We start from the raw sequence: 230,686 nt of genomic DNA on the forward strand, positions 1-230,686 counted from the left end.
AATGAAATCCTACGACTGGCCCTTTCATGATTTGTCTTTCTTTCTCATCCATACTGGCGTAAAACTCGCTACTCATCATCATTTACAGGCCACTGACTTACCCGATCAGATTGATTATTTGTCACTTTTAGTTGATGAAGCAAAACAAGCATTCGAACATGCTAATTCCCAAAAATTGATTAGGACGATCAATCTCTATCATCAAAAACTCGCCGAGTTAAATTTGGTTGCAGAACATAGCCTAAAAATTATAAGTGAATTTAAAAAAGAGCCGGAGATACTCGCCATCAAAGGTTGTGGCGCTTTAGGAGCTGATGTTTTATTACTCATTACTGCAACCAAAAATGCGCAATTCCTTGCCAATAAATTAAAAATGCATCATTGGACTGTATTGGCTACAGAAAAAAATATTTATGTTCATGCTCCATTAATTAAATAATCTTATTTTTTATAATGCCAATTTTGCCTAAAAAAAATATTTGTGCCCTTTAAAATAACAAAAATTTAAGAAACATTATAAAAAGACTTGAAATTCTGTGCTAATACGGTATTATTCCAGCCTCTTTAGGGCCGTTAGCTCAGGTGGTAGAGCAGGAGGCTTTTAACCTCTGTGTCATAGGTTCGAATCCTATACGGCCCACCAGTTTTAGAGTACAGTTTAAAAAATATTTTGCCTTAAGGGCCGTTAGCTCAGGTGGTAGAGCAGGAGGCTTTTAACCTCTGTGTCATAGGTTCGAATCCTATACGGCCCACCATTCTGGTTATCAGCATACAATATCAACCAGAACCTAATATGGCAAAATATTAAACCCATACCTTATTGCGCTCGTAGCTCAGCTGGATAGAGTACTTGGCTTCGAACCAAGGTGTCGGGGGTTCGAGTCCCTCCGAGCGCGCCATTTAAAAGGCTCTTTCCCATCCAGTAGATGAACACGAACCTTATATTCTGGAACAACAGGGTATAGATCCCTGGAATCCACATGATTAATTTCATACCTAAACTAATTAACTAATCACTTAATACAATACGGCGTCATGTCTGAATTGCTGGGTAACTACTGTTACCACGAGTTTTTCCAATCAAATTCAGATTTAACAGCACAGCACCCTAACACGAGTTCTGTAAATTTCAAAGTTACTAAAGCCATAAGCTCTTCTTTGTATTAGTTTCATCTTTCGATGGAAACCTTCGGTCGCTAGAACCCCTACTTCCCAGGTTTAAGCGTATTCTGACGCTCTTCTTCTTCTTTAGCCAGCTCATTTGCCTCTTTTCGTGTTTGGGCTAAATTAGCTCCATCCTTGCGCCCAAGAAAAGAACCAATATAGCTTGATACTTCCGGTGGCAATTTTTGGGAAAGTTCTCCGCCAGCTAAAGCACCTACGGTTGCTCCTCTTGTAAATGCTTTAGCGGAGGAGACAGTTTGTACTACTTGAAGGCGCTGCGATTCAAAGTTGTCTTCTTTGAATACGTTATATTTGTTAAATGCTTCTTTTATTGATTTAAACTCATATTCGTTTTTAATCAACCGGTCGAACGCCTCGATATTGGATAGCACCCGACTCATCCTTATCAGATCTGGCTTATATGGTGCATATTGCCTAGCGGTATCTATAAACTCCTTGTTGTTTTTAATCAACCGGTCGAACGCCTCGGGATCGGATAGCACCCGGCTCATCGTTATCAGCGCTTCCTTATGTGACGGCAAATCACGCGTGATCATCATGAAGTCCTTGTGGTCTTTGATCAACCGGTTGAACACATCGGGCTCAGATAAGAATTCCACCAATGATGCTTCATAATCTGGGAAAGAACGCACAGCCGATTTGAAATCATCTACGTTTTCAATTAGCTGCTTTAAATCGTTATAGTTATGCTCTTTTAATGCTTGCTGTATTTGTATATTCATAACTTACTCCTTTTGATTCATTATCTATCATTATAGCTTACAATCGAAAACCTCAGTTTGGGCATGTTTAATACAGAACGATTAATTTTCTTCTGTGGCCAAAACGTGTCTCAACTGTGGCGCTACTACGCTGTAATAGGCAGTTTTAGGCAGTTCCTGGTGAGTTTGACGCTTTACAATGTATTGATTTATAACGAATTTAAAACAAGAGGATCAGGCTTCGAACCAAGGTGTCGGGGGTTTCGAGTCCCTCCGAGCGCGCCATTTTTTAGGGTCTTTCCCAATTACGGGGCACTCAGATTTAACAGCACAGCACCCTAATCACCCGCAGAGCACCTTAACACGCACTCTGTAATTTTCAAAATTTCTAAAACCATAAGCTCTATGTTGAATGAGTTTCATTTTGCGATGGAACCCTTCTGTTATTCCATTAGATTTACTAAACCGCCACATTCTGGCGACTTCATCTTTCCAAGCGCTAAGTGTTGGCTCATCCCCAAATCCGGGGGCACTTTACTCATCCACATAGCACTCTAACTCTTAATCTATAGCTTTCAAAATTTCTAAACCGGCTGTTAATTTGAGAATTTTTTAACTATTGTGTGTTGAGCTTTTAACCTAAAATTAACCCAGATAAGTATTATAAAAAGCTTTAAATAAGATCTGTTGTGAAATAATAAACGATTATGTAAAGTGTTAAACAAGTTCATAGATTGATATATAGTAAATAGCTTATTTAAATAATGGAAAGCATTAAAGATGCGCAGTTTTTTTATGAATATCACTTCCATGACCAACCTCAACAATAAGATTGGATATTCGAAACACATGAACTTGATCAAATTGGCTTAGATCTATTCCCTATTGGAGTTCTTATATATGAAACATAAAGAATATCATCGAATTGAACGAATTGGGTGGTTACGAGCTGCAGTTTTGGGAGCGAATGACGGTATTATCTCTACTGCAAGCTTATTGATTGGTGTTGCTGCTGCTCATACACCATATGATGGAATATTTGTAGCAGGGATTGCAGGTTTAATTGCTGGTGCCATGTCTATGGCTGCAGGTGAATATATATCAGTAAGCTCTCAAGCGGATACAGAAAAATCAGCCTTACAGCGAGAGAAGAAAGAACTTGCAGAAAGCTTACCGAATGAAGTTGAAGAGTTAACAGCTATATACGTTAATCGTGGATTGGAACGCAGTTTTGCCCAAGAAGTTGTAAAACAATTGATGTCTAAAGATGCATTAGGTGCTCATGCTCGCGACGAGCTTGGTATTACAGAAATAACAACTGCGCGTCCACTTCAGGCTGCAATTTTTTCTGCCTGCAGTTTTACTCTTGGCTCATTATTACCTTTGTTAATTATTTTTCTTGTTCCAAGAATCTACCTTATTCCATCAGTATCAATAATGGCGGTTCTATTTTTAGCATTACTCGGAGCAATTGCTGCAAAAGTTGGCGGGGCTCGAATATTATTAGGATCATTGCGTGTTGTAATCTGGGGAACAATAGCGATGCTTGTAAGTGCAGGTATTGGCTCGCTGTTAGGTATAGCAGTATAAAATGGACTACTAGGTCTGCAATGGCTCTAATCGGCCTAGAGTGCCGGAACTTGGGCTGCTATGCAAAAATTAAATAATCGAAGTGCGTAAGGCAAAAAAACCACTAGTTAACCTCATGTAGAATCATATTTTTATTCGGCAACTGCACATAATAACCTACTACCCACAATAGATTTTTGTTATAGCGAGAATGTCCATGTTCTCGGCTTATTAATTCTCTAGCCCGACGATCCCATTCTCGTTTTTAATTTTACTAGGTAACATTAAAGTTTTTTCCTACGTCACTGCACGATACTTTTAGTGGAGCAGAGGTATATAATATAAGAGAAGTGTTGTTATTAGGGCTGATTTATTTAGCAGTAGATTTACGCGATTTGCCTTTTGATGAGTATTTTTTAAATAATGGCATATTTAAAGAATAATACCTTTCTACTATTAATCAGCTACATTATACAAGCTGTTTAACGATTTCAGGGTGAGAGAATCGAACATAACTATGGAGATAAACAATTATGTATCATTTCAATGTTAAACGACACGACTCATTTAAAAATGTCATTGCAGAAGTAACAGAAGCACTTACAACAGAAGGATTTGGAGTTTTAACTGAAATTGACGTACAAGCAACCATGAAAAAGAAATTAGGCATTGAAAGAAAACCATACATTATTCTCGGTGCCTGCAATCCTCAATTAGCACATCGAGCGTTAGAAATAGATCCAAATATCGGGTTGTTATTACCTTGCAACGTAGTTGTTAGTGAAGAAAATGATGGTAGCGTGCTTGTTTCTTTTATGGATCCACTTGCTGTCATGGGCCTTGTTAACAAACCAGAAATTTTGGAAATAGCGCAGGATGCTTACGATCGGCTAAAGCGCATCCAGACAAAATTAAGTTAAGTTGCTTTCTACGATAACGAGGGAATTAGCTATCTTGCCAACTCCCTGGTAAACAGCATCATTCTAAGTCAATTATTACTTTTAGCGCATGAGTATTAGCTGCATTTTCGAATGTTTCATAAGCATCCATAATATCTTCAAATTTAAAGTGATGACTAATCAATAAGCATGGATTAATCTTTTTCGCACATACTGTTTTGAGCAACATGGGTGTAGTGACTGTATCAACAAGTCGGGTAGTAATCGCGATGTTCTGTGACCACAATCTCTCTAGATGTAAATCTACTTTCGCACCATGGACACCAATATTAGCAATAGTACCACCTGGCGCCACAATGTCCTGACATATAAGAAATGTATTGGCAATGCCAACGGCTTCAATAGCCGTGTCTACTCCACGCCCGTCGGTCATTTTCATTATTTTTTCTGCAGCTTTGCCATCTTGACTATTGATTGTGGCTGTTGCTCCAAATCGTTTTGCTATTTCCAGACGGTTATTATCTAAATCAATCATTATAATTTCAGCCGGAGAGTAAAATTGGGCAGTAAGAAGAGCAGCCAAGCCAATAGGCCCTGCGCCAACAATCGCAACTGTATTACCTGGTTGTATTTTTCCGTTGAGTACGCCACATTCAAAACCTGTAGGTAAAATATCACTCAGCATTACCAGAGCGTCTTTATCTACTCCTTTAGGAATTTTATAAAGACTGGTATCTGCAAAAGGTATTCGAACATACTCAGCTTGTGTCCCGTCAATTGAGTTACCAAGGATCCAACCACCGTTTACACAGTGTGAGAACATTCCTTTGCGACAATAATCACACTTGCTGCAGGATGTGATACAAGAAATAAGAACATGATCTCCTTTCTTAAATCCAGTTACTCCTGGACCAATTTGATCGACCACTCCTATGCCTTCATGGCCAAGAATTCGCCCAGGCTGGCATGTTGTTACATCTCCTTTAAGAATATGAAGATCAGTGCCACAAATTGTAGTCTTTGTGATCTTAATGACCGCGTCAGTTGCATGTATTATTTCGGGAACGGGCCGCTCCTCTAAAGATTTTTTCCCTGGTCCTTGGTATATGAGTGCTTTCATCGCGATACTCCTTAAGATCTTTTGGATTGGTTTTCAACCAGCTTTGTTGTAATAATAATTTTGGACGTTAATGTTCGATGCACTGGACATTTATTGGCTATTTCTAATAGTTGAGTACGTTGTTCTTGAGTCAGTGTTCCTTCTAGCTCAATTAAACGCTCAATATGATCGATTTTTGAATTATTGTTTTCACACCCAATACAATCCTCAACATGAATTTTTTCATGTTTTAATCTCACAGTAACTTGTTCCAAGGGAAATTTCTTAAGTTTTGCATACATACGTAACGTCATCGAAGTACATGAGCCTAATGCAGCAAGTAAAAAATCATAGGGTGAGGGACCAGTATCTTTTCCACCATTTATAATAGGCTCATCAGCTCTTAAAACATGATTTCCTATAATAATTTTCTGTGTAAACTGACCATCTTCTGTTTCAGAGACAACCGTTTCCTGGAGAATGTTCATTTGCTAAGCTCCTTAAGGTAAACTCAGGATCTACCTGAGTAAGCAGGAGTTATATGAATTAATGTTTGTAACGGATTTTCCATAAAACCTCCCTTTATTTACTATCTTCCATAAACCTTAATATTAGCAGAAATTAATGGGGATAATTTTGAGCCTCCCAGTTCAAAAAGAACGACTGTTGAGCGGTCACTAAGTAATTTCAATATTAGATTATAGTCATTGCTTTAGAGTTGTTCCTAAAAACCAGCGCATTCTCAACCAAAATGCAACATTCACAAGTAAAATAAGAACCGGTACTTCTACAAGAGGCCCAATGACCATTGTAAAGGCAATGGCAGAATTAAGTCCAAAGGTAGCAATTGCAACAGCAATAGCCAATTCAAAATTTATTACTGGCTGAGGCCGTTGTCTTTCCATAACTGGCACCAAAATAAACTTTCCCATAGCAAAACTGACAAAAACCATCACCACAAAATAAATAGCCAATGGAATGGCAATACGAAGGACATCTACTGGAAGTTGCAACACCATAGAGCCTTTCAAAGAAAACATCGCAAGAATCGTAAAAAGTAGAGCGATCAAGGTAATGGGAGAAATTTTTGGTAAAAAATTGGTTTCATACCAGGTTAACCCTTTTCGTTTTATCAATACAATACGAGTCAGAAAACCTGAAAAAAAAAGGGTATACCTAGATAAATAAAGACGCTTTCGGCAATCGTCATAAAATTGATATGGACTATTTGCCCACTCATGCCAACAAGAGGGGCAAGACGTTTAGAAAAAACAGGCATAAACACTGAAGAAAAGCAGTTGAAAAATACTCTTAAATGCCACTAAGGCCGCAACATACTGATTATCCCCTTCTGCCAGCTGATTCCAATGTTTTGGGTGCAATAGAAAAAATTGGCGTCTTTTAAATTTAAATATTGAAAAATCTGCGTTTTTTTCGGGTTAATTTAAAACAAAATGATTAATTTTCTTCTGTGACCAAAACATGTCTCAACTGTGGCGGCACTACGCTATAATAGGTAGTTTTGGGCAGTTCCTGGAAATACTTAAATTGCTTTTCCATTGATGTAAAGTAAATAAGGGATCATTGTCTAAACTTAAGTATTTTGGTAACGCATTTTTTTGAAATTATTGTATAAAACATGCGGCAGACTGCTATTCCATTCAATTCGCCTGTGTGTGTTGCAAAACCGATGATTCGTCGTGTGTATTGATCCATTATTACCATGACCCGATGCGATTTTAATAAAACGGATTCGCAACAAAATAAATCTAATGACCATAACGAACCTTTTGTATTGCCAAAGAAAGAGAGCAATTAGGGACCAACATCGTTAAAGCTTGGTTGTAATGCTTGGATAAAATGCGTCAGACGACATCTTTATTAATATTTATGCCAAACATGTTACTCATTTGCATGACAATCTGCAGTCAAAACGAGAATTTCTTTTTTTCATTTCAAGTATAGTATTAATTCTTGAGATGGACCAGGGTCCTGTTTTTTTGCATTTTGACTGATTGGAAAATAAGGTACTATATTTTCTTTTAACCATAGCTTTGTGAAACTTGATTAATGCAGATGGTTTTATAACAATGCCAATCTTGGGCAAATGTTTTATAGAAACTAGCCCTGTTATAAAAGCAAAGCATAGGAGATCCCATAGACCTAAGTTTGGTGATCTATTACATTGACGACTAACAATAATTAACTGTTTATGAAGCATGATATTCTCTGCTATCAGTCTCTTGGTGACCCATGTTAGCTAGCTAGAGCAAGGTACGCAAAAAATAAAATGTCAACATAAAAACTTTCTTCATTCCCGCTTAATTGGTGATGAATTTGATATTTTCAACAGTTAATAATTCCGATTCAGTTCAGTCATATCAATTCGAGACGTATACCTTCAGTATGCGAGATATTTAAAGATTAAGTCCCTTAAAGGATAAGTCTAGAATTAATAAAGCGATAGATATATTGATGGATCATCATGTTATTAGTGAGATAACTCAGGGGAATAAAACTGTTTTGGAAATGAATCTTCATTGTTATCAATAAATTTTGCGACACTGCGACAATTGCGACAAACGTTGAATTAGATAATATTATTTAATAGCGAACTGTCGCAGTGTAGCTTGTTGATGGTATTATCTTGTCGAATCGTTTAAAGAGTGTAATAAATCCTTTTTTGTCCCGCACTCTATAGATAAATTTATTTCTGATTTGCTTTAACCACATTAGTTTTAACTAAGATATCTGCGAGATCATTAAACGGCATAGGCTTGAAATAATAAAATCCTTGAACCATATCGCATTTTTCTTGGATTAAAAATTCAACCTCAGCTTTTGTCTCAGCGCCTTCAGCAACAACGATTTTATCTAAAGAATGAACCATAGCGATGATTGCCTTTACAATTTTTGCATTTGCTAAATCAACAGGCAGCCCGGTAATAAAGGACTTATCAATTTTTATTTTATGAACTGGTAGCCGTTTAAGGTAGTTGAACGATGAAAAGCCCGTGCCAAAATCATCAATTGAGATTTCAAAACCCAGCTCATGGATCGCGGTTAAAACCGCGATATTATGTTCAGTATCTCTCGTGAGCATGTTTTCGGTAATTTCCAACTCGATTTGTTTGGGTAGTACGGGGTATTCTTTTATAAGCGACTCAAGGTATTCTACTATATGAAATCCGTTATCAAATTGCTGAGCCGAAATATTGATTGAAACTGGAAGTTCTATTGCCATCAAGCTTATTTGTTGAAAAACCATGCGCATAATGTGTTCGTTGAGAGATACAATAAAACCTATCTTTTCTGCATATGGAATAAATATACCAGGATTTATTAATCCCCTTGTGGGATGCTGCCATCGTACCAAGACTTCGGCAGCACAAATTTTTCCAGACTTTAGATCGACTTGGGGTTGATAAGCCAGAATCAATTGATTGCCATTTATAACTTGGCGTAAATCAGCTTCCATGGCGATTGCTGTGGAAGTGACAAAAGGCAGCTCTTTGGTGAAAAAATTAATTCTATTTCCTCCCTGATCTTTAGCATGAATCATTGCCAAATCAGCATTCATGACTAAAGATTTACTATCAAGACCGTCTTGTGGATAAATAGCGATTCCTAAAGTTGCTGTTATATATATTTTATTATTATCAAGTTCGAATGGCTCACGGAACTTATGATTAATCAACTGGGCATAGCTAAAAGCATCTTCTTTATTTGATTCAGAAATATATAAGATGAATTTGTCAGCCCCTAGTCTTGCTATGTCCATCGTCTTAACTTCACTGAATTTCCTCAATCTTATTGCGATCAAATTTAACAGGATATCGCCAAATTCATGTCCGTATGCCTCATTGATTAATTTAAACCGGTCAATATCAAGTACCATAACAGCGATGTATTTTGGTTTTTGACTGACTATCAGATGATCTATATCATCTTCTAATGCTGAACGGTTTAAGAGTTTTGTTAACGCGTCTTGCCGAGAAAGTTCATAAATTTGTTCAATGCTATAGATACGAGCCAGAAAATCACCAATTTTTTTACCGATATTTTCCATCAAATCGGATAAATCAGGATCAGGATTAACTAGGTAATGACTGAAAAATTCAATAACTCCAAAAAATCTGTCTTGAAAAATAATAGGGAATGCTAGTGCGCTTTTTAATCCCGCAATTCTTGCCTCATTTGATCGAGAGAACGCTTTAGTAGATGTATAATCTGATATCCAGACGGCCTTCTTTTCATTCCAGATTCTTCCAGGCAAGCCTTCACCAAGACCAAAGGTAGATTGACGACTTTTTTTAGAAAAGTCATTCAATAACACATCATTTTTATGCCAAACATCAATACATCTCAATCTATTCTTGGCTTTGTCTATTAGCCATAACTCAGCTAAATCCCAATCGAACGCGCGACATATCATTTTTAGAAATTTTGGTGTAAATTCCTCAATGTTCTTTTCATTTTCTATTAAGAGTAATGTATCATGATCGATTTGATTACATACTTTACCTATTTTAATACTGGACATGTCGACTGCTATGCCGATAATGCAAAATACATTATGACTTTCATCCTTTACCTTATAAAGTCGAGTTAGAATAGACCGTATTGAGCCGTCTGGTCTTTTAATTCGATAATCAGCAAAAGCACTGTAATCCTCTTTTTTGAAGCCAGTAAAAAAAGCTTTGTATGCTTTTTTTTGATCCTCAGGAAGAATAGATTCAAACCAGTCCTTAGGGTTTTTATACAAGGACTCTATACTTTTCCCCCAGATTTTTTCATAAGCTGGGCTGACATAAAGCATTTGGCTTAAATCAGGTGAAGTTGTATAAAAAACGAGATCGATATTTTTTGCAAATTGATGAAATATCATTGCATTATGCTGGACTTGCATCTGATATTCTTCGAGCTTTTTATCTTTACGAGAAAGAATGATGGATGCGAATAGAGTCGTGATTCCAATGATGAAAAAAATACTTACCTCTGATACAACCACAATGGTATCTGAATTGAGTAATCCTCTTGTTTTAATAAATAATTCCAGAAAAAATAATAAGATTGCCAGAATAATAGTAAGTGGTACTGCCCGACGCAATAAATAACCGCTATAGTTATCTTTGGTCAAGATACCAATAATACCCGAATGGGGAAATTTTAATACAATACCTATACTTGTCATGATAAATAGCAGAGCAGCTTGGACTGAGGTATATTTGATATAGTAGTTATTGTTGTATCTGTAGAGATAGTGAAATAAGGAAAACAGAGCTAGTAACATCACCAAAAATGCAAATGTTTGTACTATCCATATTGATACCCATTTTTCTAATACAAATATAAAAGTGACGGCAATAAGGATGAAACAAATTGCGCTAATAAAGGTCATTTGTCCTGTAAACATTGTGCCTTGAGACCGCGACATATAATTTGCTACTAATTGATCGATACCTAAATCTACACCTGACATATACTCGTATATGGTTATGCTACTTATCAGCAGAATACTAATTGAAATAACATCAAAAACTATTCGGGTAATAAATCCAGGGTTTCGCTTGCTTATGACTAAAAGTGCAGATCCAGTCAAAAGAAAACAAGTGGCTGTATTTATTTCCATATTTATATTAGAAGAAATACTGGTTAGCCCAGGAATATTAAATAAGATTCCAAAATAAACAGACAAGCTTGCGAAAATTATAACGGTCCCAATAAATACCGTTATAATATGACATATATTTAAGAGCTTAGTTTCACCATTTTCCATGATTCCATGATTCCATGATTCCATGATTCCGTCCATAGAACCGGCGTCCATTATCCTAGCTTAAAGATTAGATTATAATGATGAAAATTGCCATTTTGCTAATCGGTTCTAGCCGTGTTCAGAAATTTCAGGACAGTTTTTAGTCATTCCATTTGCAATTTGACCCCCGGATTTTGAATAGGCTCCACTCTTGCTGATAAAATGATGCACTTGAAACAGTAAAAGATGCCAAAGCTGAACGTCTCGAGTTGTTATTTTAGGCCGCGATTGGCAGGCTAACCAAACCTTGATAATGTTGTTCCATTTATAATTGTTGAGATTGGCCACTCTCATAAATTGTGACATAACTGTGGCAGTGCTAACAGAAATAGGCTGTTCTTGGCAGTTTTTTACGATTTTGATACATCGTAGCATGTTGATTATTAATGACTTTAAATGGTGAGCATCAGGCTTCGAACCAAGGTGTCGGGGTTGAAGTCCCTCCGAGCGCGCCATTTATCGGCTCTTTCCAATTTAAGGGGGCAGATATTATTCCACTTCTAAGCTTGCAAATAATATTGGCTGTCTTTATATATAAAAAGATCGCGATGAGTTGCCATGTTATCACGTGTTTCTTCTGCAAATGCCAATAATTGATTAATTTCATTTAAATCAATCACTTCTCGAATAGACTCTTTTACATTCCCGGTTTTAAAAAGAGAGGGGGCTCGATTATCAGCTGCTTTAATCAAGGTTTTTAAATCCCGTTTAATTTGCTTAAGCTCCTGTATTTTTTGAGGTAGTTCAAAAAAATAATCTCTTAAGCGATGGTTGTATTCCGTAAACGCTGATGCTGTTAATTGATCAGTACCAAGACAAAGTTTGGCATAGTTATTCATTTTTTCATTTTTAAAATAGTCTTGATTATTTGATGTCTTTAGATCTTGTATGGTTTTTTCATAGATGTTTTTTTGCATCAAATAATTATGCAGAGAGCTCGGTATAAATGCACCGGGATCAGTTATGGCCTCAATAGATTTTTTTAACTCGGCAAACCGAACCTTTAGGTCACTTGCATCAACAATATAAGACAGTTTCCTTTTCTTTCCCATGACTGTAGTTTTATTAATAACATATAGAAATTGTATTTTATAATTGCATTTTTAACAAGTTTTGACCATTATGGATGCCGTTTTTTATAGACTACTTGTGGACATTTGACTCACCTTTCAATTGATGATGTTCCAATATCCGAAGTTGATTATCACATAAAGATTAGTGTCGGTGGGATAATTAGCATTATATTAAATATTATAGAGGGGAAAGAACTGGAACCTGCTTTTATAAAAAATAATTCTACATGAAAAAGTCCTGGCGAAGCTTCAAGCAGTTTTAGGCAGTAATTGCTAAAATTGTTACACCGCAATTAACTGATTTTATTAATATTTATACTCGATTAATTTGGCTTCGAACCAAAATGTCGGGGGCTCGAGTCCCTCCGAGCGCACCATTTTTGTCATTTACAATCAATAAGTTAATCCGATCGTTTTAATACAGCACTTGGTTTTAGTTTAATTGGGAAGAAACGTGTTTTGGTACGGTTTCGAAAATGGGCCCTTTCCCATTTAAGCGGATGGATATAATCACCTACAGAGTAACTTTAAACGCCATCAGTGAGTTTTAATTCAAAGTTGTTCTATACTTTCTAATGAGAAAACTCCAAACAAAATTGGTGTATGTTCGGTTGCATGAACCCTGTTTGATCATAAATGCTGGAGATACTTAACATGGGGCAAGAACATCCACTCAATAGCTCTATAGAGTCCACATCAAAAGAATTAGCTAACTTATTATTTGAAGTCCAATCTCTTATTGATTCGTATCCCCAGGGTAGATATTCATTCCCTACCCACCTGGATTTCAACATGTATATTTTACAACAAGCTAAATTTGCAGCTGATTCAGAAAAACCCTGTGAACTCCTGGTTAATGGAACCCAAAAATCTCTCGTAAAAATGCGTTTGCTAGAATTTATTGGTAGTGATAATCCAAGTTTTAAAGGATATCTAGTACTGAGTTTTAGGGATAAAACCAAATTTGTCCTACCGATTAATTCCGTAAATTGTTTAGTCCTTAAAGAGTTATTCACAGTTTATGGATGCAACCTTGATCGTATTTATTCAAGAAAATCGGCACTTGCTGTGGATTGGATTAAATCGAATGTAGATACTGTCTACGATTCATACGCTTCCCGTCGTGATAAAGTTGATGAATTCTATGATGCCGAACATCTAAAAATTATTAACGAAATTAGACGAATACTAGCAAAAGAGCCAGCACTGAAAACAATAAATATTATTGATGGTGGTTGTGGTAACGGGAAGTTCATTAATGCAGCGGCAAACGCATTTAATGAAATTGATGTTCATTTGGCGGGCTTTGATTTTAATGAGTCTAATATTGAGCAAGCACAATCTAAATATTCAGATAAAGGAACATTTATTAGAGGAGATTTGCTGAATTTCCAAGAGGTTCTAGACCAATGCGCTCACGTGTTGGATGAGAATGCCCCAACTTTTATTGTGTTATCGGGCTCTCTAACACGCCTTGTATTAGCCGATGGTTTTCAAGCACTAAAGGCATTACAGGGTTTTGCAAATAGTGATTCTGCTGATTATTTAGTGGGTTGTGGTGTTGGTGAACCATTGATTAACCGACATATTGCCAAGCAAGTTGGATATCGTATGGAACCCTCCACAACTACGGCTAGTGAATTATTTTCTTGTAAAAAAATGACCCAGGAAGAATTTATTGAACAAAAATTAAAAAAGCTCAAACAATATAATACGCTTGATTTGTCGTTATACCACAACCCTACTGCTTTGCTCCTTAATCAACAATTAGTAAAACACCTTGCTGATGACAGCATTATCGATCTTTCATTTACAACATTAACACCTGAGTTGATAGACACGATAAAATTAATTATTAAAGAGAAGCCTAAGCTTAAACTCGTATTTTGGCATAATACAATCGATCAGCTTCAAGAATTTTATGATTTATTTCCAAAAGAAAATATTAAATCATTGTATTATACAAGAGATGAGCATTTCCTTGGGGCATCATGGTGGTTTAACTCTTCCTTTGAACCGGATCTTTCTGATTTACGCGATATATATCATGGATCATCCAAATTTTCCGATTTTTATATTAAAAGTTTATTGTTAAACAGTAAAAACGAACGTTCTGTTTTGCTTAATTTAATTGATTTGTCTGCTCAATTTGGACTTAGAAATTGGGTATTTGATAATACAAACTTTCTAGAACATATAAAGAATGAAAAATTTCATAATACATCAGCTCAAAAAAGGGATGAGTTAGTTAATTCAGCTGTAAAAGAAATCAATTCTTCTAATTTTGAATTAGTAACCTACATATTAGAGAAATTGAATCTAATTAACAGCAATACTGAGCCGGAATTATATTATCTTTTAAATATATACAAACAAGACGAATATGAGTCTGGAATTTTTGGATCTGGCCTTATCTGTAGAACAATCTCATCTACCAAAAATAGAGAAGACAGAGTGATAGAATCTTTAAAATTTTATAGCCGAGATTTTGAAGATACTTATCGAAATCTTATTAAACTTGTAAAAAATATCAGTTTAGATACTCCCAATGAAGTGCACAACAGTTTAGAAGAATTAGTGTTTTGGGCCATGAAGAATTGGTCTAAGTTTGAAGATGTGGAGCATCTGATTAAGATCTTAGAAGAATCTAATTTAATTGATCCTCAAAGGAATCTCATAATTTATTACATGCTGGCTTTTTTTAAACAAAATCCAGGCAGACGAGCTGATATATCGAGTGAACCTATCCTAAATAATGAGAAAGAACGTTTAATTGAAGCATTAAAATTTTATGATGAGAAACATCATGATATGTACCTACAAATGGTTACAATGCTGGTAGAAAACCCATGGCAAAAAGAGTTTGATTTTCTTGCAGTACACGGACAAAATCAGAAGCTAATAACGGCATTAAGTCACTCATATTATCCTGAATTTAGAATAATGGAACTTCTTCCTTATTTGAATGCCGATAGCCACATTTTTTTTAGTTATAATTGGTCATCAAACTCTTTAGAGATTCAGCGTCAATCTGATTACTGGGATGTGAATGCGAAAGCTGAAGTGGATGTAAAATTACAACGATTAGGCTTCACTGATACAGAAATAGCCGATATTATCAACCCCTTTCACTTTTCTGATGGAACATCAGATTCACTCATTATTCCATTAAAGGAAGAACGGGTGCAGTTACTTCTTGCAGATCTTGATAAAGTAAAAACTAGACCAGAAAAAAATATTTTGGAGTCCGCTTTTTACCAACCATTGATTCCTCTCCCTTCAGACGAGTTTGACGATGAAGAGCAATCTAGCATTGTAAATCGGGTGCCAACATTTTTTGGTTCTTCTCAAAAATCGAGTCTATATGATGATAATGGTATGGACGATTATGCACGACTTGGGTTAACCCGGGAACAAGCCCATTCCTTATTAATTCAAAATATACAAGATATCCAAGAACATCTTACTCCACTTATAAATGAAAAATTATTAGATAAACAGTTTTTGGAATACCTTAATGCAAAACAATTAAGTCCCCCAAATAGTCCATTAGATAATTTGATTTCACAAGCGAATCAATTTGCATCTGCCCCAGAAATTATCCAAGGATATATAGATTATGAAATTCATGATGGAAAATCAAAACCTGCCGTAATTGAACCTATATTATTTAAAATATTGCAGGATTTAACAAATAAAACTCCAAAATTGGGTTGATAACAGCCCACATTGTTTGAAGAAAAATTGCCATAAAATAACAATCAATTTGATCACAAAATTATCTATAGCCATTGATATAAAAAAACGAGGGAGCTAATCAACGAACCATACCAAAGTTCCACAGGATCAAATCTTCAGATCCACCGATGATGGCAGCGATTACTTCCGCAATGAATGCCATAAAAAGGAGCTATAAAGCGCATTGGTTGCATTGAAACGCTAGGGTGAGGTTATCAATGGATAAAAATATTGCCGCCTTATGGATGATATTTATAAGAGTGACCATTTCTCATAAATAACCTCAAAATGGGGTGTTTTTTTTGAATCAAAAATGGCCAACAAGACAGTCTTTAAATGTTGTTTATGAGCATCCCGTGGATCTTTGGTATCGTTCGTTGATTAGCACTCACTTCCATTGAACTATACTTTAAAGAACGCGCATCAGTGATTGGCATCTAAAAGGAGTTAGTTTATGAAAACCATCTTACTATTTATATTATCGTTTTGCGCTTTTACCTTCATCCTATTAGTGCCTGTAAGCACCTATGCAGACAAGTGCAATGTAGATTGCAAAGGGGATTCCAACTCCATTGAATGTCCGGGGGGGTGCGGATGTTATTGTTCAGAAGGAAATACAGGTAAAGCAATCTGTCAATGCACAGAGGAAAATGTTAAGTCTTGCGATGTTCAGTGTAAAAACGGCTCAAAATCCATAACGTGCCAGGGCGGCAGTTGTGGCTGTTATTGCGACGGTGATTCACCCATTTGCGAATGCACTAAAGGTGGGTCATAAGAAGTAAGTTGTGTAACTGTCCTAAACCATGCCTGCCAAAGCAACCTTGGCGGGTCTTTTTTTCCCTTGCCCGAATATTCTGTAACATAAACAAGATAATCAAATGAGACACTGGTTTCATGATGCTTCCTATAAAAGAAACCGCATACGCCAGATATCTGTATGTTAGTCCTGAAAATATACTCCACATATTCATATTAATTGCAATAGAATCCTCCCTCCGCCCGTGACGTGTCCATCATGCCCCAGAGATCTAATCCAGAAAAGGGCTCCCTTAGAGCTATTGGATAAGACGTGGGTTGGGGACGTAATACCATTCGAGTCGGTTCGATATACAATACTATCCTGTCAGTTTTTGGCAATAAGATCGCTTACCCTCCCTACAGTGTAAATCAAATACAAAAGGGACCTTTGGATGAGGCGAGATCCTGCTTTTAAAATACGGAATCTAACTAAAATATATCAAATGGGTGAGATTCAAATCCACGCTTTGCAAAAAAATGGCAGACCTGAATTATTAGTAGAAAGCACTTCACAATATATTGATTTATAACGAATTTAAAACCAGAGCATAAGGCCTCGTACTAAGGCTTATGGAGGTCGAATCCTTTCGAGCGCGCCATTTAAAATTAAATACTTAGTTCTAGTTTGTGACGAAAAACCAAGTTACTGTCCCCACGTGTCTAAACAACTCTCTGCCGCAGCTCTTAGATGTGCACTTTGAAAATGTGCATAACGCACACCATTTCATAATTGGCCCACCCACCCAACTTGTTGTAACCCATGTAACGGGGCAACCTTTCGTAAATTTTCACTTAGGATCCTCGCATAATGTTGCAAAATCTAGATAAGAAGGAATGTCACATGTCCAATGGAATTGTTGTTCTATTTTAGCTTTTAGTGCTTGTGCTGCCTCTAATTCACCATGGGTGATGAATAGTTTACGAGGAGCTTTTTTTAGATGGCCCAACCAATTAAGCATTTCAGCAGAATCTGCATGTGCAGATATATTTTCTATCTGTGCTATTTCAGCACGTATTGGAATCATTTGTCCAAACATCTTTATTTCTCTCTCGCCTCGAATCATCCTATCTCCCCGAGTTCCACCTACTTGAAAGCCACTAAATAAAATCGTATTTCTAGGGTTTGGTGCAAAATGACGAATGTGATGAATAACGCGGCCACCGGTTGCCATTCCACTTGCTGAAATAATAATGACTGGGTATTTTGAGTGATCTAAAGCTATAGACTCATCGACTGAGTTAACATAATGAGCTACCGCGCACACCGCTTGGTTTTGTTCTTTAGTTAAGCGGTTTTGTTCCGCATAACGAGCAAAAATTTTTGTGGCATTACTTGCCATTGGACTATCAACAAATACTGGAATATCAGGAATTTCTTTTTTAGATTTTAATTCATGAAGATAATAAAGTAAGGACTGGGTTCTTCCCACTGCAAAAGAAGGGATAATTATAGAGCCGCCACGCTTTACAGTACGATTAATAATTGCTTTTAACTGAATCAAGGGATCAGTATTGTCGTGAATGCGATTGCCATAAGTTGATTCAATAACCAAGAACTCAGAAGATGGAGGCTCTTTGGGTGCAAACATCAAAGGATCTGTTGACCTACCGAGATCACCCGAAAATAATATAGACGTATCACCCTGCTCTAAACGAATGAAGGATGCACCTAAAATGTGGCCACCGTAATAGAATACCGCGTATAGATTTTTAGCAATTTGAATGCGATCTCCAAAAGAAATGGCCTGAAAATATTTTAATGAATCTTCGGCTTCTTTTTGCGTATAAAGTGGTAAAGCAGGGTGATGTTTAGAGTAGCCTTTCCGATTTGCATAACGTGCATCCTCTTCATGAAGATGACCACTGTCTGGCAATAAAATATTGCACAAATCTTTTGTGGCGGCTGTGCATAAGACTTTTCCCCGAAAACCATTTTTTATCAACAGAGGAATATAGCCACTATGATCAATATGAGCATGAGTCAATAACACATAATCAATTTTCTGAGGGTTAAAAGGTAAATTAGCCCAATTTCGTAACCTCAACTCTTTATATCCTTGGAAAAGGCCACAATCTATCAAAATGTTAATTTGATTGGTTTGAATAAGGTATTTCGATCCTGTGACTGTTTGTACTGCGCCCAAAAATTGGATTCTCATATAGGCTCTAGTAAAAAGGTAATATATTGATTATAGATTAGTTTTTTGTTCTAATAAAATTACCAAGATTTATAAAGATATTGGTTTGATTAAAGATCACAAAAATCTAGCCCTAGACATATAAAACTAAAAATTAGAAAAGTTATTAATAATGTTGTAACTATAAATTTGATATTTAGTGGGGTTTTAGGTTTTCGAAAAAAGGAATAGGCACCTAGCAATCCACAAGAAACTCCAAGTAAAGCCCCGCCTAAGACATCTGATAGCCAATGAACTTGGAGGGCTATGCGGGAATATGACTCAAGTATTATGAGAAAACCAGCAATAATTACTCCGAACCAAGGACGCTTCATTTGCGGTACAATGAGTGAGGTTAGAAAAGTAACATACGCGGAGCATAAAGTCACATGGCGACTAGGGAATGCATAACTGTGTAATATGCTTGTTATTATTTCTGGTCTAGGAACGGCTATGACATTTTTAAAAATGTAAGCAAGAAGAGCTGCGATTGAAATGAACCCAATCAAATGCAGACCTATCCACTTTTGGTTCTTGATGTATAAGATGGCACCCGTGCTTATGAAAGAAGGTACAATAATGTATTTATCACCAAATAGCGAAATGAAATTACTAAGAATGTGAGTGGAATTGTTTTGTATTTTATTGCTTAATAAATATAGCTCATGATTAATTGATAAAAATGAGCTTTGAGAATAGACAGCAAACAAAAGTACCGTAAATAAAAAAAGACTTAAAATTCCGCCTATTAATAAATAAAAGCTATTGTTTCTTATTATTTCTTTCATCATTATTTAATCTTAATTTTTATAAAAAATATGAGACTACAACCAATTTAAAAGTTATCATTCATAAAATTGTATGTAATCTCGCGCTTCAAATCTTCTCTTCGTGCATCCACCCTAAAACCATCGAATTGCGGCTTTACGTCCTTCCTCTAAAATCAATATAGAAGAAGAAATGCCAATGGCTATTAACCACTGAGTAAGAGTCAAATGGGACGTCCCGAAAATTGACTGTGCCGGTATCCAGTATACTGCCAGTACCTGAAGAATGATGACGGATGTGAGCGATAGCCATAACATGCGATTTTTGAAGAAACCTTTGTCAAAAGCCGAGTCATTCTCAGCACGGGCATTGAACACATTAAAAAACTGGAATAGCACAAATGTGGTAAATGCAAGTGTCAGTGCTGTTTGCTCATTGTAATTGTTTACTGCATAGTACAGCACACCAAGTGTTCCCACCATCATGGTTAAACCGAACATAAGGATGCGTGACAAACGCAACCATGGCAATACGGGTTCCGAACGATTACGTGGCAACTCATTCATAATTCCTGGACGTCCCACATCTAAGGCCAGGGATACTGCAGGTGGGCCATCCATGATTAGTGCGACCCATAAGATCTGGATTGGATTAAAGGGTTCCGGTAATCCTAGTATGGGCGCGAAAAACACTGTCAGAATTGCGCCCACAGTGGTGGAAAGTTGGAAGCGGATGAATTTAAGGATATTATCATAGAGTATTCGCCCCTGCTGTATCGCTCCAACGATTGTGGAGAAATTGTCGTCCATGAGCACCATAGTAGCAGCTTCTTTTGCAACGGCCGTACCCACAACACCCATCGCCACACCAATATCTGCATTTTTTAAGGCAGGGGCATCATTCAGACCATCACCAGTCATCGCCACTATATGCCCTTTATTCTGCAGCACTTGCACGATTTTCACTTTATGAGCAGGCGACACTCGCGCAAATACGGTAATATCGTCGATGACTTCGGCAAGCTGTCGATCATCCAACTGATCGAGTTCTTTACCAGAGAGAGCCCCACCTTGAAGACCAAGTTCATGTGCGATAGCCACTCCCGTATCCCTATGATCACCCGTAATCATTTTGACCGCGATGCCTGCCGCTTTACAGTCCGCGATAGCTTGCTTTGCCTCGGGTCGTGGGGGGTCCTGGAATCCGATGAGACCTAAAAAAGTGAGATCGTCAACCCAAATCGATAAGTTATCTGACACCACAAATTCTTTTGCATCCAAAGTACGAGAGGCTATAAGCAGACATCGAAGACCACGGGAGGCCATGATGCTGTACTGATCTTCTATTTCCTTTTTTTGCTTACTGTCCAACAAACCATTGTGCTCATCATCAATAATAAAATGGCTGCAACGAGCCAGAAGAACATCTGGGGCTCCTTTAACGAAAATGCGAACATGTTCTCCAACACGGTGAAATGTAGCCATGAATTTATAGGCTGAATCAAAAGGTATCTCGGCCATGCGTGGGTATTCATTCAATAAGGATTCATGGTGAAATCCTGCTTTTGCCGTAAGTACTAGAAGAGCTGCTTCAGTCGGATCTCCAATGATTCGCCCATCCTCAACATGGCTATCATTGCAAGCGGCTAAGGGGACCAAAATTGGACGCATGTCTGGCAGCAATGAGTTCTCCGTCTCATGAAGCACTGAACCCGCAGTACTGTAGCCCTCGCCAGTAACTTTGAACCGCTGGCCAAGGTAGAACAATTCACGTACAGTCATTTGGTTAAGGGTCAGTGTTCCAGTCTTATCCGAGCAAATGACCGTTGTGCACCCTAAGATCTCAACACCTGCCAGACGCTTAACAATCACATTGTGTCGTGCCATCTGATACATACCCAAAGCCAGAGTTACCGTGACAACTACAGGCAAACCCTCTGGCATTGCGGCGACAGCCAGCGCGATAGCATCAATAATAGCATCTGTGAGATCCTCACCACGAAGTAGTTGAAATATAAAAAGAAGACTTATCAACATTAAAGCTATCGCGCCCAAGCGTTTGCCGAGCTGGTCTAACTGAACTTGTAGTGGGCTAAGAGTCTCTGGTGTCAAAGCCAGCTGTTGCGATAACTTTCCCATCTCAGTTCGCACTCCAGTCTCCGTAACCAGAAGTTCTGCTCGTCCGCGAGTGACCATCGTATTCATATAGGCCATATTTAACCGGTCAGCTACTGAAAGATCTCTTTCTAACATGGCATCCACACATTTGCTAATGGGTTGTGACTCACCGGTCAAAGTTGACTCATCAACATCAAAATTGGCTACAACGACCAACCTGCCATCAGCAGGAAGTCGGTCACCAGCTTCCACCAGTATTATATCACCAGGCACTACGGCTTCAGCATTAATCAAATGTTTCTTACCTCCACGCCGAACATGGGTTTTCAATGGAAGCATCTTGCGAAGTGCAGCTAAACTTTGTTCTGCCCGGTACTCTTGATAAAAACCGACGAAGGCGTTAATAATTACAATCGCCAGGATCACACTGGCATCCTTGAAGTTCCCTATTAAAGTGGCGAGTACAGCAGCTCCGATTAGGATGAGAATCAAGGCGCTTTTAAACTGGGTCAGAAATAGCAAGACAGGTGATCGCGACGGTTTTATTGGGATTTGATTAATACCCACCGAAGCTAATCTTGTTGCTGCTTCTTGCTCCCTAAGTCCTTTAGATAGATCAACATTCAAACGCTGCGCAACTTCACTGATTTGAAGGGTATGCCATGAATCGGTTTGACTCAGACCAGAATCTTTCGATGATTTCCCATTAAGTTGCATAGCAAATCCCTTTTTAGCAAGTCAGAAGCAAATATAGTTCTGCAACTAACAATCTCATCACACTAATTTAGCAAGCCCATATGAAAAACAATACATAGGTGCTCCAAATTTTTTAGACGACCTAATACTAGTAGCACAACCTATTAATAAAGTTATTTTTGGAGTGAAGTTCCTCGCATTTCAACGGTAATGTCTTTTGTTTTTGCGCTCTCTGTAAAATTGTTAATCACTTCCTGCACATCGTTATCGATGTATTTTGAGCTGCTGCTGTCAATGATTAGAGTAGATTTAGGTGGGATTTTTCGAAATTGATGGATGATGCTACCTTTATTTAAAAAAGATACTTCCTCAGCTAGCTCCATGTGATACACCATTCCTTTTTCCATAACAATACTAGTGTCATGAGCGTTTAAATAATGGTGGCGTAAAATAATGAAAATAGCTACAGCAAAGCCCACACTAATACCAAAAAGTAAATCGTCTACTACAATACCAACTACAGTAACAATGAATGGTAGAAATTGCTCCCATCCCATTTGATACATTTGCTTAAATACAGAGGGGCTAGCTAGTTTATATCCAATCATAACTAAGATTGCCGCTAATGAAGCCAGTGGAATTTTATTTAAGATCATAGGAATAGTGAGTATGCAAACTAAAAGCAATAGACCATGCAAAATCGTGGATAACTTAGTTTTAGCGCCAAAGGTAATATTTGTAGAACTACGTATAATTACCTGAGTGATAGGTAATCCACCAATTAAACTAGAAAGCATATTTCCTATCCCTTGAGCTTTCAATTCTCGATCTGTTGGTGTAACTCTTTTATATGGGTCCAGCTTATCAGTGGCTTCAACACATAATAAAGTTTCTAAGCTTGAAACTAAAGCAATAATGGCCGCTACTTGATATACCTTCATATTACCCAGTTGTGAGAAATCAGGTAAAGTTATAGATTCAGCCAAATCTGTAATACTTTTAAACTCAGGAATTTGTACGAGCTCTGATGGCTCTAAATGAAAGGGAAGCCAACCTTTTTTATAAAGCAAAGACAGAGCAAGTCCACACAACACGACTACTAAAGGAGCTTGTAAAGTCTCGAATAGTTTGTATCCCCTATTAATTAAGTATTGCCATAGTATCAAGATTAAAAGTGAGATCATGCTAATGATGACAACTCCTGAGTTAATATTCTCAATCGCTTTATTAATATAAAAAAATTCGAGTCGACCATTAGTTAAATCTGTTAAAATAGGAGAAATATCATATCCAATTAAATGCGGAATCTGCTTTAATATTATGATAATCCCAATCCCGCTCAACATGCCCTTTATTACCGATGAAGGAAAATAATAAGCAATTATTCCCCCACGTAGAAATCCGGCTACAATTTGAAAAATTCCTGCGATAAATCCGGTCAATAAAAATGTGTTCCATGAACCTAAGGATTGTTGCGCAGCGAGAACTATTGCCACAAGGCCGGCAGCAGGACCACTAACACCAAGGGCTGAACCGCTAAGAAACCCCACAACAGTACCACCTATTATTCCAGCAATAATACCAGAAAATAAAGGTGCTTCTGATGCCAGAGCAATACCAAGACACAAAGGCAAAGCGACTAAAAATACAACTATTGAAGCTTGAAAGTCATATTTAAAATTGGAAAAAAATCCTTTTTTCATTTCTAAATCCTTAAATAATTCCACGTTCATGTTTGAATTGAAACGAGCTTTAATTTCTTGTCTTTGTTTCTTTAGAAAAATATGTATAAAACATTATAGTACACTACGAAATAATTATATTGGGCTGTTGACCATCATATTTATGATGCGAATTAAAACCATTTTTAATCTGAATCCAATCTAATTGAATGATTTCAGGATAAGCCGATTAATATTGTTCTAAAGAGTCTAACTATTTTTAGCTCACTGAGAATCAAAGTTGAACTACGTATTGCGCTTATTTTTCAGCATTAAATCGACAGGAGGACAAGGAACCCATCTCATTTTTCTGAGTCTTATTGACTACATTTTTTCTTGGTTCCCTGGAAAGACAACTTACTGTTAAGATTCATGCATTTATTAAGGTTTTTTTAATTGAGGCTTCATTTGAAAAGAAATTTGCCCCCCTCTTTCAAGAATAGCAGTATTTACTAATCGAAGATTACTTAGACCAGATTGCAATCTTAATGACTGCATTATATCGTTTCGTGTAATTCGTGTACATTCAAGGTTCTTTTTAATAAATTTCCCATTTTTTATGAGTATAATTTTTTCTCCTTTAATATATTTTCCTATCCGATGACTTTTATACGTTAAAAAAGCCAAAAATCGATACATAGTAATAATAAGTGTACACACTATTATAGAAGGCAATAGAGGAATATTATTTACAATAGCTTCACCCAGAATGGCACCTAAGATTATATAAATAATAAAATCAAGGGCGCTATGATTTCCATAAAGTCGGGACAAGTTCATTCTGAAAATAACAATTGCATACAAGGTAATTACTATCCCTCGTAGATAGAGGCCATAATCCAAGAGCTTGTCTATTCCTAAAAAATTACCCATGATCGCTCAGTTTTCGGTTCTATACTCATTATCATTTGACAATCCTTTCGATAATATCCTTATCATTGCCTATTTTTTATGGTCAAAAATAAAGGGAATAATAATTTTTAATAGGTGGGGAAATTAGTATATCACTAATAATCAATAAGTTATTTTAAGATACCGGGCTTCGAACCCAGGTGTCAAGGGGTTTGAAGTCCGGTATTTAAATCAATGGCTTGGTCCGACCTTTTATTCGATTATCCTGTACTATATTCCATACAATTATCTAATTGAGGTGGCTCTTTTTTCTCTTCTTTAGTACCAAAGAAACCAAGGTTAGACTCTCCTGATAAATTTATCTTTTTTGCTGGTGGTTTTTGAAGAGCATTTTTATAATTTTCTTCAATCAACTTTTTGACTAAAATGTTGGAGTAAAGATTTTTTGTTTGTTTAAAACCCTTAGGCGCCCCATCTGCTGGTGGTGTCATTCCATTATGATCGGCTAAATATTTTGTAATCCATGCCTCTTCATATGATTTACCATCCAGCGCAACAACAGGGTTTCTATATATTTCGTTAGTTTCTTTACAAATCAAACATGGGGGTAGTTGAGAAACATTTACTCCCGGACGTTTGTAATGGGTTAATAAATCCTTTACCAATAGATTGGGAATTAAATCTTCTTTAGTTAATGGTTGTCGCGATAAGGGATCCATTTTCAAGGTAGTTGCTGTTTGTAAATCGTAAGTAATACCCGTAGGAACAATAACGGGCTCTTCAATAGGAGTAAATGATACTGAATCTTCAAACAGCTCTTCTAATTCAGAAGGCAATTTACCAAATTTAAATAACAAAGGATTGATAACTTCTGGTCGTCCTTCTGTGATTAATAAAGTAAGAATTTCTTTTTGTTGCGTCTCAATTAGTTTTTTGAAATATTCCTCACCCTCTTCAAGTGTAAAATAGGACATCGGAGCACCAGCTTTTAATAGAGCTCGAGCTACTTCAATTTGATCAGCCTGTAATGCATGGATCAAAGGAGTATCATATTGAGAAAGCATGCTTTTATCATTGGGATGAAGGACAGCAATTGCCCCAATGCAATTCCAGGCTTTACGAGTAACTGCCAGTTTCATGGGTGACAAACCCGATTTATTCAACATTGTCAAACTGGCTCCATGATCGAGGAGTAGTTTAATTAGCTCAATACTCCCCTCTTCCACCGCTTTATGCAATCCAGTATTTGCATTGGCATCGAGAGGGGTATTTGGAGAAACTTTTGCCTTTAAAGATTCTTCCACTGCTTTTAAATTTCTCTCTGAAAATGCTTTTTTGTAATTTTCCCTATTTTTTTCTTCCACCATTTTCTCAAGGGAATACTTTTCTTCAACTAACATTTTAACCAGTCGATTTTTGTATAAAGGCCTATTAAGCTGCGAATAACCACCAGGAGTTTTATTATTATTTTTTTGCAAATAATCAGTAATCCATGCTTTTTCGTACGTGACTCCATCACCAGTAACAACGGGTTCTTTATAGACATCCTTGGTCTCTGGGCATATTAAACAAGGGGGTACTTCCATAAGATTAACTTGCGGATGTTTATAATAAGCTAACAACTCATAGACGATTAGATTTGGAACTAATTCACTCTGTTGCAATGGTGCTCTGCTAATTGGATCATGAACCAGCTTTTTGATATCTTGTGCGTTATAGGTTGTTCCTTGCTTGGTAATAACGGGATTTGTTAACTCTTCCCCCATAATAATTTCTTCAAAATAGTCTTTTACTTGATCAGGTAAAACACCAAATTTCATTCGAAATTCTTTACTTCCTATCAATAAAACATGAATCATATCATTCCATTGATTAGCAACCATTCGTTGGTAATCTTGTACGCATTCATCAGAATTAAAGTAACCGGGAAGTACTTGCATACCTTGCCTGAGCAATATCATCAGTATGTCTGGCTGATTCGCTTTTAAAGCTTGCATAAAAATACATTGATATTGAGCCATATTACTTTTATCAAGCGGTCGTTTTTCCAAAATGATTTTAATAAGATCCCAGGACTGCAACTTCAAGGCTAACTCAATGGCTGTCAATTGATTAATGTCTCGTGTGTTAAGCTGAACATGGTTATCTAAAAATAATTTAACCATATCCGCCCTCTTATTAGTAATGGCGGCGTGTAACCCGGTTTCTTTATTGGGCCCTAATAGAGCATCCACAGATACGTCCTTTCGTGACAAAGCACCTGCAACAGCAAAAATGTCATTATTACTGATTGCAGCTAAGTACATTAATTCTTGAACCACCGGAGATATAGATAAAACGGCGAGCATTTCATCTTGTTTGTTAGCTATCAATTTTTCAAAATAAAGTTTGCCTGCAAGAGTAGTAAAATAGTTCATCGAGGCACCAGCATTAATTAAAACCTGCACTATCTCAACCTGATGGGCACGTAAGGCAGCGAGTAATGCCGTATCAAGAGATTCGTTATGTACAAAATCATTTTCAACAATTGTTTTAATACAGCTCCAGGCTCTATTCTCCAGTGCCAACTCTAAAGGAGTTTTACCCCATTTATTTTTACGATTTGAAACAGCTCCGTTTTGCAGTGCAAGCCGAATTAATTCTAGATTTTGCATTTTTACACCGATATGCAGAATTGTATTGAACTCACTGTCCATTACATCAATTAAAGATTTATTTTTCTTTAATAATTCTTGCACCAAATTGAGGTTACTTTTGCTAATAGCATCCAGGAACAGGAATTTTTGGACTATAGGGGATTGGCTCAAAACAGCCAGCATGTCCTGCTGATTGTTGCTCATCAGCCAGTTAATGTAATTGATGCCTGCACTGGTGTTGAAATACTCCATTGAAACATTGGCATCAATTAATATTTTTACTGTATTCACCTGATTTGCATGGACTGCGATTTTTAATATTTCTGGACTTATTTCCTGACTCGCAAAGTCTTTAGATGCAGCCATTACTTCAATACAACCCCAGTTTTGGCTAGATAAAGCTAACTCTAGTGCTGTTTGGCCTTGTCTATTTGGACGATTGATTAAAGCACCATAAGCTATTGCCAATTTTACTAATTCTAAATTTTGTGTTTTTACGCCAACATGCAAAAGGGTATTTAGTTGAGCATCTACGACTGTATTAACAGATACCTTGGCATCTAATAGTTGGGCAATTTCTGTACTATTACCCTGACGAACCGCTTCTTGATATGCCACTCTCGGAGATGTTTTTTTCGCAATCTTGGGTTGATCCATCTCCATTATGTTATTATTAATGTTGCTAGATGTTTCCAACTTATTCGTGTAATCAGCAATGAGTTGATAGCACTCCCAATCCTCTATTTCTGCTGCCAATTGAAGTGGTATTCTCTGTTTTTTATCGGTAAGATTAAGATTAGGTCCATATTGTAATAATAACGCAATTAATTCTTTATTTTGTTGTTTTACTGCCTCATGCAGTGCTGTGCTCGACTCATTATCAATGATCATGTCGACGGATGAACCTGATTCAAGGCATTTTTTTACTTGGGTAAGCTCCCCTCTCTTCACAGCCTCTATGAATGGATTTGTCACCGATTCGTTTTGAGAGGAATGGAAAACTTCTAGTAAATTCTTATCGGCTGCCTCTAATTTCAAATTGTTATTTAGTAAACAAAAATCGGCTATGATGGATAAACATTCATAACTTTCATTAAAAGCCGCTAGCTGAATAGGGGTTAAGCCCTTTCTGTTTTTAAGACTAATGTCAGCATTATGTTTTAATAATAATTTTAATAAATCTTTATTCTTTGACACAACAGCAAGATGCAAGCCTGTATTCAGCTCTTTATCGCGGATATTGGGGGAAACTTTATTGACAGTTAAGCAACCTTCTACAGTTGAGGTATCATTATTAGATAAAGCAGTTAAATAAATTTCACGTACAGATTTAGTAGTATACACAGCGGTATCTCCGTAAAAATTGAATTACTGAGGTAGAATTTTTGCATCCCACCTCAAGGTATTAATTTCTATTTTTAATTGCCATTAGCAAAAAATGTTGGGTTATCCTTGTCCGATAAGGATCCATTCTGAGATGACGCTTCATAGGAGGTACAACCTTTGAGTAATGAGTCAACCTTTCTCTTGAAAAATCCCACCTTGCTAACAAAATGTTGATAACTCTGGCTAATATCTTCCATGTATTCCGCCATACGAATATTATTTGCCACCTGAGATTTGAATTTTTGATGGATGGCTTCACTGGCATTAACCTGTTTTAACACATCGATTAGTTCTTCAGTCGATAATTCTTTTTGGAAATCTCGTAATGCCAAAAGTCCTTTACGTACTCGCATTAAATAGCTGGTCGGCTCACCCGATTTAATCGCTTTTTGTATATGCTTTGTTAACAGCAGGTCGAAGCTGGTATGAAACAGTTTGTTTTTTATAGCCGCTTGGGGAATATCGGAGAGGACATTGGCTAATTGCTTTAACTCCACCGCATTGGGCGGTTGTAAGGACATTTCACCAAAATCATATAATCCCAGCTGATGGTTCTGATGACGCAATTGATTACCATGGCGATCAGAATCAAAACACCCCCCCTGAAGAATGTTAATGAGCTCCACCGTGATGATTGCTTTAGCAATGGCGCGACGAATTTCATTGTCTTCCGGGGTTTGATTAGGAAGCTCATTAAATTCCGTTCCATAAATACGTTCAATGAATCGATAACCTTCCCCACTTTTAATCAAATGAGCGGGATTCATAGTAAAAGTATGGGTTTTTTCATCAACCTTCACTGTAATGGAACGAGCGTATAAGTTAGCTGCAATCTGGTTTTGCTGCTCACTTAACTTCCTGTTCATTTCAATTTTCGAAAGTTCTTTGGCTTCACTGATAATCGATAAAATGCTCTCCCGAATGGGATTCATATCAACGTGGGAGCAAGATTCAATGGTCTTTTGCAAATGCATGAAACCCTCTTGCGCATTTTTTGCTGCATTTTCACGCAACATCAATAGCACCACATCTTGTCCATCTTCTAACTCTGCTTCTAGAGCTAGGTTATAAGAAGCCGAGCCTAAAAGAGCTCCGACACGTTTAATCATTTTACGATCCTCACGAGAAACTACTTCGCGCAAGAGTCGCCATAATTGCCAACGATGAGGTGGGTTCGCTCTTCCCTTCAGGTGATCCAGATCCCGACGAATATGTTCCGGCGTATTCGGATGACTATGAACTGCCTGAGCCAGTTTGACATAGGCAGGACCCATGTGTTCACATAACATGGCTAATTTTTTACCCGCACTAGGTGATTGCCCCATTTCATTCGACTGATTGGTGGCTACTAACATCCCAGCTAACAAATGGCTGCGTATGTATTTATCGGCGGTGTCCAGATAAGTCTTTAGCAAAGCACAAGCAAAATTCTCCTCTCTATCTGTTTCGGCATGAGGAAATAATTTTTGAACAACATAGGAAAAGGCTTCTTCGTAGGCATCCTCCATCTCATCAGCGGTTTTTACCTTATTGGCAGGAATAAGCAAGTGATCCACAATAACTGCTCGTTCCTCCAGGCTTACATCCCAAAACTGTGCATAAAAAGTTCTTAACATTAAGGCGACAGTTCCTGGCTTTTCCTTTTCCATTTCTGCCAGATCATCACCATAGCCTAATAGTTTTGCCAGGTTGTTTATTTTGTTATGTCTGAGCAAATAGCTGGAAAACTTCTCTGTTGTTTGATAACTGATAGGAGAGGAAATAAAATCCAAAAATTCCTTTACGTCGTTCTTATCTTCACTAAGTTTCCGAGATGCTGCGGCAAGATTACTAATAGAAAAATCGATTTTCGACTCTTGATGTGTCGGTAAATATTTATCAGGCTCTAACAAAATACCTAAATGTTCCGTCACTTCCCACTGAGACTCGATAGCATTGGCCAATCGGGAAAGCAATAAAGTGACATCTCGTTTGGAACTGTTTTTATAGAGACGATCAATCACTGCAATCATCTTTTCTCTATAATCCTGGGATTGGTCATCACGTCCATATTTATCTGTTAGATCTTTGACTAGCAGTTCAATGGCTTCATTACGCATAGAAATATAGCTAATCGGGAGACTTATTGAATTCTCTACAAAGAGAAGCTCTTCCAAGGCCTGAATACGCTCATCGAGCTCTGAAATCCCTTTTATCCGTTCGATAACCAGGTGAGCAAAATGCTCTTGCACTTCGGTAGAAGGAAATATCAGTTGTGAATCAAACAAGCGATAGAGAAGAATTAAATCATTAGGTGTTAAATGATTTGTTCCCTTAACATCTTGAGGTAAAGTCCATTGGAATGATTTAAATAGCTCCATACGGTCAACAGGATTGCGGACATATTGAATGGAAAGTTTTACTAAGGTTATAGCCTCTTTAGTTAATACCTCATAATTTCCATGTTGTTTGATATGTTCCTTAAAAAAATTGATTTCCAAATTATGGAACCGCATCCATTCTTGATCTTTAGTTAAAATGAGTAACTGCTCTAAACAATCAAAACTAAGTGATTCAAAAGGTAAGCGAAAAATTTGAATAAACGCCTGTGGGGGAACTTCAAACAAATACATGGTAATGGTATCAAGTAATTTAAGTTGCTCTTCTGTGGTAAATAAATCAAATTTTTTGTCTTGAAACTGTTGATGAATAAAGAAATTCACATAGGGAGTATTAGCATGTAAAACGGATTTAAGTTCGTTAGAAACCTCCTGCAAGTGCTGCAAATCCCGATTATCCGCTCGTCCCAGGAAAAAGCTTTTAACGACGGCCTTTTCTTCTGGCGTTCCATTTATAGCGATATTGGCAAACTCAGAAAGCAAAAATTGAACGGCCAGGTTGTCAATATTACGGTTTTCATATTCGGAGGGTTTGATTAACACAGGCCAATTCAAATCATAATACTGCTTAAATTTATTTTCAAAAGAGTCCTCAATAAAAAACATATCGAAGTTGATATTAAACTTTTGAATCATATTTTCAGATAGAAATCTTAATATGGCTTCATAATAATCACTACTACCATAGGCGGAAAATTGATGAGGCAATTTAGTGATTGGGTGATATTCGCGATAATTTAGGATGAAAGACAATAGTTTTTTTTCAGGAAATAAAAGCCATAAGTTTTGATCGGTAGTCACCCCCAAACGCCACAATGTCTCAGCAATGGTAAAACTTTCATCTTTTTGTACCCATTCAAGATGACTCGACCAAGGCACCTCAGTACTATTATCCTGCGGTTTGAAAGTGTTCCAATCGATGTGCTCGCCGATAATTGAACCGAAAAATCTTTCGTTTCCTGCAGGCATACGCCCATGCAATTTCTCAAATTGATAGGTATGAGCTCTTGCTCGACCATGCGAGAGATTAAAATGACCGATGTATTTATCTTGTAACTGTTTTAATGTCTGTGCCGCCTCTTTCGCTTCCTCAAAACTTTTTGCTTTCACAAACACGTCAATTAGATTATTTATGATCTTAAAAAGTCCCAGTGGAGGTACCCTAACTTTATCATCTAAATAATTTTGACTCGTGAAATGTTGATGAACAAGAGCTAAATAAATACGCTCAAAGGCTGGAACTCGCAACTCAAAAGCTCGCGCAATCAAATCTTCCGTTGCTTTTGCCACTTCCGGATCCTGCAAATTAATATCCATTGCATACAATAATTGACAGAAATCCCTAACCTTGATTCCCATACTAAAGGTTACTTCATACGGGAGTAATTCAATTGCAAGTTCTGGTAGTTTGGATTCTAAAAATTTGAGTTTTGCTACAGTATTGTCACATGCATCACATTCTTTTTTAAAAAAAATTTCCCGGTTAATCGGAGCAACCTCTTCTAAAATGGGAATTGGTAAAAACGTATTTTGTTTTTCATCACGTTCATTTTCTTTGATAGCTAACCAGGTTAACAAATTTTTTATTCGTTGATGATAATCCGCCAATGCACCATTAAAATAATTACGAATCAAATAAGGTGGATTCACATGGCTTACGTCCCATTGATGTTGCTCTTGAAAGATTATGCTTTTTCTTAAGTAACTAATACCTGCGGCTGTATTGTGACATTGTTCAATGGTTAATTTATCAAGTTTAAATTGCTCATTGGCTGAAATTTCATGATAAATTCCAACACCCTCATGTTTCATGTAAAGTAACTCATTAGCTAATGCGAATTCTAATTCTTCAACCGTATAAACACCCTCTTGCATTTGCTTAAGAAAATCGCTGTGAATGGTAATTGCGGGTTTAGAGAACCCGGCCAGGGAATTGACTAATTTATTGCCTGTTGATGTTATAAAAATTTCAAGGGGTTCCTTAAAGTTATCAGGCCGTACTTGATCAACCATTTTATAAAGAAAAGCCTTGGTTTCTTCGAGTCCTGCTTCATCTAATGAATGTAACTGATGCTCTTCCATAAGCAGCAGTCTACGTTTTTCTGGGTCCCCGTTTCCTGTCATCCGGTAGAATTTGTTCGCATCTCGAATCCCACTACGTAGATCATAATCAGCATCCGTAAAACAAATGGATTCCCAGGTTGCTCCTTTTGGGTAAGAAATATAAAAATAGGGTAAGGAATTGTAATCTTCAGTCAAACAAGCTATCCCATTCCATGGATCTAAAAGAATACCATCCCATTTGCTGATGTCATTGAGAGGACTATCAGGATTACGGTCAATGACCAAAAAGGTGTGGCCATCTGCTGGGTTACCGTCATTATCAAGATAACCAATATTAATTTTCTCTACGCGAGTATCACTATCAATTAGATATTCATCATATAGTCTTTTTAAAGCAATGGAGGTATGTTCATCACAGAAACCTGTATTGATTTCAGGCTTATCAAAATACTCAGCGGTTGCAAATACACTGCATTTTCGGATTGTTTCTGTAACTTTTCTATCCCCTCCCCATTGAAAAAGCAGAGCATTTTCTCGTCTAAACTCTTTTTGTAAAGCATCTCGATGCTCCACTAATTCAAGGCTTTTTTTAAAACGATAAGCTAATGCTTCATCAGCAATCGTTAATTCCTCTCCCTGCTCTAAAATGTGAATGAAATGATCGGCATGTTCTTCAAGATAGTCTTCCATTTCATTGACATTAATATCGCTACGTTCTTTTCCCAACAGTTTTTGTGCTCTTGCTATTTTCTCGCACAAAATCGAAGATTGCTTAAGAATCATTTGCTTGAAGCATTGCTTTTGATTTTCGTTTAGATTGCTGGGCGATTGTACCTTCTCATCCAGACAAAATTCCTTGAAGCACTCATTGATGAAATCAAAAATATAGTATTCGGTTTGCTTTTGCTTTACGTAAATTTCAAACGCTTCATACTTCTCATCATGTTCTTCAAGATATTCCATTTCGTATATGCATGATTCCAATTGTTCGGCTTCTGGGGTATTTGCCCTTCGGGCCTGCTCATAGGCTTGTAGTTTGGTGCGTTCAATCTGTTCAAACTCTGCATATCGATTCGCTGCCAAAGGAATTTGTTGATTAATTGAATCTTTAATTTCAATACATTTCTTTAATAATTTATTTCTCTGTTCTTTATCTTTCATATGAATCCCGCTAATAGTCAGTTAAATTTGTTAAAAGATTGGTTAATTTGTAACAAACAAGAACTATTAATCAAATATTAAAAAGATATTAAGACCCATATAAAGGTATCGTTCGCCTTTTACACTACGTTGCATTTTCATTTATCAACCTAACTTACTGTATGTTTAAATCTTATTGCTACGATTTGGATACAGTGGTTATTTTTATCTTCCAGATGAGAGAGAACGTACACGCTATATGAAAATTTGACTTTGCAGATACAAAGACCCCTTTAAAGCTCATTAGCTTTGCGGTCTTAGGTATGTACGTGACTCCCAACAGATTCCAGTTGAGACTGAGCTAATCTCAGACTAGAGAAAAGACTTGAACGTTTGGGGATCGGGAGGAGTGGTAGCAATTCTAACGATGTCAATAACATCAGAAGGTGGAAATTGAAATAAGTATCTTCCGAGAGAAGAAAGAGTAATGCTGTAATCAATGTTCAGCTCATACATTTTCCTATTTTGAGCTTCACCTTGTAGCTTCTTACTAATAACTAGCTCAGGAACGATACTTATTCCTAAGTTGTTAGAAGCTGTATTTAAAGCTTGGGAGGGTAAAATAGTCATGTAAAAACATTATTTGCGAACATATTGGTGAATTATTACACAGAGAGAATAATTTAACAATAGGAAAAAGAGTTTTTTTAAATTTTTAAAACCAGGCGGGAGGCTTTAGGCTCGTTTTATAAAGTTTTATTGAACTCTAGACTAAACTGTTTACCACCAGTTAATTCAGAAGTTATTCCTCACTTATATCACCCTTAACAAACAATTGTCCTTTTGCGGGTGCAATATTTGCTCCGTTTCAACAATTTTGTGTCTATAATGACTTTGATAGCTGTGGAATTCGTATTCGGAAGATGCATTTAATTTCTTATACTTGTATTAGAAAAAAACCATTGCCGAGAGGTAAATATCGTGATGCCTTTTAAACGAATTAACTTAAATTTAATATTGCATTTAGATGCATTATTAAGTGAAAAAAGCGTGAGCGCGGCTGCTTCTAAAGTGTGCATAAGTCAACCTGCAATGAGTTCTTCTTTAAAGCAACTCAGAGAATTCTTTAAAGATCCACTATTAATTCCTGGTAAAGGTGAATACTTTCTTTCCCCCAAAGCGAAAGAATTACAAGACCAATTAGAACAGGTAATGTCTGGTTTAAAAAATATCTTATTACCTAGTGAAAAATTTGACCCTCTTCAATCCAAGAGATCATTTAAAATTGCTTTACCTGATTATGTTGAATTAATTTTGTTACCTTCTTTGATTTCAGCGCTAGAAAAGCTGCCTCACATCGTCATTGAAACCACGATCGAGTCCATGGCAGATGATCCTCTTCTATTCATCGATGAGGGGGTGGATATAGCTATTGGTGCGATTGATCAAAATGCTCTATCATCGCAACTTACGATTGAAAAATTATATGAAGAAGAAATTATTTGTTTTGCGAGTACAAATAATCCACTTATTAATAAGCCCTTATCTTTAAAAAGTTATCTGACCAGTAAACATATTGCATTTAGTTTTAATCAGGAAAGATACAGCCATTCAGCGGAATATTTACTCAAAAGAAAATTGAGCCGCAATGATAAACTCTTTGTAAAAAACATTTTGCCTGCTATTTTTGCCGTTGCAAATTCGGATACCGTTATATCCACAGCGCCAAGTTTTTTAATTAATATTTTTTCAAAGCAATTCGGTTTGAGTATACAACCTTTGCCGTTCAACCTTGAACCCACCCCAATTTACCTTGTTATCCATAGTAAGAGTCAATATGATGAGGGAGTGCATTGGTTATCCCGATTAATAAGTTCGAGCATTAATGATCTGAAAACATGGTGAAGTTTAATCGCATCCCCATCACTGCGATCTAATAGAGGTTTGAATAGTCCTGTTCTCTCCCCCAGCTCCCATGGAAAAGTAGTAATCTGGTTTATTGGTCAAAAAAATGTTATTATTGATTGGTATTATGTTGATCATATCTTCTATTATCTTCTTATTGCCTATCTAGGGAAATTCCTTTTTTATTCGTAATTTCTTTACTTTTTCTCATAGTCATTAAGAGCTATTAGCTACTTATAAAGGAAAATCTATGAGCTGCCAAACATGTCATTATTGTTTAGAAATTAAAAATAATTTTTCTTTAATGGGTAAATCTCGCGCTAAGAACGGGAGGTTACTTTATTATCATCTATGCCCTTCATGCACGCAAAAATTAATTGGAATTAATAGTTTCTCTGATAGAGAGGGTCGGCAATTTTTTATAAATACAGTAAAAGAAAACGCTCAAAAAAATCCCATATATGTTGATGAATAATTTCTTTATCTACTTTTCATGGGATTGATGTTTTTCTTTATCTACCTATCTTTATATGGAAGTGCAGAGACGTCCAAAATTAGAGAAAAACAAGAAGATAAATGTTCAAACTTTTTTATATTAAAGCATTAAAAAGGGTTTTCGAGGGGATTTGAACAACGCATGTATAATAAGATTTGACTTTTGATATTAAAGAGTAGTAACCTAGTCTCAGCTAGAAAATGTCTATTTTATATTCTCCAAATCGTCGTTTTATTCATTTAATCCCTCGTTCGGTAGTTTTTTAATTCTTGACCGGTTTCCGGCTAATTCGCCTATACAGGCATTATCATAAACACTTAAGGATACTTATGTCTAAAACAGTAAACGGAGTCGTTAAATGGTTTAACGAATCTAAAGGATTTGGTTTTATCGAGCAAGAATCTGGCCCGGATGTATTTGCGCACTTTAAAGAAATTTTAAGTTCTGGATTTAAAACGCTCACAGAAGGTCAACGAGTACAATTCATTGTGACTCAAGGAACCAAAGGTCTTCAAGCACAAAATATAGTAGCTCTTTAATTTAAGCAGTTAATATTATTAACCGCTATCTCACTGTGGTTTAAGTGGTTACTTTATGGAGACGACAGTGAGACAAAACAAAATTTATGTAGGCAACTTACCCTTTGGAATTACTGAAGAGTCATTACAAGCAGCGTTTTCTAAATATGGTAAGGTAAATGAGCTTCTTTTAATCAGAGATCGCTTTACAGGTCACATCAAAGGATTTGGTTTTATAACCTTTAGCTCGCAGCAAGAAGCTCAATCCTCTTTAGATATGAATGGTAAAATACTTGACGGCCGCCCCTTGAAAGTCACTATGGCCCAGGAGAAGCATCCCCCTGGAAGGCGTCATCGATAATTTATACAATTTAAAATAAAGGCTTTGGCATCACACAGTTTATCCTATGTATTATTATTACCTAAATATACCAAACCATTCTGAACCATTTATTCAATTGGAACAATTACCGTAACAAATAACAATACATATAGCAATTAAGTAAAAGAGAGAACAGCTTCATGATTCAAATAGAACACACCGACCAAAACCCATCATTCGCTCAACTCCCTCTTCGAGAAGAATTAATACAAAGCCTTGCTTCTTCAAATTATGAATATATGACCGCAATTCAAATGCAAAGTCTCCCCATAATTCTTAGAAATGAAGATATTATTGCTCAAGCAAAAACAGGGAGTGGAAAGACCGCGGCCTTTGCTTTGTCTTTATTAAATAATTTAAAAATTTCTTTTTTTGCAGTACAAGGCTTAGTTCTGTGCCCTACCCGTGAACTAGCCGAACAAGTAAGCCAAGCTATTCGACGTTTAGCCTGTCTGATGCCTAATGTCAAAATTATCAATTTATCTGGTGGTATACCCATGAAGCCTCAGCTGGATTCTTTACGACATGGAGCTCATATCATTGTAGGAACTCCCGGGAGAGTCCTTAAGCATTTAAGAATGGGCTCTTTAGACTTATCTAAGGTGCAAACTTTAGTTTTAGATGAGGCAGACCGAATGCTGGATATGGGCTTTTTTGATGACATTAAAAACATCATTTCGGTGTGTCCCGAACAACGACAAACTCTACTTTTTTCTGCGACTTATCCTGAAGAAATCAAACAACTTTCAAAACAATTTATGAAGGACCCGCAAGAGGTTCATGTAGTAACTCCTCCTGAAGAAATGGATATCGAACAATATTTTTATGAAGTCCCAAAACAGGCTCAGAAGTATCCCTTATTAAAATCATTGTTGTTGCATTATCGCCCCCAATCCTCTTTAATCTTCTGTAATACCAAGCAACAAACAATGGAAGTAACAGACCAGCTTATCCACGAAGGCTTTAGTGCCATTGCATTAAATGGAGACATGGAGCAAGCTGATCGGGATCTCGCTGTCTTGCGTTTTGCTAACCAAAGTTGCTCTATCCTTGTCGCCACTGATGTTGCAGCACGTGGACTTGATATCAAAGAACTTGCTGCAGTAATAAATTTTGATCTTGCTTTTGATCACGATGTCCATATCCATCGCATTGGTCGAACCGGACGAGCCGGAAGTAAAGGTATTGCCTTAAATATTACAACACCCGCAGATGCCCAACGAGTTTGCACCATTGAAAACAACTACCCACACCCAATTCATTGGGGAAACATTAATGAATTAGAAAATCATCCTCCTACTCACTTAGCGCCAGAAATGGTTACACTTTGTCTTGCTTCCGGTAAAAAAGATAAAATTCGCCCCGGTGACATATTGGGGGCTTTAACCAAAGATGCAGGATTACCAGGCAACACTATTGGCAAAATTAATATCACCGCCATGTACTCCTATGTTGCAATCCACCACAGCCAAGCAGATCAAGCGTACCAATATTTACAAAGTGGAAAATTAAAAGGACGCAAAGTGAATGTGCGTAAAATAAGCTGATTTTTCTTAACCCTGCGACGTTTTGACTGCAGCAATTGGGAAAAGAATCAGCTACTAGGAAACAATTCACTCACATCAGCCTATGGATTTATTAGTAGCTTGAAGCAATAATATACAGTAAATAAAGCAATTATTAATATCAGGATATCACTCAAATGAAAAAGCAAGAGGGACTTCATGAACGAAGAGCTCTTAAAATTTCAATAGCTGCTACCTTTCTCTTATCCGTGGCAGGAATTCTATTTGGGCTATTGTCGGGCTCATTAGCCATCGTCTTTGATGGTATGTTCAATATGGTGGATACCGTTATATCAACCCTCGCCTTTTTTGTAGCTCGTCTTTTAACAAGTAAGGGGAATCGGCGGTTCCAATATGGATACTGGCATATTGAACCGATGGTTCTTGTTTTGAATGGTAGTATTCTTATACTTCTTTGTGCTTATGCGATGATAAATGCGATTGGTAGTTTAATGTCGGGTGGGCATGAGCTGGATTTTGATTGTGCATTTGTGTTTGCTCTTTTGGTATTTTTTTTATCAACCGGCATGTATTTTTATTTGATTAAAAAAAACCGCAAAATTAAATCGGAATTCTTGCGATTAGACATTCAAAGTTGGTTAATGTCTGCATTAATTTCTTCCTCTCTCCTATTGGCATTTGGTCTGGCAACTTTGTTGCAGGGTGGTGACTACCGACATTTTACCCCCTATATTGACCCCCTTATTTTAGCGATTCTTACGGCGTGTTTGATTTTTGTGCCTATGGCTACAGTCCGTGATGCCACACGGGACATCTTTCGGATGGCGCCTTTGGATCTTGACGAAAAAATAAGAGAATTTTTAGACGAACTTATCAGACAACGTAATTTCAAAACTTATACCAGCTATGTTGCGAAAATAGGAAGGGCACAATTTATTGAGATACATATAATAGTACCCAAAGATTATCCAATTTCTAATATTGAAACCTTGGATGAAATTCGAAATGAAATCGCCTTGGCAATAGGGGAAGACACGCCACAACGTTGGCTAACCATCGCCTTTACCGCAAATGAAAACTGGGCTTAGCAATCGTTTTATTCAGTTTTTTCTCAATATCCAAAACTAAAGATATAACTTAAATACTTGAAATTCTATCGCCTAGTGTGTTGGGTTAAATATTTATGGTCCAAATATTCTTATAGCACTGGGTTTAGACAATATGACGTAGTATCCATAGGGGTTACTTCGTTTTCTAAGTTAAAAAGAGCTGGCATTTTTTCATGAATTTGTTCCATAAAAAAGTCTTCTGTTTGTAGATTATTCTCAAATCGTATGATGTCATGGGAAGGAGTCTCAAAAAACTTATCCATTTCTTTTGCATACCTCGGGCTTACTTTACTTTCTTTATTTTGAAATCGTTGGGTGATGAAATGTTCACGAACCTTTGGTTCGACATCAATCATTACAAATTTAAGCTCAGGTATAGCATGTAATAATTTAAGTCGATATTTGTCGAGGTACATTGCTTGGGAGATAACGAAACTCCGTGCCGGATCTTTTTCTTTTTGGGTCTTGATGACCTCAATTAAAACAGAGACGTATTCATCAATCATCTCAGGAGTCATTTGTTCATCTTCAATGAGACAGTCCAGCATCCTGGGAGTAATGTGTTTATCGCCATCGATATGAATGATGTCGAGCTTTTCGAGCATTTTTCCTATATAACTTTTTCCAGAGCCAGTTTTACCAAACAAAAAATAGACAGTCATCGATGGGTACCGAGTGATAAATATTTTATTATAAATGATTCAACCAGCGTAGCAAACATGATTAATGGTGCTAAAATCATAGTACTCGCCTCCTAATGTTAACCCCAAAAGTAAAATTCTTTTAACATGGTCGGATTGTTTTAAGTTAACATAATTAAGGGTTTTCCAAAGCGAGGTGTCCACTTTTTAATAAATGTTTTCCCTAGTAGGTAGCTTTTAGGTGCTAAAATTTTATATAAATTTATTAGTTTATTACTATAGGCTTAAGTATGACCTCACCATCAACGGATATGAGCTTAGAGGAGCAACATAAAATCTTAAAAGAATGGAATCAAACCCGCTCTAAATATACTTATGACAAAATCATCCCCGCATTGTTCGAGACACAAATCGAGCAGGTAGTAAAGCAAGTGGCGTTAATCTATAAATCAAATACCCTTAATTATGAAGATCTCAACAATCAAGCCAATCAATTGGCTCATTATTTAAGAGACATTGGAGTTAAACAAAATACTTTAGTCGCCCTATGCATGGATCCGGGTTTTGAATTATTAATCGGCATCCTGGGAATTTTGAAATCGGGGGGAGCATATATTCCATTGGATCCTAATAACCCTGTTCTTCGCCAAAAAACTATATTATCTGATTCAAATACAAAAATTATAATTACTCATTCAAAACTAGCGGATCAATTTGATGATATGGCCAAATCTCAAGTAATTTGTTGGGAAGCAATCCAATCAAAGAGAGCCATGTACCCTACCAACAATCCAACCCACATAAATAAATCAACAGATTTGGCTTATGTAATCTACACTTCCGGATCAACTGGTACCCCAAAAGGCGTAATGATAACTCATCGTAATGTTCATCATTTTGTGCATTGGTTTGGTAAAGCTATTTCAGTTTCATCGGACGACATCATTGATTTTTCATCTTCTATCTCTTTCGATTTTGCAGTGGCATGTACGTTATTCCCCTTGTTAAAAGGTCTTAAAATTGCCATTTGTCCTGAAACAGATAAAAGAGATCCCTATTTATATTTAAAGCATTTGCAAGATGCACATGTGTCTATCATCAAAATCACACCAAGTCGTTTCAGACAATTAAACAGCATTGTATTGAACGAGGAAAAAAGGCTGGATTTAAAATACATTGTCTTTGGTGGAGAGACTTTGTTAGCAAAAGATATCCATGACTGGTTAAAAAAATTTCCAACTCATAAACTATTTTGTGAATATGGTCCCACTGAAGCCACTGTTGCCTCATCATGGATTCTCATTGATGAACATAATATAGATCAGTATAAGCATCGAATTCCAATTGGAAAACCCGCTTTAAATACCAAGTTGTATATATTAGATAAAAATATGCAACCAGTATCCGTTGAGGCGTTGGGAGAGCTATATATCGGGGGGGATGGTATTGCTAAAGGTTACTTGAATAAACAACAATTAACTGAGAAAAAATTTGTTAAAAATCCTTTTGGCACGGGTAGGTTGTACAAGACCGGAGATTTATGTTGTTATTTACACGACGGTAATATTGAATTTGTCGAAAGGATAGATGATCAAATTAAAATTAGAGGATTTCGAGTTGAAATTGGTGAAATTGAGAAGTGTTTGGCATCTTATCCTGGCATTCAAAATGTTGTTATTTTAGCAAGAGCCGAGCACGGGGAACTAGAAGAAAAACAATTAGTTGCCTATTGTATTCCCAAAGACCCTAGAAAATTAGACACGTATGATTTGCGTGATTATCTTAAAAACCTATTACCTAATTATATGGTTCCAACACATTTTGTGGTTATGGAAGAGCTCCCCTTATCTGCGAGTGGAAAATTAGATAAAAGTAAATTACCTAAACCAGAAGCTAAGGAGCCTCAGCAAGTTATACCCCCACGAAACGAAACTGAAACCATACTCAAAAAAATCTGGTTAGAATCTTTAAACTTAAAGGATATTAGCATCCACGATAATTTTTTTGATTTAGGAGGCAATTCATTATCAGCGGCTAGGCTCATTACAAAGATTAGGAAAGTCGCCCATAAAAAAATTTACTTACAGGATTTATATCATTCCGAAACAATTGCTCGTCTCGCTGGTGTAATTGATGCAGCAGACGATATTTTGGAAGATGAAAATGGAAAGGATCGCCTCCCATCTTTAAAGGAAATGCCCTTAAATGAATTGCAATTTTTATTCTGGTTAATGAAACTGTTTTACCCTAGATCGAATCTATCCAATATCGTAATTAGAAAACGAATCTCGGGTAATTTGGATAAAAAGAAATTAGATATTATTTTTGAATTGCTGTGTAAAAATCATCCAGTTCTATGCTCTACAATCCCAAGATATTCGCCATTACAACGTCCACAAAAGAATATTCTTCAATTTGAAGTAATTGAACAGGATATTAGAGATTTAAAATTGGAAGAACAAGAACACGAACTACATGAATCACTAGTTGAATTAGAACATCGAAAATGGAACAGAAAATTACCTATGATTCTGTTTAAATTATTTCGATTAGGAACTAATTCTTGTGAAATTCAAATAGCTATATCTCATTTTATCTCAGATGAAATATCCGCAGAAATCCTAATGAATGAGGTTTCTAATGCATATGTTGACTATAAAAACGAATCAGAGTTTGTCGAGAAAAGAACTGAATTAGTTTTTTACGATTACATTCAACAAGAACAAAGAGAGCTTAGTAAAAACTTACTAAAATATATGGATTTCTGGGATCATTATTTAGCCGATATTCCCTCACTGGCTTTTCCACAGAATGAAATTTTAAACAGCATAACTTCATCGTGTACTACCTATTTTGAAATACCCCATAATATCTTGCAGGGGCTACAGAGCTTTTGCAAAAAAAACCGAATTGGTATTGGAGATACTTTAATCGCAGCCACGGGTTATGTTTTGGCACCCTATCTCGATGAGAAAAACAAAATAGCGATTATTAATTTTGTAAAATCGATTCGTGATCATGAGGCTTATGATCATGCGATAGGACTTTTTGTGCGAAATGATGTTATTAAAATCGACTTAAATCACTCAGTCACTCTACTCGAATTAGCAAAGCAAGTCCAAAATTCACGAATAGAAAATTATTATTACCAATCATGTCCCACTATAATAAAAATTGCCTTTCTGATGCAAAAAAACTGGAAAAATAAAAAAGTTGGCAATTTTTTTATAAAACTTTTCGCGAAAATATATACAGGCATTTTTCATAAATATAAGTTAAATTATGAAATTTTAGTAATGTTTGGGCGAGTGTTTTTGGCACGGAAAAATAATAGTTTTTTTGTTAATGTGAACATCCTGAATCATTTCCTTAATAATAACTCTGAAACAAAGCTGTTTGGGTTTAGTCAAATGCCAATTAAAGCGTATCATGATGATAAAATAGTTGAAAAAAACGTATTAAATATTTGGTTTGATCGAGATGAACAGGGTAAATCCTATCTCATCATATCGGGTAATTTAAGACCAGAATTTCGCAGAGTTATTGGTTCCAATTTATTAGAAATAATGGGCTCATCATTATTATGAGCTTTTAATGAGTACTCCTTCCGATAAAGTGATCAGCCATTGCTCAGTTGTAATTTTGCTGTGCATAGTTTGAAATAATTTATATACCTGAATAAGGTACTCCAACATTCGAGACGGATGGTTGGATCATTCGCATTCACGGTGCACACTGTATCTAAATCAGTAACCTGTTGATCAGTCACATAGTAGCATTTATTTTCTTTCAATGAGGAGATAACACCTACTAAATTAAAATTTTCGAAATGGAGCATGCAATTATCCGTCACAGCAAAGCCGGATGGTAATAATCCTTGTCTTACTGCGATTATGTACGCATCCATGCGCTCTAAATATTGATTATCGCTGTACGCACAAAGCGATTTTCTTTTCGAATTAGCATGAGGACAGAAACTTTCTTTAAACCAACCTAAGCAAGACATTGCTGTATATTGTCCTGGTGTAGAATCACTCAATCCCGAATGAAAAGGATACATTCCACCCGCACTTACACCGGCTAAAAGGGGCAATCGATTTTCAGATTTCAATTTATCTAAGATAAAGCTAAATCCCGATTTGTTCCATATTTCCAACATTTTTTCGGTATCACCACCGCCAATAAAAAGTATATCTTGTTGAGTAATGTAGTCTTCCAGTTGTTTTTCTGTGCGCCGTGATTTTGTCAAGGATAATTCGGAAGTGGTGATATTTTTTCCAAATTTTGCACGAACAAATCGAGTAAAAAAAACTCGTTCGATCCATTTATCGTTACCGGCGGTGCCAATGTAACAAAAATGGATATTAGTCTTATTAATTAAACCGAACGCATACTCCATAAATCGATTAAGGGTACAATTTAGATTCAAAAAATTACTATCATCAAAACTCATTAACAACATATGAGTCATGGAGGCTCACTATTAAAAAAAGGAATCGGTAAGAATATATTGTGCGTATATGTCTCTCATACTAAGTATAGCAGGTATTACTAATATACTACTCAGAGGCGATGACACATTTTATGAATTTCCATTCCTACTGTCTTAGAAAAATTCCAAGACAGTTCCTACACTGGCGCTTCGTCAAAAATGTGAGGGGCTTTCAGCACGAACTATTTCTTGCAAGGTAAGTTCAGACTTAAGCTCAGAAATCATGAACTCAGTTAGTGCTTCAGCATTGCCGATTGCAATTTCCCGTGGAACATCTCTAAATACAAGCGTTCTATCCGCAGTGTAATCTCGTGAAAATTCTTCCAGTATACCGGCTCTCATAACCCCCTTTACATCATCAATAGTCATCAGTCTTCTATCAGAAGAAGTTATCAAACCTAATTCATCGGCTCGTCTATTCATGCGCTCATAAGCGGATTTAAACTCAGGAAGATCTGAACTCCTGGTGGTTGCAATCTCTAGAGCCCATGGGCGTTTTACAAATTCCTCATTATCGATGGTTCGACTGTGAACTTTTTTAGCAGCCATAAACTTTCCTAGAAACTTACCAGGAGCGGTAATTTCAACAATTTTCATGATATCGGTACCAATTATTGGCCTCCAATTATCTTGTTTATCAGTTCCTAATACGATAGTCACTTCATTGTTTCTCTGTGCTGTGGTCACAATTGAATTATATACATGACGGATTCCCGGTTCCTCCTTTTCATTTTTCAACCTTGCGTATTCCTCATATAGCTCCCTATCGAGATGAAGTACTAGCTGAGGGCGAATAGAGACTTTAGGCAAGCCCATCACAATAATATACCCTTTGGTAGGTAGTACCGATAAGCCTTCAGCATAGTCTTGTACTGTGTGAGGGCAAGGAGATGCAGAGAGAAGATAACAACTATTATTCTCCTCAATAAACTCCGGTATTTCTAAACTTGGTTCTCTTCTGGAATATTTTCCTGTTCCCATTTCACCTGAGCGCATAATCTCATTTATTTCCTCTGTACCTGGTGTACCCCGAAAATAAATATCTTCGGCTACCGGTAAACTGTTTAATAATTCGGAATGCCCTATATTCTGTCTTTCAGTGGACTTATAAGGATAATCTGTGGATGAAAATAAAGTACCCGATTGGGTAGCATGACTTATAACTGCTCGGCGAAAAGCAATGCCTACACCCGTTAATTTATCCACCTCTAAGAAACGCCTTCTCATAGTGATCTCCTTACAAAAGATGTAAATAGTTGTTGTCTGTAACAAGATCGCCAAACAAGGGAAATACACGTAAAGATTTCAATCTTTCGCTGTAAGAACGAGGACTCAATCGAAGATAACTTGCTACAAGTGATAAAAAAGCACGGTTGCATGCCCCAACAAAGAACATTGCTCTTTTCATGACCGCCACAATGACTCCATAAAATACACTAAGCCCATTTAATAATCATAGCACAGGCAATTTAACTGAACAAAAAATAATCAATTAAAAATATCCTCGGATTTAGTGTGCATGGAATTCTATTTTTCCTGAAACGTGTAAACGCGATTGATTCGAATGAACGAGCTTAAGTTGCAAAAAGATTAATAATTCCCGGAATTATATTTAAATAGGTTTCTCATAAGATGATACCCAACGATTTAAGCCACCAACCACTATGAAAAAAAACCATAATATGGGATAATAATTGGCCAGTTTAAATAATATTAGTCTAGTTATATGAAAATAAAAGCAGTATTTCTAATGGTTTCCATTTTTTTTCCTATGGCTTTGTGGTCGAGTTCTGCGCCCTGTCCCTTAGCAAACGGAATCAATGTACATACTAAAAAACGAATTTTAAATATATGTAAACAAGGCACTGTAATTAAGACATTTAAAATTGCCATCGGAAATAAAGGTGTAGGGAAAAAACGTGCGGGTGATAATAAAACTCCGATAGGTTTATATGGGTTAGCTCATCCAAGAAAATCAAATCAATTTAAAGTATTTATTCCAATTCTCTATCCAACTCCAAAGCAATTAGCTGCAGGATATTCAGGAAGAGATGTTGGTATCCATGGACCTACCCAGTCCTCCAGTCGTTTTAGTTGGTTAAGTAACTTACCTTGGTCAACGCGTGGATGCATTGCAGTTGGCAAAAATAACCATATCGAGTATGTCGCTCATTGGGTAAAAGCTAATCCAGGAACTAAAGTTTTAATTATATAGAGAATTAGGCAGCTATCTCCCAAAAAAACCTCAAAGATGAAGTAATGCATAACATCCGTTTTGGTGGAATGATTTATCTACGACATGAGTTTTTGCGTTAATTGAACCTTTTAATATTTATAACGTATGAATGTTTAGGAGATGTAATAGATCGAACAAAGAAAGGCGATTAAATTCTTTGTAATTTCAACAGCTTTTTTCAGGATTATGAGGCATATTTAATAGGGCTGTAACTTTCGCACTTTCAAAGAAAAAAACACAAATTCCATCAATATCCATACGTTGCTCCTCATCTTGAACACTATGTTTCATATAAAAGCTAGTACGTACTAAATATTCACCACGAGAAGCTAGATAGCTTAAATTAGGAGCTTCATTATTAGTACTGATCCTAAGTGTCATTTTTTTATGCAAAATATTATCAAGAACTGATATATAACCTAATGCATTTAAAAAACAGCTGACAATTATATTTCCCGACTCCAGCAATGCAGACTCTTCAATACTTCCGAGTTGAGTTGTTGATCCAAGCTTTCTATGTAAAAGAACATCACATAATCTAAAAGCGGATGTAACGGGTAAGATAAATGAAGCAATCCCCTCTAAAGTGCCGATTAAGGGGGTCGTCATAATTATCGCGCCCCCGGTGTTAGGGTTAATTTTAGCTAACTCTTCTTTTATATTATCTTTTATACTATTTTGTACCTCACTTACTTTAACGGTCACATCGACATGCGCTAGTTTTATCTGCTGGTCTAACAATCCTGAAAGTGCAAAGGTTGCTTCTGATGCTGCAAAGCTCATTAATTCGTTAAATCGTTTCCCTATCTTCATAATAGTTCATCCCTCCTGTTTAGATTTTAAGCATAGAAAAAGCTCATCGACATCGATAATTAAAATGGTTTCACCCGATCCCAATAATGCTGTGCCAGAAAATAATTTACTACCTCGAATAGTTGGATTTATGGGCTGGGTAATAATTTCTTCTGTTGTCAGCAAGCTATCTACAATTACACCTAATAATTCTTCTTCTTTTCTTAAGACGACTATAAATTGCCGGCTCTCTTCTAATGTTACTTTTTCTTTAAAAATAACGGACAAGCGTAAGAGAGGGACATTCATTTCATCATATACAAAAGACTCTTGGTGCAAGAGAGATGCTATGTCCTGATATGGTATCGTTATTAAGCGTTCTATACTATTTAAGGGTAATGCATAAATCTGATTACCTTGACGTATTAATAAAACAAGAATAACGGTTAAGGTTAAAGGAATTTTTATTATAAATTGAGTCCCCTTTCCCTTTTCGGTCTCGACTTCAATCGATCCATTAATGGATTCGATTGTTTGTTTAACAATAGATAAGCCTAACCCTCTTCCTGAAATATCTGTAACTTTTTCTGCAGTAGAAATCCCAGAAAAGATGGCCTTGGTTACTTCTGCTTTTGCTGCGGTTGTGGATAATAAATTGTGACGTACAGCAATAGTTTTAATCGCTTCGAGATCGAGTCCAGCACCATCATCACTTACTTCAATAACTACTGATTCTTTCTGGCGTTTAGCTCTTAATTTGATGCTTCCTTCTACAGATTTTCTTCGGGTCTTCCTGATTTCGCTGGTTTCCAAGCCATGATCAATCGCATTTTTGATTAAGTGGGCAAGTGACTCGCTTATTGCGTCGATTAAGGAACGATCAACCTCAATTTCTCTGCCTTCAGTGTAAAATTCTACTTGCTTTTTTTGTTGTTCGGCGAGATCTCTGACCATACGGGAAAAACGATCGAAAACAAATCCTATAGGGACTAGACGTATTTGCATTACATAATACTGTAACTCATTTAGTGTTTGATTCAGACTACCAAGGGTTGCAGTTAATTCAGAGGATTGAAGGGTTTCGCTTAAACTTTCCAACCTCATTTTGTTAATAAGTAATTCTTTGGTTAGATTGAGCAATTTATCGAGACGGTCCACATTCACTTCGACGCTTGTGATTGATTCCATGCCGCTAAATAATTCAAGCGATGAGAGATCCGCTCCTTGTTTCTCATTATTCGTTAATATCAAATTTATTTTTTCAATCAGTGAGGCTGTATCAAATTCGGGCTGCCCTTTAGCAATTTTTTTTATGTTTTCTTTTAGAAAATCAAAGCAATTAAATAAAAGATTTATACACTTTTTCAGTGTAATTTTTTTAGTGCGAATCGCATCTAATAAATCTTCAATTGCATGATTTAAATTTGCTATTTGTTGAAATCCCATAGTGGCAGAAATACTTTTGAATGTATGGGCATTGCGAAAAATATCTTGAAGATTTTTCTTGTTACCTGGATGTTTTTCCCAATTAATAAGAGCTAAGTTCATATTTTTAATATGATTATTTGCCTCACTAAGAAAAGCTTCCATATATTTATTTATGTCTTCATTCATTTACAACACCTATAACGAGTTATAAATAGCTCTTAAGTTCATTTTTGATTTGTTCAATCTCAAACGGTTTTTGAATATATCCTTTCGCTCCTAAGGCTTTACACTGTTCTTTAATCGATGCGTGACCAATCGATGTAATCATTAATACATTGAGATGGGGATATTTATCATGAATGTTTTCTAAGAGTTTAATTCCTTCTATTTCACTTGTGTTCATGACTATGTCCAATAACACGAGGTCGGGTGATTTTTTTTTAAGATGAAGTAGAGCGGCTTTTTCTCCATCAGCCTCTATGATATCGAGATCTGCAAAATTACTCTTTAAAATATCTTTTAAAATTATCCGCATAAATTTGGAATCATCTACAATCATGACCATCTTCCCCATTATGTTCTCCTAAACTGAGATCTACCCTATCTTTCCTTAGTTTTCTCATATTCCAGTTACCGATTAGTTGTTGCAAACTCTTAAATAGAAGACGCTCTTTGTGAGCGACTCGATGTTGCAACCACAACTGATGACCGGTGTTTCCGGAAATCATTCTTTAATTACGTTCTATGACTGATAATTTTATAAGTTCCTCTTGAGTTAGGATGCTTGATAAATCTAATAAAATGATTAAACGATTTTCATAGATAACAACTCCACCCACGTATTTTTCATGAATATTTACAATACTGGATGGATTTTGATTTATATCTGTTCCATTTACGCGCAAAACTTCTACTACTTCATCAACAATGAGACCAAAAATTCCACTTCTTTGCTTTGTGATAATAATATGCTTCGGATTATCGATATCGATACTGGGTAGAGAAAATAGTTTCTTAATATCAATAATTGCTACAATATCCCCACGTACATTGATCAACCCTCGCATAAAATAAGGAGAATCTGGAATAGGTGTGATCGGTACAACCTTAATAATTTCTTGTGCGTCATTGATTGGGATACAAAATTCTTCATTCCCAGTGCGAAATACAATAAGTTGCACCAATTGTTGTTCTTTCGTTTTCAGGGTTAGGTGTGATTTATTCGGCATTATTCACTCCTAAGCACGTGTGTCTCAGAGGCCATATATGCCACTTTAAATCGCTTCAATGCTGTTCTTAACTCATCAGATAAGACCGATAGATTCGAAGCAGACACAGACATTTGTTGCATGCTGGCTGTTTGCTGTTGAATTGAAGAAGACATCTGCTCTGCACCAACTGCTGCTTGTTCTGAAGTGGCCGATATTTCTTCTGTGGTTTTGGCAACAGCTAAAGCTGCCTTCGCTTGCTCTGATGTAGCAGTAGAAATTTCTTGCGCTTTGACTGTGATCTCTTGAGTCCCTGAACTAATTTGACTAAGAATCCTTAATGCTTCATTGACGATATCGATTGATTCAGTTACTTTTTGTGTACCCGTGGTCATTCCTTCTACTACTTGTGTCGTTGATTCAAGAATGGTATTAACCATGCCTTCAATCTGGACCGCTGCTTTTTTAGTCCCTTCCGCAAGTTTCCTAATTTCATCGGCCACAACCGCAAACCCTCGACCAGCTTCCCCCGCACGTGCAGCTTCTATTGCCGCATTTAATGCGAGAAGGTTCGTTTGGTCGGCAATACCTTTTGTCGTGCCGACGATTACTCCAATTTCTTTAGCGCGTTTATCCAGATCTTTTACCGTATCGGTATTTGATTTCACAATATCATCAATAGACTTCAGCCTGGTAGCCGCCTGTTTTCCTGCATCAGTTCCTCTGCTTGCAAGTTTTGCAGCTTCTTGGGTCACTTCTGCTGCACTACGTGAATTGGTAGCCCCTTGTTGAATTGATTTAGACAGTTCCGTAACGATTCGCGTACTCGATTCTAGTTTTTTCGCCTGTTCTTTCGCACCAACAGCTATTTGCTGTGTGGTACTTGCAGCTTGCTGTAACGTCGTACTAACTTGCTTGGAAATATCCGCTAACTGTACTGACGCGCTGGAAACTTTGGTAGAACTATCCATAGCAAAACGAATTAACGCTCCTAAATCATCGAAAGATTTATTCAGTGCATCGGATAAAGTTCTGATATCGCCTTGGGTTTCGATACTGACTCGTTGCGATACATCTCCCATAGACAATGCGACCGCGAGGCGAATAACCTCTTGCACGGGAGTGGCAATTGAATTAAGAAGATTATTTAATTTGTCTACGATATCTTTCCAACTGCCCCCCACGCCCTCAACATTTGCACGCTCATTCAATCGGCCTTCTTTACCCGCGACTTGAGCCACACGAGATACCTCACTTGCTAAGCGATTGAGGTCATCCACCATTTTATTAATGGTTTCTTTTAGAAGTAATACTTCTCCTTTAGCTTCTACAGTAATTTTTTGCGTTAAATCACCTGCACTAATTGCAATAGCAACTTTTGAAATATTACGTACTTGATCGGTAAGGTTAGAGGCCATTGCATTAACGTTTGCAGTTAACTCTTTCCAAGTCCCACCTACTTCTGGCACTGATGCCTGCCCACCTAATTTTCCTTCGGTACCCACTTCTTTTGCAACTCGGGTTACTTCAGCGGCGAACAAATTTAAGTTATCTACCATCTTGTTCAGTGTTTCTTTAAGCTGGAGAATTTCTCCACTTACCTCCACAGTAATCTTTTGATTGAGATCACCATCCGCCACAGCAGTTGCAACTTGGGCAATATTACGAACTTGGCTGGTTAAATTTGCTGCCATTGCATTAACGTTATCGGTTAACTCCTTCCATGTTCCGGTAACTCCAGGAACTTGTGCTTGACCACCTAATTTACCTTCGGTACCGACCTCTTTCGCGACTCGGGTTACCTCGCCTGAAAAGGATCTTAAGTTATCCACCATGTCGTTAATGGTATTTTTTAATTCGGATACTTCACCTTTTACTTCAACAGTAATCTTCTGGTTAAGATTGCCGCTCGCTACAGCTGTCGTAACTTGGGCAATATTTCGGACTTGGCTCGTCAAATTTGCAGCCATTGCATTGACATTATCGGTTAATTCTTTCCAGGTGCCGGTAACATTGGGGACTTGTGCCTGCCCACCTAATTTTCCTTCGGTACCTACTTCTTTTGCAACCCGGGTTACTTCTGAAGCAAAAATCGTCAAGCTATCTACCATCTTGTTAATTGTTTCTTTTAGTTGCAATACCTCACCTTGTACTTCTACGGTAATTTTCTGATTCAAATCCCCTTTTGCAACGGCGGTAGCAACTTGGGCAATATTGCGCACTTGACTGGTTAAATTAGCTGCCATCGCATTCACGTTATCCGTTAATTCTTTCCATGTACCCGTAACACCTGGTACTTGTGCTTGACCGCCAAGTTTTCCTTCCGTACCAACTTCTTTAGCCACCCGGGTTACTTCTGAAGCAAAGATGGTCAAACTATCCACCATTTTATTAAGCGTTTCTTTGAGTTGCAGCATTTCACCTTGTACTTCAACCGTTATCTTTTGATTCAAATCACCTTTTGCGACTGCTGTCGCTACCTGGGCAATATTGCGTACTTGGTTCGTTAAATTGGCAGCCATCGCGTTGACGTTATCAGTCAATTCTTTCCAGGTGCCTGTAACACCGGGAACCTGTGCCTGACCTCCTAATTTCCCTTCAGTACCAACCTCTTTCGCAACCCGGGTTACTTCACCAGAAAATGATCTCAAATTATCAACCATTTTGTTGATGGTATTTTTTAATTCCAACACTTCGCCTTTAACTTCAACCGTGATCTTTTGATTAAGATCCCCACTCGCAACAGCTGTAGTTACTTGTGCAATATTGCGCACTTGGCTAGTTAAATTTGCAGCCATTGCATTGACATTATCAGTTAATTCTTTCCAGGTGCCGGTAACACCAGGAACCTGTGCTTGACCACCTAATTTCCCCTCGGTACCTACTTCGCGGGCAACACGGGTAACTTCTGAAGTAAAGCTGCTTAATCCTTCCATCATACTATTATACGAATCAGCGATTTCCCCAAAAATATCATATTGATCTTTCTTTAATCGCTTAGACAAATCACCTCGTCTTACAGACTCAATTGCCTCGAGAATATCGCGCAATCTACTTTCCATAAAGGCATTACTTTTGTCGAATGGCTGTTCTTTTATCTCAACTTCCTGTCTTTCTTTTTGCCGAGACATCCTTAAATTCCCTTCAAGAGATAATATGATAAATATAGTAACAAAATGTTTTTTTTACAAAAATGGATTGGTCATTTAGGCGCTTAACAATACATTCATAGGCTTATTAATGTGATAAGTTCTCAAGTCTAAGATATATGAATTCCAGTGGGTATACACAGACTTATCCACAGAAAATGGGGATAAGTTATTGAAGAAACAAACAGGATTTTTCAAGAAATACATCTATCATAGATAACTTATATCGAGCGGAGGGTTAAGATATCCACAAAGGAACAATTGAAGAATCTTTAGATTGTGGGTTGGCTATGATATCTAAAAAAATAAGTGAAAAACAGTCTTGACGAGATAATTTTTAATTTTTTCATTAGAGGGGCTTGTAAACTTTTCCCTTCTACTGGTCTTTCCTCCCAATTCCAAACTGAAATCCATGATTGAGTTTGCTAACAATCAACTACTGAGGTAGCAAATATTTCTCTCCCTGTCTTGCTCATCTTGGGCTTGTATAAGCCCTCCCTCAATTTCTCTTTTTCGCTGGATTTCTTGATTTAAAGTTTGCTCCATTCGTTCATAGGTTTGCTGAGTTCCTGTTTTCATTTTAAACCCAAACATTTCAACAATACTACTCAGCAAATTGTGCCCCCTTCGGGTCTCGAATAATACTTTATTATTTTTCCGATGCTCGATTATTTTACGTAAAAGCTGGCTCAACGATAACTTAGGCTCAACTGCTACTTCCAGATATAGTTTTTTTAATTCATTAAATTTTCGGCGTGTTGCGTCTGATCCTGGTTCTTTTTTAGGTAAATCTTCAAGCTTATTATATAGTTCATCCAGTATTTTCCTTTTCGAAGAAGGCACGCGAAAACAATTGGGGGGCTTGGGCAGGATATAAAAGGTATTCGACTTTAAAGTATTCCCATACCATAGTCTTGTATTATAATTTAAACCGATAGTAAATAAACTAGAAACATTGGCAGGATAATGTAAGGTATAATTAAGGAGAGATCGGGCTGTAGTACGACAAGTATTAGAGCTATGAATTTCTTTTGACTCATCAATTATATCTTGGCGAAGCTTGGCATCGTGACTACTGTGTTGTTTAAAAGTCCCAATCTCTTGATATCTTAGAATGATTTTTCCCGGAGTTTCTTCTTCTGCAGGAATATAACAATGAATGCCTTCTCTGAGTTTGTACACTCCCAGTTCTGGGAAGGTCATTTTTTTATATTCACCAACGGGATTAGGTCTATTTTTATAGAAATCCAATTGCTCCTGATGGATATCTCTGGTGATCTCTAAAAATTCCAAATATTGATCAAAAGAGATAGCATAGGCTTGATAACTAATTTCGGGAAATTTGTTGGTAGCTCCAAGACCTTCATCCAATAATACAGCATCTGAATGACTTCCAACCATTTTTCCAAACAAAGTGAATTGCTGAACACAGCTTGAGCCAAAGCTTTTATCAATAATATTTCCCTTACCAACCTTCGCTAACAACTTAGGTTCGCCGTCAACCATGACACCTAACATTATGAAACTATGAACACCTTTTTTAGCGATGGCGATAAAAAATTCGCTATTTTTATCAATAACGATTGATTGATCAATTTTCACATCCACAGTATTTTCAAGTGTCATAGGACATCTCATTGAGATTTGAATTTGACATTATAGCGTCTTTTTTGGACATTTGAAACATTGCAAATCTCATCTGAGCTGGAATGTTTTCCTCTCTTTAAATCGATTTTATCTGCTCAATTAAATTACGTAATGCTTAATTAATAATTGAAATGTATAATATCATTCATTTTAATATTTAAGTATTCCCATGACTAGACTATCTAACACAGACGAAAAAACGAACGATGTGCAGGAACCAATTATACTCATTAATCCAACTGCGTTAACTAAAGAACAGAGCATATTCCTAAAAGAATTTTTAGAGGAGGATGATCAACCAGAAGTATTTTTAGTGGATAACCTTTATATATATAAACAAATTCATTTTAAATTAACACATGAGCTGAATTGGCGTTCAGGGAAAGATGGCATCAGTGAGTGTTTTGAAGTGATGAAAAATAGTCGCGCAGGCAGCGGAAGATATGCTGCAGTGGACCACATTGAAGGAAAATTAATTTTTCTTAACGAGGAAGTGGAGTTTATACCTGCTCATACAAAACCTCATAAGGAAAGAGTTAGAAAACTCATGTTCTTTAAACAAGATAAAGAGGAAGGACAATGGCGTGAGAGCATTAAACAAGAATATAAACGAACGAAGCAAGCAGGACATTTAAATGCCAGGGAGCCCGTTTTTTTTATAGACGGATCGGGCAAGCTTGGTGCTTACATGTTCATCAAAAAAGCATCAGGTACCACGTTACATGATATTTTATATGGTAGCCCTAAGATAGAACTTGATATCGCAACACGTAAAAAAATCTCTATCGCCATTCTTAATGCTTACATAGAGCAAGTAGAAAATAAGGGATTGGTGCATAATGATATTTCGCTTAAAAATATAATGCTTGATATTTCTGACCCCAAAAAACCAATCGTAACTTTTATTGATTTTGCATTTTCTAAGAAAATTCATAAAAATGATGCAGGTCCCGACATAAGAGGTACTCCTTTGTATATGGCCCCTGAACGGTTTGTAGGGGATGGCACCAGCACAGCCAGTGATGTATTTGCTTTAGGCCATATTCTTGGGGAACTTTTTGGAGGGCATCGAATCACACCTCGACGCAGCTGGGGGTTAAAAGAAATATGCCGTTTAAATATGAAAGGCCGCTTTGATAACGATCTAATCTTTCTTGATGAAGAAGAAGAAAGAGACATCATCACTGATCATCTTTTACCCATGGTATCGTCACGTCCGGAGAATAGACCTACGCCCCTGGAAATTAAAGAAACTCTTATGGCTGAATATGACTTTTCTCAAGAACCAATATGTTCCCCACAGCCTCCACTCTTCCACTGAGTTGCGAGTATTCGAAATTTAAAGCATAAGTCAAAAAAGGCGAAATTGATCCAATATGGATCAATTTCGCCTTGTTTCTTAGGAGGGATAGCTTTGGTCTTCAAAGAATGACAGAGCTAGCTCTTTTTATTTTTAGGATTATTATATAATTATGTAGCTCTTGTTCATCCAACATAAAATGGATTAAAAATTAATAGAATATTACAGGGATAAAACATGGATCCAGTCACGCATGCGGTCTTGGGAGCCGCCTGTTCTCAGGCAATTTTATATAAGAAAGACAAACAGAATGCTTGGCTTGTTGGTGGATTAGCAGCAATGGCACCTGATTTAGACGTATTAATTCAGGAATCAGGCAACCCCATGCTTTTTTTTCTCTATCACCGGCACTTCACCCACTCTTTGCTCTTTATTCCGATAGGCGCTTTGATTGTTACTTTAGGGCTATTAATTTTTAAGCGCTTCCGAACCAATTGGCAATTCACTTTTTTAGCAGCACTAATAGGTTATGCGACCCATGGGGTGCTCGACGCATGTACCAATTACGGGACCGTCTTATTTTGGCCGTTTTCCGAAACCAGAGTAAGTTGGGATATAGTTTCTATTGTGGATCCCTTCGTTACAATACCTTTATGTTTAGGAGTGATTTGCACTATTGTTTTTAAAAAAAGAAAACCGGTGATTCTTGCTTTAATATTAGTTAGCCTATTTATGCTATTCAATGGGTTTCAACATTATCGAGCAATGGCAGCCATTCAGGAGGAACTTGTTAGGCTGCAGATAAATTCTCAGAAGGTACGTGTGTTCCCTCAATTTTTAAGTTCAACTTCATGGAGAGGAATTGCCTTAACTTCAAATCGCCTATTTATCATGAATGTTGAAACCCCAATTTTTAAAGAATCAAGGATCCCACTGATTAAAAATTATCCTTTTTTCTCATCGCCAAAATTTCCCGAATATGTCAAAGGCTCCCCTTCTTTATTAAACGATTTTAGGATTTTTAAATGGTTTACTGATAACTTCCTCATTATGGTCAATAATAAGCCACTCATACTCGCTGATGGGCGGTTTTTAGGTTATGATGGAACCATTGCATTGTGGAGTATCCAGTTTTTATCTACCCTACCTCATGTTGAGATGTTTTATTCCCTAGATATAAATAATTACAAACTTAATTCCTTATAACCGGTATTCCGTAGAATTAATAATTTAATCTACTTAATAATCCCTTAATTTGAGAATTATATAATTTACTAAATTTATTAGTTCTGCTCACTCATGTTAAAAAAAATTGACTCAAACCTGCCGAAACAAAAAATTGTGTTGTTTATTCCATTTACTGCCAGTGAAAATAATTTTTCTCTCTATATAAGAGCCCTAGACTGGAGATATAACTTAAGAACTTCAGAGGACAAAAGTGATAAAATTCCTAGTATCGTAATGTATCAAGATCCTGATGAAAAAGAAGAAGATTACGAATATTATGATCAAGCACAGTTTCATTTTAATCAGGAAAATTTGGGAGGCAACGCAAAAATTTATATTCTTGCTGATGGAACAGGGGATCCTGAGCATGTCATAAATATTAATCAAGCCTATTATCAATATCTTTCGCAAGAACCTTATCAGCTATCGATCCATGCAATGGCCTGGCGATTAAAACAAAGTGGTCTTACATCGAAACTAGCTCAGAGTGTATCAGCAATAAATTTATATATTTGTGATCATCATAATACCAATAAACAATTAGCCGTTTATTTTGGTCAAGGTTTAGGTGAGCATTACAAAGACACCACTATTAACTATTACTCAGCAGAAGTGTATATACCGAGTTTAGTTTCATTAGATGGGTTTTACTATGAGACCAAAAAACTCGCGTACTTCTACCACAACACAATTCTTAAAGCGGGTTATGCCCATGAGCATAAGCATACCCTAAAGGTTAGCGACACCTTGGTGCAGCCAAGCTCCCCAAATGCTACCGATTCGTTAAACTCGAAAGCGCGATCGTTACCCACATTTAAAGAGACAGTCTCTGATGCAAGTTCTGTAAGTGTTGTAGAAATTTTAGATTCTGAGAGTACAGAGCATAGTTTGATGCAAGGAACTCAAACAATTACTTTTCCAGATGAAGAATTAGATATTGCCTATGGAACTGAAGCAGAATCTCAAACTGAAATTAGAACTTCAAGTACTGCACTCATCGTACGGCAAGATAGAAGTATGATTTCATTTTTTAAAGATGTTAAAAAAGTCGATTCACAAAATCATCCAAAATTGCAGGATGACTTTGCTTCCTTGACATTATAAATAAGATAAAATACTACATAACAATTGTATTTTAATTATTTGTATAAGCCATTCATACTGTTCACATTCTAAGTAGTGAAGATGAATCGTTCATACAACGGAATTATATAACCTTTTTTATTATAAAATTTATGTTTCATATTGCTTTATATCAACCAGAAATTCCTCCAAACACAGGAAACATCATTCGACTATGCGCCAATACAGGAGCAAAATTACATTTAATACATCCTCTTGGTTTTTCTTTACAAGAAAAAGCATTAAGGCGAGCGGGGCTCGACTATCACGAATGGACTTCCATAGCTCAATATGAGAATTGGGAAGCATTTATTCAACAACCATCAAAAAACGATTTATGCTTTCAGTGCTCGGGCACAGAAGTGTTACTCGAAAGTTCAATATACTTCTGAAGACATGTTTTTATTCGGCCCCGAATCCAATGGCTTACCTAAAGAGATTCTACAAGCCTATACCTCTCTTTCTATTCCAATGCGTGAAAATAATCGCAGTTTAAATCTTTCAAATTCAGTTGCGGTCGTTTTATACGAAGCATGGAGGCAATTAGATTTTGCTCAATAGTTAAGTAAAACTTCCTAAAAACACAGTTTGCATATCCAAGCTCTCTACATTGAATACGCATTCTACATATTGGAATTATATTCATTCTATATTGACATTAAAATAAATGATCTATATATTCATTAAATGGATAAATATCGGATTGAAATTCAAATGAGACAATTATTGAAGCTTGCATTACTAGCAACAACCCTTCTCATATATGCATGCGATAAAAAAGAAAACCCAAACTCACTCCATTTTGCCACCGCTGCAGAGTATCCACCATTTGAATATAGCGATCATGGGGATATAAAAGGATTCGATATTGATTTAGCAAAACTAATCGCTAAGGAACTTGGCAAAAACGCTGTTTTTGACAATATGCAATTCAGCACAGTTCTTCCTGCTATAAGCTCGGGTCAAGATGATATTGCCATAGCTACAATCTCAATTACTGAACCTAGAAAAATCAATTTTGATTTCTCTGACCCGTACTATTTTGAAGGCATGGCCGCTGTCTATCATTCCAATCAACCGGTTAGGATCCCAAACCAACTCAAAGATAAGAAAATAGCGGTGCAACTGGGCAGTATTATGGAGATCTGGGTGCGAGAAAATTTTCCTCAGGCCGAAATTACTGTTCTTGATAATAACAATCAAGCTATTGAAGCATTAAGTGCAGGGCTAGTTGATGTCGTTTTAATGGATGGATCTCAGGGTAAGATCTACTGTAAAAAACATACAGATCTTTCTCATTCTGTAATTGCCAAAGCGGATCATGGATATGCATTGGTAGTCAAAAAGGGTTCTCCTTTAACGATAAAAATTAACCAAGCATTACAAAAGCTTAAAGAAAATGGAGAAATTCAAAAATTGGAAAATATGTGGTTAAAGGACTCATTATAAATGAATTGATGGAGGCTAATATGTCCCTTACTATCCCAGAAAATCACAATGCGATTGCAGAAAATCCTTCTCAATCTATCAGTGAAGTAACAACGAATACCTTTGTTATTAATTTACAACAAGCACGATTTGCTCTGGAGTCAAATTGTCCTCCATCCCAATCAGAAGACTTAAACAATTCCTCTTTCTCAAAGAAACCAAAGCATCTACTGACAGGAACTGAATTAAGTACATCAGAATTGTTGCAAATTTTGGAGAACGCTAAAGCGCTTAAACACTCCCCTTCCTTATACCATCAGGCTTTAGCGAGTAAAAGTCTTGCAATGATTTTTGAAAAGCCTTCTTTTCGAACTCGCTTAAGTTTTGCAATGGCGATTCAAAGTATGGGGGGAATCGCCATTGAAAGCGTAGGTAATACCAGAAAACAAGAAACACCGGCCGATATGGCAAGAGTCCTAAACGGTTATGCCGATTTTATTATGGTAAGAACCCATGCTGACGAAGTATTACAGGAAATGGCTGCTTACGCCAAAGTACCGGTAATTAACGGTCTTTCGGCATTGCATCACCCCTGCCAGATTCTTGCAGACTTACTAAGCCTATGGGAGCAATTCGACTCTCTTGATGGACTAACAGTAACTTATATTGGTGATGGAAATAATATTCTCCACAGTTTGATGCTCCTTGCTCCTCAATTAGGAATAACCATTAATTACTGCTGTCCTCAAGATCACCAACCGAATGATTCAATTGTCAAACAAGCACAAAGTAGCACCACAGGAATGATTCATGTTTTTTCTAAGCCGGAAGAAGCGGTTAAAAATGCCGATGCAGTTTATACGGATGTATGGACCAGTATGGGCTTTGAGGAGCAAGAAAATGCTCAAGCCTTTCAAGGATTTCAGGTAACGGAATCTTTAATGTCTTATGCCAAACCCGAAGCAGTGTTTATGCATTGTATGCCCATGGAGCGAGGAAAAGAAGTATCCGAGACATTGCCAGACAGTCCTGCTTCAATAATTTTTAATCAAAGTGAAAATAGGATGCACGTACAAAAAGCCTTACTTCTATTTCTAAATTTATAAAAATACTTATGAGCCAAGTTATATATCTTGGCTCATAAGCTTATTTTTTCTGGAATTGACTTTAGATGTTTTTATTTAGTCAAATTTTAACTGAGGGTATGCTTCTGTATAAGCCGGAATATTCTCTTTATCAATTGTTTTATCTTTAGAATAAATTGTTTTTAAATTTCTTCGATCTACTTTATCCCCTTCTAAATTCACTAAATAAGCTGGCATGTTGTAGATATGTAATGTCACACTAATCCCTTTCCCCAAACCTTTTCTTCGCTTAAGCTGATGTACATAAATTCCACTTAAATCGTCACGATTGCAATGGAACCGAAAACGGTCAATGCGATTCTCTAAACACGCGGTAGATTCACTTGTGGGTCGATAGTATTTCTCAGATATTGGCCCTTCAAGAACGGTTACAGTACCTTTATATTTATGGTCATGAATTGTGGTTTGTTGTCGTTCCGCAAAGGCAAATGCCCAGATAGAAAAAGGATTTTTTTCATCGGCATGATCGTAAATAAGATACCGCCCTACACCATTCGCTTTCACTGTACTGCAATCAAGAGGCATGTAAACACTATGATCTAATTCTAATGAGCCCTCTGCAAGCTTCGTAGGTAAAGACATTGAAACGGTCTCGTAAGTTATATCTTCGAGTTCAAATATTGCTTTTATCACTTTTTTCTTATTTTTTTCTCTTATCTGATCTATTTTTGAAAACATGTCGCTTCCTTTTAGTTCTGTATATTGTTCAAATAGAGTTATCCTTTGAGAACATCATAATGATGTATTTCAGTTATATCTTATAACTAAGTATAATGGCAAAAAATTACCACTATGATTAGTAATACATATTAAAAAAATTGGGGTATTCATGCCAACTACAAAGCGCAAATATAAAATTACTTAGCTTACACTGATCAACTTTTAATATTTTGCTAATATATAAGTAGATTTATAACTTAGGAGAGAGCCAGAATGTCTAAAAAAATTCCAAAAAATTTTGGGAAATCGATTGACTGGACGGTGACCTCGGATAAAAAACAAATAAATTCCCTAAATAAAAACACCCGAACAATTGCCAAAGAGTTAGATACCAATCCATTGCCTGATAAAAATGAATTAAATCCACAAAAAAAACAATAGATTACCTCTTTAGTTGGTAAATAAAATAACACTTGCATATTTTTTATAAAAATTTATCCTAGTAAAGCATAATTTGATAAAAAGGATTTTAGAGATGATGATGTTTTTTAAAAGGTTCGCTACTTCTGCTCCTCAAAAAATGCTGAAGAATAACTCTACTTCCAGTAGTTTTTTTAAAGAGATGAATTTATCAATAGTTAAGGAAAAAGGAGTTAAAATAAAATTAAATGAATCTACTAAAATAATTGTGAACGAGCTCGAAAGCACTTCCACCGTTGATGCTCAAGGACCCGTTCCAAAATTAATGTAATCCAAGCGAATCTTGGTTTTCTGATATAAAATTCCTAGGTTATGGCTTGCACCTTCAATCAGGCTCCTAGGCTTATTTCCCCTATGCTGAGGCACTTAGGCATTCACTTTAGACCCAGTGAACATTGGGATATAGAACGCTCTAATACTTCGAAATGTTCAGGAGCACTAGATTTTAATGCAGCAAACTCTTCTTCATCAAGAACACTGAATACACCATCTTGGACGGTAGCCACTATATTTTTTTCCAAGTTATTAATCGCAGTTGAACCAAGGTCCTGACAAACAAATGCAATTTTAGCTGCTCCAAATTTAACTGGATCGATTGCTCTTGCTATGCCCGCGGTAATGGAAATATCTGCATTTTCATAAAGTTCTTGTACGGATGTTGCTTTGCTATTAAGTTGGCTTTGATTGAGAAAATCCATATATTGTGGAAGATTTATTACATAGATTGTGTTTGTCTCACAATCGACGACCACAGCGGGTTTGTTATCCTCCGTATCAGTCTCTTGCTCTTCCTTACGACTGAATTTTTTCTCAATCGCCATTTCATTATTCACCACACTAATAATCACTTTTTTGGACTGATTTTCTTGTATTACCACTGGAAAACGTTCACTAACGCTCCGATATGAATTTAAAACATATTCAGGTGGTGTAATAAAATCATTATTCGAAATACCTCTTTGAATCACCCCATCCACTGCATTCTCTGGTTTTCGTGTCGAAACGGTTATCAGATAAGTTCCATCTTTTTTTAAGCCTATATCAAGCCATTTAGGCCATATATTACACATCTCTTTGAATACATTGGGGACTTTTTTATTTTGATCCATACGACGCGTTAAAAATTCACCGCTCATATTATAAGTCACAACAGCTTCAGTATGCGTCAAAGCCCCAATATACCTCTTGGGGGCGGCTTTAACGCACTCATCTTCATAATAAATGGTTCGTTTTCTATCAACCGTTAGCAAAGCTAGTTCATCTAATGCATATCCTGTTTGTTGCTGCAATTGTAAAGCAAAACTCTCTGTTGTTATTGATTTACCGCTACCAGGTCCACCTGCCATCAAAACGGTGAACCGGTCAGGGTAATGTGTAGGTTCTTTCTCGGGAACACCAATAAACGTATTAGCCTGTATCGCAGAAACCAAAGGTAAAGCCTCATATTTGCATTGTTTAAGAAGAGACTCAATTATGGTCTCTGAAACAGTATAGATTCGTTCATCCATTTCCTTTTTTAGTAACTCATCTGCTACTCGAATTACGGCCAATTCACCTATCCCAAGATCCGAAGCATCAATAACTCCTCCCTCTCTTCGTTTGATGAGTTCTGCTTTCAATTTATGATAATGCTTATGAATCTGTGGATGGTGCTGCTCCGTCCAAGGATCATGTAACATTTTAGATACCCAATCCAGATATTTCTTTCGCTCAGAGACCATATTTATTTCAGGAATCGCAGGAACAATATGTTTTGAGTGGAAATCACGGACAAAGCAGCCAAATTCCAAATTTTTAGGTGGTGTTTTAACTAATAAAGGAATCAAAGCGCCTGTTATTTGTAATGAGCGTCGATAGCTTTCATAAAGGATTAAATCACCTATGGACGTACCGCTATATCCTTTATAATGTCCAAAACCTTTTAACATTAACTTTAATTCTTCTTTCTTTTGTACCGAATTTTTTAAGGCCGTAAATTCAACCGTGGGCTCATTAAAAATATCTGGAAATGCTTCTTTACCTGATTGAAGTACCCCCTCAATATCACAAGACCCTTCATTAAATTTCTTCCAATTGTACTTAGAATAATAACGAACAATGTGGGTATTGCCGCCTAAATTTACATGTTTTGCTTTTGATTTGAAATATTTAGTCGCTCTAGGGGCTTTAGAGAGCATCATTAACTCACTATTTAAAGTAAAGTGTATCTTGTATACTTTTAATATTACACAAGACAACTTAACTAAATATTAAGCATTAAGCTAATTTGTCAGGCACGGTAATAAAAAAAGACAAATCTCTAACTCATACTATTAATGTAACATTGAAATTAGTTATGAAAGCAACCAAGAATGAATGCTACTTATTTATAATAAAAAACGATAAGATAAATACAAACACGGCTACAGCGTTTATAACCCGAAAAGGATAAATCACATGGTAGTCATTTATTACCAAACTGATACTCGTATACAGTCCAAAGTTCTGAACGATGAGAATAAAGATCTACTTCAAAATGCTCTTTGGATTGATTTACTGTGCCCGACAAAGGAAGAAGAACAACTAGTCGAAGAGCAATTAAAAATTGAAATACCGACTAAAGAAGAGGTTGAAGAAATCGAGCCTTCCAGTAGATTGTACACTGATAATAATGTCCTATATATGACAGCAACAATGGTTGCACTATCCGATTTACCTGAAGTTAAAACGGATGTGGTCACTTTTATGCTTGCCGAAAAATGCTTGATTACCTTGCGCTATGTCGAGCTGTATCCATTTAAATTATTTATTAAAAAATTGGTGCGCTCTAGAACAAAAAATTACAATGCAAAAGCCATACTAATAGAATTATTAGATGCCGTCGTAGACAGACTTGCTGATATTTTAGAAAAAATAAGCAATAAATTTGATGAAATATCGAAAATTATTTTTCATCCAAAACAAAATAATAATACAACAGCTGAAACAAACTATAAGCATATATTACAATACATAGGAGCCAATGGAGACCTTGGTACTAAAGCCAGTGAAAGTTTAATATCCTTCACTCGCTTAATTTCTTACTTAGAACAAGTAAGTGACTCAGATATTTCTAAAGAGATGCACATAATCCAAAAAGATATTAATGCGCTTCGAGAACATGCAAGTTTCCTCTCTACGAAATTTAGCTTCTTACTCGATGCTACTTTAGGCATGATCAATATCGAGCAAAATAGTATAATCAAAATTTTCTCAGTTGCCGCCGTTATTTTCCTGCCCCCAACTCTCATAGCAAGCATCTATGGAATGAATTTCAATGCCATGCCTGAGTTACGTTGGCATATAGGCTACCCGCTGGCGATACTGATGATGGTCATTTCAGCATGGTTGCCATTCAGGTATTTTAAAAAGAAAAAATGGTTATAAATTTTAAATTGGCTCCAAAGTAAAAAAGTATTATCTATACTTTTGCAATGCTTCAATTCGTTTTTCAAGCGGAGGATGGCTTGAGAACAGAGCAAGCCAACTTCCGTGGCTCGATATTTTCATGGTATTAAACGCAGGTGCGCGATCGTCTGTTGGGGTTTTATCCATGAGTTGTTGCAAACGTTGTAACGCCTTAATCATCTTATCTTTACCAACATATTGCGCAGAACCTCTGTCTGCTCGAAATTCACGATAGCGAGAAAACCACATAACGATCAAAGAGGCTAAAATTCCAAACAGCAATTCAAATATGAGAGCCACCCCATAATAAACAAAACCACCTTGTATCTCTTCATCACCGTCTTTTCTAAAAAACTGCATCACAAAAAATGCAGCAATACGGGCAAAAAAGATTACAAATGTATTGACTACTCCTTGAATCAAAGCAAGCGTTACCATATCTCCATTGGCAACATGTGACATTTCATGCCCTAAAACGGCTTGTACTTCATCTTCCTGCATCGAATTGAGTAATCCTGTTGAAACGGCAACAAGTGCATTATTTTTATTCCATCCAGTTGCAAACGCATTAGGCTCTGGGCTGTCGTAAATTCCGACATCAGGCATGCCGATGTTTCTTTTTTTCGCCAAATCCCTTACTTGATTCATTAGCCAAGATTCTGCTTCAGTGGTTGGTTTCTCAATTAATTGGACATTAAACGCATGAATCGCCATCCATTTTGAGATAAAAAGTGAAATCAAGGATCCTGTGAAACCAACAATCGCCGCATAAATTAATAGAACTTTATAATTTAAACCATATTGTGTCAGGTATGGGCTAATATTGAATAAACTTAGTATAAAAGAAATAACTATGAGTATGGCCAAGTTCGTAGCTAGAAATAAAACAATTCTTTTAAACATAATTTTTGTCCCCTTGCTTAGCTAATCTGTTCTTCCTTATCTTAATTATAGAAGGTTGCCTGAGTTTAGGAGAGTTTTTTGGGTGCTTTTAAGTTAATTTAAAAAAAAGAAATCATTATGCGATATTTGGAATAAATGAATTAAATGTGCCATATTAATAATCGGTTATTTTTCATAAATTAAAAGGAGGTTGTTTATGAATTATGTGGATGGATTTATTGTTGCAGTGCCTAAAGCAAATAAAGCGCAATACATTGCACAAGCAACTAAAGCGGGCATGGTATTTAAAGAACATGGTGCGTTAAAACTAATTGAATGCTGGGGAGATGATGTACCTGAAGGGAAAATTACATCTTTTCCTATGGCGGTTAAGTGTAAAGAAGATGAAATCGTTGTTTTTTCATGGATCCTTTGGCCATCGAAGCAAGTTCGGGATGAAGGAATGAAAAAAGCTATGAAAGATCCTCGGTTAAACCCCGATAACAACCCGATGCCTTTTGATGGCAAACGTTTGATTTATGGGGGATTCAATATGGTGGTTGATGTCTAATTTGAATTCAATAACATTTAAGTTATATAACTGTTTTTGAACATTATAAACCGAAACATTATCGTTCATTTTATTCATCTGGAGAATTTATGCCTGGCCCTTACAACACCCATGTCATAGTGAATGTATTTCGAAGCATTGTTCAATTAGTATCTCAAAATCCCGAATTATTAAAAATCTCTGGAGCTTTTCGAGTTGCTGGTTCTAAAGAGGAAACGGAGAAATTACTGGATCAACTTATCCATGAACAATTTGACGTAGATATTCTAAGTCACTATGTAATGGAAAAAAATAAAGTACATAGTGAGCATCTCCACAACATTTTAGGAATGATACCCACACTTTTTAAAAACACCCAATTATTAGATTCAGGAGACAAATTACTTGGAACCTTCGCTAAAAAATTAAAATCGCTGTTGGACTTACCCGATGAGAAAAACCTTAGTGCGGCAACTCAATTATTCGATGATTTTATTGATGATCTCCTCCTTTCAAAGAGAATAGATCATCAACGCGCAGGAGAGATTCTTGATCATTACTGTTACTTAATGCACCAAGTGGGCAGATTTCAAGAAATTAACCGAATGACATATGCCAATCTTGCGATTATTATGGCCCCGCGTTTGACTCAGGATTTAGATCTATTCCCGGTGACGGACTTTTTGGGTTTAAGTGGATTTATGAGTCAGTTAACACCTGTATTAGAAAATTATATAACCGACAAAAAATGGGATGAGGAGTTCAAAGAACGTCACGCAGATAAATTGGAACATTTAGCAAACACCAGACATTTAATACGAGACCAACTGGAACATATGAAAGTAGCCTCCAAAAAATCAGTAACCATTCCAATGGGTAGTTTGATGTTGCAAGCATCGATGCTGAAACACCAGATAGAAATTATAGAACAGCAGAAGCAGGATTCTTCAATGAAACGAAAAATGAAGAAAGAATTAAGTAAGCAGCAGAAGCAATTAAAAGATGAGCTAAATGCGCTTGAGCCCAAAATTGCTGAATTAAACTCTCAAATATCTCTTGTGAATCTTGGACATAAAAAAATACAGGAAGAAATCAATCTGATCTCTCTTTCGGAAAAAGGATTAACATTTGCAAAAAATACTTCTGGAACTAAATTTAGCAGTGCGAATCTTACTCAGTTTAGTATTTTTGAGGGTGATAATGACAAGATTGCCGCTCCTACTTTTTTATTCCCAAATTCAGAAAAACAGGAGATAGTGGATAATGACACCTTGCAATCCACCTCTCTTGATGGTCCGAAGTAACCCTTAGGTATTGCAGAAGTTTTAATAAAAATAACTGAGTGCATTCATCGCAGTGGAACCCGAGTTTTAATCACGGGATCCACTGCAGGCTGTGGGTTCCTTTCGGTTAAGTCAACCCCGGAACAATAATACCAGAATTAGAATAAGGAGAATTAAACCTACTCCACCACTAGGATAATAACCCCAACCGCTACTATAAGGCCATGTCGGAAGTACGGCTAATAAAATAACAATTAAGACAATAAATAGAAGTAAGTTCAGGGTAAAATTCCTTTTTTTAAAGATGATATTCGTGTTAATTATAGTTTAAACACTGAAGGGGTAGATATTTTTTAACCATACCGAAATTTATTTACTCAAGTTATATTAAAAAAGCATCGAACTACGAGAAATAATTTATTCCGTGATCAATTTGATTTACTATACCCCAACCTTTCGCGAGGTAAGAATACATTGAAATATTTATGTTTTTCTTTGTTTCACATTGGTATTTTCAAAATTATTTAATCAAAGGGGTCCATATATGCGTAAATCATTGGTGTCGTATTTGTTTTTCCTGATTACAATATCCTATGCAACTCTTGCTAATAGTTATGGTGTTCATGAAGACCACCCTTATGATTTTGTAGTTACAAAAGATGTTTATAAGTTTTCAGAAATTTATCAAATTAAATCACCTCAAAAAGAGACATATCCTGGCTCAGTAAAAAAAAGTGCATTTCGTATCCGTACCAACTATGATTTATCCAATAAAGATGGATGGCAAGCAACGGGAATTACACGAATCATTTCTTTAGGTTCTCTTTATGCATGGGCGAAGGAAATTGATATTTATGATACCCGTGGAGTACAAATTGGCTTTATTGATGGAAATTTAGCAACACTCGAATCAGCAAAATTCACTATTTATGACTATGATGAGTCAGGAAAATCCACTGAAATTGGCTTTGCTTATGCGAATCCAAGCTTTGACCGATTTGTTATTTTATCATCAACCAACAATCCCCACCCTATCGCTGAATTAAATCGCAACTTTGGGGACAAAACCTGGGAAGTCTCTGTACACTATCCTGAAAAAATTGATGATCGCATCATTCGTATTTTTGCCGGTTTTGTGATTGATTATGAAGATAAGTTTTTAGCAGGTCCTGATGATTCAGATGACAGCGATGATGATTTCATCGCAAATCAACCTACTCCTTAATCTATGCAAAGGTTGGGTAATGACCCAACCTTTTACAGCTAAAGCTTTATCCAAATAATTGGTTTGATTAGAATAACCAATGTTCCCCAGCCAGCCTAAGTTACACTCAAATGCTTTTTAACTTGATGTCAATTTTTTATCAAGGAAGTGCTGATTTGTACCCAATAAACAATAAAGCACCTATAATAACTATTAAAGTGCTAAATTACGAGATATCATCATGAGTACGGAAAAAGTTTCAAAAGAAAAAACTAAAATAATGGTAGGATTTTTTGGTAGCACAGAGGCAGGAAAGACAAAACTTATTGATGCACTATCATCGAAAGAAAACCGTTTTAGTTCAGACGAAGGCTATGTACCAACAGACGGTACAGCTTTTAAGAAAATAACACCAATAGAAAATCTTGAAATATTTCTTGCTGATAATTCAGGGGCGAAGAAACTGCCCGATCCGCCTTATAATATGTTCAAGGAAGAAGTAAATGTCATTTGTATTAATCAAAACGATCCTGACTCTTTAAAAATAGCTGGTTATCATGCAAAAAAGATTAAGGAGCTCGATAAAAATGCTCAAATTATTATTGCTATTACTAAAACAGACCTACCACCCAAAATTTCGGCTGAAGCAATTGAGGATTTTAAGGAAAAGCAAAATATTACCTCCAAAACCATTGAAACAAGCGCCAAACAGGGTACGGGTATAAACGAACTACGCACTAGCATCATTGACCTAGCCCGAGACTTGAAAGCTGAGAAATCGGGAAAAATAACACCTGATAGAGTCTTTTTAAATGCTTTTAAATCCGGATTCTTAGACTATTTAAAGCAGCACGTATATGTACGAGAAAAGCTTGAACAGGCTGAATTTAATATAGGACAGTTATCAAGAATTTTTGATAACTTAGACTTACCCGTAGTAGATAGAACTGTTTTGGAGCAGAAACTCGAAAAAGTAGGCAGTGCTCTGGCTTACATGCGTCCTATATTAAATGAAGTTGCAGAAAAATTGCTCAACAAAGAAAGAACCCGCTTAAGTGATGAAGTAATCGAAGCTATTGGCGAAGAACGATATAAGCAGATGATTACTGCAATTATGGAGTCAGAACAAATTGGTAATAATCGAGCTTTAGTAGAAGAAGAGGTTGCCAAACATATGCTAGCAGCTATCATGACAGTCTATGCGTTGAATCTTCAAGAGTATAGCTTAACTCCCAAAGAAAAGGATTGTCGTCAAAATAATCAACTTCTCTTTGACCAGATCGAAGCCCTAAAAAATAAGATAAAAGACCTCCGTGGCGAACTTCCTAGTTATGAAAAACAAAAGGTTAAAGTAGAAGATATAGAGATAGATGATGCCAATCGACGAATCATAGATCTAAGTGATAAAATTCAAAAATTCCTAGACTCTCCTAAGGAGAAAATAAGCGAATCTGACGTAAGTGACATGCTTGAGATACTTAGTGAAGCAGAGCCTTTGCGTCAAGCAATAGATTCAAAGATAAGTGACACTCTGAATAAATTCACAAATTCAGTAGTCATTCCAATACAAGTTATGGCTACAAATTTTAGCTTAATCATGTTAGATGAACCGAAAGAAAATATACCCCTCGATGTCATTGAAGCAAAAGCGGATATTTTTTTTACTTTAGTTGATGACTCTTTTAAAAAGCTAAGGAAAAAACTCTCCGACGATTTTAGCGCCAAAAATCCTAATCATCAGGGCGCAATTCCTGATGATTATTTTAAAACCTCTGAGCCTTTGGAGGCATTAAGACTCTTAAAAGATAGGTTAGAAACAGCAAGATCAGTCAATGTAGTAATGGAATCAGCCTCAGACAATACAAAAAGAGATTACGTACTTAATAAATATCAAGATGCAATTAATATATTTCTAAAGAGCGTAGATGATGATACTTTAAAAGTAGAATCTCCAAATGTACGAGATCTTTGGGATAAAATAAAAGAGGCAATCAAAAGTTTCAGTTTCGCTCCTCTTTGGGATACCCAAGCAGAAAAAGAAGAAAAGAAACGTTTTGAAAATCAAACCAATTTAAAACTGGAATTAGAATCTATCAAAGAGGCAACCAAGAAAGAACCATCGGAAAAGCAGAGTACTAAGTTAGATATACCTCCATCCCTTTAAAAATTTATATTTATATTTCAGGTTCAGGTTAGACCGAGATATTCGAAATGTGTCATTACTTATATATAATTTTTTTAATTAAGTAATTTTAATTTTTAAATCCAATGTTTTTCATTTCATATCGAATACTCTATTTCACCCATGTTAAAGTAATGTACTCTAACTAATGCTTAAAGATTAATATGTAGTCAATATGATTAATAGAGAGAAATGGGATAAATTAAACGATTTAATGGTTCAACTTCATATCCAAGAAGCAGATCTGTTCGAAAAATTTATCGTAGGCAGTGGTAAAGGAGGCCAGAAGCTGCATAAAACAGCCTCTACGGTTTATTTAAAACATATACCTTCTGGTTTGGAAATAAAATGTCAAGAATCAAGAAGTCGAGAAGACAATCGGTATTTTGCTAGACTACGCCTTTGTAACAAATTACATTCGATAGTCAGTGATGAACAAACAAAAGAACAGCAAAAAATTGAACGATTGAAACGCCAAAAGAAAAGACGTTCGAGGCGAGCGAAACAAAAGATTTTAGATGAAAAATCCAGACAAAGTGAGATTAAGGTCCTGAGAAAAAAACCTTCATCTTATGAATAACTTTTAATAGAATCTAAAGAGTTTAATTCATAAAAAATCAAAAGGCTGCATTTCTGGTCTAATCCAGATGCCTATGAATTATATTACATTCCATTCCTATAATTTAGGATGTTTTTTCTCCATACCTCATAAAATTAACTCTCTCCAAGCTGGTATAATTTTGCACGTAGTGTATAATTTTAGAACATCATTTTTGAAATGGAGTTCAAAATGGGGTACCGCGACGGATTAAAATTCCAATTTACTAAAATGGATGCTTTACACGCGTTGAGTCAACCCGTTTCTTCGTTGTTGGGAATCTCAAATCAAACCGAACAAACCTTAAATAAACTAGGGATTAAAACGGTATATGATTTAGCAACCTGTGCTTTATTCCAAGTTGCTCAGGATATTGCTGCTGCAGCTAATGGAGAAGGAAATTCTATCGTTGCACGCTCCGGAAAGATTTCCTCGAGTTTTATTGATTCAGATGCCCCAAAAACACCAGACGCTTTAGTTGGAGCGGGAATCGATGCTTTTAGAGACATTAGCACTCCTCTTGCTAACGAGATAAAGAATAATCTGCAAGTTGAAACCATTGGTGATTTAGGTCGATGGCCTCCATTTTGTGCCGCCCAAGTTATATTGGATGTTGGAATTCCAGATTTGAATCAAGAGGAAGAAGAAAAAGGTAGTGAATTAGTCCCTAAGCTAGGTGAGTATCCAACTGAACGCCATTATTACCGCTCGATTGTGATTGATCAGGTATCCCCACAGGAAACAAGTGATTTAAATAATGCAGGCCCCATTGATATTTCCCCTACTGTTTCATCTGATTTCGGCTTTAAAAAACCTGCGGTCGGGGCAATGCTTACCTTTGCTCAATCTTGGTTTGCTCAAGGCGTAACTTTAGGTAATTTACTCCATAGTGTCGCCCTTGCACCCGGTGAAAGTACACGTATTGCAGTCATGGACTGGTCACGTCAGGTCAAAGCATCAGGGCAAGAATCCATTTCTGAATCAGAAAATCTAACCAATACCTCCACTCATAATCGCGCGATAAGTGAAGTACAAGATGCGGTTGCTTCCGAAGTGCAAACTGGCTTTTCCAAAACAAGTGGCAGTTCCACCACCTCGGCAGGGGGCGGTGGTTTAGGATTGAGTTTAGGCCCATTAACATTGGGAGGAAGCGGATCCTCCGCGACATCAAGTTCCAATGCCGAAAGTTTTTCAACTTCTTCTGGAACTCGCAATCTTTCTGCAACGATGAATCAACGAGTTTCTGATGCGACACAACAAGCGGCATCTTCAGTGCGAAATCGTCGAGCCTCTATTGTTAAAGAGGTTTCTGAGGAAGAGCATCAATCAGTCTCTACACGGATTATCGCCAACTACAACCATATGCATGCCTTAACGATCCAATATTATGAAGTCATTGAAATTTATAGGGTCAATGTTCAATTACAACAAGTGGAGCGTTGTCTTTTTGTGCCGATGAAATTGATTCAATTTGATCATGCAACGATTAAACGCTATCAAGGAATACTCGCCAACGCAGCGATAAGTCAGCGGGCCAAGGAGTTGTTAAGCAGGGAATTTGGTTCGGTAATAATTCAACCTACCCTACCACTTCGGCCTACACGTTCTGTGTTTGATCATGTTGCGGCAATTGATCGAATAGCCCTCAATGTTTCGATGCGAGCATCCACAAACATCACGAACGCTGTCGAAGATGGAGCAAATACCCCTCCGCCCGCAGCAGAACCTACAAATCCCCCACCCTCTCCAACTCCAAGCGGACCATATTGGCTCAATGATGAATTAATCAGAGCATCTCGTATCACTTTAGCGAGTATAACAAAACCGGGAACTACCAATGTCTCCTTGCCAGGTGAAACAGAATTTTACGGAATTTCACTGGATTTAACCGCGCAAAATCGTTCATCCTTCTCAATCACTGCAGTAAATGTAGATCTGCAATCCGGTACTATAATTAAATTGAATAGCATCAGCCCGATTACCTGGATTACTACTGAACCAATTCCAATTCAAGAGTTAGCAGCAATTAGGATTACCTCAGCGAATACAAGCTACTTAACAGGAAGATTAACTCTGCAGCTCAGTTATAACAGCGCAAAATTCCCTATTAGTTTACCTGTGGAAGTGAGTCCTAATGCAGTTGAATTACAGCTTTGCCGTTTTGCAGTGAACCAAAGCGATGAAGCTGAATTAAAAATGCACCTTGAACAAAACCGACTGTATTACAGTCAAGTGGTTTGGCGCGCTCTCGATCCGTCACAAATTGCGTTGCTCTTATCGGCATTTACCTTTGAAGATAAACCTATAGGTAATTTAATTGATCCAAATCCAGTGATGGTTGCAAGTAATTATTTAGTATTTCGCATGCCAAGTTTTATCAAAGCAGTAGGCATTGAAGATACTGAATCAGATACAGAAGATGAAGCTCATAAAAGCTGGCGGGGTTGGTTAAAGGATCGTGGGTTAGTATTAGGTGCAAATGCAGCGGTCGAACAACTTATTCCTATTCCAACTGGAGGAGTTTTTGCAGAAGCAGTCTTGGGTCGCTCCAATTGTGCAGAACGACTCGATGCAACACGCTTTTGGAATTGGCAAGACTCGCCAATACCTTTACAACCTCCTGAAATTGCTGCAATTCAAATGGAATCTCGAGCTCAGCCAATTGATGTTACCCCGGGACAATTGGGGGCTCCTGTTTTAAATATTATGAATCCTACAACACTTCCTGATCCAACTGGAGTGGGAGCAATATTAAATGCGGTGCAAAATGGTAGCATGTTCCGCGATATGGCAGGTCTTGCAAGCACTGCTGCATTAGCTCAAGCTTTAGGAAGTAATTCAACCAGCGCTGGTATTGAAGCGGGTAAACAAGCCGCAGCGAATTTAGCCGTCGCCGCCCAAAAAGACATTGAAGAAAAAAGAATTGCTGCACAACTTGCCATGGCTGCAATGGGGTTACCTTCCGCAAATGCAGGCGCCAGTAAAAATATTTCTGAGGGTGGTGCTTTATTGAATACTGCCACAGAAATGGATAAACGTTCACCCAGAACTGCCCCTTCTTCTACAGGTTCTGAAGGTGGCGGCTCAACTTCCGAAGGTTCAGGCGGCAGTTCAGGAGGAACAAGTGAACCCACCATGCCTGGAGTACCAGACGAAGTTCGTAGCCTATTTGGCGGTACTAGTCGAGCAGATGAAGTACTTTCCAAAATGAACTGGGGAAGTTTAGGGCAATCAGGTGCTTCCATTATCCCCGCCAGTTACTCCGATAAAGGTGGCGGTGGGGGCGCCGGCACCACTAAACCCTCTGTAATTCAATTTGAGCTGGCTTTCTATGCAAGTTTTCCCAAACCCTGGGCTACTGAAGCAGACGAAGTCCAAGGTCTAGCGAATGGTAAATGGCTTCCCTCCGAAGAGGATTTTGACAGTATTAGTCCTGCTGCAACAAGCGCCAACAATCAAGGCACTAAACCTTTTGGTCAAGTGATCACTTCTGTAGAAGATTTAATCAATACAGTGCTCTACTTTGCACCCCAAGTGCCCGGTTTTGGAACAACCCATGCTTCCACAGTAGTACGACTTAATCTGTTCTTATATGCAGAAAGTGGAGATGTAGCATTTAAAGGCACCTTAACCACTACGGGAAAATGGGATGCCGTATTGGGCAATGATATTAAATCGGCAGGCTTGGATTCAGCATTAATAACCGCCCTTAGTAAAAAATCAGCCACAAAAGCCTTGCAAGCTAAACTCAAGAAAGCCTGGGCTCCTAACGCTGAAATTTGGTTATATTCTTGTTCGGCTGTGGTCAGTAATGCCTTTGGTAAAAAATTGGCAAAACTACTTGGGGTAAAAATTCGGGCTTTTGATGACCCATTCTGGGTCTTACCTTCTTTTGATACCAGTCAACAAAAAATCCTATCCCGAGTCGAGTTTGGTATTGGTGCTGATTTTGCAGCGGCTGCCGCAACTAAAACAAAAGATCTCCACAGCTTGGATGTTTTATCAAAAAGAACCTTTAAACCTTAATCTTCAAATCAAGCTCCTCCCACCCGGGACGAGCTTGATGCATAAACCAATAATACTTGCATTGATAAGACTTAGTATTCTTTGAATCTTACCTTCAATCTATGGCAGATTAGCATCCTATTCCCCGACCTCCACTTCTCATCATGCAAGATAAGTAATATTGAATAAAACCCCATTTGTGTAGAAATGATTTAATTCCAAACCCTCACCTATGGTTTGGCCTGAGGCTCGACCAAGTTGACTTTTACCCCAATCGGCAAATTCATAACCAACCCCAACTTGCCAATTTTGACTCAATGCCTTTTGTATCCCTCCGCCCACTGTATAAGTAAAAGCAGTTTGAGTATGAGAGGCAAAATTAGGATTAGGTAAGGCTTCAAAAATCTTCGGAGTATTTATAAAAGAACTTGCTTCATTAAAGCCTACACCAATGCTACCACTCACCCAAGGTATCACTATAAACCCCATATCAGCCAATAATTTCCCTTTTGCTGCAACATGAGTATGTTTCATTTTGTAGCTGTAGGTAAAATTATCAAACTCAGGATCTGCATCATCCCAAATGTCTCCTGAAAGCCTCGCATTAGTCGTTGCAGCTGCTGCTATTCCTAACTGCCCCCAGAATGTAGCAGTTAATGCTTTTTGCAAGCCAAAAAACACTTCAAAATCTGCGAGTGCGTGTGTCGATTTATCTGCGGTATAGGTTTTTTCAATTTCAGGAGCCAAAAAAAAGGTTTGCGCAGCGCCCTCATTTTCCCATACAGGACCAATGCTCAATGCCGCAACATAATTCCAAGGCGAGACAGATTCACCCATGGCACCAGCCATTACGCTAGCGCTTAAAAGGTTCATCATTAATACTAAATAGCACTTTTTCCTCATCAAAACTCCTTACATGAGATAAGTTAATAAACAAACCATCCTAATTTATTCATAAAATGAACTCAAAATCTTTTGTGAAGTGACATTAAGCCAGCTTCCATAACCCCATCCATAAAGTGAGTAAATCTGATCTAAATTAATCAAATTCATAAACCCAGATTAGAATCTAAGTCCTATCCGGGTTATAAAGTTTTATTTTTTTATAGGGAGAACACATGCATCAATGGTTACACCTCCAGGAATGTTTCCTGGATTATATAGCGCGATGTTATCACCTATATTCGCTTGGTTGCCGAAAAAAGTGTTTGAAGAGACACAGGCATGAGCCAAATTCATAGTTAATGGGGTTCCTGCTGAGCCGCCTACTAATATCGCGCCCCCTCTAGTATCCTCTCCCAATGATTTCTTCAGTGCCGTATTTTTTTCAAAAATATTATTAACAATCTTAGCATTTCCAGAAAACTCAACCGCTATTGCGCCTCCTCCTGGTGCCATAGTACTTACTGAAGAAGTACCTCCACTAAAGAAATTGGCGATCTCATTAAAGAAAAGTAATGGTGAAATTGTACCAGGAGGTACTCCCTCAATTGTATTAAGTACAAATTTATTATTTGAGATTTGTGCCAGTGGTTTTAAAGGAGAGGCAAATAAAGCATTCCCAAAGTTAGAGGCGAAAATTCCTCCTCCTTCTAATTCTGCTTTATTCTTCGAGAAAATAGATTGGGTTACGGTGGTTGCTATCGAGTCAATGTAAATTGCCCCACCGACACCACCAAAGTTGTTAGTAAATTCAGAATTTAAGATCTGAGCTCGCGAATTGGGATGGGGAAGTATCCCGAACACATTAACACCACCCCCTCCAAATGCTGCAGCAGCATTATCTATAAATTTAGAATTTACAACAGTTAAAAAATAAGGAGTGCCATCATTAAAAGGAATGTGGAAAAAAACTGCTCCACCACCAAAACCGGTACTGGTGGTTTGATTTTGTGTAAACGTTGAATCGGATATAGATACATTAGTATTAATAACCCCCAAAGCGCCGCCACTTGCATCTGGGACTGGACCCTTTAAAGCATTGCCCTTGAAATTACTTGATGCAATGATGATATCACCACCATCTTTACCCCGAATGGCTCCCCCATTACGAAAAGCAATATTTTGTTCAAATTGACTTGAAGTAACCGTATATGCAGCATCAATCAAATTTTCTAAAGCGCCACCACTACCTCCTGGAAATACGGCTAGATTATTAATAAATTTGGACTCTTTTATCGTAATGGAGGTATTGGTATCTATTCCTGCAACTGCCCCTCCCCCGGACGCTAATGCAAGGAAATCACCAGCGAGAATTTCAGTCACTGTTGCATTAGAACCATCACTTATATTTTGCTCAAAAAGCATATTACTAAGTTCAATCACTGAACCATATCGTGCCAAAAGCCCCCCGCCTGCAGCATGTTCATAATCCAGACTCTCAAGCATATTTAAAGGTCCTAAAACCCCTCTATCGGGACCAACTGCATATCCTCCCCTGACTATGAGACTATCAAGAGTAACGTTTTTAACCCCTTCTCCCGGAGGAACATCACTTCCAGCCATAAGCACATGCCATACCCTATCGTTGGTACTCTTAACTACATAAGGAGTTAGACAAGTTGAAGTCATGTCACCACATAAAATGGTGGGGAAACGTTGCCCATCTCTTTGTCGACGACTTGTTTCCTTTCCTGAAAATCCTCCGTATATTGCTGTATTACTTGGGAGATTAAATGTCCTTAGTTTCGGAGTGTTAATTCCATATGCTCCTCCAACCACTCCTTGGGGCGCATAGACGCGTGTGGGTTTATAAACTCCTTGAGCTACCCAGATTTCAACCGAGCCTGGATCAGCATCTGCAGCTTCTAGTGCAGACTCTAAATTATTAAAGGAATTGGCCCAACTACTTCCATTACCGTTTGTAGAGTTATGCCCATTGACATAGAATCTCGTTGCTTTACCTTGAGTAATATTTAAACTGTTCGTAGAGCTCGGTTGATAGCATTGCAAGCGATTACCTTGGTTGCAAACCACAGGACCACCTGAGATATTTCCCACTAATTCAGAACCAATTACTTCTAAGGTTAGAGTACAGGATTGCTTAGATCCTAATGAAAAAGGATTGCTACAGTTCCCCGTCCCTGTAGTCACCTGTTTAATTCCATTAATAGGACTCATAATCAAAATCTTTGGTTTTTTTGATTGATTGGTTAGGGTATATTTTATGGTAGCCGTTCCTGTGGGGCTTACAGTTACCTTGGGAGGAAATTTTGCATTGGGGACAAATGTCCATAAAGGATTAGAAGCTTGAGTCGTAGAAACATGAGTCTCTGCGAAAACATTATGGTTTAGAAAAGTTGAGAATAAAATGAAAAATAGAGAATATCTTTTCAATTAATGCTCCTTGCAAAAAAGTTATCAAATATCAAAGTTAGGGAGTAGAAATTAAGAATAATCGATGAGTTCTTGGATAGCGGCTCAATATTATCTTATCATTCGTTATTTTTCTTTAACCGCTCAGCTAACAAACATCTGTTTTCGGACTTCCCTGAGTTGCAGTGATTGTTGGAATGCATCTAAACATAAAATTTTATGAAGATCAATAAAGCAATCTTATCGTTCCAAAACTCATTTGCTGCTAATTATCAATAGAAACCCCCAACTCATCAAAGAGATTTTTTGTTCTTCGATGAAAACTTTAATGACACATCTTGGATGGAGTCTTTAGGTGCCTCTGAGTTCGATACGCGCGCCTCAACTTATTTTAAAGTAAGATGAAAGTCTTCAACGATATCACTAGGGGAAAATCCATCTCTATATTTAAAATGTTCGCAAATATGAGTAACAATAATATAATTTGATTGTTTGGTTTGTTTTAAAATCCACGTATGACTTAAATCGGCAATTAATTGTTGACTGTAGGCCGCTGGAGATTGCCAAATTCGTGCATACCACACTCCTTTGGTACTAAGCGTAATTTGCTCCTCCTGAGTTTCACTTTTAACAAGTTCACAATCAAATTTTTGATCAAAATATATTAATTTACCTATTTGATGATCAGCAAAACCTGCAATTCCCTTAAATACAATATCGCTACCACGTAAGGTAATAATTAAATGTTCTGGATCAACGATGGGTAAAAAAGCAGATATTGGTGCTCGTGAAGCATTTAAATGGTTAAATTGCTCCACGACTTGGTACGCAGTTTTTTCACAATGTGTTATTTTCTTCATAAATTAGTCTTTTAGTGTATTAATGGCCTACTCTAAATAGGGCAAAGCACTTATCTAGAGATCACATACTTCTGTTGCAGAACTATTATATTTTCTACCTAAATTTTAATGATGTCTGAAAATAAAATTTCGTGCAAGAAACATTCTAAGGACAGAATAATCTGTCCTTAGCTTTATTTCTTAATTATAGGAACTTACATTTTACTGCCGATATCTAAAATCATGTAAGCTCCTGCTGTAGACAATGATTTGTGCATTAATCGACAATTAAATCCTTTAAAAAACGCACTTACGCCATGATTTCTATAAATTTCTGTTGCAAGGTCTTTTATTGTTGGCTTGGATGAATCCAAGCGAGCCTGTTGTTGACTCTTAATTACATCAAGTGGAGTTGTCGATAAAGCGATAGGGATTGAGGCTGTGGTTGCCCATAGAATCGTAGATAAGAAACTTTGCTTTTCCCGTTTTGTGTTAATTGCATGATACGTCGTATATAGATAAAGCCAACTAGGAAATGATTTTGCAAGAGTTGCATTACTACCTGAAAAGAAACCAGGCAATCCTTTTTGTTGGTAGATGGTTTGCATAGCCTGAATAGGTTTTATTGGCTTAGCCTGGCTTGCTATCGACCGCATTTGTACGGTTTTAATATTCTCAAGAGGACTGAGCACTAAAGTATCAAAAGTAGCGGAAATGGCTGCTTTGAATAGTCCCCCAATCATCGGAGGCCATTGTAATTTATCAACTTCTTTTGGCATGTGAGTAATCAATAAAGGTCTGTATATCACTTTTCCTTGTTGACGAAGGATGCAAGACAAAAACCCTGTCGAAAAATGGTTTAAATTAGCGCCTATAAATTGTTTAGTAACAGCATATGAACCTTGCCAAAGATTGGTTTGAATGGCAACCTTAAGTCGTTCTGCGGGATGTCCTACCAATGTTGTAATTCCGGTGTATGTCACACTAAAAGCATAAGCATCCCAAAGTGTCTTTTTCTCTTTCTTCTCTGAGCCCATAAATACATTACCTCTTAATAAAAATCGCAAATACTACATAATGTCCTTTTTAAAATCACTAAGTTTTTTATGAGGCTTAACTCAATTAAGAACCCGTGAAATTTCATTCATTCTATTAAGGATTTAATAATTAGATGTAGCAAATTTGTATTGCATTATTTAGTATGATGTCCTGCTTCAAAATAAAATGGGTCAGGAACGTTACATTTTATGAAAAGAAGGGACGCAGTGCCGGAATTGTCCTAGCAATTGAATAACTCATTCAATTTTCAGAGTGGCATTTCTTATGGTTAAGTTATTATTACAAAAAGGGAACATTAGAGTGAAAATGAATCAATTCCAATTAGCAACCACTTTGTTTTTGATGGTGAGTCCGGTTTTTGCAAGTAATCCTGTCCTTCATTCTTTAGATCAACCATTTCCTAAAAAAATTTCCACTTTAGGGGGAAGTGTTACTTCTACATATATTTTTACCAATAATCTTCCCTTTGCTTTTAAAAATCCATTCCGAGTCATACCCATACTGTGCCCTTCTCCTAATCAAGCGTGTACTGCTACAGGAGCAGAATTTAAATATAAAGATTTATGCAGTGGTAAAAAACTACAGCCCAAAGAAAAGTGTAGCTATACCATCACTCTAACCCCTCAGAGCATAGGTCGAAAAACTATTTTAGTTGCTTACAATGGATATGATAATAATGTAGTTCATGTTCAACCTGCCTTAACAACAACTGCGACCCAAGCTCCGGCAGGCCTTCTTGGTACCGTCGATTTTCCTTTAGCACAACCCTTACCCAGTCAAGTATTTAAAAACTCCAATTATGCGGTAACGTTTACATTCAAAAACCATGATCCTTCAGCAGTCAGTTTTACCCAAAATATACTTCAAAATAATAATCCGCTTCATCCCAATTTCTTAATCACCAGCAACAGCTGTGTTCCATCAGGAACAACAGGAACCTTAGCAAGCGGTGAACAATGCAGTATTACCGGTACATTCAATTCACCTACGAATGGGACGTTCACTCTGACAGCTGAATTAATTGGTTACCTAAGTTCTAATAAACTTAGCACCTCAACCACAGTACAATCCTTTTCATTCAATAAGCTTATTGGTGTTGATTATAATCCTAATCATTATACGAATAATTATCCCTTCAATTTTCATGATGTTTTTTATACAGGAACACCCAATAGCGCAACAGCTACGAATGTCTATGCAGAACTCCAACAATTGCAAAATGCCGGATTTACAACGGTTCGTTCCTATCAAACTGAACCTTATAGTTGGATTGATATTATCAAACAAGCCAATCTCTTAGGAATGAAGGTTATTTATGAGGCAGATATTCCTCAGTTGCCAGTGGACACTATTTACCCTAAATGTCCATTTGGTTCTAAAGATTATATACCCTGCGCACAAGACACATTAAATTCGGTGATTAATGCAGTTACGCCTTCTGTGTTTAATAAAACCGTCATTCTTGTCTTTGCAGGACACGAAAATTATTGTAGTGCAGGTGATACCATTCCTCCGTGCAATGGAACCTCCAATATTAACTATTTAACCAGTGCAGTCTCTGCTTTGAAAGCAACATTAACGGCACATAATTTGACAACTCCAGTAGGTTCAGCGGTTGTCAGCGGAAATTTTGTCACACCCAGTGCTGCAATTTCTGCAGATATGAAAACATTAATTGACTCCTATTCTTCCACTGCCCCTTTAGCTTATGATCCATATCCTTTTCAATTTGGAGTAATACCAGCAACTACAGCAGTATGGATGCCTCCATTAAACTCAACGGTTCAACATATTAATTCACTTGCCTGGGATTACATTCAAGTTGTAGGTTCGACAACCCCTCCTGCTTTACCCAAGGCTAATCCAAAGCCATTTTATACATCTGGACGAGTCCTATTGACAGCAGAAACAGGATGGGCAACAGCGGGAACAACTACAGGATACGCATGTAACTCTCCAGGACCATGTGAACCCTCAATAGCAAATGCAACTGAATACTTCAAAACCCTTTATCAACTGAATACGAGTAATTTTGTAAAAAATTCCGGGTATAACATAGGAGTTCTTGCATTCGAAGCCTATGATGAACCAGCAAAAGGAGGTCCTACTGCAGAACAAAACTACGGTCTTTTTAATTCGAATTGTGTTCAAAAAGGAGCTGGGTTTGTTCCAAACAATGCTCTAGTATCCGCTAAAGGATGTCAAGGGTATACCAGTGGTACATTATTGACTATTTTTGGCACAACACCCCCAACTCAGAAATCATTTAAAGTGCAAATTACTTATCCTTCCGGACAACATCCAATGATAAACGTGACAATACCTGCAAACTCGGGTTCATCCCCTGAGATCAGCGCAGTGACCCCATGGCCACAATTTTTAATTTATAAAGGAGCTCACATTACTGTTTCTGCGACAACCGGTACTCAATCCTGTACGACCACAGCTCTCGAAGTAACTGCTTCTCCTGCATCAATCACATTTGGATCAGTAAAGTGTAAAAATCCTCCTCCGAGCAGTATGGGATGTTTTGGGCTAGGTTGCCAATTATCTAACCCTTATTAAGACTACGTCCTGATAAGCTCAAGAGACTCATACGAAATTTAATCTCTACCTACCACGCACAAGACGCGGTAGGTAGAGATTGAATTGGTTTTAGGTTTTAGGTTTTAGGTTTTAGGTTTTAGGTTTTAGGTTTTAGGTTTTAGGTTTTAGGTTTTAGGTTTTAGGTTCCATCATGTTGCGGACAAGCCGCAACAGATTAGAACTTTAGATTTAAATATAGGAAAACTGAGGATCTTGATGATGATCAGCCAAAAATGACTTTTGAGCAATATTACTAATCTTTTCTATATCTTCCTTCATGATAGTCGCAGCACAAAAATTAATGGAATACTTAATTAATACTTTTGAGTCTTGTTCATCAAGTAATGTCGTGTTGTTTGTTGCAATTGAAGAGGCTAATATCGCAACGTCGTTGCTCTTTTGTTTAGTCGATCCCATATAATTTAATACGATTCGCTGGCGCGCTTTCTGCTGATCTTGATAATATCCAAGTATTACCTGTAGGGATTCTTTTACTTTACAAACATCACCGAACAAAGATTTATAAGGTTTCTCATCGTTTACAGCGTCTTGTAATTTTTGCAAACGCGCTTCTAGGTCAGCAATGAATTCTTGATTATTAGTTATTCTTCCATCACGAAGAGCGTGAGATTTTAAAACGCTTTTTTCAACATCAACCAAGTTCTTGAAATGAAATACTATTTGTTCCATATCTGCAAGATCCGTAGAACAACTTAAAATGTCGAACGCTTCCTGACTGGTTTTAGGAATACTTTCCTTTTTAAAAAATGATGTTAACTTAGCTTGCATAATAAATTCTCCAAATATGTTCAATTCTTAAACAAAGTGGATACATTTTAATACAATCAGATCGATTAGTCAACTTTATTTACATGTTGTGCTAAATTAGAACAATTAAATTGGGAAAAGAGAATCATAAAAAATAATAAGCTGTTTCTTTTTTCGTTATGCTTTACTGTATTAGGATGCTGCTCATTTTAGTGAGAATCTCATTTAAGCAACTAAAAAGTTTTTCCTCCTAATCCATAATAAACATTAGGAGTTTGCAGCTCATTATTCTGTTTCAATAGAGTCATGTGTTGAATTGCCTGGATTTTTTGTGGACCATAATCCATTATCCTAAGAGATATTTGATCTGCTGAACCAATTCGCATTAATTGTGCTTCACAAAAATTCAAATTTTTCATTATCGGTCCAATAGGGGTAATTTTTTTAGCTAACGACATTTTTAAATTTTGTGTATCGTTTTGCCTCACATCTAGGTCTGTTCTAATGCATTTAATTGCACAAATAATGGATCGAGGCAATACACGATATGCCAAGGCTTCATAAGCATAGAGAGGCCACCCTGCACTTAGCGACATTGATGAATTAAAAAACTCATTAATATTTCTTGTCTGAACTATTTGTAATCCATTTAAATCAACCACAATTTCTGTATTGTGCGCTGGGGTATTTTTAGTTCTTGATAAACTGACTTGCCCTGTGGAGCCGATGTATTCAGTTTGTGTAAGATCAGGAAGTGCGATGGCATAAATATAAGTATCTTCATTATTGAGGGGAAAAATCGCAGCACTCTCAAACTTGGTACTCATACAGACACAGACCGCGGGATCCGCATCCACCGCTCGATCGTCAATTCCTCGATTATTAACATATCCTCTATATTTAATTGCTTCTTTCCACCACTCTGCCTCAAACTCTGTAATTTTTGGAGAAAATCCTTCTTTAAAAATAACTTCTGGTGGTCGCTTATCAGAGCGGTAGTAGACGCGTCCTTGTAAATCTAAATCATTTTCTTTATTAAGTATCTTGGTAAAAAGCATCCCGATTTCCTTTCTATAAATTTAATGATTTTTATCCTTTCCATCAGAATACGCTCAAATAACCCTAACTACTAGTCAAAACCGTTTCTGGGTTATTTATGAAAGTTTCCTTTCCAATTATGAACAATTGAAATTATATATTTCCTTGTTGATTAAAAAAATTGCTAAGCTACAATATCAATTTTTTCTGGATCTTCATTATGGGATTTTACTTTAATACGTACAGACAACAAGAAGGCGATAAGGCATACAATGAGGGACGATATGAGGATGCACTTGTACATTATTCAGAGGCACTGAAAACATTGCAACTACATGCTGCTGCTCAAACAACGCGGCATGCTGATTTTTATGATGCTTTGGTTTATGTACTCTCCGAAATTCTAAGTACCAAATTATTAATAATACAACGTGAAGCTCTAACTGCGAATTTTGAGGCAGTTACAAACTATTGGCGGGATCTCCCTGGTTTGTTTCATGAGATGGAACTAACCCACAAGGAGCATCTTAAAAAAACCCGCCACGCATTTAGCAACCAAGAAGACGTAGTTAAACGGGTCAACATATTATGTGCAACAGTTTGTGAGAAGGTAAGTGACGAGTTAGCGGATCAATTAGAAGATGATGAAGAAGTCACTTTAGAGAGCATTTCACCATCCATTGAGTGGATGAAGCGAGCCATTCAATTCCAGATAAAAACAGAAAGCACTCCTAAACTCTCAAGCAGTTTAGGATATTTAAATCTACTTGAGCGTCTCTATAAAAAAACACAAGATGGAAATTATCTCCAAGTAATATCTGAGTATATAAACCAACATAATCTTTTAGAAAGGACTATCAGATCTCCCTTGCGCAAACTAGAACTTCTAAGCTATGTCGCGAGAGTAGCAATTTTCAATCGTCAAGATACGGATGGTCTTATTAGTGAATGCAAGGCACTTTATGATTTGGTTCCGAAAGAGGAACGAGACAATCCTATCCTAGAAGATCTTCAAAATTTACTTGATATAGTACCACAAGAGGAAAAGGAAAAGGAAAATGAGTTAGAGGATGATATGCCAGACGTTATGGAAACTAACTCCTCGGACTTAGAAGATCTTAGCGATTATCCCCAACCCTTTCAATTTGATGTGATCGATGCCAGTACCTGTCCTGTCGATATGCTGTTAGAGCTTCAAAAAAGCGGACCTGAACCCTCAGGGATTCCTCTGCCTCTCTCACCAGAAAATACGCTGACCTCTGATCAGGAGATGACACAAAGCCCCTCAATCAGTCAGTCATTTAGCTCCCGTGTTTTTGACGGAATGCCAACACAAACTTTTTTTAGCCCCCATCCCCAATTACAAGCAGAAGATGAACTTCCCCATAGCAGGGCGCTTCAACTCGGATTAGAGAAAATAACCGCTCACTCAAGGGATCCAAGATTTTTAGCCAATTTACTTTGTCTAATAGCGGATTTTTTCAATAAATATAAAGCGCATTATATCCAAAAACAAAATGCAATTGTGTTAGCTCATGATCTTTATAAACAAGTATTTAAAATAGATCCACACCACCACAGAGCCATTGAAAAATTCAGAAATATAGGCATCCAACATTCGAGATTGATAAATTCGTATAGACTCTTTAGTAATGCACCACAAAGTCCTATCCCTAGCGCGGCTATTGATATTGCAGGAGCAAAAAATTATTTTAACCAGGCCCTCGAAGAGTTAACAATTCAGCTTGAAAGCTTTTTATTGAATCAACCAGCCAAAGTTCGGATCACTATTGATGAACTAGTCTGCTTTATTGGTGAGCAACTTACTAAAGGGGTCATAACCAGTAAGCCACGCCCTGAAATAGGAGAAATGTTGACGAACACGTTTGAGGAAGAACTTAGGAATCCAGTACGCTCAGACAATCCGTTGGGAAATATTTAACTGGGTTACCCTATTCATATTTTGAAGTGTTGCTTCAAAATATGAATTCGTTATGAATTATAGGCTCTTACTTTATCTTTACCGGACTGTTTCGCTGCGTAAAGCGCATGGTCAGCAGCCTTGATTATCTCGTCAATAGTAGCACCGTGTTTTGGTGCTTCTGCTACGCCAATGGAGATGGTAATTTTATTTAGAGGATGACCTTTAAAAAATATGGGTGCGGTTCTTATTCGTTCGCATAGTTCTTCCATTTTACTTACCGCATTATTCAATGTTGTATTTAACAACACAACAACAAATTCTTCGCCTCCAAAGCGGAAAGAAATATCACTTTCGCGGAAGCTTTCCTTCAATATTTTTCCGATCAATTTAAGAACTTCATCCCCAGCTAAGTGACTATATGTATCATTAAATTTCTTGAAGTTGTCGATATCGAGCATCGCCACACACAATGAAGTTTGTTCTCGAGCAATTCGAATTAATTCTCGAGATAAAATATCATTTAAGTACCGGCGATTATATAAATTAGTTAATGGATCATGTAATGATAGTTCACTTAAAGATACGCGCAAATTAATATTCGCAATGGCAAGCTTGACGATATTACCAAATGAATTTGCCATGTCTTGTTGATGTTGTGTTAACTTTTTTCCTTTCGGAGCAAGTAGATGGATAACCCCAATTAATTCATTTTGCACCATGAGTGGTAATGCCATATTTCCTCCTTGAGGAGGGGTCTTATAATGGGAGCAAGGAACTGATTTATTTGGATCATCAATCACGTTGATAGTTGCTTCACGAATTGAAAAACAATCCATGGTAAGAAAGGTCTTGGGGAGTAATTGTTCTGTTCCCCACTGTACAACAGTTTCCATTTGATTCATTCCCTTGTTGTAAATGGATAAGCCGCCGCTTAAATCAGGAAATAACTCTTGGGCGATTAGATTAATTCGTGGATAGGCCTCTTCTGTTGTAATACAAATTTGCAAGGAACGATTTAATTTATTTAATAAACTTTCATCATGTTCCAATAACTTCAATTCATTTAAAGTTTCCATCGTTTTCTCATTCAGCTCCCGCATTTTTTCTTCATTTTGAATGCGATCACTGACGTCTTTCATTTGCATAATAAAATTATCAGGTTCTCCGTTCTCATTCCGAATTAACGTGGCACTAACCATCGCCCAGATAATACTGCCATCTTTTCGAATATAACGTTTTTCCATGTGTGAAATGCGTAACTCGCCTTTTAGAAGCTTATCCAAAGCATCTTGTGTCATAGCTATATCATCAGCATAAGTAATATCCAGTATATTCTTACTATTTAATTCCTCACTGCTGTACCCCAAAATTTCTTGCAACGTCCGATTCGTATGGATGAATTTTCCTTCAGGTTTTACAAGAGCCATCCCAATAGGTGCATTCTCAATCGTATTGCGAAAACTCTCTTCACTGCGTCTTAGATCGGATAAAAGATTCGAACTATATACCTCCAGATAAATTGACTTCATTAAAAATTGATTTACCATTGTGGTTCCATAAAGCACAACAACTGCGTAGAGCACCGTCGCCAGAAATAAGATTAACGATATTGAAGGTGTAATGGATACTGATAAAAAAATCAGGAGCAACCATATTGGAACCATGAACGCAAGAAAAGCACTGTGGATGGTTAGCAATTTAGCTGCGGGGGCTCCAATCAGTCCAATCAGATAGACAAAAATAGCCATTCGCGAAAGAGGATTCTCTATATAAAGAAATAAAAATCCACCTAAAGCCCATAAGATTCCAGATTGTAAGTTATTAATTATAAAATAATTTTTCCAAAAAGAAGGACTAAATAAACTCTCTTTCTTTTTCTGCTGATAGTACCGAAATAAGAACACGCCTCTTAATAATTGATTGAAAACAAACATTAACAGTACCCAACAGGCTACTAAAAATTTGTTATTTACTTGGGGCCAAATAATTAAGGCAAAAATAATGGTTGCAAAAAAATCCGCAATTACTAGAACATAAAATTTTTTATATGCCTCGGTTATAAGCTTATTTTCTATTTGAGCGCTTGTAACACCCGGGAAGTCCATCAAAAAATCCTTCTGAAGATTTATGGAACTATTAAAATAATAGTATTTATTTATGGAATATCCAGAATACCCTAAAGAGCACTTTACAGTTTTGTTATATAAATTGACGATTATGAAATAATACCTTAACTTAATAGGATAATTCTTTTTTCGCACAACCTGTTTTCTACTTAAAAAAGGAGCACCTATGTTAATTAAATTGATGCTGGGGGTCCGTCAGTTCCAAGATGGATCTTTTAAACAAATGGAAGGCATTTTCAAACAATTGAGCGTAGGTCAAAGCCCTGAGATTTTATTCATCACTTGTTCTGATTCACGTTTATTACCCAATCTTTTAACGCAAGCAAAACCCGGTGATTTATTTGTCATTCGTAATGTAGGCAATATTATTCCCCCTCCTCATGTTCCATCGAGTGAAGCTGCCGGCCTCATGTTTGCTTTAAGTGAGCTTCATAGCATAACGGATATTATTATTTGTGGTCATTCACACTGCGGGGCAATGAAGGGTTTATTAACCCCCGGTCTCAATGAGCGTTTACCGGAAGTCGCCTCCTGGCTTTCTCATTCACATTCTGTCTTAAAACAAATGAATGATTCTAATGATTTTCATTCGGAAGATTTCAATTTAAAAGTACTTCAGGCTACTAAGCTAAACATTCTGACTCAGATGGAACATTTAAAATCCTATCCATTAATTGCCGAAAAATTAAAAAATAAAGAACTCACTCTTCATGGCTGGTTCTATGAGTTTGAAACAGGTGAGGTTCTTGTTTATGAATCGAGTCTTGATGACTTTGTTCCACTTGAAAAAGCATTAAGCTTTGCCATCTCTACACGGAGGGATAAAATTATTGAACATGTAGCAATGAACCATTTAGAGCCCTTAACTAACCCCCAGACAGCACATGAATACAGGGAGCTAATGAAATTATTTTTACTCCTTGAAAACAATTTATTACCTATTTGGAAAACAATAAAAGAAGAAGTTACTAAAAAAGTCTGGGCAGAATTAGGGGGATTATATTCCAGCATGGATGATGTCCATTTTAGGAATATGGTGGAAGAGGGTTATCAATTAAAACTTAGGAATTTGAAAGATTTTCAAGAAAACATCTCCGAATCCATGGGTTATCAGAATTATATGCGTAAAACTATGTATCATTCATTTTTTGCACCAATTCCTAAATCAACTCCAGAGGCGCTCGGCAGTTTTTTAAATTTTAATCACTAAACAATCATAAAGGCCAGAGCATTCTGGTCTTTACTGGAAGTGTTATTCCTTAAAAAACTTTTACTGAAACTTAGTTCTAACCAATATCTATTTAATTTACAAAATAAAATTTTTAGTCTAAATACTATTAACAAAGGGATTTTTAATTTGGGTACTTATGAAAAAATGGCCTGTATTTATCCTATCTTTAGTGGTGCTTATCCTCATAGCTTACTATTTCATTGGTTTCGCAATAAAAAGCACTCTAAGTAAAAATATAAACTCAATGCCTAAAACCTCCGCATTTAGTGTCTACCTTAATAAATACCATCGTGGCTGGTTTTCCTCTCAAGCGGTATTAACACTTAAGATGTATATCCCAGCTCAAAGTACAACTGATAAAGATGGGGTTACTAAAACAGAGCCGCCGGTTGATTTAAATATGGATATACCTATCCTCATCAAACATGGACCTTTTTTAACAACACCTAATGGCATACGTTTTGGATTAGGTCTCATTACAACGCAACCTGAAACTCATTATGAAGCTTTTATAAATTACCTGAATAAAACAGTGTTCAGATATACGCTTCCTTCTTTTTCCCTACAAGGTAAGATTGGACAAAATGAGGGAGATTTTCAGTTCGACTGGCAAGGTTTAACCTCCTTGATGTGCGTTTCTTCTAATCTTGATCATATCGATGGAAACTTAAGACTGTTAGGATTGAACGGGAAAGCCAGTAATCCTGCGAACAATCAAAGTAATGTTGTTTTTAAGATTAGCGAAATCACTTATGATTATAAATTTAAAAGACACCAAGAATGGTTATGGCTTGGCCAAACCCGTTTTAACATTCCTGCTATTGCAGTGAATCTAGCTGGTGCAAAAAACTTTGAGCTTAATGGATTTGATTTCTCAGCAAGCTCTTACACAAGTAATGATGTACTGAACGTCGACCTTAGACTGTCGTTGCAAAAATTATTTACTAATAATCGGAATTATGGACCAGGCATTTTACACTTGAATTTTAGGAATCTGGATCCAGACATTGTAGCGAAAATCAATCAACAAGAATTTAATATAATTCAAAAGAATAGCGACCCTAATCTGGTTTCACTAGCATTCGCAACAGAATTACCTAAACTCGTTGCCAAAGGGGCCGTATTAGAACTTTCTGAGATGTCCTTGAGTTTACCAGATGGGAAAATTATAGGTAATTTTAGATTATCCGTACCTAAAAGTGATGGTAATGACCTAGCTCAAGTAATGCAAAAGATGCAGGGTGAGGGTTGTTTTAAGGCACCTAGAACTACAGTAAAAGCACTGATGACCGCATCGATTAAAAGTGATCTCACCAACAATTCCAACAATTCCCAAGCCAATCCAGAGACCCAAGTAACGTCATCTGGCTCAACAAACCCAACACAAATCTTGTCTAACCCTGACAATGAAGCAGCAAATAAGGCAGAAAAAATACTCCAAGATCTTGTTAACAAAGGTGTTTTAAAGATTGAGGGAAACGATTATGTATTGACCTTTAAACTAGAAAATCAAAAGATGATTGTAAATGGTCAGCCATTCACTCCCGATATGTTGAAATAATTGATACTTATTACCTTAAAGGCCCCTATTATAGGGGGCTTTAGTTACATTATAGGGAGATGTTTCGGAACGGGATGTTCTGAAGTATTACGATTAACGTAGGTATCTACAATAGATGTTAACAAACCAATCTTATCTACCATAGGCATATCAGCTGCTAAAACCCCTTGGGTTATACCCTCAAATATTTGAGTCAACTCAGGTGAAGATTGGTTTGAATTTGATTTTTTCTTAGCAAGGTATTCTTTCTGAAAAGCCAGATAAATTCCCTGTATTATGTCGGACACATCTTTTTGAGGTACAAGTTCCATACCCTGTTCGTCTTTTGTTTCCGTATCCTTTAGCCCGTTAAAGGTTATTGCTGTAGGTGTTGTTTTAGGAGCGAAAAAAGTAATGTTCTTGTTAGGTCTTACTTTTATTTCAGATATTTTTTCCTCGCTTCTTTTAAAGTTAACTTCTAACCAGTTGACATAACGAGAAGGATCCTCAACATGAAAGCAAAATTTATTATGAGTACATTCCTTTTTAATATTCTCACCTTTTTCAATGCGAGCCACATGATTTTCAACCACAAAGTATTCTCGTGTTGCTTCAAACGGAGGTAAGATACTACCTGGATAGATAACAAAATTATAACCTAAGCTAGCCCCTAACAACATAATAGAAGGACTTTCTTCAGTAAGGTAATGTTGAGAACGGAGAAGGGAGGTTTTGGGGTCATCCCCTTCTTGGGAATGACGACTCACAAAATCGGCACTTGTTTTGTCAATGGCTATTTTGAGCCCTTCTACAGAGCTATAAAGAGGCATTATTTCTTCTAAAGTTTTCTCAAAATTATCTTGAGCAACCCAAGTACGCCAACGCATTATTTCAAAATTTTTGCCTTGCTGCGCTGCTAGCTTATTGATAATTTCGATTTTTTCATCCATTGTAGAACAAGGATAATTATTATTAAAACTTTCTGGAGTCAGCCCTAAAGGTTCTAAAAAAGCACTAAGATTACTTTTTAAATATTGCTCACCCAACTCTATGGCTTTCTTTTTAAGAGTATGTTCATCCTCGCCGGATGGGGATCCCTCCATATTATGCCAATAAATTTCATCAGCTATCAAAAATGTTGCTTTACCTTGAGCACCTGTATAATTAACACCCGTTTGGTGCACAGCAACAGCTTGTTGCACAATGGCTTTTAAATATTCACCCGTACAATACTCGTTTCCTTTAATGCTTAAAAGGATTAAATCTTTTGTAGTCTTCAATGAAGGAAAACGACTTTTACTGTTATCTTTTGAATCAAAACTTGCGGTAATAATTTTGCCGTGTTTTGGACCTCTAATTTTTGGCATCTAATATTTCCTTAGCGTTATTTCTCACACTTCTGTACGCTAGTACTTCACTCTATTACTTTAAAATTATTTAAATCATGATGTTACGTACTTAAATTAATTTTTTTTATTTTTATAATCAAAGTTTTTTACTGATCAATCAGAAAATTATAGACATAGTATAATGCATTTTGAAAAAAAAATAACCAATTTTTTTATAAATAGTTTATAATATCCTCACTAATTACTTTTAAGAGCCAGATTATTTGGAGATTACTATACTCTTTAAGAGTGAGTCCATTTAATATACTGTCGCTCAGCAATATTTTTACTTAATAATGCAGCTATTTTGATTATTAAGTCATATTATATGGTGGATAATGGATTCAGAAAAAATAAAAGAATTGTACAAAATTATTAATCAAAAAGACGAAGAAATTCAGAAGTTAACTCGTTCTCTCGAAGATGAAAAACTGAAATTCAAAAATGAATTACAAGCGGTTCACGATTATTATGAAAATATAATTGCATTAATGCCTGGACATGTTTATTGGCTTGATAAAAATAATGTTTTTTTAGGTTGTAATGATCTCCAGGCTAAAAGCGCTCGTTTAAAATCCAGGAAAGAAATTGTTGGAAAAACCAATTATGATATGCCATGGAGAGATCAAGCAGAAGAATTGAATAAAGTCAATACCTTAGTTATGGAAACGGGTATACCTCACACTGCAGAAGAATACGCAGTTATGGCAAATGGAATGGGTATTTATTATTCCCAAAAAGTCCCTTTACGGAACCAAAAGAATGAGACTGTTGGGGTTTTGGGTATTTCTCTGGACATCACCGAACGCAAAAAAATGGAAGTTGCCCTGCGTCGTGCCAAGGAAAACGCTGAGGTTGCAAATCAGGCTAAAACTGAATTTATTGAAAACATGAGTCATGATATCCATACCCCATTAAGCGGTATTGTTGGGATGTCACGGCTTTTAGAAGAGAAAGCAGAGGATCCTGAAAGAAAACAATATGCGCGTTGGATCCACGAAAGTGGAGAACAATTATTAGACTTATTAAATGGTGTAATGGAAGTTGTTGCGGCAGATAATCTCAGGGAAAGTGACGTCCACGAAGAATTATTTGAACTACGCAAAAGCATTAACGATATCGCATATCTTGTGCAACCCAGTCTGGAAATGAAAAAAATTCAGCTGAATATCGAAATTGATGATACAGCACCAAATAGTTTTATTACTGATGGAACAAAATTACATCGAGTTTTATTAAATTTAGTAGGAAATGCAATTAGGTTCACTGATGCAGGGATTGTTACCATTAAAGTTGAGACTCTTTCTCATGAAAATAGTTATGCCCAGTTGCGATTCAGTGTAATCGATACCGGAATTGGTATCCCCCATGAATTAAAGGATAAAATCTTTGACCGCTTCTTTCGAGCTATGCCTTCTTATAAAAGTCAGCACGGTGGTTATGGTGTGGGGCTTCATGTTGCCCAAAAATACTTAAGCCTACTCGGCGGAGAGATCCATTTAGAAAGCGAAGTAGGAAAAGGCTCTTCTTTTTATTTTAACCTCACAATGAAAATTGGATATAACGAGATCAATAACCTCAGCTATAACGAAACAAAATCACCGCAGAATCAATCCGTATCGGATGCCCCGCTTATTCTTCTCGTAGAAGATAATATCATCTCCCTACACATGATTGAAAATGTTGTTGAACAAGCAGGATATCCATTTTATTCGGCAATCGATGGCGAACATGCTTTAGAGTTGTTAGAAACGAACAACTTTGACTTAATAATAACGGATATAGGGATATCTGGTATTTCAGGTAGAAATCTAGTTCAGTGTGTTCGGGATAGGGAACAACGTGATAAAAAAACTCCTTTGCCAATTATTGGATTAACTACTTCCGGTGAAACAGGAAATAATCCCGCGTGTGCAGAAATGAAGAAAGTATTAACCAAACCGATTCATTTAAAAATGCTTCAGGAAGTAGTTAATGGACTCAATTTAGTCACTTCAAAACAAGGAAAATAAGTGGGTCGAGGCTCTTTGATTCTAGCCTGGCTGAAGCCCGCTCACCTTCTTCCTACTTGACGCATCTTCTTCCCTATCGCGCAGATTGTCCAGGGATCTATAATCCTCCAATATAATGCTCCCGCAGACAAATCGTGGAACATAGGTAAGAAATTTAGAACTTAAACAGTGCGTAACATTTCGTAGCGCTATAAGATTTTTATCGAGTTTCAAAATAATTAGTATCCAATGGGTAACAAATCCAACTCAACGTTGAGCCGATGTAATTCACTTCAAGTGTCGTATGATTCAAGGCAGATAATTCAGGTTGCTTGTCCATATAGCATACCTGCCGTGCTCCATTTAAATTGACATAATAATATGATTTAGTCGATTTATAATCATTAGGTACATAGTAAACATCACCTTGTTTTTCCAAAAAAATAGGAGTACCGGTAATTACAATTTTACTAGCATAGGAAACCACGTTGATCATCGTAAACGAAAAAATAAATAAGAATAATTTTTTCATAATAATTTCACTCCTTGAAATGAACTTAAATGATCCTGATTAAGTATAGAACAATAAATTCACTTAATATCATTGCATTACGATGACGGAGCGGAATCGAGCTTTATTGGACATCATATCGTTAAAAGCTTTGTCCGCTTGTGCAAGTGAATATGTTTGAATGATGGGACGAATTCCGGTCAATGCACAAAACTGTAATGTTTCTTCTATATCTATTGCACTACCAGATGGCCAGCCTTTAATCGATCGATTATTACCAATAAGCTGAGTTGAAATAACTTCAATTGGATCATTAGAGGCTCCCACAATCAGAAGCTCTCCTTTATTTCCTAAAGCATTAATTAAAGGAGTAATTGATTTTCCACTAGGAGCAGTAGCCAGAATAACTCGAGCACCGCCTAATTTTTGTAACTCGAGAACGACATCTTGCTCATTAGAATTTAAATAAATATGAGCACCTAACTTTTTAGCAAGTGTTTCTTTGTCAGCACCTGAAGAAAGGGCAACTGTTTTAAATCCCATTTTATTAGCAAATTGAATTGCTAGGTGCCCAAGGCCCCCTACTCCTTGTATTGCCACTAAATCACCCGCACGAGCAACGCTATGTCGCAGTGCATTAAATGTTGTTATCCCTGCACACATTAATGGTGCCGCTTCAGCAAAGGAAAGCTCATCGGGAATCGATGCCAGGGCTTCTAAAGGAGCTATCATATATTGTGCATAGCCACCATCATAATGTAATCCGGTAATCTGATGATGTTCACAGAGAATAAAATCACCATGTCGACAAGGGAGACATTGTCCACAACGTGCTCCAGCCCAACCGACGCCAACCCTTTGGCCTGGTTTCCATTTGGTGCAATTCGGCCCAATTTCGTCGATTATCCCAGCTATTTCATGCCCTGGAATTCTAGGTAATTGAAGATCCGGCCATAAATTTTCTTTCACAAATAGATCTGAATGGCATACGCCACATGCTTCAACTTTAATACGAACTTGATTTGCTTCCGGCTTTACTAAGTTTTTTTCAACAGTTTCCCATTCTCCAGATTGATTCACCTGAACTGCGATCATTCTTTTCATTGCTCATATCCTTATGCCAGTCAAAAATGGATGGTTACCTTGCAGGTTAAAGCCCTACTCTCCTGATTGTAGACAATTCATGCAGAATTTCACGATGAATATCTATTTCGCATCTATATCCATAGCGAATTATCCCTAAAATCTAAGAAAAATTTGAGCGCGGATTTTTAGATGTTTTACCCCTTGAGAAGGATTATAATGCTTAAATATGCTTGAATGACAATTGCTTACTTCGATACGGGAATATTATGAATACTCTGGATTGGCTAACAAAACTTATCGCTTTTGATACGACCTCACGCAATTCCAATTTATCACTAATAGAAACATTAGCTAATGCATTAAATGATTATCATATTAATCCCATTTTAATTCATGACAATAAAGGTCTTAAAGCAAATTTACTTGCAACCCTCCCTGATCGGCATGGTCACCTCGATGGGGGTCTTATTTTGTCTGGCCATACCGACGTAGTACCCGTGGATGGTCAATCATGGGATAGCAACCCATTTCAAGCAACGCTCAAAAACGAGAAAATATATGGTAGAGGAGCGTGTGATATGAAAGGCTTCATTGCTGTAGTTATGACTCTCATTCCACAGTTGAGAGCACTTAATCTAGATTTTCCCATACATTTGGCTTTTTCTTACGATGAAGAAATTGGTTGTCTTGGCGCACCAAGCCTTATTGAGAAAATGACTCATTTAAATTATAAACCCAAAGCATGTATCGTAGGTGAACCCACCTCAATGCAACCGGTGATCGGGCATAAAGGCATACAATGCTATCGCTGCCAAATTCACGGAGTGGCGGCCCACTCTTCACTCACCCCTCAGGGATGTAATGCGATAGAACATGCTGCATCATTCATTACTTATCTTCGCCATATGGCGGATCAGCTCAAAACTCAAGGACATCATGATACCTCTTACGATGTACCCTACACTACAATTTCCACCAACCTCATTCAGGGTGGAAATGCTTATAATACAATTCCCAGCCTGTGTGAATTTGTTTTTGAAATTAGAAACTTAGTGGCAGATAACCCAGAACAACTATATCAACAAATCATGAATTACCTAAATGCCCAACTAATTCCTGCTCTACATAAAGATCAAGTGAGCGCACATCTGAGTCTAGAAACACTCGCTAAAGCACCAGGACTGGATACACCCTTATCGGAACCTATTGTGCGTGTTGCCCAGGCCATTTGTCAGACCGAAGAACTATTAAAAGTCGCTTATGCTACTGAAGCAGGATTATTTCAACAAGCAAAAATACCCACGATTGTTTGTGGCCCCGGTAGTATTGAACAAGCACATCGTGCTAATGAATTCGTAGAACTGGAACAATTAAATCGATGTGAACAATTTATTCTCAAACTGGTACAATCACCTTTTCTTAGAAGCTCTGAATAAAAAGTTGCTATTGCTCATATAAAATGTAAAAAAATGATAATTCTATATATCCCATTCCATGAACATAATGATCTCGTTTCCAACGCAATCCATTGGAAAACAACACTTAAAGATCAAAAAATACTCATCTTACAACATGGCAATCCAATCAATTATAAATCCATAAAGCAGGAGCAGCTCACCATTTATATACTTGCACACGGGGTTAATCATTTACTAGAGTATTTTCATTTGGCCAGCACTTATCCGATTAGCAGCCAAACGGCCTACTTGAGTATTGATAAAATAGCAGATCGTTTTAATTCTGATTTTGTCTATGTACATTCTAAAGTTAGGGATATAAAGCTTTATTTTTGCAACAATCAAGGTAATCAGAAAGCTATAGCAAAAGAATTTCACAAAAATATAGTCTTATTTGACGCGGATATTGATTATTATACTGGCACCCTTTTTTGTCCTTCCCTGAATAATAAAAAGTATTCTTTTTTTCATGGTCAATGGTATACCAGTTCAACAGTACGGGAGACTTTATATAAAGAGCCTTGGAATGATCCAGACGAAAAAATAAATATAAAAACCCAAACTATGCTAAATTTTTTTGCAGAGGCCAAACAAAAGCGCATTGATTTAATCGTCCAAAGGCGAAAAAAAGCATATCATGAACTATTGATGCAAAAGAGAAACAAAGAGTTGGATAATCAAAAGCTAAATAATGAAGAAATGAACGACACAGGAGACCACTTTCTGTCCTTAGGATAGCCTAGGATATTGATAATTTAGCGAAGTTGAGAAATCATTCAAGCTATTGTTTTTAGGGTAAAAATTAACCACCTAATGCCAAACATGCAATTGCCATATATGTTCTAACTCTATTAAAATAACATGGATAAACCAAAAGTAAGCGTATTTTCACTGGCCTCCTGCCCTAAACTGTTAAGAATCGTTTTATAAGAACCATAGGCTTGCTCACGCTCAAATTCAACGGTAAGATTTAAACCTGGGGTTAAGCGATAATAAGGTCTGATCACATAGCGCATTTGATTTAATCCGTTTCCAACTACTCCATCTACCGTTTTAGTGGCTAGAATACTACGGACACCTAAACGCAAAAAGAAATTATTCGTTATTTGTGTGTCTCTAGATAATTCCAAATCGAATTTAGCACTTCCCTTGTAGTAATAGTTACGTAGATTGGTCGCAATAAAATAAGGCATAATCCCTTCTACACCAATACCTGGTTGCCAATAAGGTGAAACAGCCGGTCGATTAAAATAATTTGCCCCGCCTTTTATTGCCCAAAATTGACTGATTTGATGCCAGTAAAAAATGTCTATATCTGCATTTTCCACCTCTCCTTCACTAAGTTCCGCATCATTGGCAAATAACTCTAACTTATTATAATCGGGCCCATATAAGCCAAGATAGGTCAACCGTTGGACATTATTGAAAGGATCTTCGCCAATATCAAGTGAACTAGCAAAATAAAATCGTGCATGATGACCTGCAGGATGAGAAATTAAAGACTTGTTTATTGGAACGAGTTCATCGACTCTGACAATCGGTCTATTATAATAACCAGTCTTTGCAATTTCGTATTCGGGCTTTTTAAGTCCTTTTGCTACTTCTAAAATCGTTTCATATTGAAAAGCTCGTGCCATTCCGGCCATCATATGATAGAGATGATGGCAATGAAAAAACCACTGACCACTCGCATCGGTGTCGAAGTCTGCTACCGCAGTAGCGCCGGGTGGAACATTAATGGTATGTAATAAAGGGTCATAAGCCCCATGGCCATTACGCAGTATAAACCAGTGACCATGAATGTGCATGGGATGGCGCATCATAGAATTATTGGTAAAAATAATTCGATAACGCTTCCCAGGTTCAATTAAAATGGGTTTGGCTCTGTATTCAGGCAATCCATTAATAAACCATATAAAACGGTCCATATAACCAAATAATTCCATCCGAATAACCCCATCCACGCTTCGGTTTGGGTTATTGGTTTTTACAGCAGCTTTTAAATCTTGATATTTGGTTCCTAGTGTCTTAGAAGATGTTTTTTTATCTATAGGAGTTATGGCATCTCCAATAATGGTTGACTCTAAAGGCATACTCATGGGTTTATCCATGGCCATATCCCCTTCCATACCCATTGAGGTCTTATCAATGTCAGAGAAGTTCCTCTGCGGATGCCCCATAGATGACATATCCATAGATGACATATTCATTGAATGGCCCATCGGCATCCTATTTTTTTCCATTCCGTGCATCTTAGATTCTGTTTGCCCATGCTTCATCCTGGCATGCGATGACATCGAATCATGATTCATCCCTGACATCATCATATTAGCCATCATTTGGCGTGTAGTGGGCTCAGGTTCGGGAAAAGGAGGTATTGCTTTATAATCTATGGCTTGGTTAAATGATGTGACTAAAGCGCCAACCGCTGCTCCTACAGTATCAATAGATTCAGCATAAATAATATGAGGCGTATTTTTTTTAATCGCGACCAGAACATCATATGTTTCTCCAGGAGCAATATCAAAACTTTTCAGCGTAAAAGGCTTAACATCATTGCCTTGCACATGCATCATTTTCATTGTTGTATCATGAATTTTCACCCGAAAAATGGTACTGGCACCAGCACCAATAAATCGAAGACGAACAACATCGCCCACCTTAACCGGCGCCTTCCAGGGATTGGTTTTAGGGTGACCATTCAATAAAAACGCGTCGTAGGCTACATCGCTGATGTCATAAATGCTCATACGCATTTGCTGCATCATTTTATAGTCATTCATAAGGGCTTTGCGCTCCTTAACATTAGCTCTACGATAATCGTGAATAAACTTAGCTAAGGAAGGCTGCAGGGGAAGGTTTGGTGAAAAATAATCCCCATCCTTCTTTAAATTAGCAAAAATTTGGTTGGCGGGATAATTGCTCCAATCCGATAAAACAACCACATAATCCCTAGTATAAGAATAAGGAACCGGTGTTTTTGGATCAATGAGAAACGCCCCATAAAGTCCTTCTTGTTCTTGCACATCTGCATGGGCATGATACCAGTAGGTCCCTGCTTGATGAAGTGTGAAGCGGTAATGGAACACTCCGCCGGGCGGGATCGCTTTTTGACTAATATTTTCCACTCCATCCATTTGCCAAGGTACAAGAAGCCCATGCCAGTGAATTGATGATCCCTGATCTAATTTGTTGTAAACGTTGATCCTAACGTGTTCTCCTTCCTTAAAATGAAGTGTCGGTGCTGGAATTTGATTATTTACAGAAATTGCGCGTCTCATCTTCCCTGCATAGTTCACCATTTTATACTCTATCACTAAATTGATAGTACGCTCTTTATTGACAGCGGGAAGCATAGCCCCATGAATTACTTTTTTTCTTATGCCTTTTTTTATCTTAGAGGGAATATTTGGGGTTGATAAAGTGATGCTGGGTGGTGCATTCGTATGATGTTCATGTTGTGCTAATAAAAAACTAGGAAATAAAAATAGAACAAATGAAACAATGATTAATTTTAATTCTCTTCTTGGCATATCACTGTATCCTTGATTATTATGTTCCATTTTTCTTTTGGTGATAACGTCTTTCAGAGATACTCACTTATCTCAGTGATGATATGATAGGTGGTAATTATTTTATTTGAATAAAGTCTTTATTGAACCAAGTTTCTATAAAAATAACTTTTTTACCATAGACTTATGCTAATAAGCAAATGGATATGAATTGGTTGCTATTCAAGCATATCCTACTTGCAAACTCTTTTTGGCCCGCTTCAAAGATAGCCCTGACTCGCTTAGTGGATACCAACCCATTATATTTCCAGATAAAGTGTATGTTGCATATGTTAAAAAAATTGGGGACGGTGGCTTAGAAGCTAAAGTAGTTTAGAAATAAACCATCTTCATTTTCTTACATTGATTTTGGTAGGCCGTATAGGGATCGAACCTATGACCAAGAGATTAAGAGTCTCCTGCTCTACCAGCTGAGCTAACGGCCCTTATAAATGGAACGGTTAACATTAGATTATTAACTGTTAAAATACTAGCTGATATCGATAAATTTTCCAACTACTTGAGAGACCATATCAAACAACATGTTTCCTAGATCTTATATGAACTCGAAGAGAAGCAAGGGAATCCCGCAGACTTGCCACGGGATGAGGATTAGGGTCCCACACATTAATCAGCAAAGCTCTATTTACGCTTAACTCGGAGACTCTACAGGATAGAGCTTTGGGAGGGAATATTTTTCTCGATACGCAAGGAATAGAAAACCGATAACACCCATTGCCAGAGTCACAGGGATAACCCCTATTCCATAAACAAAGGCTCCTGCTTCACGAATACCCCCATTTTCATTGACTACAAAACCTATAATCGTGTGGAACGCATAACCAAAAATCATGATTATCATATTCGCGATTGCCGTAGTGAGGCCAGCAAGATGCTCTGGAACATAAGTAGACACCTTATAAATAGCCAGAATCTGATAAGCACAACACATTCCGACCAATATAAAAGACATCGTGATACTGGATACATTTAACATACCTGTAACAAGCGCAGTAAAAATTAGACACATCGTTATTCCTGCTGCGATGATTGTACCTAGGTAATATCCTGATTTTTCGGCAATCAAACTTAATACTGGGGAGCCAAAACACATTCCTATAAAAATCATTGAAGGTAAATAGTTTGCTGTTGAGGCATCTAAACCATATACCTGTTTTAAAAAACCAGAGCCCCAGACATCAGAAAAACCTTCAAGAGGGCCTAACATAAACCCTGCAAAACAGCACATAAGAATTACTTTTTTGTTGGTAAAAACTGTTTTGATGTTAGCAAGAACGGATGTATGAAAAGTTGGTTTCTCATCAGGGACAATAAAATAAGTTACACAAGCAAGGACGAGGCCAAGAGCAATAAATACTTCAACGACCATTTTATAACCCACAGCATGACACATATAACTAACAGGACCGCCACCATAAACAGCACCTATAAGCCCGATCATTACTGAAAAACTAAGCATTCGAGAAAAGTGCTGCTCTTTAAATGTCATACGTATTATTTTAAATGTTCCCAAAATTGCCGCGGAGGACCCAATACCAATAAGCGCTCTTCCTATAAGTGGATACATCCAATGATCCGCAAAGATAAGCGGCAACAAGCCAATAACTGGAAGCAAAATGCATAAAGTCATTACTTTTCTCGGCCCAAAACGATCCAGCATAATACCGATTGGCAAATGCATTAAAGAGTAGCCAAGATAATAAACCCCAGAAAATTGCCCAAATACTGTCGCATCAATATGGAATTGCGAAGTAATATCATCCATCATAATATTGGGCATAACCCTAAGAACATATTGATATGCATAAAATATTGACGCAATAAGCCAGACAAACCAGGCAACAACTCGTGATGTAGACATATAAATCCTCAAAAAAACAAGCAGCTAATAGAAGCACTTTGATTACAACCTATGCATTAGAAAATCATTTTAATGCATTTGTTTTGAAATTTTATTGCAAATATAGGGAATTATTTCGATTATTTAGATTTTAATTTTAAATTATTAACATTTATTGGATAAAAATGCTAATATTTAAAATATTCATGTTATTTTTAAAAAATTTATGGATCGTACTGATAAAAAAATATTAGATATCCTGCAGTCGAATTGTCAAATTAACAATCAAGAGCTTGCCGATATGGTAGCGTTATCCCCCTCTCCTTGCCTTCGTCGCGTCAAATTGTTAGAAGATAATGGTTATATTAAGAAAAAGGTTGCTCTTCTTGAGCCCGAAAAATTGGGTTTAAAGTTATCTGTGATTGTGTTAGTTGGATTAAATAGCCACCAACCCGCAGTCATGAGTCAATTTGAGGAAGCAGTTCGTTTTCTACCGGAAGTAGTACAGTGTTATTTAATAACCGGCCAATCTGCAGATTACGTTTTAAAAGTAATCGTACCGGATCTCAACGCATACCAATCGTTCTTATTAGATAAATTGACACGTATCAATGGGGTGACGAGTGTACAATCAAGCTTTATATTAAGAACTATTTGTGAAACAACCACACTTCCACTCGATCATCTCGATTAAATTGTTCCTCTATGCATTTTGGAAGAATTAAAAGAGACATATTCACCAACTTACTTTTTAAAAGTGTTATAGTTTTCTACTTAACCAATTGAAAATTAGAATTTTCTCATAATTAGCTCTCCTCATATTCCCAAGTTATATAATTTAAGGTAATACTTAATTCAAAGCTTCATTGTGTATTTATAAAAAAGAGCAGGTAGCAGGTGTTCGCTGTTTTAAACTGCATACTTGTCATTGGTAAAAGGAAATAAAATGACAAAAACAGTCGACTATCTACTTCTTGGCGGCGGCCTTTCTTCTGCATTTGCAGCCGACACATTAAGAAAAGAAGGCGCTACCGGCAGCATTACTATTATCTCGGAGGAACCTTTCCTTCCCTATCTGCGTCCTCAGCTTGCCAGAGGGTTTCTGACTGGAAAACGAAAAAAAGAACAATTTATTATATTCAATGAAAGCCACTATATAAAAAATGATATTGATGTCTTACTCCATACCAAAGCTTTGTCTGTTGATCCGAAAACCAAAACAGTGAGAACAGACCATGCTGGAACTTTTAGTTTTAAGCATTTACTTATTGCCACAGGCTGTGCCCCTAAAATAGTTGACCTACCAGGAAGCAAGCTCGATAAAATCTATTATTTGAAGACGATCATGGATGCACAGCCACTCATTCATGAAATAAAACAAGCAAAAAATGTAGTGATTGTCGGAGGAAGCTTTATTGGCATCGAGATCGCATCTTTGTTGGTTAAAAACAATGTAAAAGTCACGATTATCGCAGAAGAGTTTCATTTATTTAATGTAAGTTCCTCTGCGGAAGTAGCTACTTTTATAACTAGCAATGGTGTGGAAGTACTTCTTCATGAAACGATAAAACAATTTAATGGTAAGAACAAAGTTCAGTCAATAGAGACCAATACCGGAAAAAATTTAGCATGTGACTTTGTACTTATTACCGACAAATATTTTCCTTCTATTGAGTTTCTTCAAGACAGTGGAATTCAGATCGATGATGGCATTGTTGTGAATCAATACCTGCAAACCAATAAAGAAGGAATTTACGCTGCCGGAGATGTTGCTAATTTTTTTGATCCTGTATTTAGAAGATATCACCGAAACGGAGGGGTTGATAATGCAATCAAGCAAGGAAAAATTGCAGCATTAAATATGATGGGAATGAGAAAAAGCTATAACAGTGCTTCTTATTTTTATCTGCACGCATTTGATAACTACATTGAGATAATTGGTGATACAGCTGATGCTACGGAGCGCATAGTAAGAGGTTCAATTAAAGAAAGAAACTGTGCCTTGTTTTATCTAAAAGATGGATTATTACAAGGGGCTTTTTTTTCAGGACGTCCAATCGAAGAAATTAAAGCGGCCGAATCCCTGATCATCAATCGAGTTAATATAGAGTCTCATAAGAAAAAGTTATTTGATATTAACTACCCCCTGGAAGAAATTGCAATTCAAACAGTTCTTACCCTACAAGGTGGTGGCGCTCTTGGTGCTTTTGAGTGCGGAGTGGTTAAAGCAATGGAAGAACATGGAATTTACCCAGATATTGTTTCTGGGATTTCTATTGGTGCCTTTAATTCTGCAATTATCGCCGGAAATCCCAAACATGCTACTGAAGCCTTAGAAGGTTTTTGGAATGATCTCGCTCAGGATATGTTCAATGTTTCTGATGAACAAATACGACGTATTCTCGCTTCCTGGCATACAATAATTTGGGGGGCACCCAACTTTTTCCTCCCAAGATGGTCTATGCCGATTTTCAGTGTGGATCAATTACCCATTCACTGGACAAGTTTTTACGAGACCTCATACGTTAAGGATCTCTTACGCAAGTACATTGATTTTGATAAACTAAAAGACAGCCCGGTTCGATTATTGGTAATGGCCGTTAACGTTGAAACATCTGAATTTGAAACTTTTGATAGTTATACAGATGACATTACCCCGGATCATATTCTAGCCAGTGGAAGCTTACCTCCAGGATTTCCATGGACAACCATTAATAATAAACATTACTGGGATGGTGGGATCATAACTAATACCCCTATTGATTCAACACTTGAGGTCTGTGGTCAATCCAACAAAAAAATCTATATTGTAGAACTCTATTCACGAAATCGCTCGCTTCCAAAAAATATGATTGAGGTTCTTTCAAGAAAAGATGAGATTTTATTCTCAGAAAAAATAAGAAAGGACATACATACTACTGATCTTATCAATAATTACAAAAAATTAATTGAGCAAATTTTAAGCTATTGTGAACCTAGTCTAGCAGAAGAAATTCGACACTTCCCCACTTATATTCAGACAATGGGTGATCCAGGGATACAATCCATTACCAGGATTATACGAGAAGTAGGCGGAGATGATCCCTGTGCATGGGATTCTGATTTTTCAAGGGAAACTATAGAGCAACATAAAAAAAATGGTTATGAGGCCATGAAAAATGTATTAAAAAAAGAGGTCTTAGCAAAGCGTAAACAATAAGGATCATCATGCTCTGGGCCCTAATTTCTTTATTTTTTTTCTGGCTGGTTTTCCGGGAGCTCACGGGTCGCTTACCTATATCTCCAGGTTATCTCATCGTATCACTGAGCCTGGCTTTGTTGTTTGCATGGCCTCCATTTCACCACTGGCGTTTCGAGCGTTTTTTAACTCATGTGGCGAACCAACTCACTGAAGGGCGTCCTGCAAAAGTTCATTGTAATACCTTATTTGATACACTTTTTGATGAAGAACCAAGAGTGTACGGCCATGCTGATCCTAAAACCGGATACATTGTCATCCAATATCCCAAATGCTCCTTATTAATGAGTTATGTAAAGCATCCTCAACGTGCAACCCTAGATGAATTGATCAGTTTGAATATTTTAACTCATGAAAGCATGCACGTACGTGGAGAATATAATGAAGCAAAAACCGAATGTGAAGCAGTACAACGAAATTATCGTACTGCCAAACTGCTGGGAGTACCCGCTAATATTGCGAAACAAAATGCTCTTGATTATTATAAAAATTTTTACCTTGCACGCAATGATGGTTATTTCTCAAAAGAATGTGCTCCCGGTAAAGCAATGGATGATCATTTAAAGGATTCAACTTGGGATGAATCAGTACCTTAATGCAGACCAAGATGACCCTCAGCAAACAACCGCGGTAAAATCTGTTGCCCCAAAATTGAAGCAAATTGGTATCCGCTCGTCTTGAAATGAGCATCTAACCATACCAAATAATCTATCTCATTTCCTGGAATAGGCGTTCTTTCAATACTGACAAAATAAGTCCGCATCACTAACAATGCATCTTCATAAATGGCCTTTGCTTGGAATTCTTCATAAGGCCTAATCGATCGAATACTGACATTTAACTCTTCTGATAATTCCCTTCTCAATGCCTCCTCATCCGTTTCTCCAGGCTCAATCTTACCTCCTGGCACAATATATTCATTGGGTGGTTTTCCTCGTTTATGCACTGCCAATACCCGATGCTGGGCATCAAAAATTAATGCTCCCGCTTTAAAGATCGTTTTTATTAATTGATGCATTTTCTAATATCCTCCAGTGAACTATTTAATTCGTTTAAAATGGCTGTCGAAGGATTACTAATAGCACGCTCGGATGTAGTAAAAACCGCATCACAGTGTTCACATTGATGTTGTTGATGTGGAACTACTGCGAGTAGCTCCTTATCAAAATGAGCATGGAAACAACTAGGACAATGGATGCTGGTTAAACAAAGTCGAAGTTCAGGAATTGCTTTTTGTATTTGCAATGTACGGACCATTTCAATATCCAAAAGCATCCCATTTACCCAAACCTCGCTATATGTATTATCAATAACTCGCTTATTTTCGGCATTGTAAGCATGAACATGGATAGCGCTTTCTTCCAAGCGTTTTGCAGTCCAAATAATCGAGGGATTAGATCCCCAAATCTGAAATCCACCTGGATATTGGGTATTATCTAAATTTATTTTTCGTTTGGGCATTGTTGAGGGTCTTTTTACTTGATCATCAAGCATCTCTTTGAATCGAATAAGCGGATTTACAACACAACGCGTACTAGACAAGGTTGAATTTCCACAAAAACTACAATAGTGTTCAAAAGAAGGACGAACCGAAGCTAAGTCCTGATCAAGCAATTCCGAGCCACAATGACTACAATTCAAACTTACGATTTCCACATCAAAAATCGAGCTCATGGTGTAACTCAAGGCACTCGCTTCGGTAATTATCACATTTTTTTGTTGCCAGACTAGCTCAACTTCAGGGTACGATTGATCAATTATTTTTTTACCCGAATGAGTCATTCTTGCATGAATATGGACCCCACGATCAAATTTCTTACTATGGCAATCGAAAACAGCAGGTAAAGCACCCCACGCCGCTACGCCACCGGGGAAATTATCCAGATTTATTGAAATAGGTCGATGTCTTAAAATTGAAGTGTCATTTAGCATATGAGATACCTTAACAAAAATAAATTAAAGTATCCCTCGCCCTACAAGTTGAATAAAACATTACAAATCGGGAGGAATCGAGAATAGATGTAATCATCAACTTGCGTGGATAAACAGAATATAAGGAAAAGTTTTTTGCCTGTCAATAAAAGACAATTCTAGAATGGGTTGACTAACACTAATCATTTCAAGGAATATAAGGTATTAATATTTCACGATAAAAACCGCAAATAAATAATGATAAAAACACCCCCACTCCATACGATGATCAATTCATGTTAAAGAAAATACTGTGTCTTTTGTTATTAGGCGTAGGGTTGTTAAGCTGCAATAAAAATATTGAACAGCAAACCGCAGTACCACCTAAAAAATTTCCTTCCAGCACCAAGGATTATAAACCTGTTGATGATTTGCCTTACATTGCTTGGTGGCAACAATTTCATGATGTAGAATTAAATCAATTGATTGAGGCTGGTTTGAACAATAACATGGACATTCATATTGCCATAGGAAATTTACAACAAGCACAAGGCGAATTGCGACAAATCAAACTCAGTTGGATTCCTATCGTACAAATATTTGCAGGCTACTCCACCAACCCTGCGCTTGGAGCCCCTGGTGCATTTTATGGGGTCTGGCCCTATTATTTTCTGAACATTATGAAACTTTATACCCAACAAAAAGAAGCCACATTTAATGTTCAATATCGTCTCGCAGCAATTGAAGGGATGCGTTTGGCATTAATTGGCCAGGTTGCGTCTGCTTATTTCACTTTAATCGCTCAAGTAGAACAATTAAGATTATTAAAACAATTAGACAGGGACTTAAAATCCTTAATTAAATTGGGCACCGGAGACATCAAAATTGGTTTGGAGAATGAGATTATTCTGGCTCAATTGCAATCTGATGAGCGCTTGATTGCGGCACAAATAAAACCTATTTTGCATAATATTGTATCCAGCGAGAATGCAATTCGTTATTTACTCAATGAAAATCCTGGTAGGATAAAAAATAAAAATAATTTTGCCAAATTAGACTTTTCCCATTTCAAACCGGGCAGCCTACCGGCTACGGTATTAAATAATCGTCCAGATTTGAAAATGGCGCAATATGCTTTAAACGCCTCGCGAGCAGCCATTAATGTTGCCTATAGTGATTTCTTTCCCGGCTTGCAGTTGGATGCTTTTTTAGGCGAAGTAGATTTGCCCAGCAGTAATTTTGCTGAAACAACCGATGCCTACGTCAATTGGACACTTAGACCCAGTTCTCTAGGAAAAATTGCAGCTCGTAAAGGGGCCTACAATACAAAAATTGCTGAATTTAATAAAACAGTCCGACGTATTTTAAAAGAAGTAGATACTGATTTTTCTGCCAATAAACGTATGAATGAAAAATTTATGGCTTATTTACATGCTGAAGAAGATTACCGTCGTAAATACAATTTACAAAAAGGATTACTAAAAACCGGATTAATTTCTTATAAGGAATTATTACAAAGCAAAATCTATTTAAATAACTTGGCTCTCTCAACAAATCAAGTCAAGTTGGAACTCGCAATGTCGTTGGTGATTTTATATCAAGACTTAGCGGGGGGATATGCTTGCAATAAATAGTTATTGAAACTCTTTGTAGCCTGGGAAAATTCCGTTGGTATTGGGTATCGAGCCACGATTCCCGGCAGCATCAGGCTATATAATTAATGGTAATTTGGATTTATGATCAATTTAGTCAGATATCGCGAGCGCATGAGAAATGGATTTGTCCGACTGAAACGTTGGAGCACCATAGCGAATGTCATCATTTTTATTGGTATTCTAACCACCATTATTTATATTTTTTCTTTTTTATTTCCTTTTACTGATAATGCATTTGTCGTCAATAATGTACGCCCAGTTGCAGCACTTACTAATGGCTATATTACGAATCTTTATGTGCATAATGGCGATGTAGTCAGAAAAGGTCAAAAACTTTTTACTGTATTTCAAAAACCCTATATCTATGCAGTGGAACAACTTCAAGCCGATATAGCCAGTGCAGGGGCTAAATTAGAAGCCTTAAAAACTACCTACGAGCGCGATCTAAAACTTAGTGAGAATGAGCAAAAGAATTACATTAAATTCAAACAAGACGACCAAAAATATAACAAAGGTTATTTATTGAAATCTGTTTCACTCATCACCTTACAAAATTCACAACAAGAAACGAAGGCCGCTAAAGATAAATGGGACGCCGCATTAAAACAATTGGAAATTGATCAGCATCAAATAAAAGCACAAGAAAATGAAATTAAATCCTTGGAGGCACGATTAAAAAACGCTCAGGTGAATTTGGAACAAACCGAAGTTTATGCACAAACAAATGGAATTATTCAAAATTTATTTTTTAGTGTTGGAACCCCCGTGAACATCAATCAGCCTCTATTTTCCTTAGTTGATATGGATAATATTTTCATTCAAGCAAATTTTAATGAAACGGATCTAGGCCATGTCCATAAAGGCGCGGAGGTATGGATATTTCCCCGAATGTATCTGGGAAGAAAAATGTTTCATGGGGTGATTGAGTCAGATTATTGGGCGGCAAATCGACAATTGGTAGATAATCGTACTCAGTTACAAAACGTCATCAATGAAAATCAATGGATCTTATTACCGCAAAGACTCCCTGTGATTATTCGCATCACGGATCCGGATCCTTATTACCCGCTACGCCTAGGAACAAGTGCTTATGTCTATATCAAAGTTTAAGCAATGGCTTGATGAAGTCGATCCCTATGCATTACAACGGATTACCCTTTATAAGTGTCTCTTTGTTGCGACTGTAGAGGTTTATGTTTATTGGTTATTTCAACCCGTCAGTTTCCTTGCTTTTATCTCACCCTTTTTTTTGGCCGCTCTTTATGAGGCACCCGTTCTCTCCACATTTAAAGAAAAAGAAGGTTTACTAATTTTTATCACTGTTGCCGTCATTTTCATTAGTGTTTCCTATTATCTTGTTTACCCCTTTCGTGGTGTTTTTTTCTTTTTTTCAGTATTTGTGTTAGCAGTAACCTATTTTTACGTTTTAAAATATTTTTATGCTTTAAAAAATTTAACTATGCTACTTATCGCGACAGGAGCAGTTGTTTTAAGTACTGAACCCCCTGCTAATCTTGAGGTTGCATACGGTTTTATTTCATCAACGTTATTATCAATGACATTTGCACTGATTAGTTTGAGATGTTTCCCTAATATGTATTTGATCGTATGGAACAAAGGTTTGCAAAAATTCATTCAATACCTTGAGAAAGATATTGAATCGGCGTTCAATCAGGATCAAAAAAGTCCTATAGGTGAAGAAATCCTCCATTTGGGAATGGTACGAAATTACCGACGAATGCTTCCCAAGAAATATTTAATGCAAAGTTATCGTGTTTCAATAAACCTCAGAAATATTCAACATGCATTAGACAATTTATATTATGAGACAAAAAATGAGGTGTTTTGGAACGGTGTAAAGAATAATCTATTTAGGCTGAGAAAAAACATGGGGACCTATACGCCCTGCGGAACCCCATCACTTCCTATAGAACCTCAAACAAAATTACAGCATTATATTGTACGTTGTTTACAGCAAGCGTTTATCCATTGGAATAAATTATGCTCTCTGCGGCAAAACTGAAAAAAAAGCTTGATTATGCACGGTTTACGCAATTGGCAATCATGTTTATGGTTGCCATGTGGATTTATTTATTTACAACAATCCCTCATAAATGGTGGGTTTTACTGACAGTCATCGTCATCAGCGCAGGAATTGAACCTGGCTTTATTATCAGACGGGCAATTCATCGCATTGGAGGTACTTTTGCAGCCTTAACGATTTTAATTCCCCTAATTTATCTAATGCAGTTGAATTATCGATTAATTCCTGTCGTATTTATTATCAGTATCATAGGACTTGCGGTTTCTTCATTAAATACCAGACGCTACGACATTAGTGTTTTTTTTATCACTTTAGTAGTCTTTTTACTCTTAGCACAAACCACTGAAGCAAATTCTCCTCAAGGACCATTTGAAATGGTACTAAATCGTGGTATTTGCACATTAATTGGTATCTTTATTGTTTTAGTTGGTGATTATTTTTTATTTCAAGCTTATCGTTACTCTCAAAAACTTTATTTATTTCATCAATTGATGGTATACAATTTTTTTAACGATATGATGCAAGAAATAGTCAAATGTCGGGAACAAAAAATTAATACTTTTCTTTTTGTTGAAAAATTACGTAACGAGGTAATCAAAAATTGTACCCCGATTGCGATAAGCTCTGAAAATTTAAAACTTGAAGTTAAAATAAACCAAGAGACCAAAAAACGAGTGGATATCTTTCAGGAAACAATTTGGGATATACGCAGGCTTTTATTTGCATTGTGTGTTTCGGAGTTTGTTTTACACTCATCCTCAACTACTGAAAAACATTTACAACAGTTTAAAGTCTTAATGGATAAGGCAAAAAAAAATTTTATTTATCCCGAAAATACAGAGTAACAATTCTCTTTTCTTCAGTGTGTTAGACCCAAAATTTTAAGACAAAGTACTTGAGTAAACTACAACAAATACTTTGCCATGTCTTTTGTGTACATTCAAAAACTTCAGTACTGCAAACTAAGAGGGGTTATAGGCGGACTTTTGTTCTATTTCTAAGACCCGTCTCTTTTCCTCAATAATACTATTTAAAATTCTTAATTCATCCACGGCAGCAGTTTTCTTTTGCTCCAAATCCGCAATAGATTGATTCAAGCCACTTACTCTCTCAGAAGTTTGTGCAATTTCAGTGAGTAGAGTCAGTGCATGATGTTCATAAGAAGTCAGGGGAGAAAAACCTGCCGCTTGTCTTCCAAGGTATCGGTCAGTATGATCCGTGTCACAAAGCACTCCCTTAAGGGTTTGTTGAAACCCAGCCTCCTCTTCTAGGACCTTTTCAAATTTTAGGTCATGTGCTCGTTGATTCTCTTTAAGCTTTGATAAACGCTCCGATAAAATTTTTATTGTCGCCTTGTGTTGGTCAATTCTATCTTCAATCGAAATAAAATGAGGTCCATATTCTCGATTAATTTTGATTAAATGGGGCAAATCTAAACCCTGAAAATATTGACGAAGCTCAAAAGCAGTTTTATGTGGAAATCTTGCCATAATATATTCCTGATATCTAAAAAACCAGATAATATCATTTTTTAGCCAGATTAAAACTATTTTATCATTATGGTTATTTAAGCGTCTTATTTTAACAAACTCAAACACATTATGACGTTTCGATTAAAAAGTCAGAACGCTCAGTAACCACCAGAGTATGGAGTAAATTAATTTTTATAAGCTCAGCTAGAGTCTTAGTTCCCATTTTACGCATCACGTTCGCACGGTGAACTTCTACTGTAGATATAGAAATATCAAGGGTATGAGCTATTTGTTTATTTAATTTTCCTTCAATTACTAAATCCATCACCTGGCGCTCACGCTTAGTCAAACGTTCTAACCGTTCATAAAAATCAGATTGCGGTTGAAGATAATGTGAGTGGATTTTTTTAAGGCATTTTTGAGTAATTTCGAGCAAATGCTGATGATTTACAGGCTTAAGAATAAAATCAGTAGCCCCGGCTTTCATTGCTCGTACAGCCATTGGAATGTCCCCATAGCCGGTGATCATGATGATGGAAAGCTGATTTCTGGATGCATTAAGATGCTCGAGCAATTCTAAACCACTCATAAGCGGCATCCGCACGTCGATAATCAAACATCCTTTTTGCATGGAATCATAACTATCAAGAAACGCTTCAGCATTTTCATATGTGCGTACTGGAATATTTACAGACTCAAATAACCAACGGAATGATTGACAAATTTCTGGATCATCATCCACTACAAAAACAGCCGAATTAGCAAAATCCATCGTTACTTCCTTGACATAAAAAATATAAATACCGAGCAAAAATCATAACGTTTCCCGCAGAGCAAAACAAAATGATTTAAAAGTGATTAGAACTCCTTATTCTATTTCGCTTTCTAATCTAGGGTTTACCCCAGCTTCGGCCAAGGTAAAGGCTAACTAGTCATTTTACGATAAATTTTTGAATAATATCGAACCCACTTAATCTAGCATTAAAAAGAAGTAATATCCAATTCACCAGGAGAATCATGCATGGAGAAAAAGATAGCAGTTGTTACAGGAGGAACCGGAGGAATAGGTACTGCAATTTGTAGACGTCTCGCAACGAATTATAAAGTAGTTGCTTGTTACTTTAAAAACGGTAAGCATGATGAAGTATTGCAGTGGCAAACCCTTCAAAAAAAATCCGGACATGATATCGAAATTCTCTTTGCTAATCAGGTTAATTTTTCTGATTGTGAATCACTCACCAGTTCAATTATTGAGCGTTTTGGCCGTATTGATATCTTAATCAATAATGCCGGGGCTACATGTGATGTCAACCTAAAAAAAATGGAACCTCACCATTGGCAACAAGTAATTGATGCGAATTTAACGAGTACGTTCAATATTACACGGAATGTGCTTCCCTTTATGATTGAGAAAAATTATGGGCGTATTGTTTGTATTTCATCAATTAATGGTCGGAAAGGTCAATTTGGTCAATGCAATTATGCTGCTACAAAATCTGCTTTGTTTGGGTTTGCCAAGAGCTTGGCTTTGGAAGTTGCAAATAAAGGAATTACAGTAAATACTATTTCTCCTGGCTATATTGAAACATCGATGATTACTACGTTAAAAAAAGAAGTACTCGATAAGATTACAAGCGGTATTCCTGTTGGACGACTAGGTAAACCAGAAGAAATAGCCAATGCAGTTTCTTTTTTAGTCGGTGAGGAAGCAGGATTTATCACTGGCTCTAACTTGGATATTAATGGTGGTCAATACATGGGAGCTTAGTTCTTCATAGCTATCATTTAAATCGCATTCGAGTGAGGATGCGATTGATTTTAAGTATTTTTTTGGGGAGATCAATCATGCCAAAGCTTCCTCATAATATCGAACTCATAGAAGTAAATAAAGAAGAGTTACCCCCTCAAATTGCTTCATCCTTATCAAAGGGGATTACCGAAAAAAAAATATTATCTGACTCATTTGGTGCTTATTATCTAATAAAAAAACCAGATGCCTTAACTGTAAACGATGTATTCAAAGGATATCTTTCTCAAGAAGAATTAAATAATCCTTCTTTTGATGCGATGGAACATATTTTTTCAATAAAGCTTGAAGGTGCTTTCCTCGAAGTTTTGATTCCACGTTTGGCAAAAAAAATGTTTGCCGATATTCTAGTCGTCCCCGAAAACCATCTACATATTGATAAGGACCGCTCAATTGGGGTCATCTCGAAATTCATCAAGGGTTTCTCTGAATTTTTATCACAAAAAGAAACAATCAAAACCGCCCCATTATTTGATCGCAATTACTTGCCTACACGAGCAAATTTATCACTCACTTTAGAAGAAGCAAAAATTCTTGGCCAATTATATGCAGTGGCGTTAGTTTTTAACTTATGGGATATATTAAACTCCAAACTGCTCAATTCAGGCTATTGTGTGGAAAGTGATGGAAGCAAACGCGCTGCAATTGTGGATTTTGGTTGTGCGGGTATTCTGAGTTACAAAGGGCGTCATGCTGATACGTTGGCGTTGGATGATCCCAGTTTTTCTCCGACTAAGAAGATCAGTTATTCATTTTTTGGACAAAACTATCGTGATCATTATCGCCATGGTTATGCCCTCCCCTTTGATAAATTGGTAGGCCCCCTTCTACCCCATACAATAATCCCTGATTTATTCAATATGTCTGGGGAGGATATAATTAGTCGTACTATGCTCGATGGATTTTGTCAGGCAATTACCGTCGCGGAAAAAAATATGGCACAAAATCCTCATTTATTGGAAGAGGTATTACTGCAATCAGAGAACGCGTTCACTCTAGACTCCATCTTACAAGCTGATGAATTAAAGACCCACTTGAATACCGAGTTCTACGGAAAACCGAAACAAAACGCACATAATCTGATAACCCTGGTTCAACAACGTCTTATCAGTACTAAAATGCTTATCGCTCCATTTCGGGCCGGGATACCTGCGCCTGTAATCCAAGAAGAGATCCGAGACTGTTATTATTATGCTCAGTGTTGGTCGAAACGTTAGCACTCTGAAACTGATATAAAATAGAAAGATTTGCTATTTTATAATTTTATGTATATTAATTTAGTATTGCGTTGCACCATTCTAAAATATGCGAGGTACGTACATGTTTTTTAATCCTCTTGATAATCGTTATCTTTACAATATCTATGATTTTAATATGCGTTTACTCCAACCTTATTCAGATTATTTTGACACTGTATCAAAACGTTTGCGCAGAATTTCTGACAATATTAATTTACCCGTTAATATTCCCTATGCTTCTGTTGATGATCAAAAAGCGTTGAAAAAAATTATAGAGGCCAGTTCCAGCCATTTCCGCAGGTTATCGGGCTACTCTTATATTTTTCACATTATTACTAATGTATACGACAAACCCAAATTTGAAATTAATGACGTCAAAATTCAAGATGAGTATTACGATGTTCAAGAGGAACTCATTGATAGAAAAAGTTTTTGTAATCTAATTCGTTTTAAAAAAATTAATGCGGAACATTTGAATTTGCCTAAATTACTTGTTGTTGCGCCCATGTCAGGACACTATGCAACTCTGCTACGCGACACCGTTAGAAATTTACTGCCTTTATACGATGTTTATATTACGGATTGGAAAAATGCCCGTGATGTACCCTTAACTGAAGGTTCGTTTGATTTGGATGATTTCATTGATTACATTATTTCTTATTTTAATTTGCTCGCACCCAATTTAAATGTTATGGCAGTTTGTCAGCCAACAGTTCCTGTTTTAGCTGCCGTTGCACTCATGTCTACTAATAATTCACCCAATCTTCCCCGCACAGCAATATTACTGGGAGGACCAATTGATACGAGTCAATCCCCTACCTCACTAAACGAGTTAGCAGCTTCTCGAGGAGATGACTGGTTTCAACAAAATGTAATCTCGATTGTCCCCTCTCGTTTTCCAGGTGCGATGCGCCTTGTCTATCCTGGCTTTATGCAACTTGCTGGTTTTATGAGTATGAATTTTCAGCGTCATATGGAATCACTTCAAAAGGCAGTTGATCGCTACGCAGACAATCAAAAAGAAGCCGCCTTTAAGATAATAAAATTTTATCTCGAATATTTTTCAACCATGGATCTGACTGCTGAATTTTACATGCAAACAATAAATACAGTTTTTCAAGAAAAACTGCTCACCACGGGTCGCTATAAATCGCGAGGTCATAATGTGCGTTTACACGATATAAAAACCACTTCCATTCTGGCAATAGAAGGTGAGCGAGATGATATAACGGGAGTCGGGCAAACAAAATCGGTTCTAGGTTTATGTAAAAATTTACCTGACTCCATGAAAAAATATCTTCTTGCGGAAGGAGTGGGACATTATGGATTATTTAACGGCAAGAAATTCCGCAACATTATTATTCCCGAAATCCATAACTTTATTGAGACACATAGTTCTTAAAATTCATAAAAAATATACCATTTACGTCGAATAGGCTAAAGTACATTTTTGGAAACTAATTGAGGTAAAAGGACACCCGATGAATCATATTCTTATTGTGTATGCGCAAGGGATTGAAGAATACAAAAAGCATTTTATCAGTATGCTTGAAAATTTTTTAATACAAAAAAATTACGAGATTACCCTATGTACTTCATTAAAAGATGCCTACGATGTAAGCAGCTTAAATCCACGAATTGTTACCATTCTTTATGATTGGGATGACTTTGGATTTGATGATTTACATCATTTTTCAAATCATAATAAGTTATTACCTGTTTTTGCCATGACCAATAAGCATGCATCAATTGACATTAATCTCAGTGACTTTGTTCTTACTTTGGATTTTTTGCAATATGATGCTAATTTGGCACATGATGATTTCAAACGCATATTGCTCGCCATTGAAAAATACCGGCATGCAATTTTACCCCCTTTCACTAAAGCACTTATGCATTATGTGCAAGAATTAAATTATGCATTTTGCACTCCAGGACATTTAGGTGGAACTGCATTTCAAAAAAATCCAACCAGTGCTGCATTTTATGATTTTTATGGTAAAAATATTTTTCGCGCCGATCTTTCAGTATCAATAGAAGAACTCGGAAGCTTATTGGAGCATTCCGGCCCTCAACGTGAAGCCGAGCAATTTATAGCAAATGTATTTAAAAGCGATCGTTCATTAATTGTAACCAACGGTACATCAACATCCAATAAAATAGTAGGTATGTATTCGGCAACTTCGGGAGATACCGTCATTGTGGACCGGAATTGTCATAAATCGATTGCCCAGTTCTTAATGATGGTCGATGTCATTCCCATTTATTTGAAACCTACACGAAACACTTATGGAATACTGGGAGGAATTCCCAAATCGGAATATACTGAACAAGCAATTCACGACAAAATTCTAGAACATCCCGAAGCAGAAGCCTGGCCTACTTATGCTGTAATCACGAACTCTACTTATGATGGTTTACTTTATAAGGTTGAACAAATTCAAAATCAGCTCAAAGTAAAGCATTTACATTTTGATAGCGCCTGGGTTCCATATACCCATTTCCATCCTATCTATGCTGGAAAATTCGGGCTCAGTTTAATGCCTCAAAAAGATCAAGTCATTTTTGAAACCCAATCAACCCATAAGCTATTAGCCGCTTTTAGCCAATCATCCATGATCCACATTAAAGGGAATTATAATGAACACATTTTGAACACGAATTATATGATGCATATGAGTACTTCGCCTTTCTATCCTCTTGTTTCAAGTTGCGAGGTTTCGGCTGCGATGATGGCAGGAACCCATGGTTATGATTTAATCAATGAGGCAATTGAATTGGCATTGGATTTTCGAACAGAAATAAAACGATTGAAAACACAAAGTCCCGATTGGTTTTTTGATGTATGGCAACCGGCCTTAGAAAACAAAGCATCTTGTTTCCCCTTAAAACCCAACGAAAAATGGCACGGTTTTCATGAAGTCGACGAAGATCATTTATTTTTAGATCCAATTAAGGTGACCGTTCTAGTACCAGGAATCAAGAATGATGAACTCGATGCTTGGGGTATTCCCGCTGCTATTGTGGAAAAGTTTCTTGCATCTCATGGAATCATTGTTGAAAAAACCGGTCCCTACTCGATGTTGTTTTTATTTAGCCTAGGAATCACTCGAGCCAAATCAATGGCTCTATTGGCAGCTTTAAATAAATTCAAACAACTTTATGATGAAAACGCGCCAGTTAAAATCGTAATCCCGCAACTGCATCAAGCACATCCTGATTTTTATGAAACAATGTCCATTCAAAGCCTGGCTAACACCCTTCATAATTTGATGTTAAAGCATCATTTACCCAAGGTGATGTACCATGCTTTTGACACACTACCTAAAGTAGTTATGACCCCTCATCAGGCATTTCAAAAGCTTATTCGGCAAGAAACACAACTTATACCTTTAGCACAATTAAAAGATAAAATTTCTGCTGTCATGATCTTGCCCTATCCTCCTGGTATTCCTTTAATTATGCCCGGAGAACAAATCACAGATGATTGCGAATTGATTCTTGATTTTTTACTTATGTTAGATGATATAGGAAAAGTGCTTCCAGGTTTTGCCACTGAAATCCATGGGGTAGTCGTTGGTGAAGATGGAACAAATTATGTGCAAATAATCAAACAGTCCTAAGGTTCCTTACATTTCATGGGTTCTCTTTGAGAAGAAGATCATCAACAGATTTTCTAAGAGATCGTACCTTGGTTTGTTTTTGCTGAGGGTATCCGATTCGACCAAGAAATAAGACGGTATTTTCATGAGAAAGTGCACGTAGATTTTTGGAGATTTTAAGAGCTATATTCTGTGAGAATTTTAATTGTGAAAATTCGGTTTGGGCATCAGCATAATATTGAAACATGAGTGGTGCAAAGTTAGGTTGCATGACTAAACCTAATTGAGTAGCAGTTAACCAAAATCGTTGCATAGCAGCACCCACTTTAAGAAAATACTCGTTTTCATCAATTGAGCTTTTGGGAATAAGAAAAAAATGAGCGCTGCAAAATAAGCTTGGAAGGAGGTCTAATTCGAATTGATTGGTTTGTATTGCACCTAATTTATTTAAAGTCGAAATTCGAGACCATGATTTAAGGGCCCATTTCATGATTCGTTGAGTTAAAGGATTAATACCTGTAGCAGCTATCGGTATGCCTTGTTTGGCTCGATTTTCGGGGGAGAATACTTGCTGATGAATGGGAAAAAGTTCCGGCATTGTCATACGTAATTTTGTAGCCAACATGGTGAGTTTTGCTATAGAAATTTTCTCTCTCAGCGATTCTAGCCATATAATATCAAACTCATTTCCTACTGATTCGATTAAAAGCTTTTTGGCATTACTGGTTAATTTTAATCGCTTATAAATACCCCGCTCCACCGATCTTATTTTGATGCAATAAGCTAATGGGTCTGGTTTTATTCTAGATTTCTTATGGAATGTAACTGAAATTTGGTGTTGTGTACTTGAGTGAGATTCGATTTGATACTTAATCTCCAACCCAAATAAACTCGCAGCAATTTTTAATGTCTCAAGCAAGAATCCACCTGAAATTAAGGTAGGTATACCTCCATAATCATAACAATTGGTTGACGTTTCATTATTAATTACCACTCTAATTTGTGAAGCACTAACCAGTATAAATCGCCAGGGCTGTGAATTGTCACCGCTAGGTGCCCATCGAGCAAGCTCTAAAATTTTTTCAACTGTTGTGGAGGTTTCCGATAAAAAATCGCCCTTTTCTAGACTCGAAGAACTTAAGCGTTTTTTCATTAGAGCAATTTTCAATCTTTGTATTGGATTTCGATTTCCCCAGGGCATCCACCCTATACGATGTTTGCATAGATACGGGTCAAATATATGATATCTTGGTAATGCATAAATAGTACCTCGGTGAAGTAATATTTTCAACGCTTCAGCACCCATGACGCCGGCGCATAACTGACAGGCAATTATCGTTGAGGGCCCCCTTTCTAAATCAAAATTAACACGGCTCGGATCAACTAAGTAATGGCGATTAAATAGCTTAGGGTTGAGTCCAACTAAAAATCGTACTGGAAGGTCTTTGAGATGATACCCATTAAATTGAAAGTACTCTTCGAACGTCATTTGACCTGGCATTATCACTAAATAACACGTCCCCATTCCTATAGGCCCCGCAGTAATTGCCGGAATATTCATTTCATAAGCGCGTTTAAATACTTGGGCTCTTATATCTAAAACAAAAAAATCCAAACCATCTACATAGAGATCCACCCCACAGAGAAATTCATTGATATTATGTTGATTAATACCTTCTTTAAAACAGGTAATTTTTACATTGGGGTTGATGTTTTTAGCCATTTCGACAAGTACATCCATTTTTGGTTGGTGAAGAGAATCAACGGTCGCTCCAACTTGTCTATTAAAATTCTGGATTTCAAAAGTATCCATCTCGGCAAGATGAAATTGTTCAATGCCTAGACGAATTAAGGTGAGTAAATGAATTCCACCCACTCCACCAAGTCCTGCGATAGCAATTTTTTTTGTTCTAAGAAAAACTTGCTCTTCTTCAGTAAGCCAACCGATGTTACGAGTAAAAGCGTTCCGATAATCAAACTGCTCATGCTCCATAATAGTTCCTTGTCATTTCGATATTCCTCATCTTTTTAAATTATATTCCTTTTTTATTTAATTAATTTGATTTTTATCATTGTTATAGTTAAAAGAACAATCGTATAAAGAGGTTTCGTAGCCTTACATTTCATGATTTTGTGATAAAGTTTAGGGTGTTTTATCAAATGGTTATGGAATCCCCGTACTGCAAGATTCACTGTATTTTGGATCGTAATTGGATTTAGGAAAAAAACCTGCTCCCCTTGTTCAGAATGAGGATTAATTTTATTGAAGTACTTATCCATTTTAGAAGAAGAACGTGCCTGTTTGTGAAAGGTAGAATTTATTTTTTCAGATAAGTTATAGGTGATTACATTCCCATGTTCTATTCGATATCTATCAATGTTTAGTTTTTTTAAGGTATCGAGCATTAATTGTATGACATGAGGGGGTGTTTTTTCTTTTGGATTGGGCCATGAAGGAGGGTATTTTAGAGAATATTCCAAGGTACCCGACGATGAAGCCAAACCGCAACAATATTTATTCTTAAAAGGATATAATAAAAATAATTTTAAAACGTGTTTTGTCATGGCATATGAAATAATACCCGAGTGCTTATAAGAGGTATCAACAACCACGTTTCCAAAATAAACCAGCACATCCTTTTTAAAATGTATTATAGAAACACCTATGGTTGAAACGAGTTTTTTTGTTTTCTTATCGTAAAATAAAAGTACATAATCTCTTGGAGCCACATAATCCAGTAAAGTCTCCTTGTCTAAAAATAAATACTCTTGATGAAGTGTTACATAATCGGATTTTTGCTTACTACTTAAATGGGCAGGCTTTACCACAACCAAATCTATTTTTTTCATAAGACACCAAAACAAATTTTTTCACTAAGTTCTCCTTTCCTTGGGTAAAAATTCTCTGTCCTATTTCATAAATAAGAATATATACTTCAGTAAAGTATCACTTTACAAACCTTAGACTATTATAGTATAATATTTGCGCAATATGATTAATTTATGATGCTATTTTTTTATTCTGGTTTGTTTAAAGATACATTTCAATACTGATTCATGGGCTTATGCAATATAAAATTACCGCCCAATTTGCTCGAGGCGAAGAAAAAGTAATTGCCGAATTTAGTGACTTAAGTGACACACGCATTTTTATCGCAAAGAAAATTGCTCACTCTGAGCTTGAAAAGCAAAGAATTATCTTCAGGCTCTATGATGATTCTGATTTATTACAAGAATTTAATAGGGATAATATCTCTGTTTCCTATGCAAAATATGCGGAGGGAAATGGGGATCTCAATTTCATTCAGTTTACATTCCACGTACTTATTAAAATAGAGAATGCAAAGAAAAGAATTGCCAATTTTAATGATAAAAATGATGCGAATTTATTCATGGTGGGCAAATGCGAACTAGATGACGCCCTAGGAGATGACGATCTGTTATTTTTATTTAAAGAACAAAACTTAATTGATACTTTAAATAGAACGATCACTACTCATCGGAAAAAAGAAACTACTCGTATTACAGGAAATGAACAAGGAGCAAAATTTCATCCTACCCCCATGCCAAGACGTCCTACACCGCCAGGTGGCCCTAGTGATTATTGGATTGAGGAAGACGATATACCTACTTGAAGAAATGGAACAATTTCAGTAACTTTGCACGTAACTACTTTTTTCAAGCGCGTGCCCAGGGCCTAGTAGCACCTACTTCCTCGTTAATCTCAAGGATAAAAGTTTCGAGAATTCCTTTAACTTCAGCACAAATATTTACCTTACTTTCAGTATTTATGTTCTTGATAAAGTGTTCTGGGTGATTCAGAAGATCCTCTAAAAGCGCAATTTCTACCGATATGGAATCATGCGATTTTCCATCAATAATAAGCTGAATTGCATGAATTACATTAGGATCCCTTTGTTTTCTCAACCGATTGAGTATCGATTCAACATGGATCTTAAAAGTATTGATTTCTATAAAAAATTTATAATTCGATTTAAGCATAATAAATATTTAATTAATTAAAATTCTTGCCACAAATATCAAAAAGTTGCAATATTGTATAACAATATATAACTTCATTCCATTTCCATGCAAAGCAAACCTGCTTTTTTCGCCCCCTCTAACTACTCTTCACTCGATCACTTTGATTCCATATTTCGAAAACTTGTGTTGGACGCGTATAAGAAACGATTTAATAGCGCAGCAGATGCTAAACTCTACTTAGCTCTTTGCGGTGTAGACTTGGAATCTACAGTTAACATTCTGTTAACAATGGAAAAAAATAATTTACTCAATATCTCTATAGAACAAGCTATTTTTGCCCCTGTTGGCTGTGGTGATATTGCAAATGCATTTTGTACATTAATGACTGGGGATGCAATGATTATCTCCAAGAAGGAAAAAACCCCTCTTCCGAATTTGGACAAAGAGCTCGAGAAGAACTTACCAACAGTTGTTCGCATTGATATACCAGGACATTCCTATGTCATGCTGGCTTGTGAAAAAACATCTCAAGGAGTTTGGGGGTATATATATCAATCCAATGTAGCCTATCAGATGGAAGATAACTCGTTTTCTCTTGCTGCATGGTTGAAGGACGTTAAGTCCTTAAAAACAAATCTATCAGAACATTTGCGAAAATTGGCTCGACTGCTTAGCCCCAGTGTTCCTAATTTAGAGAAAGAAAGCATCTATATGGAATTATATTCCGCCCAACCCATAGTCGAGGTAAAAGTCCCTGCAAACATGAAGGAAATGATCTCATATATTAATGAGAATCCTTTTTTCAAATATAAAGTCAAGACCGTTTGTGCTCAGGATATGTTATTTATTGCAGAACGCATCCGGAACATAATAATTCAAAATACAGAAGAACAAGATCTGCCTCTGGATGTCTATATTGCTAAAATGAAAAAGGAACTGGAAGTTTCTTCTGAATTAGAATATCAAATTATAATGGAACCCATCTAAGTAAAGGATCAATAAAATCGGTCAATAATAGGGTTAAGCCCTCATTTTTTATTGATGTACAATTATGTTACAATGTGCGCAATGATCAATTTGGAACTAACCGTGTTTTCCTCCGTATCTACCAATTACCAATGGATAGCCAGTCTCTATTTTTTTCAAAGTATACCCTATGTGGTTGTTACCTTGATTTCAACCATTATGTACCAGCAATATGGAATGAGTAATACCCAAGCAGCATTTCTAACCAGCTTATTCATGCTACCCTGGACAATTAAGCCTCTTTTCGCTCCTTTTCTTGAACAGGTTGCTACGAAAAAAAAATTAACATTGTATGCTCAAACCTTTATATCTCTAATTTTTATGCTATTGGCATTTTGTGTCGAAAATCCCTATTTTCTAGTGATTAGTTCAATCGGTTTTGCGGGTCTTGCTTTTATTTCTTCGCTCCATGATATTGTTTCTGACGGTATCTACTTGCTTAATTTAAATGATGAGGAGCAAAAAAAATATGTGGCATTCCGCAGCTTTTTTTATCAAATGGGTCGCTTACTTGTTAAAGGTGGATTGTTAGCTCTTATGGGCGGTGTAGCTGTATATTATAAACTTAATGCATGGCAAATATTTTTCTTTACCTTATTCATTATTGGATTTTTACTTACCTTTTTTCATAAAACCCAAATCCCGGAAATCCAGAACAAAGTGGACTTGTTTCATCTGAATTATTGGACAATTTTTAAAACACTTCTTTTCGATATTCAAATTTATTCCATACTGCTCTTTATCTTTTTATACAATTTTTCCGAAGCGCAAATGCAAAAAATTATTCCTTTATATTTGTTAGATAAAGGAGGATTAGGACTCAATATATCTCAAGTTGGCCAGCTCTATGGTATATTTGGCAGTCTATTTCTGATGTTGGGGATCTTTGTTTCAGGCTGGCTTATTACACGTTATGCCCTCAAAAAGTGCCTAAAAAATGTGACATTATTCCTCCTTCTAGGCCATTCGCTTTTTCTTTTATTTCCTTTTTTTCGTGTACATCAAGTACTAATCTATTTAGTCATTTTGTCGAGTCAATTTACAGTAGGCTTAGCTAATGGGACTTATATGGGCTATCTCTTAATGATTGCCAATAGAAGTAATTATCCAATGTCTATGTATACTATCTGTACTTCAATCATGGCTTTAAGTTATGTATTTTTTGGCGCTTTTAGTGGTTGGATAGAACAAAAACTAGGTTATTCCGGTTTTTTTCTCTATATTTTTGCAGCCAATCTAGCGCTCCTTTTTATTACCCATAGAGCGATGAATCGATATGAGTAATTTGCTTGTATTATTAGAAAATGAATTGGTGCAAGCTTCCTCCCTATCTGAATGTGATCATGCCTTAGGTTCTTATTTAAGCAAGAAAGGTATAACAACCTTTTCGTTCACTTATTATGCCTATCACCCCAATTCAGCGAATCGTTTAAAATATGATATGTGTTCTGCCAATTTCAAATCCTGGCACCAGCATTATCTTGCGGAGCAATACCAAAATATCGATAGCACACTGAATTTTGTTTATAATAATCACTTGCCTATTTATTGGAATTTAAAGCAACAATTAGCACAGGCAACAACTTTCTCAGAACGAAAAATGCGAGAAGACTCGATCGCCTTCGGTGCGGAATCAGGTTTATCAATTCCAATTCATGGTCCGCATAATAATTTTGCAATCCTATTATTAGTACAAATGCAAAACCAACAATGTCATTTGAAAGACAACCGAGCTCAATATGAATTCTTTGTCGCAGCACATCTTTACTATCACTACATTCAGACGCATCTATTAGATCAGGTGAGCGAAAAAGAATCCTTTCACTTAACTCAACGCGAAATTCAATGCTTGTTGTTAATTGCTGAACAGTGTTCTGTTAAAGAGATGTCGCAACGTCTTGAGATCAGTGAGAGAACGATTAATTTTCATATTCAAAAAATCAATAGAAAACTAGGAACCAAAAATAAATACCAATCTTTGGCAAAGGCATTGGAATTCCAATTATTAACATTATGACCCCTGTCATAATTGACAGTGGTTATTTATTAATCATACGGATTAAAATTTAACTTCCTGTCTCATTGGAGGAAGATAATGACTTTAAAGAAAATTGTACAAATAATCACTCTTTCTGTGTTTCTTATTCCCGCTGTAGCAAATGCTGCTTTAACCTTATACACCACCAATTGGTCCATGTATGGGCAAAACCCTTATGAATATGACGGTGCTTATAAAATTGGTCGTCCCTATGGACAATTGGCTTATGTTTCTAATCCTGAAATGGTTGCTCAATTTAATAAGGCTGATGTCATCGCCTGGAGTTTTCTACAAGTTTGGAATAGTAAGGATCCCAATCAAGCCCTTTACCAAATTCCCTCCAGTTGGGATGGTTTAATGCATTTTGCTGATCTCTGGGGTGAGTTGCCTCTTGAGGGTTCATGGATATCACCTTTGCCTCCGGAGACTAAAGATTTTCTTAATTTTTGCACCGCGAATCAAGGAAGTTGTGCTTCGGTACAAATGAATGGCAATACAGGCCAAAAAGAATTATTTAATTACACGGATCAAAAAGGTGTAGGGCAACTTAACAGCTTTGGTGCTTTTATAAATTCCAATAAATATACCGCAAAACGAATTATTGCCATTGGTGGAGCAAATACCCCGGATAATAAAGGAATTAGTACTGCGACATTTGCAGCCATCTTTGCTAATCAAAATAAATTCCTAAATCAATTCAAATCATGGATGAATCATTTTAAAAATTTAAAAGGAATTGATTATGATTTCGAACCCCCTATTGATCTACAAACAGGTGGTCAATTACCTCCTGATGCAAATACATTGGCTGACTACAAACACCTTTTTGATTTAGTCAAAGCCAGTCGTCAAACTTTAGGAAAAGATGCTTATATTTCAGTAACCATTACCGTAAATAAAGAGTATTTGGAAAAGATTAACCAATCAGTAGATGGTGGTTGGTTTAAACAAATCGCAAATTATGTTGATAGCGTTAATTTGATGACTTATGATTTACATGGTCCCTGGTCACAAAGCAGTGATCCTTATACCGCAGTTCATGCTTATCTGAAGCAACCCGATACCAGCCGTAAAGATGAATTTGCGATTAACTATGCAACGGATTCCATCACCGAACAAGTTCTCGCATATGGAATGCCCAAAGCCAAATTACAAGTAGGTTTAGCTGCCTACGGACGTGGTTTTTCAGGGGTAAATACAGGCGACAACACCGCCCTTCCAGGTTTTGAACAACCTTGGACAAGTGCCAGTCATTTTGCCTCTGAATATTCAATTCAAGATGGTTTATTGCCTTATAAATCCGTGGATAAATTGGTGAAACAGCTGAATTACAAGATTATTCATATAAATGCCATGGATCAAAACAATAATTCGTTCATTACTGGTTCTTACCTCTACAATTCAACAGCCAAACAATTTGTTGGCTATCAATCACCAGAGGTAGTTAAGTCTGTATGTAGATTTATTAAGAGTAAACAACTTAAAGGCGCCATTATGTGGAGTGCGGATACAGACTTACCTGTTTCCAATCCAAACAGCTTGGTTGCTGCTTATAAAAGCCTATGTAATTAATCCTCGGCAGCCTGGGTGAAGCGTAGCGAAGCCCAGGTTTTCCTAACACAGATTTCTCGGATCATGCCTAGATTACCAGACACCCAGGCTTGAATACTTACTTCCCATTAACTATGATTGAAGATATAAAATTTTAAAATCAGAAACAATGGACCTCTCCAGTCTTACGACTTCAAAATGGAAAATGATTTTGGTTTTCCTATCCCTCGCTGCAATTTCTCTATATATCATAATGAAAATAATGGCTTTTCCTCGAGCAGAAATCCCTTTATTGATTATTATATTCATCGGTGGGATACCCTTATTGTTACAAATTATATTCAAATTGATTCGAGGAAATTTAGGGGCCGACTCCTTGGCAGCAATTGCACTCGTCGCAGGTACTTTTCTGCATGAATATTTAGCGGTGGCGTTGATTATCCTGATGTTGGCTGGCGGACAAACATTAGAACAATATGCGATGCGTAAAGCTTCTTCGGTATTGATGGCTCTTGCACAGCGTATGCCTACTAAAGCTCATCGAAAAGTTAAAGACCAAATTGAAGACATCACATTAGCTGATATTCGGGTTGATGATAATATCGTGGTATATCCTTATGAAATTTGCCCGGTTGATGGTATCGTTCTCGAGGGTCATGGGGTTATGGATGAATCTTATTTGACTGGTGAACCTTATATGATGTCCAAAGCTCCGGGAACCGCTGTAATTTCCGGTGCAATTAATGGGGATTCCCCCCTAACCATTAAAGCGACGAGATTATCTTCTGATTCACGATATGCAGCGATTGTCGAAGTTCTTAAAGAAGCAGAACAAAAAAAACCTTCTTTACGACGATTAGGAGATCAAATTGGAGCAATTTTTGCTCCTTTAGCCTTGATTTTTGCATGTGCTGCTTGGTACTTCTCGGGAGAAGCAATGCGTTTTCTTGCTGTGGTCGTCATTGCTACACCCTGTCCCTTACTCATTGCAATTCCTATTACCTTAATTAGCGCCATTTCAATGGCTGCAAAACAAAGTATTATTATTCGTGATCCCACCGTTCTTGAACAATTGCCTACATGTCAGACTGCAATTTTTGATAAAACCGGCACTCTAACCTATGGGAAACCTACGTTGTCAGAAATTTATCTTGCCAAAAATACCCACCTTACTGCCGATATCATTTTACAATCCATAGCAAGTCTTGAACGCTATTCAAAACATCCCCTTGCTCCCGCCATTCTTAAAGCAGCTCAAGAACGCAATCTACAATTTCTAGAAGCCTCTCATGTTTCCGAAAAACCGGGGCAAGGATTGTCCGGCATCATAGCGAACCATAATATATATGTTACTAGTCGCAATAAATTTCTGCTTAAACAGCCTCAATCTGCAAATGAACTTCCACCAGAATTTCCAGGATTAGAATGCCTTGTTCTCTACGATGAGCAATTCGCAGCTTCATTAATTTTTCATGATGCTCCTCGTAAAGAAGGCAAATCCTTTATCAGTCACTTAACCCCGTCACATCAATTTAAAAAAATAATGGTCGTTTCTGGTGATCGGGAATCCGAAGTACGATATTTAGCGGCCCAGTTAAATCTAAAAGAAATTCGTGCCTCACAAAGTCCTGAGCAAAAACTCGCCATTGTTCGAGAGGAACGAAAAAAAGCACCTACAGTATTTATGGGCGATGGCATTAATGACGCACCTGCCCTTACAGCGGCAACCGTAGGTATTGCCTTCGGACAATCCAGCAATATTACCTCTGAAGCAGCAGGTGCCGTAATTATGGAAAATACATTGAAAAAAGTTGATGAATTAATTCATCTGAGTTTGAATGTCCGTAAGATTGCCTTACAAAGTGCTGTTGGGGGTATGCTCCTTAGTATCATTGGGATGAGCTTCGCCGCTCTTGGCTATATTACTCCAGTGGCTGGTGCAATTCTTCAAGAAATAATTGATGTGTTTGCTATTGCAAATGCGCTAAGACTTGCATGGGGAGGAACAATTAAAATTGATTTACCACCTGTGCCTGTTTAACACAAACGATCTATTCCATTTAGACACAGTCTAAGCTTCCTGGAACAGCTTTAACAAAAGAGATTGGAATTTTTCCTAAGTGCCGAAGAAGTTTGCACTATAATGTATATAGTGGGTATGATATTGGAGGTAGGGGAATATGGACTCAGCTAAAGATAGCGATCCTTATGAAGCCAGGATTAAAATTGAGGATACAATTATTTCCTCAACAACTGGAGAAAATATTGAATCTTTAACGATACTTCTGACTGAAAAATGTGATTTAGAGCATTCAGGGGCAGAAGGAGAAATCATTGAGATTGCTACAGGAAAAATTATATATAGATGTCATAAACAAACCATAATAGATAAATAATCTTTTTGAAAATGCATTCAAGCGTCATCTGAACTCTTCTTCCGACTAAAATTTTTCTTTTCTTTTATAGATAACCCGTCAATGCTTTAAGGTATAATTTCATTAGACTATAATTAGACTAAAATTTCGGGTAGCAAGGAGCCGCCATGAAAATCTATCTCGTGCAGCATGGGGAAAGTCTAAAAAAAGAAATTGATCCTCAACAGTCCCTGAGTAAAAAAGGAACTGCTGATATTGAGAACTTAGGTCATTTTATTGCTCGACAAAAAATAGAAATCGCCCATTTATTTCATAGTGGTAAACATAGGGCAGAACAAACTGCGGCAATATTAGCTTCAAATCTTTCCAAAACAATTGAATTGCACCATGGACTATCACCACTTGATGATGTAAACCCTATAGCCAACGAAATAAATCAACAAACTCATGACCTCATGCTGGTCGGGCATATGCCTTTTATGGGCAAATTAATTGGTAAACTAGTACTTCTAGATGGAGAACGGTCTATTATTGCCTTAGTACCAGGAACAATCGTCTGTCTTGAAAAAACCAATGAAGGCAAGTGGCTCATCAATTGGGTTAGACGGCCTGACTCAGAGGGTATAAACACGATATAACTGCAAAAAATTATAAAGAATTAAAGATAAACAAGAGGAATGATTGCAAGCAAGCAAAGCTAATGTATTATTAAATATATAATACTGGTAAGAGTCTCAGATATGTACAAAAAAATTATAGTACCCGTTGATGATTCTAATTCATCCACTCTCGCATTAAAAGAAGCCATTAAACTTGCGAAGAATCAAAATTCCAAGCTATGTGTGGTTCATATCATTGATACTCTGTATGAAGGGGATGTTGATCGGGACTCCTTTGTTGAGTTAACAAAAAAACAAGGACAGGAAGTTTTAAACTCAATGAAAAAAATTCTTAGTCGTTCGAAAATTGAGTTTGAAATGAAACTCACCCAATTAACTCCTTCTAAATCACAAATTGCGGAAAAACTTGTTGAGGAAGCAACTGCGTTCTCTGCTGATTTAATTGTAATAGGCACTCATGGTCGTAGTAGAATTCATCATTTGCTAACCGGAAGTGTTGCAGAGGATGTCATGCGAATTTCCAAAATCCCCGTCTTACTCATTAAACAGTAGCTTTTGATAAGCACCGCAACCTATTGAACCACATTCTTTTTTACCAACTCCTTTTGCCATTGCCTCTACTCCTCGAAAAAAGGTCTATATTAATAAAATCTTAATAATTTTATGCTAAATTGTTAGTCTATTAATTGTACACGTTGGTATAATTATGCCGAGAATATACTCAAAGCAACGTATAAACTTCGACTCTTTGACTTCTAGCGACCTCCCGCGATATGAATATCATCGTACTTTACGCAGTGCAATTGGTTTATCTGCTACGAGTTATTCACAGCAAATAAGAGAAGCGATAGTCTACCAATGGGATAATATCGCTCCAGAGGTTGCTCTGGCCATTCTTCAAGATGCTCAAAATCAAAAAATTGATATTCAAAATGAAATAATTCAGAGCATAGGAGAAGATGTATTTCATCAACAGTGTTTACAAAATGCTATTGAGAAATTACAGAATAATCCACGTTATTCCCTTTTTGTACAAAAATTTGCACTACATATAACCCGTAATAAATCGAAAGAACTAAGTCTAGAGCATTTAAAATTGGCAGGAATTATCACTGTTGAGCAATTCGATGAATTATTTACTGAATTCTTATATGTACAAAACAAATTAGACACAAGCTTTCCTGATTTCAACAAAATAACGGAAGAAGATGATTATTATCAGCTCATAACGTACATGGCAAATGAACCATTATATGAATCTTTTCTTCAGTCATTTACCCAATATCTTGCCGCAGAGTACAATAATGGCAGGATAAAAAACCATCACGTTGAAGTACCCAAAGAAATCGAAAGTAAATCCCTAGCAAATTTTTTCCAAGCAATAAGCTATGATCTAAGTTTACAGCCACCGAAAAAACCATTACAAACCAATATATTGTATGTCACCTTACTTTCAAATGAGTTGAGCTATACGGTCGTTGATCTCGCCGGGAATGAACTGACTGCATCAATCCCTTTCAGTGAGTGTCCTTTTACTTTGGACGAACAAACCACTGAGGAAGAACTAAAAAGTCATTTACCGGAGCTGTTGAAAATCACATCTCAAAGGGGTCATACCGGGGCTATTGCACTGAATACTGGATCATTAAAAGAGAAGGGTATCGCTTTTTTAGAAAGTGATGTCGGTACAAGCTTATTTTTATCTCATTTACCCGCGGCCGATTTGGTTAAGGATGAGCGATATAAATTTAATCTTTATCAATGGTTAAATCAAGGAAATTTAGATCGCTTAAAAGATCTCTTGGTCTCAGGAGCATGTCAACGTTATAACCACGCCATGGATAGCTGGATTAAACAATTGACAAAACATGAAGAAATAAATGAGGAATTTAAAAAAGAAATTGAGGATGTTGGTGCTTTAATGAAAGAAATGACAGCACTAATCGCTACCCTTGATGAGAATCCAAATGCAAAAGACCAGGAACTAGATAAAAAAATAGAGCTTTTACAAGTGCATTTAAAAAAGCTTAAAAGTCTTTATAACAGCACGCCGCTTTTAAAACCTGGAGATGATTTCCCTTCGACGGCAGGTAATTTTGAACAGTTCATCAAAAAGATCATACTCAACTCTTCTGGAGAAAAGCTAACTCAATACATTGCCGACAGTAGTGATGGAGAAAAAGTTTGGAAATTGCATTTGATGGAGTTAGTCAGTGGATTAGTTAATGATAGAGATTTTGTTTCAGTCCGCGATATAAAAAATAAAAATGATCGTTCTTTTCTAACCGATAAATCAGGTTTTATTATTCCTGCCCATATTGTTTTTAGAGAGCAGCTTAAAATGCGACTTACAACGTCTCTCAAAAATGATGTTCATCATTATTATACAGTGCGAAGTTATCAAAATGATAAATTAATTATGACTCAAGCCCCTGTGGTGTTTAGAGGAGGTTATTTCTCTGACTCTGTAGAGGAAACGGTCCTTTTTGCAAAAAAAATGACCCGTACTGGTGAATATACCGCTGACAGTCATTTATTATCTGGCCAAGAAAATAATATTAAGAAACATGAAATACGTTCTGGAACAGCTTCAACATTAGCAACTACAGGCGTGGACGGAACACGCTCAGTTACGGATAAATTTGATGTCGCAATTAAATTTGGTGGTATGAACGAGGTAAAGATTCTCTATATTGTTCGTGGTAAGGAATCATTTCATTCACAACCTTTTGCAGAAATTGTAGGAAAGACAAAGTTGGGTGAAATAGCTTACACCCATGTCAATCCTGAAGACTATGTCATGACCATTCTTTATAATCGTAATAACGAAATACTTGATGTTATTCCCGGGAACTTAGATGAAGAAGTTCAAAGAGTTAGTGAGTTTACTCGAGAAATAATTAGCTCCGGCATTAAATTTTATAACAAAAAGCATGATGGATCTTTGTCTAAAACCACAGTGAAATTACCCACTCCGCTTAAACAGGAACATACCACACCACATTCATCCGAGGAAAAGCCATTACTTGATATTTTGCATTCTCATCAATTGAAATCCGGTTCAGCCGCTCAATTAAACCCTTCAACAAAACTCCCCACCATTAGAATCACACGACACGTTCGTTCAGGTCATAAAATGCTTTCCTTAGAATCATTAAGACCTGAAGTGGAATCCCCTAAATTATCTGGTGAAAAGCTACAACTTCCTGAGGGTTCATTTAAGTTGGTTCCTGGGCGATTAAGTGAGGTAAGGGAAGCTGCTTTAGCTCACTTCAATATGAGGCATATTTTAACACTGAAGGATTTTAATCGATGGAGCCCTCGGGAAAGAGTGTTGCAGGAAACGTACAATCGTATATTACAACCCCATTTTATGGAAGGTGACATTCAGGAACAATTAAGTCATGCTAATATCGCCCATGAAGAGTGGTTGACTGATGTGCTAGTCCCCAGAATGCAAACCGCTTTGATGCTTCATCTTGCTGCGCGATTAATCACCGATTATCGAGTGGATACCGAGGAAGTAAACTCATTCGCACAAAAATTATTTCATGACATCATGGATGCTGACCTAAGCTATTCGCTCCTAATCGATTGGTCAAGTATTCCTGATTCACTTAATGAGAAAGAAGTACATCAAAATTGTATTAATAAAGCTCAAAAAAGAATACAACAATTACACCCTACTTTAAGTACGGACAGTATCGAATACGAATCCAAATTCGCATCTTTTTTAATAATGGAAAAAAATAAGGTCCAAAAAAAACTGGTCAATAAAACAATGTCCATGTTTTTGGATAAGAACTTAGACCCTTTTGCACAAAAGTATAAACTGGAAAAAAAATCCGTTTATTCATTGAGTGATAATCGTGATTTTGTTTTTCTAGGCCCAGCAGCGAGCGGTAAAAGTACCATCTCCAATTTGTATATTACTAAAGAAAACCGAAAAGATTATGTGTCCTTGGCTACAGATGATTATCGAGGTATATTTCTGCCATTTACAGAAGATTTTGAAAAACAGGAAACAGAACAGGCCTTTATTCGCACCCAAGACAGCGCCTACTTAATTAGTGAGCTTGTAGAAGAACGTATATTAGCTCAAAAAGACAAACGACCCAATGTAATTATTGATGGCGTGACCTATAAATCCTCACAAAAGGCTTTAGTAGAAAAAAATAATAATTCTGTTGTAGTTTGTGCTTGTTTAGATGATGTTTCCCAAGTTGTTAAACGCTCTTATGATCGGGCAAAACAAGAAGAAAGCGGTTCAGCAGATAAAGGAAGATATGTTAACACAACCAGCTTACTCCATATGCACAAAACCGCAAGTCTCAATTTAGTAATGTGTTGCACCCCCAATTCTACTATTGCTTTTTATAATACTAATGTACCCCGTGGCGTAACTCCTCCTTTGATTGCTACTGTAGATACACATGGAGAAAAGACACTCACAATTCATCATGATCAAGGTTCTTTGATGTATTTAGCTTCTTTTTTCAATAAAGCACGAGTTAACGTTAGAGCTAAAAACGATCAACATCTTTTTTTAGATAGATTAAAACAACCTGAATTTCAGATAGATTCATTATTTGCTGTCATGGATCATGGCTTTAAAATTGTCCTACAAGGTGAAAATAAATTGCCTTGTTTAGTGGTCAAAAAAGAACCCATGGGTCAGATCAGGATGGAAATTCTCGACCCCGAACAACTCAAACATAAAATTGAAGAAAATAAAACCGAGAAAACCTTGTTGCAAATGCTTATATTGTATGGGCAACTTGGAACTTTGAAAACAGTTCAAAAAGAGTGTTTGATTCATGAAAACATTGATTTGATGGTCGAACATATCATCTCTGAATCCGAAACCAAACAGATAAAAACCTATTCAACGGAATTCATTTAAGAAACAATTTGCAACTATAATGTATAGAGTGCAAAGTTAATGCGATATAATTCGGTCTTTTTAGATCAGGAGGAACCATGAACACTCGTTTGCTGAAAAAAATCACACGAGAGAGAAATAAAGTAGAACAATTTATCGATTATACGCGGGAACTCTTTGCAAAAACTCCGGATATCTCCGAGAGAATAAATCGTCTTGAGGTATTTGATACCTTATTACTCTTAGCAACCTATGCAAAAGCTGAAGAGCTTGAAAATGAATTTAAATGTGTATTGCCCAATAATGAAAATGTAAATTCCATCGTGTACTTGAAAGAACATCTTCGAGAAATCAATGGCTTTTGTCAAAGTACCCATAGCGATGAGCATGAAGTGTATAAAGATTTGTTCACTGACCTTGCTTCAGAAAAAAAACAAGGTGTTCGTGACCTGTTGAGTAAAACAATTACCGAACTTATTTTGGAGAAAACACATACTCCATCCGCGCGATTAACAATATAAATCTTTCCTTTATACCATTTTGTCCGGAATAATAAGCAATCAATTTTATCTACTTTAATACTAGATTTCTTTCGAAGTTTCCTTCGTTTAAGTACTTGTTTCAACTTGTAAAAAAAAGTTTATTACGTGGAAGCAAACAGTAGCGCCCTAATGAAAAATGGGATAAGATGGGCGCCTGTTGTCCCTCAGGAGAATCATTCTGAGCACTTTTTTTAACGCTACACGAACGGCAGCTGCCGCAATTTATGCGGAATTGAAATTTTATCCTTATTATAATTTAGGTTTTCATCTCGATGCCTTTACAAGCTTTTTCTGTCATGTATTACGCGCTCTATATGACTTCACCGCATTCTTAATCCGTGTGTTAATTACCCCTTTTTTTCTTTTAAATCCCTTTTTTTGGTTCAGTTTACCAGAGCATGTTTTAAATCTAGTTGATGATATAGTCGGTACTGCACTTAGCTTAGTCAGTATTGCCATTCATCCGGTTATTTTTATAATCCGTACCTTGGGTTCCATGTTTCTAGGTTATCATGAAGGAACAGATTATGATTGGGGTGCAGAACCAGAAGAAGAAGCTTTGAACATGGCTATGGCAATCTGGTAACTTTATACTATGCTAAATTATCGTTTAGCAACCTCAACAAAAGTCCCTGTCTTCAAAAAACTCATAATTAATTGTCTTGTTTTTGTGTTATTCATAATAAAAGTATGATTGGAGTTCACGATAACCGGTTCATAGCCTTCTAAACGAGCACACTCAGGGGGAACTTTCGCATCATATCGCCCTGCTATTATTCCTATTTTAATGTTTGGCACAGGCACATGATGAACATATGACGATCGATCTGAACTTAATTCAGATAATGGCTTTATTGGAGAAGTGAGCATGGGAAACATCGTTATAGACAGTTTTGCCAATTTTGATCCTTGATTGGGTGGTGCCAACATAATGAGACTACCTATATTTTTTAATTGCTTTTTGGATAAGGTAGATAATGCTTCTCGGGTAATAATCCCACCAAGACTATGAGTAACAAAATTGATTCGAACACCTGGATTTTTTTCTAATAAGTTTTTAATAAATCGACTTAAATAGCTGCCATGTTCTTGAATGCTGTATTTTGGAGAGGGATAACTATAGGAATAAACTTCATAGCCTTGTCGAGTTAGATAATTTTTTAATGGCCACATACTAAGCGAGGTACGCATTAAACCATGGATTAATACCACAATTTCCCGATTGTGTTTGATTTGAATAGAACGAGCTAATGCTCGAGGGGGTTGCTGATGATTAGGTAAAACCGCATATGCTTGAACGATACTCGTCATTCCAATAATAATCATCAGAATCAGTGGAACAAATTGTCGGTTTTTAGAAATGGTTCTTGTCATTATTTCTCTTTATTTATTCTATCCCTCACATTCTAATTTAACTTCAGGAGCAGGTTCAAAAAAATTTCTGGTTTAAAAGCATTTTATTCATTAAGCGTATGAAGTTTCCTCTATAATTGCTCTTAAAATTAACTTTTCATTGTTTTTTTCTCTAAATTGATAGATTTTTCATCTATGTTATGGTAGATGTTATTTACATTCGTACAGGTATCTTTTAAAAATAAATCATTCTAACAGCCTGTTCAATTTAATAGCTCATCAATAAGTCTCAATTCTATTCAAATTAGGAGTTTTTATGTTGAAAAAAATAATGATGACCAGTCTTTCTCTCATCAACTTATTTGTTTTTCTTCCTGCTTATGCAGATGGAGATATGAGTTGTAAGGTGCAAGTTGCCGTTGCAACACCACCAATACCATTTGATCAAAATGTTGCATTTAATGTAACTTCTAATGAACTTGGATTAAATAAATCGCTTACCCTGATGGGGGGAAAAGGACCTCAATTTATAGACAACATACCTTGTACTCCGGCTCCTTTGACAATTAGTGCAACCGTATACTCGACGCCCTATTATGCCTTGCAAACCTCACCCATTGGTCAATGTGTTTTAAAAGCAGGATATGTTGTTTTAAACGGCCCAGAAAACAGTGCTTCTGTGGTTTTTCCCTACGATTTTTATTGCACAAATTAATCAGTGCCTTTTGCCTATATTGTTTGAATATAGGCAAAAGCAGTGTGATGCACACCTTTTTGGCTAGCTATCATCCCTCTTACAACGCATTCCCCAACTGGCGCCCACACAACTGAATAAAGCACCCAGTAAAAATAACGCGAAAGCAATGTATGCTCCTGAAGCAAGATTTGTCGGAGTTACATTAACCTCTACTATAGCCTCTTTTTGACCATTCTTTGTGGAAGAAGAAATTTTGGTAGTACCTACAGGGGTGGAGATTTGATTCACTGTAATTGGAACTGCCACTACAGTACGAGAAATAGAATTCGTGTAAGTCACTACATATTGACTCAAAAGTCCTATCAAAGCGGCACCCAAGATTAAAGCCATAACCCAAGTAATAAAACCATAAATAATTCCCAAATTATGTTCGGGACAATATAAACGACCTAAATAACCTGCGGCATAACCTGATATCAACGTAGAAATTATCACCCCAATAATGATTCCCAACAAACCGCCGATAACCACTATAACTGAGCCATTACTCATCGTTTTAAAAGCACTTAACCCGATAGCAACTCCTAAAAGATTCAATAAAAAACTAAGGCCTAGGGCGGTTAAGGCCCCTACAAAAACGGCCGTCCAAGAAATCCTTTTATTTGGATGTATAGCCCAGTGTTCTTGATTGGATGTAACTTTATGTGTCATTTGAAACTCCTTTTCTCGTATCGAATATAGCTTCAGGAATATATATGAAGTTGTTTTGGGACTGTTGCTTTCAATTTATATTGAAATTGTACCATATAGGAATTGTTACTATTCAAAAATTAACCTATATATTTTTATTTTTCAAGAGCATAGGTTGAATTCATGTACTCTTATTTTCCTGCTATTTGCTCTATATTTCTAGAAATATTTTTGGCAATTGTACTTAAAGGTAAATCATTATCATCTTTTCCAAAAGGATCTTCCAATTCCTCGGATAATATTTCCAAACCTAATAAAATATATACGATCATCACCATCATCGGAATAATCAAAAATCCGAATGTGTCTACCCAACCAAAAGGGAACATGATGGCATAAAAAAGCATTGCTTGTTTCACAAAAAAAGCAAATGCATAAGGTACATGAGTATTGGCAATTCGTTCGCAACCTCCAGTCATGTCGATTAAATTAGCTATATGAGTATCTAAAGTTAGGTATTGCTCAAACTGCAGTTTATTTTCTTGACGCAATTGATTCAGGATACGATACATTTTTTGCGTTACTAAAAGAACTGGATTTTTTTCTTCAAATTCATGAATACATAAGGAAAGTAGCTCTGTTTGAATCTCTTTACTTTCTTTGCGTAAATGAGCCTTGATAATTAGAGGTAATTTTTTTAACAATTCATAAAAATCAGGATATTCATGTAATCCAATAAAAGCTTCGAACTTTAAACCTAAGTTTCTACAATTATTATTAATTGATCCCCATAAAATACGACCCTCCCACCAACGTGCATAACTCGTATTTACCCTAAAACTAATAATTATCGTTAAGATAAAACTAAAAATGAGATGAAATTGGCCAACGCTATAACGCGTGGCATTTTCAAAAAAACAAGCGATTATTACCGCGTATACGATAATAATTATGGTTATTGGTAATAATTTCTGAAACACTTTTTCTTTATAAAACAAGAAAAGATGAGGTACCCACGTTAAAAGATTATGTGATCTCGGTTTCATCAATGCCCACTCAATGTAAAAAATACAGTGTAACTTGAGTAGGATTCTGAAGCAAAAAGTCTTTCTCTGGTGACTTAAATCATAAAAAGAGTTTATTATGCGCACTCAACTCAAATAAAAGGATGTTCTAACTATGCTTACCTATATTACCGCGCTTTTAAATAGGGGTCTTGAAGGATTTGATGAAACTTTTAAAGACACCCCTGCTCATCAAATTGTTTTCGCTACCGCTGCTCTTTATTTTCTTTGGCAACAATATCCTGCCCTTGCCCAGGCATATCGCTCACGAAATAACACCACATATAAGCAACGAGTGATCGATGTAGCCTATAGTCTGGGTAAAAACTTACCGCAGGTAAAAGCCTATTTGGACAAAGAGCTCAATAAAGATCTCCAGTCAACTAAAGATAAATTAAAAGATTTACGCTCCTCCATGGCATTGCAAGATAAGATTCCTGAAGAACGCACCGATCCAAATTTGATTTTAAAAGAATTTGGTATCAATCCTCAAAAATGTCTTTTTAATTTTTCTGACGTAAAGGATAAGGATGAGGCTCGAAATTTTACTGTTCAGCAAGGAGATGGCCAGGATTCAGGAGCGCTGTATGCTGTTCATCCTCAAGAACTCACAGAATTGCTGAAAGAAGTATATGCTAAAACTGCTTTAACTAATCCTTTGCATGACAAATGGCCACGCATTATAGCCATGCAGGCAGAAATTATTCGATGGTGCCAAAATTTATTTGGTGGTTCTAAAGACGGTTATGGTTTAATCACACATGGAGGCTCTACCAGTATTATTGAAGCCATGGCCGCATATGTAATTCATGCACGAGCCAAAGGAATTAAATGTCCCGAAATTGTAATTCCTGAAACAGCACACGCAGCTTTTAAAAAAGCAGCGGATCTGACGGGAGCTCGACTCATTACAGTTCCAGTTGATCCTAAAACAGGTGCGGTAACTGCAAATGAAATGAGAAAATATATTTCGAGCAATACCGCTGTAATCGTTGGCTCTGCACCATCATTCATGAATGGCATCCATGATCCGATTAGTGATTTAGGTCAATTAGCACAAGAAAAAGGCGTTCCATTTCACGTAGATGCCTGTTTAGGAGGTTTTTTAACTGCTTTTCTGAATACATCCAAAAATCCTATGGACTTTCGCGTTAAAGGAGTTACCTCGATTTCCGCCGATTTACATAAATATGGATGTTGTCCTAAAGGAACTTCAGTTTGCTTATTTAGTGAGGACTCTCCTGCTTTATCAGTATATGCGGCTTTAAACTGGTCAGGCGGACTTTATACTACTCCAGGTATTTTGGATGGCTCAACCAGTGGCGCACGGGTTGCAGAAATATATACCACCCTTTCATATTATGGACGTAAGAAATATCAGGAAATTTCCGAAAGCATTGTAGCAATGCGTCAACGGCTGCAAGATAGAGTGGACCAAGTATATAAACCAAATGAAACGGGTAAACGAGATGTTGCTATTTTTGGAAATCCCCAATGGTCTATACTCGGATTTCGAAGCGATACGTTAAACCCACATTTAATTGCTGATCAATTAGAAAAAAGAGGTTGGAAATTAAATTTATTACAAAAACCTGATGGATTTCATTTGTGTTTAACCCACGTTCATACATTAATTGAACACTTTGAAGATAAGTTCATGAGTGACCTCCAGGAGGCGGTAAACGACGTAAAAGAATACCCGGCAGATAAAAAGCCCACGGGTAATGTTAAAGTTTATGGCACTATAGGAGTATTACCCACTGCAGTACAAGAAATGGTATGCCGGCAATATCAGAAAGCTCGTCTTTATTATGAAGCAACTTGTAGTAAATTGGGAATATTTGCAACAAACAGCAAGCAGGAAAAAGAACCCGAAGAGCAAGAAATTAAAAATGAAATCAGTTGCTAAGGTATGTTTCATTCGGCTTGAACTGCATGAGTAGTTAAATTTTTCCCTCCCCTAAATGGGAGGGAGGGCTAGTCGAAAATTTAATTACGTTACACCCATTGTCTGATTTGATTTTCCACTTCTAAGGCTAAAGCATGATGCGCCATATCGGTCGGGTGGACGGAATCTGCAAAGAGGTAATTATTTGAGGTTTGTTGACATAAAATAGCCAAAGGAGCAGTACACACGGGAGTGGTCACATTCTGGAATAAAAAAGATATCCCGCTAATGACTGTAGGCTCCCCTGCTTGCGCATTGCTGATTAAGTTATCCAAAGCGGCATAAGTATCAAAATATAAAATTTTTACTTTATGCCGTTTAGCAACAGCACCCAATTTTTGATTTAACAGTGAATTAAACATAAAACTAAGATTTTTTATAGCTCCAGGAAGCGAGGGATCCCCGATTGCTACTGCCAGTTGGTTTATGAACGGAGTAACACCTATATTAGGAAGAGATAAGACCACGACTCTTTTAGCACCTCGAGCACTAAGCACTTCAATCTGCTGCACAATCTGAGTGGTGGTCACGTCGATCAATTGCATGAATGCAATTGGGTTTAGCTGTGCAGAAATTCCATATAGCATATCGTTCGCACCAGACCAAATAAAGAACATTGCATTAGGATCCAATTTCTGGGGTGCTGAAGATAGGTAATTTTGAACTTGGCGCTGAACAGATGGAGCCCAATAAAAGTCTATCCCAGGTTCTGCCACTGTTCGACTTCCTCCGCAAGCAAAATTAAACCCATTGGGTAGGGGTACAATCGGAGGCGCAGGAGGTTTAGAGGGATCAACAAAAATAGGAGTTGTATTATTCGTCATCTTATCATTTGTTGTGGGAAATAGAGTACCGGGAGGCAAAAGAGGTGTACCCATAATGTCATGTGCTACATACTGTGCCCAAGTATAACCATTAAACGTTGTAAACGTAGGTGCTTTGTCAGGTATTCCATTTATGAGTGTAAACGTATTATTAAACCCACTATCTGATAAACTATCACCAAAAAAATAAACTTTAGTAATTTTATTCAGTGGAATAGCTAGAGCATTCTGAGGAAGCATGCAGCATAAAGAAAACATGCTCATCAACACAACTAATTGTGTTTTGGCATGTAATATCATTTTTCTTATTTTTGTTACCATTAAACTATCTCCTTATAATGACTTAGCAGCTGTATCGTAATCCCAGCGATACAATATTCTCTGTACCTTTATAGTCGGCACTTACTTGATTGACTTCTAAGGGGGCTGCCAGGCCGGGAATCCCTTCATTGGTTTGAGTAATGTTCACTGATTGTTTACGAATAAAAATATGTGAGTACGCACCATCAACTGAGAAATGATCGTTTATAAAATAGCTCAATCCAAAATTTAACCAATATTGATCGGACTCAGGAATAAGCGGGGTACGATTTTGTAAATTGAATGGAGTCTGATTATAAGCAAATCCTCCCCGTAAAGTAAGGGAAGAGTTATAACGATAATCAGCGCCAAGAGCACCAAAAAATGTGTTATGCCATTTCATGGGCACAATATAAATTGTTTCATAAGCATCTGGAGTTGAAACAACAAGATCCCCTAAATAATCCCAGAAAGTAACCTGAGCTGTTGCTTTAAGGGTCCACTCATTTATATCGTGGGCAAGACCAATAGTTAATACACCTGGTGTCTTAAAATTATTACTCACGGCGGTTTCACTATTAAATAAAAAAGTAGTTGCAGGCGAAGGTACTATATCTCCGATAATCGTATATTGTTCGCCATGGCCGCTTAGATTTGTGGAAATTTCCGAGCGGTAACTTACCCCAAAACGAGTAAATTGGTCCCACTGATATAAAGCGCCAATTGTATAACCATAACCCCATCCATCACTTTTTAAATGGGTAGGCTGTGTGGATGCGATAAAAAGGTCAATAGAAGGAACCCCTGTGTTTACTCCATCAAAATGCGAAAAAATTGTTTTTAGATATTGAGCTTGAAAACCAACCCCTAAAGATAATTTCTCACTAACTTGATATGCGAGAGATGGATTAATATCAACCGAATTTATCTCACTTTTGACCGTTGCATAACGCAATACAGAAGCTTCGGAATATTTATTATATAAATAGAATGGTTCCACAACCGCTAAACCCAGGGTTAACTTATCAAGAGGTGTGCGCCAACCGATATAACCTTGTGGGATAAAAACTGCGTTGCTGATGTTATGTTGGGAAGCTTTCCCTTGAACAGGTCCGGCAATAGTTGATGGCGGCATACCTGGCACATTGAAAGTATGAGCAGCCTCTCCATTAATCATACTAATTTGGGGTATAAACTCACTTGCGCCGACGTAAATCTGGTTTTGCTGTAAAGTTGACAATATTGCTGGATTGTTAAACAAAGCAGAAACATCATTATTTGCTACGGCGGAACCCGCCATTGCAGAACCTTGCAAGCTTGGACTCGTCTCATTGATTTGCAAACCCGCAGCCGATGCTGAAGCTCCAACAAAAAATTGAGAAATTAAAGCAGCAGTTGCAAATTTCTTATTTAAACGTGAATAACTCACCTTAGACTCCTTTCTTCATTTCATTGCACTACATTCTAAAATCCAGCAGTTACCTTGTCAGATTTGTAAGGAAAGTTCAAATCTATTTTTTTTTCTTACCAAATTTACCTAATTTTTAAATATCCAGTTTAGGGGCATTGCGGACCGTAGAAAAGGAAGTCATAAAGTTTTTGGATTGCCCCTTATATTTAAGCCGGTTAAGATAGAAGAATTTAAAAATCTAAAGGAATAGATCCATGAATGATTTTTTTCAAACTCCGCCTCGCTTAGGCAATCAATATGATGCAGATCGAGTTTTAAAAACTTATCTAGAATGGAAACTTCCTACTTCCATGTTGACGGAAATCCAACCTGAATTGTACCGACTAGGTCAACGAGTCATTGAGGATATTTATAAATTAGGTCAAGAAGCAGAAGCATTTCCACCCAAGCATGTTCCCTATGACCCATGGGGTAAACGCATTGACCATATTGAAGTATCTCAAGCATGGAAAGAACTCGATAAAATCTCTGCAGAAGAACAATTAATTGCCATAGGATATGAACGTCGTCATGGTGCATTATCACGTATCCATCAGTTTGCCAAATTGTATTTATTTCATCCTTCATCAGCAATCTATACTTGCCCCCTCGCGATGACGGATGGGGCTGCTCGAGCATTGGAACTTTATGCAGATGAATCATTGAAAAAGCACGCCCTCCCCCACTTAATCTCTTCTGATCCAGCTTATTTTTGGACTTCTGGACAATGGATGACCGAACGCACCGGGGGTTCTGATGTGAGTGGCACATCTACGATTGCAAGACCAGGTGGTTCTCATTATCGACTCAGTGGTGTTAAATGGTTTACTTCTGCGACCACATCACAGATTGCAATGACTCTTGCGCGTATCGAAGGCGCCCCTGAGGGCAGTAAAGGGTTAAGCCTATTTTATCTTGAACTTCGAAATCAGATGGGTAAATTGAATGGCATACATATAAATCGCTTAAAAGATAAATTAGGTACCCGTGCTTTACCCACTGCAGAATTGACTCTAAAGGATACTCCTGCATTATTAGTGGGACCCGCGGGAGATGGAGTTAAAAAAATTTCATCATTGTTTAATATTACACGCATTTACAATGCTTGTTGCGCTGTGGGTTACATGCGACGAGGCCTCGCACTGGCTCGTGATTATGCCACAAAACGTGTTGCGTTTGGTCATACCTTATCAAAACATGCACTCCATCTGGAAACGTTAGCAGACATGCACGTCGAATTTACTGGCGCCTTCCATTTGGTTTTTCATGCCATTGAACTGTTAGGAAAAGATGAATTAAATGAAGCCACAGAAATGGAACGAGCCGTTCTGAGATTGTTAACTCCCCTGATAAAACTTTATACGGCAAAAAAAGCAATTAGTGTAGTTAGCGAGACTTTAGAGGCTTTTGGAGGAGCTGGTTATATTGAAGATACAGGACTTCCACAATTATTAAGAAACGCACAAGTACTCTCCATATGGGAAGGAACGACTAATATTTTAAGTCTTGATGCATTGCGTGCCATTCATAAAGAGAATGCAGCGATATTTTTTCTTGAGGACATCCAAAACCGATTGAGCCAAATTAAAAATAAAGAACTTATTCAACCTCAGATAAAAACACAGCACGACGTCCAAAAACTGAAAAACCATGTCCAATCCATGTCTCAGATGAGTGATGAAGAACAACAGGCTGGAGCAAGACAACTTTCGTTTGCATTAGCACAAACTTTCGCATCCAGTTTGTTATTAGAACATGCCCAATGGACCCTGAAAAATAATAAGGATTCTCTACCTGTAATTACGGCGATCCGTTGGTGTGAAAAAAGGTTACCTGAATTGAAACAGTTTTCGGAACATTATAGAAAGGACTCACACGTTTTGGCTATGGATTATAACGACCTGCACTAGATTCAATTGAAGTAGCCTTCTTGACCAGGCCCGAGTTTCTGGATAGTCAAATCTTCGCTTATCTGGGTAGCATTTAGTTTGCAACTGAAAGCAATAGCAGATGAGCAATGGTCACAAAGAAAGGATAAAAATCCTTCTATTTAAGCCTTTTTTTGACATTCCTTTCCTTTCAAAGCACGGTTTAAACCGTGCTTTTTTGTTACTAAGAACTCTTGCATTTAACTTTAAAGGTCATTATTGTTGATCTCCGATTAATAACTAATTTAATGAAAATTAAGGGAATTTATGAAAAAAATAGGGCTCTTAGTTAGTTTTTTGTTTGTCTTAAATGATGGATTGGCTAAAACGCCAATTGTTGCTCCTCAACCCACTTCTTGTATTACAGGAAGCTTGAGCTCAACGGGTACAAAAAGCTGGCAAACAATTTCATTGAAATTAACTAACAATTGCAATGAGGCTGTAGATTTTCAAAATTCTACAATAACATTCTCTAATAACAGTAATTTAAATACTTCTTTTTGGGGAAATTTTTCGCCTTTATCATATCCAGTCAATACATTACAAATTACCTCACAGTCCCAAAGTAATGGTACGTATTTATCTTCGCTCTCATTACAATTTCCCACCTATCCAGGAGCCAATAGTAAGCTCCCTAAAGGAAGTTTTTTTACAATAATCTATGGAGCGCCTACTGCAGACTACATAGCCAATAGTGTTCTTGTATATTTAAATTCTCCAGTATCCACAGGAAATATTAATTTAATCAATGCAACTGCAAAACCTGCGAATGTATCGCAAAACTATGCATTAGTGAATTTAACTTTAAATGGACAAAATATAAGTACAGTACAAGTTCCCTGGTCTGGACAACAACTCATTTCGGGTCTAGCTGCCGGAACTTATACTGTATCACCAACTGCGGTTACGGATAGCAATGGAGTCATGTATCAAGGAGTCGCAAATCCTGCAAACTTAACCGTTACAGCGGATACCACGGTTTCCTCTACTCTTAGCTATACAGCAGCACCAACAACAGGAAACATCAATATCACACTACCTGCATTGCCCTCTCAGTTATCAGGTTATACGGGTATACCTACTGTAACTTTAACTCGGATGGATAATCAGAGCGCCATCAATGCGCAAGTACATTGGAGTACCACGAACGTAATTAGTCAGTTAGCCAATGGAGTGAATTATACTTTCTCTACTCCTTCAATAGCCTATAACGGATATAATTGTTCTCCAATATTTACACCGACCTCGGCTACAGCAGCAGTTTCCGCCCCCTCAGTGCAACTCACTTATAACTGTGTTCAGGTTGCCCAAGCCAGTGTTCCCATTACAATTACAGGAGCACCATCGTCGGTTTCCTCTATTAATGTAACCTTTACCCCTAGTGGTAATGGTGCACCAGTTAATGAAGCAATTCCTTTGGTCAATGGCTCAGGAACAAGTAATGTAAACTTAGCTGATGGAGTCGTTTATACAGTAAGTGCAACAGCAGTTAATGGTTATACAATAAGTTATTCTCCACAACCTTTAACCGCATCGTCTTCTGCGACAGAAACGATAACTTATACCCAGAGCACAACTGCTGGCGGCAGAATTATAGGCTACTTACCAGGCTGGGTAACGCCACCCCCTGCTACTGCTTTAGCTAATGCGGGTTATACCCATATTCTGGTTGCTTTTGGAGTTTTTAGCACGACCTCTCCCGGACAAATTACTTCGGCCTTCGATACTGTATCCGCAAGTTACATACAATCCTTGCATGATGCTGGCATTAAAGTATTGCTCTCTCTAGGTGGTGCATCGTCAGGCATCCCTAATACCACAGTGAATTTTCATCAGGTATTAGCCGCAGCCTCTTCACCCGCAGCATTTCAGCAAACCTTCATTAGTTCATTGGAAAATCTTGTAACCCAATATCATTTTGATGGATTTGATATTGATATAGAAAGTGGATTAAATGCAGGTGGAACATTTACCAATCCAACAGGTGATATAGCGGTTTTAGCGAATATTATTAATACAATGCATACCAATCACCCCAATCTGCTTCTTACCTTAGCGCCGCAAACTGCTAATGTTGCCGCCACTTCGGGGTTTGACGCTACATGGGGAAACTATGCATCTTTGGTGATGCAAACTCATCAATCTTTAGAATGGGTTGGTATTCAAATGTATAACGCAGGTTGTACTTTTGGCATTGACTTAATTTGTTATGATCCAAACAATACCAGTACTCCTAATGCTTCGGTTGCTATGGCAACGGATTTATTAGAAAATTGGCCTGCAGTGACTAGTTCAGGGCAACAAACTGGATTCCAACCTTACATCAGTTATCTGACTCCATCTCAAGTGGTCCTTGGTTATCCTGCACCCAATGCATCAGGACAAAGTGATGGTTCACCCGCAGCAGTTATTAGTACAATTAAACGCGCCATACAATGTTTACGCACTGGAGTTGCGAGTTCATCAAGTTGTGGTACCTATATCCCACCACGGACTTATCCAGGATTTGGTGGTGTTTTTGACTGGGAAGTGATTCATGATCAAAATAACAATTATCACTTTGCAACCAGTCTGGTAAACTGCGTCAAGAATAATAATTGTAATTAATTATAGCCTGGACGCAATGCAAAGGCGTTGCCATTAAGATAAGAGGATTCCTGTCATTCCCGCAAGACGGGAATCTCTTCTTAAAGTGGCTCTACTCATCGCTAGAATAGGTTCCCGTCTACGCAGGAATGACAATTCTGCCTCCAAGTTATTCGAGTAAACTATGCAAAATTCTGGATTACTTTTAATCGCGATGGCATTTCTATTAGGTCTTCGCCACGGTTTTGATTTGGATCATCTAGCAACGATTGATTCAGTTACAAGGATTGTCAGTACTCAAAAAACTCTAGCGAAGTGTGTAGGATTTTTATTTTCTCTTGGGCATGGATTTGTTGTTATTTTAATCAGCTTAATTATTGGCAATGGGGTGAAACCTATAATGGTTCCCCAATGGCTAGACGGAGTCGGAAACAGTATATCGATTACTTTTCTATTGATTTTTGGATTTTTAAATCTTTGGAATGTGTTCCGTAGCCCCTCCACTCCTGCTCTACCAACCAGTTTGAAAAATTTTTTATCAAAAAAATTAATTCGAAAGAACTCTAATCCTTTTTTTATCCTTTTACTTGGAGCACTCTTTGCCCTGTCCTTTGATACCGTCAGCCAAGTTGTTTTATTTTCTATTTCTGCCCGCGCCATGAATGGATGGATATTTTCAGGATTACTGGGGGTCATTTTTATGTTAGGGATGATGGTTTCTGACGGATTAAATGGAGTATTTATTTCAACATTGATCCAACGTGCTGACTCAGTATCGCTTTTATTGTCTCGGATGGCAGGCCTTTTAATTGCCTCATTTAGTTTGATTATTGGTATGATTAATTTTATCCAAATGTATAATTAGAAATTTAGGTCATATAATGCATGAATTGTGGCTGTGTAAAAGTATTCTCGAAATAATTAAGCAGCAAGCGAATACAACACAATGTGCTCGAATAAAAAAAATAGTTTTAGAAATGGGGCAACTTATTGCTGTAGAGAAGAATGCCCTAATTTTTGGTTTTAGGGTAATTGCTAAAGGAACCGTAGCTGAGGATGCAGAAGTTTCCATTCTTGATATCCCGGGAGAAGCACTCTGCGAATCATGTGAGAAACAAAGTCCTTTGCAAAATTATTTCGATGCATGTCCGGCTTGTGGAAGTCATGCATTAAAGGTTATTCACGGTGAAGAATTACGGATCAAATCAATGGTGATTGAATAATGTGTGGAATCTGCGGTTGTTCTGAGGAACATAACGAAATGGAACATCATGATGGTCATGGGCATAAACACGCACACACTGCTCACGATGAACATTTAATTCATGTGGAACAAGATATTTTAGCTAAGAACCAACAATTTGCCCGCCATAATAAAGGTTTTTTAGCAACAAAAAATATTTTAGCATTAAATATTATGTCCAGTCCTGGATCAGGAAAAACTACCCTCTTGGCAAAAACGATCTTGGATTTAAAACAAGAATTAGATATTACAGTGGTAGTCGGTGATCAGCAAACCCAATACGATGCGGAGCTCATTCAAGCAAGTGGTGGGAATGCCCTACAAATAAATACCGGAAAAATATGCCATTTAGATGCACATATGGTGGGTCATGCATTAGAAGATCTTACCCTGCAAGAGAATTCGCTCTTATTTATTGAAAATATAGGGAATCTGGTATGCCCTGCATTATTTGATTTAGGTGAACAATTCAAAGTGGTTATTCTCTCCGTAACAGAAGGGGATAATAAACCACTGAAATATCCTGATATGTTTCGTTGTGCTGATCTCATGATCATCACCAAAATGGATCTGCTTCCTTACGTAAATTTTAATCTGGAACTATGCATTAAATATGCGCGTCAAATTAAGCCCGATATTGAAACTCTGACCCTTTCAGCGAGCAATGGTGAGGGTTTAAATGGTTGGTATGAATGGTTAAAACAAAAGCATATGAATAACCGTGTCTAAACAAATCGAACGATTAAGGATAATCATTCAAGGACAAGTTCAGGGTGTTGGTTTTAGACCTTGTGTTTATCGAATCGCTAAACACCTTGATCTCACTGGATGGATCCAAAATAATGCAGACGGTGTGCTAATCGAAGTACAAGGAATTTTGGCCGGTGATTTTATCGCTCATTTACAAGAGAACCTCCCCCCGCTTGCCAAAGTAAATGATATTCAACAGAAAGCCATTCTCTTACAGACCAACGAAACACTTTTTAAAATTATTGAAAGCCAAAAAGGTAGAGTAAATACCATTATTACCCCTGATGTTTCGATCTGCTCGGAATGCTTACATGAACTCTTTGATCCTCAAAACCGCTATTTTCGTTATCCTTTTTTAAATTGTACGCATTGTGGTCCTCGATTTACTATTACTCGCAATCTCCCTTATGATCGCAATCAAACCTCCATGGATTTGTTCCCTTTATGTTTGGATTGCCAAGCAGATTATAACAATCCTGAAGACAGACGTTATCATGCTCAACCGACAGCCTGTATCCATTGCGGCCCTCAACTTTCACATTCGGTGGAAGAAATAGCCAAGAGTATTTTACAGGGTGAGATCATCGCTTTAAAAAGTTTAGGAGGTTACCAATTCGTGTGTGATGCACGTAATGAAGGGGCGGTAATCAAGCTACGCTCAAGAAAAAATCGCGACGCAAAGCCCTTTGCGATTATGGTTTTGAACAGTATCAGCGCCAAACGTTTTGTCAAAATCAATAAAGAAGAACAAGATTTATTAGAATGCATTACTCGCCCAATTGTGTTACTCAAAAAAAATGAAGAATTGCAGGAGTTCAATCCCAAAATTGCTCCTGATTTAGACAGTTTGGGAGTCATGCTTCCATACACTCCATTACATTATTTACTCTTTAATGCGCTCATCGGAAATAAAAACGGCTATGCCTGGCTGAATGAATTTCACGACACCGCATTAGTGGTTACTAGCGCAAACCTAGGCGGTGAACCAATTATTTTCGACGACCAGATTGCCCGCCATGAACTCAAAGATGTCGCAGATAAAATTAGTTCCTATGACCGCCATATTGTAACTCGAGCAGATGATTCTGTACTGCGGATAATTAATCGTAGTCCTGTAGCCATCCGTCGCTCTCGCGGTTTGGCACCTACCCCAATCCAATTACCCTATGAAATCCCACCAACCTTGGCCGTAGGCGGACATTTAAAAAACACCTTCTGCATTACTCGAGGGAATGAAGCCTTTGTTTCTCAACATATTGGGAGTTTGAATAACAGGGCCACCATTGAATTCTTCCATGAATCATTAAACCATTGGTTACGTTTTCTTGATGTAAACCCAGAACGAGTTGCTCATGATTTACATCCTGATTTTTACACGACACACTTTGCCAAGCAATTTGGAGTTCCTGCATATGCAATACAACATCATCATGCTCATTTAGCCTCTGTAATCGCAGAACACGGCATTACCCAATCAGTCTTAGGCTTAGCCCTTGATGGATATGGCTATGGTAGCCACGGAGAGGCCTGGGGTGGCGAACTCTTTTTATGGGATAATACAACGTTTACTCGGGTTGGATCTTTTGTACCTCTGTTGCAACCGGGTGGAGAAAGTGCAGCGCGCGAGCCTTGGAGAATGGCCGCAAGCGTATTACACCATCTAGGACACGCCGATAAAATTACGGAGCGATTCTTTAAGTTTCCAGAAGCACACTTGATTCATCAGATGTTGGATAAAAAAATAAATTGCCCGGCCACAAGCAGTTGTGGCCGTTTGTTTGATGCAGCAAGTGCATTATTAGGGATTCAATTAATCTCGCAGTACGAAGGACATGCAGCGATGCGCTTAGAAAGTCTTGTAACCCAGGTACAAATCCTACCCCATGGATGGCAAATAAAAGAAAATTTCTTTGATATGATGCCTACTCTGGAATCGCTAGCGGATTGCCCTGATCCGATAACTGGGGCCAATCTTTTTCATGGAACACTTATTGCGGGTCTTGCAGAATGGTTAAACAAAGTTTGTCGAGAAAGAAAAATTGATATGGTAGTATTAAGCGGAGGTTGTTTTTTAAATCAAATATTAACCGAAGGATTAACTACAGCTCTAAATGAATTCGGCATTACCTCTTTTTTAGCGCGTGCTCTTCCACCCAATGATGGGGGAATTTCTCTCGGACAAGCCTGGATTGCCGGCAAATAATCTTAATAGAGCAAGGGCGCAGCGCTAAAGCCCATATCCAAAATATAAAAAGAACAAAGGATAATTTATGTGTTTGGCGTTACCCGCCCAAATTATACAAATTCTTGATGATGCCAAAGCAATAGTAAATGTAGGGGGTATCACCAAAGAAATCTCAACTGAATTAGTAGATAAAGTCGCATTGGGGGACTATGTGATTATTCATGTTGGGTATGCGTTAACACGACTGGATGAACTCGAGGCACAGAAAACCCTAGATCTATTTGCTCAAATGACTCAGGATGAATCGGCATGAAATACATTGAAGACTTCCGCGATGGTGATTTTGCAAAAACGCTCGCCCGTCAAATTGCTACACAAGTGGATCCGGATCGACACTATCAGTACATGGAATTTTGTGGTGGTCATACTCACGCTATTCATCGTTACGGAATTCCAAGCTTACTACCGAATAATGTAGAAATGATCCATGGCCCTGGCTGCCCTGTTTGTGTATTGCCGATGGCTACGACCGATAAAGCAATGGCTTTGGCCGCATTACCGAATGTGATTCTTTGCAGCTATGCTGATATGTTGCGGGTTCCAGGCACAGGACAAAAAAATTTACTGCACGCCAAAGCACTCGGTGCTGATGTACGGATGATTTATTCAGCAAGCGATGCGTTAAGAATCGCTCAAGAAAATCCACAACAAGAAATTGTATTTTTTGCTATTGGTTTTGAAACCACCACGCCTCCAACCGCACTAGTTATCCGCCAAGCGCATCAACTAAAGCTCAGCAATTTTAGTGTTTTTTGTAACCACGTTTTAACACCAGTGCCTATGGATCACCTACTGCAAGCCAACGAAGTCAAACTCGATGGGTTTGTGGGCCCTGCTCATGTCAGTATTGTCATTGGTAGTCAACCCTATGAAGCGGTATGCAAAAAATACAGCAAACCCATAGTGATTTCCGGCTTCGAACCTTTGGATGTGCTCCATTCTATTTTAATGTTAGTTCATCAGACTAATGAACAACGATGTGAGGTAGAAATTCAATATACTCGGGCGGTAAATCGCTTAGGTAATCTGCTATCGCAACACATTATGGCTGAAGTATTCGAATTACGCGATCAATTTGAATGGAGAGGCTTGGGATTTATTCCTCACAGTGCTTTAAAAATTAGGGCAGAGTATGCGGAGTTCGATGCAGAACAGCGATTCAATATTCCAGATTTTATCTCCCATGAACACAAACAATGCATTTGCGGGGAGGTTCTTCGAGGCGTAAAAAAACCACTAGAATGTAAATTATTTGCCAAAGCATGTGTTCCAGAAAATCCTCTAGGCTCCTGTATGGTGTCCTCTGAAGGCGCATGTGCTGCGGTATATGCTTATGGGCGGGTGAATGCATGATGACTGAAACAGTATTATCCAAAAAAATAAAAGCACCAAAACTCAATTTTAAAGAAGGGATTATTAATTTAACCCATGGCAGTGGTGGACGCGCCATGAGCCAATTAATCGAACAAATGTTTTTAGCTGCTTTTGATAACCCCTGGCTTGCTGAAAAAAACGATCAGGCTTGTTTTTCCATATCAGCTGGAAGAATGGTTATGACCACAGATGCTCATGTGATATCACCATTGTTTTTTCCGGGAGGTGATATAGGTTCCTTATCGGTTCATGGAACGGTGAATGACATTGTAATGTCGGGTGCAAAACCATTATACCTGTCTGCCAGTTTCATTTTAGAAGAAGGATTTCCACTGAGTGATTTGCAAAAGATTGTTAAATCGATGGCGGCTGCCGCTAAACAAGCTCGTGTCGCTATTATTACTGGGGATACCAAAGTAGTTGAACGCGGCAAAGGGGATGGAGTGTTCATTACTACAACTGGAATTGGAGTAGTCCCTGAAGGCATCCAGATCTCAGGTAACCGAGCCAAACCGGGTGATTGTATCCTAGTCAACGGGCATATTGGCGATCATGGGGTTGCCATTATGGCCCATCGGAATAATTTGCAATTTCAAACTACACTCCAGTCCGATACCGCTGCACTAAATGATTTAGTCGCTCATATGATAACTGCAGTACCTGATATTCACTGTTTACGCGACCCTACGCGTGGCGGTCTCGCAACTACATTAAATGAATTTGCTTCGCAATCGAATGTGGGTTTTATTATTGATGAAAGTAGGATACCAATACGTACCGAAGTTGCCAGTGCCTGCGAGCTGTTAGGACTTGATGCGTTATATGTTGCCAATGAAGGAAAACTGGTAGCCATTTGTGATTCTAACGATGCGAATACTTTATTAGCCGCAATGAAAGCACATCCTCTGGGAAGGCATGCGGAAATTATTGGGGAAGTGATTGAAGACCCACGGAATTTTGTACAACTAAAAACAAAATTTGGAGGTATACGAATTGTCGATTGGTTAGTAGGAGAACAATTACCGCGGATTTGTTGAATTAAGCCAGTTTAATTGGGAATACTAAAGGAAGCAAAACAATATTATGTCTAGGCGGGAATCCATGCTCAACGCCTGGAAAAACCTTGAACCAATCACGTTGCGTTCGAGCTATAAGGAGTTTTATGTCTATAAAAATAAGCTATTTCATGCCTTATTTAAAATTGCAGAGTTTATTGTCCGCCTTGCAGGACGCAGGATATTGCTGTGTTGGTCCTCAAGTACGTGATGGCGCTATTGTTTATGATGTGCTCAAAAATGTAGATCAATTACCTTGGGGGATCCGAGATCAGCAAACCCCTGGAGGCTATCAACTAGAAAAAATTTCAGAACATAAAGCATTTGCATTTGCAAATGGACCACAAGCAATCAAACCTCTTTTATTTAAACCTCAGGAAACGGTATGGAAAGTAGAGCGAAACAGTGAAGGGAAACTATCGTTCCAACCCCAGCAAGCAGAGGAGCAACCACTGGCAATGATCGGTGCACGCGCTTGCGATTTAGCAGCAATGAAGATTCAAGACAAAGTATTTATTGAGGGGGGCCATCCCGATCCACGTTATAAAAAACGACGTGAAGATTTATTTATTGTAGCAGTGAACTGTTCTTATTCCTCCAACAACTGTTTTTGTGTTTCAGCAGGCACCGGCCCCGAAGTCAAGAACTCCTTTGATATCCTTATGACTGAAGTTGATGATGGTTTTGTAGTCAATTTCGGCAGTGAACGTGGTCAAGAGATTATTGAACGCTTGAACTTGTCTAAAGCAAAATCGAATCAATGCACCAAAGTCAGTAAAATTATAAAACACACTGCAGATATGCAAACTAAAAGAATTCCTTTGGATAATAAACAAGGTTTACGCGATTTATTATTTGCCAATTTAAATCACCCAAGATGGGAAGAAGTGGCACAAAAATGTTTATCCTGCGGTAACTGCACCTCCGTGTGTCCAACATGTTTTTGCCATAGTGAAGTAGAAAAACCCAGTTTAGATGGCAGCTGTAGCGAGCATCAGCGCGAATGGGATTCTTGCTTTAGCGCAGGTCATAGTTATTTGAGTGGAACAGTACTTCGTGAGGATACTCGAAAACGATATAGACAATGGTTGACTCATAAGGTCGGCAGTTGGTTTGATCAGTTTGATACCAGTGGTTGCGTAGGATGTGGACGATGCGTTACTTGGTGTCCAGTGGGTATCGATATTACCGAAGAATTAGCAGCTATTTCTGGTGAATCCAACATAAGGATTAAAGAAAGTGATTAACCCAAAATTCGATCCCTATGTACCACTTGAAGCAATTATTGTGGAGAAAATCGAAGAATCCTCTACCATTTTTACCCTACATTTATATTTTCTTGATTCGGAACGACAGGAACAGTTTTTCTTTGCCCCAGGACAATTTAATATGCTTTATCTGTATGGAGTGGGTGAAGTCGCAATTTCGATTGTTTCTGATCCAGAAAGAAAAGATATATTAACCCACACTATCCGGGCCATAGGTCGAGTAACTAAAGCATTACAAAAGCTCCAGCCAGGAGATCGAATTGGAGTACGAGGTCCTTATGGACGCGGATGGCCACTTGAACAGACAAAAGGCAAAGATGTAGTAGTGCTCACGGGCGGTCTAGGTTGCGCCCCTTCGGTTTCAATTATCCAATATATTTTAGCACGTAGGGAACAGTATGGTCATTTGAGTATCTTACAAGGCGTGAAACACAGTGAAGATTTTATTTTCAGGAAACAATATGCAATTTGGCAAAAATCCCCCAATACTATAATTCATATTGCCGCAGATCAAGCCGGACCTAAATGGCCGTGGGCTGTAGGTTATGTTACCGATATGATTGATAAGCTCAATCTGAATCCTGAAAACACAATCGTCATGATGTGTGGCCCAGAAATGATGATGAATACCGCGGTTAAGGCACTTCATAAACGTAGTATTTCGGAACACGATATTTATTTGAGTATGGAACGAAATATGGAGTGCGGTATAGCACAATGTGGACACTGCCAATACGGAGGATTTTTTATTTGTAAGGATGGCCCTGTATTTGCTTATTCAGAAATCAAAGAATTGTTTAATGAACGGGGATTTTAACAACCATGAAGCCACGTGTAGCGGTACATAAATTCACGTCATGTGATGGATGTCAATTAGCCTTTTTAAATGCAGGAGAGGACTTACTTACATTATCTGATTTAGTGGACATGGTGCATTTTTCGGAGGCCGGAGCAGTCGAGGTAGATGCACAAGTCGATATTGCGTTTGTTGAAGGCAGCATTTCTACGCCAGACGAAGAGCACCGCATCAAAAAAATTCGCGAGAAAAGCAAATTTATTATAACGATTGGTGCCTGTGCTACCGCCGGTGGTGTACAAGCCTTACGTCATTTCGCCAATACAAAAGAATGGGTCAGCAGTATTTATGCTTCTCCAGATTATATACAAAGCTTGAGCACCTCAACTCCAATAGCTTCACATGTCAAAGTGGATTGGGAGTTATGGGGTTGTCCTGTAAATAGCAATCAAGTATTAGAAGCGATTCGTTTTTTATTATCCAATGCGACGCCACATATCAAAAATGACTCTGAATGCATGGAGTGTAAACGTAAAGGTAATGTTTGTGTTTTGGTCACTCAAAAACAACCCTGTATGGGCCCGGTAACCAAATTGGGATGTGGTTCACTATGCCCAACCGTAGGACGTGGATGTTATGCATGTTATGGTCCTAAGGAAAATCCCAATCCTCAATCCTTGGGCAACTGGTTCGAACAGTTAGGTATGACTCGAGAAGCCATTGCACAAAAATTTCTGCATATTAATAATCAAGCACCGGCTTTTAATAAAGCAGGTACCTATTTTAAAGGTATTAAAATAAGCAATGAGTAATACAATTTCAATCAATGTTCCCATCTTGGCGCGAGTAGAGGGCGAAGGAGCACTTGAGCTCCACATTCAAAATAATGCAATCACCAAACTCCAACTAAAAATTTACGAACCGCCCAGATTATTCGAAAAATTTCTCGAAGGTAGAAGTTATACTGAGGTTCTGGATCTTGTGGCTCGAATCTGCGGGATATGTCCAGTTGCGTATCAAATGAGCGCAACTCAGGCAATTGAGCATTGTTTTGCCCTACAACCCTCTCCTTGGGTACGTGAAATGCGTCGTCTCTTTTATTGTGGTGAATGGCTGGAAAGCCATAGCATGCATATTCATTTTTTGGCCTTACCTGATTTTTTAGGGTTTCAATCAGCACCTGAAATGGCAAAAACTTATCCTGAAGAAGTACGACGCGGCATCCGTTTACAATCGTTTGGCAACGACTTAATCAAATTATTTGGAGGCCGTTCGGTGCATCCGGTTGGTGCCTGTGTAGGTGGGTTTTATAAAGCGCCTAATCATGTGGCAATCAATACCCTTTTAGAAAAAGCAAAAGCACGAGTCGAAGATTGCGAAATATTGATTCGCTGGCTTGCAAAGCTGTCATTTCCAGATAACTCTCATGACTTTACTTGTGTCTCGCTTTATCATCCTACAGAATATCCATTTAATGAGGGGCGATTGGTCTCTGATCATGGATTAAATATCAGCATTGATGAATTTGATGTTTATTTCAAAGAACATCAAGTTCCCTATTCCACTGCATTGCATTGTTTATTACAAAATAAACCTTATCTTGTTGGGCCTCTTGCACGCGTCAATAATTGTTTTGGCCATCTTCCGCCCCCTATTCATCTTCTGCTTCAGGATTTAAAAATAAATTTTCCTTCCCATAATATGTACCACAGCATGATGGCCCGCGCGATTGAAATCTATTTCTGCATTTTGGAATCCATACGTATCATGGAACAGTATGAAATTCCTAAGCAAGCCCATACTGAGATCACACCCCGTGCAGGGACAGGATTTGGTTGCACTGAGGCGCCCAGAGGAACTCTGTGGCAACACCTTCAATTAGATGAGCAAGGACAAGTCAAAGCTGCTCGTATTGTGCCGCCAACCAGCCAAAATCAGGCACGTATTGAGCAAGATTTACGTATTTCTTTGGAACAATATGGACTTAATCAAGATGAGGAAGCATTGCGAGCTTACAGTGAAATGATTATTCGTAATTATGATCCGTGTATTTCCTGTTCCACTCATTTTTTAACAATTAAAGTGAATCGAGAATGAATTCCATTAAAGTATTAGGCATTGGTTCACCTTTTGGTGATGATAAAGCCGGTTGGAACGTAGCCTCAGAACTTAAAAAAGAACTTGCAATGTATACCCACATAGCTCCCCACGTGCTCATTGAAAGTCATGATCGTCCCGGTGTTGGTCTCATTGAATTAATACGAGGATATAACACTGTTTTTATTATTGATGCAGTCAAATCGGGCAGTGAAGTGGGGACTGTACACCGGTTTCAAAAAGACGCCCTTCTTGATACAGGACATCGATTCTCAACTCATGACATCGGTATTCTACAAGCCCTGCAATTAGCCAGCGCACTGGATGAATTACCGGCCAATCTTTTATTTTATGGAATCGAAATTGAGACACTGACTTTAGATGAAACACTTTCTTATAATGTAGAAAAAGCCATAGCGAGGGCGACATTTCAACTTTTAAATGAAATTATTATTGCTCATGGATAATCATATTCGCAAAAATACTAGCCTCCTTCCTCTTCGCTTTTTAATGGTTTGCAGTTATATTTTTTAAGTATCCTATAAAAATAATAAGGGGACTCAAAACCTATTCATCGAATTTTACTGTCCTAAAGCATTTATATTTGAAGTCAACGCGTTTACGTCCCTAAACACAATGTAGGGGAACTCGAACAATTATCGTTCGGAGGAACTTCTAAATTAGAGAGGGCTATTTTACCTTCTTTAATTAATTCAGTATAAAATTCTTTTGGGAGTAAGGATTCAAATAGGGAATAAGGCAATGCCTCCTTTCGGTTAGGATTAATATGCCATTTTATTTTTCCAGATCGATTTACATAAAATGCCCCTATAATTTCTTCGGAGGAAATAGTGCCAACGATATTTACTTCCTCTTTATTTTTAGAGAGTTTAGCACAACTCGTTTCACCTCTGGATGTAAAAGTACTTTCGAGATCAATCGCTGTTTTTCCTTTAAAATCGATTAAATAAATATAAGATTCTGCCCATATGGGTTTAGTTGCTATAGTCACTTCATTGCGAACGACTAAGGATGGCAAGGCATAACTTCTTGCGACATGAAAGGATTTGGAGGTAGAAACACCAATAGAACCGCTCATATCCCGAACATAATCTTCTAGAAAATCTGATTTAACGCTTTCTTTAATTCCATATTTAAAACAAAAAGAAATATCTTCTGCAGAACCTCTAAATAAAATACCTTGATAATAGCTTATCGGGTTTTTATCAAATACGCTCCATTCTTTTTCCCAATCTTCCTTGGTTTCTATTTTAAAAATTTCATCTAAAAAATAATTATTGAAGGAATAATTATTCCATTTATTATTTTTATCCCTAAAATGAATTTTAATAATTTCTCTGGCTTCTTCGTCATTAGCTTCTGTTAATTTTTTTTGTAGCTGTTCTAAAGCAGGATAAAGTTTTTGACTGTGCCGAAAACTACTAAAAAAATCTGGTTTATAAATGGGTTTTTCATTTGAATTAAATGAAAAATGAGATCGTTTAGATTGTTTTATATAATTATCAAGCGCCTTTTTAAATACTGGCAAGTATTTATTTTGCATCGTTCGTACAAAAGTAAACAAATTTTCTCTATAGTACAATAACGCTTAAAATAGAAAAATATTTTCTTTTCTTAAGTGAACCAAAAAGAGTCTCATTTAATTATATCGCCTTGGACTAAAACATTAATCCTGAAGACGGACTTTAGCTTATTTCATTCAATATTGGAAACCTGGAACAATTAGAAAGAAATGACTATTCTAAATCCTTAATGATCTCTTAATGTTCATAAAGTATAATTCAGATTACTAATAGCCGCCGGCGAGAGATAATATGTTACCCCTGAATTTTCTAACTCAAGGAAGTCTTGTCGTTCCAGCCAATAGTCCAGTTCCTTTAGTTTTTCCTGGCGTTCGAGGAAAAATAAAACAGATCATTCAATTACCTAATGGACATTCATTAGAAGCAAACAGCTTAGCAATAATACAGCCCTTGAATTTAGATAAACCAGAACAGAAACAGCGATTTAGATTAACTCCTTATGTACCCGTGGGTTCGAGCCGCGATGATTTACCTGAAAATCAAAGAAATATTTCTATTGATGAAAAAAATAGCTGTGAAATCGAACTCAATGATCCTTCTCAGTATTTAGAATATATCGAACAATATCAACCCTCCAAGGCCCCCTTATTTAGCGAAGGCTCTCCCTCCATAGAAGATGTGAGACAAGCCAGAGTACCCGATTGCTTTTTATTGGCGTCTCTCGCGGCCATTTTGAGACAACCCGATGGAGCAAGCTACATTCGTAGTATGTTGAGACAAAATGATGATGGGACAACGACCGTTCGTTTATTTAATCCTAAAACTTTAGAACCCGTTTATATTCGCGTAGAGAATTCCTACATTGTAGATCAAAAAGGTAGTTTAAATAACCATACTGCTTTATGGGTTGATATTCTTGAAAAAGCAGCAGCCTCGGTTCCTGAGTTCTTTGGAAATACGAATGCTTCCATGAGCGGAGCTTTGAAAGGAGGTTCAGAGTCCCTTGCTTTGAAAATATTAACCGGTTGCAATTCAAAAGAAATATATATTAATAATGATAAGTATTTTGCTTGGGATATAGGCAATTTTTTTGCTAGTGAGCTCGAACAATTAGAGGTATTAACCCAACAGAAAAAACTTATAGAAGAATTCGGAGGGGAACACCAATCTGGAACAGATGAAATTATTTCAGAAATGCTCTCGTCAAGATTAAGAGTCTTTGAAGATATTTTTGATGAGAAGGCACAAGAAATCTGTTTAAAATTAATCGATTTTTATTTAGAAAATAAAGATGCATGGGAAAAAATTTACAAGGAATGTGGTAATGGGCAACAGCGTCTTGAAGAAATCATCAAACATTTTTCACAGGATGAGAAGAATAAACAGGCAGTTGATATCTTAAAAGAATTATTTACTTATTATCATAAAGATGTAGAAAAAGATGTACGAAGAGATAATCAAGAACTTTTCAGTGGAATTTATTCACCTGAAGAACTCAAAATTTTTAACGACATTAAAAACAAACTCGCAGGGAACGAATCCTTAACAGCCGGAACCCCTCATAGTTACGATGAGAAAGTACCCGGTTTAAGAGCGATGCATGCTTATACAATTGTTGATGTTGTTGAAACGCGCCGTCCTGTTAAAGATACGGATGCAATGCTTCCAATTAAAATGATACGCATTCGAAATCCATGGGGATTCACAGGCAGAATGTATTTACCCAACATGGAAAATCCGGAGCAAATTGATATTAAAGAGGAACGTGTTGCGGGTACTTTTGATTTAGAACTTAAAGATTTTTGTCGTTATTATGAAAGTTATACCAGCACACTAAAATTCTCCGCGATCCGAGTGCTGGCTGAGAAAAGAGAGCTCCTAGCCTTAAAAATGCAAGAACTTTTAAAAGATGTTGCGTCGGATCAGGATTTAGATGATGAGCGATTATCTAGAATAAGTGCTTTTTTTGAATGCAGAGCGGATTTAGTAGACATACAAATGACCGCTGTGGAATTATTGAATGATTCTATTCATGAGCAAATTGCGGACGTATTCAGTGATAATCTGAGAGATCCCCTAGAAGTCCAGGCTTCATTAGATAAAATTATTGAAGCCAATAAAATGACCATGATGAATTTATTTCAAACTTCAGATTGTGAACTCATTGCTGCATCCATTACCTATTGGTGGAAAAATTCGCACCAGGAACTTTCCGAAAAAGATGACAAAGCTTATCAGCATCAAATACTGGAATCGGTTAATAAAAATGATTTACTTTGGAAAGAATTCATTCAAAACTATCAGGTAGAATCTGCTCTGGCACTTATCCCTTTAAATAAATCGCAAAGATTAATCATTGATTTGTTTGCTAGCATAGAGTACACACAACGATCATTAGAACAAATAAATCCCGAGGGTGAGGGTTATGAAGCATTTTTTCGAGCTCTCGTTCTTCAAAGAGATTTGCTTGAGCAACATTTTAATTATCTTGAAAAATATGAACACCTTTTACAGCAATTTGATATTAAAATAGATACTTTTCGTGAGCAATTAAAAAAAATTAATGCTTACATCGAAGAATTAGAACAAAATCCAATCGCTGCTCAGATAGTAAAAAAACTTAAAGACGAACTACCCGCACAAAGTTTGTATGATTTTACATCTAATGCCGAAAGTCTCTTAGAAAATCTGGCTAAAATGGGTTTAGTTTTAAACGAATATCATGAAGAGGACTCGCCCACTCCTTTACCCACTCACGATGAACGTGAAAAGCAAAATTCGGGACATGCGCCTGAATGGTTAAATTCTTTAAGAGATATATTAGAAAAAGTTCTTAAAGCAATTGGGAATTGGAAAACGTCCGCTAATAACAAACAAATCGTCCAGCCACCTGAATATAATCGAAGCCCTGATGGGTCAAAGTATCCATTGCTGAAAAGGATTGGATTTTTTGGACGCAAATCTGAGGATGACTCCACCGATAAGACAGAAGTATTTCATCCAAATCAACATAATTGATCTCCACAGGTAGCCTACTTTAAAATTGGTGTGCTACCTTACATTCAGTTCTACTGAATTATCTTAAGTTTCTAGGAATCACCGCCGTCTTTAGATCCCATTTGAGAGCAAAGAAAATTTGCTTTTCTTAAAAAAAGAAATATCCTAATTTTATATTCTGCACACTAACTCAAAAGTTTAATGGAGACTCAATATGTCACAGGTTGCACTTATTACCGGGGCAAGCAGTGGTATCGGGCGAGCATTAGCTTTAGAGTTGGTATCTCAAGACCTCACCGTAATTGCTATCGCAAGACATAAGGATGAACTACTTAAATTAAAGGATAAAAACCCGAATAAGATTAAAATAATATCCGCAGATATTACTACTGATAAGGGTTTTAAAAAAATTGAGGATGAAATTAAAGGATTAAAAATCAATTATTTGATTCATAGCGCAGCTATTATTTCTCCCCTTGGTTTATTAAATAAAGCAAAACCTAGGGATATTAAGAAAAGCATTGCAACAAATCTTATTGCGCCCATACTACTCACTCAAATTGTACTTCCATTCTTTTCCAAACAAGGCGGTCGAATTTTAAACATCACTTCCGTAGCTGCAGAAAAAGCAGTTCCCGGTGCAGGTGCTTACTGCATCACCAAGTCTGCACTTGATATGTGGACGCAGGTATTGCAGACTGAATTACCCCCTGGGATCATAGCAACTGATGTTATCCCCGGAGAAGTGGATACCGGTATGCAAAAAAATTTACGCGAATGTCCTGTTGAACAATTCCCATTGGCTACTGAATTTCAAGACGCGTACCAAGAAAAAACACTGATTCCACCCTCTGCTTGCGCCGAATTTTTAGCCTTTCTCCTATTAAAAACTACAGCAAAAGAGTTCTCTTCTAAAAGATGGAATATTTATAAAGATCACACAAAGTCAGTTCCTCTTCCCTTGAATAAAGAAAAACTCAATGATGAGATAAAAAAACAATAGAAAGAGACAAGCAATTCGTATGTTGTTTGCAATGGTTATCGTTTATTGCCAACTCTCTAGGCTTATTCAAAAAGCAAAGCCATAAAAATATGATGTTCATATTCTCCATCGATTCGCACAGCATTTTTATGCACTCCTTCTTTCACAAATCCATATTTTTCGTACAATGAAATTGCAGTCTGATTATGCTCACGCACAGTAAGTTCAATCCGGGTTAGCCCCTTTAACTTAGCCATCTGTAATGCCGTACTTAATAATGCCTCCCCTATTCCCTGTCCACGGTACGGAGCAGTCACCCCAATACCTAAACAACCCACATGAGCAAAAACAGGCCGATCAAGCGGGCTAATGTCACACCACCCAACTAATTGTTCACCACACATGGCAACAACTTGAGGCCAATTATTTTTAATATGTTCTAAAACAAACTCTTTAGTTGATTCAATTGGCGGTCCTTCTAAAAAAGCTAAAAATTTACGTTCGCGAGCAACACTATCTACAGCGTACCAAAACGCTTCAATATGTTTTTCCTGAATAGGAATAATGGAAAAGTGCATAGAGATCTCAATAAAATGAACATTAATGTAAGTAAAAAGAATATTTATTCTTGAGTCAATAAATGGTTGCCAAAGCAGGCAAAAATCTGAAAAATTCCAGCAAAATTAAAATAAAGATAAAACCAAAAGAACATGTTATAGTTAAATCAACACCTAAACTAATTTAAAAAAATGCAGAAAATTACAATTTATCATAACCCTAGATGTTCAAAATCAAGAAAAACGTTGGAACTGCTACAAAGCAAAGGTTATGAGCCTATTGTTATTGAATATCTAAAAACTCCGCTAACTCTCGAACAACTAAGCAGTTTAAGAGCGCACTTCGACTTGAAGGATTTCGTTCGCACAGAAGAGCCTGTTTTTAAAGAGCATGGATTGTCCCTGGACAATGAAGCTCAAGTGTTACAAGCAATGCGTACAAACCCGATATTGATGCAACGACCAATAGTTACTTATAAAGATAAAGCAGTTATAGGACGCCCACCTGAAAATATCCTGAGATTATTTGATTAGTTTAACTGCGGAAACCCCGGAAATTCATACATAGAAATTCCTGGGTTTCGCTAAGATCCAGTCTGCAGGGGGTAACTACTATTTAGATGCTAATTGATTTGGACAACCCTCTTGATGGAATGCTACCAGTGCATTGTAGATACCAGGATAATCTTCGAATGCATTTCTATTGGCTTTAATATCATCAAAAACGGAATCTGTTCGACCACAAGTTCCGTATTCTGTAATATTCGTGTGATCGCCATTTGATTTTTTGTAAGCCATGAACGTTTCGCCGCAATGAAGGTGAGGTCGCTTGTTTGCATTATTTCCTACAAATTCGGCATTACCACAATAAGTTTTCTTAAAATTAACCTTTAAGAAAGAAGTATTCGCAAATGAATTTACGGATACTGAAATCATAAGGCAAGCTACTGCTGTAATTGAGAATTTATTCATCATAACGCTCCAAAAAAAATTAGGGCGTTCAATTTAACACATCTCAATACAGCAACCAAGATACAAAAACTCAAAATGCTAATATATTGAGTTTATGTCATTTTTGCATCACATATGATCCAGGTGCGGGAGGTAGCGCAGGATCAAGATGAGGGGGGGAAACACGTCGTTGTGAACTGTTATCCCTTAACCAGTCATGCCAAGAAATCCACCAGGATCCTTCTCTTTTTTTGGCTTTGGTCACCCATTTTTTTGGTCCTAGATAAGGCATGCTTTTCTTGCTTTCATGAATATAATAGAAGCGTCCTGGATGATTGGGTTCACTAACAATTCCTGCATTATGCCCCCCATTTGTTAATACAAATGTAATATCCGAGTGCATCATCAAATGTATCTTATACACAGATTCCCAAGGAGCAATGTGGTCATTATCGGTACTTACTGCAAAAATAGGTACACGAACATTTTTAGGAGCTACTACTTCATCCTCAACACGAAAATGACCTTCAGCAAAATCATTTTTCAGGAATAGTTTCTCGAGATATTCGGTATGCATTTTATAAGGCATACGCGTTGCATCAGCATTCCATGCCAGCAAATCGATCATGCCGCGTTTTTTCCCGGTCATATAATCATCAATCATTTTTGACCAGATCAAATCATAAGTCCGTAACATTTGAAAAGAACCAGCCATATGTTTGGGATCAAGATAACCTTTTTCCCACATCATGTTTTTCAGAAATGCAATTTCACTTTCAGTAATAAAGAGCATCAATTCGCCTGCTTTTGTAAAATCTCCTTGTGCTGCAAGAAGTGACAGGCTTTTAAGTCGATTATCTTTATCCCGTGCCATTGCGGCGGCAGTAATCATTGCTAACGTTCCCCCAAGACAATAGCCCATCAAATGAATTTTAGTCTTAGGTATAATAGTGCTTACGGCATCGATTGCTGCCATTGAACCTAAACGATAATAATCATCCATACCTAAATCACGATCTTCTTCCCTCGGATTGCGCCATGAGACCATAAAGACTGTATGTCCTTGTGCAACAAGCCATTTAACTAAAGAATTTCCCGGTGATAAATCCAAAATATAATATTTCATGATCCATGCAGGGAGTATCAGAATAGGTTCTTTAAAAACAGTTTCAGTTTGAGGTTCATATTGAATTAATTCGATTAAATGAGTAGTAAATACAATTTTTCCCGGAGTGATTGCGACATTCTTGCCTGGTTTGAACCTTCCTGCACCTGGAGGTGGCATACCCGCTAATCTCCTCAGCCCATGCTCAATTGCAAGTTCTGTACCTTGAATTAAATTGGCACCCCCGGTATTAATTGTTTCATAAAAAAGATCAGGGTTAGTCATGACAAAATTCGAAGGTGATAACGCATCAAGTAACTGACGAATACAAAAAGAAACCGTGCGTTCTGCTCGGCTGGAAAGACCAGGAACTTTTCGCGTGGCATATTGCCACCATTCTTCAACCTGGATAAAAGCTTCAGCATAAAAACGCCATGGCATCAACTGCCAATTTTCTTTATGAAAACGAACATCCTTTCCTTGCCCTGGTTGTTTATCACACAGTAGATGAGCAAGAAATTCATCGATATGGGTAACTGGATAACAAGCTAATGCCAATAAGTGGCCTGGGGATTGAGCTAATTGCAAAAGCCAATCACAATGGGCAGTTCCTATTACTGCAGGACTCATTCCCATTGTAATCTTCCCAAGATTTGCCTGATACCATTTATTAATGTAATAAAAAAATTCATCCAGTTCATTCATATACATTGAGTATTGAGAGCGATTAACCATCTCAGGAACAACAAATTGTTTTTTTAAGTTTGATCGAGATGAAGCCTTCTTTTTCTCTGTTCCTTTCATGGTCAAGTTTCCTTTTGATTCAATCCAACTAACCCTTGTGGGCAAATTATGCGATGTGCTGCTGTAAATTATAGTATTTTTTTAAATATACTGCGTACGTTAAATAAAGAGAAGTCAGCTTGAGTTGCTCTAATATTGGAGTATGCTTAAAAGAGGAGATAAACCATAAATTGAGGGAAAAATGAAAAATCTATTAACGATTTTATTTAGTGTCATTTGTACTTCAGTACTTGCTGATGATTTGGGAAAAAATACCTATCAAGCCACATGTAAAACGTGTCATGCGCCCCAATTTGCAACTGGGATAAAAGCTCCTGCCGCTTTTGATAAAGAAGCTTGGGAGATACGCATTAAAAATGCTGAGCTTGAAGTCCAAAAAAATCCTACTGAATATAAAACGGCGATGGATTATTTATTGTACACGATGAAACTGGGTAAAGGGTTAATGCCGCATAGTGGATTGTGTAAGGAAGCGGATGTCCCCAAGAAAAACTGTTCGGACGAAGCATTCATTCAGGCAATTCAATACATGGCTCAAAGCAAAAAATAGCCTGGCTATGATGGAGTAGACTCCAAGTTAAAGGAATACCGATCCTATGCCCTAGCTAGGCTACAATGGAAGTTTAACTGAGAGCTTTTTTTAAGGTTTATCATGATACAAAACAATCAGCTCCTTACTTGAGGAACACCCTAAAACCTCCATTGTTTTAGCCAACGTACCTTCTACTGTTCGATAAGAAATATTCAAACTACGTGCAATTTCTTTTGAGCTTTTTCCTTGGGCAAGTAGTTTAAGACACATTGCTTGTTGTTCTGATAAGTGCACGGGAAGATGAGATATTTTATGAAACAATACGAGATCTTTTTCATTTAATTTGGCTGGTGTGGATTCACTTACTTGATTTCCATCAACATGCTCAAATGCACTTAGTACATGTTGTTCCAATGCATTATCATCTGTATTAATAGAAAGCTGTGCTACCTTTTCAAATAATTGATCGCGCTCGGCGTGCAGCATATCAAAAAAATGTTTAAGATCCGTAGCTAATAAAGGTGAAGGATTCCGTGCTATCCGCTCTATTTGAACTGCAGTACTTACTTGCAAAAATACGACAAACTCTGTAGACAATAAGTCACGAATTGCCTCATTACAAACAATACTCGCTTCAGTAGCAACTACAATATTCTCTTGAGTTTTCAGGACACTCAGAAGATCATATTGGCATTGATAAAAATCTTTTTGACCCTCTGCCCCAAAAATTTTATTTAAGGGACGCCCAATATGATACTCTATTCCAAGATCAGCATCGATAAAATCCCAACCCAATTTTAAAGCCAATCGTTTTGCAAATAAACCTTTACCGGCTCCGGGTAGGCCAACGATAAAAATACGTTTATATGGATTCATGGTTCTCTCTCCTCAAGGCTTTTTTAAAAGCACTAATTTTTGAATCTACTTATATTATAAGAAATACACTTAAATAGAATCAATAAGTAGAAATACTTATCAAATAATACAATGTTTGAACCGAAAGGGTTTTTAGCAGCTTTTCTCTATTAATAATTTTTTTGCTGTGACTAAATCAAAATATGCTTTTTTCTTATCGGCTGGGTTACGTAAAAGATAGGCTGGATGGTAACTTACTATAAAAGGGATATTATGATAGTAGTGCAATGTATTACGCAATTGTTTTAGAGGAAGTGGTTTGTTGAGCAAAAATTGTCCTGCGAAACGCCCAAGAGCCAAGATTAAATGAGGCTGTACAATCTCAATTTGACGAGCCAGATAAGAACTGCACTGAGCAATTTCATCCGCTTGGGGATCCCTATTGTTTGGTGGCCTACATTTCAAAACATTGGCAATGTAAACCTCTTCTTCAATCATCTCAATGCTGTGTAGCATTTGATTCAATAAACCTCCTGCTTTACCCACAAAGGGTTGACCTTGTTGATCCTCATAAAACCCTGGCGCTTCGCCAATTATCATTAATTTGGCCTTAGAACTGCCACGAAAAAAAACCGTTTGCGTACGAGTTTTATGCAAAGTACACCGAGTACATGCAGCGACCTCTCGAGCTAATGTAGATAAATCCTGTTCACAAGAACGATTAGGCTTACGTAACACCCAGAGATCAATCCCCATAGTCTGTAGGTAATAACGATTTAAAGTGTCTGACATAAAGGACTCATTTCAAAGCTGTAATGCTAGAGAACAATTGGAGTGTTATTTTCGTTTTTAATTTTTGATAAATCAATGCTTACTTTTTATTAAAAAATAAAATAGGGAAAGTATGGCCGAAAAAAATTCCTACCCACGAAGACGGGAATCCATTTCTAGACTAGCGGCGGGAGATGCAAATTCTTAAGGTGAAAAGTTAAATATCCAAAAATTTAATCGCCTCTGCGAGTATTACTTGACGAGATCGTTCAAATTGTACTTCACTCCAGATAGTTTCTATATGTAATGATCCATTATCAAGACATTCTTCATAAGCAGCTAATGCAATCAAAATATGAGAAAATTTGATTTTTCTAAACTTACTTAACGCTTCAAGTAAACTCATATATTCAATTGAAGATCCTGATATATCATCACCAAATTCCCCTTCAACTCCATCAAATTTTTTAGCAAACCAATCTTCTAATGGCTCCCCTCTCATAATGAAGCTGTGAGATAGTTGTGATCCCCCAAGGACCCGGGTATCCAGATATTGTTGAATATCAACACAAATTGTATTTCGCTTTATATACTCAAAAGCTTCGGCAAATAAAGGAGTTAATTTAAAAGTTTGTACCTGCACTAGAGCACGTAATTCAATTAATGACTTAAGCCTATGGAGATTTTCCACACGTAATTCAGTATGTTTCTCTAAAGAAACCTCCTTCTTCTGTATTTCTATTTGACGGTCGAGTTCAGTAACTATATTCTTCAAACAAACCGCATTACTTTGTTGCATTAAAATTAGTTTATGCAAGCAACCACGAACCTCTGATGACAATATTTGAGCCTGCTTGCTCGAACACGCATTCGTGAGAGCGTTCTTAAAATCCCCTTGATCTATCTGATCGTATGACTTAGCCGCCTTTATATACAGATTTGCATGTTCCTCTTCTAAATGCTCCTCTAACATTTTGCGCTTTAAATCATCAATTTTGGCAACCTGGGTAATTTCAATCATCCCACCACCAGGGAGAATATAAAATCCGTAATGTTGGGCAAAACGAATACGTCCATGTCCATCAATATTGATTCTATCTACTGCTTCATTCTGAAGTTTACCTCCCATCTGAATTTGTATAGGATAGAGTTGATTCGAAGGAGGATGATAAATATCAAGCTGTTCCAGATCAAAAAGAGAGGTTTTGTTGGTTTTTTTCAAATGGGCTTTTTGAGCCCTGCGAAATTGCTCCCAAATCTCAGGCGTATATTCACAAAGTGGCTGCTTCAATCTCATTTGACCTGGAGTGGTACCAAACTCAAACCAAGCGCTTAATTCAGCATCCATTTCCATACCATAGAAATCTAATAAAACATCAAAATATTGCTGATTTTCTATACGTTGTATCACGTCCACATAGTTAATGAATGTCGCAGCATATGCTAAAGTTTTATAATGAATCTTTGCTTGCTGCTTATGAGAAACTTGTCCGGGAAGCTTTTTGATCTCAGCAATTTTATCCTGCATTAGGGCATGTCGACCTTTAGAAGTTGCTTCTCTATATTGAATCAACATTGGACCGACATCAGTAAATAACTGCACCATGATTTCCCCTTATTGGCTTACCATTCACTCGCAGTATCCTACAAGCTCTATTATTCATCCTGTGATCTAGGTATTGCTTGAGTCAATCAATTATTTAAGTTTTTGTTTCATTATAGTTAATGAATTTGAATTATTTTGCTAATATAGCTTTTGCTGTCATTTAGGAAGAAAACACTATGACATTAACAAAGAATCCAAATCCTTATTCTGCAGAAACAGCATTTCATGATGGCAGGTTACGCCAAGCTCAATTGAAAATGCTTACGATGCTTGGAGTGGTGGATTCTATTTGCCTTAAACATGGGTTGGACTACTGGCTTGATGCAGGAACTCTTTTAGGAGCAGTTCGCCATCAAGGTTTTATCCCTTGGGATGATGATGTAGATATTGCCATGCCGCGCGCCAGTTACGAACAATTTCTACGTATAGCACCAACCGAAATTCCAGACTGGATGTGGCTGCAAACAATTCATAGCGATCCCGGTTATTTTAATATGGCTACTCCTTTAAAAATCCGAGACCGCACCAGCCGCTTTATCGAAAAACATGAAAAAGGCAATGAACCCTATATACAGGGTATATTTATTGACGTGTTTGTCTACGACACCATGCCTGTAGATCCAAAACAACGCAAACGATATAAATTTTATGCTAAAAAGCTATCTCGTTTGTTAAGTTCTAAATACAGTAAAGTAAAAATAGGACACTATCCTGGATTTTATAAAGCTATAGCCTCAATCTTACCTAAAAACTTGCTTGAGTTTTGTTTGCAAAAAATTATTCAACAAGCAAATACCAATCCAAGCCCTTATATAGGACGCGGTTATAATTGTGTTGGAAGAAATTTAATTAAGAAAGATGAAATATATCCTTTACAACGCGTTCTCTTTGAAACAAAAGAACTTAATATTCCCAAAAACGCTGAAACATTTCTCATCCAGCAATATGGTGATTATTTGCAATTACCCCCTGAGGAACAAAGAGTCATGAGGCATTGCAAAGAGCTTATTCCTCACCTGGAAGAAACCGCCTAAAGCGCCCCACTCTCGAGTGATTCTGAATCATTGACAGATAATCATGCAATCGGTTACAATTGTACCCAATATCGAACAAGCACATCATACAAGAGGCTTAAACACATCATGGACATTATCTCTTAAGTACGCCCCAAGCGCCGGGCAATGACGAAAAGCAGTCGCACTAACTGCCCATTCAACTACTTAAGTGAGTTACATGATGCATCAGCCAATTCAAATTAAACATCTTTGTCTTTCTTTTCCACACAAAACATGTTTTGAGGACTTTAGTGGCCAAATTTCCTTTGGCAACCGGATTGCGATTATTGGACGCAATGGTTGCGGAAAATCAACCTTATTAAAGCTGCTTGCGAAATTACTTGAACCCACTGATGGGGAAATCCGTTTTCCTAAAGAATTTAACATAGGATATGTTCCACAAGTTATTGAAGAATTTGTTTCATTGAGCGGAGGTCAACGTTTTCATAAATTATTAACCCAAGCACTGGCATCGGATCCGGATCTGTTATTGCTCGATGAACCCAGCAACCATCTCGATCGCAACAATCGCCGTTCATTGATGAGAATGCTCGCTGATTATAGAAAAACCTTGATTATAGTGACTCATGATATTGAATTGCTGCAAACCACTGTAGATACAATTTGGCATATCGATCATGCCGTCTTGCATGTTTTTACAGGTTGTTACGACGACTACTTGCGAGAAGTTAATATTCAGCGTAATGCAATTGAGGAGGAAATTGAAGATTTGAGTCGCCAGAAAAAACAAGTACATATGGATTTGATGAGAGAGGAGGCACGAGCCAAGAGCAGTAGAGTTCAAGGTGAAAAACACATTCAGCAGAGAAAGTGGCCTACCATCGTTTCTCAGAGTAAAGCACGAAATGCACAAGAGACTTCAGGCCGCAAAAAAAGCGCGATCAATTACAAAAAACACGAGTTGACTCAGCGTCTATCTGAGCTTTATGTGCCTGAGATCATTTACCCTAAGTTTTCTATTCATGGAATGAAAACGAATGAGACTCTAGTCACGGTTCGTGATGGAACTGTCGGTTATGAAGAAAACAATCCAATTCTAAGTCAATTGAGTTTCACAATAAAAGCACGAGAACGAATAGCAATTCATGGGGATAATGGCTCAGGTAAATCCAGTTTACTTAAAGCCATTTTGGATAATCAGTCTGTAATAAAAAAAGGAACTTGGATCGTACCTCATCACCATGAAATAGGAATCCTAGATCAGCACTACAACACATTAGCTCCAAATAAAACAGTTTTTGAGGTTATAAGTTGTTTATCGAAGGATAAATCCTATTCCGAAATTAGGAAGCATCTGAACGATTTTTTATTTCGTAAAAATGAAGAGGTTGAGGCATTGGTTTCTACTTTATCGGGTGGAGAAAAAGCACGACTCTCCTTAGCACAAATTGCCGCAATGACGCCCAAATTACTTATTTTGGATGAAATGACCAATAACCTGGACAGAGAAACACGGGCCCATGTAATCCAGGTACTCAAAGCGTATCCGGGCGCAATGATTGTTATTTCCCACGATTCTGATTTTTTAAACGCGATTCAAGTAACAAGCGGGTATGAAATTAAGAATGGTTTATTACATTCCTTATAGTACCTAAAACAGAGTAACCATATGAATAAAAAAGACATTTTATTAAGTAAATTTTTCCTAAGTCTGATTAAGCCCTACACTGCGTATGTTATCGGATTATTATTTACCGCCGTGTATTGGGGAATTAACAACACGCTTTCACCCTATGTGTTAAAACTTATCATTGATAAGGTTGCCGCATTCTCAGGGGATAAATCCGCTGTATTGAGTGCGATAAAGCCCTATATAACCGTATATATTACTCTGTGGATCCTGATTGCCATTGATATGCGTCTTTCAGACTGGTTCCGATTAAAATTATTTCCCTATATACGTTATGACTTGATAAATAACATGTTTGCCTATTTGAATCAGCATTCACATCGTTTTTTTCAAAATAACTTTGCAGGCAGTTTGTCCAATAAAATCTCTGATATGACTGCAGGGACTATAGCAATTTTTACCACGATTGATGATGCAGCAGCTCAAGTTGTCGGGCTCATCATCGCAATCATCAGCCTACTCCTGGTACATCCTGTATTCGCCTTCATATTATTTATCTGGGCGATTGTGTTTTTGGGAATCGCAATGATTTATTTCAAACCCGTACAGGATCTGTCAAATCTATTTGCCACCAGCAAAACAACACTAGTAGGAAAAATGGTTGATAGCATAAGCAACATCACCAATTTACGATTGTTCTCCAGATCGGCTTTTGAAAATCAATTAATTCGAAATTCTGCCCAAGATACCACAAATAAAGATCAGACCATGCAAAGGACTATTTTGAAAATGCGCTCCTATTGGGACATAAGTATTATCGTGCTCATTGCCACTAATTTATACGTCCTGGTAGATATGTACAGTAAAAATCAAGTCTCAATCGGTGATTTTAGTTTTATTATCTCCTTGTCCATCAGCATTTTTTATAATTTATGGTATCTCGCCAGTCAATTTGTGTTGTTTGCGGAGGAGTTGGGTAAATGCAGACAAGCCCTAACCTTGATTTCAGAGCCACATGAAATTACCGATAAATCCGATGCACAACCACTTACCGTAACTCAAGGTAGAATTGAATTTAAAAATGTGAGCTTTCACTATGATGAAGGAGCCCATCTTTTTAAAAACAAATCCGTGGTGATTGAGCCCGGCCAGAAAATTGGTCTTGTTGGCTTATCTGGTTCCGGAAAAAGTACTTTTGTTAATCTGATTCTTCGTTTGTTTGATGTGGAATCTGGACAAATTTTGATTGATGGAACAAATATTCGCGACGTTACCCAAGAATCATTGCGCGAAAACATTGCGATGATTCCGCAGGATGTGACTTTATTTCATCGCACGCTCATGGAAAATATTCGTTATGGTCGCATTGATGCAACGAATGCAGAAGTCATAGCGGCATCCAAAAAGGCACATTGTCATGAATTTATTTCCTTACTTCCTGAAAAATACAATGCGTTAGTGGGTGAACGTGGAATTAAATTATCAGGGGGGCAACGCCAGCGAATCGCAATTGCTAGAGCGATGCTAAAAAATGCACCCATTTTAATTCTGGATGAAGCAACTTCTGCTCTAGATTCATTGACTGAGAAATTGATTCAGGATGGCTTGCATCTGTTAATGCAAAACAGAACCACTATTGTGATTGCGCACCGCCTCTCTACCTTATCGGAAATGGATCGAATTCTGGTCTTTGATAAAGGTCGAATTATTGAAGATGGTTCGCATGAGGAACTGATTAAGATACCAAGTCATTACAGTCACATGTGGCAAATGCAAGCTGGAGGATTTTTGCCAGATAAGATGTAAACAGTGACAGTAATAGTTGTAAGGTGGATTCTGTCTCAGAAATCCCTAAACCGGTTTTATTGCACTGAGACTACAATAAAGAATAACACTCGATAAATGGAATTGGAGTGCACTAATTATGGATTGGAATAATCGAAGCAATCAGTTTAGGAACTATATACCTCGATCCCGCGGACAAGCTGCGGGACGTTGGGAGAAGCGGGGTAGAACGGGACAGGTTCGGAACCGAGCTGGAATGGTTTTCCACGAAGGGTAAAAAATACCAGCCCTGCCCCCAGTCCGATAATTATGTGTTTAAATTGCAACGGGTTCACTAACTGCAGATTTACTTCGTTCATGCTGCAGGAACAGTTCAGCAAGCGCATCTGGGGAGGCATCTTTTTTAGCATCAATCGCTTTTTCATTCCATTTAGGAATACGAACTGATTTAAAGAAATTATCTTCAGCTTGTTCAAAGCGTTTATCAAAATGGACTGTATAGAGCTTGCCAAATCCAGAGATTTCTCCTTTTTCATTAGTCTCTAACTCGACAATGGCTTTTTGAGTTGCAGTTTTGGCTTCTAATTTTGAACCCTTTACTCCCTCTTCCAAGAGTTTTTTTGCTTCTTCAAGCGTTTCTGAAAAAACGACTTCATGACCTAATGAATAGCCACAAACATGTTCATAAGCCATTGCGTGAAAGGGTGAAACTAAATAAGAGGTCAAATCGGTAAAATTATCACCTACCTTGGTGTATGCAGGACTAACTATTGCGTATATTTTGCTCATTTTATTCCCTAAAATTTAAATATATAAAAATAAAAGTCTGGTTGAATTGACTTATTCTCCATAAATGCGCAGAAAAAACCGTTGCAACGTCTAAAAATTCCGATGTTAAATTGACAAGTATTTATAGCCTGCATCAAGCTTTAATCCAAATTACAAATACTTGTCAATTCAGCACTGAAAAAAACATTTGCAGTAAAAGTAACCAGTTTTTTCGGATTAAATATTATCACATTTGTTTTTTTTGTATATAAGATTACTGCTATCTGTTGGCATAATTCCAACATTGGAAGATTGGACATAATCCACAGTGCAGATGAAATTCTTCAGTAAATGCGCCACATAGCACGGGTCTTGGTTATTATCCAAGACCCCGACTATAACTTAACTTACAAAGGTGAGTTTATCTTTGATTTCTTTAGAGCTTGTGACCGCCAATGCATTACTTGTATCTTTCATGACCTTAAATAAGGTATTAGGTTTCTTAACCTGCACAACTGCAAGATAAGGCTTGCTCTCGGGAATATTTTCTAGCTCGGTCCCAACCACTTTTTTATCAAGATACTTTGACGCCTCTTCTTTATCCTTAAATAGGGTCAAGTTAGACTGGAATGATTTTTTAATTGTTTTAGTACTTGGAGTGATGCGGCGAACATGGGAGGATTTGTACTTAACACATTGTACGTTTTGACCGACTGCAAACAGTCCTTGTACATCTTCATTTACAATACCCAATTTTTTGGAAATTTTTTCATCTTTTAACAGCAGGTTCACTTTTTCTAAGTGCTCCTGGGAGAGGTTACGTAAATTCAGTACTGATTTTAAATCGAGATAGGATACTAATATTTTCAGGACTTCATCCGGTAAAATGGCTAATAAACCATTTAATTTCACTTTTTCCATCGGTTTATTTTTTGATTTCACCAACTTACTCAGCACGTCAATTAATTTCATGTTCACCTCGATATGTACAAAATAAATACAATTATATCAAAATTAAATTAAGTCATTATTAAGCAAGTAAAATTGGATTCCAGGACAAAAATTAGGTTACTTAATATTGCCTTAAGAAAATTTAATTAAAATACGCTTAATCATTATTCAAATATTCATCAGATAATTGTTGCGTGTCTGTACTGAATGGAGGACTGGTAAAACTTATTAACTAAATCAATAGCAGATTTTTATGTTGAGATAGATATTTAAGTGAATCAGTGCTTTTTTTTGTATCGGCTAATCCGAAATAGCAGTTGCATAAAACCCATAGATACCTACCAATGGCTTCCACTTCCTATTAGCAACTATACGTTGTCATTAGCACTGAGAAACCATAAATCTCATCTCAATTTAATATTTAACCGAATAATTTTTATAAAGGTATTAAAATGGCTATACGTTATTTATCGTTTGATTTTGATGGATGTTTATTTAATTCAAATTATATTAAAGCAGACCATGGTGGATTTACAAAACATCTTGGGGATGCTGTGCTAATCCACAACAGAGCTTTCCTCGATCAAATTAAACTCGAAAACGCTGATTTTGATGAGGTTTATGCGTTGATTGGCTCCAATAGACAATCCTATGAGTTGGATTACGCTAATATGGGCGGTCCAACCACATTTAAAGGATCATGTTTTCCTGCGATTAAAACCATATGTGAGGATTTGGATGTTAAGTTTAATCCATTTCTTATTGCTGATGTGACAGGAAATCTTCCTCATGGAACTTCCTATAATTTAATTATGCAAGAAATTAAGGACAACTCCTATTTTGAGGATCCTAAGCAAAGCCATGCTACCTGTGATATGGATGACACCAAAAGAAGCCTTCTATTTGCTCAGGTTCAAAACGCAGCTGCAAAACATCCTCAAGAAGAAATTATTTTTGATTTTTTTGATGACCGAGATGATATTTTATTCGGATTGTCTGATCTTTTTAAGAACCATCCCCATTTGCTTCCTAAAAATGTAACTTTACGCCTTAATAAATACACAGGGGCAGATGTTAATCTCTTAACGTCACTCAAGGGAACAGGAGAGCTTTATTCAGATTATTGCGAGCATGTAATTAACATGTTAGAGGCGAGTTGTAATTGGTATGTATTCGATGAATATTTAGCAAAAATACAAACTGGAGTCGGCGAAACATCTTCCATAGACGTTACAGAGGTAACAGCAGAAAATCATTCTAACATCACTGAACTCGCTGAACCTTTAGCATCAGTTGGACCAGAAATGGCCACCGTTGAATCTACGGAAACCATCGACGAAACCGAAGAACTATCTAAAGAAAAAGAAGCCCCTGAGATGACCTATGAATTGAGTGGACAATCTGTGGACTACATGGATACATACGACCTTTTGGAGGAGTATCTAGGAGAAGCAGAGACAGATTCTTATGATTCTATTAGTGATACTTCCGAGTCTACCTCAGATGACAGCGATATTGAGTTTGACATAGAAAATGGCTCAGAAAAAGAAACTGAAGCGCAATCTTATGCTTTAGGTGATCTCTCTTTTGATGACTCAGATAAAAAGAACAGTCCTGAGTTGGTTGAAGCTCATAGTATAGAAAATCACGCCGGTATAGGTAAACCAATTGTTGCGGCTGAAACTGCCACGAGTCATTCGAATTCAGCAATCGAACAAGCGGGAACGAGCGCGATTAGGACACAGGAGTTAAATCTAAATCCAGCAAGTAATCCTGGACGTAATCAGTATGCTTTTCATAAGCCAGCCCAAATCAATAGAGCGCCAATGAAGCTGCCCACAGACAATTTGTGCAATTCCAGTTCTTGCTTAGTATCTTAAGATTTAATATCTCATCTTCCTTAATGATGTTTCACGTTATGGTGAAACATCATTAATTCTCTTGGCAAATCTCAAACGGAAAAAACCAATATTAAAACTACTGGATATACGCCGGCTTACCCATGATATAAGTTGCTTTAGTATCATCTTCAGATCCTAAAAGCCACAACAATTTAAAAAATTACTTACTTTTTATTTTTGGATCCACATTACTTTAAAAAATACCAACCAAAACAATGAGCACGGAGAGTAATTTTCATTCACTCATCTATACTCAAAATAACCCAGTCATATTTTTATTTGCAGGATGCAATCTGGGCTGACAAAAAAGGAGTTTTTTTATGAAACTTAATTACTTGGTTGCCCCGCTCATCTTAGTACCACTTTGTGTCTTCAGCCAAACCCATGATGATGTTACCACATTAACCATTTCACAAAATCCGGAGAATAAAAACAGTCAAGTTCTCACCTACTCTAATGAGGCAGATAATTTAAAACAAAATAAATCGTTCACTCGCAGTATGGATTATCCAACGCAAATTATTCGTATGGAAAAAAATATAGAAAATCAGCAACTCTCCTGCGATGAGGTAAATAATCAAATTGATAAAATCTTAGTACAACATATAGTGAATGAACAATTTACTTATGCTATTTATATTAGTTGTTATTATGACCCACAAACCAAATTGGCGACCCAATTTGTTATCAGCAGTTATTTTGATCCGTTAAGTGATGAAGCCATTGCTTATTTAGAATCCTACCTCAACAAATACAATGGTACTAATTTGTTAGGAACACAATATACGATTGAGTCTGCAAAAGGTCTCATCATTTCCTTAGATATTGCTGCAGGAATGAAAAAAAAACCCAACAGACCTCCTTTTACAGAATATAGAAAAGACCATAGTAACTTTTTTTTCAAAAGCAACTATGAAATGAAAAACAAGCTGTTTGGTGATATTTATCAAAACTTCTTCACTCAAGACCCAGATAAAATACTTCCTTTTCTAGATAAATGGATTTCTTCTCACGCCAGCTCCTTTTATAAAGCGGTCTTAAGAGATTCGAATTATGTTGAATTACAACCTGAAAAAATTTTCCTCATGGAAAATGACGAAATATTTGTATCGAACTTTAAACAATATTTTGCACATTTCTGCGAGCCCTATGAAAATCATAGATGCTTGAATCCAGCAGGAAAAATTAACAATGAGGATAACGACTCAACAGTAGCTTCTTAAATGATGAACCCGGGTTACAACCCGGGCTCCTTATGCTACCCAAGTGACAATAATTTTATCCCAACTCAGGTTCATATGGAGATACTTTTCTGGGTTTTAACTCACCCTGTTCTTCGGCAATTGCTTTATCATTCACAATTTTGGTCACACATGCATCAGACCAAACATTTAACGCTGTTTCCAGCATATCAATTAAACCATAAAAAGGTAAGATAACGCCCATAAGGACAATAGGAACATTCATACTCGATAGTAAACTAACGCTCAGAAAGAAACATCCCATGGGTACACCGGCATTACCGATGGCCGCTACTGTAGCAACGAATATCCATAAAACCATCGTGCCATAAGAAATGGGCATACCATGACTCTGCATTAAATAAATTACCGTAGCAAAAATAAAGGCGGCGCATCCGTTCATATTAATACTAGTGCATAAAGGTAAAACAAAACGGCTTACTGAGGGCTTTACTTGCAAATTATTTTCTATAGTATTCATGGTGACCGGCAAGGTCCCTACTGAAGACTTAGAGAAAAATGCTACTGATAATGCAGGAAGCATAGAACGCATTGCTGCAAATGGCTTAACCTTATTCGTTTTTAACCACAGAGGTAATATTACAAAACCTTGAATGAGGTTTGCTAAAACAACGATCAATAAATACTCACCTATCCCTTTAATATCCATTCCTGAGCGCAACTGTACAACCGTGGAAGTAATAAAACCAAATAATCCCAATGGAATAATGGTGATGATCCAACGAGTCATTACCAAAAACATCCCATGAGCACCACGGAAGAATCGCGTAATCGTTTCCCGAGACTCCTCCTCAGGAATTTGACGCACTGCAATACCGATAATAATACTTAAGAACAGTACTCCTATTACTTGCTGTTCGAGAAAAGGAGATAATAAATTGGTAGGAATAATATTTGCCAAATATCCTAAGTAACCCAAACTACTTGCTGATTTGACTGTTTGCGCATCCAAATTAACCTGGACAGTGCTGGGTTGGATTAAAATATAAAGCAAGCAACTAATCATGGCAGCCACTATAGTCGTAGAAAAAGTATACTTAAGTGTTCGCTGCCAAATTTTCTTCATGAATCCATCGGTCTTGTAATTGGCTAGAGTTACAATGATAGATAGAGAAATAATGGGCAAGCTAATGCATTTAAACAGCTTAATAAATAAATCAGAAATTAATAATCCTACCTCTTTTAAAACAACGATATTGGACATCCCGCTAAAGATACCTAAACCAATCATTAATGCATAAAGCACCGGAGTGCTGAGGAGGAGTTTTTTTTGTTGATGTGCTGCACACATGTTAATAATCCTTAAAAATCAATAAAGTAAAATGAAAAGATTAAATTAACAGCAACAACAAGAAACGAGTTTGAAGTAAGCAAGAGTTGAGCGATGAGTTGTTTGCTTGGAGTGAGTCACCATAAAAACCTTATATTTTCTGATCAAAAAATGCACAATTAGAGATATTCTAACACATCATGCTTGTTCGTCAAGAGATTTTAGAATCTGGCGATCCATCAGTCAACCAATTCAAGACAATTGATTTGTTGCTTGAAACGGATGATTCGGCGATAAGCATCCTCTATACGTTTGGAAGTTATTTTTTGCTCGAAAACCAAACGTTCAATCATCTCAATTACTGCTGTTGCCGTAATTTTTGCTAATTGGTTTGCAAAGATCAGCATATCAGCCCCCGCATTGATTGTAAGGCATAAGGCATCCTCAAGTGAATAATGATCGGTAATTGCTTGCATTTGCAGGTCATCTGCAATGATTACTCCATCGTAGCCCATTCTTTGGCGCAACAAGCCAGTTAAAATATGGTGAGATAACGTTGCAGGTAACCCCTCATCATCCAACTGCTTATTTATCACATGCGCGGTCATGATCATAATTGGATGATAAACATCTCGGACAAGCTGATAGTAAGGGACTAACTCATCTTCATGAAAGGTATTGGTAACATCTACAAACCCTTCATGGGTATCACCTAATGCACTGCCATGACCTGGGAAATGCTTATAGCAACATGCAATACCATACTGCTCGAAAACTTCCACAAATGCTCTGGCCAAACGAACTACTTCCTCAGGATCGCCTGAAAAACTACGTTGTAAATTACCAATAATCCCCTGCTGATCTTGCAAATGCAAATCAACAACGGGAGCAAAATTAAGATTAAAACCCAATGATTTTAATGTATATGCCATTTGCGTCAACTCAGCCTTCAAATCCCCAGGGGATAATTGGCCCATGTTGTAGGCATTCATAGTCGGCATGGATCCTTCAACTCGAGACAAGCGATCAATGCTCCCTCCTTCATAATCTATGGCAATTAGTAAAGGCAACCCGTTATTTTTGAAATTGACTTCTGCCGAATGGTAATAATAATTGAGTTGATGAGTTAAACGTTTGATTTGGGTTTGGTTTTTTAAATTATTACCGTAGGACTTTGTAGAAGCATCCTGATCAAATAATAAAACACCGCCTAATCCATCTGAAGACAGCCATTCCGCTATAGGACTCTTGGCATGTATATCACAACCGTCAAATCCCATAACTAACATCTGACCAATTTTATTTCTTAGAGTAATCATCAGTCGCTCCGTCAACAAATAAGAAAAAAAATTTCTTAAAGAATAGTTGATGTTGTAGTAAGTGAATCATACACAAAGATAAAAATTAATGCCATTTATATCTTTTTTGGCGGTATTGCTGGGATATCATTAAAATCACAACTGCAATTACCTGGGGCATTAGGAGGAAGAGGAACTAATGCAAAATCACTTGAATAACAAACGGTCACGTTCCAAGCTGAATCCCCAGGGTTAATGGTATTAGGTAAGGACCAATAATTTTTGGCAAGATAAGTTTTACCCTCATCACTTTGCCAAAAAATTGGAGAAAAACGAGCTTGATACATTAATTTTTGGCCCGGCTCACAAGGAAATGTTTGGCGTGTCCAGGATTTTCCAACTGGAACAGTAATTGTGGTTAAAATTTTAGCGCTCACGGCATCCATTACATCTACAGATACATCATATTTGATCCAACAATTATCTTTAACGAGAGTGTAATAACAAGTAATCTCCGCCCAAAGCGAGCTTGAAGAGATGAGGCTGGAAATCAAAATAAAAGTTCGTACTAACATAATTCAATCCTTTTACAGAACGTTTCACCGCTTTTCTTTTCAAAAGTAAGAAAATCTGCAAACCAAATAGTAAAGTCTTTAGGCGCCTATTTATTCATAGTATATACAATAACGATTATAAGTTACGAATAAGTTACAAATTTAGGTCAATACAGGGTTGATTTTATTATCCGACCTGTATAAGCTTGCCCGAATTGGGAGAGATGGCCGAGCGGTCGAAGGCGCACGCCTGGAAAGTGTGTATACGGCAACGTATCGAGGGTTCGAATCCCTCTCTCTCCGCCAAATTTGATAAAAAGGCGCTTAATTCATCATCGAAGTGTTTGTTGCTTTTTTATATTTAATATTCCCATAGGTGCTTTTGCAGTGATGGAACTGAAAATCCTGATTTGTGGGTATGCAAAAGTATGATTATGAACAATTCATTTAGGGATATGGCATATGAAATTAATTGTAATAGGAATTTTATTATCATTTAATGCGATGGCTGGCGATTATTTCCCTAAACTAACATCACAAGATCAACCATGGTCTGTTACTGCTAGCGCTGGCACAGGTACTTATCAGGTAACATCCTCCAGAGATAAAAATGTCCCCATAGGTCGATTAGCACTGGCCAATGAAATGATGCTGGCTGGCAATATTGCATTAGGCTTGGAACTAGGACTACAAACGGGTACTCGAATAAAGCTTAATATTCCCCAAGAAGCTTTTCATGCTCTGAAAAGATGGATTCCTATGCAAACCACGCTTGCTCCTACCTTGGATTTATTAATTACATCTAAAAGTGATCCTCTGGGAAATAGTTCTTTTTTTGCTCAACTAAAAGGTGGGCTTGCCTATAGACATTGGCGAGACGAGCGGGTTCCTCTTAATGATATTTCCCAATTAGCAGGTGAAATACAAGCAGGTTTTGGTTATCCGATTAGTGCTTTGGCCAACTTAAGCTTATTATATCAAGGAATCTTCAGTGGCAATGGACCCAATTTTCATTTTGAAACCTACTCCAAAAGAGAACAATTATCTAATATCCCCACCTTACATGCCGTTCTTTTAGGATTGTCTGTTAATCTATAAAGATAGTTGTTCCTAAAGGCAAATGCACCGAAGCTACAATAGACTATAATGTAATCAAAACGGATCTACTTCTCTATCGAAGAGTAGCATGGAGTACTATTATGAAAGAACAACATTACGCCTACAAAATCACTCACGGCACAACCAGTTTAAATTGTCCTCATTCCGCCCTGAAAAACGATAAAATGGTGGACCTATTAAAAGAAATAGAACACCAACATAGTGACGGGATATTTTGGATATTTAAACAATTTGGTGATCAAGCTCAAGAGCCCCTGTGCATTATAGACTGTTCAAAAAAACGAATTTACTTTCATTATTCCGGCGAAGTCGAAGACTTAACGGATGCTATAGCAAGTTTGAGCCATTAATTTGCTCTCCAAGATAGACGAGAAACATTTCAAACCAGAGAGTTTAATATTTTTTTATTTTGAATTAATCTGATACAAATCAACTCTAGACAAATGAGAGTTTTTTAGTCACTATTCCAGTCGATTTTATCATGAAAAGAGAATAGTTATGTCTTTAAAAACTAAAATAGTTGTTTTAAGTTTGATTCTGTTCAACTTATTGCCCCATGCTTATGCCGCTTCTTCAGCAAGGCATGCGGAAAGTGACACCGCCCTCCAAAATGCTGTTTTATTCTATATTAACAAATACCGGCAGCAACATGGCTTATCCAAACTTACAATGGATAATAATATTGTAATTCAAGCAAAACAACACTCCCAGGATATGGCCAACCATCGTATGCCTTTTGGTCATCAAGATTTTGGAAAACGCATTAAAAAACTACGTTCACAAATTAAAAATACTGGCGGTGGTGCCGAGAATGTTGCGTACAACTATAAAACTGCTGAAATTGTAGTGAGCCAATGGGTCAGAAGTCCAGGCCATAGGAGAAACATTGTAGGAAATTATAACTTGACGGGTATAGGAGTTGCCCGTGATAAACAGGGCAAACTGTACTACACCCAAATTTTCCTACAAACAGGAAAAAATCCTAGAAGTTACACAACAAGAAGACCCTACATTGGCGTTCCCTTCTTTGGCATTAAACGACATAGTTAAGTGAGAAATTAAACCCTGTAGCGCAGCAAAACCCTGTACCCCCGTAATTAGATCTGAGTTTTGCTTCGTTGCACCGCGGTTATTGCTAAAGTCCGCGTTTTATTTTCTACATGAATTCAATAACCTAGTTAAACCGTTTTTAACTTTAACGAAATCTTTGCAAAAAACCAGGAAAATCATGTGGCATTAACACTGAGAGTGGCCTATCATAAAACCATAGACAGTACACATTGTTCAGCCAACATTATTTACTTTGGGAGCCAGATTGAGAGTGCGGTGAGCAAGCTTAGCATGTACTAAGAAGCCTAAAACACTCCAGAGGAGTCCACCTTGGTAAAAGGACTGTACTCAATCTTACTGTCTATCCCAAATTCCAAAAAGGGCGTATTAAAATAATATGCCCTTTTTTATTTACTCCTGAAAACAATCTATGCCCTTATGCCCACAACTTAGAACCGATCCAGATGGTAGATACTTACAATCTTATAATCATTCATTATCAGTTTGATTGCCTTTTTTCACCTATAATTACTATAATCAAACACTTAAAGACTGAGTTCGTATTATAATTAATACATACTATAAAATGGACTTAGATTATATGGATCTTTTATTGCTCTTACTTATCCTGTTCTTTTTCACTTTATCCTTCGGATTAATAAGATTTTATGATGATTTATCAAGGAGTGAATTATGAGCTTGTATTTAATCTGTGGAATTATCGCCTTCGGCTTGTTAGTTTTTTTGTTAGTTGTATTATTCAAACCTGAATTATTTTAAGCCATGGATTAAATTAGACATGGGATGGACCCTTATGACAAAGCCTGGTTTGCTACAAATTGCATTTTACCTACTTTTTTTGTTGTTCCTTGTAAAACCATTGGGTTGGTACATGGCACGAGTGTATCAGGGCCGTCCTTGCTTTTTAGACATTATATTAAAACCTTTCGAACACTTAATCTATAAGATTTGCGGCATCCATGCTCAAGAAGATATGGGATGGAAAACTTATTTAGCAAACATGCTTTTTTTAAACTTATCAGGATTACTGGTTGTTTACCTCGTGCAACGTCTTCAATTCTATTTGCCATTGAATCCTCAAGGATATCACTCTCCCTCGCCTGATCTTGCATTTAATACTGCCATAAGTTTTACCACCAATACCAACTGGCAAGCTTATAGTGGGGAAACGACAATGAGTTATTTAACTCAGATGTTTGCACTCACAGTACAAAACTTCATTTCGGCCGCCACAGGGATGTCTTTATTAGTTGCATTGATACGGGGCATCATAAAGCACGAGAGTAAGGGGTTAGGAAATTTCTGGGTAGATACCGTCCGCGGAATTCTCTATATCTTATTGCCTTTGTCGCTGATTTTTGCACTTATTCTATGCTCTCAAGGTGTCATTCAAAATTTTAAACCTTTTCAAAAAATTACCCTCAGTCACCCATTTACCTACCAACAGCCTGTAACAAAAGCCATGGGACAAGCATTAGATAGCCAAGGCAATCCCAAAACAATACCAATAACCGTAACTGAGCAAATCATACCCATGGGGCCGGTAGCATCACAAATTGCCATAAAGCAGCTCGGTACTAATGGTGGGGGTTTTTTTAATGTCAATTCGGCTCATCCATTTGAAAATCCCACTCCATTGAGCAATTTTTTGGAGATGGTAGCAATCTTACTAATTCCTGCCGCTTTTTGTTTCACCTTTGGCACCATGGTGCATGATAAAAGACAAGGCTGGGCAATCTTAATAGCCATGTCCATTTTGTTTGTTCCATGTTTACTGTTTGAAATTGTAGTCGAGCAAAAAGGAAATCCTGCATTTCACCATCTGGGGATTGATACTACTCCTCAATCTGAATTTTACCCCGCTGGGAATATGGAGGGCAAAGAGACCCGTTTTGGAGTTGTTAACTCGGCAATTTGGGCAACAGCTACCACCGCAACTTCTAACGGCTCTGCCAACTCCATACTGGATTCATTTACCCCTCTAGGCGGAATGATCCCTTTATGGATGATGCATTTAGGTGAAGTTAGTTTTGGAGGAGTGGGCTCTGGATTATCTGGAATGCTCATGCTGATCATCCTCACTGTATTTGTTGCCGGGCTAATGGTGGGCAGAACCCCTGAATACCTAGGTAAAAAAATTGAACCTTATGAAATGAAAATGGCATCAATTGCTGTATTAATTATGCCTCTTATTGTCCTCATAACGACCGCGTATGCTTCTGTAACTCACGTTGGTGTAAACTCCATAACAAATCCCGGCGCCCATGGTTTTACAGAAATACTCTATGGATTTACTTCGATTGGGAACAATAATGGCAGTTCTTTTGCTGGCTTAAATGCCAATACCCCTTTTTATAATATTGTTGGTGGTATCCTCATGTTAATTAGCAGATATTGGCTGGCTATCCCCGTTCTTGCCCTTGCTGGTTCGCTGGTTAAGAAAAAACGTATTCCAAATAGTTTAGGTACTTTAGCCACTCATACACCACTCTTTGTTACTTTATTAGTTTATATTGCGATCGTTCTAGGGGCGTTGTCCTTTTTACCCGCTCTTGCCCTTGGCCCTATCGTGGAGCATTTGATGCTTTGGGGGAAATATGGCTACTAAATCAAAGTCCATTTGGGATTTTAGTATTATACGAGGTGCCTTACTTGACTCTTTTTACAAATTAGCACCCCATGTTCAAATAAAAAATCCGGTAATGTTTACAGTTTATATAAGTTCAATTATTACCACGATTCTCTTTATACAAGCATGCTTAGGCAAAGGTGAAGCACCAACTTTTTTTATTCTCGCCATTAGTTTGTGGCTTTGGTTTACACTCTTATTTGCCAATTTTGCAGAAGCTATGGCAGAGGGTCGTGGCAAAGCTCAAGCGCAAGAGCTACGACGAGCACGTCGTGAAATTCAAGCTAAAAAATTGGCAAAGGCATCTAAAAATGCAAAATTTACCATAATTCCCTCCGTGAAATTACGTGCTGGGGATCTGGTCTTGGTTGAAGCAGGTGATTTCATACCGAGTGATGGGGAGATTATAGAAGGAATTGCCTCAGTAAATGAAAGTGCCATCACTGGAGAAAGTGCGCCTGTTATTCGGGAAAGTGGAGGAGATCGTAGTGCAGTAACAGGAGGTACACAAATTATTTCTGATTGGCTTATTATTCGCATCACCTCTAACCCGGGGGAAACATTCTTAGATCGGATGATTACCCTAGTTGAAGGAGCGAAAAGACAAAAAACACCCAATGAGCTCGCATTAACTATTTTACTTGCAGCATTAACTATTGTTTTTTTAGTGGTTTGTAGCACTCTACTTTCTTTTTCAATTTATAGTGTCTCTGTAACTAAATCAGGTTCAGCAATTTCAATCACGGTACTTGTTGCTCTTTTTGTTTGCCTTGCCCCCACAACAATTGGAGGATTACTTTCTGCCATTGGTATTTCAGGTATGGATCGAATGATTCAAGCCAATGTCATTGCCTTATCAGGACGAGCAGTTGAGGCTGCAGGTGATGTCGACGTTTTGATACTTGATAAGACAGGAACTATTACTTTAGGTAATCGGCAGGCAACAGAGTTTGTTCCTGCAGAAGGTGTTGATATTAATGATCTAGCCGATGCAGCCCAATTCGCCTCACTTGCTGATGAAACTCCCGAAGGCCGCAGCATTGTTATTCTTGCTAAAAGAAAATATAAGTTACGTGGTAGAACTCTTGCCCCATTACAAGCAACATTTATTCCATTCACCGCACAAACACGGATGAGTGGCGCAAATATCGGCGATCGCCAAATTCGTAAAGGATCATCGGAAGCAATCGAAGAATACATCAACCAGTTAGGAGGATATGTTCCTGACAACGTGAAAGAAAATGTGGAGATTATTTCACGACAAGGAGGAACTGCACTGGTTGTTACAGAAGGCCCAAAAGTTCTAGGCATTATTCGTCTTAAAGACGTTATTAAAGGTGGAATTCGAGAGCGTTTTGCACAACTAAGGCAAATGGGAATTAAAACCATCATGGTAACTGGAGATAATCCTCTAACAGCTGCCTCAATTGCTGGTGAAGCTGGAGTAGATGATTTTCTAGCGAATGCAAAACCAGAAGACAAACTTACATTAATACGTAACCTACAAGCTCAAGGTCATTTAGTTGCAATGACTGGTGATGGAACGAATGATGCACCGGCACTTGCTCAGGCAGATGTTGCTGTGGCAATGAATACGGGAACACAAGCAGCAAAAGAAGCGGGTAATTTGGTCGATCTGGATTCAAACCCCACTAAATTAATTGAAGTAGTAGAAATAGGAAAGCAATTATTGATGACGCGCGGTGCTTTGGCTACGTTTAGTATTGCCAATGATATCGCTAAATATTTTGCCATTTTACCGGCCGCCTTTGTAAGTACTTATCCTGTGCTCAATGCATTCAATATCATGAATCTGGCAACTCCGCAGACGGCAGTGTTATCTGCTGTAATTTTTAATGCAATAATCATTGTTCTTCTTATACCTTTAGCTTTGAGTGGTATTAAATACCGACGTCTTCCTGCCGCAGAACTTCTGCGAAATAACGTCTTCATCTATGGATTAGGTGGATTTATAGTTCCTTTTGTTGGAATCAAAATAATCGATCTAATCTTAGTCGCCTTAGGTTTAACAGGATAAAAAATGATTAAAGAAGCTCTAAAACAAATAAAAACAGCTTTAATATTTCTGCTCCTTTTCTCTTTACTGACAGGTTTAATTTATCCTGCAGTAGTTACAGCATTAGCTCAAATATTTTTTCCTTATCAAGCAAATGGCAGTTTATTACTGGTTGACTCCAAACCGATTGGTTCTGCATTAATTGGACAATACTTTGATGCACCCGATTACTTCTGGGGACGCCCTTCTGCCACCGTTCCATTTCCTTATAACGCAGCTTATTCTTCTGGATCAAATATGGGGCCTTCAAACCCAAACTTTTTGGCAATCGTAAAACAACGAGTCTCCAAACTGCAGCAATACAATTTGGAAGATCCAACGATGATGAAAAAGCAACTTGTTCCAGTTGATTTAGTTACTGCATCGGCGAGTGGCCTGGACCCGGAAATAAGTCCGCTAGCAGCCTACTATCAGATACCGCGGATCGCTAAAGCACGTCATATTTCAGAACAAGAAATTCAAAAATTAGTGAATCAATTAATAAAAAAACGTACCCTTCATCTTTTAGGAGAGCCACGAATTAGTGTGTTGGAGCTCAATTTAGCATTGGATCATATAAGGACAAATTAATGACAGATAAACGCCCGGATCCCAATGCATTATTACAACAAGTTATCGAGGAAGAGCAACAAAAGCAACGTGGCAAGCTGAAGATCTACCTTGGCGCGGCCCCAGGAGTAGGAAAAACTTATTCGATGCTTCATGAAGCAATGGGAGAACAAGCTAAAGGATTAGATGTAGTAGTAGGTATTGTCGAATCTCATGGGCGTATTGAAATTGAAGAACTACTTAAAGACTTCATAGTTTTGCCTAAAATAACCATTGAATATCACGGTAAACAGTTACAGGAATTTGATCTGGATGCTTCTTTAAAAAGAAATCCAGGATTGATTCTTATCGATGAAATGGCACATACCAATGTAAGCGGTGTACGGCATAAAAAACGCTGGCAAGATATTAAAGAATTACTCGACCGGGGGATTAATGTCTATACCACGCTCAATGTTCAACATATAGAGAGCCTCAATGATGATGTCTCACAAATTATTCATGCACCGATTCAAGAAACTGTTCCTGATGTCATGATAGAACGAGCCAATACCATTGAGTTAGTTGACTTAGCACCGGAAGATTTATTAAAACGTCTTTCTGAGGGCAAAGTTTACCTTCCCAGACAAGCCCGACTTGCTGCTGAATTTTATTTCCGTAAAGGCAATTTAATGGCCTTACGTGAATTAGCATTACGCACTCTGGCAAAACGGGTAAATACACAGGTACTTTTATACAGACAAGGTCAAGGCATTAAACATATATGGCCAATCATGGAAAAGATCCTCGTTTGCGTGGGGCCTGGTCCGGAGTCGCATAAACTGATTCGAGCAGCAAAAAGAATGGCCTCAAGTTTGCAGGCAGATTGGATTGCCGTATATGTAGACTCGACCCGCACTCAAGTATCGAGAACCCAAAGAAATCAAGCCTTAAAGAATTTATTTTTTGCAGAGCAGTTGGGAGCTGAGACTCATATTTTAAGGGGTTATGACCTCGTTAAAGAAATTATTAATTTTTCCCGAGAGCAAAATGTCACCTTGATTATGATTTGTAAACAGATTCGTACTCGTTGGAGAAATTTTTTCTTTCGTAGTTTGGCAGATGAAATTTTACGTTACAGTGGTGAAATCGATGTTTATACCATGACCGAAAGGGCAAAAAAATCAAGAAAGAAATCGTTGGCCACACCCATGACCTCCTGGCTCTATTACGTTTTATCGACCTGTATTGTTGCAGTCACAACACTCATTAATTATTTAATTTATCCTTTAGTTAATGATACAAGTTTAACCCTAACTTATTTAATTGGAATGACGTGTATTGCTTTATTAGGACGCGCTGGTCCTGCAGTTTCAGGAATTTTTCTCAGTATTTTAGCGTATAGTTATTTCTTTATTCCACCCTATTATAGTTTCTTAATTCTCCAGTCAGATTATTTTTTCACCCTCGTTATGATGCTTATTATGGCATTAATTATTTGTCAATTAACCTTAGTTACTCGTCGTCAATCAGAAGTTGCACGTCTTGCAGAATATCAAACTTCAGCTCTGTATACTTTAAGTCGAAGATTATCCAGAACGCGAGGGATCGTCCGCTTGCTTCGTACTGGGATTAATTATATTTCAGAAATTCTTCACTGCGAAATCATCGCCCTATTACCAAAAAATGGCCGTCTTGTTGTTCTTGCAAGAGCAAAATCGCATCAAGAGTTGGATGAAAAAGAATACAGTATTGCTCAGTGGGTATTCGAGTTAGGGCAAAAAGCTGGATGGGGAACTGATACCCTCTCGTTTTCTAATGCACTTTTTATTCCATTACTCGGCGCACGAGGCACCATGGGCGTTTTAAGAGTCCAACCGTCTAAGGATAATGATTTCACTACACCGGAAAAAATACAACTCTTAGAATCATGTGCCAATCAAATTGCTTTAGCTTTAGAAGTGGATAGTTTGCAAGAGGAGCAAAATAAACCCACTACTTCCTCACTATGAGGTTCCAATAGTTATAATTGAAGCCTGAATTCATCGACACCCGGAAATATTCTACAACACTAGGTTCTGCTATACTGCACTGACTACAATTTCTGTGTTACTCATTATAACTCTGGAAAATCATTCTAAATTACAATAGGATAAAGAATATTTAGGTAAAAAGGATTTACCATGATGATCGCAACTCTATTGGCCCCAGACAATGAAACTCGGGTAGCCATTACTCCTAATTCAGCAAAGCACTTAATTAAATTAGGCTTTGATGTTGCCATAGAACAAAACGCAGGGCTTGCTGCCGGTTTCAACGATCAGGATTACGAAGAGCTTGGTGCCAAGATTTGTGATAAAAAAACCATACTCAAACAAGCCAATATCCTTTTTTGTATTAATGAGCCGGATTCCAAGAACATAGAAGGCTTATCACCAAACGCATTGATAATAGGTCATATTGATAATGATCCCGAAAGCAAATTAATAACATGGTGCAAGGAAAAACATGTCACATTACTTTCAATGAATCTTATTCCGCGCATCAGTCGAGCGCAAAGTATGGATAGCCTCTCGTCGCAAGCAAATTTAGCAGGTTATAGAGCGGTTTTAGAAGCATGCGCTGAATTTCATCGGGTTATTCCCATGATGATGACGGCTGCAGGGATGATTCAACCCGCTAAGGTACTTGTTCTTGGTGCGGGGGTCGCGGGTCTACAAGCCATCGCAACGGCCAAACGTTTAGGTGCTGTCGTGTACGCATTCGATGTACGGCGAGCAGCGAAAGAACAAGTAGAAAGTTTAGGCGCTGAATTTATCGAAGTAAGCCAAGATCAAGACAGTGAAACGAAAGGAGGCTATGCTTCGGAAGTTAGTGAGGAGTATAAAAAACTCCAAGCAGAACTTATTGATCAATATGCCAAATTATCAGATATCGTCATTTCCACTGCCTTAATTCCTGGTAGAAAAGCCCCAATATTAGTGTTTAAAAAAACTGTAGAACAAATGAAACCTGGATCAGTAATAGTGGATCTCGCGACTGCACGAGGAGGAAATTGTGAAGTCAGCGTTCTTGATAAAACTATAAAACATGGGGAAGTTACCATTATTGGTCTCAGTAACCTTGCCGGACTTGTTCCAGCTACTGCGAGCGAACTTTATGCCAATAATCTGGTACATCTTATCAATCTTTTAGCGCCGACTCCTCCGGAAATCACATTAAATCCCAATGATGAAATTATTCAACAAGCAGTACTTTGTCATCAAAATCAATATTTACCATTTCAGGCAAAAAAGGAGATACAAAATGCATGAGATTAATACATTAGGTGATCCATACATTACCATCCTCACTATTTTCGTTTTGGCCTGCTTTGTTGGGTATTATGTGGTGTGGAAGGTCACTCCAGCCTTGCATACACCCTTGATGTCGGTAACCAATGCGATATCCAGTATTATTGTTTTAGGGGCACTAATTGCTGCTGGAAGCGAGTTCATTGGAGACATCACCTGGATCGGTGGTTTGGCAATATTTATTACCTCAATTAATATTTTTGGTGGATTTGTGGTAACCCAACGCATGTTACGTATGTATAAAAAATAGGTAATCGCTCCTCAAGGTGTCAACTAGAGAGATTTATTCAGCACGGGGCTTGTTACCGGACTGGTGCAGCTAAGTCCTGGGATTCAAGACTGCATTTTCTTAAGTTGATTTAATAGGGTCATTACACATAAATAGTTAAGGATGATTTCTCATGACAACCCTGGTTCCTTTATTTTATCTCTTATCGGCTGTGTGTTTTATACTCGCGTTAAAAGGCTTAGCTAGTCCTGCGTCTGCAAGACGAGGAAATCTGTTAGGGATTGCAGGAATGATTCTTGCGGTAGGTTCCACTTTGATGATGCCAACGACTTATCATCAGCCCTTACTCATTAGTTTAATGATTGCAGGAGGCATTATTGGAACTTTTATTGCCTATAAAATTAATATGACTGCAATCCCTCAGCTCGTTGCAGCATTTCACTCTTTGGTGGGAATGGCAGCAGTTCTAGTAGCTTTTTGTGCCTTTTTGTCCCCTACGTCGTTTCATATTGGCGTCCCAGGCGCAATTGCCAAGGCAAGTCTAATCGAAATGAGTCTGGGTTTGATAATAGGAGCTATTACTTTTTCAGGCTCCGTGATCGCCTTTCTCAAATTGCAAGGAATCATGTCGGGCAAACCCATCAAACTTATAGGTCATAACGCGATTAATCTTCTTATAGCCTTAGCCATCCTTGGTTTATTAGTCTTATTTTTTATTAACCAAACTCTCACACTGTTTAGTATCATGGCAGGGTTGGCTTTTTTAATTGGTGTATTGCTTATTATTCCTATTGGAGGCGCCGATATGCCCGTAGTTATATCCATGCTGAATTCCTACTCAGGATGGGCTGCAGCAGGTATCGGATTTACACTCAGCAATCATTTACTGGTTATTACCGGTGCTCTAGTGGGGGCAAGTGGGGCGATTCTAAGTTATATTATGTGTGTTGGAATGAACCGTTCGATATTTAATGTTATCTTTGGAGGCATTCAGTCATCAGCAGCTAATTCACAAATAAACACAGGAAATGAATCACGAACGGTACGTCAGGGTAATGGTGAAGACGCAGCATTCCTCCTAAGTAATGCTAAAGATGTAATTATTGTTCCGGGGTATGGTATGGCCGTAGCACATGCTCAACATGCGGTCAAAGAATTAGTTGATGCGCTAGAACACCGCAACATTAAAGTTCGCTTTGCAATTCATCCAGTGGCTGGCCGAATGCCTGGCCATATGAATGTATTGCTTGCAGAAGCCAATATTCCCTATGACAGAGTTTTTGAACAAAGTGAAATTAACCGAGATTTTGCAAGCTGTGATGTAGCTTATGTAATAGGAGCAAATGATATAACGAACCCTGCAGCAAAAACAGATCCTAGTTCACCCATTTATGGAATGCCCGTTTTAGAAGTAGAAAAAGCTAGAAACGTATTATTTGTTAAACGAAGCTTAGCACCCGGCTATGCGGGGGTAGAAAATGATCTGTTCTATCATGATAATACCTACATGCTTTTTGGAGATGCCAAAGCAATGACTGAATCTATTGCCAAATCTTTAGAAACGTTATAAATCGATATAAAGAGTTGCCTGGAGAAACCTAGTTGAGTTATATGATCTGAGGCATTACAGCGCCATCCCTCAGGTCATTTTACCCCCCAAAAAATCTAAATTTTCTACGGAGTAGGTTAAATGTCCTACCTATTTGCTCCTAGCTCTTTACATTTGAATATGAAAATTTAAAATCTATTATTTTGAAAATAAAACTATTTATTAAATAATATCATACCCAGATTTTTTTTAATTTTGGAGAGGAAGTTGTGAAAAGTAACATTATAAATAAACCTGGTTTTAGTTATTGGTTAAGCAGTCTTGCTTGTCTTACATTTCTGACGTTAGTAAGCCATACTGCTGAAGCAGCAAACCCCGTAGTGTCTTTAGGGGAAATGGCAGAAACAATTACTGGATCGTTTACAAATCTGGCTAAATTGATTACTGCTGGGGCTTATTTGGCTGGTTTGGGATTTTCTATCGGGGCGATTATGAAGTTTAAACAACACAAAGATAACCCGACTCAAATTCCAATTGGAACGCCAATTGCTCTAGTTTTTATCTCAGCCGCTTTATTGTTTCTACCTTCATTTTTAGGTGTCACAGGAACAACTATGTTTGGATCTTCTGGCGGACAAACTGCAGGACCTAATGGGGTTGTTTTTGGAAACAATCAAGTCGTAAGCAATCAATAAAGATTATGCTGGCGTTAAATGCCCTATCCCGGATTCTCCTATTCCTGGGATTAGCATGTTTTCACGCGATTTGTCATTCCCGCGCAGGCGGGAATCAATCCCTCAAATTATTTCCCGTACTGGTTTTGTGAGATGGATTCTTGCCTGCGCTACAAAGGTAGAGTGTCTAAAAAAAGTGACTCAGGTAATTTAATACTTACTATTTTTATATTGGTAAATGAATATGGATTAACTTATCGGATGCAAAAACTACCCGATGAACCGATGTTTTAAAATAAGAATATCTCTACAAAATCGATATCACCACACAAAAGATTACATAAAGTCACTTAATTTCGAAAATTTGATCTATATTAACAAGAGGTAACATAAGGATTTCATTTAAGGAACTATCGTGAAAAATTTCAATTGGATTTGGCAAGGTGCAATAGCAGGTATTATTGCGGGAATTGTTTTTGCTTTTTTTTTAGCTCATGCGGGAATGATTGAAACATTAGGAATGATCATTAACATGCCAACAATTGCAGGTGGTCTAGTAGTTCATGCTGTAGTGAGCATAGGAAGCGGTATCGCTTTTGCCCTGATATTAGGATGGTTAATTAATTCCTGGATAATAGCTGTAGTACTTGGTTTATTATTTGGTGTTGCGATGTGGGTGGGTGGACCTATGACTTTATTACCTGTTCTTTCCTCTGGCACTCCATTATTTGCCAAATGGACTATTGAAGGTATAAAACACAATATACCTGCCTTAGTAGGCCATATTGTATACGGTGTTGTGTTAGGGATTAGCTACTTTATATTGAAGCGAAAAATGCCTTAGATATACTGAATTAGTCGAGGATTATAAGCCAAAGAGCTTATTTCCAATTCAGACAGAAATGGATTAAGGATAAACTAAAATGAGTAAAGAACCACATCATATTGTAGTTGTGGGTGGAGGAGCCGGTGGAATTGAGTTAGTTACTCGTTTGGGTAAAGATTTGGGAAAGAAGAAATTAGCTAAGATTACCCTTCTGGATAAACAAGAAATCCATATATGGAAACCTTTATTACATGAGGTTGCTGCCGGCTCTCTCGATTCAAATATGGATCAGCTCAATTTCTACTCTCACGCGATATCACACTATTATAATTACCAACCCGGAACGATGGTTGGCATAAATCGCAAAGAAAAGATCATCCATATTGCTGCTATTAAAGATGAAGAACAAAATCTTATAGTCCCAGAACGGACTTTAAAATACGACACATTAATTATTGCTATTGGAAGTCAAAGTAACGATTTCAATACTCCAGGAGTTAAGGAGCATTGTTTGAGTATTGATAATCTTGAGCAAGCAAATCATTTTCAAAAAAAATATGTCGATAAACTTTTATGCCTGCAATATGCACTTGAGGCAGCACATCAAAACTTTAATATTGTAATCGTTGGAGGTGGAGCTACAGGAATCGAACTGGGCGCAGAATTACTCCACACCCTTAATCAGACCGAAAAATACCAATTTAATCATGCAATTAAAAAATTGGCTAAAATTACAATAATTGAAGGGGCTCCTCGTATATTACCTGTTCTTCCTGAATTACTTTCCACCTTAACTGCTAAAAAATTACAAGAATTAGGAATCGAAATTTTAACCAATGAAATTGTAAGTCAAATTGACAGTGCAGGAGTTCATACTAAAAGCGGAAAAGTTCTGCCTGCAAGTATGTGTATATGGGCAGCAGGGGTAAAAGCTCCCGATTTTTTGTCAACACTTGATGGATTAACTGTAGATAATTTAAATCGATTAATGGTTAATTCAAAATTACAGACTATCAATGATGAACATATTTTTGCTCTAGGTGATTGTGCAAATGTGATGGATTTAGCTACAGGAAAACCTGTTCCTCCCCGGGCACAATCAGCTCACCAGCAAGCATATTTATTAGCAAAATCATTAAAAAATAGATTAAATAATAAAGAACTGCTTGATTTTAAATATGAAGATAAAGGATCTTTAATCGCAATAAGTTGCTACGGTACCTATGGAGATATTACGGGGATAGGCAAAATGCGTTATTTTGTTGGAGGCAAAGTGGCTCAATTAGCCTATCGTTCTTTATATTTTATGCATTTATCTGTATTGTATGGCGTATGGTGTTCTTTCTTACTTCGTGTTGCCAATAAAATGTTGGGACGCACCCGTCCAAAAATTAAGTTGCATATTAATAGACATTGATAAACCAAACATACTACCCACTTATACATTAAAGTTTTTCAAACCGTCATACCTTAAGTATTAACTGTTTTCAAAGAGACACTCCTTGCTATTTACCGCACTTAACCTCTCCATAAGAATTAAGTTCGCAACTTTCACCTTCCCCTCCGCAAACAACCTCACCACTTCTGTCTTTAACACATTTTCCTGCGCCACATATCACATCACCGTATTGATTCTTAGCACAACCACCTTCTGGAAAGGTGGAACAAACAACAGTGCCGTCACGATTTCGTAAACATTGCCCAGGACCACAAATAACTTTCCCATAACTATCTTTTTCACATTCGCCATTTTTATATGGTGAGCAAACCACCTTGAGATTATTGTCCATAAGACAAGCTCCCTTCCCACAAACCACTTCACCATACTGGTCTTGGATACATTGTGCGGAAACGGCAGTAGAACAAGTCATAAAAACGAAAATTGCTAAAGTTTGATGATGCATTAAGTAACCAATAAAAATAGGTCCATTAATGATAGTATAGGACTTAAATTATTAAGATCGAAAAGGTTTTGGTCATAACCGGAATATCCATAAATATGCACCTGTATTATAACTAAAATTATGTAAAAGCAATTGCTCCCAATAGAGCCACTTTGTATAATTATTTATTTTTATATTAACATTGGAGAGGTGTATGCCCCTTACAAATACTCATTCAGGAATGAAAGTTTCTACATTTAAACCTGATTATAAACAATCACTAGCGAATCAAAAATTTCCAGGTGATGAAATCCCTTTAAATGGTGCTGGCATAATTACTATTATTAAAGTCAAAAACAACGATAAATTACTGGTATTGGCTTCCGGGAAATTAAATCCTGCAACTAATAATTTTGAAAACTCCCTGGCATTAGGTGGTGGGTTTAAGTTTTTAAAAGATGGTATTAATAGCAGTTTTTTTACTGCAGTTAATGCAGCTATTCAATTTAAAGCCCCTGCTTATCCTTTATTAGATGAGAATGATTCTAATTTATCTTCTGTTGGATTAGTTGGATATTGTGAACAATGGGCCAATATGCAATATGCGACATTGTATCGAGTCATTGAGATTGGAACCAAAGAAGAGGCTATCAAATTAGTTGAATCTATAAATCAAAAAAACGAAGAATTAGGAAAAAATGATCGATTTGGCATCTATTCTCTCGATGATATTTTTAGAGTAGCTTATATTACTTATGAGATGGAAGAAGACAATGAATTGAAGGGACAAAAAATTAAAGAAGCAGGTATTCTCATCAAGAATTTAGCCACTGGCCAAAAACATGATAAATTTGTTATTTTCGACGATTTAGCCACGGCAGCACTTAACAAGCTAATTTTAAATCGTGAATTAACCTCAAAAAATGGCCTATTCTCACAAACCAGTGTACAGAACAATCCAGCAACCGAAATCTCCAATCTAAATGTACTTCAATAGATTGTTTTTTTATCGCTTACAACTTTTAAGTTGAAAGCAATGCATGGTAAAACTAGTGAACTAAGGTGAATGTCGTGGTGGTGGTGAAGAACTAAAAATTCCATAGTCTCATAATATGGATCATTTTCACCCCTATCATTTCTCCCTACATACAAAATGCTACTTTTTTAAGCCAAAAAAGTAGCATACTCTCTTATAGTTTCAATTAATACTGATTAATAATTATACTATGATGGATAAATAGGATTATTTTGTAGGACTTCTATTTTTACCCGTTATAGGAAATTTTGATTCTACAAATACCACAAATACGGGTACAGGTAGCACCACAACCACAGGTACTGATACAGCAGGAACTCCTCCTGGTTTACAAAACAAAGAGCCAGCTCGTTTACAAAATAAAACACCTCCGGGTTGGGAAAAAGGAAATAAAGAAGGATGGGATAAATCTCAACAAAATAATACCAACAATACTAATGGAAGTTCCAATACTTCAGATTAACCAATTTTCTCTTATTTAGAACAAAAGCAGTTCCTAAGTCCAACATAATTTTCTTAAGGGAAATTATGTTGGATCAATTTTTAATAACTCTAGAAAAAGGTCGAGTAATAACAAAATATCAAACCTTATTTTTCAAGTAGAATTGCATATTTTGATAGCTCAGGTATGTATTCGAGGGTTATTTTCACTGTGACTAGAAGTGGCACAGAAATAAGAGCCCCAGCAGCGCCCCATAACCAAGTCCAAATAAGAATATTTAAAAAAATTAGAAGAGGGTTTAATTTTAAACGTTTTCCTAAAAAAATGGGAGTTATTAGTTGACCTTCTAGTGCAGTAATTAAAAAATACAAAGCAGGAGGCGCAAAAATATGCAGATACGAATCAAATGTAATCAGAGAAACAAATAAAACAATAATTATTCCAATCATATGTCCAAGATAAGGGATAAACGTGAGAAACATTGCCATTACACCCCATAAAAGCGGATTAGGTAGATTTAATAACCAAAATACTACCGACATAACCGCTCCGAGAACAAAGCATATCATTAAAAAAGTGAACAAATATTTCGATACTTCATTTTTCAGACTGAGAAGAAAAGGGTTTTCTGGTAACGATTTTCTTTTATTATATAAAACTCGCTCTATTTTCTGAATAAATGACTGAAAATATATCAAATAGAAAAAAAGTAAAATAAGTACTGTGCCAATAGAAATAACTATATTAGTCGTTAGATTAAATATGGAGGGGGCTAGACTTAGGTTTGAAGTCACCACCATATTTTTTTTCTGATCCATGCCAGTCATTGATTGGGCTTTTTCAGCAGCTTTATTAATTTCTCCTAAAGAATCTTTAACAGTTCTGAATTTATCTTCAATAATTTTAAAATTACGAGGAGCATTTTCTATCCAATTTGAAGCAGGAGGAACTAAAAAGGTAATTCCTAAAGAAATAACTCCGAAAATGGCGATAGAAATGAGTGCAGAGGCTAAAATTCTAGGGATTTTAATGAAGGAAAGCCATTCCATAAGTGGGCTAACTAGTAAATATAAAAAGAATGAAAGTAAGATAGGAAACAAAATGTGTTGCGAAAGTGCAATTACAACTCCAGTAGCCAAAACAACTAGTACTTTTAACTCCACTGATGATTTCATCGTTAAGCCTTTATAGGATTTTATTGGTTTATAATAATTACGTTTGGCTGAACGTGAAAAAGTTATCTTTAAATTAAAACTTTGTATCATTGTTCTTAAGCCACTTTTTTATTTTCCCAAGGGTCCCCTATAGTAATAAACTAACTCATTAAAAAATACAAATTGCTATAACCCATAAGATTATCAAGCATAAATTGACAGTAAAAAGTAATATCGAATTTGCGAAGGCTTTATCCATCTATGAATACAATAGCCACAAAGCTGTTTCCATTTCAGTCACTCAGGTTGAGAGCCTTATTTGATATCGCTAAAACGAACAAGTTGTTGGTTTCATGGACTCATGACAACACGATTTATAACAAAAAAGATATTGATTTTTATGAAATCGTGTATATTAATTAAATATATAGTCCAGAGGCTGCTTTAGATTGGATAACTTTTTTCGGTTTCCACAAACTATGCCCAAAAACAAGAAAAATGATCTGAATTTATTGTTTGCACTATATAAAATGTTAGCTACACTTAAATTGATTTTTCATAAACTAAATGGAGATAGTTATGTTTAAAAAAATGTTAGCCGCATGCGTAATAGTTGGTAGCTTTTCTTCAGCTTTTGCTGATACAACAACAACAACCACAACAGTAACTTGGAAAGATCCAATCACTTACGATCAACAAAAGTTTGAAGCTTGGTATGCAGAGCCTGCAAATCAAAAATTATGGACTGAGTGGTATACTACATATCATACAGAACCAGATTTTGTTACATTTTGTAAACAAACATGGGCTGGTACCTATTGTAAATAACAACTTACCCACTAAGACTTCATGGGAGTCTTAGTGGGTATGTTATGCCTTTTCCTGTGAACAATATAGACTCCTATACAATCACTCCAATCCCTTGCCCAAACTTCTGGTTGCATTATTATATTGGATTATTTTTTTAGGATCCTGCGAGTGCCTCTAAATTTAGATAATCTAAGCCCATAAATCATCTCCAATAACTCGCTAAGTCCTCCCAGGCTATATGATTGATTATTTAATGAATCTAGGTAAATTGTGAATTTCCGTTTACTAATTGATGCATAATAAGTTCTGGTTTGCTTTAGAGCTTTGTTCGGACTTTGTCGATAACCTACTTGTGTGATCATTAAAAACATGAATGATATTAATTTGCCATACCTATAAAATAAATGTATCTTAGCTCGGTTATTATCATTATGGAGTTATATAATGTTACGAAAATTTGGCCTTGGCTTATTATGTATTGCTGCATCTTTAAGTACAAGCGCGTATTCTACGCAAAGTCATTTGCTCCAACGAGGAGTCACGATTGAATATGATTTGCCTAGTAATGATCCGCAAATATTTCTTAATTACCTTTTCTGGCCAGTAGAAGCCAATTGTAAAATTACTACCGAAGATGAAGGAGATGAACTTTTAGTTGTCGCATTAGCTAAAAAAGGAAAAGTTAATGACATCAACTTATCAGCAGGAGAATCTTTACGAATCACTGTTCACCCAAATGAAAATCTGAAGTTAAGCGCTGAATCGGGCGCAAAAGTCGAAATTACTAATTTCGGTACCCACACCGTAAAAGCAACGTGCACTGCTTAATATAAGCTTTTTAATGCATATCCTAGCCTGGGTGCAGCATAGCAAACCCGGGTTTATTGAATAATTCCCAGGTTAGAAGCCTTATTTCCTAATGTTCTCTCGTTGCATGAAATTGAATTTTGGGATATCGCTCTTGAGCCATTGTTAAATTAACACGGGTTGGAGCAAGATACATTAAGGCATCACTTCCATCTAAAGCTAAATAGTCATACGCTTTGGTGCGAAAGTCACTCATTGCTTTATCATCCTCAGAATAAACCCAACGCGCACAAGCAACATTTACTGTTTCATAAATACAATCTACTTTATATTCATGTTTCAAACGATGAGCTACAACATCAAACTGTAACACACCGACTGCACCTAAAATTAATTGGTTACTGTTTAAGGGACGGAATACCTGAGTGGCTCCCTCTTCAGATAATTCAATCAACCCTTTTAATAAAGCTTTACTCTTTAATGGATCCTTCAAGCGCACCAATCGAAACAACTCGGGAGCAAAATTGGGTATCCCGGTAAATTTTAATTGCTCTCCTTGCGTAAAAGTATCTCCAATGCGAATTGTTCCATGATTATGTAATCCAATAATATCACCTGGTAAAGCAATTTCTGTGTGGGAACGATCACCAGCCATAAAGGTTAAGGCATTAGAAATTTGCACTTCTTTTCCAATTCGCAGATGATTCATTTTCATCCCTTTGCGGTAGGCTCCTGAACAAATACGTAAAAATGCAATCCGGTCTCTATGCTTAGGATCCATATTAGCCTGAATTTTGAACACAAACCCAGTAAAATTCTCTTCATCTGCGGATACAGTTCGCTCTTGAGCTGTCCGAGGTTGTGGTCCTGGAGCATAACGAACATAATCATCCAGTAACTCTTTGATACCAAAATTATTAATTGCCGAACCAAAATAAACTGGCGTCATTTTACCCGCTAAATAATCATCCAAATTGAACTCATGTGAAGCTCCCTTAACTAACTCAATTTCGTCGCGTAATTCCTGGGCACTATCCCCTAATAGTTCATCCAATTGCGGGTTATCCAATCCCTTAATTTGCATTGCATCTTGTTTTTGTGCGTTCTTACCGGGTTGATATAAATAAACTGTATCATCATACCGATGATAAATGCCTTTAAACCGCTTTCCCATACCCACTGGCCAGGTAACTGGCGCACATTGAATACCTAAAACGGATTCCACCTCATCAAGCAAATCAATAGGATCCCGCCCCTCGCGATCCAGTTTATTAATAAAGGTCATAATTGGAGTATCACGCAGACGACATACTTCCATTAATTTAACGGTACGTTCCTCTACCCCTTTAGCCACATCAATAACCATTAGTGCTGAGTCCACTGCGGTTAAGGTTCTGTAGGTATCTTCAGAAAAATCCTCATGCCCTGGAGTATCTAACAAATTCATGACATGCTGATTATGAACAAACTGCATCACCGAGGTTGTTATAGAAATTCCGCGTTCCTTTTCCATTTCCATCCAATCGGAAGTCGCATGTCGATCGGCTTTTCGTCCTTTAACAGTTCCTGCCAATTGAATTGCACCTCCGAACAAAAGTAATTTCTCGGTGACAGTGGTTTTACCGGCGTCAGGGTGAGAGATAATTGCGAAGGTTCGTCGTGTATTAAAATCCTGATAAAAATCGGACATGAAGCTCTCTAAATAAATATAAAGTTATCGTATGAGTGAATTTTAAGACATTCCCGAACAAATACAAGACGAAGGCCTTTTTTATCAGAGAAACGACTGATAAAAATGGGATTGAAATAGTCTTTGTCTCTCAAAAACGTTATCATTAAAATAAATTATGAATCATCCCTCTACACAGAATCCGCATCGTATAGGAGAAACTACACATCATGAAACGTTGCACTTGGGTTGGAATTAATAAGCCTCATTACGAACAGTATCATGATACAGAATGGGGAATTCCTGTACATCAAGATCAAAAGCACTTTGAAATGCTCTTACTTGAAGGAGCGCAAGCAGGGTTAAGTTGGGAAACCATTCTTAAACGTCGTGAGGCCTACCGCAAGGCATTCAAACAATTTGATCCCAATGCTGTGGCAAAAATGACCGATGATGAATTAAATAACCTGCTGACTGATTCAGGAATTATTCGTAATCGCCTCAAAGTATTCTCGGCGCGCAAGAATGCCTTAGCATTTCTTAAAATTGCACAGGAATTTGGATCTTTCGACAAGTACGTCTGGGGATTTGTGGGTGGAAAACCTAAAATAAATTATCCTAAAACACTTCAAGAAGTTCCTGCGAGTACATCAGAATCAGATACTTTAGCTAAAGATTTGAAAAAAAGAGGGATGAGTTTTGTCGGATCAACGATCATGTACGCTTATATGCAAGCAGTAGGTATGGTCGATGATCATTTAGTGGATTGCTTTTGCAAGACTCGATCATCAAGTGCTTAATCCGGGTTCACAGCACTAAGCAGGCAACAACTCTTCATAAAAATGGTCATTCAGTTGTAGCCTAAGTGAAGACCAGCATTAACCCAAATTTCAAACCTTGGCGGAGTAACTATTCATTAGAAGCCTCATCCCTACTATGAAACAGGTTCTTGCTTTTTAAGTTCTGTATAAAAATCCTGTGCCTTTTGTTCAATATATTTTTTACAACCTGTCGGATCAACAAAAGGATTATTTTTTCCTTTTTGCAGTAATGAATATTTATTCTTTAGATCAAACATTCCAGCATGGGATCCGAGAAAAATATCACAACGCAGTGATTCTAATACCTTTATGGAATGCTTATAATCCTGAGCTATATGAGGATAAGTTACATTATCAACCAATTTATAACCAGGATTAACGCCTATACTCCCTATAATAACAGCCTGATATTGCTTTCCATGATCCTTAAGTTTGACTGTCCAAGTGGTACAGCCTTTAGTATGTCCCGGTGTCCAATGAGCAGTTAAAACGGTTCCTCCTAATTCCACCCGTTCCCCGTCATGAAGTACCTTATCCACAGTACTTTGAGGAAAATGAGTACTGGAATCATTTGCATAATGAAAATCAGATTTACCACCAGATAGGATCGAAGAAACATCCTCGTCCATAACCATATATTTTGCTTTCGTTTGTTGCTTAATCAATTCACTGCCCGCAGCATGATCAAAATGAGCATGACTAATGAGCAGAATTTTCGTATCACTGAATTTAAAACCTAGTTTTTCTATACTGGCCTTAATCATGGGGACATTAGCCTCAAGATCACTATCGATCAAAATATTCCCCCTAGGAGTGACAATCAAGTAACTCGCAAGATCATCCGTGCCTACATAATACAAATTTCCAGCAATATGGAATGGGGGAAAAGGATTTGGCATCGGATAGGCAAAGCTGGAATGGTTTAATACCATCGTCAATGCAGACAAACATAATACTTTTTTCATGTCAAAATCCTAAGAAGAATCAGCAAATGGGCTAGCAAGATAATACTTCATCACGAAGAAATAGGATACAAATTGTTTAATTTACCCAAGGAAAATTAGTCTGTCCATATCTCTTCCTGCTTGCGGAAAGATGTATACTTTTGATGGTTCAACATGATGTTCTATTTTAGTGTTCGAGGCAGCTTTTCCTAATTATCTATTTTTTTATCGCTGCAACCCACATCCATATCGCGAAAATACCCGTAATCAATAATGCATTAATACTGCCGGTAAATCCCTGCATTTTCATTTATTTCTTCGTAGTATTATTTTATACTTATAGATTAAACTAACTCTAAAAAGTTTAAATAAAATCCAATATATAGGTAACAGAGTATGATCATTCATAGTGAATTTAAGCCGCTTTGGTGGCTTACCAATAATCATGGACAAACTCTGTATCGAACATTAACTCAACGAACAAATACCCCCGTTGACTCTCATGAACGACTGGAGCTACCCGATGGTGATTTTATTGATTTAGCTTGGAAAACTAATGGATTAGGCAACGATACTCCATTGATAATTCTTCTTCATGGATTAGGTGGAAATATCAATTCGGCTTATGTTTCGACTTTATTTGACGCCTTCAATAAATCAGGTTATCGAGCAGTTTTAATGAATTTCCGGGGGGCAAGTGGTGAACCAAATCGTCTACCGCGGGTTTATTATGGAGGAGATACCGATGATTTGGCTTATTTTCTTAATGTACTAAACCTCAGAGAACCCACAACCAAAAAGGCGGCAGTAGGTATTTCATTAGGCGGCAATATACTTCTCAAATGGTTAGGAGAAACCGGCTCTCAATCTTTAATTAATGCAGCTGTTGCTGTTTCTGTACCGTTTCAGTTAGATAATGTGGTTCAAAAGATAAACCAAGGATTTTCTCGTGTATATCAAAAAAATCTGTTAGAAAAATTACGTATGGTTTTTTTACAGAAATTGGATGTCATTAATTGCCAATTATCACTTTCCAAACAAAAATTGTATTCTATAAAAACCTTATATGAATTTGACGAACAAATAACTGCTCCATTACATGGATTTGTTAATGCCCAGGAATATTATCAAAAATCCAGTTCAAGACAATATCTACTTCAAATCGCGACACCTACCCTAATTATTCATGCCTTGGATGATCCGTTTATGACACCGGACGTTCTGCCAACAGTCAATGAATTATCCCCAGATATCCTTTTAGAATTAAGCCAGCATGGGGGACATGTAGGATTTATTGCTGAGAAAAAGCAATTTTGGTTGGAGCAGCGCATCCCTAATTTTTTAAAGGATTATTTGCTAACCTCCCAACGGACCGCAACTCTCCCAAATTAGTTAATATCTTACTTACTTTAAAAATGGGATCTCGGTCAAAACACGGACGAAATAATACCATTGAGCTTAGATAGGCTTACAAGTTGTAGAACTTAAGGAACCTCAATCGTACTCATAAATAAATGTTCCGGCTTGGCGCTGCAATCTGAGCTAGGCTAAATTTAAACAAGCCATAAGATTTGAGCTCATTCCCATTACTATGGATATTCGAAACGAAGAAAGTAAAACACCTCTGGTAGAGAGGTAAACCTGAAGATATCGATCCTTTAGCTGTTTTCCTCTCTTCAAGCGGTTCAGACTTTATAACAGGTTCAATTATTCCCATTGATGGAGGATATTCGGTTTCCGATCGTGCAATTTGGTCTTAGGCTTAGATTACTTTAAAAAAGAGACCAGTGTTTTTTTGAAGGAATTAAGCACTGCTAATTTTCCTATATTAACTATCTGTTGCGTTACTTTCCCAGTCAAATGTTTTCGTGCAACGCTCCAGCCTATAAAAAATGCAGAAATGAGCATCATCCAGGTTGCTAAATGATAACGAGTAACCTCATTGTCTTTAAAATACCTTTGATGTTCCCTCACCCTGCTTTTTTGGGATTGAAGTATATTATTCACCAAGTGAATTTGTGCCATTAGCTGCTTTCTCGAGTTTTTCATGTTCCACGCTCTTTTGCGAAAAATATTCTCTTGTCTTTGGAAAGCTCATGCTTTTTAAGTTAAAGGATAAGTACTTGAGTAATCCCAGTAATAATCCTCCATTGAGCAAAAGCACAAGAAAAATAGAGATCAGGATACGATGTGAAATCAAAAGGACCCAATATCCTGAAACCCAGAACACCAGATACCCAATAAATACCATCGCTGTTAACCAAATTGTAATTAACCCAACGAACAGCATGCATATATTCAACAATAATGGAAAAACGCTTAACCCTGCTAGCTGCGCTTCAAGACGAAATAAGGAGTAAACCGTTTTAAAAACAGCTATTTTTGCAGTGATAAGTGCTTCTAAATGTTTTAATGCATCCATTATTTTTTCATTAATCGAGATAATAAAAAGCCTATTCCTCCAGCAATTAAAACAGAGGCTAGTGGGTTTTGATGTATCTTCCTCACTAACTTATCAGAATACTCCTTTACATTATCTTCAACTTCATTCACCTTGTGCACCCCTTCCTCATACAACTCATTTACCTTTCTTTTTCCTTCGTTTAATAATTGGCTGGCAGCTGCTTCAAGATGATCTTTAGGAGTATATCCTCTGTTTTCACCGGAATTGTTCATGTTTATACCCTCCTTAGTAACAACACTTCATAAAATGTAACGAAAATAATATATTAAATATAGTTAGTGGATGAAATAAATCAATAAATCTACCCCTATTTATTAAGACTTATTTTATAAAGTTTTCAGAAAAGTATTTTTTATCAACATGTTAATTAATTGTTCATGAAAATATCATATTGACCGCATTTAAAAAAAATGTACAATAAATCTCCATAAATAATAATGATAAGAATATGATTTCCTTAGACCTTCTCAAAGATTTAGAGCTATTAGAAGAAACTGCCAAAGTTTATATTCAGGGTAAAACACATTATCTGCTCGAACCGAAAGCTTTTAATTTTTCGTTGCTTAAAAATGTCCAATGTTCAATTCAATCCTTACCTTTAGATAAAGACAAAATAGAAGTGATGGAGCGTTATCGAAATGTCTTTACACAACTCGCTAATTTTCATCCTAAATTAGTGTACTTGTACGATTTTAATACTGAAATCATGATGTATAAATACTTGTATCAGCAACTCGATTCGCTACAACAACAAGCATCAATATTGTACGAAAATTATTTTGAAGTGAATAAACCAACCTTTGATTGGCAAGGATTAAGGGAACTCCACCACCAAATTTCTAAAGTGCAAAATACTTCAGATAGAATACAACTTATGCGGGCATTTGATGAGGGGGTTTTAACGACAATTTCACAGGTAAGACCTAAAACCTATTCTGAATTAACGTTCCAGCCTGAATTAGAAGAGACACAAAAAGATTCCTCCGTTCATCTTAAAACTCAATAGTGAATTATATAGAACTCACAAAAGAGTTCTATATTCCTGCTCCAAATACCTACCCCGCCAAAAAACACATCAAGATATAATAAATAAATTATCCGCTTGAGGATCATAATTAATACACTATATTTTATTTAAGCAATATTTATTGACATGGAAATAAGGAGAGGAATATGTTGAATCTTGATAAAGAAACAATTGGTGATCTTCTTTATAAAGCCCGACAATTTCAGGCCAAGGAGGATGTTAGCTTTCCGGAAGTCACCGATGAAATGGATTCGCTCTATGTATTAGCAGATTATCAAGATGATCCAGTTTATCAAGAAATTACAGAATTCGTTGATAATTTACGACCCGATCAACAGGCAACCCTAGTTGCATTAATGTATTTAGGTCGAGGAGATTACACTCAGGAGGAATGGGAGGATGCCTTAAATTTCGCCCAAGAGGAAGTAACCGATCATACTGGAGAATATTTATTATCGAGACCAATGGTCGCGGATGATATTGAACGAGGCTTAAACATCCTGGGTATTTCATATCAGGAATAGCGTGGCCAATTGATCTAGAACGTCTAGAGTAGTTGGAGTTGCTCACTAAAACGTTCATTTCAAATTTGAGTTTAGAAATAAGTATAAGAACATACGATTGACATTTAACAATCCTGAGCAATAATCATAATTTCAGTGGGCTTTTTTTTGTATATTTATTAGGATGATAAATGAGCTTTGATAAGCAATACCAACAAAAATTACATTCCCCAGATGATGCTGTAAAGCTGATTCCCCCCACCGCAGTAATTTCTATGGGGATGCGTGTTGCTACTCCTCCAGCTCTTTGTCATGCTCTTGCTGCCCGTGCAAGAGCTGGTGATGTACAGGAAGTGAAAGTTTATTATCTTCGCTGTGGCCCTGTTGCTCTACAGACAATTTTTCAAGAAGATTTACTCCATATTATTAGGCCTTACACCTCAATGATGTCACAAGGAGAGGTTGAATTAGCGGAGCGTGGGTATAATTTAGGAAAGAAGTATATCAATTTTGTTCCCATAAGTTTTAGTCGTTATCCAGATACCATTAAGTCCATCACCAAATTGGATGCTTTTATTGTCACCGTGGCTCCGATGGATAAATTTGGCTTTTTCAATTTAGGCCCTAATGGTGATTACGCAATTGAACTGGCACGCTATGCGGATAAATTAATTGTTGAAGTAAACGACAATTTGCCCAGAACAGCAGGCTCCACTTTAATTCATGTGAATGAAGTCGATGCCATAGTTGAAAATACCGTTGACTTGCTCGAAGGCCCATCTAAACCTGCAAGTGAATTGGATCGTCAAATTGGTCAGCACATCACCAACCTAATCCCTGATGGTGCAACCATTCAGATGGGGATAGGAGGAGTGCCTAATGCAGTATGTGAACAACTCGCTCATCATAAAAATCTAGGGATTCATACAGAAGTAATGACCGATGGATTAATTGATCTCATCAAAAAAGGGGTGGTTACCAATACACATAAAACATTACACCCTTATGTCAATGTGTTTACTTTTGCGATTGGTGATAAACAATTATATGAGTTTATTAATAATAATCCCTCCATGTTTTGTCTTCCAGTTTCCTATGTTAATGAACCCAGTGTGATTGCGAAAAACAAACTCATGACCTCCGTTAATGCCTTTATTGAAATTGATTTTAGTGGGCAAGTGAATGCAGAGTTCATTGGTCATCAATTTTCTGGTCCCGGTGGGCAATTGGATTTTATTCGTGGCGTTCATTATTCAGAAGGAGGAAAAACAATCATTGCCAGTAGCTCTACAGCCAGGAAGGAAACTTTATCCCGCATTGTGCCTCGACTTTCTTCAATTGCCACCGATACCCGACTTGATATTGATTATGTGGTTACTGAATACGGAGTCGCACAATTGAAAGGACGCTCCACTACAGAAAGAACCCATCAATTAATTAAAATTGCTCATCCAAAATTTCGCGAACAATTAGAGCTTCAAGCGAAACAACAAGGATTTATTTAAAATGGACTTATCATTTTGCCCTGCCCTGTTATTTACCCCGGGTAATAAACCAGAACTTTTTGCAAAAGCACTGGCTTCAGGAGCAAATGGCTTTATATTGGAATTGGAAGATGGCGTTCCAGCTGACGAAAAAGACGCCGCTCGCAATCATGTCATTCAGTTTTTGCGAACCAAACATCCTGAGCTACCCATAATTGTTCGCATTAATCATATAACCACGGACGCAGGCTTGCCTGATTTAATCGCGTTCAAACAGGAACCTATTTATTACGATGCCGTTTTATATCCTAAAACAGAAAGTGCGGAAGAGTTAAACATTATTTATAAAGTACTTAATTTGGGAGCACGTAATATTAAACTTTTCGCATTAATTGAAACGGCCAAAGGATTGCTGAACTTAAATTCAATAGTTACTGATTCCCCAGTGAGCGGCCTGGTCTTTGGTGCAGCAGATTATGCCGTTGATGTAGGCTGTGGTATGAACTGGGATGTTCTATTATACGCGCGTCAGCAGCTCATACAGGCGGCCGCACTGACCCATATTCCCGCCCTTGATTCCCCTTTTTTCGATTTTACGAACGAAGAACAATTAATTTCCGAAGTAATACGAGTTAAGGAACTTGGTTTTAAAGGAAAACTAGCCATTCATCCCAATCAAATCACCCCCATAAAACAAAATTTTGCACCGCATGAAAACGAGATTGAACGCGCAAAAAAAATTGTTGCACTGTTCGAACAATCTGGAGGGAAAGCCTGTCAATATGAAGGTCAAATGATTGATGTCCCTATCTACAAACAGGCCCAAGAACTGCTCAAACTATCAGAACATTTAAAAAGGGAATGAATATGTCTCAGCAAAGTTATACATCTGTTGGAGCCAATCGGTTGCGCGAGGATTTTGGCTTTTATTTTGAAGATTTTGAAGTAGGACAAATTATTGAACACCGACCGGGTAGAACCATCACTCAAAATGATAACATTTGGTTCACTTTACTGACGATGAATACCGCTCAACTGCACTTTGATGCTCATTATGCTGAACAAACGGAATGGAAAAAACCTTTGGTGAATAGCACATTTACACTTGCGATTATCACAGGGATGACAGTTAATACGATTTCAAAAAAAGTGGTAGCTAATTTGGAATGGGATAAGGTCAAATTACTAAAACCAGTATTTGAAGGAGATACAATTTATGCAGAAAGTGAAATAAAAGCAAAACGTGAATCAAAATCAAGACCCAACCAAGGAATAGTTACAGTAGAAACAAGAGGAATTAATCAACATAAAGAACTATTTATGTCTTTTGAACGAACTGTCTTGGTCTATAAGAAAGGTAGAGCACCGGAGTATACAATTTGACTATTAACTTTTTGGGCAGAATTAATTTATGAATATCCAAACTATTGTTGAAGAACAGAGGGCTTTTGCTGCTGGCGGACAGGCTAAAGAGATTGATTTTCGTAAACAGCAACTTCAGAAATTAAAAACCATTCTTAAGCAAAATGAGCAACTCCTCTATGAAGCGCTTTATGCAGATATAAAAAAATCTAAATTTGAAACCTATTTAACTGAGCTTGCCATGATATATCATGAGCTTGATCAAGCAATTAAATGGGTACATAAATGGGCTAAGCCTAGACCCAAAAGAACAGAATTGATGGTTCAACCGGCAAAAAGTTTCATATTACCCGAACCTTATGGTACCACTCTAATTATTGGCGCCTGGAATTACCCTTATCAATTAACATTAATCCCATTAATCTCGGCTATGGCCGCAGGTAACACCAGCATTATCAAACCCAGTGAATTACCCCAAAATACCTCCTCCGCTTTGGCAAAAATAATAAATCAAAATTTTGATCGAGCTTATCTTTTTGTTGCTGAAGGCGGCGCTGAAATAACCCAAGAGCTTCTTAGTTTTCGTTTTGATAAACTCTTTTTTACTGGTAGTAGCACTGTAGGGAAAATTGTGGCTAAAGCGGCAGCGGAACATTTAACTCCTCTCACCCTAGAATTAGGTGGAAAAAGCCCTTGTTTTGTTTTTGCAGATGCAGATCTTAAAATCTCAGCCAAGCGTATTGTCTGGGGTAAATTCTTAAATGCTGGACAAACTTGTATCGCTCCTGATTATCTTTTAGTTGAACAATCAATTTATCAGCCGTTACTGGAAGAACTTAAAACCCAAATCACCGAAGTTATTGGTCCCAATCCTCTTGAAAGTGAAAGCTATGTACGGATTATCGACCAAAAAAATGTACAGCGTTTAAAAAAACTCATTGATCCCCAAAAAATATTCGTTGGCGGCCAAGTCATTGAAGCAGAAAAATATATTGAACCTACAATTCTGAAGGATGTACATTTTGGTGATGAAGTGATGAAAGAAGAAATTTTTGGGCCGATCTTACCTGTTATTCCTTTTACCGATCTGCAATCTGTTTTGCATGAAATAAAAATGCGTCCCCATCCATTATCACTTTATATTTTCGGAAAGAACTCCGATCTACAAACCCAAATTTTACGCGAGGTTTCATTTGGAGGCGGTTGTATTAATGATGTGATTATGCATGTTTGTAACTCTCAGCTTCCTTTTGGTGGCGTTGGAGAAAGTGGCATGGGAAGTTACCATGGCGAAGCAGGCTTTAAAACGTTCAGTCATTTCAAAAGTATTTTGAAAAGACCTTTTTGGTTTGAGCTACCTTTTAAATACAAACCCTATAACCAATTGAAACTTAAGATAATTCGGGCACTTTTTGGATAAATAATGCCACGAATCTCTTGAGCAAAGGATTTGTATTGATAGAAAATCATCCCTTGATTTAAAGTCATTACCATATGTTTTAGCAAAACCTACTATGGAGTAGGTTTATCGAATAGTTTTTTTCCTTCAAGACGTTGGGCTCGTTTAGCAATTGCTTCTTGTAACTCCAGAAAAAAAGGAGACGGTCCTAGAAAATGGTTCGTTTCAGATTCATGTTTCTTTCCCCACGACGCATCTAATTCGGATTTAATATTTAACTGAAGGTCTAACATTGAATCTAAAGCATGCGTTTTTTGCTGGTAAGAGATTAAAAGTGTTTTACATACTTTCGCAAAACAAAGATTTTCTTGCAAAATTAATGCCGAAGTACTAAGAAAACCAATTATTCGCTCGTCTTTGTGATTTTTTTGATGCTGAACTACTAGAAATGAAAATTCTTTTAATAAAGCATAAATAAAGGAATAATCCCTATCTTCCTTCCCTTCTAACCTATATCCATCCACTAAATTTTGTAATAGTATAATGCATTCTTTACTAACTGGCATTCCTTGCTCCAAGTAAATATACACTTCTTAATTAAAAACTCTGATAGTTAATTTAGCAAGAAAAAAATAGTAATACTTTTATAATCCTTATCTTGTATGTGGCCGATATTGGGTCTATAACTTTAAGAATGAAAAGAGAACAGCTTATGTCAGAAAAGAAAACTAAAGTTAAAACCAGTTATACCAAGGAGTCTCCTACTTTTCCCGTTGAAGCCAATTCTTCTATTCTTGCAAGTATATTTAAAGGATTACCAGGAAGTATTTATTGGAAAGATAAAAATGGAGTCTACTTGGGTTGTAATGACAACATGTTGGAAATGACTGGGATGAAATCCATCATTGGGAAAACAGACTTCGAAATGCCATGGGCAGCTTCAGCAGAAACCATTCGTAATAATGACTTAAAAGTGATGTCACTTAATACTTCCTTAGAGTTGGAAGAAGCTGGAACCATAGCGAACGGACAACAAGTTGTGGTTTTAACCAGAAAAACTCCTCTCCGAGACGAAAAAGGTAATGTTATCGGTATTGTAGGGGTTTCCTTAAATATAACCAAACGTAAAAAACAGGAAGCCGATCTTCGTTCAAGCCAAGAAAAAACACAATCCACCTTGGAAAACATTCTTGCCCACATGCCAGGCCATGTTTATTGGAAAGACAAAAATGGAGTGTATTTAGGCTGCAACAACCGACAGGCTCAGAATTTAGGATTTCAATTTGGTTATGAAATTGTCGGAAAAACTGATTTTGATTTACCTTGGGGTGAGAATCAAGCTGAATTATTTCGCCAAAATGATCTTCATATCATGCAGACCGGTGAAACTGAAATCATTGAGGAAAAAGCCCAAATTGATGGGAAAAAAGCCATTGTCTTAAGTCATAAATCACCGATGCGCAATAAAAAAGGGGAAATTACAGGAGTTTTAGGTATTTCAATTAATATCACCGACAGGAAAAAAATTGAAGCGGAACTCAACATTGCTAAAGAGAAAGCTGAAGCAGCGAGTCTTGCAAAAACAGAGTTTCTCGAAAATATGCGTCACGACATACGTACCCCCCTTACTGGCATTGTGGGATTTGCAGATCTCATCAAATACGAAGCCCAAAGCTCTCGAATTAAAGAATATGCAGATAATCTAGTCGCATCAAGCCATGCGCTCCTTGATTTTATGGACGATGTCCTTGAAGCCATTCATGTAAGTTCTGGCGAAGTCCCCAAAGTGAGGAAAAAATTTGTCCTACAAAAAGTAGCTCAGCACGTTATTGATCTTAACAAAGCCAAAGCATCTGCAAAGCACTTAGATTTATCGCTGGATTTTGATCCAAATATTCCTAATTATCTCATCGGGGATCCCGTTCGAATTCATAGAATTCTTCTGGAATTGATTGCTAATTCACTAAATTTTACCGACTCAGGTTTTGTAACGCTAACAGCTCAATTAGCAAAACAAGAAAACCGTGAGGTCGTCATTAAATTCATTGTTGAAGATAGCGGTATCGGCATTCCCAAGGACAAACAACAGGAAATTTTTCTACAATTTAAACGTTTAACGCCTTCCTACAAAGGAATTTATAAAGGGGCTGGTCTAGGGCTTGCTGTAATCAAACAATTTATTGATGAATTAGATGGAGAAATATACGTTGAAAGTACGGTTGCAAAAGGCACTTCATTTACTTGCGTCATTCCCTTAAAAACTGCACTTCTTGAGGATGAAACAGGTATCGATAAAGATTACATTGATACAACCATCCCAAGATTGGAGCAAAATATTAGCCCCACCCATAAACATTCTGCTCCATTGCCAACCCCATTTAAACACCGTATCTTACTGGTTGAAGACAATACCATTGCACAAACCATTGCCAAAGAAATGCTTCATCAGTGTGATTGTCAGGTCGATGTAGCAGCTGATGGGCAATCGGCCTTACAGCTTTGGAAGAAAAATAAGTATGATTTAATTTTTATGGATATTGGTTTACCCGACATGGATGGATATCAAGTAACTCATCATATTCGAGTACAAGAAATCGCTAAAAATCATCATACCCCCATCATTGCATTAACAGCTCATATCGGTGAAGAAAACAAACAGCGATGCATTGAATCAGGTATAAACGCTGTCCTCAGCAAACCACTAACCCAAAAGAATTGTTTTGATATTTTGAACTCATTTATTCCCTCTATAGAAAAAGCAAATTCTCCCGAACATGGTCTTTTTGATTTACCAACAAAAGAAGAACAATTTTTTCAGCTCGCTGATTTTCCCCTACTTGATGTTGAAGAAGGAATTAAAACTACTGGCACAGAAGCCACACTTTGCGGAATGCTTAACCTTATGTTAAGTCACTCTTTTGTTGAAGATGTGGTCTTGCTAAAAAGAGCACATGAGCAAGCTGACTGGGAAAAAATCCAAAAACTTGCTCATAAAATAAAAGGCGGGGTGGTATATGTGGGCGCCATTCGTTTAAAAATGGCCTGCCAATATTTCGAGTACTATTGGAAATCAGGTCAACGCACTTTATTAGAACAGTTATATCAGCAAATCCTGCGCGTCATTGAGGAAACAACCTCTGAAATTAGAAAATGGATAAAAACAAAAGCACCCTATTAATCAATCTAGCATAGGGGTAGTGCAGCGGAACTCGAATTGAAAGGTGAATAATCACTTAATCGCGGGTTCCCCTGCCAGAGTTAAACAATTTGGATGAACTCAAAAACTCCCAATTACCGACTCACTCTCAGAAACAACCTCGTGAACCAATTTCAGATTCTCTACAGGTGTTTTTACAGGATATTTTTTAAAGCGAAGTGCAACAGGCCTTAAGTAGTTTGGATAATAAGGTTTTATTAAATACTCATAAGTGGCAGCCATCGCCTTATTTCTGCCACTGGGATACACTTCGAAATCATAAGCTTTTTCAGTCCACAAACACATTACCGAACACTCCTCAATCAAATAATCAAGACAGAGATTAAAGGCTCGTTCATGGTCGACCTCTGCAGCAGAAAATCGGCTCAAGTACCGGGTTAAAAATTCATCGATATTAGCATTAATTGCATTATGAAATGATTCATTGGAATTATATTCCTTTTGCACACGGAGATGATGTTCAATATAATTTTGACTGTTATACCAGTCATCCCAGCGCATAATTTCAAAAGGAATGGTTAATTCATTATAAGCTCTTTCATTTCGTTTCAACCAATCGTCCCCTTCTTTTACAGCTAACTGATATAACTCCTCAGGATCAGAATGATTCATAATACCAATTGTGTGACGTTGAACACTATCATCAACAAGAATGGTACATTGTTTAAAAGAGGCGTTAATTAATTTAATAACTGCTGCAAATTTTTCGCTCTCATGAATTGCTTGTCCAACGCTAATTGGCATAAGACAAGAAGATTGAGGAAATAGCTTTCGTTCTTCTGCTGGATTTTCTCTAAAGGAGGCCTTTACAATCCTGTTATCAATTAAGCTCATGCTTTTAAACCTCCTTTGAATTGCTTATTACTACTTTCTGCATAAAAATAAACCATATTTTATTAGATAAAAATCATTTTGTCTATTAGTTAATCACTTGCCAGCATCAATTACATAATAATTACTTAATGTTAATATTGTATAATTTGTGTAATATATGTAAATATAAATCCTAACAGCGAGTATAAAATGTCTTATAGAATAGATAATTCTGGTGGTGGTAACTGCGGATTTTATGCTTTTGCTATAGGTTTAATCAATACCATTAAAAACGAGCACGCCATCCACCAAACAAGCGCAACATACAACAGATGGAAAGAAGAAGGTCTTAGTAACGTAAACTTGCAGGACATTCTGGATGTTGATTTAAATCAATTATATCACTCCCCTAGAAATTATAAAAATGCACTCTTGTTTGAATTACAAACGTCGTTAAGAAACATCGTCTTTAATATATATAAAAACGAGCTGATTAATAGGAAAAAAGGAGAGGACGTTTTACAAGATGGACGAGCAAGAATTGAAGCGACCCCCGTTTACGATAAATTTAGAGAATTGGTTCACTTTTATTTAGATAATCAGGATTCACTCGCTGAAATAAGTCAATTTAATGAATTAGCTTTATCCCCTGAAGTTCTTTCCTTAGCAGAAAAAACCGCTCAAACGTTACGTGTTAAACTTGAAAATCCATCTTCTGATAAACCCGATATGATCGAACTACAGCATCTTCGAGATGTAGTATTGCGGGATGTGCTTTCAGAAGATAAAGTAAATCCTGGTTCTGTGATTCTAAAAGGAATAGAAAAAATTAAGGAATCAGGAAGATGGGCCACACATGATGATTTAAAAGAAATAGCAGCACATCTTGATGTAAACCTTCACGTGGTAGGTAAAGAAAATGGGGCCTCTAGACCTCATCTACCTACTATTATTCTAAATAATGAAGGTAATGCCCATTGGACCACCAGCGTTGAACAATTAACTCCGTCCACCGCTAAATCCTCTAAAGAAGTGTATGTGGAAAAAGAAGTATATGTGGAAAAATCATCTGTCTCCAAGAAAGAAGAAAGACCTTTTTCAGAAAAAGAAGAACAAGTAATAAACGCAACTGTAAGTGCTCAAGGGGAACAAGATAAAGTTAACCTCTACCGAGAAAATATAACCCAACTTATTCAAACTGCATCCAGTTTAGGGTTGTTTTCTCAAGTTAAAAATAAAATTGATCTTGATAAAATTGATAAAGCAGAGGCTCTTAAAAACGAACAGGGTGAACAAGTAGAGTCCGATGAGGCTTTTGCCGAACGTTTACAAGAAGCAGAGTTAAGACGAGTTTTGGGATAAGAATCCCAAAACTGTCCCCATACAAAAAATCTCACCCACCCACTTGTCCTATCCTTCCATTTTAACTATTTTATAAAAATTACCTATTAATTAAGGTATATTATAATGAGCAACATTCAACGTTTTATTAAAGCACAGCAAGGCCAAGGTAGGGATATTTCATTTCAGCAAGCGTACGCTGAACTTGAAGCCGGAAGCAAAAAAAGCCACTGGATATGGTATATCTTTCCCCAATTGAAACAGCTTGGCTTCAGTCCAATAGCACAGCACTTTGGTATCGCTGATTTGAAAGAAGCCTGTGATTATTTACAAAATGAACTACTTTTTCGTAATTATTACGCAATGGCTCAGTTGGTAGAACAACAATTAAAAAAACAGATTCCAATTGTATTCCTGATGCAGGGAGAGATTGACACCCTGAAACTAGTCTCCAGTATCACCCTATTTCGAGAAGCGGCTTCTTTTCTGTCACGACAAGGAAATACCCCTCAGAACTTTGATGACCTAATAAGTTGTTGTGACCAGATTCTAAATGAAACCTCAAAACAAGGTTATATTGCCTGTAAGCGGACGCTTAGTTTTGTGCAGGATCAAAAAAACCACCATCATTAGGAGTTTTTAAAACAAACCAAATTTAATGAAACGATTAGCGTGCTACTTTTTTCCTAAAACAATTTTCAAACTCTAGAAGGGTGAACTCTTTTTGTTGTATCTCCTTGCTCAATTTTACTGTGTTGTAATAAAGACACTATAATATGCTTAAAAGGTTCTTCCAATTAGTTCAGGACCAATACTTTCTCATTTGGACGTATAGAACTAAGTGGAGGATTTCTTTAAATATTTAACATACACTTTTATGGATGGCTTGATTTGATACCTTATATACAGCGTAGTTCTTACTTAAAATTACCTCCTAATTTTTATGAAGTGATTGAGCCCACACCCATTGTAGATCCTTATTTAATCAAATTTAATCAAGAGTTAGCTTCTTATCTTTGTGCTCCCCATTCCCCTTCTTTTAGGGAATCAGACATAGTCCCTTTTTATGCCGGAAATGTGGTTCCTCCACATCTTGAAACTATTGCATTAGCCTACGCGGGACATCAGTTTGGATACTACGTTCCTCTTTTAGGTGATGGTCGTGCCGTATTACTTGGTGAAATACGCAGCCAAGATGGAACTCTATGGGATATTCAACTCAAAGGTTCTGGAAAAACAATGTTTTCGCGTACCGGTGATGGCAGAGCGCCACTTTCTGCTGTGTTAAGAGAATATCTGATCAGTGAGGCAATGCATGGCTTAAATATTCCAACCACTCGTTGCTTGGCTGCAATTGCAAGCAAAGAACAAATTTATCGACAAAACGGTCCAGTACCATTAGGTGTATTAACCCGAGTAGCTTCAAGTAGCTTACGAGTTGGCTCTTTCGAATATGCTGCAGCTCAAAAAGACGATCAGTTACTTAGAGCTTTGGCTAACTATGCTCTTGAAAGACACTACCCTGAACTTTTACCCAGTGCGAACCCTTATCTTGAATTATTTAAAAAAGTTGTTGATCGACAAGCCCATCTTATTGCGGAATGGATGGGAGTAGGCTTTATTCATGGAGTCATGAATACGGATAATATGACCATATCGGGAGAAACGATAGATTATGGTCCCTGTGCTTTCATGGACGAATTTGATTTTGGTACGGTATACAGTTCTATTGATGTTATGGGACGTTATGCTTATGGAAATCAAGCCGCCATCGCAAAATGGAATTTAGCACAATTGAGTCTGGCTTTACTTCCGCTATTTAAAGACGAGAGGGATCTGCAACACATGCAAGAAGCGCTTCACTCATTTACAGAGCGGTTCTCTAAATATTGGAATAAAAAAGTAAGAGAGAAATTAGGACTCTTTGATGAGAATATTCAACCGGTTGAGCTTATCAAAACCTTCTTCGAATTATTACAACAACATAAACCAGATTTTACAAATATTTTTCGTCTCCTGAGTAAAGCCCTCTACTCTGAGCGCTCTCAACTCGATGTAATCAATGCATTAGGAAATCAACCCAGCAGCAAACAGTGGGTTTCTGATTGGGTGAATTGTATTAAACAACAAAAAATTGGGATCAACGAAATACAAAATAAAATGAACCGGGTAAATCCTGCCTATATTCCCAGAAACCATTTAGTTGAAAACGCAATTCGAGATTTCATTGAGCAAAACGACAACACCTTAATGGATAGTCTTTTAACGGTCTTAAAAAATCCTTATCATCAACAAAAAGAAACAGAACATTTACAATGTTTGCCCTTGCCTCATGAGCGAGTCTACCAAACATTCTGTGGCACTTAGCCTAGCAGCACAGCGTAATCCCGGATTTAGCCATTCGACTTACCACAAAATCCGGGTTTTGTGCTGCCCGTGTTATACAAAAATAAAATTAAAGTATTTTTTGATAAAGAACTTCTTTTAATAAAGCGCCATCCTCGTAAAATTCTGCTAATTTAGTGGAGGTTGTGGCTTCAAAACCTAAAGCATCATAGAATTTTCGTGCTTGAATATTGTCTTCAAATACCCAGAGCAATATTTTTTTGTATCCCTGATTTGCAAGTTCAGAAATTGCTGCGAGGCATAATTGGGTACCCAATCCTCTCCGCCAGTACTCAGGATTCAAATAAATTGCACTGATTTCTCCCATCGTATCATCAGCACTAAAATCACGAAAAGGACAAATACTCGCAAAACCAATAATTTGGTTATGAACTTCCATGACTAATACTTTAACTTCCTGTTCTATCAAATCACGCCACTGCTGAGTTCGCTCTTTTAAGGACAGATTTTGTAATATAATTTCGGGAATAAAATCTCGATACATCTTTTGCCAGGAACAGATATGAATTTGTGCTATAGCCTCGGCATCATCTAATGTCGCTGTTCGGATATTGGGCATTACATTTTTAGTCATAATAAAAACCTTAAAGACGCAATTAATTTCTATTTGCAGATAAATTATTCACGTTTTTTAAAATTCAACTTTAGATAACCTAATATGTAATATGCTATGTTAGAATGGAAAAATTGTCACTAAAAAGGATTTAGCTATGGAAAAAATCAAAAAGAAAGAACAAATAATCATTGGGGCTTTTGCCTTATTTTTTTCGTCAATAGTCACCGCAGAAACAGTCACTAGCGATGTGGCTACCACAAATGGAGCTTCAGTTGGAAAAATCGTGTTTGAAGATGGCAAGTATGGATTACTTATAACCCCTCACCTGACCGGACTTCCTGCGGGTATTCATGGTTTTCACATCCATCAACATCCTGATTGTGGTGACCACGCTAAAAATGCAGGTTCTCATTTGGACCCAATGAACACCCAAAAACATCTTGGTCCATTTAACCAAGGTCATTTAGGTGATTTACCGGTATTAATGGTTGATAGCAATGGAGCTGCTAATGTGCCAATCTTAGCACCTCGCTTAACTACCAAAGACATCAAAGGACACTCCATCATGGTTCACGCAGGCGGAGATAATTACAGCGATAATCCTCCTTTAGGAGGTGGTGGTGATCGTATTGCGTGTGGAAAAATCCCTTCATAGTAAGAAAAGAGTTTATCCGGATTCAGATATAATCTCATCCGGTTTTCCATATTTTTGAATTTTTTATTGAAAGTATTTTCTTTCTTATTATTAATTGGCATGATACGCCCCAAAATAATAATAAGGGAAATGTGATGTCTAGTTTTTTTTCAAAAATTGAATCAACCTGGCGAGGATACCATAGCCTGAGAGCTAAATATGCTGATTTAATTCCTATACCGGAACCCTCCTATTTTGGTCCAATTCATGACATATCTACTTTTACTGACTTACTTGTGCGCCCTATTCACAGCCCACTTTGGTTAGGTGTGAATGCGTTATTGCTCTTTTTGAAAAGTTTTATTTATTTAGCCGCTACTGCATTATTACTAATACCTGCTTTATTATTAGCAGTCTTTGCACCCCGATCCCAAATAAGTGCGGGTGCTTGTTCCTCATTTAAAGCAAGCGCAGCACATACAATTGTAGATGCAACCATGGGTGTTATTGCAACATGCGCCGCACTCGCTTCTATTGTTTTTAATCCAATATATTTACTTACTCGATGTCTAAGCACTGTGGTTGAACACTTAAATGAAGTGACGGAATCCTGTTGTGGACTAACTATTGCGCGATTTAATTAATTAGTAAATTTAATTCAAAACATGAAGCGAAATCCGAGTCAAATTGAATGCAGCTCCTTTTCGCTTCACCTATAGAATTAATCGGATCGACTGTATTTACCAATTAATTCAGTTTGTTCAATGATATGATTTTGCATGGCGGTCTCTATTTCTTTTTTTGTAGCATGTTCTCCCAGAGTCAATGAGGTATCTAAAGCATAGAGTTTGAAGGAATACCGATGAGTACCTTTTGGGGGACAAGGTCCACCATAGCCTGTTTTACCCCAACTATTTTGTGCACTTATTGCGTTCGAAGGTATACCAGTTTCCAATTTAA

The 230,686-nt window shown here is 37.1% G+C and carries 188 protein-coding genes, 5 tRNA genes, 1 other RNA gene and 4 pseudogenes (2 of these 198 running past the window's edge); 120 read left to right on the top strand and 78 right to left on the bottom strand.

The window, feature by feature from the left end; genetic code table 11:
* The 4 genes from ACWTE2_RS20645 to ACWTE2_RS20660 all read left to right on the top strand — a co-directional run.
* A protein-coding gene (locus ACWTE2_RS20645) for a hypothetical protein (RefSeq protein ID WP_454784144.1) crosses the window boundary here: on the top strand, positions 1–439 show its 3' portion. Its footprint begins 422 nt before the window's first position; the window shows 439 of its 861 coding nt (coding positions 423–861); the start codon falls outside the window, past its left edge; its stop codon occupies positions 437–439.
* Positions 440–567: 128 nt separating this feature from the next.
* Positions 568–643: transfer RNA gene (locus ACWTE2_RS20650), tRNA-Lys, on the top strand.
* A 36-nt stretch (positions 644–679) separates the two neighbouring features.
* Positions 680–755, top strand: a tRNA-Lys gene (locus ACWTE2_RS20655).
* Positions 756–822: 67 nt separating this feature from the next.
* Positions 823–899, top strand: a tRNA-Arg gene (locus tag ACWTE2_RS20660).
* Positions 900–1,092: 193 nt separating this feature from the next.
* Here ACWTE2_RS20660 and ACWTE2_RS20665 read toward each other — a convergent pair.
* The 3 genes and pseudogenes from ACWTE2_RS20665 to ACWTE2_RS20675 all read right to left on the bottom strand — a co-directional run.
* A pseudogene (locus ACWTE2_RS20665) lies at positions 1,093–1,194 on the bottom strand (transposase); the annotation flags it as partial.
* Positions 1,195–1,205: 11 nt separating this feature from the next.
* Positions 1,206–1,907 (bottom strand): hypothetical protein, encoded by a 702-nt coding sequence (locus ACWTE2_RS20670; RefSeq protein ID WP_454784145.1) that lies wholly within the window; start codon positions 1,905–1,907, stop codon positions 1,206–1,208.
* A 321-nt stretch (positions 1,908–2,228) separates the two neighbouring features.
* Positions 2,229–2,393 (bottom strand): annotated as a pseudogene (locus ACWTE2_RS20675) (transposase); the annotation flags it as partial.
* 393 nt (positions 2,394–2,786) lie between these two features.
* On the opposite strand from ACWTE2_RS20675, the gene ACWTE2_RS20680 reads away from it, so the two are divergent.
* Entirely contained in the window at positions 2,787–3,476 is a 690-nt protein-coding gene (locus ACWTE2_RS20680; protein WP_454784146.1) for a VIT1/CCC1 transporter family protein, read from the top strand.
* Between the two features lie 512 nt (positions 3,477–3,988).
* Complete coding sequence (locus tag ACWTE2_RS20685; protein WP_454784147.1) at positions 3,989–4,375, top strand: DUF302 domain-containing protein; 387 nt, start codon at positions 3,989–3,991, stop codon at positions 4,373–4,375.
* Between the two features lie 58 nt (positions 4,376–4,433).
* Here ACWTE2_RS20685 and ACWTE2_RS20690 read toward each other — a convergent pair whose 3' ends face one another.
* From ACWTE2_RS20690 to ACWTE2_RS20715, 6 genes are all read right to left on the bottom strand, one after another.
* Positions 4,434–5,474, bottom strand: coding sequence for a zinc-dependent alcohol dehydrogenase family protein (locus ACWTE2_RS20690; RefSeq protein ID WP_454784148.1), 1,041 nt, complete (start codon positions 5,472–5,474; stop codon positions 4,434–4,436).
* An 11-nt stretch (positions 5,475–5,485) separates the two neighbouring features.
* Positions 5,486–5,941 (bottom strand): OsmC family protein, encoded by a 456-nt coding sequence (locus tag ACWTE2_RS20695; protein WP_454784149.1) that lies wholly within the window; start codon positions 5,939–5,941, stop codon positions 5,486–5,488.
* A gap of 216 nt (positions 5,942–6,157) precedes the next feature.
* Entirely contained in the window at positions 6,158–6,604 is a 447-nt protein-coding gene (locus tag ACWTE2_RS20700) for an arsenic resistance protein (protein WP_454784438.1), read from the bottom strand.
* A gap of 1,556 nt (positions 6,605–8,160) precedes the next feature.
* Positions 8,161–11,256 carry an EAL domain-containing protein gene (locus tag ACWTE2_RS20705; RefSeq protein WP_454784150.1) on the bottom strand — a complete coding sequence of 1,032 codons (3,096 nt, stop codon included), beginning with the start codon at positions 11,254–11,256 and terminating at the stop codon, positions 8,161–8,163.
* Positions 11,257–11,340: 84 nt separating this feature from the next.
* Positions 11,341–11,727: a hypothetical protein gene (locus tag ACWTE2_RS20710; RefSeq protein WP_454784151.1), complete on the bottom strand. Its 387-nt coding sequence runs from the start codon at positions 11,725–11,727 to the stop codon at positions 11,341–11,343.
* 44 nt (positions 11,728–11,771) lie between these two features.
* On the bottom strand, positions 11,772–12,323 hold the full coding sequence (locus ACWTE2_RS20715; protein ID WP_454784152.1) for a hypothetical protein: 552 nt from the start codon (positions 12,321–12,323) through the stop codon (positions 11,772–11,774).
* Positions 12,324–12,998: 675 nt separating this feature from the next.
* On the opposite strand from ACWTE2_RS20715, the gene ACWTE2_RS20720 reads away from it, so the two are divergent.
* Positions 12,999–16,061: a methyltransferase domain-containing protein gene (locus ACWTE2_RS20720; RefSeq protein ID WP_454784153.1), complete on the top strand. Its 3,063-nt coding sequence runs from the start codon at positions 12,999–13,001 to the stop codon at positions 16,059–16,061.
* 1,211 nt (positions 16,062–17,272) lie between these two features.
* Positions 17,273–17,410 (top strand): hypothetical protein, encoded by a 138-nt coding sequence (locus ACWTE2_RS20725; protein ID WP_454784154.1) that lies wholly within the window; start codon positions 17,273–17,275, stop codon positions 17,408–17,410.
* 258 nt (positions 17,411–17,668) lie between these two features.
* On the opposite strand, the gene ACWTE2_RS20730 is transcribed toward ACWTE2_RS20725, so the two are convergent.
* The 7 genes from ACWTE2_RS20730 to ACWTE2_RS20760 form a co-directional block, all read right to left on the bottom strand.
* Positions 17,669–19,039 carry an MBL fold metallo-hydrolase RNA specificity domain-containing protein gene (locus ACWTE2_RS20730; protein ID WP_454784155.1) on the bottom strand — a complete coding sequence of 457 codons (1,371 nt, stop codon included), beginning with the start codon at positions 19,037–19,039 and terminating at the stop codon, positions 17,669–17,671.
* Between the two features lie 89 nt (positions 19,040–19,128).
* A complete protein-coding gene (locus ACWTE2_RS20735) occupies positions 19,129–19,848 on the bottom strand; it encodes a phosphatase PAP2 family protein (RefSeq protein ID WP_454784156.1) in 720 nt (239 codons plus the stop codon).
* 111 nt (positions 19,849–19,959) lie between these two features.
* Positions 19,960–22,659, bottom strand: a complete 2,700-nt coding sequence (locus tag ACWTE2_RS20740) for a calcium-translocating P-type ATPase, PMCA-type (protein WP_454784157.1) — start codon at positions 22,657–22,659, stop codon at positions 19,960–19,962.
* Positions 22,660–22,811: 152 nt separating this feature from the next.
* Positions 22,812–24,341: a SulP family inorganic anion transporter gene (locus ACWTE2_RS20745; RefSeq protein WP_454784158.1), complete on the bottom strand. Its 1,530-nt coding sequence runs from the start codon at positions 24,339–24,341 to the stop codon at positions 22,812–22,814.
* A 399-nt stretch (positions 24,342–24,740) separates the two neighbouring features.
* A complete protein-coding gene (locus tag ACWTE2_RS20750) occupies positions 24,741–25,232 on the bottom strand; it encodes a DUF421 domain-containing protein (RefSeq protein ID WP_454784159.1) in 492 nt (163 codons plus the stop codon).
* Between the two features lie 239 nt (positions 25,233–25,471).
* The gene (locus tag ACWTE2_RS20755; RefSeq protein WP_454784160.1) at positions 25,472–29,191 is read right to left on the bottom strand and encodes an ankyrin repeat domain-containing protein; all 3,720 of its coding nucleotides are present in this window, start codon (positions 29,189–29,191) and stop codon (positions 25,472–25,474) included.
* 74 nt (positions 29,192–29,265) lie between these two features.
* A complete protein-coding gene (locus ACWTE2_RS20760; RefSeq protein ID WP_454784161.1) occupies positions 29,266–34,836 on the bottom strand; it encodes an AarF/UbiB family protein in 5,571 nt (1,856 codons plus the stop codon).
* Between the two features lie 957 nt (positions 34,837–35,793).
* On the opposite strand from ACWTE2_RS20760, the gene lelA reads away from it, so the two are divergent.
* The 6 genes from lelA (at position 35,794) to ACWTE2_RS20790 (ending at position 40,730) form a co-directional block, all read left to right on the top strand.
* Complete coding sequence (gene lelA / locus ACWTE2_RS20765) at positions 35,794–36,720, top strand: LysR family transcriptional regulator LelA (protein WP_454784439.1); 927 nt, start codon at positions 35,794–35,796, stop codon at positions 36,718–36,720.
* Between the two features lie 250 nt (positions 36,721–36,970).
* On the top strand, positions 36,971–37,195 hold the full coding sequence (locus tag ACWTE2_RS20770) for a hypothetical protein (protein WP_454784162.1): 225 nt from the start codon (positions 36,971–36,973) through the stop codon (positions 37,193–37,195).
* A gap of 350 nt (positions 37,196–37,545) precedes the next feature.
* On the top strand, positions 37,546–37,755 hold the full coding sequence (locus ACWTE2_RS20775) for a cold-shock protein (protein ID WP_182391124.1): 210 nt from the start codon (positions 37,546–37,548) through the stop codon (positions 37,753–37,755).
* A 67-nt stretch (positions 37,756–37,822) separates the two neighbouring features.
* Entirely contained in the window at positions 37,823–38,095 is a 273-nt protein-coding gene (locus ACWTE2_RS20780) for an RNA recognition motif domain-containing protein (RefSeq protein ID WP_454784163.1), read from the top strand.
* 161 nt (positions 38,096–38,256) lie between these two features.
* Entirely contained in the window at positions 38,257–39,663 is a 1,407-nt protein-coding gene (gene dbpA / locus ACWTE2_RS20785) for an ATP-dependent RNA helicase DbpA (RefSeq protein ID WP_454784164.1), read from the top strand.
* Positions 39,664–39,818: 155 nt separating this feature from the next.
* Positions 39,819–40,730 carry a cation diffusion facilitator family transporter gene (locus ACWTE2_RS20790; RefSeq protein WP_454784165.1) on the top strand — a complete coding sequence of 304 codons (912 nt, stop codon included), beginning with the start codon at positions 39,819–39,821 and terminating at the stop codon, positions 40,728–40,730.
* Between the two features lie 110 nt (positions 40,731–40,840).
* Here ACWTE2_RS20790 and ACWTE2_RS20795 read toward each other — a convergent pair whose 3' ends face one another.
* Positions 40,841–41,413 carry a hypothetical protein gene (locus tag ACWTE2_RS20795; protein ID WP_454784166.1) on the bottom strand — a complete coding sequence of 191 codons (573 nt, stop codon included), beginning with the start codon at positions 41,411–41,413 and terminating at the stop codon, positions 40,841–40,843.
* Positions 41,414–41,682: 269 nt separating this feature from the next.
* On the opposite strand from ACWTE2_RS20795, the gene ACWTE2_RS20800 reads away from it, so the two are divergent.
* The gene (locus tag ACWTE2_RS20800) at positions 41,683–44,979 is read left to right on the top strand and encodes an amino acid adenylation domain-containing protein (RefSeq protein ID WP_454784167.1); all 3,297 of its coding nucleotides are present in this window, start codon (positions 41,683–41,685) and stop codon (positions 44,977–44,979) included.
* Between the two features lie 32 nt (positions 44,980–45,011).
* On the opposite strand, the gene ACWTE2_RS20805 is transcribed toward ACWTE2_RS20800, so the two are convergent.
* The 3 genes from ACWTE2_RS20805 to ACWTE2_RS20815 form a co-directional block, all read right to left on the bottom strand.
* Positions 45,012–45,863 carry a Type 1 glutamine amidotransferase-like domain-containing protein gene (locus ACWTE2_RS20805; protein WP_454784168.1) on the bottom strand — a complete coding sequence of 284 codons (852 nt, stop codon included), beginning with the start codon at positions 45,861–45,863 and terminating at the stop codon, positions 45,012–45,014.
* Between the two features lie 174 nt (positions 45,864–46,037).
* The gene (locus ACWTE2_RS20810; protein ID WP_454784169.1) at positions 46,038–47,111 is read right to left on the bottom strand and encodes a hypothetical protein; all 1,074 of its coding nucleotides are present in this window, start codon (positions 47,109–47,111) and stop codon (positions 46,038–46,040) included.
* A 10-nt stretch (positions 47,112–47,121) separates the two neighbouring features.
* Complete coding sequence (locus tag ACWTE2_RS20815) at positions 47,122–47,301, bottom strand: hypothetical protein (protein WP_454784170.1); 180 nt, start codon at positions 47,299–47,301, stop codon at positions 47,122–47,124.
* 309 nt (positions 47,302–47,610) lie between these two features.
* Here ACWTE2_RS20815 and ACWTE2_RS20820 point away from each other — a divergent pair, with 309 nt between their 5' ends.
* On the top strand, positions 47,611–48,099 hold the full coding sequence (locus ACWTE2_RS20820) for a L,D-transpeptidase family protein (RefSeq protein WP_454784171.1): 489 nt from the start codon (positions 47,611–47,613) through the stop codon (positions 48,097–48,099).
* A 186-nt stretch (positions 48,100–48,285) separates the two neighbouring features.
* On the opposite strand, the gene ACWTE2_RS20825 is transcribed toward ACWTE2_RS20820, so the two are convergent.
* The 6 genes from ACWTE2_RS20825 to ACWTE2_RS20850 form a co-directional block, all read right to left on the bottom strand.
* Positions 48,286–48,933: a hypothetical protein gene (locus ACWTE2_RS20825; RefSeq protein ID WP_454784172.1), complete on the bottom strand. Its 648-nt coding sequence runs from the start codon at positions 48,931–48,933 to the stop codon at positions 48,286–48,288.
* Between the two features lie 6 nt (positions 48,934–48,939).
* The gene (locus ACWTE2_RS20830) at positions 48,940–50,526 is read right to left on the bottom strand and encodes a chemotaxis protein CheA (protein ID WP_454784173.1); all 1,587 of its coding nucleotides are present in this window, start codon (positions 50,524–50,526) and stop codon (positions 48,940–48,942) included.
* 19 nt (positions 50,527–50,545) lie between these two features.
* Positions 50,546–50,914 (bottom strand): response regulator, encoded by a 369-nt coding sequence (locus ACWTE2_RS20835; RefSeq protein WP_454784174.1) that lies wholly within the window; start codon positions 50,912–50,914, stop codon positions 50,546–50,548.
* Between the two features lie 157 nt (positions 50,915–51,071).
* Positions 51,072–51,569 (bottom strand): chemotaxis protein CheW, encoded by a 498-nt coding sequence (locus ACWTE2_RS20840; RefSeq protein ID WP_454784175.1) that lies wholly within the window; start codon positions 51,567–51,569, stop codon positions 51,072–51,074.
* A complete protein-coding gene (locus tag ACWTE2_RS20845; protein WP_454784176.1) occupies positions 51,569–54,679 on the bottom strand; it encodes a HAMP domain-containing protein in 3,111 nt (1,036 codons plus the stop codon). Before ACWTE2_RS20845 ends, ACWTE2_RS20840 begins: the two co-directional genes overlap by 1 nt.
* Before the next feature lie 450 nt (positions 54,680–55,129).
* The gene (locus ACWTE2_RS20850) at positions 55,130–56,299 is read right to left on the bottom strand and encodes a hypothetical protein (RefSeq protein ID WP_454784177.1); all 1,170 of its coding nucleotides are present in this window, start codon (positions 56,297–56,299) and stop codon (positions 55,130–55,132) included.
* 214 nt (positions 56,300–56,513) lie between these two features.
* Here ACWTE2_RS20850 and ACWTE2_RS20855 point away from each other — a divergent pair, with 214 nt between their 5' ends.
* The 6 genes and pseudogenes from ACWTE2_RS20855 (at position 56,514) to argF (ending at position 62,527) form a co-directional block, all read left to right on the top strand.
* On the top strand, positions 56,514–57,665 hold the full coding sequence (locus tag ACWTE2_RS20855; protein WP_454784178.1) for a protein kinase domain-containing protein: 1,152 nt from the start codon (positions 56,514–56,516) through the stop codon (positions 57,663–57,665).
* A gap of 216 nt (positions 57,666–57,881) precedes the next feature.
* Positions 57,882–58,850, top strand: a complete 969-nt coding sequence (locus tag ACWTE2_RS20860; RefSeq protein ID WP_454784179.1) for a metal-dependent hydrolase — start codon at positions 57,882–57,884, stop codon at positions 58,848–58,850.
* A gap of 93 nt (positions 58,851–58,943) precedes the next feature.
* Entirely contained in the window at positions 58,944–59,975 is a 1,032-nt protein-coding gene (locus tag ACWTE2_RS20865) for a hypothetical protein (protein WP_454784180.1), read from the top strand.
* A gap of 131 nt (positions 59,976–60,106) precedes the next feature.
* A pseudogene (gene trmL, locus ACWTE2_RS20870) lies at positions 60,107–60,554 on the top strand (tRNA (uridine(34)/cytosine(34)/5-carboxymethylaminomethyluridine(34)-2'-O)-methyltransferase TrmL).
* 153 nt (positions 60,555–60,707) lie between these two features.
* Positions 60,708–61,442, top strand: coding sequence for an ABC transporter substrate-binding protein (locus tag ACWTE2_RS20875; protein ID WP_454784181.1), 735 nt, complete (start codon positions 60,708–60,710; stop codon positions 61,440–61,442).
* A gap of 20 nt (positions 61,443–61,462) precedes the next feature.
* Positions 61,463–62,527: an ornithine carbamoyltransferase gene (gene argF, locus ACWTE2_RS20880; protein WP_454784182.1), complete on the top strand. Its 1,065-nt coding sequence runs from the start codon at positions 61,463–61,465 to the stop codon at positions 62,525–62,527.
* Positions 62,528–62,602: 75 nt separating this feature from the next.
* Here the strand turns inward: argF and ACWTE2_RS20885 are convergent, their stop codons facing one another.
* The gene (locus ACWTE2_RS20885; RefSeq protein ID WP_454784183.1) at positions 62,603–63,244 is read right to left on the bottom strand and encodes a cupin domain-containing protein; all 642 of its coding nucleotides are present in this window, start codon (positions 63,242–63,244) and stop codon (positions 62,603–62,605) included.
* A 255-nt stretch (positions 63,245–63,499) separates the two neighbouring features.
* Between ACWTE2_RS20885 and ACWTE2_RS20890 the strand changes: the two genes are divergently transcribed.
* Both ACWTE2_RS20890 and ACWTE2_RS20895 read left to right on the top strand, forming a co-directional pair.
* Positions 63,500–63,667: a hypothetical protein gene (locus ACWTE2_RS20890; protein WP_454784184.1), complete on the top strand. Its 168-nt coding sequence runs from the start codon at positions 63,500–63,502 to the stop codon at positions 63,665–63,667.
* Between the two features lie 94 nt (positions 63,668–63,761).
* Positions 63,762–63,977, top strand: coding sequence for a hypothetical protein (locus tag ACWTE2_RS20895; RefSeq protein ID WP_454784185.1), 216 nt, complete (start codon positions 63,762–63,764; stop codon positions 63,975–63,977).
* Between the two features lie 103 nt (positions 63,978–64,080).
* On the opposite strand, the gene ACWTE2_RS20900 is transcribed toward ACWTE2_RS20895, so the two are convergent.
* Entirely contained in the window at positions 64,081–65,886 is a 1,806-nt protein-coding gene (locus ACWTE2_RS20900; protein WP_454784186.1) for a hypothetical protein, read from the bottom strand.
* Positions 65,887–66,142: 256 nt separating this feature from the next.
* On the opposite strand from ACWTE2_RS20900, the gene corA reads away from it, so the two are divergent.
* On the top strand, positions 66,143–67,111 hold the full coding sequence (gene corA / locus ACWTE2_RS20905; RefSeq protein WP_454784187.1) for a magnesium/cobalt transporter CorA: 969 nt from the start codon (positions 66,143–66,145) through the stop codon (positions 67,109–67,111).
* A 30-nt stretch (positions 67,112–67,141) separates the two neighbouring features.
* Here the strand turns inward: corA and htpX are convergent, their stop codons facing one another.
* Positions 67,142–68,035 carry a protease HtpX gene (htpX, locus tag ACWTE2_RS20910; RefSeq protein ID WP_454784188.1) on the bottom strand — a complete coding sequence of 298 codons (894 nt, stop codon included), beginning with the start codon at positions 68,033–68,035 and terminating at the stop codon, positions 67,142–67,144.
* 196 nt (positions 68,036–68,231) lie between these two features.
* On the opposite strand from htpX, the gene ACWTE2_RS20915 reads away from it, so the two are divergent.
* Complete coding sequence (locus tag ACWTE2_RS20915) at positions 68,232–68,585, top strand: DUF1428 domain-containing protein (RefSeq protein ID WP_454784189.1); 354 nt, start codon at positions 68,232–68,234, stop codon at positions 68,583–68,585.
* An 89-nt stretch (positions 68,586–68,674) separates the two neighbouring features.
* A complete protein-coding gene (locus tag ACWTE2_RS20920) occupies positions 68,675–69,868 on the top strand; it encodes a RhoGAP domain-containing protein (RefSeq protein WP_454784190.1) in 1,194 nt (397 codons plus the stop codon).
* 111 nt (positions 69,869–69,979) lie between these two features.
* On the opposite strand, the gene ACWTE2_RS20925 is transcribed toward ACWTE2_RS20920, so the two are convergent.
* Complete coding sequence (locus ACWTE2_RS20925) at positions 69,980–70,171, bottom strand: DUF3309 family protein (RefSeq protein ID WP_454784440.1); 192 nt, start codon at positions 70,169–70,171, stop codon at positions 69,980–69,982.
* 220 nt (positions 70,172–70,391) lie between these two features.
* Here ACWTE2_RS20925 and ACWTE2_RS20930 point away from each other — a divergent pair, with 220 nt between their 5' ends.
* From ACWTE2_RS20930 to ACWTE2_RS20945, 4 genes are all read left to right on the top strand, one after another.
* Positions 70,392–71,072, top strand: coding sequence for a hypothetical protein (locus ACWTE2_RS20930; protein WP_454784191.1), 681 nt, complete (start codon positions 70,392–70,394; stop codon positions 71,070–71,072).
* Between the two features lie 220 nt (positions 71,073–71,292).
* Positions 71,293–73,215, top strand: a complete 1,923-nt coding sequence (locus ACWTE2_RS20935; protein WP_454784192.1) for a GTPase domain-containing protein — start codon at positions 71,293–71,295, stop codon at positions 73,213–73,215.
* Between the two features lie 193 nt (positions 73,216–73,408).
* Positions 73,409–73,813 (top strand): peptide chain release factor family protein, encoded by a 405-nt coding sequence (locus tag ACWTE2_RS20940; RefSeq protein WP_454784193.1) that lies wholly within the window; start codon positions 73,409–73,411, stop codon positions 73,811–73,813.
* 210 nt (positions 73,814–74,023) lie between these two features.
* The gene (locus ACWTE2_RS20945; protein WP_454784194.1) at positions 74,024–77,857 is read left to right on the top strand and encodes a hypothetical protein; all 3,834 of its coding nucleotides are present in this window, start codon (positions 74,024–74,026) and stop codon (positions 77,855–77,857) included.
* 141 nt (positions 77,858–77,998) lie between these two features.
* Here ACWTE2_RS20945 and ACWTE2_RS20950 read toward each other — a convergent pair whose 3' ends face one another.
* From ACWTE2_RS20950 to ACWTE2_RS20965, 4 genes are all read right to left on the bottom strand, one after another.
* On the bottom strand, positions 77,999–78,739 hold the full coding sequence (locus ACWTE2_RS20950; RefSeq protein ID WP_454784195.1) for an outer membrane protein: 741 nt from the start codon (positions 78,737–78,739) through the stop codon (positions 77,999–78,001).
* A 192-nt stretch (positions 78,740–78,931) separates the two neighbouring features.
* Positions 78,932–81,172, bottom strand: coding sequence for a hypothetical protein (locus tag ACWTE2_RS20955; RefSeq protein ID WP_454784196.1), 2,241 nt, complete (start codon positions 81,170–81,172; stop codon positions 78,932–78,934).
* Positions 81,173–81,537: 365 nt separating this feature from the next.
* A complete protein-coding gene (locus ACWTE2_RS20960) occupies positions 81,538–82,011 on the bottom strand; it encodes a hypothetical protein (RefSeq protein ID WP_454784197.1) in 474 nt (157 codons plus the stop codon).
* 194 nt (positions 82,012–82,205) lie between these two features.
* The gene (locus tag ACWTE2_RS20965) at positions 82,206–83,027 is read right to left on the bottom strand and encodes an MC/SLC25 family protein (protein ID WP_454784198.1); all 822 of its coding nucleotides are present in this window, start codon (positions 83,025–83,027) and stop codon (positions 82,206–82,208) included.
* Positions 83,028–83,313: 286 nt separating this feature from the next.
* Here ACWTE2_RS20965 and ACWTE2_RS20970 point away from each other — a divergent pair, with 286 nt between their 5' ends.
* Complete coding sequence (locus ACWTE2_RS20970; protein WP_454784199.1) at positions 83,314–85,614, top strand: hypothetical protein; 2,301 nt, start codon at positions 83,314–83,316, stop codon at positions 85,612–85,614.
* A gap of 210 nt (positions 85,615–85,824) precedes the next feature.
* On the opposite strand, the gene ACWTE2_RS20975 is transcribed toward ACWTE2_RS20970, so the two are convergent.
* Positions 85,825–86,424, bottom strand: coding sequence for a hypothetical protein (locus ACWTE2_RS20975; protein ID WP_454784200.1), 600 nt, complete (start codon positions 86,422–86,424; stop codon positions 85,825–85,827).
* 212 nt (positions 86,425–86,636) lie between these two features.
* A complete protein-coding gene (locus tag ACWTE2_RS20980) occupies positions 86,637–87,461 on the bottom strand; it encodes a hypothetical protein (protein ID WP_454784201.1) in 825 nt (274 codons plus the stop codon).
* Positions 87,462–87,661: 200 nt separating this feature from the next.
* Between ACWTE2_RS20980 and ACWTE2_RS20985 the strand changes: the two genes are divergently transcribed.
* Complete coding sequence (locus tag ACWTE2_RS20985) at positions 87,662–89,383, top strand: hypothetical protein (RefSeq protein WP_454784202.1); 1,722 nt, start codon at positions 87,662–87,664, stop codon at positions 89,381–89,383.
* A 50-nt stretch (positions 89,384–89,433) separates the two neighbouring features.
* On the opposite strand, the gene ACWTE2_RS20990 is transcribed toward ACWTE2_RS20985, so the two are convergent.
* The gene (locus tag ACWTE2_RS20990) at positions 89,434–91,470 is read right to left on the bottom strand and encodes a GGDEF domain-containing protein (RefSeq protein WP_454784203.1); all 2,037 of its coding nucleotides are present in this window, start codon (positions 91,468–91,470) and stop codon (positions 89,434–89,436) included.
* A gap of 187 nt (positions 91,471–91,657) precedes the next feature.
* Between ACWTE2_RS20990 and ACWTE2_RS20995 the strand changes: the two genes are divergently transcribed.
* Positions 91,658–92,701, top strand: coding sequence for a carbonic anhydrase (locus ACWTE2_RS20995; RefSeq protein ID WP_454784204.1), 1,044 nt, complete (start codon positions 91,658–91,660; stop codon positions 92,699–92,701).
* Positions 92,702–92,858: 157 nt separating this feature from the next.
* Positions 92,859–94,283 carry a YdgA family protein gene (locus tag ACWTE2_RS21000; protein ID WP_454784205.1) on the top strand — a complete coding sequence of 475 codons (1,425 nt, stop codon included), beginning with the start codon at positions 92,859–92,861 and terminating at the stop codon, positions 94,281–94,283.
* Positions 94,284–94,327: 44 nt separating this feature from the next.
* Here ACWTE2_RS21000 and ACWTE2_RS21005 read toward each other — a convergent pair whose 3' ends face one another.
* Complete coding sequence (locus ACWTE2_RS21005) at positions 94,328–95,629, bottom strand: hypothetical protein (protein ID WP_454784206.1); 1,302 nt, start codon at positions 95,627–95,629, stop codon at positions 94,328–94,330.
* A 359-nt stretch (positions 95,630–95,988) separates the two neighbouring features.
* Here ACWTE2_RS21005 and ACWTE2_RS21010 point away from each other — a divergent pair, with 359 nt between their 5' ends.
* Positions 95,989–97,662, top strand: coding sequence for an ATP-binding protein (locus ACWTE2_RS21010; protein WP_454784207.1), 1,674 nt, complete (start codon positions 95,989–95,991; stop codon positions 97,660–97,662).
* Between the two features lie 199 nt (positions 97,663–97,861).
* Here the strand turns inward: ACWTE2_RS21010 and ACWTE2_RS21015 are convergent, their stop codons facing one another.
* Together ACWTE2_RS21015 and ACWTE2_RS21020 are read right to left on the bottom strand one after the other, a co-directional pair.
* Entirely contained in the window at positions 97,862–98,173 is a 312-nt protein-coding gene (locus ACWTE2_RS21015; RefSeq protein ID WP_454784208.1) for a hypothetical protein, read from the bottom strand.
* 69 nt (positions 98,174–98,242) lie between these two features.
* Positions 98,243–99,256 (bottom strand): alcohol dehydrogenase, encoded by a 1,014-nt coding sequence (locus ACWTE2_RS21020; RefSeq protein WP_454784209.1) that lies wholly within the window; start codon positions 99,254–99,256, stop codon positions 98,243–98,245.
* A 248-nt stretch (positions 99,257–99,504) separates the two neighbouring features.
* Between ACWTE2_RS21020 and argE the strand changes: the two genes are divergently transcribed.
* Positions 99,505–100,674, top strand: a complete 1,170-nt coding sequence (argE, locus tag ACWTE2_RS21025) for an acetylornithine deacetylase (protein WP_454784210.1) — start codon at positions 99,505–99,507, stop codon at positions 100,672–100,674.
* Between the two features lie 33 nt (positions 100,675–100,707).
* Positions 100,708–101,433, top strand: coding sequence for a hypothetical protein (locus ACWTE2_RS21030; protein ID WP_454784211.1), 726 nt, complete (start codon positions 100,708–100,710; stop codon positions 101,431–101,433).
* 113 nt (positions 101,434–101,546) lie between these two features.
* Here the strand turns inward: ACWTE2_RS21030 and ACWTE2_RS21035 are convergent, their stop codons facing one another.
* The 3 genes from ACWTE2_RS21035 to ACWTE2_RS21045 form a co-directional block, all read right to left on the bottom strand.
* Positions 101,547–104,228, bottom strand: coding sequence for a multicopper oxidase domain-containing protein (locus ACWTE2_RS21035; protein WP_454784212.1), 2,682 nt, complete (start codon positions 104,226–104,228; stop codon positions 101,547–101,549).
* Positions 104,229–104,616: 388 nt separating this feature from the next.
* A tRNA-Lys gene (locus ACWTE2_RS21040) sits at positions 104,617–104,692 on the bottom strand.
* Between the two features lie 206 nt (positions 104,693–104,898).
* The gene (locus tag ACWTE2_RS21045; protein ID WP_454784213.1) at positions 104,899–106,128 is read right to left on the bottom strand and encodes an MFS transporter; all 1,230 of its coding nucleotides are present in this window, start codon (positions 106,126–106,128) and stop codon (positions 104,899–104,901) included.
* A 205-nt stretch (positions 106,129–106,333) separates the two neighbouring features.
* Here ACWTE2_RS21045 and ACWTE2_RS21050 point away from each other — a divergent pair, with 205 nt between their 5' ends.
* From ACWTE2_RS21050 to ACWTE2_RS21060, 3 genes are all read left to right on the top strand, one after another.
* The gene (locus ACWTE2_RS21050; protein ID WP_182391172.1) at positions 106,334–106,801 is read left to right on the top strand and encodes an Lrp/AsnC family transcriptional regulator; all 468 of its coding nucleotides are present in this window, start codon (positions 106,334–106,336) and stop codon (positions 106,799–106,801) included.
* A gap of 252 nt (positions 106,802–107,053) precedes the next feature.
* Entirely contained in the window at positions 107,054–109,306 is a 2,253-nt protein-coding gene (locus ACWTE2_RS21055) for an FAD-dependent oxidoreductase (protein ID WP_454784214.1), read from the top strand.
* An 8-nt stretch (positions 109,307–109,314) separates the two neighbouring features.
* The gene (locus ACWTE2_RS21060; RefSeq protein WP_454784215.1) at positions 109,315–109,941 is read left to right on the top strand and encodes a hypothetical protein; all 627 of its coding nucleotides are present in this window, start codon (positions 109,315–109,317) and stop codon (positions 109,939–109,941) included.
* Here ACWTE2_RS21060 and ACWTE2_RS21065 read toward each other — a convergent pair.
* Positions 109,938–110,363 carry an NUDIX hydrolase gene (locus ACWTE2_RS21065; RefSeq protein ID WP_454784216.1) on the bottom strand — a complete coding sequence of 142 codons (426 nt, stop codon included), beginning with the start codon at positions 110,361–110,363 and terminating at the stop codon, positions 109,938–109,940. The genes ACWTE2_RS21060 and ACWTE2_RS21065 overlap by 4 nt on opposite strands.
* Positions 110,351–111,277 (bottom strand): hypothetical protein, encoded by a 927-nt coding sequence (locus ACWTE2_RS21070; RefSeq protein WP_454784217.1) that lies wholly within the window; start codon positions 111,275–111,277, stop codon positions 110,351–110,353. The genes ACWTE2_RS21065 and ACWTE2_RS21070 overlap by 13 nt, the downstream gene beginning before the upstream one ends.
* A gap of 275 nt (positions 111,278–111,552) precedes the next feature.
* Here ACWTE2_RS21070 and ACWTE2_RS21075 point away from each other — a divergent pair, with 275 nt between their 5' ends.
* The 4 genes from ACWTE2_RS21075 (at position 111,553) to ACWTE2_RS21090 (ending at position 115,800) form a co-directional block, all read left to right on the top strand.
* Positions 111,553–112,890 (top strand): TolC family protein, encoded by a 1,338-nt coding sequence (locus ACWTE2_RS21075; RefSeq protein WP_454784218.1) that lies wholly within the window; start codon positions 111,553–111,555, stop codon positions 112,888–112,890.
* Positions 112,891–112,992: 102 nt separating this feature from the next.
* Positions 112,993–114,021 carry an HlyD family secretion protein gene (locus ACWTE2_RS21080; RefSeq protein WP_454784219.1) on the top strand — a complete coding sequence of 343 codons (1,029 nt, stop codon included), beginning with the start codon at positions 112,993–112,995 and terminating at the stop codon, positions 114,019–114,021.
* Positions 114,002–114,934 (top strand): hypothetical protein, encoded by a 933-nt coding sequence (locus ACWTE2_RS21085; RefSeq protein ID WP_454784220.1) that lies wholly within the window; start codon positions 114,002–114,004, stop codon positions 114,932–114,934. The genes ACWTE2_RS21080 and ACWTE2_RS21085 overlap by 20 nt, the downstream gene beginning before the upstream one ends.
* Positions 114,913–115,800 (top strand): FUSC family protein, encoded by an 888-nt coding sequence (locus tag ACWTE2_RS21090; protein ID WP_454784221.1) that lies wholly within the window; start codon positions 114,913–114,915, stop codon positions 115,798–115,800. The genes ACWTE2_RS21085 and ACWTE2_RS21090 overlap by 22 nt, the downstream gene beginning before the upstream one ends.
* Before the next feature lie 117 nt (positions 115,801–115,917).
* On the opposite strand, the gene ACWTE2_RS21095 is transcribed toward ACWTE2_RS21090, so the two are convergent.
* Together ACWTE2_RS21095 and ACWTE2_RS21100 are read right to left on the bottom strand one after the other, a co-directional pair.
* On the bottom strand, positions 115,918–116,445 hold the full coding sequence (locus tag ACWTE2_RS21095; RefSeq protein ID WP_454784222.1) for a hypothetical protein: 528 nt from the start codon (positions 116,443–116,445) through the stop codon (positions 115,918–115,920).
* Between the two features lie 109 nt (positions 116,446–116,554).
* Positions 116,555–117,199, bottom strand: a complete 645-nt coding sequence (locus ACWTE2_RS21100; RefSeq protein WP_454784223.1) for a response regulator transcription factor — start codon at positions 117,197–117,199, stop codon at positions 116,555–116,557.
* 249 nt (positions 117,200–117,448) lie between these two features.
* Between ACWTE2_RS21100 and phbB the strand changes: the two genes are divergently transcribed.
* The 4 genes from phbB to ldcC all read left to right on the top strand — a co-directional run bounded on the left by phbB (position 117,449) and on the right by ldcC (position 123,095).
* A complete protein-coding gene (gene phbB / locus ACWTE2_RS21105) occupies positions 117,449–118,195 on the top strand; it encodes an acetoacetyl-CoA reductase (RefSeq protein ID WP_454784224.1) in 747 nt (248 codons plus the stop codon).
* Between the two features lie 77 nt (positions 118,196–118,272).
* A complete protein-coding gene (locus ACWTE2_RS21110; protein ID WP_454784225.1) occupies positions 118,273–119,451 on the top strand; it encodes a hypothetical protein in 1,179 nt (392 codons plus the stop codon).
* A 103-nt stretch (positions 119,452–119,554) separates the two neighbouring features.
* Complete coding sequence (gene phaZ, locus ACWTE2_RS21115) at positions 119,555–120,874, top strand: polyhydroxyalkanoate depolymerase (RefSeq protein ID WP_454784226.1); 1,320 nt, start codon at positions 119,555–119,557, stop codon at positions 120,872–120,874.
* A 79-nt stretch (positions 120,875–120,953) separates the two neighbouring features.
* Entirely contained in the window at positions 120,954–123,095 is a 2,142-nt protein-coding gene (gene ldcC / locus ACWTE2_RS21120) for a lysine decarboxylase LdcC (protein WP_454784227.1), read from the top strand.
* Between the two features lie 13 nt (positions 123,096–123,108).
* Here ldcC and ACWTE2_RS21125 read toward each other — a convergent pair whose 3' ends face one another.
* Together ACWTE2_RS21125 and ACWTE2_RS21130 are read right to left on the bottom strand one after the other, a co-directional pair.
* A complete protein-coding gene (locus ACWTE2_RS21125) occupies positions 123,109–125,067 on the bottom strand; it encodes a ThiF family adenylyltransferase (RefSeq protein ID WP_454784228.1) in 1,959 nt (652 codons plus the stop codon).
* A 53-nt stretch (positions 125,068–125,120) separates the two neighbouring features.
* Complete coding sequence (locus tag ACWTE2_RS21130) at positions 125,121–125,924, bottom strand: hypothetical protein (protein ID WP_454784229.1); 804 nt, start codon at positions 125,922–125,924, stop codon at positions 125,121–125,123.
* A 215-nt stretch (positions 125,925–126,139) separates the two neighbouring features.
* Between ACWTE2_RS21130 and ACWTE2_RS21135 the strand changes: the two genes are divergently transcribed.
* A complete protein-coding gene (locus ACWTE2_RS21135) occupies positions 126,140–126,709 on the top strand; it encodes a hypothetical protein (protein ID WP_454784230.1) in 570 nt (189 codons plus the stop codon).
* Positions 126,710–126,752: 43 nt separating this feature from the next.
* Here ACWTE2_RS21135 and ACWTE2_RS21140 read toward each other — a convergent pair whose 3' ends face one another.
* On the bottom strand, positions 126,753–127,076 hold the full coding sequence (locus tag ACWTE2_RS21140; RefSeq protein ID WP_454784231.1) for a hypothetical protein: 324 nt from the start codon (positions 127,074–127,076) through the stop codon (positions 126,753–126,755).
* A gap of 165 nt (positions 127,077–127,241) precedes the next feature.
* On the opposite strand from ACWTE2_RS21140, the gene ACWTE2_RS21145 reads away from it, so the two are divergent.
* From ACWTE2_RS21145 to ACWTE2_RS21195, 11 genes are all read left to right on the top strand, one after another.
* Positions 127,242–128,045 (top strand): hypothetical protein, encoded by an 804-nt coding sequence (locus ACWTE2_RS21145; protein ID WP_454784232.1) that lies wholly within the window; start codon positions 127,242–127,244, stop codon positions 128,043–128,045.
* Between the two features lie 81 nt (positions 128,046–128,126).
* Entirely contained in the window at positions 128,127–129,368 is a 1,242-nt protein-coding gene (locus ACWTE2_RS21150; protein ID WP_454784233.1) for an MFS transporter, read from the top strand.
* A complete protein-coding gene (locus tag ACWTE2_RS21155; RefSeq protein ID WP_454784234.1) occupies positions 129,361–130,101 on the top strand; it encodes a helix-turn-helix transcriptional regulator in 741 nt (246 codons plus the stop codon). The genes ACWTE2_RS21150 and ACWTE2_RS21155 overlap by 8 nt, the downstream gene beginning before the upstream one ends.
* A gap of 78 nt (positions 130,102–130,179) precedes the next feature.
* Positions 130,180–131,694 (top strand): glycosyl hydrolase family 18 protein, encoded by a 1,515-nt coding sequence (locus ACWTE2_RS21160; protein ID WP_454784235.1) that lies wholly within the window; start codon positions 130,180–130,182, stop codon positions 131,692–131,694.
* A gap of 148 nt (positions 131,695–131,842) precedes the next feature.
* On the top strand, positions 131,843–133,714 hold the full coding sequence (locus ACWTE2_RS21165) for a heavy metal translocating P-type ATPase (RefSeq protein WP_454784236.1): 1,872 nt from the start codon (positions 131,843–131,845) through the stop codon (positions 133,712–133,714).
* A gap of 139 nt (positions 133,715–133,853) precedes the next feature.
* Positions 133,854–134,069: a hypothetical protein gene (locus ACWTE2_RS21170; RefSeq protein WP_454784237.1), complete on the top strand. Its 216-nt coding sequence runs from the start codon at positions 133,854–133,856 to the stop codon at positions 134,067–134,069.
* A 146-nt stretch (positions 134,070–134,215) separates the two neighbouring features.
* A complete protein-coding gene (gene sixA / locus ACWTE2_RS21175; RefSeq protein ID WP_454784238.1) occupies positions 134,216–134,686 on the top strand; it encodes a phosphohistidine phosphatase SixA in 471 nt (156 codons plus the stop codon).
* Between the two features lie 102 nt (positions 134,687–134,788).
* Complete coding sequence (locus ACWTE2_RS21180; protein ID WP_454784239.1) at positions 134,789–135,220, top strand: universal stress protein; 432 nt, start codon at positions 134,789–134,791, stop codon at positions 135,218–135,220.
* Positions 135,221–135,374: 154 nt separating this feature from the next.
* On the top strand, positions 135,375–139,571 hold the full coding sequence (locus ACWTE2_RS21185; protein WP_454784240.1) for a zeta toxin family protein: 4,197 nt from the start codon (positions 135,375–135,377) through the stop codon (positions 139,569–139,571).
* A 77-nt stretch (positions 139,572–139,648) separates the two neighbouring features.
* Positions 139,649–140,071 (top strand): hypothetical protein, encoded by a 423-nt coding sequence (locus ACWTE2_RS21190; RefSeq protein WP_454784241.1) that lies wholly within the window; start codon positions 139,649–139,651, stop codon positions 140,069–140,071.
* A 178-nt stretch (positions 140,072–140,249) separates the two neighbouring features.
* Positions 140,250–140,678 carry a hypothetical protein gene (locus tag ACWTE2_RS21195; RefSeq protein ID WP_454784242.1) on the top strand — a complete coding sequence of 143 codons (429 nt, stop codon included), beginning with the start codon at positions 140,250–140,252 and terminating at the stop codon, positions 140,676–140,678.
* Between the two features lie 17 nt (positions 140,679–140,695).
* Here ACWTE2_RS21195 and ACWTE2_RS21200 read toward each other — a convergent pair whose 3' ends face one another.
* Positions 140,696–141,466 (bottom strand): esterase/lipase family protein, encoded by a 771-nt coding sequence (locus ACWTE2_RS21200; RefSeq protein ID WP_454784243.1) that lies wholly within the window; start codon positions 141,464–141,466, stop codon positions 140,696–140,698.
* Positions 141,467–141,761: 295 nt separating this feature from the next.
* Between ACWTE2_RS21200 and ACWTE2_RS21205 the strand changes: the two genes are divergently transcribed.
* Positions 141,762–142,160 carry a hypothetical protein gene (locus tag ACWTE2_RS21205; protein WP_182391201.1) on the top strand — a complete coding sequence of 133 codons (399 nt, stop codon included), beginning with the start codon at positions 141,762–141,764 and terminating at the stop codon, positions 142,158–142,160.
* A gap of 63 nt (positions 142,161–142,223) precedes the next feature.
* On the opposite strand, the gene ACWTE2_RS21210 is transcribed toward ACWTE2_RS21205, so the two are convergent.
* Both ACWTE2_RS21210 and ACWTE2_RS21215 read right to left on the bottom strand, forming a co-directional pair.
* The gene (locus ACWTE2_RS21210; protein WP_454784244.1) at positions 142,224–142,853 is read right to left on the bottom strand and encodes a hypothetical protein; all 630 of its coding nucleotides are present in this window, start codon (positions 142,851–142,853) and stop codon (positions 142,224–142,226) included.
* A 170-nt stretch (positions 142,854–143,023) separates the two neighbouring features.
* A complete protein-coding gene (locus tag ACWTE2_RS21215; RefSeq protein WP_454784245.1) occupies positions 143,024–143,878 on the bottom strand; it encodes a bestrophin family protein in 855 nt (284 codons plus the stop codon).
* A gap of 133 nt (positions 143,879–144,011) precedes the next feature.
* Between ACWTE2_RS21215 and ACWTE2_RS21220 the strand changes: the two genes are divergently transcribed.
* Positions 144,012–145,805: a pyridoxal phosphate-dependent decarboxylase family protein gene (locus ACWTE2_RS21220; RefSeq protein WP_454784246.1), complete on the top strand. Its 1,794-nt coding sequence runs from the start codon at positions 144,012–144,014 to the stop codon at positions 145,803–145,805.
* Between the two features lie 89 nt (positions 145,806–145,894).
* On the opposite strand, the gene ACWTE2_RS21225 is transcribed toward ACWTE2_RS21220, so the two are convergent.
* Both ACWTE2_RS21225 and ACWTE2_RS21230 read right to left on the bottom strand, forming a co-directional pair.
* The gene (locus ACWTE2_RS21225) at positions 145,895–146,989 is read right to left on the bottom strand and encodes an SGNH/GDSL hydrolase family protein (RefSeq protein ID WP_454784247.1); all 1,095 of its coding nucleotides are present in this window, start codon (positions 146,987–146,989) and stop codon (positions 145,895–145,897) included.
* A 22-nt stretch (positions 146,990–147,011) separates the two neighbouring features.
* Positions 147,012–148,397, bottom strand: a complete 1,386-nt coding sequence (locus tag ACWTE2_RS21230) for an OmpP1/FadL family transporter (protein WP_454784248.1) — start codon at positions 148,395–148,397, stop codon at positions 147,012–147,014.
* Between the two features lie 236 nt (positions 148,398–148,633).
* On the opposite strand from ACWTE2_RS21230, the gene ACWTE2_RS21235 reads away from it, so the two are divergent.
* The 14 genes from ACWTE2_RS21235 to ACWTE2_RS21300 all read left to right on the top strand — a co-directional run bounded on the left by ACWTE2_RS21235 (position 148,634) and on the right by ACWTE2_RS21300 (position 164,227).
* On the top strand, positions 148,634–150,328 hold the full coding sequence (locus ACWTE2_RS21235; protein WP_454784249.1) for an acyl-CoA dehydrogenase family protein: 1,695 nt from the start codon (positions 148,634–148,636) through the stop codon (positions 150,326–150,328).
* 285 nt (positions 150,329–150,613) lie between these two features.
* Complete coding sequence (locus ACWTE2_RS21240) at positions 150,614–152,953, top strand: glycosyl hydrolase family 18 protein (protein ID WP_454784250.1); 2,340 nt, start codon at positions 150,614–150,616, stop codon at positions 152,951–152,953.
* A gap of 163 nt (positions 152,954–153,116) precedes the next feature.
* Complete coding sequence (locus tag ACWTE2_RS21245; protein WP_454784251.1) at positions 153,117–153,797, top strand: HoxN/HupN/NixA family nickel/cobalt transporter; 681 nt, start codon at positions 153,117–153,119, stop codon at positions 153,795–153,797.
* A 16-nt stretch (positions 153,798–153,813) separates the two neighbouring features.
* The gene (hypA, locus tag ACWTE2_RS21250) at positions 153,814–154,155 is read left to right on the top strand and encodes a hydrogenase maturation nickel metallochaperone HypA (protein WP_454784252.1); all 342 of its coding nucleotides are present in this window, start codon (positions 153,814–153,816) and stop codon (positions 154,153–154,155) included.
* A complete protein-coding gene (gene hypB / locus ACWTE2_RS21255; protein ID WP_454784253.1) occupies positions 154,155–154,904 on the top strand; it encodes a hydrogenase nickel incorporation protein HypB in 750 nt (249 codons plus the stop codon). The genes hypA and hypB overlap by 1 nt, the downstream gene beginning before the upstream one ends.
* Positions 154,897–157,128 (top strand): carbamoyltransferase HypF, encoded by a 2,232-nt coding sequence (gene hypF, locus ACWTE2_RS21260; protein WP_454784254.1) that lies wholly within the window; start codon positions 154,897–154,899, stop codon positions 157,126–157,128. The genes hypB and hypF overlap by 8 nt, the downstream gene beginning before the upstream one ends.
* Positions 157,129–157,195: 67 nt before the next feature.
* Positions 157,196–157,423 (top strand): HypC/HybG/HupF family hydrogenase formation chaperone, encoded by a 228-nt coding sequence (locus tag ACWTE2_RS21265; protein ID WP_182391212.1) that lies wholly within the window; start codon positions 157,196–157,198, stop codon positions 157,421–157,423.
* Positions 157,420–158,523 (top strand): hydrogenase formation protein HypD, encoded by a 1,104-nt coding sequence (gene hypD, locus ACWTE2_RS21270; protein WP_454784255.1) that lies wholly within the window; start codon positions 157,420–157,422, stop codon positions 158,521–158,523. The genes ACWTE2_RS21265 and hypD overlap by 4 nt, the downstream gene beginning before the upstream one ends.
* The gene (gene hypE / locus ACWTE2_RS21275; protein ID WP_454784256.1) at positions 158,520–159,581 is read left to right on the top strand and encodes a hydrogenase expression/formation protein HypE; all 1,062 of its coding nucleotides are present in this window, start codon (positions 158,520–158,522) and stop codon (positions 159,579–159,581) included. Before hypD ends, hypE begins: the two co-directional genes overlap by 4 nt.
* 149 nt (positions 159,582–159,730) lie before the next feature.
* Positions 159,731–160,846, top strand: coding sequence for a 4Fe-4S dicluster domain-containing protein (locus ACWTE2_RS21280; protein ID WP_454784441.1), 1,116 nt, complete (start codon positions 159,731–159,733; stop codon positions 160,844–160,846).
* The gene (locus tag ACWTE2_RS21285; protein WP_454784257.1) at positions 160,839–161,684 is read left to right on the top strand and encodes an FAD/NAD(P)-binding protein; all 846 of its coding nucleotides are present in this window, start codon (positions 160,839–160,841) and stop codon (positions 161,682–161,684) included. The genes ACWTE2_RS21280 and ACWTE2_RS21285 overlap by 8 nt, the downstream gene beginning before the upstream one ends.
* A gap of 5 nt (positions 161,685–161,689) precedes the next feature.
* Positions 161,690–162,475: an NADH-quinone oxidoreductase subunit B family protein gene (locus ACWTE2_RS21290; protein ID WP_454784258.1), complete on the top strand. Its 786-nt coding sequence runs from the start codon at positions 161,690–161,692 to the stop codon at positions 162,473–162,475.
* Positions 162,468–163,760 (top strand): Ni/Fe hydrogenase subunit alpha, encoded by a 1,293-nt coding sequence (locus ACWTE2_RS21295; RefSeq protein WP_454784259.1) that lies wholly within the window; start codon positions 162,468–162,470, stop codon positions 163,758–163,760. The genes ACWTE2_RS21290 and ACWTE2_RS21295 overlap by 8 nt, the downstream gene beginning before the upstream one ends.
* Positions 163,757–164,227, top strand: a complete 471-nt coding sequence (locus ACWTE2_RS21300) for a hydrogenase maturation protease (RefSeq protein WP_454784260.1) — start codon at positions 163,757–163,759, stop codon at positions 164,225–164,227. Before ACWTE2_RS21295 ends, ACWTE2_RS21300 begins: the two co-directional genes overlap by 4 nt.
* Before the next feature lie 152 nt (positions 164,228–164,379).
* Here ACWTE2_RS21300 and ACWTE2_RS21305 read toward each other — a convergent pair whose 3' ends face one another.
* Positions 164,380–165,345: a hypothetical protein gene (locus tag ACWTE2_RS21305; RefSeq protein WP_454784261.1), complete on the bottom strand. Its 966-nt coding sequence runs from the start codon at positions 165,343–165,345 to the stop codon at positions 164,380–164,382.
* A 250-nt stretch (positions 165,346–165,595) separates the two neighbouring features.
* Here ACWTE2_RS21305 and ACWTE2_RS21310 point away from each other — a divergent pair, with 250 nt between their 5' ends.
* Both ACWTE2_RS21310 and ACWTE2_RS21315 read left to right on the top strand, forming a co-directional pair.
* Positions 165,596–168,322 (top strand): C2 family cysteine protease, encoded by a 2,727-nt coding sequence (locus ACWTE2_RS21310; RefSeq protein ID WP_454784262.1) that lies wholly within the window; start codon positions 165,596–165,598, stop codon positions 168,320–168,322.
* A 193-nt stretch (positions 168,323–168,515) separates the two neighbouring features.
* On the top strand, positions 168,516–169,304 hold the full coding sequence (locus ACWTE2_RS21315; RefSeq protein ID WP_454784263.1) for an SDR family NAD(P)-dependent oxidoreductase: 789 nt from the start codon (positions 168,516–168,518) through the stop codon (positions 169,302–169,304).
* A gap of 62 nt (positions 169,305–169,366) precedes the next feature.
* On the opposite strand, the gene ACWTE2_RS21320 is transcribed toward ACWTE2_RS21315, so the two are convergent.
* Positions 169,367–169,861 carry a GNAT family N-acetyltransferase gene (locus ACWTE2_RS21320; protein WP_454784264.1) on the bottom strand — a complete coding sequence of 165 codons (495 nt, stop codon included), beginning with the start codon at positions 169,859–169,861 and terminating at the stop codon, positions 169,367–169,369.
* Between the two features lie 171 nt (positions 169,862–170,032).
* On the opposite strand from ACWTE2_RS21320, the gene arsC reads away from it, so the two are divergent.
* Positions 170,033–170,374, top strand: a complete 342-nt coding sequence (arsC, locus tag ACWTE2_RS21325) for an arsenate reductase (glutaredoxin) (protein ID WP_454784265.1) — start codon at positions 170,033–170,035, stop codon at positions 170,372–170,374.
* A gap of 78 nt (positions 170,375–170,452) precedes the next feature.
* Here arsC and ACWTE2_RS21330 read toward each other — a convergent pair whose 3' ends face one another.
* On the bottom strand, positions 170,453–170,815 hold the full coding sequence (locus ACWTE2_RS21330) for a hypothetical protein (protein ID WP_454784266.1): 363 nt from the start codon (positions 170,813–170,815) through the stop codon (positions 170,453–170,455).
* 94 nt (positions 170,816–170,909) lie between these two features.
* Entirely contained in the window at positions 170,910–172,700 is a 1,791-nt protein-coding gene (locus ACWTE2_RS21335) for a PHA/PHB synthase family protein (RefSeq protein ID WP_454784267.1), read from the bottom strand.
* A 181-nt stretch (positions 172,701–172,881) separates the two neighbouring features.
* On the opposite strand from ACWTE2_RS21335, the gene ACWTE2_RS21340 reads away from it, so the two are divergent.
* Positions 172,882–173,250 carry a c-type cytochrome gene (locus tag ACWTE2_RS21340; RefSeq protein ID WP_454784268.1) on the top strand — a complete coding sequence of 123 codons (369 nt, stop codon included), beginning with the start codon at positions 172,882–172,884 and terminating at the stop codon, positions 173,248–173,250.
* 90 nt (positions 173,251–173,340) lie between these two features.
* On the opposite strand, the gene ACWTE2_RS21345 is transcribed toward ACWTE2_RS21340, so the two are convergent.
* From ACWTE2_RS21345 to ACWTE2_RS21355, 3 genes are all read right to left on the bottom strand, one after another.
* Positions 173,341–174,108: a shikimate kinase gene (locus tag ACWTE2_RS21345; protein ID WP_454784269.1), complete on the bottom strand. Its 768-nt coding sequence runs from the start codon at positions 174,106–174,108 to the stop codon at positions 173,341–173,343.
* 132 nt (positions 174,109–174,240) lie between these two features.
* Positions 174,241–174,879, bottom strand: a complete 639-nt coding sequence (locus tag ACWTE2_RS21350) for a uracil-DNA glycosylase (RefSeq protein ID WP_454784270.1) — start codon at positions 174,877–174,879, stop codon at positions 174,241–174,243.
* Positions 174,880–175,075: 196 nt separating this feature from the next.
* The gene (locus ACWTE2_RS21355; protein ID WP_454784271.1) at positions 175,076–176,464 is read right to left on the bottom strand and encodes a hypothetical protein; all 1,389 of its coding nucleotides are present in this window, start codon (positions 176,462–176,464) and stop codon (positions 175,076–175,078) included.
* Between the two features lie 176 nt (positions 176,465–176,640).
* Between ACWTE2_RS21355 and ACWTE2_RS21360 the strand changes: the two genes are divergently transcribed.
* The 3 genes from ACWTE2_RS21360 to ACWTE2_RS21370 all read left to right on the top strand — a co-directional run bounded on the left by ACWTE2_RS21360 (position 176,641) and on the right by ACWTE2_RS21370 (position 180,916).
* Positions 176,641–177,498 carry a LicD family protein gene (locus ACWTE2_RS21360; RefSeq protein WP_454784272.1) on the top strand — a complete coding sequence of 286 codons (858 nt, stop codon included), beginning with the start codon at positions 176,641–176,643 and terminating at the stop codon, positions 177,496–177,498.
* A 199-nt stretch (positions 177,499–177,697) separates the two neighbouring features.
* Complete coding sequence (locus ACWTE2_RS21365; RefSeq protein ID WP_454784273.1) at positions 177,698–179,128, top strand: ABC-F family ATP-binding cassette domain-containing protein; 1,431 nt, start codon at positions 177,698–177,700, stop codon at positions 179,126–179,128.
* A gap of 21 nt (positions 179,129–179,149) precedes the next feature.
* Entirely contained in the window at positions 179,150–180,916 is a 1,767-nt protein-coding gene (locus ACWTE2_RS21370; RefSeq protein WP_454784274.1) for an ABC transporter ATP-binding protein, read from the top strand.
* A gap of 294 nt (positions 180,917–181,210) precedes the next feature.
* On the opposite strand, the gene ACWTE2_RS21375 is transcribed toward ACWTE2_RS21370, so the two are convergent.
* Together ACWTE2_RS21375 and ACWTE2_RS21380 are read right to left on the bottom strand one after the other, a co-directional pair.
* The gene (locus ACWTE2_RS21375) at positions 181,211–181,684 is read right to left on the bottom strand and encodes a hypothetical protein (RefSeq protein WP_182391232.1); all 474 of its coding nucleotides are present in this window, start codon (positions 181,682–181,684) and stop codon (positions 181,211–181,213) included.
* 381 nt (positions 181,685–182,065) lie between these two features.
* Positions 182,066–182,635, bottom strand: a complete 570-nt coding sequence (locus ACWTE2_RS21380) for a hypothetical protein (protein WP_454784275.1) — start codon at positions 182,633–182,635, stop codon at positions 182,066–182,068.
* A gap of 431 nt (positions 182,636–183,066) precedes the next feature.
* On the opposite strand from ACWTE2_RS21380, the gene ACWTE2_RS21385 reads away from it, so the two are divergent.
* Both ACWTE2_RS21385 and ACWTE2_RS21390 read left to right on the top strand, forming a co-directional pair.
* Positions 183,067–184,494: a hypothetical protein gene (locus ACWTE2_RS21385; RefSeq protein WP_454784276.1), complete on the top strand. Its 1,428-nt coding sequence runs from the start codon at positions 183,067–183,069 to the stop codon at positions 184,492–184,494.
* 341 nt (positions 184,495–184,835) lie between these two features.
* Positions 184,836–185,738, top strand: a complete 903-nt coding sequence (locus tag ACWTE2_RS21390) for an Lpg0189 family type II secretion system effector (protein ID WP_454784277.1) — start codon at positions 184,836–184,838, stop codon at positions 185,736–185,738.
* A 55-nt stretch (positions 185,739–185,793) separates the two neighbouring features.
* Here ACWTE2_RS21390 and ACWTE2_RS21395 read toward each other — a convergent pair whose 3' ends face one another.
* The 3 genes from ACWTE2_RS21395 to ACWTE2_RS21405 form a co-directional block, all read right to left on the bottom strand.
* Entirely contained in the window at positions 185,794–187,068 is a 1,275-nt protein-coding gene (locus ACWTE2_RS21395; protein ID WP_454784278.1) for a dicarboxylate/amino acid:cation symporter, read from the bottom strand.
* Positions 187,069–187,286: 218 nt separating this feature from the next.
* The gene (locus tag ACWTE2_RS21400) at positions 187,287–188,366 is read right to left on the bottom strand and encodes a glycoside hydrolase family 3 protein (RefSeq protein ID WP_454784279.1); all 1,080 of its coding nucleotides are present in this window, start codon (positions 188,364–188,366) and stop codon (positions 187,287–187,289) included.
* A gap of 95 nt (positions 188,367–188,461) precedes the next feature.
* Positions 188,462–188,920: a hypothetical protein gene (locus ACWTE2_RS21405; RefSeq protein ID WP_182391238.1), complete on the bottom strand. Its 459-nt coding sequence runs from the start codon at positions 188,918–188,920 to the stop codon at positions 188,462–188,464.
* A gap of 197 nt (positions 188,921–189,117) precedes the next feature.
* Between ACWTE2_RS21405 and ACWTE2_RS21410 the strand changes: the two genes are divergently transcribed.
* The 16 genes from ACWTE2_RS21410 (at position 189,118) to ACWTE2_RS21485 (ending at position 204,371) form a co-directional block, all read left to right on the top strand.
* A tRNA-Ser gene (locus tag ACWTE2_RS21410) sits at positions 189,118–189,205 on the top strand.
* Positions 189,206–189,361: 156 nt separating this feature from the next.
* Positions 189,362–189,997 (top strand): hypothetical protein, encoded by a 636-nt coding sequence (locus ACWTE2_RS21415; RefSeq protein ID WP_454784280.1) that lies wholly within the window; start codon positions 189,362–189,364, stop codon positions 189,995–189,997.
* Between the two features lie 101 nt (positions 189,998–190,098).
* Positions 190,099–190,368: a hypothetical protein gene (locus ACWTE2_RS21420; protein ID WP_182391240.1), complete on the top strand. Its 270-nt coding sequence runs from the start codon at positions 190,099–190,101 to the stop codon at positions 190,366–190,368.
* Positions 190,369–190,516: 148 nt separating this feature from the next.
* On the top strand, positions 190,517–191,068 hold the full coding sequence (locus tag ACWTE2_RS21425) for a CAP domain-containing protein (RefSeq protein WP_454784281.1): 552 nt from the start codon (positions 190,517–190,519) through the stop codon (positions 191,066–191,068).
* A gap of 215 nt (positions 191,069–191,283) precedes the next feature.
* A non-coding RNA gene (gene ssrS / locus ACWTE2_RS21430) (6S RNA) lies at positions 191,284–191,435 on the top strand.
* Between the two features lie 326 nt (positions 191,436–191,761).
* Positions 191,762–191,848, top strand: coding sequence for a potassium-transporting ATPase subunit F (locus ACWTE2_RS21435; RefSeq protein ID WP_220471025.1), 87 nt, complete (start codon positions 191,762–191,764; stop codon positions 191,846–191,848).
* Between the two features lie 34 nt (positions 191,849–191,882).
* A complete protein-coding gene (kdpA, locus tag ACWTE2_RS21440) occupies positions 191,883–193,697 on the top strand; it encodes a potassium-transporting ATPase subunit KdpA (protein WP_454784282.1) in 1,815 nt (604 codons plus the stop codon).
* A complete protein-coding gene (kdpB, locus tag ACWTE2_RS21445; RefSeq protein ID WP_454784283.1) occupies positions 193,687–195,756 on the top strand; it encodes a potassium-transporting ATPase subunit KdpB in 2,070 nt (689 codons plus the stop codon). Before kdpA ends, kdpB begins: the two co-directional genes overlap by 11 nt.
* Before the next feature lie 3 nt (positions 195,757–195,759).
* Entirely contained in the window at positions 195,760–196,365 is a 606-nt protein-coding gene (gene kdpC, locus ACWTE2_RS21450) for a potassium-transporting ATPase subunit KdpC (protein WP_454784284.1), read from the top strand.
* Positions 196,365–198,335: a DUF4118 domain-containing protein gene (locus ACWTE2_RS21455; RefSeq protein ID WP_454784285.1), complete on the top strand. Its 1,971-nt coding sequence runs from the start codon at positions 196,365–196,367 to the stop codon at positions 198,333–198,335. Before kdpC ends, ACWTE2_RS21455 begins: the two co-directional genes overlap by 1 nt.
* A gap of 171 nt (positions 198,336–198,506) precedes the next feature.
* Complete coding sequence (locus ACWTE2_RS21460; protein ID WP_454784286.1) at positions 198,507–199,637, top strand: Re/Si-specific NAD(P)(+) transhydrogenase subunit alpha; 1,131 nt, start codon at positions 198,507–198,509, stop codon at positions 199,635–199,637.
* Positions 199,630–199,926 carry a proton-translocating transhydrogenase family protein gene (locus ACWTE2_RS21465; protein WP_182391247.1) on the top strand — a complete coding sequence of 99 codons (297 nt, stop codon included), beginning with the start codon at positions 199,630–199,632 and terminating at the stop codon, positions 199,924–199,926. The genes ACWTE2_RS21460 and ACWTE2_RS21465 overlap by 8 nt, the downstream gene beginning before the upstream one ends.
* A 151-nt stretch (positions 199,927–200,077) precedes the next feature.
* Positions 200,078–201,475 carry an NAD(P)(+) transhydrogenase (Re/Si-specific) subunit beta gene (locus ACWTE2_RS21470; RefSeq protein WP_454784287.1) on the top strand — a complete coding sequence of 466 codons (1,398 nt, stop codon included), beginning with the start codon at positions 200,078–200,080 and terminating at the stop codon, positions 201,473–201,475.
* 248 nt (positions 201,476–201,723) lie between these two features.
* Positions 201,724–202,149 (top strand): type IV secretion protein IcmD, encoded by a 426-nt coding sequence (locus ACWTE2_RS21475; protein ID WP_454784288.1) that lies wholly within the window; start codon positions 201,724–201,726, stop codon positions 202,147–202,149.
* A 394-nt stretch (positions 202,150–202,543) separates the two neighbouring features.
* Positions 202,544–202,972 (top strand): hypothetical protein, encoded by a 429-nt coding sequence (locus ACWTE2_RS21480; RefSeq protein WP_454784289.1) that lies wholly within the window; start codon positions 202,544–202,546, stop codon positions 202,970–202,972.
* Positions 202,973–203,051: 79 nt separating this feature from the next.
* A complete protein-coding gene (locus tag ACWTE2_RS21485; protein ID WP_454784290.1) occupies positions 203,052–204,371 on the top strand; it encodes an NAD(P)/FAD-dependent oxidoreductase in 1,320 nt (439 codons plus the stop codon).
* An 88-nt stretch (positions 204,372–204,459) separates the two neighbouring features.
* On the opposite strand, the gene ACWTE2_RS21490 is transcribed toward ACWTE2_RS21485, so the two are convergent.
* On the bottom strand, positions 204,460–204,858 hold the full coding sequence (locus ACWTE2_RS21490) for a hypothetical protein (protein WP_454784291.1): 399 nt from the start codon (positions 204,856–204,858) through the stop codon (positions 204,460–204,462).
* Positions 204,859–205,051: 193 nt separating this feature from the next.
* On the opposite strand from ACWTE2_RS21490, the gene ACWTE2_RS21495 reads away from it, so the two are divergent.
* Positions 205,052–205,834, top strand: a complete 783-nt coding sequence (locus tag ACWTE2_RS21495) for a hypothetical protein (protein ID WP_454784292.1) — start codon at positions 205,052–205,054, stop codon at positions 205,832–205,834.
* A gap of 627 nt (positions 205,835–206,461) precedes the next feature.
* On the opposite strand, the gene ACWTE2_RS21500 is transcribed toward ACWTE2_RS21495, so the two are convergent.
* Positions 206,462–207,490, bottom strand: a complete 1,029-nt coding sequence (locus ACWTE2_RS21500; protein ID WP_454784293.1) for an AI-2E family transporter — start codon at positions 207,488–207,490, stop codon at positions 206,462–206,464.
* 558 nt (positions 207,491–208,048) lie between these two features.
* Between ACWTE2_RS21500 and ACWTE2_RS21505 the strand changes: the two genes are divergently transcribed.
* On the top strand, positions 208,049–208,297 hold the full coding sequence (locus ACWTE2_RS21505) for a hypothetical protein (protein WP_454784294.1): 249 nt from the start codon (positions 208,049–208,051) through the stop codon (positions 208,295–208,297).
* Between the two features lie 426 nt (positions 208,298–208,723).
* Positions 208,724–209,107: a hypothetical protein gene (locus ACWTE2_RS21510; RefSeq protein ID WP_182391257.1), complete on the top strand. Its 384-nt coding sequence runs from the start codon at positions 208,724–208,726 to the stop codon at positions 209,105–209,107.
* An 88-nt stretch (positions 209,108–209,195) separates the two neighbouring features.
* Here the strand turns inward: ACWTE2_RS21510 and ACWTE2_RS21515 are convergent, their stop codons facing one another.
* A complete protein-coding gene (locus ACWTE2_RS21515) occupies positions 209,196–210,776 on the bottom strand; it encodes a peptide chain release factor 3 (protein ID WP_454784295.1) in 1,581 nt (526 codons plus the stop codon).
* 209 nt (positions 210,777–210,985) lie between these two features.
* Here ACWTE2_RS21515 and ACWTE2_RS21520 point away from each other — a divergent pair, with 209 nt between their 5' ends.
* Positions 210,986–211,555, top strand: coding sequence for a DNA-3-methyladenine glycosylase I (locus tag ACWTE2_RS21520; protein WP_454784296.1), 570 nt, complete (start codon positions 210,986–210,988; stop codon positions 211,553–211,555).
* A gap of 134 nt (positions 211,556–211,689) precedes the next feature.
* Here the strand turns inward: ACWTE2_RS21520 and blaFEZ are convergent, their stop codons facing one another.
* Entirely contained in the window at positions 211,690–212,541 is an 852-nt protein-coding gene (gene blaFEZ / locus ACWTE2_RS21525; protein WP_454784297.1) for an FEZ family subclass B3 metallo-beta-lactamase, read from the bottom strand.
* Positions 212,542–212,916: 375 nt separating this feature from the next.
* Between blaFEZ and ACWTE2_RS21530 the strand changes: the two genes are divergently transcribed.
* A complete protein-coding gene (locus tag ACWTE2_RS21530; RefSeq protein WP_454784298.1) occupies positions 212,917–213,912 on the top strand; it encodes a hydrolase in 996 nt (331 codons plus the stop codon).
* Between the two features lie 254 nt (positions 213,913–214,166).
* Positions 214,167–214,280 (top strand): annotated as a pseudogene (locus ACWTE2_RS21535) (hypothetical protein); the annotation flags it as partial.
* Between the two features lie 7 nt (positions 214,281–214,287).
* Here the strand turns inward: ACWTE2_RS21535 and ACWTE2_RS21540 are convergent.
* From ACWTE2_RS21540 to ACWTE2_RS21550, 3 genes are read right to left on the bottom strand one after another with little or no spacing between them, the layout of a single operon-like run.
* A complete protein-coding gene (locus tag ACWTE2_RS21540; RefSeq protein WP_454784299.1) occupies positions 214,288–214,545 on the bottom strand; it encodes a hypothetical protein in 258 nt (85 codons plus the stop codon).
* Positions 214,520–214,942 (bottom strand): hypothetical protein, encoded by a 423-nt coding sequence (locus ACWTE2_RS21545; RefSeq protein WP_454784300.1) that lies wholly within the window; start codon positions 214,940–214,942, stop codon positions 214,520–214,522. The genes ACWTE2_RS21540 and ACWTE2_RS21545 overlap by 26 nt, the downstream gene beginning before the upstream one ends.
* The gene (locus ACWTE2_RS21550) at positions 214,942–215,196 is read right to left on the bottom strand and encodes an ElaB/YgaM/YqjD family protein (RefSeq protein WP_454784301.1); all 255 of its coding nucleotides are present in this window, start codon (positions 215,194–215,196) and stop codon (positions 214,942–214,944) included. Before ACWTE2_RS21550 ends, ACWTE2_RS21545 begins: the two co-directional genes overlap by 1 nt.
* Before the next feature lie 236 nt (positions 215,197–215,432).
* Here ACWTE2_RS21550 and ACWTE2_RS21555 point away from each other — a divergent pair, with 236 nt between their 5' ends.
* The 6 genes from ACWTE2_RS21555 (at position 215,433) to ACWTE2_RS21580 (ending at position 220,780) form a co-directional block, all read left to right on the top strand.
* Positions 215,433–215,990 carry a hypothetical protein gene (locus ACWTE2_RS21555; protein WP_454784302.1) on the top strand — a complete coding sequence of 186 codons (558 nt, stop codon included), beginning with the start codon at positions 215,433–215,435 and terminating at the stop codon, positions 215,988–215,990.
* A 167-nt stretch (positions 215,991–216,157) separates the two neighbouring features.
* Positions 216,158–216,535 (top strand): DUF3775 domain-containing protein, encoded by a 378-nt coding sequence (locus ACWTE2_RS21560; RefSeq protein ID WP_454784303.1) that lies wholly within the window; start codon positions 216,158–216,160, stop codon positions 216,533–216,535.
* A 170-nt stretch (positions 216,536–216,705) separates the two neighbouring features.
* Entirely contained in the window at positions 216,706–218,019 is a 1,314-nt protein-coding gene (locus tag ACWTE2_RS21565; protein WP_454784304.1) for an acetyl-CoA hydrolase/transferase family protein, read from the top strand.
* Position 218,020: 1 nt separating this feature from the next.
* A complete protein-coding gene (locus tag ACWTE2_RS21570; RefSeq protein ID WP_454784305.1) occupies positions 218,021–218,863 on the top strand; it encodes an HpcH/HpaI aldolase/citrate lyase family protein in 843 nt (280 codons plus the stop codon).
* 2 nt (positions 218,864–218,865) lie between these two features.
* On the top strand, positions 218,866–219,381 hold the full coding sequence (locus ACWTE2_RS21575) for a MaoC/PaaZ C-terminal domain-containing protein (protein ID WP_220470996.1): 516 nt from the start codon (positions 218,866–218,868) through the stop codon (positions 219,379–219,381).
* A gap of 28 nt (positions 219,382–219,409) precedes the next feature.
* Positions 219,410–220,780, top strand: a complete 1,371-nt coding sequence (locus ACWTE2_RS21580) for an aldehyde dehydrogenase (RefSeq protein ID WP_454784306.1) — start codon at positions 219,410–219,412, stop codon at positions 220,778–220,780.
* Positions 220,781–220,872: 92 nt separating this feature from the next.
* Here the strand turns inward: ACWTE2_RS21580 and ACWTE2_RS21585 are convergent, their stop codons facing one another.
* Complete coding sequence (locus ACWTE2_RS21585) at positions 220,873–221,325, bottom strand: hypothetical protein (protein WP_182391272.1); 453 nt, start codon at positions 221,323–221,325, stop codon at positions 220,873–220,875.
* Between the two features lie 146 nt (positions 221,326–221,471).
* On the opposite strand from ACWTE2_RS21585, the gene ACWTE2_RS21590 reads away from it, so the two are divergent.
* The gene (locus tag ACWTE2_RS21590; RefSeq protein ID WP_454784307.1) at positions 221,472–223,937 is read left to right on the top strand and encodes a PAS domain-containing sensor histidine kinase; all 2,466 of its coding nucleotides are present in this window, start codon (positions 221,472–221,474) and stop codon (positions 223,935–223,937) included.
* A gap of 99 nt (positions 223,938–224,036) precedes the next feature.
* Here the strand turns inward: ACWTE2_RS21590 and ACWTE2_RS21595 are convergent, their stop codons facing one another.
* Positions 224,037–224,810, bottom strand: a complete 774-nt coding sequence (locus tag ACWTE2_RS21595; protein ID WP_454784308.1) for a tRNA-dependent cyclodipeptide synthase — start codon at positions 224,808–224,810, stop codon at positions 224,037–224,039.
* Between the two features lie 189 nt (positions 224,811–224,999).
* On the opposite strand from ACWTE2_RS21595, the gene ACWTE2_RS21600 reads away from it, so the two are divergent.
* From ACWTE2_RS21600 to ACWTE2_RS21610, 3 genes are all read left to right on the top strand, one after another.
* On the top strand, positions 225,000–226,151 hold the full coding sequence (locus tag ACWTE2_RS21600; protein ID WP_454784309.1) for a hypothetical protein: 1,152 nt from the start codon (positions 225,000–225,002) through the stop codon (positions 226,149–226,151).
* Between the two features lie 105 nt (positions 226,152–226,256).
* Positions 226,257–226,763 (top strand): DUF1810 family protein, encoded by a 507-nt coding sequence (locus ACWTE2_RS21605; protein WP_454784310.1) that lies wholly within the window; start codon positions 226,257–226,259, stop codon positions 226,761–226,763.
* A gap of 258 nt (positions 226,764–227,021) precedes the next feature.
* The gene (locus tag ACWTE2_RS21610) at positions 227,022–228,497 is read left to right on the top strand and encodes a protein adenylyltransferase SelO (protein WP_454784311.1); all 1,476 of its coding nucleotides are present in this window, start codon (positions 227,022–227,024) and stop codon (positions 228,495–228,497) included.
* An 88-nt stretch (positions 228,498–228,585) separates the two neighbouring features.
* Here ACWTE2_RS21610 and ACWTE2_RS21615 read toward each other — a convergent pair whose 3' ends face one another.
* A complete protein-coding gene (locus ACWTE2_RS21615) occupies positions 228,586–229,110 on the bottom strand; it encodes a GNAT family N-acetyltransferase (protein WP_454784312.1) in 525 nt (174 codons plus the stop codon).
* A 136-nt stretch (positions 229,111–229,246) separates the two neighbouring features.
* On the opposite strand from ACWTE2_RS21615, the gene ACWTE2_RS21620 reads away from it, so the two are divergent.
* Both ACWTE2_RS21620 and ACWTE2_RS21625 read left to right on the top strand, forming a co-directional pair.
* Positions 229,247–229,747, top strand: coding sequence for a superoxide dismutase family protein (locus tag ACWTE2_RS21620; RefSeq protein ID WP_454784313.1), 501 nt, complete (start codon positions 229,247–229,249; stop codon positions 229,745–229,747).
* 134 nt (positions 229,748–229,881) lie between these two features.
* Entirely contained in the window at positions 229,882–230,370 is a 489-nt protein-coding gene (locus tag ACWTE2_RS21625; RefSeq protein WP_454784314.1) for a hypothetical protein, read from the top strand.
* A gap of 77 nt (positions 230,371–230,447) precedes the next feature.
* Here ACWTE2_RS21625 and ACWTE2_RS21630 read toward each other — a convergent pair whose 3' ends face one another.
* Positions 230,448–230,686 carry the 3' portion of a YbhB/YbcL family Raf kinase inhibitor-like protein gene (locus ACWTE2_RS21630; protein ID WP_182391280.1) on the bottom strand. 208 nt of this gene lie beyond the right edge of the window, so only the last 239 of its 447 coding nucleotides appear in the window; its start codon lies beyond the right edge, outside the window — the gene reads right to left on this strand; it ends in the stop codon at positions 230,448–230,450.

Source organism: Legionella nigrisilvae (assembly GCF_977063395.2).

Bases quoted from the DNA above. Each gene is read 5' to 3' on its own strand.
- ACWTE2_RS20670 (WP_454784145.1), bottom strand. From the start codon at position 1,907: ATGAATATACAAATACAGCAAGCATTAAAAGAGCATAACTATAACGAT.
- ACWTE2_RS20680 (WP_454784146.1), top strand. From the start codon at position 2,787: ATGAAACATAAAGAATATCATCGAATTGAACGAATTGGGTGGTTACGA.
- ACWTE2_RS20685 (WP_454784147.1), top strand. From the start codon at position 3,989: ATGTATCATTTCAATGTTAAACGACACGACTCATTTAAAAATGTCATT.
- ACWTE2_RS20690 (WP_454784148.1), bottom strand. From the start codon at position 5,474: ATGAAAGCACTCATATACCAAGGACCAGGGAAAAAATCTTTAGAGGAG.
- ACWTE2_RS20695 (WP_454784149.1), bottom strand. From the start codon at position 5,941: ATGAACATTCTCCAGGAAACGGTTGTCTCTGAAACAGAAGATGGTCAG.
- ACWTE2_RS20705 (WP_454784150.1), bottom strand. From the start codon at position 11,256: ATGGAATCATGGAATCATGGAATCATGGAAAATGGTGAAACTAAGCTC.
- ACWTE2_RS20710 (WP_454784151.1), bottom strand. From the start codon at position 11,727: ATGGCGCGCTCGGAGGGACTTCAACCCCGACACCTTGGTTCGAAGCCT.
- ACWTE2_RS20715 (WP_454784152.1), bottom strand. From the start codon at position 12,323: ATGGGAAAGAAAAGGAAACTGTCTTATATTGTTGATGCAAGTGACCTA.
- ACWTE2_RS20720 (WP_454784153.1), top strand. From the start codon at position 12,999: ATGGGGCAAGAACATCCACTCAATAGCTCTATAGAGTCCACATCAAAA.
- ACWTE2_RS20725 (WP_454784154.1), top strand. From the start codon at position 17,273: ATGAGGCGAGATCCTGCTTTTAAAATACGGAATCTAACTAAAATATAT.
- ACWTE2_RS20730 (WP_454784155.1), bottom strand. From the start codon at position 19,039: ATGAGAATCCAATTTTTGGGCGCAGTACAAACAGTCACAGGATCGAAA.
- ACWTE2_RS20735 (WP_454784156.1), bottom strand. From the start codon at position 19,848: ATGATGAAAGAAATAATAAGAAACAATAGCTTTTATTTATTAATAGGC.
- ACWTE2_RS20740 (WP_454784157.1), bottom strand. From the start codon at position 22,659: ATGCAACTTAATGGGAAATCATCGAAAGATTCTGGTCTGAGTCAAACC.
- ACWTE2_RS20745 (WP_454784158.1), bottom strand. From the start codon at position 24,341: ATGAAAAAAGGATTTTTTTCCAATTTTAAATATGACTTTCAAGCTTCA.
- ACWTE2_RS20750 (WP_454784159.1), bottom strand. From the start codon at position 25,232: ATGGGTAATTTTTTAGGAATAGACAAGCTCTTGGATTATGGCCTCTAT.
- ACWTE2_RS20760 (WP_454784161.1), bottom strand. From the start codon at position 34,836: ATGAAAGATAAAGAACAGAGAAATAAATTATTAAAGAAATGTATTGAA.
- ACWTE2_RS20770 (WP_454784162.1), top strand. From the start codon at position 36,971: ATGAGCTGCCAAACATGTCATTATTGTTTAGAAATTAAAAATAATTTT.
- ACWTE2_RS20775 (WP_182391124.1), top strand. From the start codon at position 37,546: ATGTCTAAAACAGTAAACGGAGTCGTTAAATGGTTTAACGAATCTAAA.
- dbpA (WP_454784164.1), top strand. From the start codon at position 38,257: ATGATTCAAATAGAACACACCGACCAAAACCCATCATTCGCTCAACTC.
- ACWTE2_RS20790 (WP_454784165.1), top strand. From the start codon at position 39,819: ATGAAAAAGCAAGAGGGACTTCATGAACGAAGAGCTCTTAAAATTTCA.
- ACWTE2_RS20795 (WP_454784166.1), bottom strand. From the start codon at position 41,413: ATGACTGTCTATTTTTTGTTTGGTAAAACTGGCTCTGGAAAAAGTTAT.
- ACWTE2_RS20800 (WP_454784167.1), top strand. From the start codon at position 41,683: ATGACCTCACCATCAACGGATATGAGCTTAGAGGAGCAACATAAAATC.
- ACWTE2_RS20805 (WP_454784168.1), bottom strand. From the start codon at position 45,863: ATGACTCATATGTTGTTAATGAGTTTTGATGATAGTAATTTTTTGAAT.
- ACWTE2_RS20810 (WP_454784169.1), bottom strand. From the start codon at position 47,111: ATGAGAAGGCGTTTCTTAGAGGTGGATAAATTAACGGGTGTAGGCATT.
- ACWTE2_RS20820 (WP_454784171.1), top strand. From the start codon at position 47,611: ATGAAAATAAAAGCAGTATTTCTAATGGTTTCCATTTTTTTTCCTATG.
- ACWTE2_RS20825 (WP_454784172.1), bottom strand. From the start codon at position 48,933: ATGAAGATAGGGAAACGATTTAACGAATTAATGAGCTTTGCAGCATCA.
- ACWTE2_RS20830 (WP_454784173.1), bottom strand. From the start codon at position 50,526: ATGAATGAAGACATAAATAAATATATGGAAGCTTTTCTTAGTGAGGCA.
- ACWTE2_RS20835 (WP_454784174.1), bottom strand. From the start codon at position 50,914: ATGGGGAAGATGGTCATGATTGTAGATGATTCCAAATTTATGCGGATA.
- ACWTE2_RS20840 (WP_454784175.1), bottom strand. From the start codon at position 51,569: ATGCCGAATAAATCACACCTAACCCTGAAAACGAAAGAACAACAATTG.
- ACWTE2_RS20845 (WP_454784176.1), bottom strand. From the start codon at position 54,679: ATGTCTCGGCAAAAAGAAAGACAGGAAGTTGAGATAAAAGAACAGCCA.
- ACWTE2_RS20855 (WP_454784178.1), top strand. From the start codon at position 56,514: ATGACTAGACTATCTAACACAGACGAAAAAACGAACGATGTGCAGGAA.
- ACWTE2_RS20860 (WP_454784179.1), top strand. From the start codon at position 57,882: ATGGATCCAGTCACGCATGCGGTCTTGGGAGCCGCCTGTTCTCAGGCA.
- ACWTE2_RS20865 (WP_454784180.1), top strand. From the start codon at position 58,944: ATGTTAAAAAAAATTGACTCAAACCTGCCGAAACAAAAAATTGTGTTG.
- ACWTE2_RS20875 (WP_454784181.1), top strand. From the start codon at position 60,708: ATGAGACAATTATTGAAGCTTGCATTACTAGCAACAACCCTTCTCATA.
- argF (WP_454784182.1), top strand. From the start codon at position 61,463: ATGTCCCTTACTATCCCAGAAAATCACAATGCGATTGCAGAAAATCCT.
- ACWTE2_RS20885 (WP_454784183.1), bottom strand. From the start codon at position 63,244: ATGTTTTCAAAAATAGATCAGATAAGAGAAAAAAATAAGAAAAAAGTG.
- ACWTE2_RS20890 (WP_454784184.1), top strand. From the start codon at position 63,500: ATGTCTAAAAAAATTCCAAAAAATTTTGGGAAATCGATTGACTGGACG.
- ACWTE2_RS20895 (WP_454784185.1), top strand. From the start codon at position 63,762: ATGATGATGTTTTTTAAAAGGTTCGCTACTTCTGCTCCTCAAAAAATG.
- ACWTE2_RS20900 (WP_454784186.1), bottom strand. From the start codon at position 65,886: ATGATGCTCTCTAAAGCCCCTAGAGCGACTAAATATTTCAAATCAAAA.
- corA (WP_454784187.1), top strand. From the start codon at position 66,143: ATGGTAGTCATTTATTACCAAACTGATACTCGTATACAGTCCAAAGTT.
- htpX (WP_454784188.1), bottom strand. From the start codon at position 68,035: ATGTTTAAAAGAATTGTTTTATTTCTAGCTACGAACTTGGCCATACTC.
- ACWTE2_RS20915 (WP_454784189.1), top strand. From the start codon at position 68,232: ATGAATTATGTGGATGGATTTATTGTTGCAGTGCCTAAAGCAAATAAA.
- ACWTE2_RS20920 (WP_454784190.1), top strand. From the start codon at position 68,675: ATGCCTGGCCCTTACAACACCCATGTCATAGTGAATGTATTTCGAAGC.
- ACWTE2_RS20930 (WP_454784191.1), top strand. From the start codon at position 70,392: ATGCGTAAATCATTGGTGTCGTATTTGTTTTTCCTGATTACAATATCC.
- ACWTE2_RS20935 (WP_454784192.1), top strand. From the start codon at position 71,293: ATGAGTACGGAAAAAGTTTCAAAAGAAAAAACTAAAATAATGGTAGGA.
- ACWTE2_RS20940 (WP_454784193.1), top strand. From the start codon at position 73,409: ATGATTAATAGAGAGAAATGGGATAAATTAAACGATTTAATGGTTCAA.
- ACWTE2_RS20945 (WP_454784194.1), top strand. From the start codon at position 74,024: ATGGGGTACCGCGACGGATTAAAATTCCAATTTACTAAAATGGATGCT.
- ACWTE2_RS20950 (WP_454784195.1), bottom strand. From the start codon at position 78,739: ATGAGGAAAAAGTGCTATTTAGTATTAATGATGAACCTTTTAAGCGCT.
- ACWTE2_RS20960 (WP_454784197.1), bottom strand. From the start codon at position 82,011: ATGAAGAAAATAACACATTGTGAAAAAACTGCGTACCAAGTCGTGGAG.
- ACWTE2_RS20965 (WP_454784198.1), bottom strand. From the start codon at position 83,027: ATGGGCTCAGAGAAGAAAGAGAAAAAGACACTTTGGGATGCTTATGCT.
- ACWTE2_RS20970 (WP_454784199.1), top strand. From the start codon at position 83,314: ATGGTTAAGTTATTATTACAAAAAGGGAACATTAGAGTGAAAATGAAT.
- ACWTE2_RS20975 (WP_454784200.1), bottom strand. From the start codon at position 86,424: ATGCAAGCTAAGTTAACATCATTTTTTAAAAAGGAAAGTATTCCTAAA.
- ACWTE2_RS20980 (WP_454784201.1), bottom strand. From the start codon at position 87,461: ATGCTTTTTACCAAGATACTTAATAAAGAAAATGATTTAGATTTACAA.
- ACWTE2_RS20985 (WP_454784202.1), top strand. From the start codon at position 87,662: ATGGGATTTTACTTTAATACGTACAGACAACAAGAAGGCGATAAGGCA.
- ACWTE2_RS20990 (WP_454784203.1), bottom strand. From the start codon at position 91,470: ATGGACTTCCCGGGTGTTACAAGCGCTCAAATAGAAAATAAGCTTATA.
- ACWTE2_RS20995 (WP_454784204.1), top strand. From the start codon at position 91,658: ATGTTAATTAAATTGATGCTGGGGGTCCGTCAGTTCCAAGATGGATCT.
- ACWTE2_RS21000 (WP_454784205.1), top strand. From the start codon at position 92,859: ATGAAAAAATGGCCTGTATTTATCCTATCTTTAGTGGTGCTTATCCTC.
- ACWTE2_RS21005 (WP_454784206.1), bottom strand. From the start codon at position 95,629: ATGCCAAAAATTAGAGGTCCAAAACACGGCAAAATTATTACCGCAAGT.
- ACWTE2_RS21010 (WP_454784207.1), top strand. From the start codon at position 95,989: ATGGATTCAGAAAAAATAAAAGAATTGTACAAAATTATTAATCAAAAA.
- ACWTE2_RS21015 (WP_454784208.1), bottom strand. From the start codon at position 98,173: ATGAAAAAATTATTCTTATTTATTTTTTCGTTTACGATGATCAACGTG.
- ACWTE2_RS21020 (WP_454784209.1), bottom strand. From the start codon at position 99,256: ATGAAAAGAATGATCGCAGTTCAGGTGAATCAATCTGGAGAATGGGAA.
- argE (WP_454784210.1), top strand. From the start codon at position 99,505: ATGAATACTCTGGATTGGCTAACAAAACTTATCGCTTTTGATACGACC.
- ACWTE2_RS21030 (WP_454784211.1), top strand. From the start codon at position 100,708: ATGATAATTCTATATATCCCATTCCATGAACATAATGATCTCGTTTCC.
- ACWTE2_RS21035 (WP_454784212.1), bottom strand. From the start codon at position 104,228: ATGCCAAGAAGAGAATTAAAATTAATCATTGTTTCATTTGTTCTATTT.
- ACWTE2_RS21045 (WP_454784213.1), bottom strand. From the start codon at position 106,128: ATGTCTACATCACGAGTTGTTGCCTGGTTTGTCTGGCTTATTGCGTCA.
- ACWTE2_RS21050 (WP_182391172.1), top strand. From the start codon at position 106,334: ATGGATCGTACTGATAAAAAAATATTAGATATCCTGCAGTCGAATTGT.
- ACWTE2_RS21055 (WP_454784214.1), top strand. From the start codon at position 107,054: ATGACAAAAACAGTCGACTATCTACTTCTTGGCGGCGGCCTTTCTTCT.
- ACWTE2_RS21060 (WP_454784215.1), top strand. From the start codon at position 109,315: ATGCTCTGGGCCCTAATTTCTTTATTTTTTTTCTGGCTGGTTTTCCGG.
- ACWTE2_RS21065 (WP_454784216.1), bottom strand. From the start codon at position 110,363: ATGCATCAATTAATAAAAACGATCTTTAAAGCGGGAGCATTAATTTTT.
- ACWTE2_RS21070 (WP_454784217.1), bottom strand. From the start codon at position 111,277: ATGCTAAATGACACTTCAATTTTAAGACATCGACCTATTTCAATAAAT.
- ACWTE2_RS21075 (WP_454784218.1), top strand. From the start codon at position 111,553: ATGTTAAAGAAAATACTGTGTCTTTTGTTATTAGGCGTAGGGTTGTTA.
- ACWTE2_RS21080 (WP_454784219.1), top strand. From the start codon at position 112,993: ATGATCAATTTAGTCAGATATCGCGAGCGCATGAGAAATGGATTTGTC.
- ACWTE2_RS21085 (WP_454784220.1), top strand. From the start codon at position 114,002: ATGTCTATATCAAAGTTTAAGCAATGGCTTGATGAAGTCGATCCCTAT.
- ACWTE2_RS21090 (WP_454784221.1), top strand. From the start codon at position 114,913: ATGCTCTCTGCGGCAAAACTGAAAAAAAAGCTTGATTATGCACGGTTT.
- ACWTE2_RS21095 (WP_454784222.1), bottom strand. From the start codon at position 116,445: ATGGCAAGATTTCCACATAAAACTGCTTTTGAGCTTCGTCAATATTTT.
- ACWTE2_RS21100 (WP_454784223.1), bottom strand. From the start codon at position 117,199: ATGGATTTTGCTAATTCGGCTGTTTTTGTAGTGGATGATGATCCAGAA.
- phbB (WP_454784224.1), top strand. From the start codon at position 117,449: ATGGAGAAAAAGATAGCAGTTGTTACAGGAGGAACCGGAGGAATAGGT.
- ACWTE2_RS21110 (WP_454784225.1), top strand. From the start codon at position 118,273: ATGCCAAAGCTTCCTCATAATATCGAACTCATAGAAGTAAATAAAGAA.
- phaZ (WP_454784226.1), top strand. From the start codon at position 119,555: ATGTTTTTTAATCCTCTTGATAATCGTTATCTTTACAATATCTATGAT.
- ldcC (WP_454784227.1), top strand. From the start codon at position 120,954: ATGAATCATATTCTTATTGTGTATGCGCAAGGGATTGAAGAATACAAA.
- ACWTE2_RS21125 (WP_454784228.1), bottom strand. From the start codon at position 125,067: ATGGAGCATGAGCAGTTTGATTATCGGAACGCTTTTACTCGTAACATC.
- ACWTE2_RS21130 (WP_454784229.1), bottom strand. From the start codon at position 125,924: ATGAAAAAAATAGATTTGGTTGTGGTAAAGCCTGCCCATTTAAGTAGT.
- ACWTE2_RS21135 (WP_454784230.1), top strand. From the start codon at position 126,140: ATGCAATATAAAATTACCGCCCAATTTGCTCGAGGCGAAGAAAAAGTA.
- ACWTE2_RS21140 (WP_454784231.1), bottom strand. From the start codon at position 127,076: ATGCTTAAATCGAATTATAAATTTTTTATAGAAATCAATACTTTTAAG.
- ACWTE2_RS21150 (WP_454784233.1), top strand. From the start codon at position 128,127: ATGATCAATTTGGAACTAACCGTGTTTTCCTCCGTATCTACCAATTAC.
- ACWTE2_RS21155 (WP_454784234.1), top strand. From the start codon at position 129,361: ATGAGTAATTTGCTTGTATTATTAGAAAATGAATTGGTGCAAGCTTCC.
- ACWTE2_RS21160 (WP_454784235.1), top strand. From the start codon at position 130,180: ATGACTTTAAAGAAAATTGTACAAATAATCACTCTTTCTGTGTTTCTT.
- ACWTE2_RS21165 (WP_454784236.1), top strand. From the start codon at position 131,843: ATGGACCTCTCCAGTCTTACGACTTCAAAATGGAAAATGATTTTGGTT.
- ACWTE2_RS21170 (WP_454784237.1), top strand. From the start codon at position 133,854: ATGGACTCAGCTAAAGATAGCGATCCTTATGAAGCCAGGATTAAAATT.
- sixA (WP_454784238.1), top strand. From the start codon at position 134,216: ATGAAAATCTATCTCGTGCAGCATGGGGAAAGTCTAAAAAAAGAAATT.
- ACWTE2_RS21180 (WP_454784239.1), top strand. From the start codon at position 134,789: ATGTACAAAAAAATTATAGTACCCGTTGATGATTCTAATTCATCCACT.
- ACWTE2_RS21185 (WP_454784240.1), top strand. From the start codon at position 135,375: ATGCCGAGAATATACTCAAAGCAACGTATAAACTTCGACTCTTTGACT.
- ACWTE2_RS21190 (WP_454784241.1), top strand. From the start codon at position 139,649: ATGAACACTCGTTTGCTGAAAAAAATCACACGAGAGAGAAATAAAGTA.
- ACWTE2_RS21200 (WP_454784243.1), bottom strand. From the start codon at position 141,466: ATGACAAGAACCATTTCTAAAAACCGACAATTTGTTCCACTGATTCTG.
- ACWTE2_RS21205 (WP_182391201.1), top strand. From the start codon at position 141,762: ATGTTGAAAAAAATAATGATGACCAGTCTTTCTCTCATCAACTTATTT.
- ACWTE2_RS21210 (WP_454784244.1), bottom strand. From the start codon at position 142,853: ATGACACATAAAGTTACATCCAATCAAGAACACTGGGCTATACATCCA.
- ACWTE2_RS21215 (WP_454784245.1), bottom strand. From the start codon at position 143,878: ATGAAACCGAGATCACATAATCTTTTAACGTGGGTACCTCATCTTTTC.
- ACWTE2_RS21220 (WP_454784246.1), top strand. From the start codon at position 144,012: ATGCTTACCTATATTACCGCGCTTTTAAATAGGGGTCTTGAAGGATTT.
- ACWTE2_RS21225 (WP_454784247.1), bottom strand. From the start codon at position 146,989: ATGGTAACAAAAATAAGAAAAATGATATTACATGCCAAAACACAATTA.
- ACWTE2_RS21235 (WP_454784249.1), top strand. From the start codon at position 148,634: ATGAATGATTTTTTTCAAACTCCGCCTCGCTTAGGCAATCAATATGAT.
- ACWTE2_RS21240 (WP_454784250.1), top strand. From the start codon at position 150,614: ATGAAAAAAATAGGGCTCTTAGTTAGTTTTTTGTTTGTCTTAAATGAT.
- ACWTE2_RS21245 (WP_454784251.1), top strand. From the start codon at position 153,117: ATGCAAAATTCTGGATTACTTTTAATCGCGATGGCATTTCTATTAGGT.
- hypA (WP_454784252.1), top strand. From the start codon at position 153,814: ATGCATGAATTGTGGCTGTGTAAAAGTATTCTCGAAATAATTAAGCAG.
- hypB (WP_454784253.1), top strand. From the start codon at position 154,155: ATGTGTGGAATCTGCGGTTGTTCTGAGGAACATAACGAAATGGAACAT.
- ACWTE2_RS21265 (WP_182391212.1), top strand. From the start codon at position 157,196: ATGTGTTTGGCGTTACCCGCCCAAATTATACAAATTCTTGATGATGCC.
- hypD (WP_454784255.1), top strand. From the start codon at position 157,420: ATGAAATACATTGAAGACTTCCGCGATGGTGATTTTGCAAAAACGCTC.
- hypE (WP_454784256.1), top strand. From the start codon at position 158,520: ATGATGACTGAAACAGTATTATCCAAAAAAATAAAAGCACCAAAACTC.
- ACWTE2_RS21280 (WP_454784441.1), top strand. From the start codon at position 159,731: ATGCCTTATTTAAAATTGCAGAGTTTATTGTCCGCCTTGCAGGACGCA.
- ACWTE2_RS21290 (WP_454784258.1), top strand. From the start codon at position 161,690: ATGAAGCCACGTGTAGCGGTACATAAATTCACGTCATGTGATGGATGT.
- ACWTE2_RS21295 (WP_454784259.1), top strand. From the start codon at position 162,468: ATGAGTAATACAATTTCAATCAATGTTCCCATCTTGGCGCGAGTAGAG.
- ACWTE2_RS21300 (WP_454784260.1), top strand. From the start codon at position 163,757: ATGAATTCCATTAAAGTATTAGGCATTGGTTCACCTTTTGGTGATGAT.
- ACWTE2_RS21310 (WP_454784262.1), top strand. From the start codon at position 165,596: ATGTTACCCCTGAATTTTCTAACTCAAGGAAGTCTTGTCGTTCCAGCC.
- ACWTE2_RS21315 (WP_454784263.1), top strand. From the start codon at position 168,516: ATGTCACAGGTTGCACTTATTACCGGGGCAAGCAGTGGTATCGGGCGA.
- ACWTE2_RS21320 (WP_454784264.1), bottom strand. From the start codon at position 169,861: ATGCACTTTTCCATTATTCCTATTCAGGAAAAACATATTGAAGCGTTT.
- arsC (WP_454784265.1), top strand. From the start codon at position 170,033: ATGCAGAAAATTACAATTTATCATAACCCTAGATGTTCAAAATCAAGA.
- ACWTE2_RS21330 (WP_454784266.1), bottom strand. From the start codon at position 170,815: ATGATGAATAAATTCTCAATTACAGCAGTAGCTTGCCTTATGATTTCA.
- ACWTE2_RS21335 (WP_454784267.1), bottom strand. From the start codon at position 172,700: ATGAAAGGAACAGAGAAAAAGAAGGCTTCATCTCGATCAAACTTAAAA.
- ACWTE2_RS21340 (WP_454784268.1), top strand. From the start codon at position 172,882: ATGAAAAATCTATTAACGATTTTATTTAGTGTCATTTGTACTTCAGTA.
- ACWTE2_RS21345 (WP_454784269.1), bottom strand. From the start codon at position 174,108: ATGAATCCATATAAACGTATTTTTATCGTTGGCCTACCCGGAGCCGGT.
- ACWTE2_RS21350 (WP_454784270.1), bottom strand. From the start codon at position 174,879: ATGTCAGACACTTTAAATCGTTATTACCTACAGACTATGGGGATTGAT.
- ACWTE2_RS21355 (WP_454784271.1), bottom strand. From the start codon at position 176,464: ATGGTGCAGTTATTTACTGATGTCGGTCCAATGTTGATTCAATATAGA.
- ACWTE2_RS21360 (WP_454784272.1), top strand. From the start codon at position 176,641: ATGACATTAACAAAGAATCCAAATCCTTATTCTGCAGAAACAGCATTT.
- ACWTE2_RS21365 (WP_454784273.1), top strand. From the start codon at position 177,698: ATGATGCATCAGCCAATTCAAATTAAACATCTTTGTCTTTCTTTTCCA.
- ACWTE2_RS21370 (WP_454784274.1), top strand. From the start codon at position 179,150: ATGAATAAAAAAGACATTTTATTAAGTAAATTTTTCCTAAGTCTGATT.
- ACWTE2_RS21375 (WP_182391232.1), bottom strand. From the start codon at position 181,684: ATGAGCAAAATATACGCAATAGTTAGTCCTGCATACACCAAGGTAGGT.
- ACWTE2_RS21380 (WP_454784275.1), bottom strand. From the start codon at position 182,635: ATGAAATTAATTGACGTGCTGAGTAAGTTGGTGAAATCAAAAAATAAA.
- ACWTE2_RS21385 (WP_454784276.1), top strand. From the start codon at position 183,067: ATGGCTATACGTTATTTATCGTTTGATTTTGATGGATGTTTATTTAAT.
- ACWTE2_RS21390 (WP_454784277.1), top strand. From the start codon at position 184,836: ATGAAACTTAATTACTTGGTTGCCCCGCTCATCTTAGTACCACTTTGT.
- ACWTE2_RS21395 (WP_454784278.1), bottom strand. From the start codon at position 187,068: ATGTGTGCAGCACATCAACAAAAAAAACTCCTCCTCAGCACTCCGGTG.
- ACWTE2_RS21400 (WP_454784279.1), bottom strand. From the start codon at position 188,366: ATGATTACTCTAAGAAATAAAATTGGTCAGATGTTAGTTATGGGATTT.
- ACWTE2_RS21405 (WP_182391238.1), bottom strand. From the start codon at position 188,920: ATGTTAGTACGAACTTTTATTTTGATTTCCAGCCTCATCTCTTCAAGC.
- ACWTE2_RS21415 (WP_454784280.1), top strand. From the start codon at position 189,362: ATGAAATTAATTGTAATAGGAATTTTATTATCATTTAATGCGATGGCT.
- ACWTE2_RS21420 (WP_182391240.1), top strand. From the start codon at position 190,099: ATGAAAGAACAACATTACGCCTACAAAATCACTCACGGCACAACCAGT.
- ACWTE2_RS21425 (WP_454784281.1), top strand. From the start codon at position 190,517: ATGTCTTTAAAAACTAAAATAGTTGTTTTAAGTTTGATTCTGTTCAAC.
- ACWTE2_RS21435 (WP_220471025.1), top strand. From the start codon at position 191,762: ATGAGCTTGTATTTAATCTGTGGAATTATCGCCTTCGGCTTGTTAGTT.
- kdpA (WP_454784282.1), top strand. From the start codon at position 191,883: ATGACAAAGCCTGGTTTGCTACAAATTGCATTTTACCTACTTTTTTTG.
- kdpB (WP_454784283.1), top strand. From the start codon at position 193,687: ATGGCTACTAAATCAAAGTCCATTTGGGATTTTAGTATTATACGAGGT.
- kdpC (WP_454784284.1), top strand. From the start codon at position 195,760: ATGATTAAAGAAGCTCTAAAACAAATAAAAACAGCTTTAATATTTCTG.
- ACWTE2_RS21455 (WP_454784285.1), top strand. From the start codon at position 196,365: ATGACAGATAAACGCCCGGATCCCAATGCATTATTACAACAAGTTATC.
- ACWTE2_RS21460 (WP_454784286.1), top strand. From the start codon at position 198,507: ATGATGATCGCAACTCTATTGGCCCCAGACAATGAAACTCGGGTAGCC.
- ACWTE2_RS21465 (WP_182391247.1), top strand. From the start codon at position 199,630: ATGCATGAGATTAATACATTAGGTGATCCATACATTACCATCCTCACT.
- ACWTE2_RS21470 (WP_454784287.1), top strand. From the start codon at position 200,078: ATGACAACCCTGGTTCCTTTATTTTATCTCTTATCGGCTGTGTGTTTT.
- ACWTE2_RS21485 (WP_454784290.1), top strand. From the start codon at position 203,052: ATGAGTAAAGAACCACATCATATTGTAGTTGTGGGTGGAGGAGCCGGT.
- ACWTE2_RS21490 (WP_454784291.1), bottom strand. From the start codon at position 204,858: ATGCATCATCAAACTTTAGCAATTTTCGTTTTTATGACTTGTTCTACT.
- ACWTE2_RS21495 (WP_454784292.1), top strand. From the start codon at position 205,052: ATGCCCCTTACAAATACTCATTCAGGAATGAAAGTTTCTACATTTAAA.
- ACWTE2_RS21500 (WP_454784293.1), bottom strand. From the start codon at position 207,490: ATGAAATCATCAGTGGAGTTAAAAGTACTAGTTGTTTTGGCTACTGGA.
- ACWTE2_RS21505 (WP_454784294.1), top strand. From the start codon at position 208,049: ATGTTTAAAAAAATGTTAGCCGCATGCGTAATAGTTGGTAGCTTTTCT.
- ACWTE2_RS21510 (WP_182391257.1), top strand. From the start codon at position 208,724: ATGTTACGAAAATTTGGCCTTGGCTTATTATGTATTGCTGCATCTTTA.
- ACWTE2_RS21515 (WP_454784295.1), bottom strand. From the start codon at position 210,776: ATGTCCGATTTTTATCAGGATTTTAATACACGACGAACCTTCGCAATT.
- ACWTE2_RS21520 (WP_454784296.1), top strand. From the start codon at position 210,986: ATGAAACGTTGCACTTGGGTTGGAATTAATAAGCCTCATTACGAACAG.
- blaFEZ (WP_454784297.1), bottom strand. From the start codon at position 212,541: ATGAAAAAAGTATTATGTTTGTCTGCATTGACGATGGTATTAAACCAT.
- ACWTE2_RS21530 (WP_454784298.1), top strand. From the start codon at position 212,917: ATGATCATTCATAGTGAATTTAAGCCGCTTTGGTGGCTTACCAATAAT.
- ACWTE2_RS21540 (WP_454784299.1), bottom strand. From the start codon at position 214,545: ATGGCACAAATTCACTTGGTGAATAATATACTTCAATCCCAAAAAAGC.
- ACWTE2_RS21545 (WP_454784300.1), bottom strand. From the start codon at position 214,942: ATGGATGCATTAAAACATTTAGAAGCACTTATCACTGCAAAAATAGCT.
- ACWTE2_RS21550 (WP_454784301.1), bottom strand. From the start codon at position 215,196: ATGAACAATTCCGGTGAAAACAGAGGATATACTCCTAAAGATCATCTT.
- ACWTE2_RS21555 (WP_454784302.1), top strand. From the start codon at position 215,433: ATGATTTCCTTAGACCTTCTCAAAGATTTAGAGCTATTAGAAGAAACT.
- ACWTE2_RS21560 (WP_454784303.1), top strand. From the start codon at position 216,158: ATGTTGAATCTTGATAAAGAAACAATTGGTGATCTTCTTTATAAAGCC.
- ACWTE2_RS21565 (WP_454784304.1), top strand. From the start codon at position 216,706: ATGAGCTTTGATAAGCAATACCAACAAAAATTACATTCCCCAGATGAT.
- ACWTE2_RS21570 (WP_454784305.1), top strand. From the start codon at position 218,021: ATGGACTTATCATTTTGCCCTGCCCTGTTATTTACCCCGGGTAATAAA.
- ACWTE2_RS21575 (WP_220470996.1), top strand. From the start codon at position 218,866: ATGTCTCAGCAAAGTTATACATCTGTTGGAGCCAATCGGTTGCGCGAG.
- ACWTE2_RS21580 (WP_454784306.1), top strand. From the start codon at position 219,410: ATGAATATCCAAACTATTGTTGAAGAACAGAGGGCTTTTGCTGCTGGC.
- ACWTE2_RS21585 (WP_182391272.1), bottom strand. From the start codon at position 221,325: ATGCCAGTTAGTAAAGAATGCATTATACTATTACAAAATTTAGTGGAT.
- ACWTE2_RS21590 (WP_454784307.1), top strand. From the start codon at position 221,472: ATGTCAGAAAAGAAAACTAAAGTTAAAACCAGTTATACCAAGGAGTCT.
- ACWTE2_RS21595 (WP_454784308.1), bottom strand. From the start codon at position 224,810: ATGAGCTTAATTGATAACAGGATTGTAAAGGCCTCCTTTAGAGAAAAT.
- ACWTE2_RS21600 (WP_454784309.1), top strand. From the start codon at position 225,000: ATGTCTTATAGAATAGATAATTCTGGTGGTGGTAACTGCGGATTTTAT.
- ACWTE2_RS21605 (WP_454784310.1), top strand. From the start codon at position 226,257: ATGAGCAACATTCAACGTTTTATTAAAGCACAGCAAGGCCAAGGTAGG.
- ACWTE2_RS21615 (WP_454784312.1), bottom strand. From the start codon at position 229,110: ATGACTAAAAATGTAATGCCCAATATCCGAACAGCGACATTAGATGAT.
- ACWTE2_RS21620 (WP_454784313.1), top strand. From the start codon at position 229,247: ATGGAAAAAATCAAAAAGAAAGAACAAATAATCATTGGGGCTTTTGCC.
- ACWTE2_RS21625 (WP_454784314.1), top strand. From the start codon at position 229,882: ATGTCTAGTTTTTTTTCAAAAATTGAATCAACCTGGCGAGGATACCAT.